Source organism: Mesorhizobium sp. J428 (assembly GCF_024699925.1).
GTDB lineage: Bacteria > Pseudomonadota > Alphaproteobacteria > Rhizobiales > Rhizobiaceae > Mesorhizobium_A.
Genome location: NZ_JAJOMX010000001.1, coordinates 2,343,534 through 2,567,160 on the forward strand (window position 1 = coordinate 2,343,534; position 223,627 = coordinate 2,567,160).

Below are 223,627 nucleotides of genomic sequence, written 5' to 3' on the forward strand. Positions count from 1 at the left end.
TCGTCGTCGGTCATGCCGCGCGCATCCATGCAGGTGCCGCAGAGCAACACGGCGCCTTTCGCGAGCACGCGTTTCAGCATGCGTTCCATGTTGTAATAGCCTTCCGGCGTCTTCTGGCCCTTGCGTGCGGCGATGACCGCATCGGCCATTAGGAAGACCGTGATTTCTGCCTCTGGCTCCTTTTTCAGCAGCGTGTGGGCAAGGCGAAGGGCGTTGTAGCAGCGCTCGGTGCCGTAGGGCGGGTCGTTGAGGATGAACAGAGTCTTCATGCGCGTTGTCTCCGGTATGGATGAGGGTCATTCGCCGAGGATGCGGCGACGCTCATCGAACTCCTCCTTGTCGATCTCGCCGCGAGCGAAGCGCTCCTTAAGGATGTCGAGCGGCGTGCGAGCCGGCTGTTGCGGCGGTTGTGACGTAGTGGCCTGCCACGGCCCGCCGAGCCAGCGCACGAGGAGAACCGCGACCGCGATCACCAAGGCGAGCACGAGAATCATGAAGATCGGCCCGAAGATCATTCCGAACCATCCGCCACCCCATCCCATCATATGCGGTCCCCATCCGTAGCGATCGGGATCGGAAGATGCCTGTGCCAACGCCGCAACTGGCAAAAGGGCAATAGGGGCGCCTGCGGCCGCTGCAGTTGATATCCAAATTCTTGTCATATTCCTGCTCCTTCGTTGGTCGTGCCGTCCGCCACCTGCGTTCGGTCATCTATTTGGGCCGGTTCGTTCTCTGTTGCTGATCTCGACCGGCTTGCCGTCGCGGTTCCACTGTTCCATGCCACCGCGCAGGACGCTGACATCGCGAAATCCGGCGTCGCTCAATAATGTTACGGCAGCCGCAGAACGCTTGTCGGTCTTGCAGACGAGAATGACAGACCGGTCCCGAGATGCCCTGATCTCGGTCAAACGTTCAGGCAACTCACCGAGTGGCAGGTTGAGTGCCGAGGCGATATGGCCGAGCGCGCCTTCAAACTCGTCCGGCCCGCGCACATCGACGACAGTGACGCCGTCTTTGCGAAGCTTGTGCGCTAGAGTGTCCGCGTCGATCCACCGGTGTTTTTCGCCGCGCATTCGCCTGATCAGCTGCGGCAGCAAGGCGATTGCCGCGAGCAGTCCGAGCGCAAGCAAGCCGTAGCGGATCGCGGAGGCATCGCCGGAAAACGCCTCACGTCCGGCATGACCGAGCCAAGTATAGGCGATCGCGCCGGGCGCCATGGCGATAAGCGAGGTGATGACATAGGACCAGAAGTTGATCCGGGTGAGACCGAGCGCGTAATTGGTCAGATTGAACGGAAAGAGCGGCACGAGACGCACGAAGGCGACGAAGCGCCAGCCTTCCGCCTCCACGCCTTCGATCAGCCGTTTCAGCCGTCCGCCGGTCCGCGCAGCCACCCAACCACCGGCGAGGTAGCGGGCGATGAGGAATGCAAGGCTTGCCCCGATCGTCGCGCCGACCAGATTGAGCAGCGAGCCCCATACCGGACCGAACAGGGCGCCGCCCGCCAGCGCGAACAGGGCGCCCGGCAGGAAGGCGATTGTTCCAACGGCATAGAGGCCGAGATAGGCGAGCGGCGCCACGAACCCGAGCCCTGAAAGCCAGGCATCGAGCGCGGCAAGGTCCAGCCGGTCGCGGTTGAGGGCCGCCCAGATGATGGCCGCTATCACGCCGATAAGCAGGATGAGGCGCGGAAGAACCTGCCGGACGTTCACCGCTCGTCGCCTTTCTCGCGATTGATTGGATAGCCGCTGGCCGGGCCGCGCAGCGGCTGGAACAGCATGCGATCGAGCCAGAGATCGCGGCGGGTGCGGAACTGTTCGATGCCGATGGTCATGGTCTCGTGACCGTCCCGCGGCTGCGGCCTGTATGTGCCGAGCAGCCGGTCCCACCAAGGCAGATTGAAGCCAAAATTGCTGTTCGTCTCGCTCGGATGGATCGAGTGATGAACCCGGTGCATGTCCGGCGTCACCACGATGAGCCGCAGCACCCGGTCGATGGCCGCCGGGATGCGGATATTGGAATGGTTGAACATCGCCGTGGCGTTAAGCAGCACCTCGAAGACCAGCACCGCGACAGCCGGCGGCCCGAGCGCCGCGACCACGGCGAGCTTGATACCCATCGACAGCAGGATCTCGACCGGGTGGAAGCGTAGTCCCGTCGTCACGTCGAATTCGAGATCTGCATGGTGCATCCGGTGCAGCCGCCAGAGCGCCGGGACCGCGTGGAACATCACATGCTGTAGATAGATGGCGAGATCGAGCGCCAGCACGGAAACGATAAAGGCGAGCCAGCCAGGAGCATCGAAGATGTTGAACAGTCCCCAGCCGCGCTCCTGCGCCAGCAGCGCCAGTCCGACGGCGACTATTGGAAATGTCAGCCGCACCAGCAGCGTGTCGATAACGACAACGCCGAGATTGCTGCTCCAGCGCAGAAGGCGCGGGATTTCCCGGCGGCGCCGCGGCGCCGCCACCTCCCAGAGCGCCATCACCAGCAGGATACCGAGAAAGAAGGCCATGCGGATGAGTGGCTCGTTCGCCAATATTAAGTCGGTCACTTGGTTCGAGGTCCTTGCAATGGTAACTTCTGTGAGATACATTCAATTATTCACTTGAATGATATAATGTGAGGCAGTTAGGAATGTCAACCGGTCCCAAGCAGGCGCTCTATTCAGAGTTCGCATCCGTGGCGCGCGCGCTCGGATCGCAGCACCGTCTGGATATTCTCGAGCACCTGGCCCAAGGCGAGCGCGGCGTGGAAGCGCTAGCGGAGCGCGTTGGTCTGTCAGTAGCCAATGCGTCGCAGCATCTGCAGCAATTAAGACGCGCGGGACTGGTCACTTCACGCCGGAACGGCAAATTCGTGCTGTACCGGCTAGCGGACGATAGTGTGCTCGGACTGATGGCGGCGCTTTCAGGCATCGCGGAACGCAATCTCGCCGAGGTCGACCGCATCCGGCGGACCTATTTCGATGACCGTGACAGCATGGAGCCGGTGTCGCGCGAAGAGCTCTTGCAGCGAACGCGCGATGATCTCGTCACGGTGCTCGATGTCCGCCCACCTGACGAATTTGCGGTCGGACACGTCCCCGGCGCCATCAACATTCCGCTAAGCGAACTCGAGGAACGACTGACCGAACTCGATCAGGATCACGAGATCGTCGCCTATTGCCGCGGTCCGTGGTGCGTGCTGTCTTTCGAGGCTGTGGCCGCCCTGCGCGCCCGCGGCTTCACGGTGCGGCGCCTTGAGGACGGTCTACCCGAATGGCGGGCGGCCGGGCTCCCGGTCGAGCACACCTGAATACAGGTCCTCGGTTCGGAGCCGCTTCAACAGTCCTGTTGCCGATGCTTGGCCACCTCGTGGTAGACGGGCATTGCCTGCGGATTTCTTCGTTCAAGCCCGTGCCGCATGATGCTCTTGGCGCGCGGCTTGCCATACTTCGCGCGCCGCATCGGCATTCATGGCGACGATGCCCAGGCCGACGATCAGATCCGGCCAGGCTGTATGCCATACCCATGCGGTGATCATGCCCGCTGTTATGATTGCGATATTGGCCAGTGCATCGTTGCGTGCCGAAAGAAAGGCGGCGCGCGTGAGGCTGCCCTGATGCGCGCGGTAGCGCGCGAGGATGAACGCGCAGGCGAGGTTGACGGCAAGTGCGCCGGCGCCGGCGAGTGTCAGCGGCACCGGATCAGGTGCGACGGGCAGATTGAGCTTCTGCCAGGCCATCCAGAGGGCAGCAAGGCCGGGCACGAGAATGATGCCCGCAAGCGCCATCCCGGTCCACGCGCGCCGCTTTGGGCTCCAGCCGAGTGCGGCGAAGATCAGGAGGTTGATCGCGGTGTCTTCGAGAAAGTCGACGCTGTCGGCGAAAAGTGACACCGAGCCGATGGCGAGCGCCACCGTGAACTCCACCCCGAAATAGCCGAGATTGAGCAGTGCGACGAGGCAAACGGCGCGGCGCAGGCTCCCGTCGATCACCTCGGATTCCTGCATCGTCCTATGCTGCCTTCTTGATGTGGCGACACGGGTGCACTTCGACCGTCACATGCGAAAGCTTCGAAAACCGCGCCAGTCTCGCCTTGTAATGGGCCGGCTCCTGCGGACGATCCGAGATGATGGAGACGATCGCCGCCATGTGGCCCGGTCCGACGCGCCACAAATGCAGGTCGGCGACGCGGTCTCCATTCTGTTCGAGCGTCGTTCGGATATCGTTGGCCGTCGCCTTGTCCGGCTTCATGTCCAAAAGCACCGCTCCCGCGCCTTTCAGGAGGCCCCAGGACCAGCGCGCGATTACGACGCTGCCGACAATCCCCATGAGTGGATCCATAAAGAGCCAACCGTAGAAGCGGCCCGCCAGAAGTGCGACGATCGCCAGTACCGAGGTCAGCGCGTCGGTCAGCACGTGAAAATAGGCCGAGCGCAGGTTGTGATCGTCATGGCCGTGGTGATGGTGGTCGTCATCCTGTGCGTGCTCATGGTCATGATGGTGGTTGCGGTCTTCGCCTCCTCCGGCATGAAGGAACCATGCACTGGCAAGATTGACGATGAGGCCGATGACGGCGACGAAGATCGCCTCGGTGAAGCGGATCGGGACCGGCGCCGTGAGCCGCAGAACGGATTCGACACCAATCATCAGCGCGACGATCGCAAGGATCACGGCGCTGGAATAGCCGGCCAGTTCGCCGAGCTTCCCCGTGCCGAAGCTGAAACGCTCGTCATGGGCATGCCGGCGCGCATACCAATAGGCAAACCCTGCGATCGAAAGCGCTCCCGCATGGGTCGCCATATGGAAGCCGTCGGCAAGCAGAGCCATCGAACCGAACGCCATGCCGGCAACGATTTCGCCAACCATCATGATGGTGGTAAGCGCGACGACGATCCATGTGCGCCATTCGTTGCGGGCATGGTCCGCTCCGAGGAAGACATGAGGGTGGCGCCAGTTCTCGATCGATTGCGAATGCATGGGTGTTCTCTTCTCAAAGATACTTCGTGATCTCGCGGAATCCCGCGAGTTTTTCCTTCAGTTCGGGTGACAGCGGTCCTGCGATCTCACCCAGGTGATGATCGATGTGATCGTGGATGATCGCCTGCTTGGATTTCTCCAGAGCTCGAATGACGGCCTGCAGCTGCTGGGCGATCACCAGTCCGTCCCGTCCTTCCGCGACCATGCGCAGAACGGCGGCAAGGTGCCCCTCCGCCCGCCGCAGCCTGCTTGTGATTTCCGGATTGTTTGCGTGACTCATGTTCATATCCTATCCCCCTGGAGGGGATAAGTGAATAGCTAGATAAATCGTGTTCTGCTGTCGCAGGATCGCTGGAGGAGGCTGTCGTGATCATCCGTCGAGTTCACTGGTCGGCCGTTCGTGTCCCACACTACGGATGCGCCTCCGGGCTGATGTCGAATTGGAATGCGAATCGCATCCATTCGCCTCTTGGCAGCACGAGACGAAGCCAATCACACATCGAGCTGCCTAACGATAACTAGCGAAAATTCAAGGGCTTCGGTTTCATCGGTTTAGATCAAGAATTTTTGACGAGGCCAAGAAATCGTCGCTAGATATTTAGCTCCAAAGCTACATTTTCTTTTCGAACATTGATCAACACTTGGATCGATGCGACAAATGCGACGGAAACGCATATCGACAGGCCAAACGGTTTCGGGTATTCAATACGCTATGGCAAGGTATGTCCGCATTTTCATGATCCTGGTGCTTGCCGCTTTCGCGGCGGGAACGGTCGTGCATGCCGCGAATGCCGCCACGATGAGCGCGAAGATGACGCTCGCCGCTATCGATGGCGCGGGCATGGGCGGCTGTCAGGATTGCCCGGACGGTAGCGACAACATGCCTCCGTGCGACAATGTCTGCATGTCGCCGATCCTGGCTGTTGTGCCGTCAGGCCAGCTAAGCCTGCCAGTCGCCGAGACGACTACCGAGAGCCTGGTTTTCCAAAGCGAGATAGGGCGCACCGGACCGCCCGACCCTTATCCTCCCCGATCCATCATCCTGAGCTGACGCCGCCCGGACTCCGTTCCGGTTAGCGGCGCCTAAAATCATGCGCGGTCAACCTGGCCGCCCGTGACCCCGCTTCGCTTCGCGCGGTTAGCGCGCTGCGGGCTCAAGCGCCCTCTCAGGATGGTTGGACATCATGGTTTTGTATCTGCCGACGCCGACGCGTCGGACCGTTCTCACATCCGCCGCGGCATTCACGGCCAGCGCGGTGCTTTCGGTTTCCGGACTCCGCACCGCTCGGGCCGCTTCCGTCAAGGAGTTCCGGTTGAAGGCGGCACCGGGCCGGACGCACCTCGTTCCTGAGCCTTACGGAGAAACGCCGGTCTGGGCCTACAACGATGCGGTGCCCGGCCCGGAAATCCGTGTCCGCCAGGGCGACCGACTGCGCGTCGTGGTCGACAACGGCCTCGATGAGGAAACCACGGTTCACTGGCATGGCGTGCGCACGCCCAACGCCATGGATGGTGTGCCACATCTGACGCAGGCGCCGATCGCTCCGGGTGAAACCTTCACCTACGAGTTCGACGCCGTCGATGCCGGCACCTTCTGGTATCACCCGCACCAGAACAGCACGGTGCAGGTAGGGCGCGGTCTCTACGGCCCCCTGATCATTGAGGAAGCCGATCCCGTTCGCGTCGACCGCGAATTGACCTGGGTGCTGGACGACTGGCGTCTGACCCAAGCCGCTGCGATCAGCGACGATTTCGACAACCGGCATGACTTGATGCACAACGGCCGCGTCGGCAACACGGTCACCATCAACGGCCGGGTGCCGGAGAGCATTGCGGTTCGTGCGGGCGAGCGAATCCGGCTGCGCCTGATCAATGCCGCCAATGCCCGCATCTTCGGACTCGATTTCTCCGGGCTCGAGCCGGTCGTGATCGCTCTCGACGGACAGCCGGTCACGCCCCATGCACAGTCAGATGGAGTCGTCACGCTCGGTCCGGCCATGCGGATGGATATGATCCTTGACATGACAGACCGGCCGGGAATCCGGACCACTGTGGTGGACCGGTTCTACCAAGGGCTGGAGTACCGCTTGGTCAAACTCGCCTATGCGGAAACAGCGCTGAGGGAAGGTGCTCCGGACTGGCCGGTGGAACTACCGGCCAATCTGCTTGCCGAGCCGGACCTACGCGACGCGATCCGCCACGAGGTCACGTTTAACGGGGGCATGATGGGCCAGATGGTCATGGCCGAAATGGGCGGCAGCATGGGGGACGGTTCCTCCGGCGGCAAGATGGGCAACATGATGAACATGATGCATGGCCAGGGCATTTGGTTCATCAACGGCAAGGCTGCCACCGGCCATGTCATGGATCCGCTGCTGACGATCCCGCGCGGCCGCACGTGCGTCCTGAGAATGACCAACGCGACGGCCTGGCATCACCCCATCCACCTGCACGGGCATTCATTCCGTGTCCTGTCAAGGAACGGGCAGCCGACAACCCATCGCGAGTGGCAGGACACCGTGCTGATGGCGCCGCGCGAGAAGGTCGAGATCGCCTTTGTCGCCGACAATCCGGGCGACTGGATGTTCCACTGCCACATCCTCGAGCACCAGGCCGCCGGGATGATGGGGGTGATCCGCGTATCCGAGACGGAGGAGCGGATATGAGCCGGATAGTCCTTTGCCTCGCCGCATTGGCCAGCCTTTCGGTCAGCACGGCCGCACTTGCCGACGGGGACGCACGGCGTGGTGCACAGGTCTATCGCGCCTGCGTCGCTTGCCATGCCCTCGAACCCGGCCTGCATCTCAGCGGACCGAGCCTCGACGGCTTCATGGGGCGCATGGCGGGCGCGGCGGAAGGGTTTGTTCGCTATTCGAGCGGACTGCGGGACGCGGGCTTTTCCTGGAACGCGGCCGCGCTCGATGGTTGGCTGAAAGATCCGGCGGGCATGATACCCGACACCTACATGACGTTCCGCGGGATCGACGACCCTCAGGCGCGCGCAGACCTCGTCGCCTTCCTCGAAATCGCCGGCCAGCCCGGCGGCGGCAGGAAGGTCGTCGACGAACGTCTCATCCCGGGCGGCTGGCTGCGGGCCGGAGCGCCGGAGCCAATTGGCGATCTGCCGCCTGAAACGCGTGTCACGGCAATCCGCCATTGCGGCGACAGCTATTTCATCACGACCGAGGACGGCCGGGAAACGCCCTATTGGGAGAAGAACATCCGGCTCAAGATCGACAGCGTCGAAACCGGTCCTCCGGCCGGCGTCGCCGTGATTCTTGGAGCCGGCATGGGCGGTGACCGTTTCTCGGTGATCTTCCGGAGCCTCGCCGACTTCGATCATCTCGTCACGGAGCGCTGTGAGGCGCGCTGAACATGAAAGACACCAGCATGACAACCACGCCCAGATACTCCACTCGTCTTTCCAGGCGAACCTTCCTTGGCGCGATGGCGACGGGCGCCGGGCTGATAAGCCTGCCTTTCAACCTTCGCGCCGCACCCGGAGCAACCGGTCCCGCAATCGCCTTCGATGGCGATGCGTTGATCCTGGCTGAAGGCACCCTTTCCCGCAGCGATGGCGCTGGCGGCTGGATAGAGCTGTCCGCTCCGGCGGCAGGCGGCATCCTCTCGCTCGCGACACATCCGGGCCGTCCCGGCCGGATAGCGGCCGGTCTAGCGGGCGGCGGCGTCACGCTCTCCGAAGACGGCGGGCACGGTTGGGAGGCGAGGAGCCAGGGCTTGCCCGACGCCCCGGTGACGGCGGTCACCGTGGCAGCGGCCGAGCCGGATACCATCTATGCCGCCATTCGCGGCGACGGCCTTTGGAAAAGCGAGAATGCCGGTCGATCATGGGCCCTCGCGATGGACCGGCCGTGGCTCGCAGACGCCGAGCGCGATCTGACGGCACTGGCCTCGGTCGATCTGGCAACGGGCATGGGCGGCATCTGGATCTATGCCGGAACCGAACTGGGTCTCACGCGCGTGCCGGATTGCTTCTGCCGCTGGCAGAGCGTGCAGCCGGGCGATGCGATGGACGCGCTTGCCTCGGGGAAACCGGCTCCATCGGAGGCGCCCCTTCCTGAAGGCGAGACGATTAACGCACTGGTCAGCGCGTCTTCGCTGCCCACTCGGCTTTACGCCGCGCTGCCTTCAGGCATCTGGATGTCGGAGGACGCCGGAGTGGTGTGGTCGCAAAAGTCGAACGCGCGCGCGCTGGCCGTCGCTGTTCACGCCACCAATGCCGATCATGTCGTCGCCATCACACGAGACGGCCTCATTGAAAGTCGCGACGGCGGCGCGAACTGGACCGCGCTCGTGCGCGCATAATGGAGAATGTCATGAACAGGAAAACAATTGCCGCAGCCGTCGTCGCCGTGGTCGCCATTGGCGGTATCGCCTACTGGACGCTGGGTTCGGCGAACTCGCCTCTGCAGGGTTCCGCCGTCGCGGCAGCCTCGGACAGCAAGACGATCACAATCTGGCGCGATCCGGGCTGCGGGTGTTGCGATGCCTATGCCGACTATCTGGAAGGCAACGGCTACACGGTGACGCGCGTCGATGATCGCGATTTCGACAAGCGCTCGGTTGACATGGGCGTTCCCGAGCGGGGTATCGGGTGCCACCTGGCCGAGATCGACGGCTATGTCGTGAGCGGCCTCGTACCTGTGGAAATCGTCGAGCGGCTGGTCAGTGAGCGCCCGGACATCACCGGGATCACACTGCCTGGCATGCCGGCCAACGCTCCCGGCATGGCACGCGAAAAGTCCGGCACGTTGAAAACTTACGCCTTCGGCAAGGACGGCGTCACCGTCTACTCCGAGGAGTGATCCCGTGGGTGGAATGATGACGGACAAGTCCATGATGATGTTGATGATGGCCGGAATTATTCTCGGGGCGCTTCTGGTCCTCGCTATCCTGATCCTCGGCCTCTTCGCGCTCGTGAAGTATCTGCGGGGGTCGCGATGAGGCGCAAGGTGATCCTCCTTTCCGTTGTCGCCGTTGCGAGCCTGGCGGCCATCGCCTCGTTTGCGCAAGTGCAGGGTGGCAATGTGCGAGCAGCGGACGTGACCTTCCTTGGCCAGCCCGTGACGGCGGAGCAAATTGTCCGCGGCAAGGAGATCTATGCCGAGAACTGTGCCTCCTGCCACGGCGCAAAGCTCGAAGGCCAACCGGACTGGAAACGTCGGCTGGAGAACGGCCGCATGCCAGCGCCGCCGCACGATGAAAGCGGCCACACCTGGCACCACTCGGACCAGGACCTGTTCGCCATCACCAAGCTCGGTGTCGGCGGTGTCGTCCCGGGCTATGAGAGCGACATGCTCGCCTTCGGGGACATCCTGAGCGACGAGGAGATCGCCGCCGTGCTCGCCTTTATCAAGAGCACCTGGCCTGAGCGCCAGCGGGACGTCCAGGCTCGAATTACGGCCAGCGACGGGAACGGCTCATGATCAGAACCGACGAATATTCCACGGCCCCGATGCGCCGCCGCAACGTCCTGGCCTTCCTGCCGCTTGCTGTAGCGGCCATGCTCGGCGTGGTGCTGGCCTGGGGGCTCACGCGTGATCCAAGCAACCTGCCGTCTACGCTGATCAGCAAGCCGGTGCCCGACTTTGCGCTGCCGCCGGTCAAGGGCCGGACCCTTGGCCTGTCGAGCACCGATCTCAAGGGCGAAGTCTCGCTGGTCAATGTCTTCGCCTCCTGGTGCGTTGCCTGCCGCGCGGAGCACCCCTTGTTCATGAAACTTGCGGCGCAAGGCACCGTGCCGCTGCACGGCCTCAACTACAAGGATCGGCCGGACGATGCGGCGAAATGGCTGGACAGCCTTGGCGATCCCTACACGCGCACCGGGGCCGACATCAGCGGACGCGTGGCCATCGATTGGGGTGTCTACGGCGTGCCCGAGACATTCGTCATCGGCGCGGACGGACGTGTTGCCTACAAGCATATCGGCCCGGTGAGCGAAGAGGCACTCACGGGCACCATCCTGCCGCTCGTGGAGGAACTGCGCCGTCAGGCGGAAGGCGATAAAGCCCTCGGAGACGGCCAATGAGGAACCTCCTGCGGGGACAGCGCACAATCGTATTTCTGGCGGCAGGCACGCTAACCCTGGCCGCGATCGCGATCGTCGGCGTGATCTATTTCAGCGGAGGCACGCCAGTGCGTGCGCCTCAAAGCGGAGGACAGGCTGAGACGGCCTCGTCCCGGTCCTTCGTGATGCACGAGGCGCCGCGGCCGCTCCCCGAAATCGAGTTTGAGGACGGGAACGGTGAGGCTCTTACGCTGGCCGATTTGAGGGGCAAGACCGTGTTGCTCAACATCTGGGCGACGTGGTGCGTGCCCTGCCGCGAGGAGATGCCGACGCTCGATGCACTTGAAGCGGAACTAGGTGGCCCGGGCTTCGAGGTCGTGCCGCTCTCGGTCGACCGGGCCGGGCCGGAGGTGGTTCGGAAGTTCTACGCCGAAATCGGCATTGAGCATCTTGGCCTCTACATCGACGCCTCCATGCGGGCTTCGTTCGACCTGCAGGCGCCAGGACTGCCGACGACGCTTCTGATCGACAGCGAGGGCCGAGAATGGGGAAGGCTCGTCGGTCCGGCCGAGTGGGACACGCCCGAGATGATTGCATTTCTCAAAAACCATCTGACGTCAAACTGAGAAGGAAGCCTCCATGGCCGATACACAACAGTCACAATCTCAAGACGGCTCGCTCGGTCGCGACCTGCTCTATGCCCTTCGCTACTACCTCGGCAGCCGACGCGGTCTGCTCGTGCTCGCCGGACTGACGATCGTGGCGGGCCTGGCGTTGAACTGGAGCTGGTTGGCCGCTGCCGGCATCGCGCCGATCCTGATCAGCGTGTTGCCCTGCCTCGCCATGTGCGCCCTCGGCCTGTGCATGAACCGGTCAGGCGGCAAGTCCTGCTCGACCGCTGCGAGCAACTCCGACCCGGCGGCGATCGCGGACGCAGGGCCAGTCACGCAGGCAGTTGTTCTCGACGCATCGCCCGACCGCGCGGCTCCCATGAGTGGTGGCGCCGCCGTTCTTGCAATTCCCGAACCGCGTCCCTCCAAGGAAAGGAGACCGACCGATGCGTAAATTGATCAAAGCGCTTGCCATTGCTTCCGCCGTTATCGCGGGCCTCGCGGCTGCACCCGCGCTCTACGCCCATGACTCAGAGGGGTCCGACGACGCCATGATGGGCTCCGGCATGATGGGCATGATGGGCCAGATGAGCGAGATGATGGAGGGCTGCAACAGGATGATGCAGTCCATGAGCCATGACGGCACCGGACGGCCCAACGAGCAGTGGCGCGAGAAGTCGCCCGACTACAACGGCGCCCCAGGAACGAACGGCTAAGCACAGCTTGGCATCGCAACGTGTCCAGACAATCGAGAGGCCGTATCGCGATGGGTCGTGCTTGGGCAGGGCCTTTCGAGAAAGACTGATATGACACCAACCAAAACAACGCAGCTCGGACGTATCCGCTTCAGCCTATGGATACTCGTGGCCGCTGCCGTGCTGGCGCTCGGTGGCGCTTATTTCGTCCGGACGATCGGCGTCCGCGAGCCGCCGCCGGTCACCGTCGGCGAAGCCGACGTACGCTCCGAGTTTTCATTGACCGATCACAACGGGAACCACGTTACCGAGGCCGATTTTCTCGGGCGCTGGCAACTCGTGTTCTTCGGATTCACCCATTGCCCGGACATTTGCCCGACCACCCTCGCCTTTATGGCGAATGTGCTGGATCGGTTTGGTGACGAGGTCGAGCGCGTCGCACCGATCTTCATCACGGTCGACCCGACACGCGACACGCCGGAGGTGATGGCGGAATACGTCCAGGCCTTTCACCCGAAGCTGGTTGGACTGACCGGGTCGGAAGCCGAAGTCGCCGCGGCTGCCCAGTCCTTCCGCGTCTACTACGAGAGAATGGAAGAGGAAACGGCTCCGGACGGCTACCTGATGGCTCACTCCGGGCACATCTACCTGATGACAACTGAAGGTCGTTTTGAAGATGTTTTCCGCGAAGGTGAACAGTCCGCCGCAGACATGGCCGCCGATATCCTTGCAAGAATGAATGGAAAACAATGATGAAAATACTGATTGCAACACTGGTGGCGGTCTGGGCGATCGCATCGCCGGCACAGGCGGAGGAGAGTGTCCGCGTGTTCAATGCGTGGGCGCGGGCCTCCGTCCTCGCCTCCCGTCCCGGCGCCGCCTATCTCACCATCAAGAGTGCGTCGGACGATACGCTGATTGGCGCGAGCACGCCTGTTGCCGAGCGGGTCATGATTCACGCAATCGAAAAGGACGGCGATGTAAGCCGCATGAAACACATCGAAACGCTTGAATTGCTGGCGGGTGAGCGGATCACGCTCGCGCCCGGCGGCATGCACCTGATGTTGATGGCGCTGCAAGACAAACTTCGCGAGGGCACGACATTCCCTATGACGCTCAGCTTCGAGGCCGCCGGCGAAATCACCGTTGAGGTTTCGGTGCTCGGAATAGCAGCCGAGGGGCCAAGGGAGACAGCTGAATGAAGCGCATCCTGATCTTAGCTTTCCTATTGGTCGCACAGCCGGCATTTGCACACCATCCAGGTGAGCGCATTGACGAGGTGATGACCGAACAGGAGCCGGCCTTCGAGGTGATGGATCGTCCTTCCACGCCTGAACTCAGCCTCGAAGAACCGGGCGGCAGCGTCCTGGGCCTCGGCGATCTCCATGATCAGATCATCGTGCTGAGCTTTGTTCCGCAGAACTGTGACAGTCCATGCGCCAAACAGCAGGCCGTTCTCGCGGGCGTGCAAGAGCAGGTGAATGTTTCGCCGATGAAGCAAATCGTCACGTTCGTTACCGTTCACGACGCAGATGCGTCGATCGAAGCAACTTGGGACGAGGCGAACTGGCGGCAGGCTATCCCATCGAACGACGAGATGACTGCCGCCGCGGCAAACCGTTTCGCTGCGCTGAGTAGGCGCGGCCAGGAGCTGCCGATGGCGCATGTCATCGACCGCAACGGACGGCATGCCGGAATTTTCCATGGTTCCGATTTCAGCAAGACAAATCTGACCCTCTACATCAACCAACTCATCAACAACGCGCATGCGCCGAAGCCACCTGCCGAAAAGGGGTGGTGGGAATGGCTGACAGGCTGGTTCTGAACGGCAGGAGAAGGAAGTTGACGCAATTTTCGAGATTCACGGGGCGCCGTTTCGGCTTCCTCCTGCTGCCCCTGCTGCTGATCATCGCGGCAGGCGCCTGGTATCTGTTCGATCCGGGGTTCAGGGCAGGCCGCCAACCGATGACTGCGTCGGAGAACCTGCCGCAGGACGCGTTCGACCGGCGGGTGCGCGACTATCTTGTCGCCAACCCGGAGGTCATCGTCGAGGCCATGCAAAACCTTGAACGGAAGCAACGGGAGGCGGAGCAGTCGGAGGCTCAGGCGGCCCTTGCCGCGCACCGTGACGAACTGCTTAACAGCCCCGAAAGCCCGGTCGGCGGCAATCCGCAAGGCGACGTGACCTTGGTCGAGTTCTTCGATTACAACTGCCCCTACTGTCGGCAGGTCGCGCCGGCGATGGCGGAAGCCGAGGAAGGCGATCCCCAATTGCGGATCGTCTACAAGGAGTTTCCCATTCTGGGGCCGAACTCCGTGTTCGCGGCAAGGGCAGCGCTCGCGGCCCGCAGGCAGAACCTCTACCCGCAGTTCCACAAGGCGATGATGCAGGTGTCAGGTGCCGCCGACGAAACGCAGGTCATCGCTGTCGCCGAAAAGATCGGCCTCGATGTCGAACAACTCCGGACCGACATGCAAGATGCCGCGATCGACACCGAGATCGAGCGCAATCTCGCGCTCGCCCGGGCGCTGAGGATCAACGGGACGCCGGGCTTCGTGATCGGAGACGAGATCCTGCGCGGCGCCACCGACTTGCAAACCATGCAGCGGCTGATCGACCAAGCCCGGAAGGATCAGAATCGATGAAGCTGGAGTCGCCTCTGAAAGTTTGTCCAAATGCCTGAACTCTCCAATGTCGGTATCCTCAGCGCCTTCCTAGCCGGTATTATCTCGTTCCTTTCGCCGTGCGTGCTGCCGCTGGTGCCGGGATATGTTGCCTATGTCGCCGGCCGATCGAGTATTGCTTCGCCGTCCGGCGAGATCGCCGTCACCCGAAGCGTGACGCTCGGCCTGAGCCTTTGCTTCGTGCTCGGTTTCACCACGGTCTTCGTGATCCTCGGAGCCAGCGCCTCGGTGCTTGGCCAGTTGCTGCTCAGTTACCGGTTCGAGTTAAACATCGTCGGGGGCGGGATCGTCACGCTGTTCGGGCTGTTCATGCTCGGAACGATCCGCCCGGCTTGGATGATGCGCGAGGCACGCTTCCACCTCGATTTGCCGGGCGGGCGAACCGTCTCGGCATATGTCCTTGGCCTGGCCTTCGCCTTTGGCTGGACACCGTGCATTGGCCCCATCCTCGGAGCCATCCTGACGGTCGGCGCCGCGTCGGCGACGCTCGCCGATGGTATTGGGCTGCTCACGATCTATTCGCTCGGCCTTGGCGTGCCGTTTCTGCTTGCAGCGCTGTTCACCGACACGCTGTCCGCCAGGTTGAAGGCGTTCGGACGCCTCGGGCGCAGTCTGCGAGTAATGGCCGGAGTCGTCATGATCGCGATGGGGGTCGCTATGATGACGGGATATCTCTCTGCCTTCGCCTTCTGGCTCCTGGAGACCTTTCCTATACTGTCTTCGATCGGTTGAGTTTGACCTTGGGGAGTGTTGAAGAAATCGTGATTTGACCCTGCCATTGCTGGATAGCGCAGGCTTGCCTACTGGCAAGGAGGTGACGATGATCTCGAAAACGGAAATATTGGAGCGGGATATCCTACGTGTATTCAGATGTGCCTGCCGGCAAAACCGGCCAGACATCGCCGAATTCATGCTCGCAGCACTGGAGAGACTGGACAGCGAACGTGTGAATTCCGCTGCAAGAAAAACCCCGTTGATTGATGCCTACCAGGAGATTGCAGGCATCGGCACTTCACAGCAGTAGCCGAGCGGTGTCGGCTATTCCGATCGATTCGATGCCGAATTCACGCCGCTCGTGCAGAGGCCAGCGGACCGGTGCGGACCATCAGCCGTGGCGGTGATGCGGGTCGAGATAGTGCGGGTGGCTGCGGCGCAAGGTTGATAACGATACCAGTGCGAATGCGAATCGGTCACTGGCTGTGTTCCGACCGGCATTGTCCGTGGTCGGCCAGCACCTCGATGATCCGGCAGTCGCAGACGCGACCGCGACCGCACTCGCTGATCATGCGTGCCAGTTCGGCCTTCAACGTGGTCAGGCTGGCGATCCGGCGGTCGATTTCGATCAGATGGCTGTTGGCGATGCTGTCGACGTTGTGACACGAGGACTGTGGCTGCTCGGACATGGCTAGCAATTCCCGGATATCGTTGATCTCGAAGCCCAACTCGCGGGAATGCCGGATGAAATTCAGCCGATCGACCTCGGCTTGCCCATAGAGGCGCCGGTTGCTGTCGGTGCGCGGTGCCGCAGGTAGCAACCCGATCTGCTCATAATACCGGATGGTCGGCACCTTAACCGCAGTGCGACGGGAGAATTCACCAATCGAAAAAACCATGGAATGCCTCTTGCTCCTCTAGTCGCTAGAGGATTTAGCATCGCGCGGTATCGAATGGAAGGACCGAGGATGGCAGAACCGATCAAGACAAAGTACCGCGTCGGAGGAATGGACTGCGCGGCTTGCGCGAGCAAGATCGAGACCGCGGTAAGCCGGATCCCTGGCGTTTCCGAAGTCGGTGCCAGCTACACCGCCGGCACGTTGAACGTGATCCATGACGCGGTTGAGTTCAGCGCTATCCAAAAAGCCGTCAAATCGCTGGGCTACAGCATCTCGCCGGACGGCCCCGCACCACGGGCGGGCGATGAAACCCTTCACCAGAACGCTCATGACCATGGCCACGCCGACGGTCATCTCGATCCTGGCGACGGCCCATGGTGGAGAACACGCAAGGCGATACTTACACTGGCCTGCGGCCTTGCGCTGATCGTGGCCTATCTGGCGGGACGGCTTGCGCCCGATACCGGTCATTTCGCATTCATAGCTGCGCTGCTAGTCGGCCTGATACCGGTCGGGCGACGTGCGCTGGCCGGCGCCATGGCCGGCACGCCGTTCTCCATCGAAACCCTGATGACCATTGCCGCCACCGGAGCCGTCATCATCGGCGCGACCGAGGAAGCGGCGATAGTGATCCTGTTGTTCCTTGTCGGTGAACTGCTCGAAGGCGTGGCCGCAGGCAGCGCCCGCGCCAGCATCAGGGGGCTGGCCGATCTGGTGCCCAAAACGGCGCTCCTCGTTGAAGGCGATCAGACCCGTGAGGTGCCGGCAGCAAGCCTCGCAGTGAACGCGATCGTCATGGTACGTCCCGGAGATCGGATACCTGCCGATGGCGACATCGTTGAAGGGCACAGCGCGATCGACGAATCCCCCGTCACCGGCGAAAGCGTGCCCAAGTCCAAGCAGGTGGGCGATCAGGTGTTCGCCGGCACGATCAATACCGATGCCGTCCTTAAGATACGGGTCACGGCGAGCGCGAGCGACAACACCATCGCGCGGGTCGTGCGGCTGGTCGAGGAAGCCCAGGAGAGCAAGGCCCCGACCGCCCGGTTCATCGATCGCTTCTCGATGTACTACACACCCGGCGTGCTCGTCGTCGGTGCCCTGGTGGCGATCGTACTCCCCTCCTGTTCGGGCAGTCGTGGGGCGAATGGGTCTACAAGGGCCTTGCGATTCTGCTGATCGGGTGTCCGTGCGCCCTTGTCATCTCGACGCCGGCCGCGATCGCCGCCGCGCTGTCAGCCGGTGCGCGTCAGGGCCTGCTCCTCAAAGGCGGCGCGGTGCTCGAACGCCTGCGCTCGATTTCGATGGTTGCGCTCGACAAGACCGGAACGCTGACCGAAGGCAAGCCACAGGTGACAGATATCGTCGGGGTCGGCAGTTCGGAGAGCAAAGTGTTGTCGCTTGCAGCCGCGCTCGAGACAGGATCGAACCATCCGCTGGCAATCGCGATTCTTGCCAGGGCACAAGCTGACAAGACGCCGATTCCGCCCGCGGCATCGGCAATGGCCATCGCCGGCAAGGGGGTCTCGGGTAGGGTTGGCGGCGAGGACGTATTCCTCGCATCGCCTGCGGCTGCGGCCGAACGCGTCAAGATCGAGCCCGAACTTCAGGCAGTGATCGACAAGTTCAATGATGACGGCAAAACTGTTTCCGTCCTCGTTATCGGTTCAGAAGTCGCCGGCTTACTAGCGATGCGCGATGAACCTCGTGCCGACGCCGAGGCCGGCCTTCATGCGCTCAAGGTCGCCGGCGTCGGTGTCGTCATGCTGACCGGGGACAATGCGCGGACCGCTCGGGCAATCGGCTCGAAGCTCGGCATCGAGGTTCGGGCCGGCCTGTTGCCCGAGGACAAGCAGCGCATCGTTCGCGAGTTGCAGTCCGAAGGGAACGTCGTGGCCAAGGTCGGCGACGGCATCAACGACGCTCCAGCGCTGGCGGCGGCAGATATCGGCATCGCCATGGGCGGCGGCACAGACGTTGCGCTCGAAACTGCTGACGCCGCGGTGCTGCATGCCCGCGTGCTCGACATCGCGGGAATGATCGACCTGTCCAAGGCGACCATGGCCAACATCTGGCAGAACATCGCCGTCTCACTTGGTCTCAAGGCCGTCTTTTTCGTGACCACCATCGTGGGTGTAACCGGGCTCTGGCCGGCTATCCTGGCCGATACCGGTGCAACGGTGCTCGTCACCCTCAATGCGATGCGCTTGTTGGGTTGGGGCGTTCGCCGCCTCCCAGTCGCCGCCGCTGCGGCAGCCTAGGCCATGCTGTGACCGTCGATCGAGCGGGCGCGGTCCGCCAAGGCTTCAGACTTTGACCAGCATGGCCGTGCCATACATGAAGGTGACACCGAAGAAGAGCCCAGACATAACCGGCCACGACAGGAGAGCTGCTGTCCCACGCCCGTCGGATCTCGCCAGATAGGCGCCGACTTCGATTACCACCTGTAGTATGGCGCCGGCACCGATCGCCAGCGCCAGCGCCGACCATTGCGGCGCATTGGCGAGGCTGCCAATCCACAGGCCCAGGACGGCGGGGCCGCCGGCAAGCAGGGTCAGCGCCGGGAAAGTCCACAGCGACGGACGCTTCTTCAGCATCGGCGCGGCGATGCCTATACCCTCGGTAATGTTGTGAATGGTGAAGCCCAGCACGAGGAAGGTGCCAAGCCCGGCCGCCCCGGCGGCGAAGGCCGCGCCGATGGCAAGACCCTCGCCGAGATTGTGCAGGCCGATGCCCAATGCGATGAGTGTCGCAAGCGTCAACCCGGTTGGCGTTCCCCCACGCCGGCCGGTCGCCATGAGAATGAGGAAGGCGGCGGACGCTGCAAGAACGACCATGGCCTGCCCCTGGAAAATGGCGGCGGCTTCGCCAGCGAGTTCGAAGGCCTCGCCCGCGGCGTCGATCATCAGGAACACCAGCAGGCCCACCGTCATCGCGAGAAGGAAGTTCATGCCGCCGCGGCCGATACCGCGCAGCGCTGGATAGAACATCAGTCCGATGGCGACCGGCACGATGCCGACGAGAGCCCCCAGAAGCATCTGGCTCCAAAGCGTTGCGGCATTGGCAACCGGGGTCGGTACGGCAACGGCGATCTCGTGTTCGAACGTGGCGCCGGTGTTGGTGATGATCTTCACCGCATGCGCCTCGCCAAGAACCCAGGGGTAGGACAAGCGAATCCATGCAGTGTCGCCACGACCGAGGGCGCGGGCCGGTTCCTGCACAAACTGCCAATAGGCGTCGTCGACCTGCACTTGAGCGATCGTCATCGGCTCCGATCCACCGGCGCGGACGAGAAGGTCGATGCCGCCGTCGGACAGGACGGTGCGCTCGAAGGTCAGGTTTTCCACGGGCGGCGCACCATTGTCGAAACGGCTCAACGGATTGGCCGTGACAAGCCAGGCGATTGCAAACGCCAGCACGGCAAGTGGCAGAAGAAGCCAGATGAGGACCGCGCGTGACCGCCGCGGCTCGACCGGAACCGATCCGGTTTCGGCAACAGGGCGAGTCTCGTTCATGCCACGGCCTCCTTGACATCGAAAAAGCTCATCCAGCCGAGTTCGGCGAATTCCGATTGGTGCGCGTGGAACATGTAGAGGCCCGGTTCGTGGTCCTTGAAGGAGAACTCGAGAATGCCACGCTGCGCCTGGCACTGGGTGATCGTGTCGACGGTACGCAGCGTTGGCGTCAGCGTCGTGCCATGATCGTAGTAGTCGTAGAAATTGCCATGCAGGTGGAACGAGTTGATCGGATCGAACTCGACCGCGTTGACGAGATAGACGCGCACCGGCTTCTCGCGCAGGATGGCGATCGGACGCTTCATATAAGTATGCGCGACCGTGTTGACCGCATAGACCTCGTTCTCGTCGTCGAAATTGGTGTCGAACGCGTTCATCACCATGGCAAACTCCTGCCACTCGGCATTTTCCGGCGTACCGAGGAGGCGTGAACGGGCGATTTGCATCTGATCTGGATGCCGCTCGGGATCGGGATCGACCACGAAAAGCCCGTAGAGGCCCTTGTGGATATGCCGCTTCAAGGGTAGCGCATGGCAATGGTAGAAATGGCAACCGAACGGCTTGGCGTCGAACTCGTAGACAAACTCATCGCCCGGATCGATCACGCCAGAGCCGGGTACGCCGTCCATCCGTGCCGAATGAATGCCATGGAAGTGGATCGAGTGCGGGTGAGAGCCGAAATTGCGGAAGACGATCCTCAACCGCTCTCCTTCGGTTGCCCTCAGCGCCGGGCCGGGTACACGGCCGCTATACGTCCAGGCCGGGAACATCACTCCGGGCGCAATCTCGATTTCCTTGTCGACGGCGTCAATCTGGAAGGTGCGCAGAACGCGTCCGTCGGGCAGGCGGGAAACCGTTCCGGTCTCCCACTCGGTCAGCATCTCGGTCGTGTCGAACCCGTTCCTCGCTTCATCGACATCACCGACCGTCATCATAGCGCCGTGGCTGGAGCCATGACCGGACTGATGACCTGAATCAGCCGCCCCTTGATACGGCTTGCCGCCGACATAGCCCGGTTGCTTGACCTCCTGCGCGCTGCCCACCGCGGCGACCGCGGACCCGCCCGCGGCCGCAAGGCCCGCGCCCAAAACCATGCGCCGGCTCAACCGTGTTCGCAGCCAATCAGAAATCTCGAACATTAAACGTTCCTGCAACTGAGAATTATTTGCAACTTAGCAGGAGCTATAATTTGGAGCAAGAGCTGCATTCTTTGGCCCGGCGCGCCGGTGCGAGCGAAATGGGTGGGCGCATCCATCTCTGGTGACCTATGCCGTCGCCGCGCCCCGTACGCGTTCACGGCAATGAGTTGGACATCCGAGACGTCAGCCCGGTCGCGGTCCCCACAGGATGATTGCGGCGCCAACCAGACAAACCGCAGCACCGGTCACGTCCCAGCGGTCGGGTCGCTGGGATTCCGCCGTCCAAAGCCAGAACAGCGACACCGTGATGTAGATACCGCCATAGGCGGCATAGGTGCGGCCTGCGAAATCGCTGTCGATGCGTGTCAGGAGCCAGGCAAAGAGAGCAAGACTGGCCATGCCTGGCGCGAGCCACAGCGGCGAGCGGTCGAGACGCAGCCAGGCCCAGAAGGCAAAGCAGCCGCCGATTTCCGCCAGCGCCGCGCCGACATAGATTGCGAGTGTTGCCATCACGATGCCAGCGCCTCCAGCACCGGGCATTCCGGTACGTCCTCGCCGGAACACTGCTCGGCCGTTTCCGCCAACACCTTCTCGATCCGCTTGAGGTCGGCGATTTTAGCTCGGACATCGATAAGGTGTCGCTCCGTCCGCTCCTTCACTTCGGCGCAGGTCTGGGTGCCGCGATCGACGAGTTCGAGTAGGCCTCGGATCTCATCGATGGAAAAGCCGAGCTCGCGGGCGCGCAGGATGAAACGCAGCCGCGAAACGTGGCTGTCGTCGTATACGCGGTAACCCGAAGCCGTACGCGGCGGATCGGGTATCATCTTAATCTTCTCGTAATATCGGATGGTTTCGAGGTTGCAGCCTGTGCGCCTTGCGAGTTCGGCGCGCTGCAACGTGTTACCGGACACTCGCTTCGCGGAAACGTGATCGGTCATCTCAAAATTCCTCTTGAGTCTGTAGTTGCTACAGACTGTAGCTTGCTTTCAATTGAAATTCGAGGGCGAACCGCATGAGCGAGACAAAAATCGAAACCGTGGCGTTAGACGCGCCGACGCAAGTGGTGGATCGGAAGAAGGGATGGTTTGCCGCCGGTGGTGTCGTCGGCGCGATTCTGGCTTCAACCTGCTGCATTGCGCCGCTTGTACTGTTGATGCTCGGCGTATCGGGCGCCTGGATTGGCAATCTCACGGCGCTCGAACCCTACAAGCCGATCTTCGCCGGTGTGGCGCTCGTCTTCATCGGGCTCGGATTCCGGCAGGTCTACTTCAAGCCCAAGGTCGCCTGCGAGGACGGGTCCTACTGCGCCCGTCCCGAATCCGCCCTCATCACCAAATCCGCCCTGTGGCTGTCCACGGTTCTGGTCGTCCTGGCTCTGACGATCAATTGGTGGGCACCGCTTTTCTATTAGGAGAACTGACATGAAACGACTTCTCTTCGTCACAGTGGGATTGCTGGCTATCGGCGTCTTAGGCCTTCCCCTAATCGGTTCGGTTTCCTCGCCGGTGCTCGTTTCGGCCGCGCAGGCGGCGGAGACCGAACAGACGGCCACCTTCGACGTCCCGGGCATGACCTGTGCGCTCTGCCCCGTCACGGTGAGAAAGGCGATGGAAGCTGTCGAAGGTGTTCGGGAGGTCGAGGTCAATTTTGATGCCAGGACGGCGACCGTCGTGTTCGACCCGTCTGTCACGACCATCGAAGCCATTGCCGCCGCTTCGGCCAATGCCGGATACCCGGCGGCGGTGAGAGGCTGAGTCCGGTGAAGGACGCGACGATCCTCAGGACCGGTATCATCGGATCGGTGATCGCCGGGGTCTGCTGCGCCACGCCGGTCGTCGTCATCGCGCTTGGCGCTCTCGGAATGACAGCATTGATCGGCTGGGTGGACTATGTGGTCATTCCGGCGCTCGCCCTGTTCCTCTCAATAGCCGCTTACGGGCTGTGGCGGCGGCAGCGGTTGGCAGAATGCTGCTCTTCTGAAACTCAATCTTGCAAGACAACACCCAGCGAAGAAGGGGCCAGACATGGCTGACTGCTGCAACACCGAAGGCGCCCGAAAGGGATACGACTTGGCCGTCATCGGCGCGGGCTCCGCAGGTTTCTCCGCCGCCATTACGGCGGCCGAACAAGGCGCGAATGTCGCCCTCATCGGTCAGGGCACGATCGGCGGCACCTGCGTCAATGTCGGCTGTGTGCCGTCCAAGACAATGATCCGTGCTGCGGAGGCGCTTCACGGCGCTCGCGCGGCAAGCCGGTTTCCCGGATTGACCGGCGAAGCCCATGTCAGAGACTGGCGGGCACTGGTCGCGGCCAAGGACGATCTGGTCGGCACACTGCGGCAGAAAAAATATGTTGACCTGCTGCCCGAATATAACGGCGTTGCCTATCTCGAAGGCGCGGCGCGTCTGAACGGCCAAGGCATTCTCGTCGACGGCGCCGCCATAGCGGCGGACAAGATCATCGTGGTGACGGGGTCTGCGCCGGGCCTGCCGGACATTCCCGGCATCGCGGATGTTCCTTATCTCACCGAGTACCACCGCCCTGGAATTGACCGATCAGCCTGCTTCGCTTCTGGTCATTGGGGGCGGCTATATTGGCTGCGAGCTGGCGCAGATGTTCGCCCGGGCGGGGACGAAGGTCACCCTCATTACCCGCAGCCGTCTTTTGCCCGAGACTGAGCCGGAAGTCTCCGAGGCATTGACCCACTATCTGGCGGACGACGGGATATCCGTTCTGACTGGGCTCTCCTACCGGGCGATCAAAGCCATCGAGAACGGCGTCGAGCTTGCCATTGAACGCGAGGGCCGGCCGGATTTTCCGACGGCACAGCACATTCTCGTCGCAACCGGTCGCAGGCCGAATTCGGCAGACCTCGGGCTTGAGGAAGCTGGGGTGAGGCTTTCCGCCAACGGCGGCATCGTCGTCGACGACCGGATGCGCACATCAAAAACCGGCGTCTACGCCGCAGGCGACGTGACCGGACGTGACCAGTTCGTCTATATGGCGGCCTATGGCGCAAAGCTTGCCGCACTGAACGCGCTGAACGGCGACAGCCTCGTCTATGACAACGCCGCCATGCCCTGGGTTGTGTTCACCGATCCGCAAGTGGCTGGCGTCGGCCTTTCCGAGGCCCAAGCCAAGGCGCAAGGCCTAAAGACTAAGACCTCGGTCGCGCCCCTCGACCAAGTGCCGCGGGCGCTTGCCGCCCGCGACACACGCGGGCTCATCAAGCTGGTCGCAGACGCTCAGACCGATCGCTTGCTCGGCGCGCAAATACTGGCACCGGAGGGCGCGGACAGCATCCAGACCGCTGTGCTCGCCATCAAGCACGGCATGACAGCAAAGGCTCTCGGGGAAACGATCTTCCCATACCTCACCACGGTAGAAGGGTTGAAGCTCGCGGCACAGGGCTTCGACAAGGATGTCGCCAAGCTCTCTTGTTGTGCTGGTTGATACCCGTGGGCAAGATTGGCTGACTCACCGTCGCCTGAGCTCATGCTTCTCTACAATCCGAGGTCTCGCTTCCGGCCGAAGCCCCAGTCGATACCGCCATCGCCGCGCGCGACGCCCGAGACGTGGCGGCCGAGGTGCTTCTCCAGCGAGGGCGTCCAGGGCACGAGTTGGAAGCCGAGGCCATCGTCGATCATCGCGAAGCGGCCGGAGGCGAGCGTAAAACGCTGGCGGTAGGCGCCGGCGACATACTCGCCGTTGGCCGCACGCTGGAAGGGCTGGCCGGTCTGAGCCGCGAGCTTCTCGCCGAGTGTGTCCACTTCGCGCCGGCGGAGCGTGTTGAGGAGATTGCGACTGAAGATGATCCGCCGGCCCTGCCGTTCGGCGAAGCCTTGCTCGATCAGGTGATCTGCACGCCGGTCCAGAGCATCGCGGACTTTAGCGCCGAAGCCCCCTTCGGACAGAGCTGCGGGATCACGCGCGATGTTTTGCCGATCCAGCCAGGTTGCGCCCGATGCGGTCACCTGCCGTTCGATGTCGAGATCGGAACGCACCGCGAGCGCGACACGCCGCTGTCCGCGGGAGTCGTCATAGGCGCGCAGCTCGACGATCGAGCCTGGCGTGCTGTCGCCGGCCGCATCGAGATCGGCGAGCTTGATGTGGTGGGTCCGTCCGTCGACGCCGTCGACCACGGCATAGGCCGTGCCCTTCAGTTCGTCGTCGAGTCCACGTTCGACCAGGCGGCCGACGATCGGCGTGTCGAGACTTTCGGCGGCCAGCACGTAATCCGCCGATCCGCGCCCGATGCCGCGCTCGGTCAGCGCCCGGTGCATGCGCTTGATGATGTCACCGCGTTCGCCAAGTTCGCGCAGCGTCGCCTCGGCCTTGTCGTCGATCATCCATTGGCCGGGTCCGACCTGCTCGGCCAGGCCGAGCGTCTCCAGCTTGCGCAGCCGCCCGACCTTGAGCGCGTGGAATTCGTCGGGCTGCTCGCCCGGATGCGGCGCGAGGTCGATGATGCCGGTGCGCCGGCCATCGCGAACGAGCTGACGGTCGAGCTGCGTCCAGCGCTCGGAGGCGATCTGGTTCTCGAGGCTGCGCCGGATGTCGAGGTCGGTGCGCGGCCCGAGCTCCTGGGTGATGAGGTCGCGCGCCCGATCGCGCATGCCCTCCTTGATGTAATCGCGCGAGATGACGAGGTCCTGGCCGTCCTCCCGGACACCGCGCACGATCAGATGGACATGCGGGTGTTCGGTGTTCCAGTGATCGACAGCGACCCAGTCGAGACCTGAGCCGAGATCCTTCTCCATCTGGCCGACAAGATCACGGGTGAAGGATTTGAGGTCCGACATCTCCAGCGCGTCGTCCGGCGAGACGATGAAGCGGAAGTGGTGGCGGTCGTCCCCGCAGCGTTCGGCGAAGGTGCGTCCATCCGCATCCTCCTCTCCCGGCCCGAATAGCCGCGCCTTCTCGCCATCGCGAGTCACGCCGTCGCGGCGCAGATAATCGAGATGCGTGCCGAGCGGCGCGGCGCGCGCGGAATGCCGAACCACACGCGCCTTGATCACCGCGCCGCGCGAGCGCGCCGTGATGAGCCGGTTGGCCTGGATGCTGGCACGCTGGCCATACCCGAAGCGCGAGCGGTTGCCGGAGACGACGCGGCCGGAGCGCGACACGCCGCCGCCCGCCTTCTTCGCTGCCGCAAGCGCCTGGGCGATGAACGGGCGCGCGGCCTGCGCGCGGGTCGAGCGGATGCGGCCGGGACGGATGCGGAACTCGCGATCATCGGCCATGGGATCGCTCCGCAATGTGCGAAAACCCGCGTAGACACAGGCCCTTGAGCGGTCCGCGCACATTGCGCCAAGGCTGGGCAATGTGCGGAACGCGCCAGAAAATCCAAGTAAAACAACCGACCGACCGGCGCGCAATGTGCGCCCTTTTATCCTGCCATCGTGCGGTTGTTGGGGCTGCCGCCCCCACTTGCGCTCGCCATGCTACGCCAGAACCCGACAGGGCAAGAATGCACATGGCGTCGGTCACGATGAGCCCGTTGTGCTGCCGTGGGCGACGAATATCGGTTCCGACTGTGGCTGTTGATGGTGTTCGCGCTGCTCCGGGACGGGAGAGTGGGACGTCTTCGACGGCTCCTCGGAGGCAGGATTGTCGACAGTCCGATGGTCACTTGAGCGCGGGACGAAAAGCGGTGCCTCGCGCCAGTCCGGTGGCGATGGCGGTGCGGCCGGAGCGTTCGGCGACGGCACAGCGGCGCCAAGCGCGGGCGCAAGCAAATCGACATAGGCACGCGTTTCGGCAGGCAATGGCCGACCGGTTGCAAGGTGCTCGTCGTAGCGGGCTGGCCCCGCATTGTAGGCCGCCAGCATGGCCGGAATGGTGCCGTAGCGGTCGTGCATCTCGCGCAAATAGGCTGCGCCCGCGAGGATGTTGTCGCGCGGATCGAACGGATCGCGGCCGAGGCGATACCGGGCGCGCAGGTGATCCCAGGTATCGGGCATGACCTGCATCAGCCCCATCGCGCCCGCAGATGAGACGGCACGCGTAGCGCCGGCGCTCTCGGCGCCCAAGACGGCGACGATCCAGTGTTCGGGAATGCGAAAGCGCTGCGCTGCCTCGGCAATATGAGCGGCGAATGGATGGCCGATCTGCTGCTGCCCGGTGGTTGCCGGCTGAGCAAAGACGGCGCCGCTTTCGACCAGGCTGAGGGACAGGCCGGAAAGGAGAAGGAGGGCAATGCGGCCGCAAGGGCCGCACCGCTGCAGTGCTGGGGACAGGCGGACGCAGCGCATCGTTCAGTCCTGGTCGTCGCGCTTTTTGGGGCGGGTCCAGTGCAGGCCCCAGTCGCGTCCATCCTCGTCGGACTGGAACAGCCGGGCGCGGACCGGAAACGGAAAGGCCGGATCGTCCAGGACGACCGAGATAAATGTGCCCGCCCGTTCGCCGGAGTGTTTCCAGCCCGCGCCGACCTCCGGGCCGTCCTCGTCACCGAGATGAACCCGGTAGGCGGGCGCGTTGTCGCTGTCGGCGTTGTCGGCGGTGACAAAGGTGAGTTCGCAGTCGAACCAGAGGGTGCGGAGCCGGCCCGAATATCCTCCGGGCGTGCGTGTGAATTGACCGATCTGTGGCATAGGAATCTCCTTTTGGTTGCGGTGGGATTGCAGGAAGGCGCGCGTCGTCACCGCATCGGCGCGCGCCAGACGAAGCGGCCGTTTCCGTCTTCGTCGGTGTAAAGGGGGATGGCCCGGCCGATGACGGTGGTGGCCGGGAGCGGGCCGAAGTAGCGACCATCGAGACTGTCGGGGACGTCGATGTTCATGAGAAACAGCTCGTCCGGCTGGACGCGGCGGCAGCCGTGCCAGACCGGCAGGGGGCGGCCGTGACTGTCGCCGTCGCGCGCTTCGCCAACAGGAATGTCATCGACGGTGATGGCGTGGCCGGTGCGACACACCCGCTGCCCGGGACGCCCCATGACGCGCTTCAGGAGCGGCACGTCGCGGCCGATATAGCCGCGCTCGACCATGAAATCTTCGAGCGGCTCGGGCGGCATCACCGCGACCAGGTCGGGAACTTCTAGACGCTCGGCCGGATCGATCCGATAGAGCCCGATCGGCGCGCTGGCCGACACGTTCCAGACGAGCCTCGTCGATGTCGGAATGACCGCCGCGGCGGCAATGCCCATCGCGGTGACGGAGGTGAGCATGACATAGCCGAAGCGGGTCATTGTTCGATCTCCCGCCGCTTGAGCCATGCCTGATGGCGCTCTTGGGTGTAGGGGCGCGGTTCGTGACCGGCGTTCATCCTGTGCGCCACATGGCGCCAATGGTCGGGAGCGACGTCGCAGGGATCGACGCCGGCGGCTTCCACCGCGTCGATGTGCAGGAGCACTTTCTCGACCTTGGGCCAGCCTTCGATCTTGAGAAGGATTTCACCGCCGGGGCGCACGAAGGGCAGCGTCTGATGGGCCGCCCCCGGTTCGACGGCGCGCACGATGTCGATGCGCGAGATGACCGTGCCGAAATCGTTGGCCGCCCACCGGACAAAGGCGAAGACGGCGCGGGGACGGAAGGACACGACACGCCGACGACGATCGAGAATCCGTTCACCGGCCTGGCGGCCGAAGCGGATCCAGTATTCGATTCTGCTCTCTATCCAAGTCAGCTCGACATCGGTGAGCGCATCGGAGCTGTTGGCGGACGGCACCGGGCCGCCGCCAACGCGGGGGGCCGCGGTGCCAGTCATGAAGGGTCTCCTTCGTTTGTTGGGAATTCGCGCGCGAGCAACTCGCGCAGCATGTCGGCAACCGTGACGCCGCGCTGGAACGCGGCGATCTTGATGCGGCCGCGCAGCTCGGGCGTGACGTCGATCGTCAGCCGGGCGGTGAAACCGGCGGCGCCCGCGTCGCGCGCCGACGGTGCATCCGGCGCCTTGATCCAGCGCTCGGGATCGGCGGGGCGCGACGCGAAACCGCGTTTCGGAGCGCGCCCGCTCATGGCGCAAGCCTCCCCACCTCGGCGCCAAGGGCCGCGACCTCGCGCGCGGCCGGGCTGTCCTCGTCGATCTCGAAGACGAGCCGCCCGGATTGCGCCGTATCGGCGAAAGCGACGCGCTGACCGATCCGCGCCGTCAGCACCGGCGGATCGTGATCGGCGAGCGTCTCTGCCGTTTCGCGGGCGATGACGGTACGCGCGCCGCAGCGGTTCAGAACGAAGCGGGCGGCAAGCTGCGGGCGATAGATGCGCGCTTCATGCAGGAGCGACAGCATCTCGGCAGAGGCCCAGCCATCGAAGGGCGACGGCTGCACCGGGATCAGCACCAGATCGGCGGCGAGCAGCGCCGAGCGCATCAGCGAGGCGACACGGGGCGGTCCGTCGATGACAATGTGATCGGCGTCCCGCGCCAGCTCCGGCGCCTCGCGATGCAGCGTGTCACGCGCGAGGCCGACGACGCCGAACAGGCGTGGCAGGCCTTCGCGCGCCCGCTGCTGCGACCAGTCCAGCGCCGAGCCCTGCGGATCTGCGTCGATCAGGGTGACGCGCCTTCCCTGCCGTGCCCATTGTCCCGCGAGATGGAGCGCCAGCGTCGTCTTGCCGACGCCGCCCTTCTGGTTGAGGAACGCGACGATCATCGTGCCCCTCCCGGCTTGCGCCCGAGGGGGAGTCGCGATGGGTGAGCGGCGTCGCTGCCGGTTGGGCGCGCCCCGGATGTCTTTCGGAGGAGACCGTTGATGGCGGCAGCGACGGTGTTTTCCACATCGCTGCGCGCAACATAAGAGTTAGATTCTCTGTTAGAGTCTAAGTTAAGATCCGGAATCGTCGTTTCCGGCCAGAGACTTAACTGCGATCTCTGCGTGCGAAGTCCCGATGGTCCCGCGTGCGAAATCCCGATACCGCTTGCGTGCGAAGTCCCGACCGCGTCCACAGCGTCGTCCACAGGTACGGCGGATGGCTTCGCCGGCAGGATGCGCAGCAGCTCGCGGCGGCCTTTGCGCTCGATGTGCAGGCGGTAGCCGGGCAGCGGCTGGCGCGGGACGATGCGCCGGAGCTGGAGCGCGAAGTCGGAGACGCGCATGAGGCTGCCGGACTTTTCGTGGAGATGGGCGAACTCGAAAATCCAACCCCGTGGCTGGCGGCCGGCATGCTTGCGCGCGACACGGTAGAGCCAGCGTTCGATACCGCCCGTCAGCCGGAAATAGGCCGGGTCGATGGTGAGCACCAGCGAGCGGTCGGTGACGCCGCGATAGAACCAGTCGGGCAGCACGAACTCCATGCCCTCGACGCGGCCGTCGCGCGTGACGCATTCCTCCCATTCGTTGATCCAGGAGAATTGGTGGCGGCGCCAATGCTCGCCTTGGCGGATGGTGGTGCGGATGACGGTCGATTGCAGGCGGGTGAGCGCGCCTTTCAGCAGCTTGTAGTCGCGCTGGCCGGTTTTGCGGCCGATCGATGTCAGGAGCTGATAGGGTGTGAAACGCAGGAAGCGGGAGGTCTTGAAGCCAAGATTTTCGGCCTCGACGATCTGCGAGGCGGCCCAGATCAGCACGTCGGCATCCCAAATGGTCGCCATGCCGTGCTCGGGCACGGCGAAGACCTCGACGCGGACGCCGCCGGCCTCATAGAGGATCGGTGCGATGCGCTTGGCCTTGGCGAGCGAGAAGAACGGCCGCTCCATGAGATCGCGCTGGTCGCGCGGACTGGCATCGCCGGTCGCAACGATGAAGGGATCGAGCCTGGCCCGCTCGGTCGAGGTGATGAGGCGACGCCGCTTCATGATCGGACGTCTCAGCGACGGTTGCGGCCGGCGTGGGCCGCCGGCATCGGTTCATGGCGCTTGGCGGGCAGCACAGACCCGCGCGGGTCGGAGGTGGAGGTGACGGCGCCCCGATCGGCCCAGGCCTGGAGATCCTCGATCGCATAGACGACGCGGCCGCCGAGCTTGCGATAGGCCGGGCCGGTTCCATAGGTGCGGTGCTTTTCCAGCGTCCGGCCGGAGAGGCCGAGGAAACGCGCGGCTTCGGGAGTTCTGAGAAAGCGCGGCGGCAAGCCGGCGAGATTGGGTGACATGATCGGGCCTCCGTGGGTTGGTTGAGGCCGCTGGCAATGAGCGGCGGACGCAGGCCACGGTGGCGAAGGAGAGCCGCGAGGGGGGAGTGCGAACAAGGGAATGCCAAAATCGCACCCCCTCTGCCGACATCGGATCAGGATCGGCGGCGATGGCGCAGGAGAACGCGATAGCCCCCGGCGATCATGGCGAGGGCATCCTTGACAAGGTCCATGGTCGCGTCGCGCAGCGCCGAGGACTTCCAGGGATCGGATGCAACGCGGGACACGCCGTAAATGACGTTTGCGATCTCACGGTAGGTCGCGCCGTTCATGCGCCCGTCGACCGCTTGTAGCATGTGGCGGATGCGCCGGCGCTGCTGGCTGGTCAGGCGGGTATCTGCGGGCACGGCGCGGCCAAGCAGGGATTTGAGCAGACGCTGAACGGCTTCGAGGCGGTCGAGGCCGTCAAGGTTGAGCGGGACCAGCGCGGCAAGGGGTTCGCCGCCGGCAACGCCTGCCAGCCGCAGGAGATGGAGAACCTGCCCATCTCCGGGATCGTGCAGGAAATGGACGCCTTGTTCGTCGGAGCGGGCGGCGGTTTCCTGAACGACGGTGAAGAGATTGCTATCGGCGGGAAATACGGAAGGTGCGGCCGTTAGCAGCACGGTGCTGGTGTCATCTTCGGGACACCAGAAGACCGGCGCTTCAGTGGCGTTGAGCGATGGACGGGCGACGAAATTGCAACCCCCAGCGTTTCCGCACCCGGTTCGTCAATTCCCGGAGATCGCACGCCGGACGCCTGGTCTCGGCATAGTCGCGCTGATAGTCGCCATTGCGCCGCAGCCATTCCCAGCCGAGATCGGGCGATACGAGATCGTCGAGATAGTCGTAGGTCGATGTCGACCGCCACCGGGATATGTCAGGGATCATGGGCGTCCTCTGCGCGTTGACTACCGGGAGGCGCACCATTCCCGGTTGCAGAGGCTGCCGGAAGCCCCAAAGGTGGCAACGGGCGATGCCTGACCGGCATCGCTATTCCGGCTAGTGGGGACGGCCCTCGCGGACGAGCAGGCGATAGCCGTGCTCGGTCATCCAGCGGGCGCGGGCGAGATGGGTATCGTGGACATGGCGCGCGCGATCCGGCTCGCGAGCCGGATCGAGGCCGAACAGGATCGTGACGGCCTCGCGCCAGTCGGCGCCGTCGGTCGCCGCATCGAGCAGGCGCATGTAGAGCTTCATGTGCTCACGGTCATAGGCCGTGAGCGCCGCGCTCTGCGGCGGTTCATCGAGGAATTGCTTGCGTCACCCCAGCCCCCAGAGCCACACCATATCCGCCCGCGCCCCATTTGTTAACCAGGCGTTCGATGGGCAGAGGCAAGACCGCTGGCGCATCGCGCGATGCGTGGCAGGCATCGCCGAGGCGCTGAATGGGATGTCGGGGCTATTTTCGGCTGTCGATTTTCGCACGAACGAACATCACCCCTTCTCCTTGGTCGGAGTTGAGGAAGACGATGCCATTGGCCTCGAACGCCCGGCGCACCTGATCGCGCGTCGTCTCATACACCTTGAGTCCGCTCTCGGACTCGAGGCGCTTCAACGCGGTCAGGGATACCAAGGCCTTTTCAGCGAGCGTCTCCTGCGTCCAACCAAGCAACGCGCGTGCGGCCCGCGTCTGTCGGGCGGTGATCATGCATGATCACCTCCCACCGACACGAACGCACATGCCAGAACTACGACTATAATAGTCGTTCTTTAGGTGAAGGACCAGACACAAAACGCTGTGTTGGTGTCCTTCGGAGCGATCGGCGTTGTGACTGATTCGGTCGGCTACGAACGGCGAACGGCCCCGCCCGGATCGTCCGGGCGGGGCGTCGCGGCGCATCAGTCGCCGTTGCGGCGGGTGGGACGGGACCAGATGAGGCTGAAACCGCCGTCCTCGTCGTCGAAGAGGTTGGCGTAGATCGGAGCGGTGAAGCTCGGATCGTCGAGCTTGAGGCCCAGATAGTCGCGGCCCTCGTTGGACTGCTTGGACCAGGCGGCGCCGATCTCGGCGCGGCCGACCAGAACGCGGTGGCTGGGGGCGTTCTCGCTGGTCTGGTTGGTTTCCGGGACGATGCGGACGTTCTTGGCCTGCACATTGAGGGTGACGATTTCGCCGGTGTATTCGTTGCCGGTCTTCTTGAAGGTGCCGATGGTCGCCATGTCAGTTCTCCTTGATTTGAAGCTCCGAGCCCGCACCATTGCGGCCTCGATGGCGATCGACGGGCCGGAGGCGATCGACGCCGCACCCGCTAGGGCCGCAGCGCCAGCGGAGGATGGCGCCCGAGCGACTTTGTTGTTTCGCGAGGAATGAGCGCGCAGCGCTCAGGGGAAGAAAGTTGATCGGCGCCATTGCGGCATAGGCGATCGAGGCGCAGCCGGTCTTCGGCCAGATCAGGCCATTGGAGAGGCCGTTTGGAGCGGTCGACCCGACAAAAAGATCAAGGGAGAACGTGGCGGTCCTGTGCAGCCGTAGGAATCCTGGCAACGGGTCGCTGCCGGTGACGACGTGCACCTGTCCTGGCGAGAACCGCGATGGGCTTCCCGCAGCCCTCGGCTCGTGAGACGCCATCCGCGCCTTCGTCGTCGAGTGGCTGTGCAGCGGACCAGCTACCTGTCCAGCGCCGCTTCAACGTGCCTTACGCTATTTCGGGCCTGACATTGCGATCTCTGCTCGAGGCCCAGTTTCGTCCATCTCCTGCGTCGAGGATGGCAGGCGTGCCGGCTTGCTGGCCATGCTCCGACGGCTGTGTCTGTGTCAGCCCCGCGCCATGCCCTGTCCGGCCGGTTCGGGCGCGGGCATCGCCGAGATCCGCAGGAATGCCGTGACGCCGACCGCAATCGCACCGACGACGGAAAAGGCGATCTGCCAAGTCTCCGACGGCATGGCGTGCTTCACGATGCCATGGGTCGCGTGATAGCCCGCGATCGCCGCAGGCGCGACGAAGGCAAGCGCGATGACGATGCGCAGCCAGAGCGGCCGTGCGAAGGCAAAGAGCAGTTGGCCAACGCCGAAAATCAGCGCGGCCGCGACCAAGCCGATCGCGATGCCGCCCGGCCAGCCTGCGCCGGTGTCATAGGCCCACATTCCGGCGGTGACGCCGGCGAAGGCTGGGAGCGCGTAGATAGCAAGCGTGAACAGCAGCCAGCAGAGAACGCCGATGGCCGCGATGCTGAAGATGATGCCAAGGAAGATCATGGTGGTGGTCTCCGTGAGAAAAGGTCTGACGGTCGCGCCTTCCACCACCACCACGGCGCGGTGCAAAGTGTAGCTGAAGATGAGCGGCCACGGGAGCGGAAATCGGTTAGGAAGTTCCGCTCGCCAGACCAGGCGCTCCCTTCGTCAGGGCTGGAAGGGATCGAATTCATGAATGATGGCGGCGGTGTCGCCGTCGTATTCGTTCGCGGGAGCGACCGACAGGCTGCCGTCGCCGGCCCGGAAGATGATGATGGCGACCATGAGGGTGGTGGCGAGGCTGAAGGCGAAGGCGTGAGCGTCGTTGAGAGACATCGTTCCGGCTCCTGTCTGGAGGCGGGGGACCATCCCCCGCGCGACAGGCGCCCGATGTGTCCGGCCGAGGGCCGCAATCACCGCGGAGGCGAAGCCTCAAGGCCGCACGCTCGCGTAGCGGACCCTTCACGGGTTGATGGCGTCAGGCTCTCGGACGGACCAAGGATCAGCGCATTGGAAGCGGGGGATGGTGTTTCGTCCTCATCAGGAACGATCGGACCGCACTCGACGATGCCTCAGCCGTCGTGGTCGCATCGGCACCATGTTCGAGTTCGGCACGACGCGGTCGCTCGGGTTCATCGTTGCTATGGCGCGAGTTGACCCGCTGCCGCAATCGGCTCGGCGGTCGGCCGCCCCCGGACCAGGCCTTCGCCGGCAGCGGCGCCGTGCCCGCCGGCCACACGGTGGTATTCGGCTGGATGCCTGCGACATAGAGAGCCTGAGGGCGGGCGGTGAGAACAGCCGTTCCGGCTGGCTCTTACTGAGCCTGAAAGAAGCACATTCCGTTACCGAAGCCGGCATGTTACATGAGTCTCACAGATAGGGAGATAACACTTGCCGCGTGCCAGATCCAAGGATAAGCGCTCCGATGGGACACGCATGGTTCATGTCCGGCTGGCCCCGGAGCTTCACCGGCGTCTTCGGATTGTCGTGGCGGATGAAGATACGTCCGTCCAGGAGTGGGTTGCACGCGCTATTGAAAAGGCGGTGGGGGAGAAATGGTCGAATATCTCGAATTGAGCATAGATGAACTTCTACTTGACGAAGACAACCCCCGTCTCGGTTCTGTACACAGCCAGTCGGCGGCGCTGGAGGCAATCGTTCACCTGAACGAAGCCCATTTCCGCAATCTAATGCTTAGCATCAAGAACAATGGTCTTGATCCCGGAGACAGCCTCTATGTTATAGAGGCTGAGGATGGAGAAGATTTCGTCGCACTTGAAGGAAATCGGCGTCTCTCGGCGTTGATGGTGTTGAACACCCCTGACGTGCTGAATGGCACCGAAGTTCCCGATACGATCAAAAAATCGCTCGCTCGTGCAGCGTCCGGATTTGATCGAACGAAGATCGAACCAATTCGATGCGTTAAATTTGAACATCGTGAAGATGCCAACGAATGGATATATCGACGGCATACTGGAACAGCGGACGGCGAGGGCAGGATACAGTGGGGGCCGCTAGAAATTCAGCGTTTCTCTGGCGACCGATCCATACTCGATGTCATCGACTTTGTAGGCCGCAACGCCGACTATTCGGATGACGAATGGGAATCGACGAAGTCAGTGATTGAAAGCCGGAAATCCAGCAACCTTGCTCGCTTGCTCGAATCCGCACCGGGGCGCAAACATCTCAGCATTTCGATATCAAATAACGGCGACGGCAAGACCCCTGAGCTGGGGTCGGAGCCCAAGTGGGCTCTCAAAGTCTTGCGTCGGATTATTGACGACGTGCGGGACGGAATAGTGGATTCGCGTGATCTCAACAAGGCATCGGATATCGAAGGTTACTTTCAGAACCTTCCCAAGGACCTTCAACCGCAAAAGGGCAAATCCGGCACCCCACGTCCCTTCAAGGACATTGACATCAAGAAGCGACCGACAGCGGCCACTACCACGAAAACCTCGACTAAACAGAAGACAAAAAGCACCCCGAAGGCTAGGACTACGCTTGCACCCAAACGACACAGCTTCCACGCGCCGAACTCGACCAAAGGCGAGGCTCTACTTCGTGAAGCGGGAAACCTCGATGCAAACAGGTTTACCGTCTCTGCCGCTTTTGTGCTTCGCAGCTTCGTGGAGCTTGTGATTAACGACTACATGGATGCGAACAAGATCGCGAAGTCTGAAAAAAATGCCAAGGGAACCGATGTCGAGTTGGACCTGACGCAGAAAGCAGACAGGGTCTTGAAGCATATAGTGGCGGCGGACAGTTCCAAGAATGCTGATCTGCGCGGCTTCCGCAACAACATCCTGACGAAGACCTCAGCGACGTCAATTCAGTCGCTGAATGGGTTCGTCCATAACAAGTTCCAGATTCCAACGGCTGACGCGCTCCGGGCGGGTTGGGATTGCTCTGTCCCAATCTTTATTGCCGCCTATGGAAGCGTGTAATGCCAGAAACACATCCATCGCTCACTCAAACCGGCCGTTACTCCCCACTTCGTTATCCCGGTGGCAAAGGAAAACTCGCACGCTTCATGAAGGAGATTGTGCGCTCAAACGGCTTGTCGGATGGCCGCTATGTCGAACCGTATGCGGGCGGCGCTGCGGTCGCCTGGGAACTCCTGCTTACCGGCGTGGTACGCCGCGTTTCAATCAATGACATCAGCCTGCCGATATTCGCATTCTGGCATAGTGTCCTGAACTCGACAAATGATCTTTGCAGGATGATCCATGACTGCCCGCTGACCATGGATGAGTGGGACAAACAAAAGGAAATATTCCGACGACCGGATGAAGCCGACAATCTCAGTCTAGGTTTCTCTTTCTACTTTTTGAACCGAACGAACCGATCTGGAATCTTGAATGGCGGCGTCATTGGCGGCCGTGGCCAGACCGGAAAATGGAAAATCGACGCCCGTTTCAACAAACCCGACCTCATTTCTCGGATCGAGAAAATTGCATCGCTGAGGGATCGGATCGAGTTGACCAATCTCGACGCGGTGAAGTTCATCGAGATTAATGCCAAGCGTTTCGGGAATAGAACGCTTCTATATATCGACCCCCCCTTATTTCGACAAAGGACGTTTTCTATATTATGACGCCTACCGCCCTGAGGATCACGCTATTGTTGAAAAATCTGTCGCAAAACTGGAAGGGCTGAATTGGGTCGTTTCCTATGACGATGTGCGACCGATCCATGATCTGTACGCCAAATCACCTTGGCTTCAATACACTCTTAACTATAGCGCGCGTAACGTCACGAGAGGACGAGAGGTGATGTTCTTTAGCAAAAACCTCATTGTTCCAGACGTGACTGCACCTTTGCACGAGATTGATCGCGACCTTCGTAGTCGGCCGAGACCCGTTTCCAGGCGCGAGTTTGCCGCCTAGCAGCCTGTCGGACTCGGACTCCCCACGGTACATCGGTTCCGTCTGTGTTCACTCAGATTGTGGCGGCGCTCACGCGCCGCCGCTGCCGAACTTCCAGACCGGAATGCCAAGCTTGCGGGCCTTGTCGGCGAGATTGTCCTGGATGCCGGTGCCGGGGAACACCATCACGCCGATCGGCAACACCGCCAGCATGGAGTCGTTGCGCTTGAACGGCGCCGCCTTGGCGTGACGGGTCCAGTCAGGCTTGAAGGCGACCTGCGGCACCTTGCGCTGGTCGGCCCAGCGGGCGGCGATGCGCTCGGCGCCCTTCGGCGATCCGCCGTGCAGCAGCACCATGTCGGGGTGTTTGGCGTGGACCTGATCGAGCTTGGCCCAGATCAGGTGGTGGTCATTGAACTCGAGTCCGCCGGTGAAGGCGATCTTCGGTCCCGCCGGCAGCAGCACCTCGGTCTCGGCCCGGCGCTTGGCGGCGAGGAAATCGCGGCTGTCGATCATCGCCGAGGTCATGGCGCGATGGTTGACCATCGATCCGCTACGCGGCCGCCAGGATGACCCGGTGTGGCGGTCGAAGTGCTCGGCGGCCTGGTCGCGCATCAGCTCGAAGGCGTTGCGGCGCTCGATCAGGGTCTGCCCTTCGGCGGTGAGGCGCTCCAGTTCGACCGACTTGACCTCCGAGCCGTCCTGTTCGCGCTGGCCGCGGCGCTGCGCCTGCTCGTTGTCGTCGAGCTCGCGCTCGATCCGGCCGGTGGCCCGATGGAAGAGGTTGACGGTCGACCAGAGGAGGTCATCGAGGTCGGGCTCGAGGCGGGTGTCCTCGAGTGTGGCGATCAGGGCGTCGAAGATATCGGCGATGGCCCCGGCGACGATGTTCCCCTCCGGGAGTGGCCTCGGATCGGGTTCGTCCTGGAAGGGGCGGTATCCGTAGAGCTGGAGTTCGGTGAGGACATGGTCGGTGGGGGATGAGGCGTGGTGAGGCTCGAAGCCGTCGTCGTGTTCGCTCGTCATGGGATGTTCCTTCGTCGGTTTGACCGCGACCCTCGCGGCCTTCTGGCGACGAAAGCCGTCGGGCGGTCCGGACCTGCACCCGGAGCGTCAGCGCAGGGCCGAAGCGGCAGCGGAGGATGGCGAAGGCCGGCCATTTTGTTTCGCGATGGAAAGCGCTCCTCTTGGAGCGCGCCGGAAAATAGCCGGGCGCAGCCATTGCCGGTCCGGGCCGCTTGACGGCCGATCGCCCTCTCGAAGGCCGGGTCGCGGTCCCCTCCGATGCAAGGGGAGCAGCCTCGTGCGATGCGGCGACGGCTGCCGCTGCCCCGCGCTTGCCCCTTCCGGCTATGCCGCCAGGGCGAGAAAACGGGCGACGTCCTCCGGGGCGAGCTGCTGGCGGACCGCTGCCCGCAGAGCGTCGATGCCGAAGGTGCGGAGATCCTCGTTGAAGTCCCCGAGCACCGGCGACAGCACGATCGCCTCGATCCCGGCGGCGTTCGCCCGCTCGATCAGGCTGTCGCGCGCGCCATCGCCGGCCGGATCGTCGTCGCGGACGATGTAGAGTCTGCGGAGTGCCGCCGGGAACAGGACGGCGGCAAGGTGGGCGGCCGAAAGCGCGGCGACCATCGGCATGTGGGGCAGGACACAGTGCAGCGACAGGATCGTCTCGATGCCTTCTCCCGCCGCTATCACGTCATGCGCCACGCTGAACCGGACCGCATGGCCGAGAAGGTTGCCCATTGCCCGCCTCGGTGTGTCGATCGGCGCCTTGCCGCCGCCATCGGCGGAGAGCCAGGTGCGGTGCGCGCCGGTGATCCGGCCTGCGAGGTCGGTGACGGAAGCGATCATCGCCGGCCAGGTCTCGGTCGGGGAATGCTCGTCGGGCCGATAATAGCAGCGCGGGTGGAAGCGGAGCGATCCGGCTCCGTGCAAAGCCGTGATGCCGCGCTTCCGTAAGTACGCTTCTGCGACTGTGCCCGTAATCGGCTGCGACATGGCGAAGAGTCGGCGTGCGGCCTCCGGCGATCCGGTTGGCGCGCACGTCGGCCTATGCCTCGGTTGCGGCGCCGGTTCGGAATGCGGCAGATTGAGGAAAGTCCGCGCCTCGTCGGCGACGTCCTTGAAGTCGACCAGCCCGCAGCTCTCGCGAATGACGTCGAGCAGGTCGCCATGCTCGCCGGTAGCGGCGTCGGTAAATTTGCCCGCCGCGCCCTTGCCAGACTCCGGTCCCTTGAGCCGGACGAACATGGAGCGACCCGGCGTGCCCTGCACATCGCCGACCAGCCAGTAGCGGCCCTCGCGATGACCGGCGGGCAGATAGTGCCGGCACACCGCCTCGGCCTGGCGAGCAAGGCGCCGCGCCAGTTCGGAAGCGTCGTGGCGAGCCATTTACGCAGCCTCCCGCTCGCCGATCCGCCCGACCGGGTAACGCTCCATGATCCGTGCCAGGATGGCGGGGCCGGTCGCGTCCGTCGGCACGAACATGCGCAAGGTCCACGATATGATCTCGTGGAACAGCCCATAGGCGGCCAAGCGATCGCGCATGGTATCGGTGAACCCGCTGAGTTCGATGCGATGGGCGCCCATGACCCGGACCCGGCGTAGTTGGAGCCCTTCAGCAAGGTCGAGGATCGTCTGGCCGTCCATCAGGGCCGCGAAGGCATCATCCGGCGTCAGCGTCGTGGCGCCGGTGGCGGTCGCTCCCGCCACCCATGCCGGCGAAACCTTGCGGCCGACGACACGCTCGCCGTCATCGGTCTGAAGCCGATAGACCCGCGTCGACTCGTTTGGCAGGCGCTTCCAGATCGGCAACAGCAGCCCGGCGACGACGTGGATGGTGCTGTCGGAGAATTCCGGAACCTCGGCCAGCTCGGCATTCCATGTCTTGGCGAAACTACCTTCGTCGGCCTCGATCCAGTGCGTCTCGCCCATCATCTTCACCGGGATATTGTGCGCTTCCATCGGCCGGATCAGGCGGACACGCCGTTCGATCTCGCCATCGTCGAGCATCACGCTGCTCGCCGGAATCTGAACGGCGGCCCGGCCCGAACGCTCGTTGACGAGCAGCACGGCGCGACGATCAGAGAGGTGGGCAAGGGCCTGGTCGAGCGCGACCGGCCGGTTGCGTTCGCGTTGGGTGATGGTCAGCAGGCGGGTTTCAGCCCCAGTGCCGGGATGGACATGGATGGTGCGCCGGCCGGTGACGACGAAGCTCTCGGCCTTGAGCGTCTCCAGCCCCATGTCATAGGCTCCGCAAGCGATGGCGCCTTCGATCCGGGCATTGAGAAGCTGCTCGAACGCCGTGAACAGGATGCCTTGAAGTTCGATGGTGAGCGCCAGCAGCCGGTTGAGGAAGGTGGTGATCGGCGGCAACTCGTCCTTGATGCCGTTCGCGTCCATGAGCGAAAGGCCTGTGGCATCCTCGAACATCTGAAGCGAGCAGCCCTCGACCTTGCCGCGCGCCAGCAGCAGGTAGAGCTGCCGCAACGCGTCGCGGGCATAGGGACTTTCCAGATTGTCCTCGGGCCGGAACAGGCCTTGGCCGCCGGTCTGGCGTTGGCCGCGCGTGATCGCGCCGAGCGTGTCGAGCCGCCGCGCGATCGTCGACAGGAAGCGCTTCTCGGCCTTCACGTCGGTTGCGATCGGCCGGAAGAGCGGCGGCTGCGCCTGATTGGTGCGGTTCGTCCGCCCCAGGCCCTGAATGGCGGCGTCGGCCTTCCAGCCCGGTTCCAGGAGATAGTGGACCCGCAGCCGCTGGTTCCGCGCCGACAATTCGGCATGGTAGCTGCGGCCCGTCCCGCCCGCGTCGGAGAAGACGAGCACACGCTTCTGATCGTCCATGAAGGCGGCCACATCGGCGAGCGAGGCCGAGGCGGCACGGTTCTCGACCATGAGGCGGTCGATGCCGTCCGCGCCGGTCTTGCGCAGGATGCGGCGCGAGCGGCCGGTGACTTCCGCCACCGTGCCGGTGCCGAAATGCTGCAGGACCTGATCGAGCGCGCCGGGAACGGGCGGCAGGGAGGCGAGCTTCTCGATCAGGCGGTCACGGCGGGCGACGGCCTCGCGGCTTTCGACCGGCTGGCCGTCGCGGAAAACCGGCCGGGACGACAGGTTGCCCTCGCTGTCGGTGAAGGGTTCATAGAGCTGCACCGGGAAGCTGTGCTGCAGGTACGACAGCATGCGTATTCGCGCGGCGTGATATCGACCCGGACGTCGTTCCATTCCTCGGTCGGGATTTCCGCCAACCTGCGCTCCATCAGCGCCTCGCCGGTCGAAACGATCTGGATGACCGCGGCATGGCCCTCCGCCAGATCGCGCTCGATCGAGCGGATCAGCGTCGGTGTCTTCATCGAGGTCAGGAGATGACCGAAGAAGCGCTGCTTGGTGGATTCGAACGCGGAACGGGCCGCCGACTTCGCCTGCCGGTTCAGCGTGCCATGCTCGCCGGTGATGTTGGCGGCCTGCATCGCCGCGTCGAGATTGTTATGGATGATGGCGAAGGCCCCGGCATAGGCGTCGTAGATGCGCGTCTGCTCCTGCGTGAGTTGGTGCTCGACCAGCTCATATTCGACGCCGTCATAGGAGAGCGAGCGCGCCATGTAGAGGCCGAGCGCCTTGAGGTCGCGCGCCAGCACTTCCATCGCCGCGACGCCGCCCGCCTCGATCGCCTCGACGAACTCGGCCCGGGTCGCGAAGGGGAAATCCTCGCCGCCCCAGAGGCCGAGCCGCTGCGCATAGGCGAGATTGTGGACGGTGGTCGCGCCCGTGGCGGAGACGTAGACGACACGGGCATTGGGCAGTGCGTGCTGGAGGCGGAGGCCCGCGCGTCCCTGCTGCGAGGCGGCCTGCTCGCCGCGGTCACCCTTGCTGCCAGCGGCATTCTGCATGGCGTGGCTTTCGTCGAAAATGATCACTCCGTCGAAGGACTTTGCATTCCCTGTCGCGGCTTCGCCGCTTCCCGCCTCTTGGCCCAACCATTCGACGATCTGTTTGACCCGGGAAAGCTTCTCGCCACGCTCGTCGGAGCGCAGCGTGGAATAGGTGGTGAATAGGACGCCTTGCGTGAGCGTGATGGGCTTGCCCTGTGGGAAGCGGGAAAGCGGCGTCACCAGCAGCCGCTCCATGCCGAGCGCCGACCAGTCGCGCCGGGCGTCCTCGATGAGATCGGCCTTGGAGATCCAGACCGCCTTGCGACGCCCTTGCATCCAGTTGTCGAGGATGATGCCGGCCGACTGGCGGCCCTTGCCGGCGCCGGTCCCGTCACCGAGCATGAAGCCGCGCCGGAAACGCACGGCATTCGGCGCATCGTCGCGCGCGGCCGAAACGATGTCGAAGGTCTCGTCCACGGTCCAGGACCCGGCGAGGAATTCGCCATAGGCATCGCCGGCATAGATCACCGTCTCGAGCTGGGCGTCCGACAGCAGGCCATCGGTGACGATGTTGGCCGGCAGGCGTGGCCGGTAGCTCGGCTTCGGCGGCGCGACCGAGGCCATGGCCGCCGACTGCACCAGCTTGGTGGGGTGGGCCTGCGCGCCGAGAATACGGATCGACTGAAGAACGTATTCCTCATAGATCGCATCCGTCAGCCGGGTGTCCTCGGGCGGCGTCCAGTCCACCGTCTCATAGTCGAGCTCGACGCCGACGGGCTCGGTGAGGCTGGTCGGAACGGGAGTGGATGGCTGTGAGGCAAATCCCCGGGCGGGGCGCGGAGCGACGGTATGCGCGGCGGCGGGAATGGCGGAAACGCGAGTCGAGGCCGCGACCGGCAGTCGCGCCGGAACATGGGCGTCGATCCAGCCGAACAGCGTGGCGACGTCGGGCGCGACGCCTGGCGGGACCGGGAACACCGCCGGATCATCGGCGGGCAGCTTGTCGATGACGGTCAAGCGCGTATCGATGGTGGTGCCGTGCCTGGCATAGACCGAGCCGTCGATGGCGGCGGTGAACACCACGCGCCCGCGCGCCTGCAAGCGGGTGAATGCCGCAGTCCAGGCCGGATTGTCGGGAGCGAAGTTCGCGCCGGTGATCGCCACCAGCCGCCCGCCGTCAACCAAGCGCGCCAGGGCCGAGGCGACATGACGATAGGCGGCGTCGGCCATCCGGCCCGAGACGTTCGCCATCACCGAAAACGGCGGGTTCATAAGCACGACGGACGGCACGATGCAGGCAACGAGATGATCGTCGATCTGCGCCGCGTCGAAACGGGTGACGGGAATGGCCGGAAAGAGGTGGATGAGAAGACCGGCGCGGGTCTCGGCCAGTTCGTTCAAGACCAGCGATCCGCCCGCGATCTCGGCCAGGATGGCGAGCAGGCCGGTGCCGGCAGAGGGCTCCAGCACGCGGTCGGCGGAGGTCATCGCCGCGGCGGTTAGGGCCGCAAGGCCGAGCGAGATCGGGGTCGAAAATTGTTGGTAGGTCTCGCTCTCTGCCGAACGGCGCGTGTGGGTGGGAAGAAGGCCGGCGATCTTCGTCAGCATCGGCAGCATGGCCGCCGGAGAGCCGGCTTTGCGGAAAAGCGCCTTTCCGTATTTGCGCAGGAACAGCACGGTCGCCGCCTCGCAGGCGTCATAGGCGGTCTTCCAGTCCCAGGCGCCGGTCGCATCGGAGGCGCCGAAGGCCGTCTCCATGGCGGCGCGCAGGATGCCCGCGTCGATGCGCTGGCCGCGTTCGAGATGGGGAAGGAGAATCCGCGCCGCGTCGGCGATGCGAGCGGCCGGATCGGCGGTGGGAACAAGCGGGAGGGACGTGGCCGCGCGGGCGGCCGCGGAAGCGGAAACACTGGTCATGGAGGGAACCTCGAGGAGAGCGGAACGGGACGAGCCGGCTGGCGCTCTCTCTCGACCGCACCGGCTCAAACCCGTCCCGGCCGTCCTCTCCCTCTCGCCGCCGCCGCCTTCACCGCGCGCCACCACGCGATGCGCTCTTCGCGCGTCGCGTTGGCGAGCCGCAGCAGCAGATCGCCGTGGCACGTACGCGGCGCGCAGAAGCAGACGAGATCACGGCCGCGCAGTTCGTCGAGTTCGCGCAAGAGATGATGCCGATCGGCCAGCCAGCGCTCGTACTTCGCGATGACGGCGGCGCGGTCGCCGTCGGGGCCGATCCGGAACGGATTGCCCCATTTCGAGCCGCGGCCAATGTAGACGGCGGCCGCCGGCACGCCCACGTGATGCCTGTTGAGTACCCCTGCACATCCAATCGCCTCCTGATCCCGTTGCGGCGGACTGGCGACGGGACGCGGCCGAGGCTCGCCGGTCACGCATCGCGAGCGATGCGGAAACGGCTCGTCCGTTGACCGGCGCGCCGCCGCGTCCAGACAGGCCACGACGCGCGGGATCAGGGAGGCGGCTCGTCCGGCAGGGTTGCGGACGGCGGCACGTAGGCGTCGAAGGGATTGCCGCCGGCGAGATGGCCGAACGGCGCGAACACGAAGTCCGCGCCGTCGCGACCGACGGCACAGATGACGTAGCGCGGCTCTCCGGTGATGGCGTCGGCGCACTCCATGAGCGCGAGGTTGCCGTCCGCCGCCGCCCGGAGCAGCGTTTCGAAATTGGCACTTGCGTGATGGGGGATGCTCATGACGCACCCCGCCTTCCGCGCCCGGCCGACAAGGTGCGGTCGAGCCAGCCATCGGTCGCGACCCACGCGACGGTCTTGCGGCGCCCGAGATCGAGCACTTGGGCGCCGCCTCGGAAGGCGTCGACGCGTGGGCGCGAGCAGGTATTCGCCCATTGGAAGCCCCAGCGCCCCGAGAGGCCAAACTCCGCTGCGCAGCGGAGCACAAAGTCGATGACGGCCTGCGGATCGCCGGTCGCGTCATCGCGAATCCAGAGCTGCGCGCCGCCGTGCTCAGGCTGGATGGACAGGAGAAAGGCTTCGGAGGGCGGGTCCTCCGCAGCGTTTTCCTCCATCATGCGGGTGTAGAGGTCGAGCGCACGCGCGGCGTTTTTCGGCGTGCCGACATCGAGAAGACAAGAGAAATGCGTGAAGTAATCGGCCATGTCAGGCTCCTGAAACGAGAAAGCCCGGCGCGGTGGCCGGGCTGGTGGGGCGATTTGAGAGGGATGCGGGTTAGTAGCCGAACTCCCATGATGGCCAGGACTGGCCGTCATCGGCGGCCTTCACCGCTTCCTTGAGATATTCGGCGTGCCCTTCCACAAAGGTCGGGTTTTCGACGGGTGTTTCGTCGATCACCGTCACGCCGCAGACGAGGCCGTCTTCGACCTCGACATGGACGGGCACGAGATATTGGAAGACGACGCGTCGCGGCGCCGCCGAGCTTGGCTTCGTCATCGGGGTGCTCCGTGATGGTGGGAATTGGCGGAGCGGTTGAAGCCGCCCCGCCACTCTTGGGTCACTCGGCTGCGATCATCGCCGGCTCGTCGGGGTCGGTTTCCTCGTCACCCGCTTGCTCGGCCTCGTCGTCCGAGAGGAATGCGGGCAGCGCCTCGTCGCTTTCGCCGCCGCTTGGATCGGCGGTCGCCGTCGCGTCCGCATCAGCGGAGCGCAGCGGCTCGGGCAGCCAGCCGGTGTCTGCCAGCAGCCGCTCGGCTTCCTTCGCCATATCGCCCTTCTTCAGGTGATCGATGAGCTGGGCGGCCTGTTCGCCCCGGGCCTCGCGCACGGCTTCCAGGATGCGCGCCTTGGTGACACGGCCGAGATAGTTCTCGACGGTCGGCTTCCAGCCTGCCTCCACCATGTCGAGCCCACAGGCACGGGCCAGCCGGTCAGCCTGGCCAAGGCGGCGTTCGAGCCCATGCTGCGAGAGGCCGGAGCCGCCATAGCGGTCGACCTTCTCATGGAGGGCGTTGACGCCATAGCTGACGCAATGGGCGAGCATCGCCATGCGGCTGGCGTCATCGAGCGCGTCGAGCCAGTCCCACAGGGCCTGATCGTCCTGCGGGATGTCGGTTTTCCACGCTTCCTGCCGCTCGTTCACCGACTTCGCGGACGGACTGTCCTTCAGGTCGGCGGACTGGGCGGGGAAGAAGACATGGTGGATGGAGGCCTCCAGGCAGCCACCAGCGCTCGACATGCGCTGGAAGGCATCGGTGACGAGCTTGTGCAGGAGCGCCGTCATGGCGACGTGGGGATTGTTGGCCATTGCGTCGCGCAGTGCCAGCGTGCGGTGCGCGGTCAGCTCCATCACCAGACGATCGGGCAGCGGCTTGATGACGTCGTCCTCGTCCTCCTCCGGCTCGACGGGTTGGCCGCCGATGGTGATGACGGCGCGCTGGACGGAAGGCGCCGCAGGATCGCCCGTGTTGGCCGGTGTGTCTTCGCCATCCTCGCCATCGACGGCGGTCGGCGCCTCGTCCTCGGGGCGGACATAGCCGCGATCGACGAGGAGCGAGCCGTCCGCATCGATGCTGACGAAGACGCCCGCGCGAACGATGTCGGCCGGATCATATTGGACCGGTCGGCTCTCGAAATTGGCGAGCGCCGTCTCGATCTCGCCGAGCCGCTCGTCCACCTCGTCGGGCAGCTCGTCCGCGCCGTCATATTCGGCCTCCAGCTTCGCATATTCGGCTTTCAGGGCGTCGATCGTCGCCTGCTCATCGGCGGTAATGTCGATCGGCGTGCCTGCGAGTTCGCGCAGGCCGCGGGCGTTGTCGTAGGGAAAGCTGACGGCGACCTCGATCCACTTCCAGCCTTCATTGGCGATCTCGTCGGCCATGATCTTCAGCTTCTCGGCGGCCAACCGGTCGAGTAACGCCGCATCCTGCAGCCAGCCGCCATCGTCGGACTGGAAAAGGTCGCGCAGGACGATGCCGCCCGCCGCCTCATAGGCGTCGATCCCGACGAACACGGCGCGCTTGTCGGAGGCGCGCACCGTCGATTCCGTCAGCATGCGGCGGATCTGATAGGGCTCCTTCGACCAGCTGTTGCGGGTCGCCTCCCAGACCTGTTCCTGGCGGGCATGGTCGGAGGAGACGGTGAAGGCCATCAGCTGCTCGAGCGACATGCCGTCCTCGGCATAGGTTTCGAGCAGCGTCGCCGAAACGGACGCGAGCCGCAGCCGCTGCTTGACGACGTTGACGGGCACGAAGAAGGCGGCCGCGATCTCGTCCTCGGACTGGCCCTTTTCGCGAAGGGTCTGAAAGGCGCGAAACTGGTCGAGCGGATGGAGCGGGGCGCGCTGGCAGTTTTCGGCGAGCGAATCGTCCTCGGCGAGGATGCCGGCCGCTGGATCGCGGACCACGCAGGGCACGGGCGCGGTCTTCGCTAAACGCTTCTGCTTGACCAGCCGTTCGAGCGCCCGGAAGCGGCGGCCGCCGGCCGGGATCTCGAACATGCCGGTTTCCTTGTCTTCGGCATCGAGCACAGGGCGGACATTGAGGCCCTGAAGCAGGCCGCGCCGGGCGATGTCCTCGGCCAGCTCCTCGATCGAGACGCCGGCCTTCACGCGCCGGACGTTCGACTGGCTGAGCACCAGCTTGTTGAAGGGGATGTCGCGCGAGGACGACAGGGTGATCTTCTGAACGGCAGTAGCCATCGGGATTTTCTCCGCGACGGGCGCCGAGAGCTTCTCTCTCGACTTCCAACCCGTCACGAAAATCCCCTCGGCCCTCTTCCTCTCGGCTAGCGGCGAAAGCGAAGGCCGAGGGGCGGAGAAGCGAGGATCGGCGGCCGGCGCGCAGGAGACGCCGGTGTCCGGTCAGTGGCCGGAACGGGGACGCCCCGCCACGGCGGCGAGAACATCGTCCAGCAATCCTTCAGCCGCCCGCAACGCCCGTTCAGGCGATATTGGCGCCGGGTCGCGTCTCGCCAGTTCTCGGACGCGATGGCAGCGATAATAGGGCGACAAAACCCGCGTCAGCATTCGCACGTCCGGATGACGTCGATGAAATCCGAGCCGCTCCGCGGCGGCGAGCGCTTCGACCAGATCGTGCCGGACCTCGCGCCTGCATTGGTCATCGTTCCACCCCCGGAAATGCAGATAGGATTTCAGCGATAGCTCGACGGCGCATCCGATGAGATGAAAAAGGACTTCGCGAGAATGGGGATCGCCCGCCGCCACGAGGTGGCGCGCCCCGGCGAGGAACTCAACCGCATTGTCGAAGAGATACTTCCCCCGCCAATACGTCGAGGAGTGCCACGCCCGCGCGGACACATGACCGGCCTCGGGGGATGACGGGGATTCCTGCCGGAAGCTTCGCCGGCCCGATGGAGACGGCGCGCGCATCAAGCCGCCTCCCGCTCGCCGGCGTCGGCGGACACCGGAGCAAGCCGTTCGTCTTCGGGCAGAAAGCCGAGCAGGAAATCGGCAGCCTTGCTGGCTTGCGACGCTGCGCGGACGATGGCGCGATTGTCCTCGCGCAGAACCTCGGCCCAGGAGCCGATGTAATCGGCGTGCCGCACGGTCGGCACGATGCCGAGCGCAGCACAGCAGAATGCCGCTGAAATCTCGGCTATCAGCTCCTCGAAGGCGCATTTCTTCGTGCCAAAGGAACCGGAGAGGTCGCGGTTCAGGCGATGCGGCGCCCCGCTGGCATGGGAGCATTCATGCAGGGCGGTCCGATGCCAGTTGATGGGCTCGAAGAAAGCCTGAGGCGGCGGGACCATGACATAATCGTGCGCCGGCACATAGAAGGCACGGTCGCCGCCGATCCGGAAATCGATCCCGCTCGCCTTGATCAGCGCATCCACCTTCGGCTCGATCAGGCCGGGTTCGGGCGGTGGCGCGACAATGGCGAGGTCGCCTGGCAGGCCCTCGCATTGCGCCAGGTTGAAAACCGTGAAGCGCTTCAGAAACGGGATCGCCTGGGCTTTTTCACCAGTCTCCCGCGACCGTTTCTTCTCGTCGTCGGGAATGAATCGATCAGCATAGACGACCGTCGTTCCGCGTTCGCCCTTACGCACATTCCCGCCGAGCGCGAGCGCCTGCCTGAAGGTGAGCCAACTCTGGCCGGGGAAGCCATGCTCGATCACAGCACCCCAGAGGATCAGCACATTGATGCCGGAATAACCTCGGCCGGTGGCGGCGTTCTTCGGCATGGCGAGCGGCGCCTTCGCCGCCGCCGTGCCCCAGGGCTGGATCCAGGGCAGCCGGCCGGCCTCCAGCTCGGCGAGGATCTTTCCTGTGATTTCGTCATAGAGGCTCGTCCGGTCGGAGCCGGAACGGGCGCGAACGGCATGTCTGGACATCGCGGGTCTCCGCGACGGGCGCCGGAGGCCTTTCCTCCAGCCTTCAACCCGTCACGGCAAACCCGGTCCGCACTCTCACTCTCGGGGCGTTGCGGGGTTCACCCCGCAGAAGGGGTCGGCCGAGACCGTGGCTCGGCCGCAGGGGAAGGCTTTCCCCTCCCGCCCATTTCCGGATCACGGCTCTGCGGCTTCCAATCTGCAGACCGTTGACTTCCAATTATCATGCTTCACGGTTCCAATGTTCCGGGATCGGAATTTGGCGTAGCCAATGCGGGCGTCCGAGCGGGCTATCAGTATCGTCCGGCTTATGATACAAAACCTCAGAGTATAGAATCCATATACCGAGTATTTGTATCATGCGCCAGACCGGCTCCCAGCGCCAAGCCGCCCAAGCTCTTCTCAAAGAGCGCGGAATCGTGCGCCTGGCCGAACTGCGCGCTGCTGGCATAACCGCTGCCACGATGAGCCGCATGGAGCGCGATGGCGAGGTGCTGCGGCTCGCCCGGGGGCTATATCAGCTCCCCGATGCGCCGCTGGATGCAAGCCATGGCCTGGCCGAAGCCGCCAAGCGTGTGCCCAAGGGCGTGATCTGCCTGGTTTCGGCGCTCGCTTTCCACGGCCTCACCGACCAGCTTCCGAGGAAGGTCTGGCTCGCTATCGGACAGAAGGACTGGGCACCCAAGCCCGATAATTCCTCCATTCGGATCGTTCGCTTCACTGAGGCCCTGCTCACGGAGGGCATCGAGACGCACAAGATCGAAGGTGTGCCGGTGAAGGTCTTCGGTGTCGCCAAGACCATCGCAGATTGCTTCCGGCATCGCAGCAAGATCGGCCTGACAGTCGCGATCGAAGGCCTCCAGGAAGCACTGCGTCAACGCAAGGCCACGCCGGGCGAGATTGCCAGCCAGGCCGAGCGCGGCGGCGTGGCCACGGTCATCCGGCCTTATCTGGAGGCGCTGACAGCCAATGGCTAAGGAGATCAGGAATATCGGCGCCTCCGTCCGGGCGCGACTGCTGCAACTGTCCAGGCAGAACGGCCAGAGTTTCGAGCTGGTGCTAACCCGCTTCGCGCTGGAACGGCTCCTCTTCCGTCTCGGCCAGTCCCGTCATTCAAACCGCTTCGTGCTCAAGGGCGCCATGCTCTTCATGAGCTGGTTCGACGATCCGCACCGCGGCACGCGCGATCTCGATCTGCTGGGCTTCGGGGATCCCGAGCCCGAAGAGATGTTGGAAACATTCCGGGAAATCCTTGCCGATGCCGCGAATGACGGGGTGAGCTTCGACGTCGGCGCCCTTCGGGTCGATCGCATCCGGGAAGATGTGGACTATGGCGGGCTGAGGCTCAAAACCACGGCCTCGATCAGCGGAGCACGGATCAGCCTGTCGATCGATATCGGCTTCGGCGACGCGCTGGAGCCGGGCGCTGAGATGCTGGACTATCCGACGCTGCTAGATTTCCCTGCGCCCCGGCTAAGGGCCTATGCCCGCGAGACGGTCATCGCCGAGAAGTTCCAGGCGATGGTGGCGCTCGGCCGCGCGAACAGCCGGATGAAGGACTTCTATGACATCTGGATTCTCAGCCGATCGTTCGCATTCCACGATGACCGGCTGCCGCGTGCCATTGCAGCGACCTTCGCCCGTCGCGGAACGCCGATTCCGACAGAATTGCCGGACGCACTCACACCAGCATTCGCGGCAGACGAACAGAAACAGCGGCAATGGAAGGCATTCGCTGAAGACGTCGCCCTCGATCCCGGCGATCTGACGAATGTTATTGGGGATATCGCCGAATTCCTGATGCCGCACGCTGCGGTTGCCGCACAGGTGACACAATAAATAGAGCGTTAGGGCACAACCGATGCCAGCCAGGGGCGCTATTATGGATGCCGATCATATCTTAGCCCAGCCGCAGTGATAAAGGCATGGTTCCGCAAGCGCGCGTCCCCGATCAAATCGGCCCACTCTATCACCTCGATTATGCCGCGGAACTTGCCGCCGAGCTCCTGAATGCGGCCACGACCATTTGACGTTGTGCGCCAACCATTCGTGTGAATCTCGAGCTTTCCAACGATGTCAGCGACGACGTAGCAATAGAAAATGCAGTCATCCGCAACGCGCACTCGCGCATTGCGGAAGTCCATAATCTCGCCCTTTTGCAGCTTTGTAATTACTCGCTGATTTGGCTCATGGGCGTGTAGCGCTCGTCGTAGTCTTTCCGCCCAGGGTGCTTGAATTCGACCAGCATAACCCGTTTCAGCGGGTCTTCACCCTCAGCTCCTAACCCATGAAGGCGATCATAGATGAGGAGATCGGGCCGTTTCGTGCTTGCATCGCCCTCGACAAGCTGCGTGAACGGCACGTCGGACGCAAAGTATTTCGTGAACGTGAGGCGTTCATCAATAATCCAGAGATCGTGGTCCGCCCGTTCAACTTTGGCCGGATCATCGCCCCGGAGCTTCATGGGGCAGATGAACTGATGCAGGGTTTCCTCCAGATGAAATTCCTGTGACCCGTCCTCGCGTTCGCGGATACGGCGAATAAGGACGTCCATCACGTCCAGGACGGTCTTCCGCCGCAAAACATACTCGGTGAGCTGGCGCTGCTCTTCGGCCCGAATATCATCGGCGGCCTTGCGGACCGCCTCGGCAAAATCTGCCGGAACATCCTCGTTCCCCCCAAGCTGGGAGACGATCTTCTGGATCGTTTCGTTACGCTCCTTGTCGCGCCGAATCCGGATCGGGATCAGGGCTTGGGCGAACTGCTCGGGCTTCACAGCGTTCTTCGGCGTTCGCGCCAGCAGTTCCAAGGCTTCTTCAAATCCGAAGGAGGGGTATTCCTGAACGAACTCCTGCATCGTTCCAAGGCGTTGATTGTCAAACTCCGTGATCTCTTCGTGGATCGCGTTTGACCGCACATGGTCGGAGCATTCCCGCAATATCTCCTCGACAATGCTTTCGTCGAAGTTGAACTGCGTCCGTTCCTGATTGACCCGCTCATCCAGAAAATCGCCGGTGACGCAGCCGTGGTACACGCTGTCGCCGTTTGGACCAAAACGGCCGATGCCGATCAGACCATCGATTTTGCGCGTGGTCACGGTCCGGCCGTTGGCGACCAAATGCATCTGATGCAGGCCATCGAAATTGGCGCTTGCCGCCTTGTGACAAACGAAATTGGCGAGTGAGAGAGTGCCGAATTCCCCGCTTTCGACGGTGGCGACACCCCGATCCTCGATCCGAAGATTCTGAATCTCCGCGGGGAACGTGGTTGCATTGCTCTCAATGTCGACGATCACCGTCGGTGATCGCCCCATGATGAAATCCGCAAAAAAGTGCGATCCGAAGTGCTTGACGATGGTGGCGTTCTGGCTCGGAAACTTGGCGCGATAGGCCGTGCCGCGCAGCCCCCTAAAGGTAATTGCGGTGCCTGTGTTCGCCGCGGCAGCACCAAGCGGCTCTATTACCTCGTCCGTGATCTGGTCCTGTGTTTCCAGTCGGAATGTGAATGACCGGCGGAACAAGTTTCCCTGGTCCCGGCACACACTGACGACCTTGATGCTTTCAAAGGCATCAAGCCATAGCAGTCGCCCGACGCCTTTGCCGCCGCGACTGATCTTGTAATCGGTATCTGTCGTGCAGAATGCCTCGAAGCGCACGGGCTCAAGCCCGACGCCATTGTCATCGACGATGATTTCGATGTCATCCGGCGCACGCGGGTTTCGGATCGTAACAGTGATCGCACCCCTGTCCTGATACTGCTCCCCAAACGCATCTTCGACGGCATGGAGCGAATTGCTCACGGCCTCGAAAACGGGCTGTAGTGCCTCGGCCGCGAGCGACGGCTTCGGCAGCCGCTTGACCCGATTGACGATGTCCCCCCGCATCGTAGTCATGGCTGTACCTTCAATCTTCCCCCATGACGAACCAGGCGTGCCCCTGCCGGATCGTAAATTACTCGGTGATCGTGCCATCTTTGATCCGTTCAACCGCATCGTCGATGACGAAGATGGGGACAAGGAACCATTCGCGCGGGATAACCGGATTGCCGAACCGATCCTTGATCTCGATGTCGAGCCGAGCCGGGTCGAAGATGCGATGGATGAGATTTTCCAGCTTGGTGCGGTTGATGTTGTAGAGCTCGTAGGTCGCGACGATCTCCACGTCCGCCATCAGGAAAGTCGGGTCGAGTTTCGCGTTGGCGATGCGGCGCGGCACGTCGCCCCCGGTGACGCCGATCTTGTGCAGCACGTCGCGGTTGGCCGCGACAATGGGATGGTCGGCCTTGCTCCGCAGGACATAGATGGTGCCGCTGGCCAGGTCGCCTTCGTCGTTCTCCCCGGCGAACAACGGGCCGGCGGTTGGCTCGGTGATCCGCCTCCCGGCCTCGTCTTTATATAAAGCCCGCTGGAGCGAGCGGAGAAGCAGGTTGCTCTCCGTTGCGTTGGAATAGATAACGCGCAAGCGGGCATCGGTTTCCCCGTTCGGCGCTTTGAAGGACTCGCCGACCACCGCGACATAGGCGACCTGCCCGCCAAGAATGAAGAACTGCCCCTGCGTGATGTCGGCTTTCAGAAACCCGGCATCCTTCACGAAGGGCCGGGTTGTCCGCATACCGGAGTCCAGGTCGGCCTGCACCTGCTGGAACAGCGGCTTGAAGCGGTCGAAGTCCTCGCACTTCTCACGATTGGCGATCTCCTCGGCGGCGCGTTTCTCGGCGCTGGTGCGGACATGGCGAAGGTCGGTGATATCCGACGCGCCAGCCGCGCCCTCTAGCTCGGCCAACAACTCGTCCTCGTCGATATCATCCACGGGCGCGACGGCGCCGGCTTCCGCGCCGGCTAGCATGCCCTGATGATCGAGCGGAGTTAACAGAACGCGGCACTCCTCAAGGGCGCGGAGCCGGTCAAGGCGCACGGCATAAAGGCGCTCGAAGATGTCCCGATCCTCGCCATGTTGGGGGACGCGGCCATGTTGCTCAACAAATCGCTGGATCTCCTCAAATCCAGCGATGATGCGCTCTTCACGCGGCGAGCGGCCACCTTTCTTCTCCGGCTGGGCGAAGTCGTCGAGTTCGGAACGCAGTTCGTCGAGGTCGAGGTCACTCATAGCGGCCCTCATCCTTAAAGCGGACAAAGGCGGCTGCGCCTTCGGCCATCCGCTTCTCCCAAGCATCCGTCGAGCTGATCGACGGCAGCCGTCCCCGCTCCTTCTTGAATCTGACAGCCCGCACGGCCAGTTCCTTGGCTTCCTCCGGCGTCAGGCTCGTGCGCTTGGCGGCAATTGCCGCCGCCACCTGTTTCAGGCTCTCTTCGCTCATGGTCTTGGCAAGGATCGCATAGGCTTCGCCGAACGGATTGATCTGGTCGATCAGGTCGATGTCCAGTTCGCGCACGTCCATCGCAAACTTGCGCACGCCGTCGATCAGACCGGTGTTGGCACCGGGTTCTGCGTCGCCGCCGCCAAGCGCAACCTGCTTGGCCTGCTGGGTGAGGTTGAGGGCAGCGATGGCGTGCTGGCGCACCGCCTCCTGATCCTCTTCGTCAAGCTCGGGGTATTTGTCCTTGATGATCTTGCCCAGGCGGAGCTGGGTCAGCTCCTCGGGCACAAGCTCTTCGTCGAAAAGGCCGCGCTCGATGGCGGTCTTGTCCTGAACGAAGGACGCAATCACCTCGTTCAAATCCTCCTGACAGATGCGCGCCGCTTCCTTGCTCTTGGGTTCTGCGAGTCCCTTGATCTCAATCTGGAAGGTGCCTCGTTCCTCATTGAAACCGACATTGCATTTCTCGGGATCATAGCCGCCTTCGCCATAATCGAAGCCGGGGGTCGCGACGTTGGTCGGATTCTTGGGCTTGAACTCGAAACGCGGGGCAAGCACCTGCTCCATCAGCAGGCTGGCGGCAATGGCTTTTAGCGTGTCGTTGACGGCCTCGGTGACAGCTTCTTCGGAGGCGTCGGGTTCGGCGATCAGATTGGTGAAGCGCGCGCGGGTCTTGCCCGGTGCGTCACGGGTAGCGCGGCCAATGATCTGAACGATCTCGGTCAGGCTGGAGCGATAGCCGACAGTCAGCGCGTGCTCGCACCAAATCCAGTCGAAACCCTCCTTCGCCATGCCGAGCGCGATGATGATGTCCACATGGTCGCGGTTGTTCTTCTGCGCCGGGTCCTTCAGTGCGGCGGAAACGCGATCCCGCTTGGCCGCATCATCGTCCACTAGGTCGGCGATACGCAGGATTCGGTCTTCCGGTGTTTTGACCAACTGGAAGCCAGTGGCAGGGTCAGTGCCCTGCCATTCGCCCAGCTCCTCGATGATATGCTCCACTTCCCTAATCTTGTCCTTCGTGCTCTCGCGCGAATTGACGCTCGGGATGTGGATGATGGTTTTCTCGGCGGGGTCGAGGACATTGAGAATGTCGTCGGCATAGGCGCCGGAGTAGAAGAAATAGCCGATGTCGAGCTGCTTCAGATATTCGTAGCCGTTGAGCTGCTCATAATAGGTGTAGGTGACGGCATCGAACTTCGACTCGTCCTGCGGGGCCAGCACGTCTTCAGCGTCGCCCCGGAAATAGGAGCCGGTCATCGCAACGACATGCACACGGTCGCGGCCGATGAAAGCCCCGAGATGCAGGCCCAGCTTGTTATCTGGATTGGCAGAAACATGGTGGAACTCGTCCACGGCAATCAGTCGGTCGTCGAACGCCTCGATACCGAATTTTTCCACGGCGAAGCGGAAGGTGGCATGGGTGCAGACCAGCACAGTGTCGTCGCTTTCAAGGAAAGCGCCGACGGAATTGACCTTGCCGCCATTATCCTCGCCAGGGGCGTTGCAGAGATTCCACTTGGGAGCGACGATCCAATCTGCCCAAAAGCCGAACTTGGTCAGTGGCTCGTTGTTGAAGCTCGCGCCGATGGATTTTTCCGGCACGACGATGATCGCCTGTTTCAGCCCCTGATTGGCGAGCTTGTCGAGCGCGATAAACATGAGCGCCCGGCTCTTGCCCGACGCCGGGGGCGACTTGATGAGCAGGTATTGCTCGCCCCGCTTCTCGTAGGCGCGTTCCTGCATTGGGCGCATACCCAGCGCATTGGACTTGGTCGAGCTGCCGTTGCGGGCATAGGATACTGAAACGGAAGGAACTGTTTTCTTTTCGTCGGTCACGCGCTTGCCCCCGCCTTCCGTTTCGTCGTTGCACCCGCTCCTGCGGTCATCTTCGTATATAGTTCGAACAGCTTTTCCAGCCGCTCGGTGTCGTTGCGAAACCGGCGACCGATATAGATGCGCTCCAACGCCTCATCGTTGCGCTCATGCGCCTCATGCAAATCTTCGGGCATTGCCTCGGGATCGTAGAGATCAGCGATAGTCGCCGGGAAATGCGCCTCGCGCGCCAACAGAATGTCTTCGGCGCAGCGGGCTAGGTCGGCCTTATTCTTCTCGGTCAGCGTCGGGACAGGGAATGTGTTCCAGCCGAGCGTGTTGGAATATCGAATGCGCGTTTCTAGCTGGCCGCACACGGTGCGCACCCAGACGATGTGCATACGTGAGGCAATGATAGCCACGTTCCACAGCGGTGCATCGAAAAGCGCGAAGGCCAGATTGCTGACTACAGAACGTTGAGGCAGCAGTCCGATTGGCAGTACTCACGCACCTCCGAAGAGACGCTAGGCACGATTATTGAACGCTCATCGCCCGATTGTCGCACCTCGCCAAATCTATGCGGCGTCGCAGCGAGTGCTTTCGTTGTCGATCGAGTAGATGCCACCCGCTGAGCTCGAACGTTCTCGAATCTACCCTTCAACCATGTGTTCCGCTTGGCGATTTCATATTCATCGTGTCTGATCCAAATGCACCTACGCTCAATCCCACGAATGAATTCTTGCGATCCCACAAATGGTCGGATGAATGTTTGCGGCACGCCGTGCTGTGTGATGGCCACCGACGCTTCATCCGTATCCAGCAGCAAATGGCCTCCGTCATTGGGCATATTGCCAAAGGTCATTTCATTCAGAGCACTGATCGGCCTGCTAAGGGAGGCGACAACAATGTTGGACCCCGGCACAAGATAGGCGTTGATGTTCTCTGCTTCCTTTTGGATCGTCGCGCCATCATCAGCGATCGAGAGCAGCCGCCTTATCCTGCCCGGTTGATTGGATATGCCGACGATCACCACGGTGACGCCGGCCTTGTTGCTCGCCAAATTCGCCCATTTGAATGACGTATGCGCGAAGTGTATGTGAGCGCCCATCTCGAATATCTTGGGCCACAGTATGGGTACTATGCGACCCTGACATATCGAATTTGTGCTGACAAAGGCAGCGTCGGCGACCGTGTGGCGCGCATACTCAGCTGCTTTCATGAACCATCCGCCAACGTAGTCTATTTGCTTCGGTGAGACCCCATAGGGGCCGAAGACGTGGGCGAGGTCTTCTTTCTGTTCTTTGGTCTGCGTCTGACTGCCCTTATAGGGCGGATTTCCGCAAATGTAGGTCTCCCCGCCCTCGTTCTCGAAATCGATCTCCGCCTGATCGAGCGGGGTGTGAAACAGGTCTTCGGCCTGGTGCTTCACAATGGTGCCGGTCGAGCGGCAAATGCTGAGCCAGTCGAGCCGCAGGGCGTTGCCGCACGTAATCCAGTTCATGGCGTCGAGCGGCAGGAAGTCGCGCAGCGCCTCCTTCTGGCCGCGATAGAGTACGTCGCACTGATATTCGGCGATGATCAACGCCAGGCGCGCGATCTCGGCCGGAAAGTCGCGCAGCTCGATGCCGCGAAAGTTGGTCAGAGGGATTTCGGTGCGCCGGTCTGCCTCGCCGCGCCGCTCGTTGATCTCAGCCTCGATCTTGCGCATTTCCTTGTAGGCGATGACAAGGAAGTTGCCCGAGCCGCAGGCCGGATCGAACACCCTGATGCGGGCCATGCGATTGCGCAGGTTGAGCAGCTTGCGGGCATTGTCGCCCGCCGTCTCCAGTTGCTCACGCAGGTCGTCGAGGAAGAGCGGGTTCAGCACCTTCAGGATGTTCGGCACGCTCGTGTAGTGCATCCCAAGCGCGCCACGCTCGTCATCGTCGGCGACGGCCTGGATCATCGACCCAAATATGTCCGGGTTGATCTTCGTCCAGTCGAGATTGCCGATATGGAGGAGATAGGAGCGGGCGATCCGGCTGAAGCGCGGCACGTCCATGCTGCCAGAGAACAGCCCGCCATTCACGTAGGGAAAATCGACGTTGGCCCAACGGGGCAGGTCCGCAGCGGCACGATCCTCCTTTTTCGTGTTCATGGCGCGGAACAGCGCTCCAATCACCTCATGGGTGTTGGACGAGTCCCGTGCGCTCATCTTCTCGATAGTGGCCGTGAACAGGTCGGTGCCCTGGAAGATGTCCGTGTCCTCGGCGAAAAAGCAGAAGATCAGCCGTGCCATGAAATGGTTCATGTCGGGGCGACGCTCGGTCGTGCCCCATTCGGGATTGTCCTTCAACAACTCGACATAGAGGCGGTTCAAGCGGCTGGTGGCGCGGATGTCGAAGCTGCTTTCGCGGACCTGCCGGATGGTGGTGATCCCCGCCAGCGCCAGGAAAAAGCCGAAATGATTGGGAAAGTCAGCGTAGGGGCAAGCGGCCGTTTCGCCCGTTTCCACATCCTCGGCCTCGAAGGTGTCGCCGTCAGTCGCCAGCACGAACTTCGCCTTCGCGCGGGCGGTGGCCGGGCTGGCGCGAAGCGCCGCCAATGTCCGCCCCACTTCGCCGGTCGCGGCGACGGCGATGTGTATGTTGTTGTGCTGAAATACGCCGCCAACGTCGGACTTGTTCGACGCGCCGCTCCGCAGGCGCTTGATGGTCGTCTCCTTGTTTCCGAAGGCTTCAAGGAACGAGAACGGAAACTCCTCGGCATCAAACGGGCGTTCCGCCAGCGCGGAAACGGCTTCTTCAATTTCAACGGCGTTCATGCCGTCCCCTCTTGCGGTTCATTGAGACCCATTTCCTCCAGAAAACGCGAGGGTGCTTTTCGGTAGCCTTGGTATTGCTCTGCCCGCGTCAAAACGAGCTGCATCTTCGTGCGCGTGATGCCGACGAAACAGTTGCGTCGCTCTTCTTCAAGCTCCGACGGCGCAGCGTTGTACTTGAGGCTTTGCCAGGACGGCAGCACTGACTCCGCCATGCCGATGAGCCAGACACGATCGAACTCCAGACCCTTTGCCGCGTGAATCGTGAGAAGCCGGACGGCAGTTGGGTCGGGAGGCGGCTCCTTGGGCCGCAGCTTCATGCCTTGGAGAAGCTCATCAAGATCGGGCGGCGCGCCCTTCTCGGCCCTGATGGCCCTGTGCGCTGTTTCCCACGCGGCCTTGTCTTCTGCGGCGTCGCTGATGACGCCCTCGGGCGCTTCCGCCGTCGTCATCAGGAAGGTGATCGCCTCTGTGACAATCTGCTGCCAGTTTGACCGGGATTGCACCAGCCGGAGAGCTATCGCTGACAAGTTCATGGCGATCTCGTTCTGACTCGCTTCGGCAGCCAACGCCCAGTGCTCCAGGTAACTGGTCCCGGTGGATGCCGCCTCGGCGAGCAAAAGTGCTGTGTCGAGCTGCAAGCCGGCTATGCGGTTTGCAGCCGCTGCGAGCGCCGTGAAGACTTGTCGGTCGCCGGGGCGAAGGGACAGGTCGAGGCAGCTCTGAAGCCAGGCAAATTGCGGGGAGATAAATCGGTCGCGCCGTACCGCGATCGAGGCGGTGACGCCCCGCGCCTTCAGGGCATCCAGCACCGGCTGGAGAATGGCTCTTGTCCTGCCGAGAACTGCAACCTCGCCTCGTTCGGCGGTGGCGATCCCGGCAATATCATCGGCAATGCCATCGGCTTCCTCTGCGTCCGTCCCGAAGGTCCGCAGCAATATGGCAGGACCTTCGCCGGGAAGTGTCGCGACAAGCGGCTCCTTGCCAGGTGTCCTGTCGGAGTTATGGCCGATGAGATTGTTGGCGGCCTGCACGATGGCAGGAGGGCAGCGCCGATTTTCGACCAACTGGATCAAGTCCGGCGAGAAATGCTCGCGGAACTGTTGAATTTGCCGATAGCTAGCCCCGGCCCATTGGTAGATGATCTGGTCATCGTCGGCGACGGCAAAGACATTCTTGAAATCGTCGCCCGCAAAGAAGCGCACCAGCCGGTATTGGGCGGGCGTCGTGTCCTGGAATTCGTCGATAAGCCAGTACGGGTAAGACTGCCGCGTCCTGGCGGCCACAGCCGGAACCTGATGGGCCAGCCGGCATGCGTCTAGAATCATGCCGTTGAAATCGAGGGAATTGTTGGCGCGCAACGCGGCCTCATAGATTGCGTAAACACGCGCGGCGCGCTCGCCGGCCGCCGGATCGCGGAAATGCCGCGCCGTCTTTTCAGCGCTGACAAGACTGCTGCGTAGTTGGTCGATGGCACGCAGCCACCGAACGTCGTCAGGTGTTACGTCCGCCCCTTCATCGGCGGCAGCCACGAGTGCTTCACGCAACAGCTCCCGGCGGTCGTCGTCCTGATCGTAAATGCCGAAGTCGGGCTTGATTCCGATATGCGATCCGTGCTGGCGCAAAATCTGCGCACAAAAGCTATGGAAAGTGCCGATGAACGTTCGATCGGTCAGGCCGGGCACGAGGGCTTCGACACGCTCACGCATCTCGTCGCCTGCCTTCGTCGTGAACGTCAGGGCGAGGATGCGGAAATTCTTGTTTCGGCTGTCGTTCAGAATCTGGGCGATGCGGGTGGTCAGCACCGTCGTCTTTCCGACTCCTGGTCCCGCGAGGACGAGCGCCGCGCCGTCCTGCCAGTCCGCCGCCTTGCGCTGTGTCGGGCTCAGTCTGTCGAGTGCTGCCTGGAGCGGTTCTGTCATACGGCACCACCCAATGACTTGATGAGGTCAACGAGCGGCGCAGGCATCTTCACGGCAAGTTCTCTGTCTGCCGCGACGCGCAGCGACAAGGCGCCCATGTATCCGGTCTTCTTGTTTTTGAGGCGCCTCTTAAACTCGTCGAACGGGCAGGTAAGAGCAGTCTGTCCTCCGACCGTGCCCATGATCTCGCGCAGAAGCTGTTCGTGGCCGTCAGCGAGCAACTGATCTTCAAGATCGTGATCCTGCGACAATGTTGTAAATTTGCCGGTGAGGTCGTTTTCCGTGAAGCCTCGATCCAGTATCTGCTGGCGGAACTTCGCGGCTTCCTGATCGCCGTCCGTAATCATGTGCCAAGGGATGCCGAACGCCTCAGCGAGCGCCGGATAGATTCCGGCGCTGCCGCTCTGCTGAAAGTCAATGACGGCGATCCCGTGCGTGTCGAGCGGAAGATTGAGGGCGTTGCCGAGCGCATGGAGCAGCAGATACTCGGTCACGCCTTCAACCAGTATCCAGCGGCGCGCGAAGAAGATCTCGCCACGGACACGGCGACCGTGGAATCCCAGCTCATTCTCGTCGTCGACTGTCGGTAGGACGCGGCATTTGTGGCGAAGCGCCGCAATCTCGGCCTGCCGTGCCCCCGCGTCGGCATCATTGCGATAGCAATGGGCCAGCGCGTTATCCATTGCCTCATCGAACCAGGACCGCGCGGCAAGACGGCCGGTCGTCGGATCACGTTGAAATACGCGGCTGCCTCCGCCCTGCAGAAACCCGTCCAGCGATCCATTCCAGGGCAAATCGGAAATCACTACGCCAGGGAGCGCACTGACTTCGGTTTGGCCACCGCGAAGGCGCACCAGTCGAAGATCGCGAAGCGGAACATGCTGCACAAAATAAGGCGAGTGCGTCGTCATGAGCTTTTGCCCGGACAGCGCCTGCGTCCGATCTCCAAAGAGTCCTCGCAGCCTGTGGATGGAGATGGGCCTCGGGTTCCTCGATCGCGAAGACCGCTTCCACGCCGGGCTGCTCCGCCTCGGCAAGCTGTTGCAGCACAGCGGCCTGAAACAGGAAAATCACGGCGAGGCTCTGAAGTCCCTGACCATGATGGCCAAGGGGAAGCCAAGGCCGCAAGTCCTCGTTGCGCATGACGATTCCGGTCCGTTGGAGCATTTCCTCCATCGCCAGCGGCAGGGTGTTTAGCCGTGCCGACCCAGGGCCTTCGCCGACGGCAACGCGCGTAGCCTCGCCGATCATTGTGGCGATGTCGGTCAGTCGCGGGTCAGCCGCGATGATCTTGGCGTCGAGATCGGCCAGAGTCTTGAGAGCTTCTGCTTCCAGCTCCGGCGGGATCCGGACACTGCGGAGCAGTCGGCCCCAGTGACCGGAGCGAGGTGTGAACTCGTCGGCGGCGTCGCGCAAGGCTCCAAGCCAGAAGATCGGCATATAGCCAAAAAAGCCGGTCAGATTGATAGATCGCCGCCGCTCTGGCAGAGGCTCGCCAGCGGAATCCAGAAACTGCCAGGCGGGATCGAATACCTCCTTGTCGGGGTCCCAGGCGCATGTGACGCGCAGCGTCAGAGCGTTGCGGACGCCGTCAGCATGGATAGTGATGATATCGGTAAGGGCGGCGACCATGTCGGCGTCCCATTCGTTAGGCTCGCTTTCCTCCATCGCCAGCGTGATCGTGACGGGAGGCTGCGTGCGCGGATCGCAATCGGGATCAGGGCGATGAACGTCGTTTTCAGTAAACCCCGTTCCGCGCTGCCCCCACCGCCTCGTGAGCACAATACGCACAGCGTCAATGATTGCGGTTTTCCCGGCGTTGTTTTGCCCGATCAAGACGGTTGTCTCGCCAAGATCGACGGTGAGGTCCTTGACGGATCGGAAATTCTGAATGTGGAGCCGGGTAATGCGCATGGGTTCGGTCTCTACGCGATGCTCGACGCGTCGGACCGCGTTGCTCCGGCCCGCACAGGCAGCCGTGCGATCTCCCGCCCCGCCTTTTCCTCGGCGATGCGGATTTCATAGGCGCTTTGCAGATTGAGCCAGAACTGCGGATCAGTGCCGAACCAGTGCCCGAAGCGCAACGCGGTGTCGCCGGTCACGGCGCGCTTGCCCGCGATGATCTGGCTGACGCGGTTCGGCGGCACGTCGATCTGGCGCGCAAACTCCGTCGGCGTCACATTCAGTTCTTCCAGCTCGTCCTTGAGGACTTCGCCGGGATGAACGGCTCTCATGAACATGGCCTGATCTCCTTTCCTCAGTGATAGTCCACGATTTCAACATAGCCCGGCCCGGTTTGACCGGCCGGCCACTCGAAACAGATGCGCCATTGCTGGTTGATTCGAATGGAATACTGTCCGGCACGATCTCCTTTGAGCGCTTCTAGCCGGTTTCCCGGCAGGGCGCGCAGCGTATCAAGCGAGAGTGCCGCGTTCAGGATCGACAGCCGCCGGGCGGCCTGATCTTCAAAACCTTGAAAGGCTTTGACGAACTCCCCCTTCGCGAACTGCTCCGTCTTTTTGTCTCGATAGCTCAGGATCATGTAGTTCTAGTCGTACAGGTGTTGACGCTATACGTCAAGCGTCAACACCTATCTCCCTGCTCTTGCTGTATGCGAACCAGCACCTGCCAGATCCAAAAGACCTTCTCGACATTGCCGATCGGCGTGTCGAAGCGATTGGCGGTGGTGAGAAACTGATCGAGCCGATCATGGGGCATCGTGGCAATGATCTGCTTGCGCGCCGCTCTTGGTATCCGGAAAGCGGATTGCGAATTCCTCTTCATCGAGCCAGGCCCGCAGCCCAAGGGCCTCCATTCGCCGGAAGCCAGTCAGGTTAGGCGGCCAGATGACGCTCCGGCAGGTCCTCCTCGACCTCGTCCCCCGCAGCTTGCGTCAGGAAACGCGCCAGCGCAGCCTTTCTCGATCCGCGGTCCAGCGCATACGCTGTCTGCTTGAATTCAAATCCGTCGAGCAGTCCTTGGATGTAACCGGATATGGTGTCCGCGGCCATGATCAGCGCCGTATCGATCGTGTGAATATATTTGCTCGTGACCGATCCCTTTGCATGACCTACCAGGGCCGCAATCGTCACTTCGGTGAAGCCCAGATCATTAGCGATGCTGGCGAAGCTGTGGCGCAGGACATGCGGCGTCACATCCGAGAGCGGAGAATCCTTGAATATCTGCTTCCAGTGGTTCGGGAAGCTGCCGAAAACGTTGTCGTCACCCTGGCCGGGAAAGACATATGTGGCCACGCCACTCGCGCGCCGTTGCTCAAGGTACTCGATGACCGGCAGGCCTATCGCACGAATGGACTCGCCTTCCTTGCTGTCCTCCAGGCGCAGACAGCTCGCTTCGGTGTCGGCCTCTGTCCATTTCAGACCAATCATCTCGCTGCGCCGGCAGCCGGTCAGCGCGATCTGGCGAATGATGTCGACAGTCGTGGCATATTTCTCCTGCTCAGCAGCGTCTCGCAGTATCTGTCCCAGCGTCCGATACTCCGCCTCGGATAGCCGGCGCTTGCGCACGTTGTCCTTTGGTTTGCGAATGCCATGCGCGGGGTTGCTCTCAATGATACCGGCCTCGATGGCATAGGTGAGGATGCCGCCGAGGAGTCCGACTGTGCGCGTTGCGGTTCCTGCGCCGCCGCGGACGATCGCCTTGCCGCGCAGATTCTTGGTCTTGACCGAGACGCGCGTCTTTCCGGCCATGACATCCTTGAGGAATTTGTTGATGTCGGCCTTGGTGAGATCCTTGACCCTGCGTGTCCCGAGGAGCGGAACGACGTGGCGCTCAATCCGGCCGGTGTCGGTAACGATCGTCGTCGGCTTCTTGGGACGCCCGCCTTTCCCAAGGATGAGGCCGGCCTTCAAATCGTCGAGATAGCGCGTACACAGCTCCTTCACGGTGATTGCATTGTGGTCGAGCTGGCGTTCTTCGGCAGGGTTGTCGCCTTGGGCGACACGGCCGAACTGAATCTTCGCCTCCTGCCGGGCAGTCTCAGGAGTCCAAACACCGTGGAGTCCGATTGTATAGCGACGTGACCGGCCACCCGCTCGATACTGGATGACGTAGCTCCGCCTCCCGGAAGCAAAAACGCGAAGTCCGAAACCGGGCAATTCGTCGTCCCAGATGACATAGTCCTTCTCCTGGACCTCAGTCGCGTCGACAACCCTTTTGGTCAGCTTAGCCATGACGTTCCTCCGTCTCGGCCCTGATCTCTCGCGTAAGCACCACGTAAGCAGCCGGGCGGAAATCAGAGCGAATTTTCGGATAGGAACGTCGCTCGTGTTTTTCAGAATATCCAGTGGTTTCAGATGGATAGCGTATCATAGCGTGCCCTATCGCGTTTTTCGGATGGGCAGCTTAAATTGCTCCGAAGGCAAAGGTCACAAGTTCGAATCTTGTCGGGTGCGCCAAATACCATCGATAGCCCTCCAAAGCCATCGATAACCGTCGAAACTACGCCCGCGCCAAGAGCGGGAAAAGGTCCGTGTACGAAAATGCATAGAAACGGCGGCGTTTTGGGTTAAAAAAGTTCGAATCGCTTCCGGTCGATTGGCGGTTACCAACCTACGCCGGCGCCGCGTATGAACGTGACATTCTAGCCGCTACCGTTGATGGCGCGGGTCTGCGTGCAGCGAATGCGGCCGTCCGATGTCTGGCGGCGACCATGCAGGCCACCCCGAGACGCTACTTCGCGAGGAAGACATCCACTTCACGGGTGAAGTCCGCGATCTCCTGAAACAGGAACCCGTGGCCTGCATCGGGATAGATCACGAGTTTCGCGTTCGGCACCTTTTGCGACAAGGCATAGGACCGGTAGGCTGGGAGCATCACGTCATGGGCTCCGTTGGCAATCAGCATGGGCAGCCGGAACTCATCGGCGCGGGACAGCGATCCGGGCCAGGACATGATGGCTTTGATCTGGCCCGTGAACCCTGGTGCGGATACGTTCGGTCCTCGGTCCGGCTGGTTGCGAATACGCGCAAGAGAGTTGCGTCCAGCGGACTTGGCAGTCTCCGTTTCCGGATAGAAGAGGAACAGAAAGTCGTCCTCGTCATTTTCGGGCTTCGTCATGACCTGTGACACGCGGGGATGCGGCTCCGGCCCGCCTTCCACGGCCCCAGGGCTCGAACCTGCAACGACAAGGCGACGGACTAGATCAGGATAATCCAAGGTGAGTTGCTGGGCGATGATCCCGCCAAGGGACCAGCCTAGCACGTCAACTTGGGGCAAGCCAAGTTCGCGGACCACTTCGGCCGCCACATCGGCAATGCCCGCAATCGTGTCGGGCACCGTTCCGTCTGATCGTCCGATCCCGGCGCTGTCGACGCGGATTATGCGGCGCTTTTGTGACAGGGCTGCGATGAAGTCCGGATCCCAGTCGTCCATGGTGCCGCGAAAGCGCTGCAGCAAGAGCAAAGGCACACCGTCGAACGCGCCGTCTTGCCGCCAGGCGAGGCGGCCATATTTTGTGTTCAGCCATTCAACTTTGGACATTTTCGTCTCCTATCTGTGATTAGCAGGTTGCGGTGTCCAATGAGCCTGACACCTGGATGTTTGGCATGGGTAAGTCGTTGGGAATGCGCCCCGGGGGGGCGATCCTAGGACACCTTCAGATCAAGGACATCGATCGAGACGCTGACACGATCGAGCAGTGGGCGGTTGTCCGTGCCGGCCCGGTAGACGCGGCGTTTGGTCGGGAACTGCAGGCCGCCGAACTCCTTGTAGTCAGAAGCGTAGTTCGCGCTCGTCGTGCCGCCCATAATTTCGACACTGTAGTCTTGCCGCCGCAGAAGCCCAGATTTGTCGAAGTAGAAGGTCTGGACCGTCGAGTGGCTGGGAGTGTCCTCGGGGAACGTCACTTTCAGACGCCGCCAGGTCTCACCGTTCTCGTCCCAGGGATCGACCTCTTCGGTCTGGAACCCAGGCCGTTTGAAGGTGAACGGCGCGGTCAGATAGGTCCACATCGCATAGCCGGTGAAGTAGATCAGGTTCTGTTCATCCCAAGGCGTCATCAGCGTATGGCCGGAGAATGCGGCCCTTGGATCTTCGCGCTTCTCAATGACCTTGCCGTCGGCCTGGATTGACGTTCGGGTCGGTTCGTAGACGGCGACTTGCCCGGGTTTCACGAAGGGCGCGAATTCCGTGTGGGGGCGTTTGGTGTCGATCGAACTTATGATGTCGGCATAGGCGCCCTCAAAGCCTTTGATGGACCAGATCGCTCCGCCAACCGTGATATGGGCGGCTAACTTGTTCACTTGTTGCCAGCGGTCCCAGCCACCATGCGCAGCCAAGGCGCTTTCGAGCAGATCATTCATGGTATTGCACTCTGATATGGTTCGAACTTTCCGGTGCGTTCAGCGCGCTGTGCGATAGCGCGGCGCGACCTCTGCGCGTGAAAGGCCAGGCAGAAGGGCGACTCGTGCCGCCTGAGCAGCCTCGAATGCGTCTTCGTCAGCCAGGGGCGGGATCGTGATCGTCTCTCCGGCGTCAAAACCGACGAGTGCGGCATCAACGAGGTCGCCCGCTTCCATGACCCAGTCGGACGGGAAGGCGTTCAAGTCCTTCCCCGAACGCTCCCAGATCTCCGTGCGGGTCACGCCGGGCAAAACGGCCTGCACGCGAGCACAGCTCTTTCCAAGGTCACGCGCCAGAGCGATGCTGAGGTTCAGGATGTAGGCCTTGGTGCCGCTGTAGACTCCCTCGAAGCTCTCCGGTGCCAGCGCGACAACGGACGCAAGGTTGACGATCGCTCCCTTACCGCGCTTCACGAGCGCCCGGCCCGCGGCACCGGAAAGCAGCGTCGGGGCGGTAACGTTCAGGGCAATCACCCGTGCCCACTCCTCGGAGCTGCCGGTCAACAGATTCCCATCCGCCGACATGCCCGCGTTATTGACCAGAAGGGTAAGGTCGGGTTCGTCTTCGATCCGCGCGGCAAGGGCGGTCAGTTGTGCAGGGTCCGTCAGGTCGACAATAGCGACATCGACCTTGCGGCCGGTTTCGGCATTAAGTCGCTGCGAGAGCGCCTCAAGGCGCGCCTTGTCGCGCGCCACCAGAAGCAGGTCGTAGCCGCGCTTCGCCAACCTGTCGGCGTAGATCGCTCCGATGCCGGTCGACGCGCCCGTTACGACGGCTAGGCCAGGTCTCTTGCTCGTCATTTCTGTGCTCCGTGGGTCTGTGGGTTAAGGTCGGTACCCGGACGCGGGCAACTCGGATTGTGGTTTAAATTTGCTACCGCTCGACATATATATGAAAACGGTTTAACTTTACAACCACTTTTTAGAGATGGAGCGAAACATGAAGGGAAAGCGAACCGACCTTGGGGATAGCCAGTGCGGGATCGCTCGAAGTCTTCAGGTGGTCGGCGATTGGTGGACCCTGCTGATCGTGCGAGACGCATTCAAAGGAAAGGTGCGGTTCGGCGAGTTTCAAAAGAGCCTTGGCCTGGCTAAGAACATCCTGTCCACCCGGCTGAAAAAGCTGGTCGATCAGGGGGTTTTCCGCATTGAGGCCGATCCCGACGCTCCGGCGAGCCACCGCTATCTGTTAACGCCCAAGGGCGAGAAACTTGGAATCACACTGGTGGCACTTTGGCAGTGGGGTGAAGAACACTGTTTTGCACCCGGTGAACTTGCCTACCAATTGGTTGACCAGAGCTCTGCCGAACCAATCGCGAGACTCCATCTTGAGACAACTGGCGGAAAGTCGGTCGAGGCGCATGGATTCCGTGTCGGTCCACGGCCAGGCACCAGGGCTGGGGCCCAATCACGCTTGCCGTGATCGGGTCGGCACCCTCTGATCCAGACTTTCTTAAGGAGTTCGAAATGTCCGAACCAATCGTTCTTGCCCATCCAGTGCGCACTGCCATCGGTAGCTTCAATGGTGCGTTGAAAGGTGTCCCAGCGACCGATCTCGGCGCTGTAGCCATACGAGTAGCCTTGCAGCGTGCCGGCCTGCCAGCCGAAGAGGTCGGAAGCGTGGTTATGGGCAATGTCATTCAAGCGGGGAACAAGATGAATCCCGCCCGGCAAGCCGCCATCGGCGCACGCTTGCCCGTGACAGTTCCCTCGCTGACGGTGAACCGGGTCTGCGGATCCGGTGCTCAGGCGATCATCTCAGCCGCGCAACAGATCCAGTCAGGAGATATTCAGATCGCAATTGCGGGCGGCATGGAGAATATGGATCGCGCTCCCTACCTCCTCGACAATGGTCGCTGGGGGTACCGGATGGGGACCGCGGAAATTCATGACAGCTTGCTGAGCGATGGACTGAATGATGCCTTTTCCGGTCAGCACTCGGGCTGGCACACCGAAGATTTGGTCACAAAGGCCGGGCTGAGCCGCGAAGAACAGGACGCCTTCGCTGCACGGTCGCAACAACGATTTATCGCCGCTCAGGCAGCAGGCTACTTTGCCGGGGAAATTGTTGGGGTTGAGCTCAAATCGAAGAAGGGCAGCACTGTCTTTGACGTTGATGAAGCGCCCCGCCCCGATATCACCGTGGACGTGCTGGCGCGCCTGCGCCCGGCATTTCGCGAGGGTGGCACGATAACTGCCGGGAACGCCCCCGGCCTCAACAGCGGTGCCTCCGCTATGATCGTCGCGAGCCAGTCGGCAGCCGTAGCGCACGGTTTGGAGATTGCGGGTATCCTGAAGGGCTATGCCGTCGCTGCAGTCGAGCCGGGCATGTTTGGCCTCGGCCCCGTTCCGGCCGTTCGTTTTCTCCTAGACCGCGTCGGTTGGTCTTTGCAGGATATCCAGCGCATTGAAATCAATGAGGCCTTTGCGGCCGTGCCGCTGGCTGTTGCGAAAGAGTTGGGCTTGCATGAGGGGATCATCAACCCGGACGGCGGGGCCATCGCACACGGGCACCCGATTGGTGCCACCGGTGCCATTCTGACAACACGCCTTCTGCATGCGATGCGTCGCGAGGGACTGCACCGTGGCATCGTCACCCTTTGCATCGGCGGCGGTCAGGGCATTGCGCTCGCGCTCGAGCGGTAGATGGGCCTTTTTAGGAAGTATGCCGAACTCCGTCTGCTCACTGTCCGGAAATCACGCGGTGTTCTCTGCGCCCAGGATCGCGTGCTGGCCGGCCTGCGTCCGGCGAGCAGAGGTGACATCGTCGTCGACGGGCAGCGCGTGACGCATCCGATCTCGAAGGTTGGCATGGTCTTCCAGGCGGCCGTGCTTCTGAAATGGCGCTCGGTCCTGGAAAACGTGCTGCTGCCGGCAGAACTGGCCGGTCTCAATCCAGCCCGCTACCGGGACAGGGCGCGCGAGCTGCTGAAACTGGTCGGCCTCGGAGGCTTCGAGGCGAAGCGGCCGGGTGAACTGTCGGGTGGCATGGCGCGGCTGTGCGCGGAATTCGGTCACATCGTTGAGGAAGCGGCACCGGAATTCGACCTGGCCGCGGCGCGCGGTGCCTTCGCTACCGCGTTCCAGGCCAACACCACAGCCAATGTCGGCCGCGCGACAGGAGGCCGTTTTCCGGAGCCGGGGCTTGTCGAGCCGCTGACCCGTGCGATCGCCGAGCGCGGCATGGCGATTTCCGCGCCGGATTACATCCGCGCGCTGCAGGCGATGCATCGGGAGAGCCGCCGGATTGCCGGCTTCTTCACGGGCTACGATGTCTGGCTCACGCCGACGCTCGGCATGCTGCCCCCAAAGGTCGGCGCGTATGGGGCCGGCGTCACCGATGTCGACCTCTGGCTTGCCCAGCTGATGGAGTTCCTGCCGTTTACCTGGATCTTCAACGTCATCGGCCAGCCCGCGATGTCCGTGCCCACGGCCATGTCCCCCGAAGGACTGCCCGTCGGTACGCATTTCGCCGGCAGGGTACGGCGAGGAGAGCACCCTCTTCGCCCTGGCCGGCCAGATCGAGCGCGCACGGCCATGGCGGCGAACTAGTTCGGCACATGTCCAGAAGACGTAGAGACTCCCCACTCGTGGCGACCACCGGTCAGATATGCAACGCCTGTCCGAGCGCCTTGAGTGCGGCTTCCTGGCTTGCCTCTCCTAGCGTCGGATGGGCGTGGATCGTGCCGGCGATGTCTTCCAGCCGAGCCCCCATCTCGATCGCCAGCCCGAAGGCTGCGGAAAGTTCCGACACGCCCGCGCCGACGGCCTGGATCCCGAGCACGAGGTGGTTGTCGGCGCGCGCCACCACACGCACGAATCCCTCTTCGGACTGCAGCGTCATGGCACGGCCGTTGGCGACGAACGGGAACTGGCCAAGCTTGATCTCTCCTCCGGCCGCGAGCGCCTCGTCAGGCGAGAGGCCGACGGAAACGATTTCCGGATCGGTGAAGCACACCGCAGGGATCGCGCGCTTGTCCCAGCTGCGGCGATGGCCTGCAACGATTTCGGCGACCATCTCGCCCTGCGCCATCGCCCGGTGGGCAAGCATCGGTTCGCCGGTCACGTCGCCGATCGCGAAGACGCCGCGCATCGAGGTGCGGCACTGCTCGTCGATGCGGATGAAGGGACCGTCCCGGTCGAGGTCGATCTCCTCCAGCCCCCACCCCTCCACCAGCGGCTTGCGCCCGACCGTGACGAGCACCTTGTCACACGCGACCCTCTCCTCCGAGCCATCGGCTCGCTCGACCAGCAGGGTATTACCTTCGCTCGTCATCCGCCGCGCCCTGGTCTCGGTCAGAACCGCGATGCCGAGCCCGTCCAGCCGCTTCATCACCGGTCGCGTCAGGTCGGCGTCCCAGTTTGGCAGGATGCGGGGGGCTGCCTCGACCACGGTGACGCGGCTTCCGAGCTTCGCGAAGGCCGTGCCGAGTTCGAGGCCGATATAGCCTCCGCCGACGACGGCGAGACCCTTCGGCACCGTCTCGAGGGCGAGCGCCTCGGTCGAGGACATGACCAGGCCCCCGAACGGCAGGAAGGGAAGTTCCACCGGTGTTGAGCCGGTTGCGATCACCACCTGCTCGGCGCGGATCAGCTGCTCGCCCGTCTCCGTCTCGACCACCACCGTCTTGCCGTCGCGGAACCGCGCCGTGCCGTGCACAGACTTGACCCCGGCCTTCTTCATCAGCCGCGCCACGCCGGTGGTGAGCCTGCCGACGATCCCATCCTTCCACCCGACCGTCTGCTTCAGGTCGATCGCGGGCCCGGCGAGATTTATTCCGAGCGGATCCTTGCCAGCGGCCATGCCGACGATTTTGTGGAACTCTTCGGCGGCGTGGATCAGCGCCTTCGAGGGAATGCAGCCGACATTGAGGCACGTGCCGCCGGGCCGGGCCTTTTCGACGATCACCGTGTCGATGCCCAGCTGCCCGGCGCGGATGGCGCAGACATAGCCGCCCGGGCCGGCGCCGATGACAAGCAGCTTGCAGGTCATCTCCTTCATGTCAGCCCTCCACGAACATCAGCGCCGGCGTTTCGAGCAGCGCCTTGATCCGCTGCACGAAGACGGCGGCGTCCCAGCCGTCGATCACGCGATGATCGAAGGACGAGGACAGGTTCATCATCTTGCGCGGCACGAATTGCGACCCGTCCCAGACCGGGCGGATCATGATCTTGTTGACGCCGACGATCGCCACTTCGGGATGATTGATGACCGGAGTGGTGGCGACGCCCCCCATCGCGCCGAGCGAGGTGATCGTGATCGTCGAACCTCCGAGCTCCTCGCGCGAGGCGGCGCCGCTGCGCGCGGCCTCCGCCAGCCTTGCGGCCTCCGCCGCGCAGTCGAACAGGCTGCGTGCCTCCGCATGGCGCACGACGGGCACCACGAGGCCGTTCGAGGTCTGCGTCGCGATCCCGATATGGATCGCCGCATGGCGGCGGATGATGCCCGCCTCGTCGTCGAAGGTGGCGTTGAGAGCCGGCTGCTCGCCGATCGCCCTGACCATGGCGCGCATCAGGAACGGCAGCAGCGTGAGCTTCGGCCGATCTGGCTTCTTCTCGCCGTTCAGCTTGGCGCGCAGGTCCTCCAGCGCGGTGACGTCGATCTCCTCGATATAGGTGATGTGCGGAATGCGGGATTTGGCGACCGCCATCTTCTCGGCGATCCGGCGCCGCAGGCCGACCACCTTGATCTCCTCGACGCCATCCCGTCGCGACAGGCCCGGCGCGGATGCCGCTACCGCGCCGCCGCGGGCGAACACATCGAGGTCGTCATGCGTGATGCGGCCGGCCGGGCCGCTGCCCGGCACCTGCCTCAGATCGATTCCGGCCTCCCTTGCCCGCAGGCGCACTGCGGGCGATGCGACCGGCTTCTCACTGGACGCACGCGGCGGGCCTGCGGGCGCCGGAGAAAGGGCGCGGGCCTGCGGCGCAGCGCCACCTGGCGACGAGTTGTCCTTCGCGTCGGCCGGTCGGCGAGCCGGGGCCGGGGCGGCGGTCTCCGGAGCCTTGGCTATCGCCGGAACCGCCGGCTCCTTTGCCGGAGCGTCGCCGCCTGAGGCGGCCGCATCTCCCCCGAGGTCGATCTTCACGATCGGCGAACCGATCGGCACGGACTGGCCGACCTCTGCGCCGAGCCAGGTGACGACGCCCTCGACCGGCGACGGAATCTCGACCGTCGCCTTGTCGGTCATCACGGCGGCCAGCACCATGTCCTCGCGGACGACGTCGCCCACCTTGACGTGCCATTCGACAAGTTCGGCCTCCGCGATCCCTTCGCCGACGTCCGGCAGCTTGATGACATGTTCCGGCATGATCAGGCCTCCATCGCGGCGGCGAGCGCTTCGCCGATCCGCGCCGGTCCGGGGAAGTAGTCCCATTCCAGGGCGTGCGGATAGGGCGTGTCCCAGCCGGTCACGCGCTGGATCGGAGCTTCGAGATGATAGAAGCAATGCTCCTGCACCAGCGCTGCAAGCTCCGCCCCGAAGCCGGACGTGAACGTCGCCTCGTGGACGACGACGCAGCGGCCGGTCTTCTTGACGGAAGCCACGACCGCATCCAGGTCGAGCGGAATGAGGGTCCGGAGATCGATGATCTCGGCATCGATGCCCTTCTCCTCGGCCGCGGCCAGCGCGACATGCACCATGGTGCCATAGGCAAGCACGGTCACGGCAGATCCCTCCCGCCGCACCTCGGCCTTGCCGAGCGGCACGGTGAAGTGCCCCTCCGCCACCTCGCCCAGCGCATGTTTCGACCAGGCGGTGACCGGACGGTCGTGATGGCCGTCGAACGGGCCGTTATAGAGCCGCTTGGGTTCGAGGAAGATCACCGGGTCCGGATCCTCGATCGCCGCGATCAGCAGGCCCTTCGCATCGACCGGATTGGACGGCACCACGACCTTCAGCCCCGCGACATGGGTGAACAGGGCTTCCGGGCTCTGGCTGTGGGTCTGGCCGCCGAAGATGCCGCCCCCCGTCGGCATGCGGATGACGATCGGGCAGGTGAACTGGCCGGCCGAGCGATAGCGCAGCCGCGCCGCCTCGGACACGATCTGGTCTGCCGCCGGATAGACATAGTCGGCAAACTGGATCTCGACGCACGGCCGCAGGCCGTAGGCGGCCATGCCCACGGCCACGCCGACGATGCCGAGCTCGGAGATCGGCGTGTCGAAGCAGCGCGACGTGCCGTATTTCTTCTGCAGGCCCGCCGTGCACCGGAACACGCCGCCGAAGAAGCCGACGTCCTCGCCGAACACGACCACCTTCTCGTCGCGCTCCATCGACACGTACATGGCGGAGCGGATGGCCTCGATCATCGTCATGCGCGGCATGGTTCAGACCCCCGCCTGCTGGCGCTGCCGACGCAGGTGCGGCGGCATCTCGGCATAAACGTCCTCGAAGATGTCGCGCACGGATGGCTTTCCGCCGGCGTGCAGCGTGCCGTGGCGCTCGGCCTCCCTCTGCGCGGCGATCACCTCGTCGGAGATCTCGGCCTCCATCTGGGTGTGGCGCTCGTCGGACCAGACGCCGAGCCGGATGAGATGGCTCTTCAGGCGGATCACCGGGTCGCCGAGCGGCCAGGCGTCGGACTCGGTCTTGGGCCGATAGGCCGAGGGATCGTCCGAGGTGGAGTGCGCGCCGACGCGATAGGTCACATGCTCGATCAACGTCGGGCCGAGCCCGCGGCGTGCACGCTCCGCCGCCCATGTCGCGACCGCATGGACCGCCAGATAGTCATTGCCGTCCACCCTGAGCGAAGGGATACCGAAGCCGAGGCCGCGGGCCGCGAACGTGCCCGCGCCGCCGCGCGCGATGCCCTGGAAGGTCGAGATCGCCCACTGGTTGTTGACGATGTTGAGGACCACCGGCGCCCGGTAGGTCGAGGCGAAGACGAGCGCTGCGTGGAAATCGCTCTCTGCGGTCGAGCCGTCGCCGATCCAGCCGGCTGCGATGCGCGTGTCGCCGCTGATCGCCGAGGCCATGGCCCAGCCGACGGCCTGGATGAACTGCGTGCCGAGATTGCCCGAGATCGAGAAGAAGCCGTGCTCGCGCGACGAATACATCACCGGCAGCTGCCTGCCCTTGAGCGGGTCAGCCTCGTTCGAGAAGATCTGGTTCATCATGTCGACCATTGGGTAGCCGCCGGCGATCAGCAGGCCGGCCTGGCGGTAGGTCGGGAAGTTCATGTCGCCCGGCGCCATCGCCATGCGGAAGGCGCACGACACCGCCTCTTCGCCCATGTGCTGCATATAGAAGGATGTCTTGCCCTGCCGCTGCGCAGTCAGCATCCGCGCGTCGAAGGCGCGCAGGGTCATCATGTGCCGCAGCCCCGCCATCAGCTCGTCCGGCGTCAGCGAACCCGCCCAGGGCCCCACCGCCTCGCCGTCGCGATTGAGGACGCGGATGATCGAGAAGGCGTGATCGCGTATCTCACGGGGATCGACATCCACGGGCGGCCGCGGCACCGAGCCGGCCTTCGGAATCTTCACGCTCGAAAAATCGGGCGTATCGCCCGGACGGACCTCTGGCTCCGGAACATGAAGCGAGAGCGGTGCGTGGGGTTCCATGGTCAGCCCTCCTCGTAGATGCCAGCAACCCCGGAACGAACATAGGTCGCCCGGGTGATGCAAGCAGGGGATCCGGGTCGAGAAAGCCGACCTGCCCCTTGATCAACATAACCGTCCCGTCGGCGTCGACAATGCCGTTGCTGCTCGACCGGCCACGAGGAGGTCGAGACCGAGCGGGTCAACGAAGCGCGGATTCCGCCCGGAACTTGTCGGCCACGAACTGCGCAATGAACTCGACATCGCCCGACCAGGTCTCGGTAAGTGCGGCCACGGACAGCGTGCGGGGCGGAATGGGAGGGCTGGCTTCAAACCTGAGCACGCGGTCAGCAATGTCGTCGCGCACGATGGCCGGCGTCATCACGGCAAAGCCGAGGCCGGCCGCGACCAGCTCGCTCGTGACGGACAGCGAATTGCATCCGCTCAGCGATTGCGGCTTGCATTGGCCCGCGTCGAACCATTCGCGGATCGTCCGGCCGATGGTCGAGATTTCGGGCTGGGTGAAGATCGCTTCATCGATCAGGTCCGCGGGCGTCAGCGTCTTCCCCGCCAGAGGATGCGAGACGGGGCCGACCCAGGCGAGATCGACCTCGCCCATCGGGTAGACGGTGATGCCTTCCGAGGCGACCGCGTCGGTGGTGATCGCCACATCCAGCTGCCGTTCGTCCAGCTGCTTGAGAAGCATGGCGCCGACATCGACTGCCAGCTCGATGCGCAGTTTCGGCCGGGTCTCGTTGAGCTGGCGGATCAGGCCCGGCAGCGCGATGTGCGCGACGGTCTCCACGACGCCGAGGCGCAATAGGCCCCTCAGCTTGCTCGAGCTCGTCTCGTCATGGATCTCGCGCGCCAGCGAGAGCATCTGTTCGGCCTGCCGCTGGATAGACTTGCCGGCCTTGGTCAGACGGGCACGTCCGCCGGTACGGTCGAACAGGGTGCAGTCGAGGTCGCGTTCCAGTTCGCGGATCCGGCCCGAAACGGATGGTTGTGTCACGCAGAGTTGGCGTGCTGCGGCGTGGAACGAGCCGAGCCGGGCGATCCAGTAGAAGGTTTCGATCTGCGCGAGGGTGAGCCGCATGATAGTATCAGCCTATCATCGCAGGGCACGAAATCAATTAGAAGTAATCACCCGACCTGTGTAGCCTCATTTCAGCCGTTGCCACCGGCAGCGGGCCAGCAAGGGGAACAACAATGAAGAAGATCACTTCGGCATTCCTATCCCTCGCACTGACCGCCGCGAGCATGGCGGCGGCGCAGGCACAGGACCTCCAGGAACTTCGACTGAAAGTCATCGGCGGCTGGAGCAACGTCACGATGACCACCGACGTCGAACAGCCGTTCTGGCAGACGAAGATCGGCGAGCTTTCCGGCGGCAAGATCACCGCCGATTTCAACAGCCTCGACACGCTCGGCCTCAAGGGCGACGAGACCCTTCGCCTGTTGCGGCTGAAGATCGCCGACATCGTCACCGGCCCGGTCAGCTTCGTCGCCGGCGATTTCAAGCTCTATGACGGGCTCGACCTCTCCGGCGCCATCCTCGACATCGACACAATGCGCAAGGCGGTTGACGCCTACCGTCCCGTCATCGACAAGAACATGCAGGAGAACTTCAACGCCCATCTCCTGATGATGTGGCCGTCGCCGCCGCAGGTGCTGTTCTGCAAGGGCGAGATCAAGGGCGTCGCCGATCTCAAGGGTAAGAAGATCCGCACCTTCAACCAGACGCTCGCCGACTTCGTCGAGGCCGTCGGCGGCACCCCGGTCAACCTCTCCTTCGCCGAAGTGGTGCCGGCGCTGCAGAACGGCACCGCCGATTGCGGCGTGACCGGCACCGGCCCCGGCAACAGCGCCAAGTGGTGGGAGGTCACCGACCACCTCTTCCCGCTCGTGCTCGGCTGGGCGCCCTACTTCAGCGCCATCAACATCGACACCTGGAATGCTCTCGACGAACCGACCAAGGCATTCCTGACGGAGCAGTTCGCCAAGCTGGAAACAGAAATGTGGTCGCATGTCGCGGCCGCGGCCGAACAGGGCGTCAACTGCAACACCGGTGTCGGCGAGTGCACCAAGGGCATCAAGGCCAACATGAAGCTGGTCGAGGTCACCGACGCAGACAAGGCGCTGCTCGCCGGCATGGTGACCGAGACGATCCTGCCGCGCTGGGCGGGCCGCTGCGGCGAGGCCTGCGTTGCCGACTGGAACGAGACGGTCGGCAAGACGCTCGGCTTCACCGCAAAGGCCCAGTGACAATGACGGCGCGCAACATCCCGGCCAGCCCGGTGCCGCTGAGCGGATTGCGCGCCGTCTCCCGGTTCGTGCTGCTGGCCGGCGGCTTTCTTATCGTCATCGCCGCCGGCTTGATTGTCGTGGAGATCGTATTGCGACAGGTCTTCAGCCATTCGCTCGGCGGGGTCGACGAACTGGCGGGCTTCGCGCTTGCCGTGGGCACCGCATGGAGCTTCGGGGCGGTGCTGCTGGACAAGGCCCATGTCCGCATCGACACGGTCTATGCCCGGTTCGGCGAGAGGGGGCGGGCTCTGCTCGATATCGCCAGCCTGGCAGGCACCGTCCTGTTCATGTCGACGATGGTCTATTTCGCCACCGAGGTCCTGATCACGAGCCTCCGCTTCGGCGCGTCCTCGCAGAGTTCGCTGGCGATCCCCAAGGCGGTGCCGCAGGCGCTGTGGCTCGCGGGGCTGGGATGGTTTCTCCTGGTCGCCGTCGTTCTGCTCGCCTGCTGCCTGATGGCGCTGCTACGCGGCGACTGGAAGCAGATCGGGAGACTGGCGGGGGCTCCCGACATCCAGCAGGAACTCTCCGCCGAGATCGCAGATACCGTCCACCGCAATGCCGACCAGAAGGCAGCGCTGCCATGATCGGTTTTGCCGTCGGCGCGATGATTCTCCTGCTGGCGCTGGGCCTGCCGATCGCCATCGGCCTCGGCCTGGTCGGCATGGGGCTGGCGGAGTTCTACAGCGTCCTGCCGCTGACGCGGGCCATGGGCGAAGTGGCGTGGAGCTCCTCCACTGGCTTCCTGATGGTGTCGATCCCGCTCTTCGTGCTGCTCGGCGAAATCCTGCTGCGTTCAGGCATCGCCGACCGCATGTATGCCGCGGTCGCCGCCTGGCTGTCCTGGATGCCCGGTGGCCTGATGCATGCCAATATCGGGTCGTCGGCGCTCTTTGCCTCCATGTGCGGCTCGAGCGTGGCGACCGCTGCGACGGTCGGCACCACCGCGATGCCGCAGATGACCAAATACGGCTACAACCCCTCGCTGTTCCTGGGCACGCTGGCGGCCGGCGGAACGCTGGGCATCCTGATCCCGCCCTCGATCAACCTGATCGTCTACGGTCTCATCACCAACACCTCGATCCCGCGGCTCTATCTGGCAGGCATCGTCCCGGGCATCCTGCTGGCGCTGATGTTCATGGCCGTCGTCGCGCTCGCCTGCACGCTCCGCCCCGGCCTCGGCGGCCGAATGGTCAGCGTCAGCTGGTCCGAACGGATGGCGTTGCTCGGCGAATTCCTGCCGCCCTTGTTCATTTTCATCGTGGTGATCGGCTCGATCTATGTCGGCTGGGCAACCGCCACGGAGTCGGCCGCGCTGGGCGTCGTCGCGGCGCTGCTTTTGACGCTGGTCCGCCGCCGGTTCAGTGTCGCCATGTTCGTCAGCGCCGTCGAGAACACGATGAAGACGACCGGCATGATCATGCTGATCGTGGTCGCCGCCTTCTTCCTCAATTTCGTGATGACCGCGGTCGGACTGACCACGGCGATCGTCAATCTCGTCACGGCCTATGACCTGCCGCCGCTTGGCCTGATGGTCGCGGTCATTATTTTCTATCTCATCCTCGGTGCCTTCATGGACGAGATGGCGATGATGATCTCGACGGTGCCCGTCATCGCGCCCGTGGTGTTCGCGGCCGGCTTCGACGGGGTCTGGTTCGGGATCATGCTGGTTGTGCTGATGCAGGCCGGGATGATCCTGCCTCCGGTCGGCATCAACCTCTTCGTCATCCAGGGCATCAGACGCACCGGCCGCATCAGCGAGACCGCCTGGGGCGCCATGCCCTTTGTTCTGGCGATGGTGGCGTTGATGGCACTGCTGATCGTCTATCCGCAACTGGCGCTGTGGCTGCCTGCCGCGCTGAACTGATGAACCGCGCTCCAACCCAGACAGGCAAGCGGCGTCTCGACGCGCCCGTCCTTCTCCGCATGAAGAGTTAGACGCATGACACGCCCCACGTTCCGTATCGGCATCGATATAGGCGGCACCTTTACCGACATCGCGCTGATCGACGGCGCCGGCACGGTGGAAATCCGCAAGGTCGCCTCCACCCCGGACGACTACAGTCGCGGCATTGCGAACGGCCTCGGCGCCTTGATCGACGATCTCGGCATCGACCCGTGGGCGATCGGCGGCATCGTGCACGCAACCACCGTCGCCACCAACACGATCCTCGAATTCAAGGGCGCGCGGACCGGCCTCATCACCACGGCAGGCTTCCGCGACGTGCTGGAACTGCGCCGCCTGCGCATCCCGGTCCTCTACGATCTGCAGTACGACAAGCCGCCGCCCCTCGTCCCGCGCAGGCTTCGGCTGGAAGTGCGCGAGCGGCTTGGGCCCGATGGCAAGGTGCGCATCCCGCTCGACGAGGACGACGTGGTCCGTGCCGCCGAGCGCCTTCGGGCCGAGGGTGTCGAGGCGGTCGCGATCAGCTACCTGCACGCCTATGCGAACGCCGCGCACGAGATCCGCACGGAACAGATCCTGCGCGAGGTGGTGGGAGACGACGTCTACATCTGTCGGGGCTCGGAAATCCTGCCCGAGATCCGCGAATACGAGCGGACGTCGACGGCGGTGGTGAACGCCTATGTCGGCCCCGTCATCCGCAACTATGCCGATGCGCTTTCCGGTCGGCTGGCGGAGATCGGCATCACGGCGCCGATCGAGATGATGCATTCCGGCGGCGGCATCATGCGGCTGGCGGCATCGGTCAAGCGCGCGGCCTCGCTGGTCGAGTCCGGACCGGCGGCAGGCGTCATCGCCTGCGCACGCCTCGTCCGCGGTGAGGGCCGCGGCGCCAACATCATCTCGTTCGACATGGGCGGCACGACCGCCAAGGCGGCACTGATCGAGAACGGCGAGGCGGCGCGCACGGACGAATATGAGGTCGGCGCCGGCATCAACCTGTCCAGCAAGCTGGTCAAGGGGGGCGGCTATCCGATCAAGATACCCTTCATCGACGTTTCGGAGATCGGCGCCGGCGGCGGCAGCCTCGTGTCGCTCGACAGTCTGGGCCGTGTCACGGTCGGCCCCGAAAGCGCGGGCGCGATGCCAGGCCCGGTCTGCTACGGCAGGGGCGGCACGCGCGCGACCCTAACGGACGTCTTCGTCACCCTGGGCTACATCAACGATGTGACGCTGGCCGGCGGCTCGATAAGGGTCGATGCCGAGGCTGGCCGCGCCGCCCTGCGCCGCCAGGTCGCCGACCCGCTCGGACAGGACCTGCTGACCACCGCGCGCGGCGTGCTGACGCTCGCCGTCTCCACCATGACGCGCGCCGTCAAGGCCGTGTCGACCTATCGCGGCCGCGACCCGCGCGACTTCACCCTGGTCGCCTTCGGCGGCAACGGCCCGGTGGTCGCGGCCGACATCGCCGCCGCGCTCGGCATCCGCAGCATCGTGGTGCCGCTGGCGGCCGGTGTGTTCTCCGGCTTCGGCCTGCTGCGCTCGGACGTCGAGCAGGAATTCGTCCAGCCGCTGCTGGCCGACGCCGCTCGGCTCGACGCCGACAGGCTGCCCTGTCTGGAGGCGGAACTGCGCGCCCGCGCGGTCGCGGCGCTGGCGACCGACGGCTACGACACGACGCTGGCCGAGTTCCGCTTCAGCGCCGACCTGCGCTATTTCGGCCAAGCCTATGAACTGAACATCGCCGGCGACATGCAGGGCGGCGCCATCGAAGCCCTGGTCGAGGGGTTCCATCGAGAGCACGAGCGCACCTATGGCCACCGCTCCACGGAAGACCCCGTGCAGATCGTCAATGTGCGGATGAACGTGCGCGTGCCGACTGCATCGAAGATCGCCCGTTTCGCGCCGCCGCCAAGGTTCGAGCGCCGGGACCGCCCGGTCACCTTCGACCGCCAGCCCGTCATGACGCCCGTCATAGGCCGCGAGATGCTCGGCCCGACGCCGCGCCCGGGGCCCTTCATCATCGAGGACTACGACTGCACCTGCGTCGTGCCTCCAACCGCGTCGGCCAGGCTCGATGCCGTCGGCAACATCGAGATCGAGGTGAACCCGCGATGAGCCGCGTCGACCCCATCACGCTCGAAGTCATCCGCAACGGCCTGTCGTCGATCGCCGACGAGATGGCGTTGATCATCATGCGCAGCGCCTATTCGCCGGTCGTGCGCGACATCATGGACTACTCCACCGGGCTCTGCGATCCGCAAGGCCGCATCATAGCGCAGGGGCTGACGCTGCCGATCCAGCTCTGTTCGTTTCCGCGGGTCATGCGATTCCTGAAGGAACGCTTCGGCGACGACATGGCGCCTGGCGACATCTTCATCACCAACGACCCCTATGGGTCGGGCGGGCAGCATCTGCCGGACGTCTATGTGCTGAAGCCGATCTTCAAAGAGGGCGCGCTGGCGGGCTTCGCCTGTACGGTTGCCCACCACACCGACCTGGGCGGCATCGTGCCCGGCAGCGTCGCCATCTACGCGACCGAGATCCAGCAGGAAGGACTGCGCATTCCGCTCGCAAAGCTGCATGAGGCGGGTCTGCCCAACCGGACGCTGCTCGGGCTGATCGAGGCCAACACGCGCCAGCCGGTCGAGGTGCTGGGCGACCTCCGCGCGCAGATCGCTGCCTGCGCCACCGCCGAAAAGGGCCTGCTCGGTCTGGTCGATCGCTATGGCAGCGACTTCCCGATCTATGTCGAGGCGCTGCACGACCATGCCGAGACGATGATGCGCGAGACGATTCGCGAATTGCCGAACGGCGTCTATGTCGGCGAAGACTATCTCGACGGCCTTGGCGAGGATCCCAAACCAATCCGTATCCGCGCCACGGTGACCATCGCCGACGACACGATTGACATCGACTTCGCCGGCACATCCGCCCAGGTGGCGGCCTCGATCAACTGTCCGATCTCGCTGCCGGAATCGGCCGCCTTCACGGCCATCCGCTGTCTGTCGCGCCGCGACATCCCCAATTGCGACGGCTATCTGAAACCGATCACCGTCCGCGCGCCGGAAGGCAGCCTGCTCAATCCTCTGTTCCCCGCGGCCTGCGGCGCCCGCGGCGTTGTCGGCTACCGCGTGTTCGACACGATCATGCAGGCGCTGGCCAGGGTGGTGCCGGAGCGCGCGATCGGCGGATCGGAGGGAGGACCGTTCCTGATGGCGGCCGGCGGCACCTATCAGGGCAGGCAGTTCGTGCTCAACGAGATGCTGGTGGGCACCTGGGGCGCCCGCGCCGACCGCGACGGCATCGAGGGCATTTCGAACCCGGCCGCCAACATCTCCAACCAGCCGGTCGAGATGATCGAGGCGGAGATGCCGGTCGAGATCGTGCGCTATGGCTTCGTGACGGATTCGGGAGGAGCAGGACGCAATCGCGGCGGGCTCGCCTTCATCCGCGAATTCCGCTTCCAGCAGGAGACCGGCTTCAATCTGCGCGGCGACCGTCGCGACCATCCGCCCTTCGGTATCGACGGCGGCGGATCCGGCGCCCCGTCCGCGCACGTTCTCATTGCGACGAACGGCAGCGAACGCATGCTGCCGGCCATGCCGATGCATGCCTTCATGGCCCATGCCGGCGACGTCATTCGGCTCGTCGGCGCGGGCGGAGGCGGCTTCGGTGACGCGTTCGAGCGCGAGCCGTCGCGCGTGATGGCCGACGTGATAGAGGAGAAGGTGTCGGTCGAGGGCGCGTCGCGGGACTACGGCGTGGTGATCGATCCGGTTTCGTTGACGGTGGACCAGCCGGCCACCCTGGCCTTGCGGGCGGACAGTCTCGGGAGAAATGCCGAATGAAAGGTGTCGCCGCGCTGAACCTCGAGCTTGTCGGCGTCGCGGGAAGCCGTGCCGCACTCGAAACGCCCGCATTGCTTATCGACGCCACGGCCTTCGAACGGAATGTCGCCACGCTTGCCGCGCTGGCAAAAGAAGCGGGAACGGCGCTGCGCCCGCACGCCAAGACGCACAAATGCGCAACCATCGCCAAGGCGCAGCTGGCCGCAGGCGCGATCGGTATCGCCTGCGCCAAACCGGGCGAGCTGCTGGCGCTCTTCGAAGCCGGCATCAAGCCGCTGATGCTGACGGCGCCGGTGGCCAGCCGGCGCAAGATCGAGCGACTGGCGCAGGCAGCCGCATGTGGCTGCGACCTCACGGTGGTGGTCGATCGCATCGGGCTGATCGCCGATTTCGGAGCAGCCACGCGTGCGGCGCAAACGACGATCGCCGTGCTTGTCGACTGCGACACGGGCCTCGGCCGCACGGGTGTTACCACGCCGGACGCCGTCGTCGCGCTCGCCCGGGCAATAGCTGCCGAGGACGGCCTGACCTATGCCGGCGTTCAGGCCTATGCCGGCCATGTGCAGCACGTGCATGACAACGATGCCCGCCGCCTCGCCAACCGCGCTGCCAGCGAGCGGCTTGCCGGCATCCTCGCAGCGCTGGCGGATGCAGGCCTTGCCGCCCGGATCGTCACCGGCGGCGGCACGGGCAGCCATGCGCTCGACTTCGAGGACCGGCTGCTGACGGAGGTGCAGGCAGGCTCCTACATCTTCATGGACGAGGGCTATCGGCCGGTCGACCTGCATGGCGAAAACGGGCCCGTCTTCAACTTCGCGATGTATGTGGCCGTCACCGTCATTGCCCACAATTCCAGGGGAGAGGCCATCACCGACGCCGGCAGCAAGAGCTTCGCCCTCGACGGTCCGCAGCCTCGCGCCTGCCTGGACGGCCGGGAAATCGGCACCATCGTCTGGGTCGGCGACGAGTTCGGCAAGCTCGTGCCGCATGAGGGCATTGCCGTTCCGCCCGTCGGCACCCGCATCGAATGCACTGTTCCGCACTGCGACCCGACCGCGAATCTCCACGACGTGATCCATCTGGTGCGCGGCGACAGGCTGGAGGCCCTCTGGCCGATCGAAGGCCGCGGCCTGTCGGATTGACGACACGCGGCGCAGCGACGATCGTATCTCCGTCAGCGCACCTCGTAGGCGGCCGCGTGCGCCTCCAGCTCCGCCAGGAACCCTGTCTTCGCCGCGTCTGGTATCCAGGCGGCGGAGAAGGCGTTGCGCATGAACTGGAGCAGCTCCGCTGCACTGAACCCGTATTTCGTCAGTTCCTGCATCATGTGGCACATGTATCCGCTGGAAAATTCCGCCGGATCGTCGGTGTTCACGGTCACCGTGACGCCACGCTCGTACAACGCGCGCAGTCGCCCGATGCGGCGCGGACGTGAATCGAGGGGCGTCCAGGTCGGGCATATCGTCAGCGGGATGTTCCGCTCGATCAAGGCCTCCACGAGCGCGTCGTCCTCGATGGAATTGACGCCGTGGTCGATGCGCTCGACACCCAGGACATGGATGCACTGGTAGATGTGTTGCGCCGAATTCTCCATGTCGCAGTCGCAATGGGCGGTCAGCCGGTAGCCCTGCCTGCGCGCCTCCTCGTAGGCGCGTTTGAACTTGATCGGCGGGTTGCCTTTCTCGTTCGAGCACAGCCCCATGCCGGCGATCATGTCTCGATAGGGCGCGACCGCTTCGAGCATCTTCAGCGCGCTCTCCTCGGAGAATTCCCTGTTGATGCACATCAGCAGCACCGAGGAAACGCCGAACCTCTCCTGGCCATCCTTGCTCGCCTGATCGAGCGCCTGCATCAGATCGTCGACGCTGATGCCGTTGTCGAAATACTGCTGCGGCGCGAAGGTGAGCTCGACGTGGCGGATGTTCTCCTCGCGGGCCCGCTCGAGAAAATCCATCGTCGATTCATAGATGTCCTGCCGGGTGCGCAGCACCTCGAAGCAGGTCATGTGATAGCGGAAGAAATCCTCGGGCGACTTGTACTGCTGGGCTTCGATGAAGTCGGCTTCCGTCTTGTAGGGAATGTCGACGCCGTTGCGCGCGGCAAGGCGCATCACCGTCTGGGGCGACATCGTGCCCGATATGTGCAGGTGCAGCTCGGCCTTCGGCATCGTGCGGATGAATTCGGCAATGTCCATTTTCTTTCCTCTTCGATGTCAGGCCCGGCGTCGCAGCCGGCCGGCACGTCCCGGATCCATCAGCCCAGCTCCTTCAGGCGCGCTTCCTGCCGCTTCAGCAGAAGTTCGATGTCGGCGATGTCGAGGGGCGACAGTTTCGGCCCGGGAGCACGAAGGGCGGCAGACTTGATCGCGCCGCGCGCCGCCAGAACATATTTCCTCACCGCCAGGCCGATGCCCTGCTGCTGCTCGTAGCGGGCGAATGGCAGATAGGCGTCGAAGAGATCGTGAGCGCGTGCCGTGTCGCCGGCTGCATGGGCGTTCCACACCCCGACCATCATCTCGGGGAAGGCGAAGCCGGTCATGGCCCCGTCGGCGCCGCGCGAAAACTCTTCCGGCAGGAACAGCCCGCCATTGCCGGTCAGGATCGAGATGCGGCGCTTGCCGCCGTCCGAAGCCTTGCGCAGCGCGGTGATCTTCGCCAGTCCCGGCCAGTCCTCGTGCTTGAGCATCACGCAGCTCGGCAGGCTGTCGATGACGCGCTGGATCACCTGCGGCGCCAGCTGAACGCCGGTCGTCAGCGGATAGTCCTGCAGCACGAAGGGGACATTTGGGCCGAGCGCCTGCGCCACGCCTTCGAAGTAAGCGTAGCACTGTTCGTCGGTCCGCAAGCTGGAGATCGGCGCGACCATGACGCCGGCGGCACCGTCCGCCATCACGTCATGCGCAAGCTCGCGCATCGGGGCCAGCCCAGGGGCCGAGACACCGACCACGACCGGAACCCGTCCGGCCGCGCGCGCGATGACGCGCCTGACGAACAGGCGCGACTCTTCGGCCGTCAGCTTGGGGGCCTCTCCCATGATGCCGAGCACGGTGAGCCCGGCCGCCCCCCGTTCCAGATAGAAGTCGGTCATCCGGTCGGCGCTCTCCAGATCGAGCGTGCCGTCGTTGCCGAACGGGGTGACGGCGATGATGAAGACGCCTTTTGCGGTTTCGTCGAGCAATGCCATTGTCTGCTTCCGGTTGATGTTCAGGTCGCTCAGCCGGCCATCTCGTGGACATCACGGTCCATGCGCCGTTCGCCGCCGATCAGGCCCTTCATATCGAATTTCATGCGGTCTTTCCCGTCGCCGATTCGCGCCGGGCCACCGCCTCGTGATCGAGCGTCGTCCTGAATTTTTCGGAGGCTCCGCCCGGAGAGCCCCAGCCGGTCACCTCCGGTGAGAAGAATTCCGCATTGATCGCGAGGAATGGTTGTTCCTTCGCCGGCAGTTCGTCGTCGGCATAGATCGCGTCGACGGGACAGACCGAGAGACAGAGGCCGCAGTTGATGCATTCGTCGGGGTGGATGTACATCATCCGACCGCCCTCGTAGATGCACTCGACGGGGCACGCCACCTGGCATGCCGCATCCTTGACGTCGATGCAGGCCGAACCGATGACATAGGTCATCAGCGGCCCTTCCAGTTGGGCGCGCGCTTTTCCCGGAATGCCTGCACGCCCTCGTTCTGGTCCTCGGATTTCAGCGCGGCCACCAGCGCCGGCAGGCGCAGCATCTGGGCTTCCCGCGGCGTCTTCGTTTCGCCGGCCCGCACCATCTGCTTGATCGCGCGCACCGAGAGCGGAGCGCAGGCCAGAATGTCGGCCACCCATCGATCGACGCAGGCGTCGAGATCAACCGGTTCGACGACCTCGTTTACCAGTCCGTATTTCGCCGCCTCCGCGGCATCGATGCGCCTGCCGGAGAGCAGCATCCCCATGGCCAGCGCATGCGGGATCCGGCGGGGCAGGTGGACGATGCCGCCGGAGAGCGCGAGCCGCCCGACCCGAGATTCGGGCAGCCCGAACTTTGCATTGGAGGAGGCAACGACGATGTCGCAGCCGAGCACCATCTCCATGCCGCCGCCAAGCGCATAGCCGTTCACCCGGGCGATGACCGGCACGTCCAGCGTGTCGCGCAGCGAGATGCCGCCGAAGCCCGAGGCGGGCAACCCTGCCCAGTAATCGAGTCCGGATGGCTCGGCCTCACCCTGCATGTCCGCCCCGGCGCTGAAGGCGCGCTCGCCGGCGCCCGTCAGGACCACGACGCGTATGTCGGGATCGGCCTCGATCGCGTCCCAGATCCGCACCAGCTCGTTTTGTGTCGCCTGGTCGATCGCGTTCATCCGCTCCGGCCGGTCGATGGTGATCCGCGCGACATGGTTCTCGACAAAGAACAAGACGCTCATGCCAGCACTCCCGAGGCCTGCAGGTCGCCGATGCGCTGCTCGGAGTATCCCGCTTCCGCCAGGATCGTCTTGCCGTTCTCGCCCAGCTTCGGCGGCCGGTGCCGCAGCCGGAACGCGTCGGGCGCCAGCATCAGCGGCGAGCCGATCACCGGTCGCGCGGGATCGTCGTCGAGATAGATCACCGATCCGTTGATCTTCGTCTGCTCATGCTCGAGCGCCTGTCTTAGCGTCAGGACGGGCGAACACAGGAGGTCGCGCTCTTCGAGTCGGTCGAGCCAGTGGCGGGTCGAATTGGTGCGGAAACGGTCCGCGAACAGCTTCTGCAGCTCCGACTTGCGGACCCTCTGCTCGGCGAGCGTCGCATAGCGGGGATCTGCCGAAAGGTCCGGCAGGCCGAGTGCGATGCAGATGTCCTGGAGCGGATTCAGCTTGAAGGCGCCGACGATCACGACAGCCCCGTCCGTGGTCTCGAACACGCCGGTGAGAGGCATCGCGCCCCAGTTCACCTCGCTCTGTCGCTGCAGGCCCGATGCCACCTCCTGCATCTGCATGGCGAGCATGGATTCGAACAGGGACACCGCGACCTGCTGGCCGCTGCCCGTCCGCTCGCGGTGCAGCAGCGCAAGCAGGATCGCCTGTGCCAGGTGCATGCCGGCGGTATAGTCGCACAGCGTCGTCGGATAGATCGTCAGGGGAACGTCTTCGTTCGACTTGCGCGCCATGACCCCGGACATCGCCTGGGCGACCACGTCCTGACCGCCCTTTCCCGACAGCGGGCCAGCGAGGCCGAATCCCGTGCCGGTGGCGCAGATGATCCGCGGGTTCAATTGCGACAGGGTTTCGTAGCCGAAGCCCATCCGCGCCATCACGCCCGCGCGAAAATTGTCGACCACCACGTCGGCGGTCTTCACCAGGTCATAGATGACCTGCTTGCCCTCCGGCTTGCGCAGGTCGAGCGCGATGGAGCGCTTGTTCCGGTTGAGACTGGCGTAGACCGGGTTGTCGAGTCCTTCCGGATCGTTGTCGAGGACCGACCTCGAAAGGTCGCCGCTGCCGGGCCGCTCCACCTTGATGACGTCTGCGCCGTAATCCCCGAGGACCTGCGTGGCGCACGGCCCGAGCATGACCTGGGTGAAGTCGATGACGCGGATCCCCGAGAGGGGCTGGACTGTGGTGTTCTGCATCTATGTCTTCCGTCGTCAGCTCGCCATGAGAAGCGCGTTTTCCGCCGGCTGGTCGCCCGGGTCGGCCCCCTGCGCCCGCAGCCGCGCGCGCAATTTGGCGATGTCGACGGCTTCGACGGGAACATTGGCCTCGAGTGCCAGCGCCGCTGCGACACCCGTCGCCTCGCCCATCGCCATGCAGGGAGGAATCTCGCGCGAGATGCGCTGCGCGGCTGGCTCGGCGGAGTAGTGCCGGCCGGCGATCAGCAGATTGGAAACCTCGCGCGGCAGGAACGATCGGTAGGGGTAATAATAGTCGCGGCCCCGCGCCACCGTGTCCTCGAAGTAGCGGCGCTGCACGACATCCTCCTTGGTCATGACGTAGCGGCCCCGCAGCATGCGCGTCTGGCGGATGCCGACCTGCGGCGCGACGTCGACGACGACCGCCTTCTCGAACCCCGGCACCCTTTCGCGGGCATAGGCGACAAGCGCCTCGATCCGCGCGCGCCCGTCATATTCGGCCTTGGTCAGGTGCTCCACCGCCAGCCCGTTCAGGTTGGGCATATGCGGGCAGTTGCACCAGACGATTCCCTGCAGCGGTGTCTTCAGCCACCACTTTTCCCAGCAGCCGCCGATCAGGCGCTTCGCCTCCCGGTCGATGGCGGCAAAGGCTTCAGGCTGCTCGTATTCGAACCGCTCCGCCGCCTCGGTATCGACGTTTCCAAGCCGGAAGACCGTAGTGATGATGTATTTGCCTTGCTCGTTCGCCGCGCCGGCAGCGGCGGCAACGTCGAGATCGCCCGTCGTGTCGATCACCACCGAACCCATGATCGCCTGGCGGCCGCTCTTCGTCTCGCAGATGACACCCTTGATCGCGCCGTCCTCGACGATCGCGCTGGAGAACCAGCTGTGCAGGCGAAGATGGACGCCGGACTCGGCGACCATCGCATTGGCCGCCCGTTTGTAGCCGTCGGGGTCGAAGGCCGCAGCATAGCAGATCGCCTGCGGCTTCTCGCGCGACTGGAAGTCGAACACGCCCCAGCGGGCCCATTTCCGATAGAGTTGCTCGCTCGACCGCCGCTCGGCCTCGGGCGGCACCACGCACAGGCCCATCTGCTCCATGCGTTCGATCATCTCCGTGCACAGCCCGCGCACGCTGATCTCGGAGCCGTTGCACATGTCGTCCAGCACGATCACCATTCCGCCGGAGGCCAGCCCGCCGAGATAGGGATAGCGCTCGAGCAGAACGGTCGAGAGACCATTGCGCGCGCCGGCCACGGCCGCCGATATCCCGGCCGGACCGCCGCCGACGACGACCAGATCGGCCCTTTTCACCACCGGCACCTGGCCGGCTTCCGTCCTCACCCAGTCCTCGGACTTTGACACTGGCGCGTCTCCCTTGAATGCTTGTGATTTGATGTCAGTTGGAGTTGGACACGTTCCATTTGAGGAAACGACGCTCCGCCCATGCGATGAGGCTGAAGAAGGCGACCGAGAAGGCCGAGCCGACAGCGATCGTCGCATAAAGCAGCGGCGAGTCGAAGGCATAGGTCGCCTGGATGATCAGCGCACCGATGCCGCGCGTGGCGCCGATCCACTCGCCCACAATCGCGCCGACCACAGACGCGGCCGCGGCGATCTTCAGGGCCGAGAACAGGTACGGCAGGGCGTTCATGAGGCGGACCTTGAAATAGATCTCGCGCGGCGATGCCGACAGCACGTGCATCAGTTCCATCTGCTGCGAGCTGACGGACCGCAGGCCGCGCGTCATGTTGACCAGGGTCGGGAAGAAGCAGATCAGCGCCGCGATGATGACCTTGGGCGCCATGCCGTTGCCCAGCAGAAGCACGAGCACGGGAGCCTTTGCGACGATCGGCACGGCATTGATCATGACGACGATCGGGAAGAACGCTTCCTCTACCGTCGGCCGGTAGACGAAGGCGGTGGCGATCAGGATCGCGGCGGCGCTGCCGAGCAGGAAGCCGCCGATCGCCTCCATCGCCGTCGGCACCAGATTGCTCATGAGCAGGCCGAACTTGGAATGCAGCACCTGCGCTATCGCGCTCGGCGCCGGCGCCACGTAGGACTTGATGTCGAAGGTCGGCACCGCGATTTCCCACAGCGCGATAAGCAGCACGAGCGCGATGGCCGGGAGGATGCGCCGCCGCCAGCGCAGCCGGCGCTGGTGCGCGAGGTGCTGGGCAAGCTGCGAGTCCTTCACCGGCTGGGCCGGAATGCTGGCGTCGTTGTGGCCTGCGACGATGTTGGCCATGCTAGCAGGTCTCCAGAATGTTGCGCAGCCGGGCGATGGTGTCCGTGAAGGTCGGAGTATCCCGCATCGCCAGCTTGCGCGGCACGGGAAGCTCGACCGCCACCTTCTCGCGCACGCGCCCCGGACGGGCGGCAAGCAACAGGACGTCCTGGCCGAGGAAAGCGGCCTCGTAGAGCGAGTGCGTGACGAACAGGATCGTCGTGCCGGTGCGCTCCCAGATTCTGAGCAGCTCCTCGTTCAGGCGGTCGCGCGTGATCTCGTCCAGCGCACCGAACGGCTCGTCCATCAACAGCAGGCGCGGCTCCGAGATCAGCGCGCGCGCGATCGAAACGCGCTGGCGCATACCGCCCGAAAGTTCGTGCGGCAGCGCGTTTTCCCATCCTTCCAGGCCGACCAGCCTGAGCAGTTCGCGTGGGTCGCCGGCACGGTTCTTCGGAATGCCTCCGCCCACTTCGAGGGGAAGCATGACATTGTCGAGCACGCTGCGCCACGGCAGCAGTGCCGCGTCCTGGAAGACGAAACCGATATCCCTGTTCAGCCGCGCTTGCGAAGCCGACTTGTCGAAGACGCTCGCCGTTCCCGACGTCGGCTTGATGATGTCGGCCACCACGCGCAGCAAGGTGGACTTGCCGCAGCCGGACGGGCCGAGAAGGGTGACGAAGCCACCCTTCCGGACCATCAGGTTTATATCCTGCAGCGCCGTCACCGTTCCACGATCGGTGACGAACTGGACACCCACGCTGTTGAGCTGGACTGCCACGGTTCCAGCTTGGGTGAGGGTGTCGCCAAGCATAGCGATTCCCATCTCGTTTCCCTCAGCCGAGCTTGGGGCGGACGGCCTCGGTCGCCTTCAGGATGGCGTCGGTCGAGATCATCTCGACGGTGGGCGCGGCGCCGGTGAACTGCTTGAGATCGGCCTGCTGCTTGATCTGCTCCTGCCAGATGGTCGGATCCATCGTGCCCCAGCCGAGCTCCTTCGTCCGTTCGTTGAAGACGTAGCTGAGCTGGACCTTCGCGGTTTCTATCTCGTTCACAAGATCGAACCCCATGTCCGGATACTGTGCAATCATGATTTCGACCGACTTCTCCGGGTTTTCGTATGCATAGCCCCAGCCGCGGGCGGCGGCTTTCAGAAACGCGGTCAGCGTCTCGTCCTTGGTTTCGAGCGTCTCCGTCGTTGCGTAATAGGGAAGCGCGTAGAGCCGCACGCCGTTGTCCCACAGGCCCATGGTGATGTAGTCGGGGCCCAGCGCCTTGAGGCTGCGGATGCTCGTTGCCCAGCCGGAGATCGCGTCGACCTGACCCGAGATGAGCGGCACGAAATCGAAGCCGATCGGCACGACCTCGATGTCGTCTTCGGGGATGCCGTTGGCCCGCAGGATGCTGTTGAGCAGCACCTGGCCGCCGGCGATCTGGATGCCGATGCGCTTGCCGACCATGTCTGCCGGGGTGCGCACCGGATTGCTCGGCAAGGAAAAATAGCTGTATGGATGCTTCTGCCCGCAGACCGCGAAGCAGGAGATGGGGATGTTCTGCGAACGGGCCAGCATGATGGAGGGGCTCGACGAGGTCTGCCCCACGACCGCCTGTCCGGACGCGACCATGGCCACCCCGTCGATGTTGGGGCCGCCGGGCGTGATGACGAGGTCCAGCTTCTCCTCCTCGAAGTAGCCGAGGTGCTTGGCGACGATTTCGCCCAGCTGGTTTCCGCCGATCAGCCAGCTTGTCTGGAAGTTGACGGTCTGCGTGCCGCTTTGCGCGGCCGCTGACCTGGAGAAGGCATAGGGCATGGCCAGTGCCCCACCCATGACGGCACCGGATTTCAATAGGTAGCGGCGGCTGACGCCGTTGATTATGCTCATCTTTTTTCCCCTCAGATTTATATCTGATTATGATTGGCTTGCCTGCATAGTGCAGTGCACAAGACAGACTTGTAGGAAAAACACGAAAAGAAAAGAAGAGAATCTCGCCATGGGTGATGCCGAAACGGCATCGATTGCAGGCGAGAAGTCGCATCGGTTAGGATGGGTTTTCGGAAGGACGCCTCTGGCCTTTCAAGGCGAAGGAAATCCCGGTGCACGCGCCTGTACTACGCTACCTCGACGAAGTCGTCCGGCAGGGATCCATCCGCAGGGCTGCCAGCCAGCTCAACGTCGCATCGTCGGCGGTGAACCGGCAGATCCTGAAACTGGAAGCGGAGATCGGCGTGAAGCTCTTCGAGCGCGTCGGCAAGCGCCTGGTTCTCACCCCTGCCGGCGAGAGGCTGACCTTGCATGTGCGCAAGACGATTTCCGAATGGGATAACGCGCTGAGCGAGATCAAGGCGATCTCGGGAGAGAGTTCCGCGGAGGTCGCGATCCTTGCCCTCCCCGCCTTCCTGGAGAAGATCGTGCCGGCGGCGATCGAGGAGATCACCGCGCACTTCCCCAAGATGCGGTTCAACATATTCTCGACCAGCCCGATCGACACCGTCCGGGAGATGAGGTCGGAACGCCATGATATCGCGCTGCTGTTCGCGAACCATCACTTCCGGCGCTACCGGCTCGCCGACCGGATAGACAGCAGCCTGGGCGTCGTCATGGGCCCGGAGCATCCTCTGGCGACCGCCAGGCAGATCGCCCTCGCCGACTGCGCCGAGTATCCCCTGATCCTGCTCAACGATCCGTGGGAGTTGGACGCGACCTCGGAGATGGAATTCGTGCGGAACAATGCGCCGTTCGGATCGCGCATCGTCACCAACTCTTTCAACGTCATGAAGGAGATGCTGAAGCGCAATCTTGGCATCGGCTTCTTCGCACCGATCGGCTTCATCGACGAACTGCTCAGCCGCGAGCTTGTCTATGTGCCGTTCAAGAGCCCGGACGCCTCGGGCAGCACCGGTCTCTTCGTGCATGAGGAGCGGGCGCAGGAGCCGCACATCAAGCTTTTCGTCGCGACCCTCAATCGGCGCTTCGCAACCACGCAGGAACGCATCGACGCGCTGTTGCATCGCGGTGCCGAGGTAAAACATCGTACCACATCGGCCAAGCGGACTTGATCCTGGAGCATCTGCCGGGGGCAAGAACAAGCGTTTCAGCCAAGACATTGCGCCGACTAACTATCTGATGCGGCCGAATGCATCGGAGCGCGAAAGCGTCTCCTGAATTCTCGGTTTAATCGGGATTTGGCGCGGAGACGATCTCCCGGCCTGTGCCGCCCGTCCCTCCCCTCTTCGCCATCGCCACACGGGCCGCTGAGCACCGATCCGCGCTCGCCTGCGACCATGCACGCACGGCCCGATCTGCATCCGAGCAACACCTACCGGGTTGACGAACAATACGAGTGTATCTTATATTGTAATAGTGTTTCGATATGAGAAACATAAGGGAGGAGTTACCATGAACATTCGCAGCGGCATCATCGCCGCCATTGCACTGTTGCTGCCGGCCACGGCCTTCGCACAGGACGTCACCCTGAAATTCGGCCATGCCGCGACGTCGAAACACCTGTTCCAGGACGGGCTTGTGATGTTCGCCGACAAGGTCGCGGCCAAGACCGGCGGCAAGGTCAAGATCGAGGTCTACGGCGACCGCCAGCTCGGCGACGACAAGCAGCTCCTCGAGGGGGTGCAGCTCGGCACGATCGACGGCGCGCTGGTTTCGGTCCCGACGATCCCGCTGACGCTCAACTCGCCGGTCTTCGATTCGCTGCAGCTGCCGTTCCTGGTGCCGAGCTACGACAAGATGGCGGAGGTGCTGTCTTCGGGCGTCGGCCAGAAGCTGCTCGACTCGCTCGCCACCACCAACATCAAGGGCCTCGGCTATATCGAGGCCGGCCAGCGCCACTTCCTGTCGCGCACCAAGGCGGTCAAGACCGTCGCCGATTTCGCGGGCCTCAAGACCCGTATCGTCCCCACTCCGCTGCACAAGGCGATCTGGGAGGCTGTCGGCACCGCGCCGATCGGCATGGCCTTCGGCGAGGTCTTCTCGGCGCTCGAGACCGGCACGATCGACGCGGTCGAGATCAACCTCTCGTCGGCCTTCGCCGAGAGCTATTACGAGGCGGCCAAGAACGCGACGCTGACCGGCCACTACTTCTGGCCGGGTGTGCTGATGATGGGCTCGGCCAAGTTCGACGGCCTGACCGACGAGCAGAAGAAGGCGATCGTCGAGGCCGGCCACGAGGTCATCGCCGAGCACTACGCGCTCGCCCGCGACCAGGAGGCCGAGATCGCCAAGAAGCTCGAGGAGAAGGGCGTCACGGTCTCGAAGCTCGAGGACCTCGCCGAGATGCAGGCGAAGACCAAGCCCGTGCTCGACGCCTGGGTCGCCAAGGATCCGCTGATCCAGGAATTCGTCAGCGCGGTCCAGAAGACCAACTGATTGTCGCGGGGCGGCGCCATCCCGGCTGCCGCCCCGTCCCGACCACCTTTCCGCACCGTGCCTTGCGGCGGCCTTTCGGCCGCGACGGCGAAGGCATGCCGATGACGGGGCTGATCCATGCTCGCCTTGCGACGCTATTTCGACGCGGTGGTGTCCACGATCCTGATCTGGATGCTGATCGTGCTTCTCGCGGTGATGACGCTGCAGATCGTGCTGCGGTACGGTTTCTCCACCTCGCTGATCTGGGCCGAGGAAGTCTGCCGCTACCTGCTGGTCTGGGTCTCGTTCCTGGCGGCCGTGCTCGCCTATGAGCGGGGCGAGATCGCCAGCGTGCCGATGCTGCGCGATGCGCTGCCGCCCAATGCCGGCCTGGTGCTCGCGATCGTCGCCAACCTGCTTGGCATCGTCCTGCTCTCGGTGCTGGTCTGGTATGGCTTCGTCTACGCCAGCCGCCTCGGCTCCTCGCCGATCCCGGCGATGAAATTCCTGCTCGGCGACCTGTTCGGCCCGGATTTCCCGGTCCCCAGGGTCTATTGGGTCTACATCGCTCTGCCGGTCGGGCTCGCGCTGTTCGCCCTGCGGCTCGCCATGGACATTGTCCTCTATGCCCGCATGATCGGCACCGGCGCACGCGCCTCCGACCTCAGGCTCGCAACCGAGATCGAGGCGCACTGATGATCCTCTATCTCGCCATCTTCTTCGCGGCCCTGATCATCGGCATGCCGGTGGCGCTCGGCCTCGGCATGGCCTCGCTGGTCTACCTGCTGATCGAAGGCCACGGCCACCTGCTGGTCGCCTTCCCGCAACGCATGATCGCCGGCATCGACAGCTTCCTGCTGTTGACGATCCCGTTCTTCATCCTCGCCGGCAACCTGATGAATGCCGCCAACCTGACCCAGCACATCGTCAAGGCGGCACAGTTCCTCGTCGGCCGCATCAAGGGCGGGCTGGCCATCGTCAACGTGCTGGCGAACTTCATGCTCTCCGGCCCGTCGGGTGCCGCGACTTCCGAAGCGGCGGCCGTCGGCGGCATCATGATTCCGCCGATGAAGCGCGACGGCTACGACCCCGCCTATGCGGCAGCACTCACCGCGACCGGCTCGCTGCTCGGTCCGCTGATCCCGCCCTCGCTGCCGCTGATCCTCTTCGGCGTCTTGACCGGCACCTCGATCGGCGACCTGTTCCTCGCCGGCATCGTGCCGGGGCTGATCCTCGGCGTGCTGCTCCTGATCTACGCCTTGTGGAAGGGCCAGCGCGAGAACCATCCGGTCGCGCCCCCGGTGCCGAAGGAGGAACGCTGGAGCATCCTGCATGCGGCGATCCCCGCCGTGGTGATGCCCGTTTTCATCGTCGTCGGCATCCGCACCGGCATCTTCACCCCGACCGAGGCCGCGGGCATCGCCTGCATCTATGCGCTTATCACCGGCGTCTTCGTCTACCGCTCGCTGCCCTGGTCGAAGCTCAAGCGCTGCTTCTATGAAACCGCGACCATGTCGTCGGGCGTCATGCTCGTCGTAGCGATGGCGAGCATGACCGGCTTCGTGCTGGGCATCGAGAACCTGCCGCAGAAGATCGCAGCGCTGATCCTCGGCACGACGGAAAACCCCGTCCTGCTGGTGATCCTGCTCAACGTCGTGCTCTTGATCCTCGGCCTGTTCCTCGAGCCGTTGGCGGCGATGGTGCTGATCATGCCGGTGCTCAACGCGCTCTCGCCGACCATCGGCATGGACCCGGTGCAGCTCGGCGTCATGGTCGTGCTCAACCTGATGATCGGCATGTGCACCCCGCCGGTCGGCCTGGTGCTGTTCATCGTCTCCTCGATCGCCCGCAGCCCGCTGCAGGCGGTGACGCGGGCCTCGCTCCCCATGCTGGGATTGTGCATCCTCGTGCTTGTGATGGTCGCCGCGATCCCGGGCCTCTCGCTCTGGATTCCAGGCCTGTTCAAGTGAGGATGAGATGACGGTAGAGCTCGACAAATCGGTCAACCAGTCCACCCAGATGGCCTTCATGATCATCGAGGTGATGGCGGAGATCGGGCAGCCCGTGGGCCTGTCCGACCTCGCGCGCCGGATCGGCGTGTCGAAGGTGCGCGTCTTCCGTTTCCTGCGCACGCTGCTCTCGCTCGGCTATGTGCTGCAGGACCCGGAGACCGAGAAATACCGGCTCTCCTACAAGCTCTACCATCTCGGCCAGGCGCTGGCCGACTCGACCGACATCCTGCGCGAGGCGCGGCCCGTCATGGTCGAACTGCGCGACGCGACCGGCTTCACCGTCTCCTTCTCGCAGATGGAACAGGGCGGCATGCGCATCCTCGACATGGTGCGCACCGAGCAGCCCGTCGTGATCGTCACCCGCCCGGGCGCGCTGCTCGACTTTCACGCCTCGGCGCAGGGCAAGATCGCGCTCGCCTTCGGCGGCGCGAAGCTCGCCGGGACTGCACTTCGCCAATGGACCAGCGAGACGTCGACCGACCGTTCCGCCGTCGAGGCGGAGGTGGCAGAGGTGCGGACACGGGGTTGGGCCGATGCGCCGAACCAGACCCTGCAGGGCGTCACCGCCGTCTCCGCGCCGGTCTTCGACATGACCGGCGATTTCGTCGCCACGCTGACGATCGCCGGACCCACCAACACCATCGGGACGCCGCCCGACCCTCGCTACGTCGAGGCGCTGACGGCAGCGGCCCGCAAGATCTCCCGGAATCTAGGCAATACGGATCAGATGACATGACCAGATATTCCCTCGCCGTCGACATCGGAGGCACCTTCACCGATGCCGTCCTTCTCGCCGACGACGGCCGCACTTTCGTCGACAAGACGCTGACCACCCACGGCAACCTGCTCGAAGGCTTCTTCCGCGGCGTCGATCTGGTCATGGGCCGCGCCGGCATCGCGCCGCCGGACGTCAACGATGTCGTCGTTCACGCCACCACGGTCGTCACCAACGCGCTGATCGAGCGCAAGGGGCCGCCGGTCGGGCTGATCCTGACCAAGGGCTTCACCGACATCCTCTACATCCGCGACGAACATCGCTACGACATGTACGATCCGCAGATCGAGTTCGCCGAGCCGCTGATCCCGCGCGAGCGCACCTGGGCGCTGGACGAGCGCGTATTGGCCGACGGCTCGGTCGAAAAGACGGCGAAGGAAGCTGAGATCGCGGCCATCGCCCGCGACTGCAAGGCGCGCGGCATCCAGTCGGTCGCCGTCAGCCTGATCAACGCCTATCGCAACGGCGTCAACGAGGCGCTGGTCGCCGACGTCTTCGCCCGCGAGGCGCCGGAGATCTTCGTCTCGCTGTCGTCGGAGATCGCGCCGCAGATGCGCGAATACCTGCGCACCTCCACCGTCGCGATCAACGCCTACACCGTGCCGATCACGCGGCCCTATCTCGACGCGCTGATCAAGGAGTTGGACCGCCAGGGCTTCTCGCAGCAGCCGCTGATCATGCTCTCCAACGGCGGCGTCATCGGCGCCGGCCGCGCCGGAACGCTGCCGGTGCGCATGATCGAGAGCGGCCCCGCCGCCGGCGCGCTGGTCGCCTGCTACTTCTCGCGCATGTTCGGCATTCCGGACCTGATCTCCTTCGACATGGGGGGCACAACGGCAAAGGCCTGCATGATCCAGAATCACGAGCCGCTGGTGACCGGCACCTTCGAGGTCGACCGCCGCTACCGCTTCAAGCCGGGCTCCGGTATGCCGATCACGGTGCCATCGATCGACATGATCGAGATCGGCGCCGGCGGCGGCTCGATCGCTTGGGTCGACGATCTTGGCCTGCTGCGCACCGGGCCGGAGAGCGCCGGCTCGATCCCGGGCCCCGTCAGCTACCGGCGCGGCGGCACCGAGCCCTGCGTGACCGATGCCGACGTGGTGCTCGGCATTCTCGATCCGGACCGGTTCCTCGGCGGCGACATGAAGCTGGACGCGGCAGGCGCCAAGGCCGCGATCGCGAAGCTTGGCGGGAAGATCGGTCTGACGGCCGAGCAGACCGCATGGGGCATCTACGAGGTTGTCTGCGAGCAGATGGCTGCGGCGACGCGCACCCATGCGACCGAGCGCGGCGTCGACTATCGCGGCCTGCCGATGCTGGCCTTCGGCGGCGCGGGGCCGGTCCATGCCTGCCTCGTCGCCGACCTGATCGAATCGAAGCAGGTGATCTATCCGCCGCTGGCCTCGGTTCTCTCGGCCTTCGGCACGCTGGTGACTCCCGCGCAGATCGACCTGGTGCGCAGTCAGTTGGGCTTGATCGACCGGCTCGACCCGGCCGAGGCGCGCGAACTCGTCGGCCAGATGACGACCGAAGGCACGGCGGCGCTGACCGAGGCCGGCCTCGCGCCTTCCGACATCGACTTCGTCTTCGGCGCCGACCTGCGCTACTTCGGCCAGCAGTCCGAGCTTCGCATCGAGCTGCCGTTCGACCCGCGCGAGACGCTCGACGGCGATACGATGCGCGAGATCTTCGACCGCGAATACGTGACGCAATACGGCCTCAAGCTCGACATGCCGCTGGAGCTGGTCAACTGGCACGTCACGGCACGCGGGCGCCTCCCGGAACGGGCGGCCGCGACCGTCGCCAAGGGCGGCAGCAAACCGGCGCCGCGCAGCCGCACCGTCCACCTCCGCGGCAAACCGGTGGAGACCGCGGTCTATTCCCGCACCGAACTGATGGACGACGATGTGATCGCGGGTCCGGTGATCGTCGAGGAACGCGAGACCACCATCTTCGTCCTGCCCGGCTGGACGATCCGACTGCACGCAAACGGCAGCCTGATTGCCGACAAGATGACGGAGCACTGAACATGGACGGCGTAGAACTCCAGATCCTCTGGTCGAACATGATCGGGATCGTCTCGGAACAGGCGCGCGCGCTGCAGCGCATTGCTTTCTCGCCGATCGTGCGCGAGGCGGGCGATCTCGCCAACGGCCTGTTCGATGCCCGCGCCCGCATGGTGGCGCAGGCCGTCACCGGTACTCCCGGCCACATCAACTCGCTGGCGGCCGCCGCCGCCAACCTGCTCAAGCATGTCGACGCGTCGAGCCTTAAGCCCGGCGATGTGCTGATCACCAACGATCCGTGGATGTCGGCCGGCCACTTCTTCGACATCACCGTTCTCTCGCCGATCTTCCGCGGCCAGAAGCTGATCGGCTATGCCGGCTCGACCATCCACCATACCGACATCGGCGGCTACGGCATCGGCTCCGGCGCGCGCGACATCCATGAGGAAGGCCTCTGGATCCCCGTGCTCAAGCTCTACGAGGCGGGCGTGCGCAACGAGACGCTGTTCGCGATGATCACCCGCAATGTCCGAACGCCGGACGCACTGCTCGGCGACCTCGGCGCGCAGGTCTCCTCCGGCCTCATCGCCTCGCAGCGCCTCAACGCGCTCTGCGACCGCTACGGGCTGGACGACATCGAGGCGCTCTCCGACGAGATCATCACGCGTTCGGAGAACGCGACGCGGGATTCGATCCGCACCCTGCCGGGCGGCACCTTCCATGGCGAGTCGACCTTCGACGTGCCCGGCGGCGACCGGATCACGCTGAAGACCGCGGTCACCATCGACAACAGGGCGGGCGAAATCACCGTCGATTTCACCGGCTCGTCCGGCCGCAGCCCGCGCGGCATCAACGTCGTGCCGGCCTATACGCAGGCCTATGCGACCTTCGCCATCCGCTCGACGCTCAATCCGGACCTGCCGAACAATGCCGGCTCGCTCGCGCCGATCAAGCTCAAGCTGCCGGACAACTGCATCGTCAACGCGACTTACCCGTCGCCCGTGAATGCACGCCACGTGGTCGGCATGTCCGTTCCGTTCCCGATCCTCAACGCCCTGTCGCAGGTTGTGCCCGACAAAGTCGTGGCCGAGGGCTCCGGTGCGGTGTGGACCGTGCAGATCCAGGGTCGGGACGAGGAGGGACGTCCCTTCACCTCGTCGATGTTCAACTATTCCGGCGGCATGGGCGCGCGTGCCGGCAAGCCGGGCATCTCCGCGGTCTGCTACCCCACCGGCGTGTCGGCGGTCCCGGTCGAGGTGCTGGAGGCTGCCTATCCCATCGTCTTCACCTGCAAGGAACTCGAGCGCGGCTCCGGCGGCGCAGGCCTGCAGCCAGGCGGCGATGGCCAGCGCATCGGCTTCCGCATGCGAACCACGCAGCCGTGGCTGCTGAACACGGTGCCCAGCCGCCTCAGCGAGGCGCCGCAGGGTCTCGACGGCGGCGCGCCCGGCCGCGCCGGCCAGTTCCTCGTCAACGGCAAGCCGGTCGTGCTCTCGGGCAAGACCGACATGAAGGCCGGCGACGAGATCACCATGATCACGCCCGGCGGCGGCGGCTTCGGCGCGCTGAAGGCGGCCAAGGTCGCCTGACAGATTTCAAGACAAGGAGGACGAGATGAGTGAACTGCAACCCTTCCGTATGCCGGTCAAATGGGAAGACCTGCCGCGCTTCCCGGTGCGCGAGCATATCAGCCGGGCCGGCTTTCGCGGCGAGGACGTGCTGCTGGTCATGAACTGGCTGGAAAAGGGCATGACGCTCGGCATGCACAAGCATCCCTTCGAGCAGATCGCCGTGATCCTGACCGGCCGCATGCGCTGGACCGTCGGCGACGAGACCTTCGAGGTCGGCGCGGGGGAAGTGCTTCGCGTGCCGCCCGACGTGATGCACGGCGGCATCCCGATCTCGGACGAGGTCGTGATGAATCTCGACATCTTCTGCCCGATCCGGAAGGATTATCTCGAGATCGTCGACCACCAGGCCGCCGACTTCCCGCCCGTGGAGAGCTGAGATGGGCTTTCCCGCGGTCCATGCCGACCTCGCCCCGGCCATCCGCCGCGGCGCGCTTCACCTGTCGACCTTCTGCCAGTTGCCCGATCCCAACGCGATCGAGGCGCTTGCGAAGACGAAGCTCGATTCCTTCATCCTCGACATGCAGCACGGCATGTTCGACGAGGCCGCCGTCGTCGCAAGCGTTGCCGCCGCCGCGCTTGAAGGCAAGCCGGCTTTCGTGCGTCTGCCGGTCGATTGCGGCGGGCTCGCTTCGCGGGTGCTCGATTTCGGCGCGATCGGCGTCGTCTGCCCGATGGTCAATACGGTCGCGGACGCGGAACGGCTGGTGTCCTACACCAAGTTCCCGCCTGTCGGCTTCCGCAGCTGGGGACCACGCCGCGCGATCCCGATATCTGGCCTGAACGGCCCTGGCTACCTCGCCAAGGCCAATGAGCTGAACCTTGCAATCGCCATGATCGAGACCCGGCAAGCGCTGGACAACCTCGACGCGATCCTCGCCGTGCCCGGTATCGACGGTGTCTTCGTCGGCCCGTCGGATCTGTCGGTCTCGCTGTCGAGTGGCGCAACGCTCGACAGCCCCGACGTGTCGCCGGCGCTGGACTATGTCGCTGCTCGCGCCCGGGCGGCGGGCAAGTTCGCGGGCGTCTTCGCGATCAGCTCGGCCTACGCCACCGACTGCATCGCGCGCGGCTATTCCTTCATCGCGCTGATGCAGGATGCGCTGTTCATGCAGCAGGCTGCCGACGCAGCCGTCACGGCCGTGCGGGGCAAGGCGGCATGACGCGCCCGGTCATCCTGACCGCCTGCGTCAACGGCGGACGGCCCGATGCGGCGGAGCTCAACCCGAACCTGCCGGTGAGCCCCGAAGCCATCGCCGCGGCGGTCGCCGAGGCGGCGAAGCTGGGCGCGGCGGTGGCCCACATCCACGTCCGCGATCCGGCAACGGGCCTGCCCTCGAACGACATCGGCCTCTGGCACGAGACCGTCGGTCTGATCCGCGCCGCCGGCACTAACATCCTGCTCAATCTCAGCGCCTCGATGGACGGACTGCTGGTGCTCGACGATGCGGCGGGCTTCGCGCCGGCCGAAGACACCACACTGCGCCCGGCGGCGGGCAGGGCGGACCATGTGCTCGCGCTCACGCCCGAGATCGGCACCATCGACTGCGGCACCTTCGCGCTCGGCCAGGCGATCCACGTCGCGCGTATGGGCGACCTGCGCGAGATGGCACGGCTCTATGGCGAGAAGGGCATCCGCGCCGAGGTCGAATGCTTCGACTTCGGCCATCTGGAGGTCGCCCGCAAACTCGCGGCGGAGGGTGCGTTCGGCCCGACGCCCTTCATGCAGATCTGCCTCGGCACCGGCTATGGCGGCGCGCCCGCGACGCCGGCAGCACTCGCCGCAATGCACGAACGCATTCCCGACGGCGCAGTCTGGGCCGCCTTCGCGGCCGGCGAGGACAATCTCTGGGTCATGCGCGAGGCGGTCGCCGGCGGCGGCCATGTCCGCGCCGGACTGGAAGACGCGCTCTTCGACGCGGCCGGCAAGCCGACCACCAATGCCGCGCTGCTCACGTCCGCCGTGGAGACCATCCGCTCCGCCGGCGGCCGCCCCGCGACGCCTGCGGAGGCGCGAGCCATCCTCGGCTTGCCCGCGCGGGCCTGACCGGGGCATGAAGGTCGGCGCGAGGCCGGCTTGCGCCGAACACGAGGCAGGGAGGAAGATATGAACCCGGCACGCTGGCTCGAACGCGCCGCCTTGCTCTGGCCCGACCGGCCGGCGCTGTTCCGCGGCGCGGACGCGGTCCTCGACTATGCCGGCTTCAATGCCCGCGCCGGATCGTTGGCCGCCGGTCTCGCGGCGACAGGCATAGCGCCGGGCGACCGCGTCGCGCTCTTCCTCGCCAACCGCACCGATTATCTCGTCGCCATGCAGGCCATCTGGCGGATCGGCGCGGTGGCCGTGCCGGTCAATGCCAAGCTGCATGAGAAGGAGGCCGCCTACATCCTCGGCCATTCCGGCGCGCGGCTCTGTTTCACCGACGCCGACCATGCCGGCGACCTCGCGGCGCTGGCGCCCGAAACGCGCATCGTGGACATGGACGGACCGGATTTCTCTGCACTTGTCACCGACACTCCGGCTCCGGCGCTCCATCCGACCGGCCAGAACGACCTCGTCTGGCTGTTCTACACCTCCGGCACGACCGGCCGGCCGAAGGGCGTAATGCTGACGCCGGCCAACATCCAGGCGATGATCATGAGCTATTTCGCCGACGTCGACGCGGCGGAGGCCGGCGACGCCAAGGTCTACGCCGCACCCATGTCGCACGGGGCGGGCCTCTACCAGTTCATCTACCTGATCTGCGGCGCGCGCCACGTCGTGCCGGCTTCCGGCGGCTTCGACAGCGACGAGATCCTCGACCTCGCCGGACAGCTCGGCCGGCTCTGCTTCTTCGCCGCCCCCACCATGGTCCGCCGCCTCGTCGCTGCTGCGAAGGCGCGGAGCCATCGAGGCGAGGGCATCCGCACGATCGTCTATGGCGGCGGGCCGATGTATCTCGCCGACATCCGCGACGCGATGGACCAGTTCGGCCCCCGCTTCGCCCAGATCTACGGCCAGGGCGAAACGCCGATGACCATTACTGCCCTGACCCGCGCCGCCCATGTCGAGGCCATGGAAGCCGGATGGGACGACGCAATGCACTCGCGCCGCCTTGCCTCGGTCGGCGTCGCCCAGGCAGGCTGCGAGGTTGCCGTGCTCGGACCTGACGAAAAGCGGCTTCCGCCCGGCGAGATCGGCGAGATCGCCGTGCGCGGGCCGTCGGTGATGAGGGGCTACTGGAACGACCCGGCCGCGACCGAAGCCGCCATCCGCGACGGCTGGCTGCATACGGGCGACATGGGCGCGATGGACGAGGCCGGCTTCCTGACCCTGCACGACCGCTCCAAGGACGTGATCATCTCCGGCGGCACCAACATCTATCCGCGCGAGGTCGAGGAAGCGCTGCTGACGCATCCGGCCGTGGCGCAGGTCTCGGTCATCGGCCGCCCCGATCCTGAATGGGGCGAGGTCGTCGTCGCCTGCGTCGTGCTGGAGCCGGGCGCCACCGCCGATGCAAAGACGCTCGACGCCCACTGCCTGACCCAGATTGCCCGCTTCAAGCGGCCGAAGGACTATGTCTGGCTCGAGGACCTGCCGAAGAACGCCTACGGCAAGGTGCTGAAGACCGAACTCCGCTCGCGCGTTCAGGGTGCCGGGACGGCGTGAAACGCGGGCAGGACGCCCTGCTAAGCCTTCAAATAATTGAACGATAAATAGTGTTGACTCATTCGCAGGATCGCGTATTGATCGATCGATCATTAACGACCTGCGGGCGACATCCAGCACATGCCGTACGAGCGATCCCGTCATCCCAAAGCGCTCGTCGCGGGCGGCTCGATCTCAGGGCTGTTCGCGGGCCTTCTGCTGCGCCGGGCCGGCTGGGAGGTTGAGCTGTTCGAGCGCAACGGCAGCGAGCTGTCGGCGCGCGGGGCTGGGATCGTCACGCACGACGAGCTCTTCGATGCCCTGGCCGAGGCGGGGATAACGACCGACAGGGCGCGCGTCGGCGTCTTCGTCCCCGGCCGGCGGATTCTGGACGGAGAAGGCAACATTGTCGCCGAGCGGGAACTCCCGCAGGTCATGACGTCCTGGGGTCATCTCTATGGGCTGCTTCGCACCGAGCTGGCGGGCGGATATCGCCACGGTCGTTCGCTGCGCGACTTCGAAGAGCGCGCCGGTTCCGTGGTGGCGCATTTCAATGACGGCAGCTGTGCCGAAGGCGATCTGCTGGTCGGTGCGGACGGCCTGTTTTCGACCGTCCGGCAGCGGCGGCTGCCGGATGCGAACCCGGTCTATGCCGGCTATGTCGCGTGGCGGGGCCTCGTCGACGAAGCCGCGCTTTCCGAGGCAACCCGGTCGATGCTGTGCGACCGTTTCTGCTTTCGCCTGCCGCCGGGAGAGCAGATCCTCGGCTATCCCGTCGCCGGTGCCGGCGAAAGCCTGGCGCCCGGGCAGCGCTCGTTCAATTTCGTCTGGTACCCGACCGGCAGACGCCGAGTCGCTCGCGGACATCCTGCGCGATGTCGACGACAACCAGGGCGACCTGTCCATCTCTCCCGTCAAGATCCGTCCGGAAGTCGTGGCCGGGATGCGTGCCGATGCCGGGCGCCTGCTGGGACCGCAATTCGCCGAAGTCGTCCGGAAGACGAAGCTGCCTTTCGTGCAGGCGATCCTCGATTTCGAGACCCCCACGATGGTCCTGGGCGAAAGGACCGTGATCCTGGGAGATGCCGCATTCGTGGCGCGTCCGCATGTCGGCATGGGGATCACCAAGGCCGCGGGCGATGCGCTCGCGCTGGCGCGAGCGCTTTCCGGAGGTGCCGCGAATATCGCGTCGGCGCTGAGGAGTTTCGAGGCGCAGCGCCTGCCGGTCGGTACCGCTGTCGTCCGCCGGGCGCGGAATCTCGGATCCTATATGGGAACGCAGCTCGGCGATGCGCGCCAGCGCGAACTGGCCGAGCGTCATCGCCAGCCAGAGGCGGTGATGGCGGAAACGGCGGTCACTGCCGGTCTGGAGGTGCTCGCATGAGTGCGGCTGAAACCACGGTTCTTGCCGGATCGCAGGTTCCGGCCGGTCTTTCGAGCGAGCTGGAAGATGAATTCCGTCGAGCTCACTCAAACGGCCGCGTCGGCTCCAGGCTCGTCTCTCAGACCGATCGCGTCAGGGTCTGGCACCTGACGCTCGCGCCCGGAGAGCGGATCGGCTTCCATCGCCACGTCCTCGACTATTTCTGGACGGCGGTCACTGCCGGGCGCGGGCGCTCGCGCTACGGCGACGGGCGGGTCGTCGAGGTCGACTACGCCGCCGGCGACACCCGGCATCACGCCTACGCAGCAGGTGAATCGATGATGCACGACCTGACCAACATCGGCGACACGACGCTCTCCTTCGTCACCGTGGAGTTCGTCGAGAGCGCAAACCGGCCTTTGGCGCTCTGACCGGAAGGACGGCAGCGCCCGTACGAGGGAACAAAAGCAACCCGAAAAGGGGAATGGGAATGAACACGGCAGATGCAGGGCAGTTCATCGACATCGCGTCGGTCAACAAGTCCTTTCACACGCGCTCTGGCGATCGCGTCGATGCGCTTCACGACGTCAACCTGACGATCGCTAAGGGATCGTTTGTCACCCTCGTCGGTCCGAGCGGCTGCGGAAAGAGCACATTGCTCAGGCTGATCGGCGGCTTGACCTCGCGGTCCGACGGCGAAATCCGCATCGGCGGCAAGGCGGTGACGGGCCCTACGGGCGACATCGGCATGGTCTTCCAGGCGCCGGTGCTGCTGCCCTGGCGCAGCGTCTTCGAAAACGTGACCATCGCGGCCGACCTGAAGCGCATCCCGGTCTCCGAGGCGCGCCGCCGGGCCGAGCATTACCTCAGGCTCGTCGGCCTCCAGGACTTCAGGGACAAGTATCCGGGCGAGCTTTCGGGCGGCATGCAGCAGCGCGTCGGCATCACGCGTGCGCTCGTTCACGACCCCGACGTGCTGCTGATGGATGAGCCCTTCGCAGCGCTCGACGCGATGACGCGTGATCACCTCCAGATGGAACTGCAGTCGCTCTGGATGCAGAGCGGCAAGACCATCGTCTTCGTCACGCACAGCATCCAGGAAGCGGTGTTCCTCGCCGACCGGGTGATCGTTCTCGCGCCGAGGCCCGGCCGTGTCGTGGACGACATCGAGATCGACCTGCCGCGCCCCCGCACCCTGAACATGATCAACTCCGAGGCCTTCGGGGCCTATTCGCAGGCGGTGCGCAAGCACTTCGAGAAGGACGAGGTGCGGCAATGAGCGACACGACGGCGGGTACGCAAATGCGCCACGAAGACAGCTCGCGCTCCCTCCCGGGCTGGGCCAGTCGGATCGACGGGATCACGGTGGCCGCGGTCCTCATTCTCTGCGCCTTTCTGGCGGTCTGGGAATGGTTGTTCGTGCCGCTCACCGGCATAAGTCCAGCGCTTCTTCCCAAGCCGAGCCAGATCGCCGTGTCGCTGTGGACCGGCCTCACCGCCGGCTACCTGGCAGGCGACACGCTGATCACGCTGCAGGAGATATTTGCCGGCTATCTGGTCGGCGCGGTGGTCGGGTTCCTCCTCGCTGTTCCCGTCGCCGAATGGCGCGCCGCCGAGCGGATTCTCTATCCCTACATCGTCGCGATGCAGGCGGTGCCGAAGGTTGCGATAGCGCCTCTCTTCGTCGTCTGGTTCGGTTTCGGCATGACGTCGAAGGTGCTGATCGTCGCGCTGATCACGTTCTTCCCGGTCTTCGTGAACGCCGTCACGGGCCTGCGGGCGACGCCGGCCGATCAGCTCGAAATGCTCAGCGTCTACAATGCGTCACGCTGGGAACGCTTCCGCTACCTGAAGGTCCAGAACGCGGCGCCGTACATCTTCGCCGGGCTCAACGTCGGCGTCACGCTCAGCGTCATCGGCGCCATCGTGGCCGAATTCGTCGGCGCCCAGGAAGGCATCGGCGCCGCCATCATGCGGGCAGGGTTCGCGCTGGATACGCCGGGCGTCTTCGCCGCCATCGCGCTCCTCACCTTCATCGCCGCCCTGGCAAGCGCGCTTGTCCAGTATCTCGGCCGCCGGCTCGTCTTCTGGATCGAGGCCTCCAACCGATAGCGGCACGCAATCGCAGTTCGAAACAAGTCAAACAGGGGAATGACATGAACACGATTCTGAAATCCATCACCTCGGCGCTGCTGGGCGCCTGCATGCTCTCGGCCGGAACCGGTGTTCTGGCAGCGGAGGACCTGAAGAAGGTCCGTATCGTCCACGGCAATCCGGTCATGATCCCGGCGGTGTTCGAGCTTTTCATTCCGCTGGCGATGGGCTGGTGGCGCGACGAGGGCTACGACGTCGACGTGCAGTTCTCGCAAGGGTCCTCGGCCGCAGTGCAGGCTATGATCGGTGGATCGGGCGACATCGGCGTGATGAACAGCACGCCGTGGATCGCGGCGGACACCAAGGGCCTCGCCGATATCCGCATGGTCGCGGCGATGAAGACGACGTCCTGGCGCATCCTGACCATGACGTCGAGCAACATCACCAAGCCGGAAGACCTGAAGGGCAAGACCATCGGTCTCGCAGTGGCGGGGTCGGGCGGCGCCATGTACCTCAACTCCTTGCTCACCAAGCACGGGATCGATCCGCAGCGTGACGTGCGCCAGGCTGTCATCGGGCTCGGCCCGCAGGCCTACGAGGCGCTGAAGAGCGGCACCGTCGACGCCAGCCTGACCTTCATGGCGGAGATCGCCAACTTCAAGGTGCTCGGCAACGACGCCAGCTACTTCCAGGACGATGCCTGGCTCGACTTCCCGGACTACAGCATGGTGGCGACGGGCACCGCGCTCTCGCAGGACCCGAAGATGGTCGAGGCGCTCGCGCGCGGCGTCGCGAAGGCGCAGGTCTTCGCCCAGGCCAATCCCGAATGCGTGGCGAAAATCTATCGCAAGAACTACGGCGCCGGCCGCACCACCACGATGGAACAGGACACCGAAATCGCCCGCCTGAACTCGGAGGAGAACCTCATCGCATTCCGTAAGGCCGGCGGCGAGCTGCGCGCCAACGTGTCGGCGGAAGGTCTCGACAAGCTGCAGAATTTCCTGCTGGACAACAAGCAGATCCCGCAGACCATCGATGTCTCGAAGATGATGCCGGAAGATCCGGACTTCTTCAAGAAAATCAACGATTTCGATACAAACGCAATCGTCGCGCAGGCCAAGGAATGCCCGGGCTACTGAGGAACGGGCCAAAACAGCAGCGACTGATCAGCAGGAAAATCCGATGATACATATCGACCATGTCTGCCTCGGAACGCAGAACGTCTACGAGGGATCGTATAGGCTGATGCAGGAAACCGGGCTCGGCTGCTACGAAGGAGGGTGGTTCCCCAAGCTGGGCTTGGCGAACCGCATCTTTCCGACCGGCGGAGACACATATATCGAAGTGGAGAGCGCCATCGACATCCATGCCTACGAACGGGGCAACCCCGCGGCGCGCTTTTTCCATGACCAGTGCATCGAAGGCGACGTGTTCATCGGCTGGTGCGCACGCGTGGACACCCGCGACGAGATCGAGGCGATTGCCAAGCGGCTCGGCTCCGATGTCGTAGAAAGCGGGCTGCGGCAACGACCGGACGGTGCGCTCGGCGTGGCGGTGCGCACCCCCGACACCATTCCCTGCTGGGAGGCTGGCTTGCCGAACTTCTTCTACGTCATCGATCCGTCGAAGCATCCCGGCCGCGGCCAGGCGCAGTTCGGCACCGTGCGGCCCACGGGCATCTCCTGGCTTGAGGTCGGTGGCACCGAGGAGGCAATGAGCGACTTCCTCGGGATGAGGGCATCCGACCTCGGCCTCCGTTTCAATGGCCGCGCGCATGGCCTACATGCGATGGGCATCGCAAGCGACGCCGGCGAGATCGTGGTTCGCCGCAACGTCATCAAGGGCACGACTGGCAAGGTCGAGAAACTCGACGCCTATATCTGATCGGACTGCGCCGGATGCTTCAGGGCAAGGAAATCCTCGGATGAACGAACGGCAGGCCCCCGCCCGCAAGCGATATGCGCCGAGCGAACGACGCCGGATGATCCTCGACGGAGCCATTAGCTTCTTCGCGGAATACGGCCTCGACGGCTCGACGCATCTTCTTGCGAAGCACCTCGGCGTGACGCAGCCGCTGATCTATCAGTATTTCCCGAGCAAGGAGGACCTGATCGACGCCGTCTACGAGGAGGTCTTCCGCGGCCGCTGGAGCAGCCGGTGGGACACGCTTCTCGCCGACAGGGCTCGTCCGCTGGAGGAGCGCCTGAATGCGTTCTTTGTCCAGACTGCGCTGTCTCGCATGCACCGGAATGGATGCGCATCTATCTCTTTTCGGGTCTGCGCAACCTTGAGCTCAACAAGCGCTACAATCCGATCATAGAGGAGCGGGTGATCGCTCGCCTTTGCCGTGAAGTGCGGGCATCCTTGGGTGTCGCAGACTTCGACGAGGTGCCGCTTACCCCGCAGGAGCAGGAAGCGACCTGGATTCTCCACGGCGGCATCTTCTACTACGGCGTGCGCCGCTACATCTATCGCGTTGCGACGAGCGAAGACACCGAAGTCATGGTTCGCAGCGCGGTGACCGTCTACCTGGAGGGAATGCCCGCCCTCTACCGTCGGCTTGGACTGGTGACCTAGCCGTTCCTGCATCGCCCGCATGAGTCTCGATCACTGGAGTTCGTCATGACACACGACTTGCCTCGCCTCGAGCCGGGCACAAACCGGTATGGGCCGACAGCCGCGCGCCCCTTCGACCTTGCGCGACGTCCCTTGCCGGCCGGCGCCGTCACGGTCGACATGCACAGCCATGTCGCCGTGCCGGCTGCGCACGACCTCGTCGCGCCCGTGCTGGACAGGTCGACGATTCCGCTGCTTCACTTCTCGACCCCCGACACGGCGGCGATCAACATGAGGCAGGATGGCGAGCGCCGCCCCCTGATGCTCGATCCGGAAAAGCGCCTCTCCGAGATGGACCGCTTCGGCCTGGCCCATCAGGTCATCATGCCGACGCCCTTCCAGTGCTATTACAGCCTGCCGGACCGCGCCCTCGCGCGGGAGGCGACGCGCATGGTCAACGAGGGCGTTGCCGCCTTCCGCGATGCCGCGCCGGAGCGGTTCACGGCGCTTGGCGGGGTGGTCATGTCCGATCCGGAAGCGGCGACTGCCGAACTGGAATTCGTTATGCGCGACAGGGGCTTCCGCGGCGTGCAGATCCTGACCAGCGTCAACGGGCTCGAGCTTTCGGATCCCCTGTTCGAACCCTTCTGGGCCGCGGCGGAACGGCTGGGCGCAGTCGTGCTGATCCACCCCAACGGCTTCACGCAGGGCGAGCGGCTTTCGCGCTACTACTTCAACAATGTCATCGGCAATCCGCTCGATACGACGGTGGCGCTCCACTACCTGATCTTCGACGGCGTTTTGGAGAGATATCCCGGGCTGAAGCTCGTTGCGGTTCACGGCGGCGGATACCTGCCGGCCTATAGCGGGCGCATGGATCACGCCTGGGGCGCGCGGGCCGATGTCCATGGCGACCTTCCGCATCCGCCGACGTCGTATCTTCGCAAGGTGTTCTTCGACAGCGTCGTCTTCACGGCCGAGCAGCTCGAGGCGCTGGTGCGGATCGTCGGGCACGGGCAGGTCATGATGGGAACTGACTATCCCTACGACATGGCCGAATACGATCCGGTCGGGCACGTCCTGTCCTCGAACCTCGACACCGCCGCCACGACCGCCATCCTCGGCGGCAATGCGCGCCGCCTCTTCGATATCGGCTGATTCAAGTCGGCCAAGGGAAGGAAAGATCCCCATGTCCAAGCATCAGGCATTCCGCCCGGCGTCTTTTTCCGAGCCGAAGACGTTCGGTCTCTTCATCGATGGCCGGTTCCAGCCGCATGAAGGCCGCAAGCTGATGCCGGTCATCGCACCGGCGAGCGTGCGACGATCGCGCATGTCGTGGAGGCTGGCGCAGAAGACGTGCACCTCGCCGTGGCGAGCGCTCGCGCGGCCTTCGAGGGCAGCGACTGGGCGCGGATGCCGCTGCGCACGCGGGTGCGGCTGGTGAACAAACTGGCCGACGTCATGGAGGCGAATCTCGACGAGCTCTTCGAGCTGGAAACGCTCAACAATGGCCGGCCGATCCGCGAGACGCGCGCCCAGATCGCACGGGTGCCGGATCTGTTCCGCTACAATGCCGCACTTGCGATGGCGCGCAGGGATGCGGTGCTGCCGGTGGACGGCGAATATCATGCCTTCACCAACAGGCTCCCGGTCGGGGTCGTCGCCAATGTCACGCCGTTCAACCATCCGCTGCTGATCGCCTCCCGCAACATCGCGCCGACGCTGGCGTCGGGCTGCACCACCGTGGTGAAACCGTCCGAACTGACGCCGCTGACGACGCTGCGACTGGCGCAGCTCTTCTCGGAGGCCGGCCTTCCACCTGGCGTGCTCAACGTCGTCACCGGCTATGGGGCCGTGGCCGGAAAGGCGCTGTCGGAACATCCGGACATCAACAAGCTCGTGCTGACCGGCGGCACCGAATCCGGCCGCGCCGCGGGTTCGGCGGCGGCGCGGAATTTCGCGACGCAGACGCTGGAGCTCGGTGGCAAGACGCCGGTTGCGGTCTTCGCCGATTGCGATGTCGACCGCGCCGTCAGCTATGCGGCCTTCGGCGCCTTCATCGGCGCCGGCCAGACCTGCGTCTGCGCCGCGCGCCATCTGGTGCAGCGCCCGATCTATGACGAGTTCGTCGAGAAGCTCGCCGCGCGCGCCGAGCGTATCAAGGTCGGCGATCCCTTCGACCCGTCGACGCAGATGGGACCGGTGATCTCGGCTCGGCAGCGCGAGAGGGTGATGGGCTTCGTGAAGACGGGCCTCGCCGAGGGCGCGCGTCTTGTCGCCGGCGGCCGCATCCCTGAAGAGCTGGCCGGAACGGGCGGCTTTTTCATGCGCCCGACCGTCTTCGCCGATGTCACGCCGGACATGTCGATCGCGCGGGACGAGGTTTTCGGTCCTTTCACCGTCGTCATTCCCTTCGACACGGAGGAAGACGCACTGCGCATGGCAAACGATTCCCCTTACGGCCTCGCAGCCGCCGTGCACACGAAAGACGTGGCGCGCGCCCATCGCTTCGCCCGCCAGGTCCAGGCCGGCATCGTCTGGGTCAACGACCACCATCGCGTCGACGCGGCGTCCCCCTGGGGCGGAGTAAAGCTGTCGGGCATCGGCCGCGAGTTCGGCGAGGAAGCCTTCAACGCCTATTTCACGACCAAGGCAGTGATGGTGAACACGAGCGACGCCGAGTTCGACTGGTTCGATGCCAGCAGGACGGAAGCGCGATTGAACTGAGCCGAGGTGCGGCGGCGGGGAGGAAGGCATCCGCGGTGATCGTGTCACGTCGATCGACAGGCTGAAGATACAGCTGGCGAGTATGCGGGAAGGGTTTGACGCCATCGCCTTGGCGGCGCGCATTCCAGTTATGAAAAGTTCGGCATTGCCACCCCGCCCTTATCGGGGGAGAACGCGGCATCAGTTGTCTGGCGGCGGGCTCCACCGGCGCCGGCGGCAGGAAAGGCGTTTGCGATGGCACCGGTAGAAGCACCCTCCCCACATCATGTCGTCGTGGTCGGAGCGGGCTTCGGTGGCCTGGAGGCGGTTCACCGCCTCGCCGGGGCGCCGGTCCGCATCACGATCATCGACCGGCGCAACCATCACCTGTTCCAGCCGCTGCTCTACCAGGTCGCGACTGCGTCGCTGGCGACCTCGGAGATCGCCTGGCCGATCCGGCATCTCCTGCGCCGGCGCCGCGAGATCACGACGCTGCTGGCGTCGGCGACCGGTGTCGATACCCAGGCCCGCGCTGTCCGGCTCGACGACGGGTCGACTGTTGCCTACGACACGCTGGTGCTGGCCACCGGTGCGCGGCACGCCTATTTCGGCCACGACGACTGGGAGCCGTTCGCGCCGGGCCTCAAGACGCTCGAGGACGCCACCACGATCCGCCGCCGCATCCTCGTCGCCTTCGAGAAGGCCGAGCGCGAAACCGATCCAGCACGGCGGGCAGCGCTCCTCACTTTCGTGATCATCGGCGCCGGACCGACCGGCGTGGAGCTTGCGGGCACCATCGCCGAGCTTGCCCGGGTGACGTTGCCGGAGGACTTCCGCAACATCGACACCAGGGAAACGCGCGTGGTGCTGATCGAGGGCGGCCCGCGCGTCCTCGCCGCCTTCAGCGAGGATCTCTCGGACTATGCGCTGCGCGCGCTGGAGAAGCTCGGCGTCGAGGTAGAGCGCGGCAGCCCGGTCACCGAATGCTCGGCCGACGGCGTGGTCTATGGCGGCAAGCGTCTTGCAGCCGCGACCATCATATGGGCGGCGGGCGTGCAGGCCTCGCCGGCGGCCGAATGGCTCGCGGCCGCGGCCGACCGCGCCGGGCGCGTCAAGGTCGAGCCCGATCTCACCGTGCCGGGCCATCCCGAGATCTTTGTCATCGGCGACACCGCTGCCATCGACGCTCCGGACGGCAAGCCGGTTCCGGGCATCGCGCCGGCGGCGAAGCAGCAGGGCAGGTATGTCGCCGACACCATCAGGGCAAGGCTCGCGGGACGGGTCCAGGCTGCGCCGTTCCGATACCGCCATCAGGGCAGCCTCGCCACGATCGGCAAGCGGCTGGCGGTCATCGACTTCGGCCGCGTCAAGCTGCGCGGCGCGCTGGCCTGGTGGATATGGGGCCTCGCCCACATCTACTTCCTGATCGGCGTCCGCAACAGGCTGAGCGTGGCGCTGAGCTGGCTATGGATCCACACCCGCGACCAGCGCAGTTCGCGCCTCATCACGCAGGGCAGCGCGAGCGCCGCGCCGGATCGGCCGGCCGCCAGGTGATCCTCAGCCGGCCTTCGCCGCGAAGCGCTCGCTGAGCCACAGCGCCAGGATGGTGCAGATCGCGCCCGACAGCAGATAGGCGCCGGCCGAGATCAGCCCGAAATTCGCCGACAGGAGAAGGGCTGCCAGTGGCGCGAACCCTGCCCCGAACAGCCAGGCGAGGTCGGTGGTGATGGCCGATCCGGTGTAGCGGTAGGCCTGCGGGAAGCTGGAGGCGACCGCGCCGGACGACTGGCCGAAGGACAGGCCGAGCAGCACGAAGCCGAGCACCATGAAGATCGCTTCGCCCACCGGACCCGCGTCGAGCAGCTGCGGCGCGAAGCCGCTGAACGCGGCGATGGCGACCGCCGAGCCGATCAGCAGCGAGCGGCGCCCGATCCGGTCCGCCAGGATGCCGGAGACGAAGACTGCGCCGAGCCCGAAGACGGCGCTGACCGCCTCGATCACCAGGAAGCGCGCAATGCCTTCCGAGGTGAACAGGAACACCCAGGACAGCGGGAACACCGTCACCATATGGAACAGCGCAAAGCTCGCGAGCGGCGCGAACGCGCCGAGCGCCACGGTGCGGCTCTCGGCGCGCAGCGTCGCGGAGATGCGCGCCGGCTGCAGCTCGCGATTGTGGAACAGCTCCCGGTATTCCGGCGTGGAGACGATCCTGAGCCGCGCGAACAGCGCCACCACGTTGATCGCGAAGGCGACGAAGAACGGATAGCGCCAGCCCCAGCTGAAGAAGTCTTCGGCCGAAAGATTGCCGACGAAGAAGGCGAAGAGCGCGCTGGCGACGATCAGGCCGGCGGGCGCGCCGAGCTGCGGGATCATCGCATACCAGCCGCGCCGGCCTTCCGGTGCGTTCATCGCGAGCAGCGAGGCGAGCCCGTCCCACGTGCCGCCGAGCGCGATGCCCTGAGCGATGCGCGCCAGCGCCAGGAACCAGATCGCCGCGGCGCCGATCCGCTCGTAGCCGGGCAGGAAGGCGATGGCCACGGTGGCCGTCCCGAGCAGGAAAAGTGCAATGGTCATCTTCACGCCTTTGCCGTAGGCGCGGTCGACGGCCATGAAGATCGCCGTTCCCACCGGCCGTGCGACAAAGGCCAGCGCGAAGATCGCGAACGACCACAGCGTGCCCGTCAGCGCGTCCATGTGCGGGAACACCAGCCTTGGAAACACGATCACCGAGGCGATGGCGTAGACGAAGAAGTCGAAGAATTCCGACGTACGGCCGATGAACACGCCTACCGCGATCTCGCCGGGGGCGACCTCGCCATGGCGAGCCTCGGGCCCGACCGAATCGTCCGCCGTCATTGCCGAAGAGTGCACCATGCTTCCTGACACCTCGCACGCCGTCAGCGGCGAAAGGCTCGTCGCCTGCGCCGCATGGCCGTCATTATGCGTGTGCCGCGGCGCGCGGCATTGGGCAAATTGTCCAATGTGCGGTGCAGCATCGAGCCGTTAGCGAGGCCCTGAACCTCAATTGGCGTGCGGATCCGATCTTGAAGCTGACCAGACTGACCGTGTTGCTCTGCCTTGCCCTCGCGCTCAGCGGGTGCAACCTCGTGGTGCTGGCGCCCGCGGGCGACATCGCCGCACAGCAGCGCGACCTCGTCGTGGTCTCCACGGTGCTGATGCTGCTCATCATCGTTCCGGTCATGGCGCTCACCGTCTTCTTCGCTTGGCGGTATCGCGCGGGCAACAGGCAGGCGCGCTACGAGCCCGACTGGGACCACTCCACCCATCTCGAACTGGTGATCTGGGCGGTGCCCCTTCTCATCATCATCTGCCTCGGCGCGGTGACCTGGATGGGCACGCACCTGCTCGACCCGTGCCCGGCCGCTCGGCCGCGTGGCGGAGGGGCGGCCGGTGGACCGCCAGGTCGAGCCGCTTGTGGTCGAAGTGGCCGCGCTCGACTGGAAATGGCTGTTCATCTACCCGGAATACGGTATCGCGACGGTCAACGAGATGGCCGCGCCCGTCGACCGGCCGATCCGCTTCCGGCTCACCTCGACCTCGGTGATGAACTCGTTCTACATCCCCGCGCTCGCCGGCCAGATCTACGCCATGCCCGGCATGGAGACGACGCTGCACGGCGTCATCAACAAGCCCGGCGAATATGCCGGCTTCTCGGCCAACTACAGCGGCGACGGCTTTTCCGGCATGCGTTTCGCCTTCCACGGCCAGTCGCAGCCCGATTTCGACGCTTGGGTAGACGCGGTGCGCCAGGCCGGCGGCTCTCTCGACCGCACGGCCTATCTCGAGCTTGCGAAGCCCAGCGAGAACGAGGCCGCCCGCCGCTACGCCTCCGTCGAGCCGCAGCTCTTCCGCCTGATCCGCGATCGCTGCGCCGAGCCCGGCCGGATGTGCATGGACGAGATGATGTCGATCGACGCCGCCGGCGGCCTCGGCATCGACGGTATCGTGCTGCTCCAGCCGGTCGAGGAAGGCCGCCCGTCCGCGCTCAGCGCCTTCTTCGGCCGCCAGTCCACCCTCGTTGCGAGCATCTGCACGGCGGAAGAAGCGGCAGCGGCCGCCGCGACCACCTGGTCGGCCTCGCTGCGCCCGTTCGTGGACCCGAAGCCGCTGCTCGGCGCCGGCCTGCCGCGTCCCGCCATGAACCCCTTCGCGTCCCCGCAGGTCGATGCGCGCCTCGATCGGCGCCAGCCCTTCGGCACCTGAGAGTTTGCCATGTTCGACAATCCGGACCTCATCAAGCTGATCTTCGGACGGCTTACCTGGGAAGCGCTGCCGCTGCACGAGCCGATCCTCGTCGGCACGTTCGCGGTGGTCGCGCTCGGCGGCATCGCGCTGCTGGGAGCCATCACCTATTTCCGCCTGTGGGGCTATCTGTGGCGCGAGTGGTTCACCACCGTCGACCACAAGCGCATCGGCATCATGTACATGATCCTCGGCATTGTGATGCTACTGCGCGGCTTCGCCGACGCGATCATGATGCGCATCCAGCAGGCGATCGCCTTCAACGGCTCCGAGGGCTACCTCAACGCCCATCACTACGACCAGATCTTCACCGCCCACGGCGTCATCATGATCTTCTTCGTGGCGATGCCGCTGGTCACCGGCCTGATGAACTACGTCGTACCGCTGCAGATCGGCGCGCGCGACGTCTCCTTCCCGTTCCTCAACAATTTCAGCTTCTGGATGACCGCGGGCGGGGCCGTGATTCTGATGATGTCGCTGTTCGTCGGCGAGTTCGCGCGCACCGGCTGGCTCGCCTATCCGCCGCTCTCCGGCGCCGAATACAGTCCCGGCGTCGGTATGGACTATTACATCTGGTCGCTGCAGGTCGCGGGTGTCGGCACCACGCTCTCGGGCATCAACCTCATCGCGACGATCGTCAAGATGCGCGCCCCGGGCATGACGATGATGAAGATGCCGGTGTTCACCTGGACGTCGCTCTGCACCAACGTGCTGATCGTCGCCACTTTCCCGATCCTCACCGCGACCCTGGTACTGCTGACGCTCGACCGCTACGTCGGCACCAACTTCTTCACCAGCGACCTCGGCGGCAATCCGATGATGTATGTCAACCTCATCTGGATCTGGGGCCATCCGGAGGTCTACATCCTTGTGCTTCCTGCATTCGGCATCTTCTCCGAGATCGCCGCGACCTTCTCGGGCAAGCGCCTGTTCGGCTACACCTCGATGGTCTACGCCACGGTGTGCATCACAATCCTGTCCTACCTCGTCTGGCTGCACCACTTCTTCACCATGGGCTCCGGCGCCAGCGTGAACTCGTTCTTCGGCATCACGACGATGATCATCTCGATCCCGACCGGGGCGAAGATCTTCAACTGGCTGTTCACGATGTATCGCGGCCGCATCCGCTTCGAGCTGCCGATGATGTGGACCATCGCCTTCATGCTGGTCTTCGTCCTCGGCGGCATGACCGGCGTGCTGCTCGCCGTGCCGCCGGCAGACTTCGTGCTGCACAACTCGCTGTTCCTCGTCGCCCACTTCCACAACACGATCATCGGCGGCGTGGTCTACGGCCTGTTCGCCGGCATGGCCTACTGGTTCCCCAAGGCCTTCGGCTTCAGGCTCGACCCGTTCTGGGGCAAGGTGTCGTTCTGGGGCTGGGTGCTCGGCTTCTTCTTCGCCTTCATGCCGCTCTACGTGCTCGGCCTGATGGGCGTGACGCGCCGTCTGCGCACTTTCGACGATCCCTCGCTGCAGATATGGTTCATCATCGCCGGCTTCGGCGCCTTCCTGATCCTCGTCGGCATCGTCGCCTTCCTGATCCAGATCGCCGTCAGCATCATGCGCCGCGACCAGTTGCGCGACACCACTGGCGACCCGTGGGATGGCCGCACGCTCGAATGGGCGACGTCGTCGCCGCCGCCGGCCTACAACTTCGCGTTCACCCCCGTCGTGCACGACAACGACGCCTGGTGGGACATGAAGAAGCGCGGCTACAGGCGCCCGCTCGAAGGCTTCAAGCCGATCCACATGCCCTCCAACACCGGCACGGGCGTCATCATCGCCGGGCTCAGCGTCGTCATGTCCGTCGCGCTGATCTGGTACATCTGGTGGCTGGCGATCCTCGCCTTCGTCGCGATGATCGCCGTCGCCATCGCCCACACCTTCAACTATCACCGCGACTTCCACATCCCCGCCGAGGAAGTGACGCAGACCGAGGACGCGCGCACCAAGCTGCTCGCGGTCGGTGGATGACACGATGACGATCGCAGCTGAACACACCGCGGGCAAACAGGAGCCCGTCTTCTACCTCAGGGACGAGCACGGGCATGCCGAGGGCGGCAGCACCATGCTCGGCTTCTGGATCTACCTGATGAGCGACTGCCTCATGTTCGCGGTTCTGTTCGCGATTTATGGGGTGCTGGGCGCCAGCTATGCCGCCGGGCCCGCGCCGAAGGACCTCTTCGACCTCGATCTCGTGGCGCTGAACACCGCCATGCTGCTGTTCTCGTCGATCACCTACGGCTTCGCCATGCTGGCCATGGTCAAGGGCAATGTGCGCGCGACGCTCGCCTGGCTCGCCGTCACCGGTCTGTTCGGCCTCGCCTTCCTCGGCATCGAGCTCTACGAATTCCAGCACCTGATCCATATCGGCGCGACGCCGCAGCGCAGCGCCTTCCTGTCGTCCTTCTTCGTGCTGGTCGGCACGCACGGCCTGCACGTCACCTTCGGCATCGTCTGGCTGGTGACGCTGATGGCGCAGGTGTGGCGGTTCGGGCTGATCGAGGCCAACCGGCGACGGCTGATGTGCCTGTCGATGTTCTGGCACTTCCTGGACGTCATCTGGATCGGTGTCTTCACCTTCGTCTATCTGATGGGAGTGCTGAGATGAGCGCCACCAACGCGGAAACGCACGCGGCCCACGATGCGGGCCACGGCGACGACGGCCACGCGCACGGCTCGCTGCGCGGCTACCTCATCGGCTTCTTCCTGTCGGTCGTGCTCACCGCCGTCCCGTTCTGGCTGGTGATGGGCGAGGTGCTGGACAGCAAACAGCTGACCGGCTTCATCGTCATGGCGCTCGCGGTCGTGCAGATCGTCGTTCACATGGTCTACTTCCTGCACATGGACACCCGCTCCGAGCAGGGCTGGACGATGATGGCGCTGATCTTCACGCTGATTGTCGTCGTCATCGCGCTCTCCGGCTCGCTGTGGGTGATGTACCACCTCAACACCAACACCATGCCGTTCCACGACATGCAGCAGATGCCATGACGAGGCCTCCGGCCAGCGTCCTCCTCATCACGGTCGCCGCGCTCGTCAGCGCGGCGTTGCAGTGTGCGCTTGGCATCTGGCAGGTGCAGCGGCTTCAGTGGAAACTCGACCTCATCGCGCGCGTCGACGCGCGGGTCTCGGCCGCACCCGTCGCGCCCCCCGGCCCCGCGGCATGGGGCGGCGTCGATGCAGCCTCGGCCGAATATCTGAAAGTCCGCGCGACCGGCCGTTTCCTCGATGAGAGGGAAACGCTCGTCCAGGCTGTGACGGACCTCGGCAGCGGCTACTGGGTGCTGATCCCGTTCGTCACGGACCAGGGCTTCACCGTCCTCGTCAACCGCGGCTTCGTTCCCCCGGACTTCCGCAATCCCATCACACGATCTGAGAACAAAGCCGGCGGCGAAACCGCCGTGACCGGCCTCCTGAGGCTGAGCGAGCCGGGCGGCGGGTTCCTGCGCGACAACGATCCCGTCGCCGGCCGCTGGTATTCCCGCGACGTGGCGGCGATCGCCGCGGCACAACGTCTCGATCGCGCCGCGCCCTATTTCATCGACGCCGATGCGACCCCAAATCCGGGCGCCTGGCCGGTGGGTGGGCTGACGCGGATCAGCTTCAGCAACAACCATCTGGTCTATGCGATCACTTGGTTCGGGCTGGCGCTGATGGCGCTCGGCGGCGGCTGGTTCGTCCTCTTCGATTGGAGAAGGCGCGGAGCCGAAAAGTCGCTAGAACCGCCGGGAGGAATGTTGTCCGAACCCGGAACCGCGCCCTGACAGGCCGGCGGGCGCGGGCGTCGACTGGGTGGAGGAGCCCACGGATGCCGATGCTGGAAATGACCAACCGCAAGAATCTCCTCCTGCTCGTGCAGCTCCGCTGGCTCGCGGTGATCGGCCAGATCGTGACGATCCTCGTCGTCCACTGGGGCATGGGCATCGCCCTGCCGCTGGTTCCGATGGCGGCGATCGTGCTGCTTCTGATCATCCTCAACGTCACGACGCTGCTGCGGCTGCGCGACCAGCGCGGCATCGCACATGCGGAACTGTTCATCGAGCTGCTGCTCGACGTCGCGGCGCTGACGGCGCAGCTCTATCTCAGCGGCGGCGCGGCCAACCCGTTCGTGCTCCTCTATGTGCTGCAGATCATGCTGGGCGCCACGCTTCTCGACACGCGCTCCACCTGGGTCCTCGTCGCGTTCGCCGGCGTCGGCTACCTCGCGCTGATGGCGTTCAACCGGCCGCTCGCCGTCCCCGACGGCGACGCGGATGCATTCTTCGCGCTGCATGTGCAGGGAAGCTTCATCGCCTTCGCGCTGACGACCTGCCTGCTCGTCCTGTTCATCACCCGCATCAACCGCAATCTGCGCGAGCGCGACGCCCATCTCGCCGACATGCATCGGCAGGCGGCCGAGGAGGACCACATCGTGCGCATCGGCCTTCTCGCCTCGGGGGCCGCGCACGAGCTCGGCACCCCGCTCGCCACGCTATCGGTGATCCTCGGCGACTGGCGGCGCATGCCGGTCTTCCGCAAGGATCCCGAGCTCACCCAGGACATCGTCGAGATGCAGGCGCAGCTCGACCGCTGCAAGCAGATCGTGTCGGGCATCCTGATCTCCTCCGGCGAGGCCAGGGGCGAAGGCACGATCCGGACGACGGTGCGTGACTTCGTCGACGCGGTGGTGCTAGAATGGCGTGCCAGCCGGACGCCAGCGACGTTTGACTACGACAACGTCTTCGCGCCGGACGCAGCAATCATCTCCGATGCGGCGCTGAAGCAGGTGTTGTTCAATCTGTTCGACAACGCCCTGGAAGCCTCGCCTTCGTGGATGGGTCTGTCCGTCAGCCGACAGGAGGACAAACTGGTGATCGCCGTGAAGGATGCCGGGCCCGGGTTCCGGCCCGAAATGCTCGAATCGTTCGGCAAGCCCTATCAGTCCAGCAAGAACCGGCCCGGAAGCGGCCTCGGCCTGTTCCTGGTGGTCAATGCCGTGCGCAAGCTCGGCGGCATGGTTTCGGCGCGCAACAACGACGGCAGGGGTGCTGCGGTCACCTTGACCCTGCCGCTCGCCGCCCTGTCCGGTGCGGGGTTCGATGGCTAGCGCCCGCTCGCTCCTGATCGTCGAGGACGACGCCGCCTTCGCGCGCGCCCTGCGGCGCTCGTTCCAGCGGCGCGGCTATGCGGTGGAGGTCTGCGAAGGGCTGGAGGCTCTTCCCGACGCGCTCGCCGAGACGGCGCACCGTTATGCGGTCGTGGACCTGAAGCTCGGCGTCGGCTCGGGGCTCAAGGCCGTGAAGATGCTGCACGACCACGATCCGGAGATGCGCATCGTTGTCCTCACCGGCTTCGCCAGCATCGTCACGGCCGTCGAGGCGATCAAGCTCGGCGCCAGCCACTATCTCGCCAAGCCCGCCAACACCGACGACATCGAGGCCGCCTTCGGCAGGGCGGACGGCGATACAGAGGTTCCGCTGACCAAGCGCCAGACCTCGCTCAAGACGCTCGAATGGGAGCGCATTCACGAGACGCTGGTGGAGTCCGAGTTCAACATCTCGGAGGCCGCGCGCCGCCTCGGCATGCATCGCCGCACGCTCGCCCGCAAGCTGGAGAAGCGCCGGGTCACGTAGCTTCCTTCCGGCGCCAACCCGTCCAGCGCGCGTCCGGTCTGACATCTCAGACGGGTCACACTGCGACAAAACCCCCGTCGACCATCAGCTCCGCTCCACCCACAAAGCTGCCCTCGTCCGATGCTAGAAACAGGACCGCTTTCGCGACTTCATCGGTTTCGGCGAGCCTGCCGAACGGGATGGCGGCCTTCATCCATTCCTCGGCACCATCGTTGTTCTGCAGATAGGTCTTCAATGCCGGGGTCAGAACCATCCCCGGCGAAACCACATTCACCCGAATGCCTCTGCTCTTCAGGTCGACTGTCCAGGTTCGCGCGAAGGATCGGATAGCGGCCTTCGTGGCGCTGTAGACGGAGAGGCCGGGAAAGCCCTTGCTCCCTGCGCCCGAGCCCATCAGCACGACAGAGCCGCCGGCAGACATGAGCGGCAGTGCCTTCTGCACCGTGTAAACCGTTCCCTTGACGTTGATGTCGAACACGCGGTCGATATGATCGTTTTCGATGCCGCCGATCGGTGCCGACTCGGACACACCGGCATTGGCAAAGACCACGTCCACGCGACCGTGATCACCTTTGATCCGCGCATATAGGCGGTCGAGATCGTCCATTTTGCTGACATCGCCCGGGATGCCGACAGCGTCATTGCCGATCTCGGCGACCGCATTCTCGAGGCGCGCCTGGTTGCGGCCCGTGATGTAGACTCTGGCTCCTTCGGCTGTGAATGCCTTGGCGGTTGCGAGACCGATGCCATCCGTCCCGCCCGTGATCACCACCACCTTATCGTCGAATCGCTTCGTCATGCTTCCTCAGTTCCTTAAATGGAGAATTGCTCCACTTTCTATATGGAGCTATTCTCCACTTCTCAAGTCCTTGCGGGGAGAACTTTGAAAGACGACGTCTCATTGCGCGCCGATGCCCGCCGAAACCGGGACCGCATCCTCGCGGCAGCGGAGGACGTGTTTCTCGAACGGGGAGCGAACGTCGTTCTGGACGCGGTGGCAAAGCGTGCCGGGGTTGGCGTTGCGACGCTCTATCGGCGGTTTCCGACCCGCGAGGATCTTCTCGCGGCGACCTACAGCGCCCGGTTCCTGGCACTCGCGGAGACCAGCCGGCGTCGGGCTGCCGAACTCGATCCCTTAGCTGCCCTGCGTGTGTATCTGGAAGAACTGGTGCAACACACCAATGTCTATCGCGGCCTCGCGGCCTCGCTGGGAACGGTTCTCCAGGTCGGGACGCCCGGATGTGTCGCCACCAGCGAAGAAGGTCTGCGCCTCTTGCGATTTGCGCAGAAGGCAGGCGTGGTTCGGTCCGATATCAGCTTCGACGATATCGTCTGCGTGGCAACAGCGATCTCGCTCGCGACCGAGCAGCAAACCGCATCGAAGGTCCGCATCGCGCATTTGGTGAACGTGTTCGTGAACGGCATTGTCGTTCGTTGAAGTTCGCGAACCAATGCGCGGTCCGGGCCCAACCCCGAACAGTCAACGATCTTGCTCTCGATGTGTCGGGCAAACCGGCGGCAGCCGGTCTTCCCGCGACCTCGTTTCGGAACGGATACGCGCCCGTGGCTATGCCAGCGCAACGCCCGGCTCAACCTTGATACCGTCCGATGCCGAGCTCGGAGACGTCGATGTCGGGTGCCTTGCCCGACACGATGTCGGCGAGCACGCGGCCGGAGCCGCAGGCCATCGTCCAGCCCAGCGTGCCGTGCCCGGTGTTGAGGTAGAGGCCGGCGATCTTCGTCGGCCCGATGATCGGCGGACCGTCCGGCGTCATCGGCCTCAGCCCGCACCAGAACGTCGACTGCTCGACCGAGCCGCCCGCGCCGAACAGGCTGGTGAACGAGTGCTCCAGCGGTGCGCGCCGCGAGGGCCTGAGCGACAGGTCGTATCCGGCGATCTCGGCCGTGCCGCCGACACGGATGCGGTCGCCGAGGCGCGTGATCGCCACCTTGTAGGTCTCGTCCATGACGGTCGACATCGGCGCCGCCGCCGCGTCGGTCACCGGCAGCGTCAGCGAGTAGCCCTTGACGGGATAGACCGGCACCCGGATGCCGAGGGGCCGCAGCAGGTGCGGCGAGTAGCTGCCGAACGCAACGACGACCGCATCGGCCTCGAACGTCCCCTTGTCCGTGCTCACGCCCGTCGTACGCCGGCCGTCATGCAGGACCTGCTTCACGCTGACACCGTAGCGGAAGTCGACGCCCGCCTTGGCGGCAAGCGCGCCGAGCGCATTGGTGAACATGTGGCAGTCGCCCGTCTCGTCGCCGGGCAGCCTGAGCCCGCCGACGAACGTCTCCGCCACGCGCGCGAGCGCCGGCTCCGCCGCGATGCAGCCGGCGCGGTCCAGTACCTCGAAGGGAACGTCGAAGCGCTTCAGCACCTCGATGTCGCCGCCGATCCCGTCGAGCTGATATTGCGTGCGGAACAGCTGCAGCGTGCCGAGGCTGCGCTCGTCATAGGCGATGCCGGTTTCCGCTCTCATCTCGCGCAGGCGGTCGCGGCTGTACTCGGCGATCGGCACCATCCGCGCCTTGTTCACCGCATAGCGTGCCGACGTGCAGTTGCGCAGCATCTGGACGAGCCAGGCCCACATGGCGGGGTCGAGGCCCGGCCTGACCGCCAGGGGACCGTATTTCATCAGCAGCCATTTGACCGCCTTGACCGGCACGCCCGGCCCGGCCCACGGCGACGAATAGCCCGGTGAGATCTCGCCGGCATTGGCGAAGCTCGTCTCGAGGGCAGGCCCCGCCTGCCTTTCGAGCACGGTCACCTCATGACCGGCCTTCGCGAGATACCACGCGGACGTGACACCGATGACGCCGCCGCCGAGGACGAGAATCTTCAATCGTGTTCCCCTTTCGTGAACGACAACGCCGCCTCACCCAGCAATGCGCACCGCGTCCCGCGGCGTCGAAGACGTCGGCGCGCAAGGCCGTCGCAACGCATGAGTCTCTCGCGATTGTTCAGCCCCTGGCGCGATCGATATACAATTCCCGCGGCCTTGTCGTCTGCGGACGATTGAGCCAACGGGCGCCGTCTAGCGCATTGCGAACAATTCCTGGTGGAAGTGCTGCGCGACGGGGAATCCCTGGGCGGCAAAGTCCTTCCGCAGGGCCTCGCCGAAGCCGGGCGGGCCGCAGAACCAGATGCTGGCCTCGCGCCACTGCGGCACCGCCGCGCGGATGCGCTCGCCGGTCAGGCGGCCGTCCCGTGCGTCGACCAGCACGTGCAGCGCGACATTGGCGTTCTTGGCGTCTGCCGCCAGTTTGGCGAGCGCCTCCTCGTCGACGTCGGCGGTGGTGTGGAAGACATCCACCGCCTGGGGCACCGGCCAATCGGGCGCGTCTTTCTGCAGCGCCATATGCTTCATGCGGGCGATGAACGGCGTGACGCCGATGCCGCCGCCGATCCAGATCTGCCGCGCGCAGTCGTCGTCGAAGGTGAAGCAGCCATAGGGCCCCTCGACCTTCACGTCCTGGCCGACGCGCAGCCTGTCGCGCAGCCGGCTGGTATGGTCGCCGAGTTCCTTGGTGATGAACGTGATCTTCCGCTCGTCATCCTTCCAGGCCGAGGCGATCGTGTAGGGATGCGCGCCTTCCGAGGCGTCCGACGTGGCGAAGGCGAACTGCCCCGCCTTGTGGCCCGGCCAGCCTTGCGGAACCGCGATCTCGGTCTCCAGCGCCTTCACCCCGGGATAGTAGTGCAGCGAGGCGATCGTGCCGGCGGCCTGCCGGCCGGCACCGACCTGGCGCAGCAGCACCACGCCGGCCGCAAACACGCCGGTGACAAGCAGCGCCGCCGTCAACCAGGCCACGGGCGAACTCCAATAGCTGAACTTGATCAGCACCACCGTATGGAAGGCCAGCACCAGATAGGCGAGCGCGATCAGCCGGTGCGTCTTGAAGAACAGCCGGTAAGGGAACGCCTTGATCAGCGCCAGCGCGATCAGCACCACGGCGGCGTAAAACGCCCACTCGCCGATGCCTTCCGCCGTTCCGCGCAGGCTGGCGAAGAACGCCTCGACCGGATTCTCGATCGGCGGCCGTTCGCCGCGCGCCGGCCGTTCGAGCAGCCCCCAGCCGACTGCCCATTTCGGTCCCTGCGACCAGAGCCAGTGGACCACCGACAGGACGAGCGCCCCGATGCCCAGCCATTTGTGCAGGCGGTACATCTTGTCCAGCCCGCCGAACCAGGCTTCGGGCCATCGTGGCCGCAGCGCCAGGATCATCGCCGCGCTCATGCAGGTAATGGCGAGGATGCCGGTGATCTGCGCCATCGGGTCGCGCAGGGAAAAGAAGCTCGATGCCTGGAAGACCGAAGTGTCCGCGAGCAGCCACAAAAGCAAAGGCACCGCAAGCGTGGCCCAGAACACGTGGTTCAGTCTTTGCATCGGTCATTCCTCGCGGGCATCGTCGGACAAGAGCCGTCCGACGAACACCTAGCTCCCGCGAAAGGGGCACGCGTTGACCAGGATCAACGCGGCATCGGTCGTTGCAGGCCTCAGCTCCGCTTCGCCTCGACCGCGTCCCAGAACAGCGCCGCGATATCCGCGCCGCCGAAGCGCTTCACCTCGCGCACGCCGGTCGGCGAGGTCACGTTGATCTCGGTCATGTAGTCGCCGATCACGTCGATGCCGACGAGGATGAAGCCGCGTTCTTTCAGCGAGGGCCCGATGCGCTCGCAGATCTCGCGCTCGCGTGGCGTCAGTTCGGTCGCTTCCGCGCGGCCGCCGACATGCATGTTGGAGCGGCTGTCGTGCTCGGCCGGCACGCGGTTGATCGCGCCCACCGCCTCGCCGTCGATCAGGATGATGCGCTTGTCGCCCTTGCGCACGTCCTTCAGATATTGCTGCACGATGAACGGCTCGCGGAACATCTGGCCGAACATTTCAAGCAGCGAGGCAAGGTTCCGGTCGTCCTCGCGCATGTGGAAGATGCCCGCGCCGCCATTGCCGTAGAGCGGCTTGACGATGATGTCGCCATGCGCCCTGCGGAAGGCGGCGACCTCCAGCGGATCGCGGGTGATCAGCGTCGCCGGCATCAGGTCGGGGAACTCGGTGACGAAGATCTTCTCCGGCGAATTGCGCACCCAGGCGGGGTCGTTCACCACCAGCGTCTTCGGATGGATGCGCTCAAGCATATGCGTGGTGGTGATGTAGTTCATGTCGAAGGGCGGGTCCTGGCGCAGAAGCACCACGTCCATCTCCGAGATATCCGTGCGCACCGGCTCGCCGAGCGTGAAATGGTCGCCTTTGACGTCGCGCACCTCCATCTCCTCGACGCGGGCGAAGATGCGGCCGTCCTCCTGGGTCAGCCGGTCGGGCGTATAATGATAGAGGCTGTGGCCGCGCCGCTGTGCCTCCAGAGACAGCGCGAACGTCGTATCGCCCGCGATGTTGACGGTGCGGATATGGTCCATCTGGACGGCGACGCGGAGCTTCATCGAATACCCTCTGGAAACGGGAAGCTGGATGTAGCCCGTCCCGCTGTCACGGTCCAGCGGGGCCGTATCGCGTTTTCCTGAACGGCCGTTTCGTGCCGCTGATCAGCGGTCGAACACCAGCCTCGAATAGCCCGCGAAGGAGAAGGCCAGCGCGACGACCGAGGCGACCACGAGCGCGACGATGACCGGCACGTCGGGCACCGCCCAGAGAAGCGCGGAATAGGCGAGGTAGTTGATCGCCGAGGTAGCGATGCCCACGCCGCCATAACGTGCCCCCTCTACTGCGACATGGCGCGACGAGGGGCCGAAGGTGATCAGCCGGTTGAGCAGCCAGGTGACGGTGAGAGCGAAGGCGATCGACACGAGGCGGGCCGAATAGACACCCAGCGGCGTCCACATCAAGAGAGCGCCGAGCATGCCCGCATCGGCGACGAAGCCGATCACGCCGATAACGAGGAAGCGCCCGAAGCGTTTCACGCCGCGCGCGGCTTGGTCGTGCCGGCACGCAGCTTCACGGGCTCCGAGCGCAACGGCGGATAGGAGAGATAGACCATTCGCTTCTGCTCGGCACGGCCGCGCGCCACTGAATCCAGCACCAGCCCGGCGATCGCGAACAGCATCGACATCATCAGCAGCGCCATGGAGAGCACCCAGGTCGGCATGCGCGGCACCAGGCCGGTGGCGAAATACTCGGCCAGCACCGGCGCCATCAGCACCAGGCTTATGGCGAGGCACGCGCCCGAGATCGCGCCGAAGAAGCGGATCGGCTGCGTCTCCTTCATCAGCATCGCGAACATCCACAGGATCCGCAGCCCGTCCTTATACGTCGAGAGCTTCGAGGCCGATCCCTCGGGCCGCCGCCCGTAGTCGAGCGCGATCTCGACCACCGGCAGCTTCAGCATCGAGGCGTGCACCGACATCTCCGTCTCGATCTCGAAGCCGGCCGAGACAGCCGGGAAGCTCTTGACGTAGCGGCGGGTGAACGCCCGGTAGCCGGAGAAGATGTCGGTGAAGTCGCGGCCGAACAGCCGGTGGTAGAGCGCGTTGAACAGCCGGTTGCCGAAGGCATGGCCTGTGCGGCCCGCATCGTCGCCGACGCCGCGGCGCGTGCCGACGGCCATGTCGGCATGCTCAGTCATCAGCGTGTTGATGAGCAGTGGCGCGTCCTCCGGCGCATAGGTGCCGTCGCCGTCCGCCATCACATAGACGTCCGCGTCGATGTCGGCGAACATGCGCCGCACCACATTGCCCTTGCCCTGGTGCGGCACCCGAACCACCTGCGCGCCTGCCGAGCGGGCCCGCAGCGCCGTCAGGTCGGTCGAGTTGTTGTCGAACACCACGATGCGCGCGCCGGGCAGCGCCTCGCGGAAGCCGGCGACCACGCCCGCGATCGTCGTCTCCTCGTTGTAGCAGGGCAGAAGCACCGCCACCGACAGGCTGGTCGAGAGGGGTTCGGTCATCGCTGGGCTCCGGGCGCACGCGGGACGCGGCGCTTTACTGTCTATTGACGCGGTTAAGGCTAGGTTTAGGCCGGACGCCGGGGACCTTTTTCTTGACCGAAACCGCATCGAAACCGCTATCGGGCGGCCCGGCGACGCTGCGCGTCGACCTTGCCGCCGCGCTCGCCGTCGCCCTGTTCGGCGTCCTTCTCGCCGCCTCGGACGGCTTTGCGCGGCTCTCCGACGCGCAGGGCGACAATGACAGCCTGCTGCGTCTGGTTCAGGTGCGTGACCTTCTCGCCGGCCAGGGCTGGTTCGACCCGATGCAGTACCGCATGGGGCTGGAAGGCGGCTTCCCGATGCACTGGTCGCGGCTGGTCGATGCGCCGATCGCGGCCCTCGTCCGCATCGCATCCGCGCTCACCGGCAGTGTCCCGCTCGGCGAGGCCGCCGCGCTGGTGCTCTGGCCGTCGCTTCTGCTTGGCGCGGGCGCCTTCCTCATCGCGCGCACGGCGCGGCGCGCCTACGGGCCGGCGGCGGCGTTCCCGGCCTTCGTCGTCGGCGCGATGGCGCTGGTCTCGATCGGCGTCTTCCAGGCTGGCGCGATCGACCACCACAACATCCAGCTCGTGCTGACGCTCGGCGTCGCGCTCGGCCTCGTGGCGGGCGCCTTCGCCCCGGCGGCCGCGGCGGGCGCCTGCGCCGCGCTCACGCTTGCCATCGGCATTGAGACGCTGCCCTACGTCGCCGTCGGCGGCGCGGTCGCCGCCGGGCTGTTCCTCGTCCGCGGCGGAGCCGAGCGCGGCACGGCGGCCGGCTTCGGCCTCGGCTTCGCGGTCGTCGCCGTGGCGGCCTTCATCGCCACCGTTCCGCCGTCGCGGTGGGCGCAGCCGGCCTGCGACGCCTATTCGCTGGCGCAGGGCTCGGTCGCGGTGCTTGCCGGCCTCGGCCTCGCCGCCATCGCGTCGCTGCGCCCGCTTTCCACCAGCCTTGGCCGCCGCCTGGCCGCGCTCGCGCTTCTCGGCGCCGTGGTGGGCGCGCTCGTCGTCCTTGCCTTCCCGCAATGCCTCGCCGATCCCTATGCCGGGCTCGACCTACGCCTCAAGCGCCTCTGGCTCGACGGCGTCACCGAGGCCCAGCCGGTGTTCGAGATCGCCGCAAGGGACCCGGCGATGCTTTTCACCTGGTATGCGACGCCGCTGCTGGCCCTGCTGGTCCTGGCACTGTCGGCGCTCCGCAACGGCATCCGGCGCGTCGATGCCATCGTCGGCGCGCTGCTCGTCGCGGCGGTGCTGGTCTCGGCTTGGCAGGTGCGCGGCGCGCTGTTCTCGGTCGCGCTCGCCGCCATCCCGCTGTCGGGCTGGATCGCGTCCCGGCGCGTAAGGGCGACCGGCTCGCCATCCGGCGCGGCCACGCTAGCGCTGGCGGCCGCCTGGATCCTCTCCTTCAACGCCGTCTGGAGCACGGCCGGCAGTCGCCTGTTCGCGCCATCCGCCGCGCCGGACGTGACACTCGCCGCTGCATCGGCAGGGACGTGCTACCGGTCGGAAGACTATGCATCTCTCGCCACCCTCCCGCCCACCACCGTTCTCTCCGTCTCCAATCTCGGCTCCGCCATCCTCGCCTGGACACCGCACCGGGCGCTCGCCGGCTCCTACCATCGCAACGTCGCCGGCAATCTCGCCGCGCTCGACATGCTGCTCGCCGACCCTGCCGCGGCCGAAGGGCTCGCGCGCGACGCGCAGGTGGGGGTTGTCGCCGTCTGCCCCGGGAATTCCGAGACCACCCTGCTGGCGGACGCGGCTCCGGCCGGCCTTCTCGCCGGGCTGGTCGCGGGCCGAGTGCCCGCCTGGCTGGAGCCGGCCGACGAAGGCGCCGCGCTCCGCCTCTACCGTGTCAGGGCCGACTGACCGTTTGTCTGCGGCATCATTATCGTCGATACCCTTCCTCAACTGTTTTGCGGCATAGTGAAGCTGAATCATCAGCATGCACGGACAAGATGCCCGGATCGACCGGCACACCAGACACGGGGAGGGAGCCTGCGGATCTCGTTTTCACGGATCCGCTGACAGGCCTCGGCAACCAGCGCCGTTCGTCGACAAGGTCGAGCGGCTGAAGGCGGAGCGCGCGGAAGACCCGGCTCCGTTCGCCATCGGCATCATCGATCTGGACGGCTTCAAGCCGATCAATGACCTTTTCGGCCGGCGTGCCGGCGATCACATCCTGATGCAGGTCGCCATGCGCTTGCGCGCCGCCATGGACGCGCAATCGACCGTCACCCGCCTCGGCGCCGACGAGTTCGGCGTGCTCCTGCCGATGACCTTTTCCGAACAGGCCGTCGACCAGCAGGCGCAGATGCTGATCGAGATCCTGTCCGCGCCCTATGACGTGGGCGACCGCACCGCGCGCCTGTCCGCCTCCGTCGGCTGCGCGCTCTATTTCGGCGACCAGAGCGCTGAAGACCTGATGAGCAAGGCGGAGACCGCGCTCTACCATGCCAAGCGCTCCGGCCGCGGCAGGGTCGTGGTCTACACCCATCAGATGGAAGAGGCGGCCAAGCGCGTCACCCGCATCGAGCAGGCGCTGCGCCGCGCCGTCGCCGCTGGCGAGGTGGAGCCCCATTTTCAGCCGATCGTCGACCTGCGCACACGTGAGACCATCGGCTTCGAGGCGCTCGCCCGCTGGACCGACCAGGATCTCGGCGTCGTGCCGCCCAACGTCTTCATCCCGATCGCGGAAGAGCGCGGCATCATCGGCGCGCTCTCGCAGCTCGCGCTACGCAAGGCGACGCTCGCCGCGCGCGACTGGCCGGAGCACCTGTTCCTTTCCTTCAACCTGTCGCCCTCGCAACTCGTCGACCAGAACACCGGCCTGCACATCCAGTCCATCCTCGCCGAGACGGGCTTCGACCCGCACCGGCTGGAGATCGAGATCACCGAGACCGGCATGATGACCGACCCGATCTCGGCCGAGAAGATCGTCGACGACCTGCGCGCCGTCGGAATCCGCATCTCGCTCGACGATTTCGGCACCGGCCAGTCGTCGCTCGGCCGCCTGCGCGACTTCCATTTCGACAAGCTGAAGATAGATCGCGCCTTCGTCGCCTCGATCCTGGAGGACAGGCCGTCGCAGCACATCATCCGCGCCATCCTCGCCATGTGCGACGGGCTCGGCATGGAGGTCGTGGCCGAAGGCATCGAGGAGGAGGCGCAGGCCTCCAGGCTCATCCAGTTCGGCTGCGGCGGCGGCCAGGGCTTCCTGTTCGGCAGGCCCGTCGACGCCGCCGCCACGCTAGAATACCTGCGCAACGCCAAGCCGCGCGCGCTCGCGATCTGAGCATCGTCCGGGGCCTTGCGGCGGCCGCGCCTTTTTCCGATACATTCGCACCGGGAGAAGGAGCTTCACATATGGCGATCACGGCGGTCTATCCGGACCTGAGGGACAGACCTGTGCTCATCACGGGCGGCGGTTCGGGCATCGGCGCGGCGCTGACCGAGGGTTTCGTCCGGCAGGGATCGAAGGTCGCCTTCATCGACATCGCCGAGGCACCCAGCCTCGCGCTGTGCGACAGGCTGGAAAGGGAGGCGGGCGCCCGGCCGCTCTTCGTCAAGGCCGACCTGCGCGACATCGAGGCGCTCCGGGCCGCCATCCATTACGCCGAGGCCGCGCACGGTCCGGCGCTGGTGCTGATCAACAACGCCGCCCGCGACGACCGGCACGACATCGCCGCCGTCACCTCCGAGTTCTGGGACGCCAACCAGGCGGTCAACCTCAAGCCCCATTTCTTCACCGCCCAGGCTGTCGCCGAAGGGATGAAGAAGGCCGGCACGGGTTCCATCATCAACTTCACCTCCACCTCCTTCATGATCAACCTCGGCACGCTGCCCTCCTATGCCGCTGCCAAGGCCGGCATCATCGGCCTCACCAAGGGTCTCGCCGGCGCGCTCGGCAAGCACGGCATCCGCGTCAACGCGATCGCGCCCGGCTGGGTCATCACGGAGCGCCAGCAGGAGCTCTGGGTCACCGAGGAGGGGCTGGCCGCCCACGTCGCCAAGCAGTGCATCCACGAGGTGATGAAGCCCGAAGACATCGTCGGCCCCTGCCTCTTCCTGGCCTCGGACAGTTCCCGCATGCTCACCGCCCAGACCATGATCGTCGACGGAGGCTTCCTGTGACGTCGCCGGCCGTGCTCGCCGCCGTCGACTGGGGCACCTCGAACCTGCGCGTCTGGCTGCTCGATGAGGCCGGCAATGTCGTCGGCGAGCGCAAGTCCGGCGAGGGCATGTCGAGCGCCGGCGGCAAGGGCTTCGCGGTGATCCTGGAAGAGCATCTGGCGGCCCTCGCCGCGCCCGAGGGCCTGCCCGCGATCGTCTGCGGCATGGCCGGCGCCCGCCAGGGGTGGGTCGAGGCGGGCTATCTCGACGTGCCGGCGCGGATTGCTGACTTCGCGCAGGCGGCGACCGAGGCCCCCGGCGCGCGCCGTCCGGTGCGCATCCTGCCCGGCCTCGCCCAGCGCGGCGCGGAGCATCCGGACGTGATGCGCGGGGAGGAGACGCAGCTTGCCGGCGCGCAACTCGCCGACGGCGCGCATTTCGTCTGCATGCCCGGCACCCACTCGAAATGGGTTGCCGTCGAGGACGGCGTCGTCACCGGCTTCCGCACCGCGATGACCGGCGAACTGTTCAACCTCCTCGCCAGCCACTCGATCCTACGCCATTCCCTCGGCGAGACGCCGGATGCCGGCGCGCCGAAGGCGCCTGCGTTCCAGACCGCCTTGCAGCAGGCGCTCGCCAATCCCGAGCGTCTCACCTCCGCGCTCTTCGCCATCCGCGCCGGCGGCCTGCTCGGCAACGTCCCGCCGGAGGACGCCGCGGCGACCCTGTCCGGCCTCCTGATCGGGGCCGAAATCGCCGGAGCGAAGTCCGCCGCGCCCGCCATGCACGTCGTCACCCTCGTCGCCTCCGGCGGCATGGCGAAGCGCTACGCGGCAGCACTGGGAACCGCCGGCCTTCTGGTCAATCTCGTCGACGCCGACGCTGCCGTGCGGAAAGGCCTGTTCGAGGCCGGCCGGCGCCTCTTCCTGTCCGGAGCCACTCCATGAGCGCCACCGTTGTCTGGCCGAAGCTGCAGCGCAACATCGTCGCCATCCTGCGTGGCGTCACGCCCGACGAGATCGTTGGCATCGGCGACGCGCTCCACGAGGCCGGCGTCGAGGCGATCGAGGTGCCGCTCAACTCGCCGGATCCCTTCCGGTCGATCGAGCTTCTGTCGAAGCGCTTGCCCGATGCGCTCACCGGCGCCGGCACCGTCGTGCGCATCGGCGACGTCGACCGGCTGCACGAGGCCGGCGGCCGGCTGCTCGTCGCGCCCAATGTCGACCCCGGCGTCCTGTCCCGCGCTGCCGGGTTCGGCATGGTCACCATGCCCGGCGTCTTCACCGCGACCGAGGCTTTCCTCGCGTATCATGCGGGTGCTTCGGCGCTGAAGTTCTTCCCGGCCAGCGTGCTCGGTCCCGCCGGCATTTCGGCGCTCAAGGCCGTGCTGCCGCGCGAGGCGGTGGTCGGCGCGGTCGGCGGCGTGTCGGAGGCCGATTTCGCGGCCTATGCCAAGGCCGGCGTCACCGCCTTCGGCCTCGGCTCCAGCCTCTACAAGCCCGGCCTGGACCGGATCGAGCTCGCGAAACGCGCCAGGGCGGCGGTTGCCGCCTATGACGAGATCTTCGGGAGGACGGCATGAGCGCGACGACACTCTGCGACATCGTCTGCCATCTCGGCGAGGGGCCGACCTGGGATGCGGCGACGAACACCGTCTACTGGTTCGATATCCTCGAACGCCGCCTGCTGGAAAAGGCCTGGCCGGACGGAGAAACCATCGTCCACGACCTGCCGTTGATGGCGAGCGCGCTGTTCCGCATCGATGCGCAGCGCCAGCTCGTCTGGACCGAGACCGGCTTCCATGTCCGTGACCGCGCCACCGGCAGGCTCGTCCTCCACACCCCGGTCGAGGCCGACAACCCCGTCACGCGCTCCAACGACGCCCGCGCCCATCCTTTCGGCTCGATCTGGGCCGGCACGATGGGCAAGAAGGCAGAAAAGCATGCCGGCGCCATCTACTGGTTCCGCAAGGGCGAGGTGCGCAGGCTCTTCCCCGACATCACCATCCCCAACTCGATCTGCTTTTCGCCCGACGGGGCGACCGGCTATTTCGCCGATACGGATAAGAACATCCTCTTCCGCGTCGCCTGCGACCCCGACACGGGGCTGCCCACGGGCGAGCCCGAAGTCCTGCTCGACCATCGCGGCAGGAAGGGCGGCCTCGACGGATCCGTCTGCGACGCCGACGGCGTAATCTGGAACGCCCGCTGGGGCGCGTCATGCGTCGATGCATATGCGCCTGACGGAACGCATCTGCGCAGCATCCCGGTCCCCGCCACGCAGGCCTCATGCCCCGTCTTCGTCGGCCCGGACCTGTCCCGCCTCGCCGTCACCACGGCCTGCGAGGGCATGGACGAGGACGCGCGCCGCGGCGATCCCGGCGCCGGCATGCTCTATCTGCTCGACGTCGAGGTGAAGGGCCGCGCCGAGCCGGACGTGCTCGCCTGACGCCCCCGATCGCCGGTCTTACGCCGTCTGTCGCAAGCGTGCCTCCCACGCGTCGATTTCGTGCAAGCCCGTTCCGTCCCGCCGCGCTTCTCTCCCGGGCATGTTCGCAAGCCCTCAGCGCAACCCGGTGAAGCCCTTCCAATGACCTCCCTTGGCGAACTGCTCTTCGTCTACGAGCCCGAAGCGGCCTGCCGCGCGCGTCTGGCCGCGCAGGGCTTCTCCGACCGCCATGCGCTGGAGATCTCCTCCTACCTCGCGCAGTCGACCGACATCCAGCCGGAGCTTGGCGCCTTCGCCGCCGCCTGCGCCGCGCGCGGCGTCGCCTTCACGCCGGTCGAGCTCGATGATGCCGCGGCCGCTATCGCCGCGCGCGATCCCGCCCGCACGCTGGTCTGGACCATTTCGGACGGCATCGCCTACTACCGCGGCGGTGCCGGCCCGGCCCTCGCGCGGCTCGCCGGCATGCGCACGATCGGCTCGGACGATTCCCTCTTCGCGCTCTGTCAGGACAAGTTCCGCTCCGGCGCGGTGCTGCGCGCCCTCGGCGTGCCGACGCCGGGCTGCGGGCTCGCGCGGAACGGAGCATGGATCGTCGAGCCGCCGCCCTCGCCGCAGGGCTGGTTCGTCAAGCCGAACCGCCTCGGCTCCAAGATCGGCATCTGGCCGGATTCGCGCGCCGCCACCCACGACCACGCGCTCGCTCTCAGCCGCCGCATATTCGAAGCCTACCGCGACGACGCGGTCGTCCAGCCCTACGTCCCCGGCCGCAACGTCCGGGCGAGCTATCTGGCAGTGGACCGCGACGCCGGCCCCGACGCGCTCGCCGCCGTCTTCGTCGACTCGGGCGCAGACTTCCAGACGATGGCCGACAGCCTCGCCCTCTACGGAGAGACCGGCGATGCGGCGAAAGCGTCGGGCGTCTATGCCGAGCCCGTGCTGGAACAGGTCGGCGACACGCAGCCGAAGGCCGAACATCGCATCCGCGCCATCGCCGCCCGCCTCGTCGAAGGGCTCGGCCTGCGCGACGTCTTCTCGATGGATTTCCGCGTCGAGCCGGACGACACCGTCCACCTCATCGAGTTCGAAGTTTGTCCCGGTCTGCCCTGCTTCGACTTCCGCGACTATCTGCGCCGCCGTTGGACCATGACCCTCGCCGAGGCGATCGCGGCAACGGCGGCGAACCGGCTGGGCCGAGCCGATTGAGTCGAGGGTGACCATGTCGGAACCGTTCCCGGGCTGAGCCTTTAACTGAAGCCGCTCGACTCGGCCGAACCAGGAGGACCGTTCATGACCGATCTCGCCTCGCTCTACCGCGGCTACATCGATTGCCTCAACCGGCAGGACTGGCCGAAGCTCGGCGTCTTCGTGCATGACGACGTGCGCTACAACGGCCGCACCGTCGGCCTCACGGGCTACCGCGCCATGCTCGAGCGCGACTTCGAGCAGATCCCGGACCTTCGCTTCGAGATCAGCCTGCTTGTCGCCGACACGCAGCACGTCGCGAGCCGGCTCGACTTCGCCTGCTCGCCGAAGGGCGTGTTTCTCGGCCTGCCGGTAAACGGCCGCGCGGTCTCTTTCAGCGAGAACGTCTTCTACCGCTTCCGCGATGGTCGGATCGAGATTGTGTGGTCCGTCATCGACAAGGCGGCGATCGAAGCACAGCTCACTCAGAGTTGAGGCCAGGTCTCAGACAGCCCGTCGCCGCCCGGTTGCGGATCGTCGCGGTAAGCATCAACTGCCGCGTGCCGGTGATCCACAGCCCTGCCCGACATTCGCGGCACGATGGCCTGCCGATCGCGGAACCCGCCGACCCCTCCGCGCATTGCAATCGCATCTGGAGGAGTTCGTCATGGAACCGATGGGTGGAGATTACGTCAGCTACGGCCTGTTCTTCGCATGCGCCGGATTTGTCGCTCTGGTGTCGCTGGGCGGACTAACGGCATTCTGAGGCTCTGCCTCGCGCTAAGCGCCGGGCCAGGTGTCTGACAGCCGGTAGCCGCCCGGCCACGGATCGTCCGGATCGAGCATCAGCTGGTGCGTGCCGGTGATCCAGGCACGGCCGGAGATCTGCGGCACTATCGCCGGCTTCTCCCCCACGCGCGTCACGCCCGCGATGCGTCCAGTGAAGCGCGAGCCGATCAGCGACACGCCCTCGAACGTGTCGCCTTGTTTCATCATCCCCTTGGCATGCATCACCGCCATGCGGGCCGAAATCGCCGTGCCGGTCGGCGAGCGGTCGATCTTGCCGGGCCGGATCGCCACCGCCGATCGACCCGTCAGCCTGCCGCCCCCGCCGCTCACCGGTCCCGCGAAGGCGCAGAACGAGAAATGGTCCCAGTCGGGATTTTCCGGGTGCAGGAAGCCGATCTGCTCGTCCGCTGCCGCGGTGATCTTCATCCCCGCCTCGGCCAGCGCCCGCGCCTCGCCCGGCTCCAGCGCGAAGCCCAACTGCTCGGCGTCCACAACCACAAAACTGTCGCCGCCATAGGCCGTGTCCACCGTCAGCGTTCCCAGCCCCTCCACCTCCAGCGGCACGCCCAGCCTGTCGGCGAAGGAGGGCAGGTTGGTGACGGTGATGCGTTCCGTCTTGCCGTTCCGGCACTCGGCCTCCACCGCGACCAGCCCGCCCGGCGCCTCCAGCACCAGCCGCGTCACCGGCTCCGTCATTGGCACGATGCCGCTGTCGAGCAACACGGTCGACACGCAGATCGAATTCGAGCCCGACATCGGCGGCGTGTCGGCCGGCTCCATGATGATGAAGCCCATCTGCGCGCGCGGATCCTTCGGCGGGACGAGCAGGTTCACATGCCGGAACACCCCGCCGCGCGGCTCGTTCAGCACGAAGTTGCGCAGGGTTCCGTCCCGGTGGATGAACCGGCTCTGCTCCCACAGCGTCTCACCCGGCGGCGGCGCCACCCCGCCCACGATCACATCCCCGACCTCGCCCTCGGCATGGCAGGAGATGACGTGGACGGTCTTTGTGGTTCGCATGGCGCGGAGCCTATCTCCCCCCTTGCGGGGGAGAAAGCGATTTCAACGCCTTAGACAAGGCAAAGCCGCAGGCTAAGCGTCAGAAATCGCAAGAGAGGGGGTATTGCAGCATCCCGACAACAAAAACCCCGGCGGTCGCCCGCCGGGGTTTCGATGGCATGCCGCCGGGACCTCAGTCCTTGGCGTGCAGGTCGGTGCCGAGCGTGTCCTTCACGAACAGCGTGCCGATGATGAAGCTCATCGCTGCGATCGCGATCGGATACCAGAGGCCGTAGTAGATGTCGCCGGCCGCCGCGCTCATCGCGAAGACGGTCGCCGGCAGCAGGCCGCCGAACCAGCCGTTGCCGATGTGATAGGGCAGCGACATGCCGGTGTAGCGGATGCGGGTCGGGAACATCTCGACCAGGATCGCCGCGATCGGCCCGTAGACCATGGTCACGTAGATCACGAGCACGAACAGGATCGCGATGATCAGCGGCCAGTTCACTCCCGCCGGGTCCGCCACCATGGTGAAGGCGCCGGCGCCGGGGATCGAGTAGGCGGTGACCTCGGTGGCCGATCCGGCCTCCTCCGCCGTCACCAGCTTGTCCTTGATCGCCTGCGCGACGGGCACCGTCTTCTTCTCGCCGGCGCGGATCGCCGCGGCGTCGAGCGCGACTTCAGGATTGGCCGCGACGAAGGCGTCGAGCTTCTGGTCGGCGACGGTCGCCGCTCCACGGTTCAGCGGATAGCCCGCGCCGTGCAGCGCGATGTTGACCGCCTTGTTGAAGGCGCTGCCGAGGCCGGTCGCCTTGTCGCCTGCGGCGATCGCGTCATAGGACTCGATCGTCGTGTCGCCGATCTTCACCGTGGCTGCGGTGCCGGGAGCCGCGGTCTGCACCACGTCGTAAGGCACCGAGTTGCGGGTCAGGAACGACGTCGCGATGTCGCAGGAGGTGGTGAACTTGGCGGTGCCGACCGGGTTGAACTGGAACTTGCAGTCCCCCGGCGCCGCGGTGACCGTGGCGCGCGACGTCGACTGCGCGGTGGCCAGCGCCGGATTGGCGGCCCAGGTCAGCGCCTTGAACAGCGGGAAGTAGGTCAGGATCGCCAGCAGCAGGCCGGCCATGATGATCGGCTTGCGGCCGATCTTGTCGGAGAGCCAGCCGAACACCACGAAGAAGATGGAGCCCAGCGCCAGCGCGACGGCGATCATGATGTTGACCGACACCGCGTCGACCTTGAGCACGTTCTGCAGGAAGAACAGCGCGTAGAACTGGCCCGAATACCACACCACGGCCTGGCCGGCGGTGAGGCCGAACAGCGCCAGCAGGGCGATCTTGGCGTTCTTCCACTGGCCGAAGGCCTCGGTCAGCGGCGCCTTCGAACCCTTGCCCTCTTCCTTCATGCGCTTGAAGGTCGGCGACTCGTTGAGCGACAGACGGATCCAGACCGAGATGCCCAGCAGCACGAAGGAGATCAGGAACGGAATGCGCCAGCCCCAGGCGGCGAAGTCTTCCTTCGACAGCATGTTCTGGACGATCAGGATGACGATCAGCGACAGGAACAGGCCGAGCGTCGCGGTCGTCTGGATCCACGAGGTGTAGAAGCCGCGGCGGTTGTCCGGCGCGTGCTCCGCGACGTAGGTCGCAGCACCGCCATATTCGCCGCCGAGCGCCAGGCCCTGCAGCATGCGCAGCGCGATCAGGATGATCGGCGCGGCGATGCCCCAGGTGGCGGAGCCGGGCAGCAGGCCGACCAGGAAGGTCGACATGCCCATGATCAGGATGGTGACGAGGAAGGTGTATTTGCGGCCGACGAGGTCGCCGATGCGGCCGAACACAAGCGCGCCGAACGGGCGCACCAGGAAGCCTGCCGCAAACGCCAGCAGCGCGAAGATGTTGCGCGTGGCCTCGGGATAGCTCGAGAAGAAGGTCGCGCCGATGAAGGCCGCGAGCGAACCGTAGAGGTAGAAGTCGTACCATTCGAAGACGGTGCCCGAGCGAGGAGGCGAAGATGACCTTCTTCTCCTCCCGCGTCATGCCCTGCTGGATTGACCCAGCCGTCGATGCCATTGCCATGTCGTCCTCCCGTTCCGGCGGCGCGGGCTTTTCACCCGCGCGACGCCGTATTTCAAAAACGGGAAAGTCATACTCCGATCATCTCAAATGGACAGAACGGCTTTCGTTGTATGACTTTTGTATGACGACAATCGTATGAGATTTTCTAACGCTTTCCTAAGTCGAGGAAAGTACGTCAGGATGCCTTTTCCTTCATCTCCTCGCCGATATAACCTTTCTCCTTCAGCCACTTCTCGATCAGGATCTCGGTCAGCGAGGAGACGGAGCGGTGATCGTCTTTTGCGGCCCTCACGAGCGCTTCCTTCAGGTGGCGTTCGATGCGGAAGCCGAGCGGATGGGTCTTTGCCATGGGTCTTGCCTTTCGTGGTTGCAGTCGCCGCGCTCGGGGAGGGGAGCCGGCCTGCCAGGATGAATAGCGTTGGAATGCGCGAGGCCGGCGCAGCCGGCGTCTTCGCGGATCTGTCTGACTTGTCTCAGGAGTGCGGCGGTGCCCGCGCCCGGAAGTGCCGGTCGATGCCGGTGGCCGCGACGTCGGAAAGGGCGCGCACCGGCAGGGAGCCGGTTTCTTCCGCGACGAGGTCGTCGCTGCGCGCCGGGGTTCCGGGCGTGTCGTCGAACAGCAGCGAGGAAACGGCCGTGTTGTCGCCGCTCTGCAGCGATTCCGCAACGGTGGAGGCTTCGCCCGCGAGCGTGAAGCGCGCCGGCAGGTCGCCCTGCTGCGCCTCGCCCCTCTTGCGTTCGTAGACGTGGCTCTCGGCGGCGAAAAGCTCGCCGGTGCCGAGCGGGGTGGCGCACAGCGCCAGGATGGTGAACAGCGTCCACAGCACGCGCCAGCCCAAGGCGTTCGCCTTGTCCGCTGGTCGCTTGTGCAGGAAATGCCGCATGCCGCCGTTCTTCCTTCCCGGCAACATATTAGCGCTGCCCCCGCGGGGGATCAATCAAACGTTAGTGGAACTCCAACAAACGCCTTCGCGACCGATCGCCGCGCGGTCAGTCCATATGCACCGCGGCCCCCGCTCCGGCCCCCGCCGCCTTCGGCTTGCGCAGCAGCAGCGCGAGCGGAATCGCCAGCAGTGTCACCAGCATCATCGCCTTGAAGTCGTTGACATAGGAGATCATCAGCGCCTGTTGGTTCACCAGCTGGTCGAACTGCGCCAGCGCGGCCGGGTTGCCGGCCGCCGCCGCCGGCGACAGGGCGCTGAGGTTCGGGTTGAACGGCGAGATCGCCGCCGACAGCTCTGCGTGGTTGATCTGCGTGTTGCGGGTCAAAAGCACCGTCACGATCGAGATGCCGATCGACGAGCCGATGTTGCGCACCAGGCTGAACAGCGCCGCCGCGTCGGTGCGGAAGCGCGGCTCCAGCGTCGCAAAGGCGATCGTCGACAGCGGTACGAAGACCAGGCCGAGGCCGAGGCCCTGCACGACGCCCGACCAGATTATCAGCGAATCGTCCATCTGCGGCGAGAAGCCGGCCATGTCGTAGAGCGACCAGGCGGTGAGCAGCAGCCCGGTCACGACCAGCAGACGCGCGTCGACCTTCTGCACCAGCCGTCCGACGAGGATCATCGAGATCATCGTGCCCACCCCGCGCGGCGCCATGATGAGGCCGGTCAGCACGGTCGAGTGGTTGAACAGCCGCGACAGCATCGGCGGCAGCAGCGCCAGGCTGGCAAGCAGGATGATGCCGATCACGAAGATGAACACCAGCCCGGTGACGAAGTTGCGGTCGGCAAAGATACGCGGGTCGATGAAGGTGTCCCGCCCGGTGGCGAGATGCACCACGAACACCCAGAAGCCGGTGATCGCCAGGCCCAGCTCGATCCAGATCTCGGCCGCCGAGAACCAGTCCACCTCGCCGCCCCGGTCGAGCATCAGCTGCAGCGCGCCGACGCCCAGCGACAGCATGGCGAAGCCGAAGAAGTCGAAGCCACGCAGCCGCCTGGCGATACGCGGCAGATAGCCGGCGCAGCCGAGGAAGGCGAGGATGCCGACCGGCAGGTTGATGAAGAACACCCAGCGCCAGTTCGCCGCCTCCGTCAGCCAGCCGCCGAGCGTGGGGCCGATGATCGGGCCGACCATGATGCCCGCGCCCCAGATCGCCATGGCTGAGCCGTGGCGTTCCTTCGGATTGATGTCGAGCAGGAAGGTCTGCGACAGCGGCACGATGGCCGCGCCGAAAAGGCCCTGCAACACACGGAACAGCACCATGCTCTCCAGGCTCCACGACAAGCCGCACAGCATCGAAGTGATGGTGAAGCCGACGATGGAGACGAGGAACAGCTCGCGTCGCCCGAACCGGTCCGACAGCCATCCTGTCACCGGCGTCATGATCGCGGCGGCGACGATATAGGAGGTCAGCACCCAGTTGATCGTGTCCTGGCTCGCGCCGAGGTCGCCCACCATCGTCGGCAGCGCGACGTTGGCGATCGTCGTGTCCAGCACCTGCATGATCGTCGCCAGCATGATGGCGATGGTGATCAGGCCGCGATGCGGCACTTCCTTGAAGGGGGCGGGGTTGGTCATGGGAGTCGGCCTGTTTCGACGAACGCACTCGTCGGATACCGTCCGCAAGCACCCCCCTCTGGCCTACCGGCCATCTCCCCCTCAAGGGGGAGATCGGCAGCTTCGGCCGCTCGCGCAATCCGGCTGTGCCGGTGATTGGCGAAGGTCCTGGTGACGCCCAATCTCCCCCCTTGAGGGGGAGATGGCCGGCAGGCCAGAGGGGGGTCCTCATGGCGCGATTCCTGAAATCTGGCTACTTCTTCGCCGTCCCGGCAAACGCGCTCGGGATCAGGTCGCCGAAGCCGCGGCTCACGCCTGTATCGACGGCCACCGTGGCGCTCATGCCGGTGCGCAGCAACAGGTCGGCGTCCTCGGACGAAACCTTGAGCCGCACGGGGATGCGCTGCGTCACCTTCACCCAGTTGCCGGTCGCGTTCTGCGCCGGCAGCAGCGAGAATTCCGCGCCGGTGCCCGCGCCGATGCTCTCGATCGTCGCCTTCAGCGGCCGGTCGGGAAAGGTGTCCAGCATCACTTCCGCTTCCTGGCCGACCTTCATATGCGTGAGCTGCGTTTCCTTGAAGTTCGCCTCGACCCATGTGTCGCCGGTCTCGACCAGCGTGAACAGCGAGGTGCCGGCCGTCACGAACTGGCCGAGCTTGAAGGAAGACGCCTGGCTCACCGTGCCGTCTGCCGGCGCGCGCACCGTCGTCTGCGCCAGCTGGTAGGCCGCCTTGTCGCGCGCGGCGAAGGCGGCGAGCACCGCCGGATGCTTGTCGGTTACGATGTTCGGATCTCCGCCAAGAGCGGCAAGCGCGCTCGAGATCGATTCCGCTGCGGTGGCCGCGGCGTCCTGCGCCTTGAGCAGGTCGCGCTCCGCCGAATCCAGCGCCGCCTTGGTCGTGACGCCCTTGCCCGACAGTTCCTTCTGCCTGGCAAGCTGGTCGCTGTAGTAGGCAACGTCGCCGGCGGCGGTCTTGGCCTGCGTCTGCGCCTGCCCGTAGGCGGCGCGCAGCTGGTCGACCTGCAGGCGGGCCTGCGCCAGCGCTGCGTCGGCCTGGGCGAGCGCAATGCGATAGGGCTCCGGATCAACGGCGAACAGTACGTCGCCGGCCTTCACCTTCATGTTCTCGGCGACCCGCATGTCGACGATGCGGCCGGCCGTCTCGGAGGAGATCGTCACCCGCGCCTGGCGCAGGTTCGCATTCTCCGTCTCCTGGATGCGCCCGCCGGTGATCCAGTACCAGCCGCCGCCGGCGGCCAGCGCCAGCGGCAGGGCCAGCATGAGCAGGACCCGCCCGCCCCGGCGCGGTCTGGGCGCGGGGGCGGGCGGCGCCAGATTGATCTGAGAGGGCGTCGGCGCGGCAGGGTGCGTCGGAGCCTCGAGGTCAACCTTCACGGCGTCGTCGCCGACGCGCTGTCCATCTTCAATCTTGGTCACTGCGTTCATCGTCATGCTGCCTTTTCGCCACCGTCGGCGCAGTCCTGAGGCGTCTCGCCGTCGGAGAGATTGTTGATGATGGCCTTCAGGCCATCGATCGTGGCCTGCCGCGCTTCCGGGGAAAGCCCGGACAGGGCCGCCTCGTAGACCTCGCCGACCATCGACTTCACCTTGCCGTAGGCCTCGCGCGACTTGTCGGTCGGGAAGATCAGCCGCACGCGCCGGTCCGCGGCGTCGCTTCGCCGCTCGATCCAGCCGCCGTCCTCCATCCGGTCGACCAGCCGCGAGACGCTGATCGGCTCGATCTCCAGCAGTTCGGCCAGCCGCGCCTGCGGAACGCCCGGTTCCTTGGCGACGCGCACCAGCAGGCGCCATTGCGCCGCCGAAAGGCCGGAGCCGGAGGCCTTCGCCTCGAAGCGGCGGCGGATCAGCCGCGCGGCGTCGTGGATCAGGAAACCCAGCCTGTCTCTGTCTTCGTTGTTCATGAGCGGCATATATTATAAGCATGCTTAGGAAACAATGGGCCGAAGGGCCGATTCCGCCACGCTAATTGCGCATGGCTGCATCGCTCGGCATGCATGGCTTGCCGGTCAGGCGTCGTCGGTCTTTGCCGGCGGACGCCGGACCTCCAGTCGCTCTTCGACGGTGCACAGCACCTGCACCGCCGCCCGCAGCGCCGCCGGCTCGATGCCGGAGATCAGGTCTTCCCGCATCGGGTCGATGATCTTGTGGATCGCCTGCAGCCTCTCCCGGCCGGCCGGCGTCAACGAGACGATCTTCGCCCTGCGATCGGTGGAATCCTCGGCTCGCGTCACCAGCCCGTCCTCGACCAAAAGGTCCATCAGCCGCACCATCGAGGGGCCTTCCAGTCCCGCCTCTTCCGCGATCACGCCCTGCCGCGCCCGTCCGCCCAGCCGCTGCAGCGCCAGCAGCGGCGCGGCCGTCGCATGCGACAGGCCGAACTGGTCGAGTTTCTGGTTTGCAACCCGACGCCACAGCCGGCTGACGGCGAACACCAGCTCGCCGAAGGCGGCATGGTCGCTGTCAGCATGTGGATCACTCGGTTCGGACATTGCCCAATGTTCATATACGATCTATTTACATGCAAGCTAAATCAGCCAGTGGCGTCGGGCCTCGTCCGCCGCCGCTTCGGGTCCGGACCCTGGCGCTCAATATGCCTCGGTCCCGCAGAGAGAACGAGGTTTTTCATGTCCACATCGACATCTTCATCCGCCGGTCCGGCCCGGCAAAGGTGGGGCTGGCTGCTGACGCTGGTCGGCATCCTGTTCGTGCTCGCCGCGCTGCCGCTCGTCTGGGGCGGTGTCCAGCTCATCTCGCTCGGCGGCTCCTGGTACTATCTGCTCGCCGGCCTCGGCGTCGCGCTGTCCGGCATCCTCATCGCCGTCCGCCGCTTCGCCGGCATCTGGCTCTATGCCCTCGTCTTCCTCGCCACCGTCGCTTGGGCGCTGTGGGAATCCGGCCTCGACTTCTGGCCGCTGGTTCCGCGCCTCGTCGCGCCCGCGGTGCTCGCCCTTATTGCCGCGCTGATCGCGCCGCTCTTCCCGTCCGCCGCGCCGCGCCCCAAGGCCCTTCCTTTCGCGGCCGCCGCCGTGCTGGTGCTCGGCCTCGCCGCCACCGGCTTCTATGCCTTCCAGCCGCACGGCGTGACCCGGACCAACTTCCAGGCCGCCGCCGGTGTCGCGCCGTCGGCCGTCACCACGGCCTCCGGCAACGACTGGGCCGCCTACGGCCGCACGCCGGCCGGCACGCGCTATGCACCGTTCGGCGAGATCACGCCGGACAACGTCAAGGACCTTGAGGTCGCCTGGACGTTCCGCACCGGCACTCCGCCGGCCAAGGGCGCGCAGGACCAGAACACGCCGCTGCTCGTCGGCAACACGCTCTACACCTGCTCCTCGACCAACATCATCAACGCGCTCGACGCGACGACCGGCGAGAAGAAGTGGACCTATGATCCGCAGGCAAAGTCGCCGCTCTGGCAGCGCTGCCGCGGCGTCTCCTATTATGACGCTTCCGCCGCGCCCGCTCAGGCTGCAACTGGTGCGGCTGCGTCCGTGCCGATGGCCACGATGCCGCTCGGCTCGACCGACAGCGCCCAGGCGCCCGCCGCGCCCGCGCAGGCAGCCCCGGTCGCCGCCGTCTGCCCGAAGCGCATCGTCATGACCACGATCGACGCCCGCCTTATCGAAATCGACGCTGAGACCGGAGAGCCCTGCGCCGATTTCGGCGTGAACGGCGTCGTCGACCTCAAGCAGGGCATGGGCGAGGTCAAGGACGGCTTCTACTTCCAGACCTCCGCCCCCACCGTCATGCGCGACCTCGTCATGGTCGGCGGCTGGGTGTGGGACAGCGTCGAGGTCGGCGAGCCTTCGGGCGCCGTCCGCGCCTTCAATGCCCGCACCGGCGAGCTGGTCTGGGCCTGGGACCTCGGCAATCCGGCCATCACCAAGCTGCCGCCTCCCGGCGAGAGCTACACCCGCGGCACGCCGAACGTCTGGTCGACGCCTGCCTATGACGACGCGCTCGGCCTCGTCTACCTGCCCACCGGCAACGCCACCCCCGACTTCTGGGGCGGCCACCGCACCAAGGCGGCGGAAGAATACTCCGCCTCCGTCGTTGCCCTCGACATCGCCACCGGCAAGGAACGCTGGAAGTTCCAGACCGCGCACCACGACATCTGGGACTACGACGTCCCCGCCCAGCCATCGCTCTACGACGTGCCTGACGGCAAGGGCGGCACGGTTCCGGCGCTGATCCAGGTCACCAAGCGCGGCCAGATCTTCATGCTCGACCGCCGCGACGGCACGCCGATCGCCGAAGTGCAGGAAAAGCCGGTGCCGCAGGGCACCGAGGAAGGCGACTACACTGCGCCGACCCAGCCTTACTCGGTCGGCATGCCGGCGATCGGCACCGAGCCGTTCACCGAGGCCCGCATGTGGGGCGCCACGCCCTACGACCAGCTCTACTGCCGCATCGAATTCAAGAAGATGCGCTACGACGGCGAGTTCACCCCGCCGCGGCTCGACCGCAGCCTGATCTATCCGGGCTACTACGGCGGCATGAACTGGGGTTCGGCCTCGGTCGACGAAGGCCGCGGCCTGCTCATCGTCAACGACATCCGCATGCCGCAGTTCGTGCAGCTTATCCCGCGCGAGAACGTCGACACCTATGGCCCGTCGGCAGCGCATGACGGCCTGTCGAAGCAGCTCGGCACGCCCTATGGCGTCATCAAGGCCGGCTTCTTCTCGCCGCTCAACGTGCCTTGCCACCAGCCGCCCTACGGCACGATCAGCGCCATCGACCTCGGCTCGCGCCAGCTCGTCTGGCAGATCCCGGCCGGCACGCTGCAGGACACCGGCCCGACCAACCCGCTCACCGGCGGCCTGATCAAGACCGGCCTGCAGATCCCGATCGGCATGCCCTCGCTCGGCGGCCCGATCACGACGGCCGGCGGCGTCACCTTCTACGCCGGCACGCAGGATTACTACCTGCGCGCCATCGACACGACCACCGGCGAGGAGCTCTGGAAGGGCCGCCTGCCGGTCGGCGCCCAGGCCACGCCGATGTCCTATGTCGGCGCGGACGGCCGCCAGTACGTAGTCATCTCCGCCGGCGGCGCCCGCCTGTCGCCCGACGTCGGCGACTACGTCATCGCCTACGCGCTGCCGAAGAAGTAAAAACCTTTGGCCTGAGGCCAACCATCGAGCGGGGGCGTCCTTCCGGGCGCCCCGTTTGTTTTGGCGCAGCATCCGGAACGCCCCGTCCACCGACTACGGCGGTCCCCCTCCCCCGCTTCGCAGGGGAGGAGCTGCGTCGCCGCTGCGGATCTTCCCCCGTTTACGGGGGAAGGGGACCACGCGAAGCGTGGTGTAGGGGGCGCTGCTCGAACCCCTATTTTCCCGATTCCCGGGAAAGTCGTTGCCCGATTCCGCGCCTACCCGCCGCGCAAGCCGCGGCTATCCTCCCCTTCGACACAGAACGGCTCCGGCGCAGATGCCGCAGCCGGAGAAGCGGTGAGGAAGCAGCATGAATACCCAGCATGTCGTCGAACTCCGCGAGAACGGCTACGCCGTCATCCGCGGCTTTCTCAACAGGGACGAGGTCGCCGAGCTGCGGCGCGAGAGCGAGAAGGTCTATGCCGAAGGCCTCAAGCACCACGCGACCTACCGCGACAAGAATCTCTATTTCGAGGTCATCAACGATCCGGGCAACAATCACCGCGCGGTGCCGCAGGCGCACTGGTTCTCGTGGATCAATCCGGTGTTCGAGCAGTATCGCCGCAGCCAGAAGATCTTCGAGGCGCTCGCGCCCCTCCTCGGCCCCGACATCAAGCAGATCGCCAACCAGCTCCATTGGAAGGCGCCCGGCGGCAAATACACCTACTACCGCATGCACCAGGACGTGCGCTTCCGCAGCCGTCCGGAGCTCTTCGCCAATCTCGACCGCTACTCGCTCAACCTCGGCCTCGCCCTCAACCGGCAGGACGCCTCCAACGGCGCGCTCAAGGTCGTGCCCGGCCACCACAAGCGCGGCTATCTCGGCCTCGCCGAGGATGGCGGCGGCATCATGGTTGGCTCGACTGAGCAGGGTTCGGAGCTGAAGGCCGTGGGCATCGACCCGTCGGAGGTGGTCCAGCTGGAGATGGAGCCGGGCGACCTGGCGATCTGGACGCTCTACACCATCCACGGCTCCGGCCCCAACGTCTCGACCGAGCCCCGCATCCTTTTGATCGACAACTACGTCCGTGCCGAGGATTCGCCCGAGCGCGGCGAATGGGCCTTCCGCGACGGCCGTTCCATCCCGCTCGGCGCCGAGCCGGAGATCTGCAAATACGAGAAGCTGCGGGAAAACCCCGGTCCCTTCTACGTCGAGGAGAAATGGACCGACGAGGCCAAGCAGGCCGGAGAGAAACTCAAGGCGGCGGGATAGCCGCCGAGGAGAGCCGCAGAGCCGGCGCTACCCCTTCTCCCTGCGGGGAGAAGGTGGCCGCGAAGCCGCCGGATGAGAGGCTGCGCCGGGAAGGTAGAAGGTTCAATCAATCGAGATCGGGGGAGAGCTCTCGCATGAGGAATTCGACGAAGACCCGCACCTTCATGGCCACATAGGTCCGGTGCGGATAGAGCGCATAGATCGGGCTCGACGCCGGCTTGAACTCCTCCAGGAGGGTTTCGAGCCGGCCGTCCTCTATTGCGGGCCGGACCAGCAGGCTCGGCAGGTTGCCGATGCCGAAGCCGGCCATCGTCATCTGGTAGGCGGCCTCCACGCTGTTGGTCGACACGCGTCCCTTCACCGGCGTCGACATGCGCCCCTCCGGCCCCATGAACGGCCATGCGCCCAGCCGCTTGGCGAAGTTCGACAGCACGCAGGAATGGCTGGCCAGCTCGTCGGGATGCCGCGGCCTGCCGTGCCGGTCGAGATAGGCCGGCGTCGCGCAGACGAAATTGCGCACCGTGCCGAGCTGCCGCGACACGATCTCGGAATCGTTCTGCGCCTCGAAGCGGATCGCCACGTCATAACCTTCCTCGACGATGCCCACGACATGGCGCGAGGTCAGGTTGAACTCGACCGAAACAAGCGGGTTCTCCTCCAGGAAGCGGGGGATCAGCCGCGTGATGCGCGTATAGGCGAGCACGTTGGAGCAGGAGATGCGCAAGAGCCCGCGCGTGCCGCGGTCGAGCCGCCGCGTCTGGTCCTGCAATTCCTCCACCTCGCCCAGCAGCGCCTTCACCCGCTCGGCATAGTCGCGCCCGGCCTCGGTCGGGCTCATTCGCCGCGTCGTGCGGTTCAAGAGCCGCACACCCAGGTCGTCTTCCAGCTCCTTCAATTGCCGGCTCACCGCCGTCGTCGACATGCCGAGGTCGCGCGCCGCCGCCGACAGGCTGCCGAGGGTGCAGACCCGGTCGACACCTTCATCGCGATCAACAGGTTCACCGGGACCTCCAGGGGAATTCCGCCAGCCGGCGCGGCCGCGCGCGCCACTGTCGGACGGGTTCAATCGGAAAATCAACAGAGGGAGATACTGAATGACACGTAAGCTTCACCCCGCCATCGCGATCTATGCCCGCGACGCCCGCGAAGGGCGCATGAACCGGCGCGAATTCCTCGCCACCGCCAGCGCGCTCGGCGCCTCGACCGCCGCGGCCTACGGCCTCCTCGGCCTGTCCGCGCCAGCGCCAGCCTCCGCGGAAGAGCCTCGCAAGGGCGGCATCGTCCGCGTCTCCATGCAGGTGATGGCGCTGGAAGACCCACGCCTGTTCAAGACCTCGCAGATGGGCAACCTCGCCATGCAGTTCATCGAGCCGCTGGTGCGCTGGAAGCCCGACTTTACCTTCAGGCCGATGCTGCTCGAAAGCTGGGAGGTCAACGAGAATGCCACGGAATATGTCCTGCACGCCCGGAAGGGCGTGAAGTGGTCGAACGGCGACGACTTCACCGCCGAGGATGTCGTCTTCAACATCTCGCGCTGGTGCGAGAAGGAGGTCGCCGGCAATTCCATGGCCGGCCGCATGGGCTCGCTCATCGATCCCGACACCAAGAAGGCCCGCGCCGGCGCGATCGAAATGCGCGATGCGCACACCGTCGTGCTCAAGCTTTCCAAGCCGGATATCTCGATCATCGCGGCGATGACCGACTATCCCGCGCTCATCGTCCACCGCGGCTTCAATCCGGCGACTGCCACCCTGTCGCAGGCACCCATCGGCACCGGCCCGTTCGAGCTGACAGCGCATGAAATCGGCGTGCGCGCTTCCGCCCGCAAGCGTCCGGACGGCTCGTGGTGGGGCGGCAACGTCCATCTCGACGGCATCGACTGGATCGACTACGGCACCGAGACCGCGCCGACGCTGGCCGCGATGGAATCCGGCGAGATCGACCTCACCGCCCAGACCCAGTCCTACGATGTCGGCGCGCTCGACGGCATGGGCATGAAGAAGTCGGAAATCGTCACCGCCGCCACCATCGTGCTGCGCACCAACGTCAACGCCAAGCCCTATGACGACAAGCGCGTGCGCAACGCCATCCAGCTGGCCATCGACAACGAGGCGGTCATGAAGCTCGGCATCGACGGTCAGGGCGAGGTGGCGCAGAACCACCATGTCGGGCCGATGCATCCCGAATATGCCGAACTGCCGCCGATCAAGCGCGACGTGGAAAGGGCCAAGGCGCTGCTCACGGAAGCGGGGCAGCTCGACCATGAGTTCGAGATCATCTCGGTCGAGGCCGACTACCGCAAGGAAAGTTCCGACGCCGCCGCCCAGCAGATGCGCGACGCCGGCTTCAAGGTGAAGCGCACCGTCATTCCGGAAAGCTCGTTCTGGAACGACTGGACGAAATATCCGCTGGCGACCACCAACTGGAACGCGCGCCCCCTCGGCATCCAGACCTATGCGCTCGCCTACAAGACCGGCACCGCCTGGAACGAGACCGGCTTCTCCGATCCCGAGTTCGACGCGCTGATCGAGAAGGCCAATGCGATCGCCGACGCCGACACGCGCCGGCCGCTGATGCAGGAACTTGAGACCCGCCTGCAGGACTCCGGCATCATCGTCCAGCCCTACTGGCGCAAGCTGTTCTGCCACATGAGCCCGAAGCTCAACGGCTACCAGATGCACCAGGCCTACGAGCAGGACTTCACCGAAGCCTGGCTCGCCGCCTGAGCAACCCGCAGTCGATCCGGGCGGTCGCGCTCTCACGCGCGGCCGCCATTGCCTTTGCTGGAGACGAAGGGCGAGAAGGGGCAGCTCAGCTTCTTCGGGCAGGTCGAACAATCCCGCCCGCAGGCCGACGCCACCTGCGCCGCGCCGCCCACCGGCATCTGCTTCCCGCTTTCCGCAACGATCAGGCTCATCCCGTTCTCCCTCCGAGCGATGCAGCCACGATAATCCGCCATTCCTCGCACGCTAGCCGCCGGCTACGGGAACGACCTTTGCGCGGATCGGGAAAATACCTGGACTTCCATTGAGAAGCCGCCCGGTCGAGATCGGCACGATCAGGCTTCCCAGAGAGCGCGGACAGGCGATGTGCAGATGGACGATATCGCCTTCCGCGCCGTCTATGGCGCGCTCACATCTTCTCGCGACCAAGGCCGATGAGGCGATCGAGCGACAGCGCGCCGCCACCGAACACGACGAGCGACAGCGCCATCGCCGCCCAAGGCAGATGGAAGTTCGCCCAGCCTTCCGGCACGGTGATCTGGATCACCGCCGTCATGGCAAGCAAGGCAAGCGCCGCAAAGCGTGTGCCCAAGCCGAGCACCAGGAGCACCGGCAGCACGATCTCGGCGATTCCCGCGCCATAGGCTGCGGCCATCGGGAACGGATAGGGATACTGCGCACCAAAGAGATGCAGCTTGAACTCCTGCCCAAACAGGTATTGCGCGCCGCCAGACAGTTGCAGGAACCCGTCCCACTTGGTCAGCCCCGATTTGTAGAAGGGAACCGCCAGCGCTAGACGCAGCGCCAAGAGGGGCAACGCCGCCGGCACCGACGCGATCCAGCCTTCCACGCGCCGCAGGGGCGCCAGCAGTTTCCATCCGCCGTCGGATGGCGCTTCAACCATGTCCGTCATCCTCGTCTCCCTTGTCGTTCGAAACCGTGCCTGCAAATGCGCCGAGGCCCGCCAATCCGAGCAGTGCGGCGCCGAAATCGAAACCATCGTCGGCGGCGAGCGCCTGCGAGGCCGCTGCACCCAACGCCACGCCGTCAAGCAGGGCGGCGGCAAAGATCGCGTCGCGGTCCGGCAGGATATGGACGCCGACCTCAAAGCTCGGCCGGACGATCAGCACCGTCTCGCCGCCCGCCGCCGAGACCGGCGCCACGACGTCCGCCTGGTGCGCCTGCCATATTGTGCCCACGGCAAAACGCGAGCGCACCAGTGTCGCGGCCGGATGCGGCGCAAGCCGCACGTCGCCCAGCGTCTTCCCCGGCAATGCCGCCAATCGCGCGATGCCGAGCGGCGCGGCGTCTTCGGCGTGGTAGGCGCGCGTCACGGCAGCTTCCAACCGCGCGACATCGGCCAGGTAGGGCACCGACGCCACCGGCGCGAAGCCTTCGATGAAATTGGGCAAGTCGTCGCCATAGGCGAAGAGCAGCGGCAAAGCGGGCCTCGTACCGGCAATGTAGGCGCGCGCCATCAGCGCGAAGAACTCCTCGCCAACCAGCCGCTCGACGACGCGGAAGCGTGTCGCCAGCGCCTTGCGCAGGCCGACGGCGACATTGTTCCTGTAGACGGCGAAGCGCTTTTCGTCCGGCACGCCCCGCGCGGTGGTCAGGCCCGCCGGTGGCGGCAGGGCCGGGTCCAGAATCGCCGCCGCGAAGGCTGCCTCGGTAGCCGCATGGCTCATGCCGACGCCCTCCTCGGCAGTGTCGCAAAACCTCGCAGCTTCGCCGCCTCTGCCAGCACGGTGTCGGCGCGCCGCGCCTCGTCGTAGAGCACGTCGAAGCCCGGCACGTCGTTGTCCCATTCGATCAACGTTGCCACCGGACCGCAGCAACGGATCGCGTGGCGGTAAAGCGCAAAGACATCCTCCCTCACGCGCGAGCCGTGTGCGTCGATCAGAAGCCGCTCGCCAGCACCGTCGACCGTCTCGTCATAGCCGGCGAGGTGGATCTCGCCGACGCGCTCGACCGGGAAGCGGTCGACATAGGCGAGGGGGTCGAGCCCGTGGTTGACCGCCGAGACCATCACATTGTTGACGTCGAGCACCAGGCCGCAGCCGGTGCGTTCGGCGACGGCGTCGAGGAAGTCGATCTCGTCGATGCGGCTCTCCTCGAACAGGACATAGGTCGACGGGTTCTCCAGCAGCAATTGCCGGCCGGTCGCCTGCTGCACTTCGTCGACATGGTCGGCGACGCGTGCCAGCGTCTCCGGCGTATAGGGCAGCGGCAGGAGGTCGTTGAGGAAGCCGGTATCGTGAGTCGACCAGGCGAGATGCTCCGAAAAGGACTGCGGCCTGTAGCGGTCGATCAGCCGGCGCAGCCGCGCCAGGTGCGCCTTGTCCAGCGGCCGCGCCGCGCCGATTGACAGGCCGACGCCGTGGAGCGAGAGCGCGTAGCGCGCGGAGAGTTCCGCCAGCATGCGATGCGGCATGCCGCCCTCGCCCATATAGTTCTCGGCATGGACTTCGAGGAAGCCGATGTCTGGCGCGGTTTCCATGATGTCCGCATAGTGCTCGGACTTGAAGCCGACGCCGGCGCGGGGCGGCAGCTTGGACGCGTGCAGGGGCTCATACGGCATTACGGATCTCGCTTCTCTTCGACGGTTCGAATCAGGCAGTCGCCCATGAGGGCTTGGGCGGGACCTGCGCAGTCTTGCCTGCCGGTCCCGCCCGAGGCGTCAGCCCGCCTTCGGCTCCAGCGAGCCCATATGGCCATCGACGTTCATCGACACGCAGGTGCCGGCGGGCACAGCCTTCCAGGCGTTGCCCTGGTAGTCCATGGTCGACGTGCCGGCGCAGGTGGTGCCTGCGCCCGCAGCGCAGTCGTTCTGGCCCTTCAGCGCGATGCCGTAGCACTTCTCCATGCCCACCATCTTCTCGGCGGGCAGGGGCGCCGCATGGGCGGCGGTGGCGAAGGCGCTGGCGAGCGAGCCGGCAAGGGCGAGAGCGATTGTCTGGCGGTTCATAGTCTACTCCTCTGGAAGTCTTGGATGGAACGCGACATGCGCTCCATGACGGTGACTTCGCCGCCACGGGCCGCCGCGTTACACTGCCCGCGAGCACGCTTTCGTGATGCTTGCGTGAGAAGCCCCGTGACATTTCCTCCGCGGCCCGTGTAACAAATGCCGCCGCCCGACGAAGATGGGATGAGAAGGTCTTGACCGAAGCCGACGAAGCGGAACTCGCCCGCATGCTGCGGGCAGCGCTTTCAGGCGACGAGCAGGCCTATGCCGCATTCTTGGCGCGCGTGGCCGCGCTGGTGCGCGGCGTCACGAGACGCAATGCCGGGAGCGGCGTCGAAGTCGAGGACATCGTGCAGGAAACGCTGCTGGCCATCCATCTCAAGCGCCACACCTGGCGCCCCGACGCGCCGGTCCGCCCGTGGGTATTCGCCATCGCCCGCTACAAGCTGGTCGACAGCTTGCGGCGCCGAGGCCGGCGGGTCGAGGTCGACATCGCCGACTACGCCGAGACGCTGGCCGAACCGGTCGAGAACGCAGCCAGCCCGCGCGAAGTCGAGCGGGCGCTTGAGCAGTTGCCGCCCGGCCAGCGCCGGGTCGTTTCGGCGGTCAGCGTCGAGGGCCTGTCGGTCGGCGAGGCCGCCGCGGCGTTCGGCATGAACGAGACGGCCGTGCGCGTCGCGTTGCATCGCGGGCTCGCCGCCATCGCCAGAGGTCGACGCTAGATGGACACGCAGGACCTCATTCGCGCCCTGTCGCGGGATGCCGCCGCCGGCGGTGCTCGGCTCAGCCGGCGGTTGGCCTTTGGCTTCGCGCTTGCGACCGGCCTCGCCGCCATCGTCTGGTTCGTCCTGCTTGGCCCGCGTCCGGACATCGCCGAAGCCGCCGCGACGCTGCGCTTCCCGTTCAAGTTCGTTGTGACGTTGGCGCTTGCCGGCGCGGCGGCCCTTGCCTGGCGCGCCGCCGCCCGGCCGGGAACCCCGCTCGCGCCCGCCGCCGCGCTCCTGCTCGCCGCGCCGGTGCTGCTCGCCGCGGGCGTGACAGCCGAACTGTTCGCCGTGCCCGAAGGCGCGCGGATGGCGCGGCTGATCGGCACCAACTCGACCGTCTGCCTCACCTTCATTCCGCTGATCGGCGCCCTGCCTCTGGCCGTGCTGCTCGCGGCCTTGCGCAATGGAGCGCCGACGCGGCCGACGCTTGCCGGGGCGTTCTGCGGGCTGGCGGCGGGAGGTCTCGCGGCGACGTTCTACGCCGCGCACTGCATCGACGACTCGCCGCTCTTCGTCGCCGTCTGGTACACGATCGCGATCGGCATGCTCACGCTCGCCGGCGCACTGGCCGGCCGTCTCGTCCTGCGCTGGTAATCAGAGACTGCTTCGAAATTCGCTCTGGCGAGTCATATGGTGGTGGTTTCGGGGTCGCTTCAGCGACGAGCGCAGCGGACATTTGGGTCCGTGAGCACCGGAAGCGGAGAAAACGCCATCAGATGGCCGCCAGAGTAGAATTTCCAAGCAGTCTCTCAGTCCTTGGCGCGCTCGACATAGGAGCCGTCGGCGGTCATCACCACGATGCGGGTGCCCACCTGGATGTGCGGCGGCACGGCAGAGCGCACGCCGTTCGACAGCACGGCCGGCTTGTAGGACGACGACGCCGTCTGGCCCTTGGTCACCGGCTCGGTCTCCACCACTTCCAGCGTCACGCGCTGCGGCAGTTCGATCGCCACCGCCGAGCCTTCATGCACCGACAGCGTCACCTCCATGCCTTCCTGGAGATAGGGCGCATAGTCGCCCACCACGTCGGGATGCACGGCAATCTGCTCGTAGGTCTCCATCTGCATGAAGTGGAAGCCCTCGCCGTCCTGGTAGAGGTAGTTGTAGGGCCGGTCCTCGACATGGGCGCGTTCCACCTGCTCGGTGGTGCGGTAGCGTTCCGACACCTTCACGCCGTCGGAGATGCGGCGCATGTCCAGCTGCGTCACCGGCGTGCCCTTGCCGGGGTGTATGTTTTCGGCGAAGAGGATCGAATACAGCTTGCCGTCCTTCTCGACGACATTGCCCTTGCGGAGCGAACTCGCAATCACCTTCACCATGACGAATCCTCAGAATCCCTGTCTCGCGCACCCGCGCGTGCTTTCCCGCGCTCTAACCTATCTTTCGCCGGCATGCCAGCCGGAGCGGGATTTTTCGCGCCTGCACCCGAACCCTACCCCCTCGCGCCGTCATCCTCGGGCTTGTCCCGAGGATCTACTACCCTTCGCGAATCTACGCCGCGGCCCGGCCGTAGAAAGCCATTGCACCGGTGACGAAAACCGCCGCCGTTGGCAGATCTTCGGGGTGAGATGGCGGTTCGCCCATCGGGCGAATTGCAGGGTCCGATGGACCTTGCAAAGCCAATCGAACGCCCGAAGGGCCGGCCCGAGGATGACGGCGCCTGAGATGCTGCCATGACTGCCTCCTCCCCTTGGTGGACGCCCCACGTTCACGCTGATCGCCGTCCCCGCCTTCTCGCCCGCAACCGCATCGCCGCCGAGATCCGCGCCTGGTTCGCGGCGCGCGATTTCGTCGAGGTCGACACCGCCATCCTGCAGGTCTCGCCCGGCAACGAGGCGCATCTGTCCGCCTTCTCCACCGAGGCGATCGCGACCGGCGGCGAGCGCGCCCCGCTGCATCTCCACACCTCGCCGGAATTCTCCTGCAAGAAGCTGCTCGCGGCAGGCGAACGCCGCATCTTCTCCTTCGGAAAAGTCTTCCGCAACCGCGAGCGCGGCGCGCTGCACTCGCCGGAATTCACCATGGTCGAGTGGTATCGCGTCGGCGAGCCCTACGACGTGCTGATGGACGACTGCGCCAACTTCCTCGCGCTCGCCGCGACCTGCGCTGGTACCCAAGACCTTCTCCTTCCGCGGCCGCGAGGCCGATCCCTTCGCGCAGCCCGAGCGCGTCACCGTGGCCCAGGCCTTCGCCCGCCATGCCGGCATCGACCTGATGGCCTCGATCCGCCCCGACGGCTCCACCGACCGCGACATCCTCCACGCCGCCGTCGCCGCCGGCATCCGCACCGCGCCTGACGACACCTGGGCCGACCTGTTCTCCCGCGTCATGGTCGAAAAGGTCGAGCCCAATCTCGGCATCGGCGCCGCCACCGTGCTGTGCGAATACCCCACCGCCGAGGCAGCCCTCGCCCGCCCCACCGCGCACGACCCGCGTGTGGCCGAGCGCTTCGAGCTCTACTGCTGCGGCGTCGAGCTCGCCAACGGCTTCGGCGAACTCACCGACCCCGCCGAGCAACGCCGCCGCTTCGAAGCCGAAATGGACGAAAAGCAGCGCGTCTACGGCGAGCGCTACCCGATCGACGAGGATTTCCTCTCAGCCCTCGCCATCATGCCCGACGCCTCCGGGGTAGCTCTGGGCTTCGACCGCCTCGTAATGCTGGGAACTGGCGCCCGCCACATCGACGACATCGTCTGGACGCCGGTGGCGGGGTAGGGGGCATTATTCTCGGCGCGCACTCGGCGGGTCGCAGACGGAGGTCGCCCGTGCCGGCCCGAGGTTCAAACGTGCGCGCTCTGTTTCCGAGAGCGGCTGCGGCCCCAGGCGGCAGGCCAGTTCGGCGACAGAGCGGATCCCTGCGGGAAACGGCAGCATCCGTATGGTGCCGTCGTAACCGACGATCAGCAGGCGAGCACCGTCGGGAGAAAAGGTGACGGTCTTTGGGAAAAGCCCGGCATCGAGTTCGAACTTTATCGTTCCGGTCGCGGCGTCCACGACCATCACCGGTTGCGACGCCAGCGCGATCAGTTCGCCGTCGGGACTGAACTCGGCACTTTGCGCCGGAGGCAGCGTGGCGAACGCCCGTTCAAGCGCGCCCGTGTCGGCATTCCAGATCGAGAGGTTCTCGTATGTGGTCGCGAAATAGCGGCCGTCGGGCGAAAAGGCCCGATTGTTGAGTGACCCGGCACGCCCGGCAACATTCAGGATTTCCCGCCGCGCCGCAATGTCCCACAGCTTCGTCCTGCCCTCTTGGGCGGTGGTTAGCAGCTTGGTCTCATCCGGACTGAACCCGATGCCGAGGATCCTCGATGTATGGCCCCAGAATTCCGAGATCAGCTTGCGTGAACGGGTATCCCAGACAAGAAGACGAAAAGCGTCCAGGCTTGATGTCTGCGTCGGCGCGAAGGCGAAGGCGGCAACGAACTTGCCCGACGGCGAGATGGCGGGAAAATTGATCGAATAGCCGCCCTTGGCAAGCGAAGCCTCCACCCGGCAGGCTTCCAGATCGATGATGTCGACCTTCCCCATCCTGCCGCTGGTCTCTGTCCAGCCGGGTGTGCCCTGCTGAAGCGTGACCGCCGTCCGGCCCTGCGCGTCGACGAACGAGGTGGACCCGTCGAGAAAGCCCACGCCGGCGCCCGGTAGGCGGCAGGTCGGCGTGTCCATTCCGGGGCCGAGCAGCTCAAGGTCGTTGCCGACCAGCAGGGCTGCGGAGTTGCCGCCCAAGGCGAAGTTCCCGGTCCGCCCGTTCCTGCCAGCCTGATAGATCCGCGCGTCTTCTGCGTGACGTATCTGGAGGGCGCCGAAGCCACCCGCCCAGGTCAGCACATGCTCGTCCGCCTTGTCGAAGGAGAAAACGCCGGCCTTCCGGTAAGTGGCCTCTCCGATGGAGGTACCCTCGTCCCGGAGGACGCGCAAAGGCGTGTCGCCGCGGTCAGCCAGATCCCAGACGAAGGTTCTGTCTAGATTGTCCCTCGCGGCGACAAGGTCGCCTGCGCTGTTGAAGGCGATATCCCAGATCGCCTCGCCGACCGTGAAGCGGCGGATCAGCGCGCCATCGGCGATGCTTCGCAGCGCCAGTACGCCATTCGTCCCACCTATGGCCAACCGCTCTGCCTTCGCGTCCATCTGCACGTCGCCGAAGCCCAGCGACGCACCTCCCTCGCCGGTGAACGTCCGCGTGAGCGAGCCGCTCTCCAGGTTCCACAGACGCGCGGCATGATCCCAGGTCAGCAATCGGTCGGCATCGAGGTAGCGCAGTCCCCGCACGCCACTCGGTCCTTCGGAATCATCCGGCGGCTCCAGCACAGTAAATGTCTTGCGAGGCTGAGGCGAGCCGACGGGGAAGAGATCCACGGTATATCGATGCATGCCCTTGTCGGCGCTCCAGTGCGCCGACGCGACAGCAAGCTCTCCCCCATCCGGACGAAAGGCCAGAGCTTCCGGCATGGCCTGCTGGGGCAATGCAAGTGTGGTAAGGTGCCCGGTGGCCGGCTCGAAGGTCCAGACCATCGTCCGGCGCTCGCTTCCGGATTTGAGGTCGGTTGCCAGCCCGGCTATGGCGGACCCATCGCCATTGATCTCCACGCGCGCCGACTCTGCGCCGATCGGCCGAGCGAGAAGCTCACCTGTGGCCGCGTTGAAGAGATCGACACCGTGGGACGAGGAGCTGCGGACCACGAACCGGCCGTCGGCGCTGAAGCGGACCCACCGCTCGCCATCCCACGGCACATAGGGTTCGGCGCTCCGCATCACGACGCGGCGGCGATCTGAAAGGTCGAGCACGTAGAGGCGGCCCGTCTCGTCATGCGCGGCGATGCGCGTTCTGTCGGATGTGATGGCGAGCGGACGCTCGCTGACGTCATCGATTGTGGTGAACCGCGGTGTGGCCGCCACCGCCTTGCGCAATGCCGTCTCCAACGCCGGCTCGACACGAATGTCCTGGCCGTCCGACTGAGCCGGCACCCCTTCGAGCGCGACGGCAAGTGCCTTGCGAGGGTATCGTCGCGACAGAAGCTCCTCGGCGCGCGTCGCCAGCATGGACGATGTGCGCCGGGAAATCTCGGCGTCGAGACTTGCCCGCAGCGCGCACTGGCTGCCGTCCAGGCACTGCTGCGGCTCGCCGCCAAGACTGAGAACCCAAGGCAGCTGGTCACCCTTGGTGGCTCCGTTCACGCGGTCGCTGATCCTGTCGAGGAATTCGCGCACGGGCAGGCGGAGATCGCCGTCGGTCGCGTTGATGATTTCGCGCGCGAAAGGCGAATGCGCGCCCGCAGGGCCATCGGAGGCGAGTTTGCCGGCATCGGTCGAAAAGGCGACCAAGGCCCTGGATTGGGGGGCGTCGGCGGTCTCTCCGGCATACCGCTCGGCCGACCGGTCGGCAGGCGCTTCATCGGCGCTGCCTTCGGCCTCCGTGGCCTCGATGCTGCGGAATCCATAGCCCGTCGAGCGCTTGGCGTCTGCGTTGCAGTTCGCAAATGGGTTGTCGCGGCACGCATCGAAGATAAAGACCCTGTTGGCGACATGGGCTGTCGCCCGCATCAGCCGGTCGATCGATACGACGCGCCGCGCTTCCCGGTCCTCGCAGGACACCGTCCCGTCCTTCGGCACCATGACATTGGTGACGGTATCGTTTTGGACCGCTGCCATCCCGTGACCGGCGAAGTAGGTGACGACGAACGCTGACTCGCTCGCAGCGGCACCGAATGCCGCGATCTTCCGTTCCAGCCGCCGGTGTGTCGGATTGCGGACGAAGGTGACGTCGAATCCGAGCCGTTTCAGGAGATTGCGGACGGCGCGGGCGTCGCGCACCGGATTGTCGAGGTCCTTGAGGTCTTTGTAATTGGAGACGCCGACGACAAGGGCAAGCCGTTGCGGGGCGGCGGCCTCGCGCGGAAAGGCCGGCAGACAGAGGATCAGCGAAACTCCGAATGCGAGCAGCATCCGTGCAAACGCCAGTTGTGCCATGCGCCGCGATCCGCCTCCTGCCTGGAGCCAGGCTCGCAGCAAACTTCAGCATATTCAAGGCGAGGGTCTGAAGATCCTGGCCGACATGCACTGAACCCGGCTTCTCGCTCGCCCCGCCGCACCGGTGGTGCAGCTCTGAGGGTCGCCTCAGCCGCTGCTCTTGATCATCGTCGTGGCGATGCCCGAGATGCGCCGCGTCATCGCCTCGGGGTCGCCGTCGATCTCGCCGCGCAGCCAGCGGATCACCAGCCACATGATGCCGCCGGCTTGCACCGCCATCAGATCGTCCCTGGCCGCCAGCCCCTTGCGCGCCGCGACCTCGAACGCCTCCGGCAGCATGCGCTGCGCCACGAAGGCGACGATCTCCTCGAAGAACGCCACGTTGCCGCCGCCCTCCAGCACCCGCACGTAGAAGTCGCGGTGCGCGCGCAGGTGCGCGAGCACCGGCAGCGTGTGCCGCTCGATCTGCCCCCGCATCTCCTCCGTCGCCATCCCGGCTCGCGCCGCCGCAGGCTGCGGGATCGGAAACGCATCGGCCAGCCGCGCCAGCCCCGCCCGTCGCGCCGCATCCGGCAGGTCGGCGAAGTGCTGGTAGAAGGTCGGCCGCGTTACCCCGGCCGCCTCGACGATCCGCGTGATCGACAGGTCCTGCAGCGGCTCGCGGTCGAGCAGTTCCGACACCGCGTCCAGCAGCGCCTTCAGGCTGCGCTGGAAGCGGGGGTCCTCCGCCTTCGGTCTCGCCGACTGCACGATCGCCACTTTACAAGCCCGCCTTTCGCATCTATTTTACGTTTGTAATTTAGTCTGCTGCGCTTGTCCGGTCAAGCGCCTGCCTCTGTCCGAAGGTGCACAACCATGGCCCAAGACACAATGACTCCCCGGATTCCCCAGCCGCCGCTGCGGCCCTTCATCGGCAACCTGCCCGAGCTCGACACCGACGCGCCTGTGCAGAGCCTGATGCGGCTCGCCCGCACATACGGCCCGTTCTTCCGCATGCGCATCCTCGACCGCACCTTCTACGTCACCAGCTCCCAGGAGCTGGTCAACGAGCTCTGCGACGAGAGCCGCTTCAACAAGCGCGTCCACCCGCCGCTCAAGGAAATCCGCGCCTTCGCCGGCGACGGCCTGTTCACCGCTTACAACAGCGAGCCCAACTGGGCGAAGGCCCACCGGCTTCTGATGCCCGCCTTCGGGCCGATCGGCGTGCGGTCCATGTTCGACCGCATGCTCGACATCGCCGACCAGATGTTCGTCCGCTGGGAGCGCTTCGGTCCCGCCGCCTCGATCGACGTCGCCGACAACATGACGCGGCTCACCCTCGATACGATTGCGCTCTGCGCTTTCGACTACCGCTTCAACAGCTTCTACCGCGACGAGATGCACCCCTTCGTCGGCGCCATGGTCGGCGCCCTGTCGGAATCCGGCCAGCGCGCCCGCCGGCCGAAGCTGATGACCAGCCTGATGCTGTCCACCGCCCGCCGCTTCGACAGCGACGCGGCCCTCATGCGCTCGGTCGCGCAGGAGCTGATCGCCGAGCGCCGCCGCGATCCAAACGGCGCCGACAAGCACGACTTGCTCAACATCATGCTCAACGGCGTCGACCCCGTCACCGGCGAGAAGCTCGACGACGAGAACATCGGCTATCAGATGATCACTTTCCTGATCGCCGGCCACGAGACCACCAGCGGCCTGCTCTCCTTCGCCACCTACCTTCTGCTGAAGAACCCTGAAGTCCTGGCCAAGGCCCGCGCGGTGGTCGACGAGGTGCTGGGCGACGAGATGCCCCGCGTCGAGCACCTGGCCCAGCTGCGCTACATCGAGCAGGTCCTGATGGAGAGCCTGCGCATCTGGCCGACGGCGTCCGTCTTCGCTGTCAAGCCGCACGAGGCCACGCTGCTCGCCGGCAAGTATCCGCTCACGCCCGACGACAGCGTCATGATCCTGGAGCCGATGCTCCACCGCGACCCCGCCGTCTGGGGCGACGATGCCGAAGCCTTCATCCCCGAGCGCTTCGCCCCGGAAAACGCCGAAAAGCTGCCGCCCAATGCCTGGAAGCCGTTCGGCAACGGCGCACGCGCCTGCATCGGCCGGCCCTTCGCCATGCAGGAGGCGCAGCTCGTGCTCGCCATGATGCTGCAGCGCTTCGACATCGCCTTCGACGACCCGTCCTACCAGCTGAAGATCCACGAGACGCTGACCATCAAGCCGGAAGGCCTGCGCATCCGCGCCCGCTCGCGCCGCTCTGCCCAGGCGCTGGTGCGCGCGCCCTCGCTCGCCGCGCCGCAGAAGACGCTGGTGCCCGCCGCGCCCGCGCCGCTGCGCGAGGGCGAGGCCGCCACCGCGCTGCTTGTCCTCTACGGCTCCAACACCGGCTCCTCGGAAGCCTTCGCCAACCGCGTCGCTGCCGACGCGCCGTCCTACGGCTTCGCACCCACGGTGGCGCCGATGGACGACTACGCCGGCCGCCTGCCGAAGGAGGGCGCGGTCGTCGTCGTCACCGCCTCCTACGAAGGCCAGCCGCCGGACAATGCCCGCCGTTTCGTCGCCGATGTCGAGGCGCTCGCGTCCGGCTCCCTCGAAGACCTGCCCTTCGCCGTGTTCGGCTGCGGCAACCGCCAGTGGGCGCGCACCTTCCAGGCGATCCCCAAGCGCGTCGACGCGGCACTGGAAAAGGCCGGCGGCTGGCGCATCGCCCCACGCGGCGAGGCCGATTCCGGCGGCGACTTCTTCGGCGCCTTCGACGAATGGTATGCCGCGTTCTGGCCGGCGCTTTCCGCCGCCTTCGGCCGGCAGGCCGCCGCGCCCGAAGCGCCGGCGGGACTCCATCTCGATTTCGTCAAGGCCGGCCGCGAAAGCACATTGAGGCTCGGCGACCTCAAGCAGGGCGTCGTGGTCGAGAACCGCGAGCTGGTCGACATGGCAGCTGCCGGCGCCCGCTCCAAGCGCCACATCGAGTTCGCCCTGCCCGAGGGCATGACCTATCGCGCCGGCGACTATCTCGCGGTGCTCGCCCGCAATCCGGACGCGCTGGTCGATCGCGTGCTGCGCCGCTTCGGCCTTTCCTCCGACACTCTGGTGGTCATCGACCGCGCCACCGGCTCCACCGGCCTGCCCGTCGGCCATCCGGTCAGCTGCGGCGAGCTGCTCGCCAACTATGTCGAGCTCGCCCAGCCGGCCACCCGCGCCCAGGTGGCGGCGCTCGCCGCGGCCACCCGCTGCCCGCCGGAGAAGAAGGAGCTGGAGGCGCTCGCCGCCGACGGCTACGAGAACGAGGTGCTCGGCCGCCGCTTCAGCGTCATCGACCTGCTCGACCGCTTCCAGTCCTGCCCGATCGATTTCGCCCGCTTCCTCGACATGCTGCCGCCGATGAAGGCGCGGCAATATTCCATCTCGTCCTCGCCGCTGTGGAACCCGGCCAACGCCACGCTCACCATCGCCGTGGTCGACGCGCCGGCGATGTCAGGCGTCGGCCGCTACCAGGGCGTCGCCTCCTCCTATCTCGCCGGGCTCGAACCCGGCGACCGCGTCTCCATCGCCGTGCGCCCCTCCAATGCGCGCTTCCATCCGCCGGCCGACCCGAAGACGCCGCTGGTGATGATCTGCGCCGGCTCCGGCCTCGCCCCCTTCCGCGGCTTCCTGCAGGAGCGCGCCGCGCAGAAGACCGCCGGCCAGGAGGTCGGGCCGGCGCTCCTGTTCTTCGGCACAAACCATCCCGACGTCGACTACCTCTACCGCGACGAGCTCGCGGCCTGGCAGCGCGACGGCGTCGTCACCGTCCTGCCCGCCTTCTCCGATGCGCCGGAGGGCGACATCCGCTTCGTCCAGCACCGCGTCTGGTCCGACCGCGCCCTGATCGCCGACCTCTTCCGCCAGGGCGGCACAGTCTTCGTCTGCGGCGACGGCAGGCACATGGCGCCCGCCGTGCGCGAAACCCTGGTCAAGATCTACCGCGACGCCACCGGCGCCTCGGCAGAAGACGCCGACACCTGGGCCGACGCGATCGAGCGCGACCACGGGAGATATGTGGCGGATGTTTTCGCGTGAGGGCGGAGGTAGTTCCCTATGCGACCGCCCTGCCCGTTCCCGGGGACTGCACCAGCCACATCTTCCGTTTGAAGAAGGCAAGCTGTCCCCCGGCGCGATTGGCGATCTCCCCCTAAATGGGGGTCCCGGAAGACGAGCGAGACGCAGGCTCACCCATCTTCCGGCAGGACAGATGGGGCGCTGTCCCGCCGGCTTCTCCGTAATGACGATCTTAACCCTTCGGCGGATGCGGATCGTTTCCATAGCTCCAGGCTTCGCGGAACCTGGCGTCCGTTCCCTGGATGCGAAGTTCTGCCTTCTGGTTCATCGCGATATCCCGCCCATGCTGGATCGCTTCGCGTTGAGTGTCGAACGACTTGGTCAGCCTGCCGTTTCCCTCGCCGCGAACGCCCCAGCCGTCGCCGTTACGCACCACGTACTGATTTTTACCAGACATTGTCCGTCTCCTTTCGTCTCGGCACGAATCGCGCCTTGGGACAAAGAGTGAACGAAATCAGTCCGCGAGTCTAGATTTGGTCACCATCCAGATGCTCGAACTATATGTTGGGGTTCACGCCGCTTTCAGGCGCTCCACCTCTTGCTCGAATTCGAAGGCGAGCTGTGCCGCCTCCTCCTCGGGCAGGAAGCGCCCCATCTGCTTCAGGAGATAGAGGCGGTTGTCCAGCTCTTCCGCGTTCCAAGGCATGCGCTGCGCCGCGCGGGCTTCCGTAAGCAGGTTTGCGATGCGCCGCCGGATGCGGTCCGGGTCGGCGCGATAGACGATCGGGGCGGCCTCCTCGGTGAAGAGCTCGGGCTGGTCGCCGCCGAAGAGGTCGAGTTGCGCACGGGTCATGGTCTGGTCATCGATTCGCGTCGGCAATTCTTTGCACGGAGCGCCGGCCAGCGCGACCCGCCCAACCGGCTTTTCCCCGCAATCAAGACTCGGGACGAGACGCCCTGGCATCTATCTTCTTGCCCGCCAGGATGCGCTCCATCAGGTCGGCCTGGCGCGGTTCAAGCGCCACCAGCCGCCCGAGCACGTTCAGGAGATCGATCAGGTCCGTGGTGTATTCGGCGAGCCAGTGGGCCGGCTGGATGCGGTCGAGCGGCGAGGGCGGCCGCTTGTCGCCGATCTGCGGCCGCGTGCGGTCGCGTTTGCGGTAGCTGAACCAGTGCCACACCACCTGCTTGCCCGACACCTCGTAGGCCCAGACCTCCGGCGGCACATTGTCGATGAAACCGGCGCCAACCTTCAATCGCCGCTTTGCCGGGTCGTAGTCCATCGTATCGGGCAACGGCTCCGGCGCACCGGGGATGGCGCCCTCCGCCGGGATCGTCGGCCGCTCGCCCTCCGCCATGCGCGGCGGCGCCTGCGGCCGCCCGGCATCGGGGTCGGCGAAGCGCTCGCCATAGGTGTGCAGCCAGATCACCTCGCGGCCGAGCGCCACCGCCTCGGCGAACAGGTCCGGGTCGGCGGTCAGCGGCACGCGCAAGCCGGGCTGGACGAGGTCCGGCTGGAACCGTTTGGTAAATGCCGGATGCGCCATCACCCCGGCGATATAGGCTATCACATCCTCGGGCGATACCTCGCCCAGCGTGTCGGCCAGCAGCGCCAGCATCGCGGGAGCGATGTTCGGCCGCGTGGCGGCAGCGTCGGACCAGAGGGGATAAACGCGGCCGCCCCGACCGTTGTAGTGGTGAAGGTCCGGAACGAGTTCCGTAAACGATAGGGAGGGGCCATTGGTAGGAGATCGGTCATCTGGCGCCGTCAGATAAACCTGCGATGGCGAGCTTGAACTCCAAAGGACGGGGCGCACATCATTTATTAGTCGCGCGTCGGCGACGATCCACTGACGGTCGAGTGTGCGGAACGGATATCTTAGAACAGGCTCTGCTGGGCCGTCATCGTCGATCAATGGGAGTATCCGAGTCGGCCTTAGACCCAAGTCTTGTGATACAAGTTTTCGGATGTGTCGGCTTGCAACTTTGCCGTCGCGCAGTTGCGGGTGAAACAGCATCTCCTTCCGCGCCGGGTCTTTCTCCGCCACCAGTCGGTCCCAGCGGTCCCGCAGCGACTGCGAATCCGGCGCGATGATCCATGTCCGTCCCGGCATGACGCCGGAGCCGTCATAGAGGAAGAAGTCCCTGAGCGCCGGAAAAGTCGCCCAATCGCCTGTTGCCTCCGGAAAGAAGGGCGCCCGCCAGGCCGATGGCGCGTCCGACCAGTTGCCACCCCGGAGCGATAGCTTCTCCAGCGCGGCGAATTTCTCCTCGCGTTTGCCCTTGGGCAGCGCGATGAAACGGACGTGCGCAGGTTGGTCGGGATTCTTGTCCAAGGGCTTTGCCGCGAGCACGATGCAGACCGGCTGCTGCACCCCTGGAAGATGCGCGTCGCCACCTCCGGCTGATGGCCTTCCGGTGAACAGTCCACGACCCAGATGTCGGAACAGCTCCCCCTCAGATCGGCCCGCATCTTCTGGAATCCTGGCCCGCCCAGAAAGCCGGCCACGGTGATGAAGCAGATGATGCCTTCCTCGTCGCGGTCGGGACGGCCGGTCGCTGCGTAGTTGCCGGAGCCGAAGACCTTCCACGTCGCCCAACGCCAGAAATAGACGTAGAGGTTCTTGAGATGCTTGGCGTGGGCGGACGCACCCCATTCCGGCGGAAGCGACCACCAGTCCATCGGCGATTTCAGCTTGCCACCCGCCCCAGCCTCGACCCAGCTGCCCATGCCCCGCGCCTTCTCCTTGTAGGGCGGGTTTCCCAATACGACAGTGATGTCGCGCGACTTCTTGATTGTATTGGCGTCGCGGCGCGACTTGGCGATCGGGCCGCTCTGCACCAGGACGTCCTCTTCGACGAAGGGATTGCCCAGCGTGTCGGTGATGAAGAGCTGCAGGTCCGGCAGCTTCTGCACCGAGCCGGCCGCGGGCTTCATCAGCGCCTGCATCTCCGCGATCAGGCGCAGCTGCGCCACGGCGAAGGGACCGAACTGCAGCTCGAAGCCGACCAGGCGTTTCATCGCCGCCTCGATCGCGCCGCGCACCGCGCCGGGCCCTTGGTCCGCCTCGACCGTCGAAGCGATACGGCGCATCACGCCGAGAAGGAATGTGCCGGTGCCGACCGCCGGGTCGGCCAGCGTCACGTCACTCGAGGCAAGACCCGCCGGCCGGTTGAACAGCGGACCTTTCAGTGTCTCGTCCACCAGCCGCGTCATCGCCGAAACCACCTCGGGCGGCGTGTAGTAGGAGCCGGTCATCTTCCTGAGGTCGTTGTCGTAGACCTCGAGGAAGTCCTCGTAGAAATAGAGCCAGGCTTCCGGCCTGTCCTTGCTGATCGTGTGCCAGTCCACCTCGTTCAGCACCCGTGCCAGCGTGTCGAGCGAGGTCCGCAGCGCCCCGTAGTTCGCGTCGTCGTCGGTGAGCAGGCCGAGCGCTGTGCCGATCAGCGAATTCGACTGCCTCAAGTGATAGGCTGCCTGGTGGATTCCCTCCGCCAGCGATACGTCCATCGCGCGCGCCACCAGCAGACCGAAGGTGACCGCCTGCGCATAGCCGTCGGCGAAGCGGGCGTCGTTTGCCTCGGGGAACAGCAGCTTGCGCCAGTCGCGCGCAAGCGCGGTCAGCGCCTCGCTCTTGGCCTCGAGCTGCTCTTCCACCTCGTCGCGCAAGAGCCGGCAGAGTCGTGCCGAGACATGTGCGAGTTGCTTCGCATTGCTGGGTGGAATGGGCTTCCAATTGAGGAAGTCGGCGATGAGCGTGAGCAGCGTGTAGGGCGCCGCGAGCTTCGCGCCCGACGTGGCGATGTCGCCGTCGAGGTGGACGATCTGTCCCGCAAGTTCGCCGTCCTGCCACAGGCTGAACGATCCTCCGTCGGTGTAGAGCAGATTCGGCAGCGACCTGAGTTTCTGCCACTGCGCTTTGTCATGAGCATCGGTGAAGCGTCGCGGATCGGCACCTTTGCCCGGTGCCTTCACCTCGATGAAGCCGACAAGCGTCTCGGCTCCCCGCTTGATACCGCGCGTTACGGCGAAATCCGGGCGGGTTCCGGTGCCGGCGAGCGTGGTTTCGCCGACGAGGCGGATTTGGTCCGTCGGCACACCGCATAATTCGGCCAGCGCCGGCAAAAGGGTCTCCAATGGTGCGCGAAGCTGATCCTCTGGCGCACCGTCGATCGCTGCGTTCGAGAGCTTCACTCTTGTCGACTCGCCGTAGCGCGAAATCAGCTCATCAATGAATTGGGCCACCTGATTCCCTCACCTCTCGCCACTCAACCTGCAACTGCACGTTGGCGCAAGGGCATGCCCTCCTGCCTACCTACCCAGCCCTTTGCCGCCCCGCTCAAGGCGCGCTCGTCACCTTCCTGCCCGCGATTCCGCAGTTTTCCACCGCCGGGAATTCTCCATCTTCCCAACCTGACGCAACGTCAACTACAGTGCCGTGGCCGACCTCGATCTTCCCAGGAGCAATATGATGCAAGTGCTGAAAGCGATCTGCGTGGCGGCCTGTGCCGCGCTCGCCGCTCTGACCCCCGCCGCCGCCGAGGCGCCCGGCGCGGTGTCGACGCCCGCGGCGTCGACCCCCTCCGCCCCCACGCTGACCGCCGCCCAGCGCGCCGCGATCACCCGCGAGCTCGTCGCCAAATGGCAAAGCGTGGTCAAGGCCTCGCCCGGCGGCAGCGTCGAGCGCTGGTCGGCCAGGCTGCAGGCCGCCATCGCCGAGGGCGATGCGGCCAATGTGCTGCGCGCCACCACCGCGCCGACGCTGGAGCTGATGCACGCCGCGCTGACCGGCTACATCCCCACCGCCGCCGAGGTGCAGGCCGCCTCCGGGGCGATCGGCAACGGCCTCGTGGCGCCGCAGGCGCTCGGCGACCCCAATGCCGACCTCACCTTCACGCCGCTGCCCAACGGCCGCTGCCGCATCGCCAATTCCGTCGTGCTCAACAGCCAGCTGCCCGCCGCCACGCCGCGCAACCTGATCGTCTCCCCGGCCGCGTCCTATCAGTTCCAGGGCGGCGTCGGCACCGTCGCCGGCGGCAACTCCTCATTGGACTGCGGCATCCCCAACACCTTCGTCGCCGCCTATGCGCTCTCGATCTCGCTTCTCTCGCCGGCCGGCAACGGCACTTTCAGGGTCTACGCCTACGGCCAGACGCACGAGACCGGCCCCGCCATCATGGTCAATGCCGGCAGCTACGGCGAGGCGGGCAACCTGACCGTCCCTGCCTGCAACAGCTGCAGCTGGGACATCACCGTGCGCGCCAGCACCCAGGTGCACTACGTCATCGACGTGATCGGCTATTACACGCGCCCCGTGGCCACCGCGCTCGACTGCGTGGTCACGCCGACGGCCGATGTCAACCTCGCGGCAGGGGGCACTGCCAACGTCGTCGCGCCCGCCTGCCCGGTCGGCTACACGCAGACCTCGACCAACTGCGAAGCCTCCACCTGGCAGATGCCGGTGGTCTACTTCAGGAACGGCGTCTGCTCGGCGCAGAACAACGAGACGTTTGCCGCCACGCTGCGCGCCAGCCGCACCTGCTGCCGCGTGCCCGGCCGCTGAGGCCGGCGCATCTCCGGGCCGCCCGCGCGGCCCGGACCCTTTGCCTTTCAGCACTTCCCTGCTAAAGGCGCGGCCATGACCTTCCCGCTCGACCACATCCGCAATTTCTCGATCGTCGCCCACATCGACCACGGCAAGTCGACGCTGGCCGACCGGCTCATCCAGCTCACCGGCGGGCTCGACGCCCGCGAGATGGAGGGCAAGGAGCAGGTGCTCGACAACATGGACATCGAGCGCGAGCGCGGCATCACCATCAAGGCGCAGACAGTGCGCCTCTCCTACCGGGCGAAGAACGGCGAGGACTACATCCTCAACCTCATCGACACGCCCGGCCATGTCGACTTCGCCTACGAGGTTTCGCGCAGCCTCCGCGCCTGCGAGGGCTCGCTGCTGGTCGTCGACGCCTCGCAGGGCGTCGAGGCGCAGACGCTCGCCAATGTCTACCAGGCGATCGACGCCAACCACGAGATCGTCGTCGTCCTCAACAAGGTCGACCTGCCCGCCGCCGAGCCCGAGCGCATCCGCGAGCAGGTGGAGGAGGTGATCGGCATCGACGCCTCCCAGGCCGTGCTGATCTCCGCCAAGACCGGCCTCGGCGTGCCCGATGTGCTCGAAGCCATCGTCCACCAGCTCCCGCCGCCGCGCGAGGGCGACCCGGCCGCGCCCTTGAAGGCGATGCTGGTCGACAGCTGGTACGACGCCTATCTCGGCGTCATCGTGCTGGTCCGCGTCATCGACGGCACGCTGAAGAAGGGCCAGACCATCCGCATGATGGGCACCGGCGCAAAATACCCGGTCGAGCGCACCGGCTTCTTCACGCCCAAGATGATCCAGGCCGAGGAGATCGGCCCCGGCGAGTTCGGCTTCATCACCGCCTCGATCAAGGAGGTGGCCGACACCCGCGTCGGCGACACCATCACCGAGGATCGCCGCCCCACGGCCACGGCCCTTCCCGGCTTCAAGCCGGCGCAGCCGGTCGTCTTCTGCGGCCTCTTCCCGGTCGACGCCGCCGACTTCGAGGACCTGCGCGCCGCCATGGGCAAGCTGCGCCTCAACGACGCCAGCTTCTCGTTTGAAATGGAGACCTCGGCTGCGCTCGGCTTCGGCTTCCGCTGCGGCTTCCTCGGCCTTCTGCATCTCGAAATCATCCAGGAGCGGCTGGAGCGCGAGTTCGACCTCGACCTCATCGCCACCGCGCCGAGCGTCGTCTACCGCATGGCGATGACCGACGGCACCGTGAAGGAGCTGCACAACCCGGCCGACATGCCCGACCTGGTCAAGATCGCCCACATCGAGGAGCCGTGGATCCGCGCCACGATCCTCACGCCCGACGACTATCTCGGCTCCATCCTCAAGCTCTGCCAGGACCGGCGCGGCGTCCAGCACGACCTCTCCTATGTCGGCAAGCGCGCCATGCTGGTCTACGACCTGCCGCTCAACGAGGTGGTGTTCGATTTCTACGACCGGCTGAAGTCGATCTCCAAGGGCTACGCCTCCTTCGACTACCACCTGACCGACTACCGCGAGGGCGACCTGGTCAAGATGTCGATCCTGGTCAACGAGGAGCCCGTCGACGCGCTCTCCATGCTCGTCCACCGCTCCGCCGCCGAAAAGCGCGGCCGCGCCATGTGCGAGAAGCTGAAGGAGCTGATCCCGCAGCACATGTTCAAGATCCCGATCCAGGCGGCCATCGGCGGCCGCGTCGTCGCCCGCGAAACCATCTCGGCGCTGCGCAAGGACGTCACCGCCAAATGCTACGGCGGCGACATCACCCGCAAGCGCAAGCTGCTCGACAAGCAGAAAGAGGGCAAGAAGCGCATGCGCCAGTTCGGCAAGGTGGATATCCCCCAGGCGGCGTTTATTGAGGCGTTGAAGATGGGGGACTAAGCGGTCGGGCCTCCGGCCCGACGCATCGATCCGGTGGATCGATGCGAGCGCAAGTCCGGGCGGGGGCTGCCGAAGGGTGAGCGAAGCGAACGGGACCCGCCCCGGGGCTGCCACTGATCCTCCCCCGTTCACGGGCGAGGGGGACCACGCGAAGCGTGGTGGAGGGGGCGTCCCGAAGCATCGAGGCTGCGTCCAGCCACTCACGACCCGCCCCTCTCACCTCCTCGCCGCTTCCGCAATCATCACCAAAATCCCCTCCAGCGCCTTTTCATCCAGCGCATCCCTTGCCGCGATGCGCATCACGCGAACACCGTGCGTAGCGAGCCAGCCGTCACGCCGTAGGTCATGGCTCATCTGTTCCGGCACGTCGTGATCCGCGCCGTCGACCTCGACAGCCAGCCTACCACCCTCCGCATGGTAGAAATCCAGCACATACGGCCCGACCGGATGCTGGCGCCGAAAGCGCAGCCCGTCCAGACGCCGTGCCCGAAGGCAGTCCCATAGGATAATCTCCGGCAGGCTCAGGTCGCGCCGGAGCTGCCTGGCATGCTGGAATGTCTTCCGTTCCGCCCTCATTAATAACCCCGGCGCCATTCCCACCGCTTTGGACCCAGCTCGGCAGGGTCGAATACCCACCATCCGCTGTGTCTGGCTTGGCCAAGAAAGAGAAAAGATGCCCAAGCGGCTGCCGATATCGCTTCTGAGAGACTTGAACGGGCATAGTGTCGTCGACGTCGGTGTCTCGACTCGAGTGGTAAGTTTGTCTAAATATGCGCCGCCATCGGGAGGGCTATCATGGTTGATTTTATTACCAACGAACTACTGGTTGGGGCAATTCTAGTTCTGCTTGCAGTTTCGACCCTAATCAGTGTCTTAGACATCCTCGGATTCCTACCCGCATGGGCGAGAAATTGGATTCATAAGAATCGGGCGACCGACACCATACGGACGCTGCAAGCCTTAGGTGTGGACGTCCCTGGTCTGCGTCGCCGGGAGGTCGCCAACCATATCCCCGCCTTCTACTCTGGCTCCGACATCAAGAGTCGGTCGCTGAGTATTGCGCAGGAGTTTTACATTAAAGGAAAGAAATTGGTTGGCTCGGTAAATGCAGTCAACAGTCCGGGCTTTGTTGACATCATGAGCGCTTCGACAGATCACAGACATGCCGAAATGATAGCGAAACTTCTAGCCGCCTTCTGGCGCGAGCAGGTTGCAAAGCCCGGTGAGGTAGTGAGTTTGAATGTAGATTTTGTGGTTGCGCCCAAGAGTGGGAGTCCAACAATTGCATATGAGTTCTCGCGCCTGGTTAAAATACCTTTAGTCTTGCATAATGCGGGAAAGAAATTCGAATCCGGGAAAAATGAGAGCGCCGCTGTCTTTGATGCCTCGTTCATACTAAAGCCAGGAATGGTGGGGCTCATACTCGACGATAGCACTACTGGTGGGGCAAAGATGCTGTCGCTAATCAACGATCTACATAAGCACGATCTCATAACTACAGATGCACTTGTTTTTTTTGAGCCGCAACTCAAAAAGCCGCGGATTACCTTGGAGGCAAAAGGAATCAAACTCCATTCAATCTTGTTTTTCTCGGCTGAAGGAAAGCTTGTTTGAAAGTGCTTATAAACGGTGCCTATTCGACAGGCAAAACAACTCTTCTCCAGTCATGTGTTGATTTACTAAGGAGCGGCGGTCGAGACGTGATAGGGTTGGATGAGACTGCCCGCCATTGTCCATTTCCCCTTAACCGAGATCAATCATTCTTGAGTACTCAATGGCTAATACATCGCCAGATATCGCGTGAAATCGAATCTTTTTCCGAAGAAAATATTTTGATTATTGATCGAGGAATTCCAGACATATTTGCGCACTATTTGGAGACGTGTGACCGGCTAGGAACCACATCGCCTGAGATAGAAGTCTTGGTGGATTTTCTGATTATTTGGTGTAATACATACGACTTGGTCATTACCACCGAGATTGATCAAGTTGTTGACATCATAGACGACGGTCTGCGTATACCCGATAAAAGATACCGGGAGCTGATGGGGCAATACAACATATCGGCGCTGTCGCGCTTGATGCGACGGAGCGTTACTCTGCCTCGATCCGTTCAATCAGACAGCGAGTTACTTCATAAATTTATCGTGGAGACAATTATAACTTGACATGATCAGCAATTTGTCGAGCCATCTGCTGTGGAGATTTTCGACCGCCAGCGTCACTTGTCGTGTCTATTATAAGCCACGGCCCTAGGATGTCCTTGTCGACAATAACATTGTACATGTATTGTGCACGGCTCTGCAAGGTTTTATCTTGCTCGTGTATATCGAAGGACTCTTTGGTGTAGTTCCTCAACGCTTTTTCGGACACATTTTGCTTAGCTTGATCGATATGGGTGCGTAAAAGTACGTTAAGGTTTGGAGCGGGCATCCCAAATGTTTTTGTCTCCAGATCAACAATCCAATTCATTAAAGAATATCTCTGCGATTCGACGGTCTTTGCAGCCTGAAACGCCAAATTTGATGCAATATACCGGTCGAATATGAGAACGTCATGTTCGTTCGCGCGAGATCTTATAATGTCTAGATACTCAAGCCTGTCAATTGCGTATAATGCGGCTATAACCTTCACATCGTCGGGCGTTCGATGGCGACCTGCTAAGAAATCCCCTAACGCCCGACCGCCATAAGTATTCTCTACTTGCGGGAACTCGATGACGTCTGCGGACAAGCCACGCTCGATCAAGACAGCTTTAAGCTGATTCGCAACAGTATTCTTTCCTGCTCCATCAATGCCTTCAATTGCGATTATCATGACGCAATAATGCTTTCTGCTCTAGAATCTCTGTTGCTGCTAACAATCTCTTAAAACTAGATACCGAGATGTTAAGGTCGTCAGCCGCCGAAGCATACCATCGGTTTCTTTCTTCAGCAGGCTTAAAGAGGTTGCCATCTAGGTGATCTCTCGCAAGTTGCAGCCCCGCTAATATCGAGGACAATTCGCTACTTGAGGTGCCCGGGGAAACTGAGGCTAGAAAGTTTCGATCTGTGTGACACAGAGCGTGTTCGAATTCCGTCAGGGTGGACCGCCCTAGTACGTAGCTGCATAGTGCCTGAACAATGACCTGCGAGGGCTCATCAAGATTGGGAGCCGCCTCGGTGGCTGCTGCCGTTCTTGGGATGTGGCTTTTCCATATATGGTCTAGGACTTCTGGTAGATTCATACGTTAGCCTTATAGGCGAAATAGAGAACCCGCGGGATAGCTTCTTTCGCCATGTCCTCAAACTTCCGGGGGAATCGCTCTGGAGTATACTACTGGGAGATGCCCGTCCGGCCACCTCTTGCCCCTCCCGCTTCGGGCACCTTATCCCCACAAGAGGGAGAAGGAAAAGCACCTTACTACCTCTCAAACCGCATCACCCAGTTCTTCTCCCACGTCTGCCCGCCATCCGCCGACATCGCCTGCTCCCACACCGGGGCCTCGCCGGCCGTCCAGTCGAACCTGACCTTCACCGGCACCCCGCCCTCGACATCGTCGCCGAAGAACACGCCGCGCCCGCCTTCGAAGCGGCCGACGGTGGGCGGGTACAGGCGGTGGCTCTTGGTGTCGCTCCAGTAGATCGACCACAGGCCGGTCGCGGGATCGTAGAGCCGCAGCGTCATGCCGGTAAAACCCTTTTCCGGAATGAACGTCTGGTCGAGATTGCCGCCGTGGACACCGTTCGCATCGGGCATCACCTTCTCCACCTTCGACGTCGCGGGAAACACCTCCCAGTCGGTCGACCCCTTCAGCCGCTCCCGCAACCGCTCATTGGTGATGCGCCATTCGCCCACCAGGAAATCGAAATCGCCAAAACCCTGCATCCTGTCCCCCTGAGAAGACGCATCCTACGGCACCGCTCCTGACGCGGCGTGTCAGGAGAAGCGCTATGTCCTTCTCCCACAGGGAGAGAAGGCCAGGCGTGGATCGATTTCCGCCCCCTCCCGCGCCAACCCCTTGTCCCGCTCGCCCTCGCCGTTTTTTCTTCCGCTTTTCCATCCACACCCCTTCGCGCCTCCGCGACACTGTCGGCGATGAAAGGAGGCGACGGTGAGCGTCTGGGACGGAAGTGACTGGGAAAGCGGGATCGACTGGGACGGCGTCATCGAGCGCAATGTCCGCCTGCTCGGCCCCATCGTCGCCACGCTGTGCGTCATGGCGGGGCTCGCCCTTTCCTCGCCCCTTGTGGGAGAGGATGGTCCGGCTCGCCAAGGCGAAGCCGAGGCGTTAGCCGGACCTGGTGAGGGGGATCTTTCGCCGTCCCCAACCCTTCCCCGCCGCTGGCACCGCGCCGTCTACCGCCTGCTGCGCGCGGCGGAAGCTGCCGTGCGCCGGCTGATCATCGTGGTCGGCCGCGACATGGTGGCGGCGGAACCGGTGCTGGCCCCGCTCAAGACCAGTTCCGGCCCGCTGGTCACGCACATCCCCGTCCGCCCCGGCCTGGGTCTCGCCTGCGCCGCGCCGGCCGAGGTTCCCGCCGAGCCGGACCGCACGCGCAAACTCGCCTTTTGCCTCCTCGACCCGCTGCCCGACCCGACGAGGCCGCCATTCATGATGCGCAGCTGCGGCGTGCCGCGCATTTCCGTTCCGGGCTGGACGCCGCTCTTTTCCGTCGCGCCCCGTCACGAGCCGTCGCCGAACGACCCGATCGATGCCGGATATCTGCGCCGGCGGGTCGATGCGCTCAGCCGCGCACTCGCCGACCTGCCGCGCCAGGCGCTGCGGCTCGCCCGCTGGCGCGCGCGCTGCGAGGCGCTGCGCAAGGCACGCCGCCTGCACCGCGTCGCGCCGCTGCGCCCCGGCCGCGCCTACGGGCTGCGCCGGCCCGCGTCGCCGCGGCCCGAGCACCCGATCGACGACATCCTGCGCGACCTGCACTATTTCGCCTGGGAGGCGCAGGAGCGGCGCGACACGTCGTGAGGCGGCAACGCCCGCGCAAGCAAGGCCGGCGATGATGGCGCCATGCGAATCCTGGCCGCCGTCCTCGTCGCGCTTGCGCTCAGCACCCCCGCTTATGCCGAGGGCGGCATGACCTTCTACATGAAGAACGAAACCGCCCGCGCCATGGTGCTGGAGCTGCACGGCCGCGACACGCAGCGCGTCTGGCCGGGCGACGGCCAGGTCTACCTGCTCGAGCCCGGCGAGAAGAAGTCGGTGCTGATCGACTGCCGCGAGGGCGAGAACATCTGCTACGGCGCCTGGGTCAACGGCAACGACCGCATCTCCTACGGCGTCGGGCCGGACGGAAACCGCGCGTGCCGCGACTGCTGCTCGATCTGCGTCGCCAAGACCACGACGACCATCGACATGCCGCGATAGCGGACGTATCACTCCGGGCGCTCAGAGCCGGAGGAAAGCATGGCAGGTCTCTATTTCGACGAACTCAGCGTGGGCCAGGTCTTCCGCCACGAGATCCGCCGCACCATCACCGAGGCCGACAATGTCTGGTTCTCGGCCATCACCCACAACCCGGCCTATCTCCACCTCGACGAGGAATACTGCCGCACCGAGACCGAGTTCGGCACCCGCATCGTCAACTCCTGCTTCACGCTGTCGCTGATGGTCGGCATCTCCGTCGGCGAGACGACGCTCGGCACGGCCATCGCCAACCTCGGCTGGGACGAGGTGCGTTTCCCCAGGCCCGTCTTCCACGGCGACACCATCCGCGTCGAGACCGAGGTCGCCGAGCTGCGCGAGTCGAAGTCGCGGCCCGACCAGGGCATCGTCACCTTCATCCACCGCGCCTACAACCAGAAGAACGAGCTCGTTGCGTCGTGCCGCCGCGCCGGCCTGCAGAAGAAGAGGCCGGCATGATCCCCCGCTCGCTCCTCTTCGTCCCCGCCGATTCCGAGAAGAAGCTCGCCAAGGGCCTTTCCTCCGGTGCCGACGCCCTGATCCTCGACCTGGAGGACTCCGTCTCGCCGGAGCGCAAGCAGGTCGCGCGCGACATGGCCGCGGCCTTCCTCGCCGAGAACCGTGGCGGCAACGGCCCCGCGCTCTGGGTGCGGGTCAACCCGCTCGCGCAGGGCGGGCTCGCCGATCTCGTCGCGATCGTGCGCGCCGCGCCCGCCGGTCTGATCGTGCCCAAGCCCGACGGCCCCTCCGACCTCCTCTCGCTTGGCCTGATGCTCGACGCGCTGGAGGCCCGCGACGGCATCGCCGCGCCCATCCCGCTCATCCCCATCGCCACCGAGACGCCCCGGGCCGTGCTGTCGCTGGCCGACTACGCGCAGGTTCCCGTGCCGCGCCTCGCCGCCATCACCTGGGGCGCGGAGGATCTCGCCGCCGCCCTCGGCGCCCGCGCCAACCGCGGGCCGGACGGCACGCTCGACCTGACCTACCGCCTCGCCCGCTCCTCCTGCCTCATTGCGGCGAAGGCTGCGGGCGTCGCGGCCATCGACACGGTCTGGACCGACTTCTCCGACGCCGCGGGCTTCGCGGCCGACTGCGCGGCCGCCGCGCGCGAGGGCTTTTCCGGCCGCATGGCCATCCACCCCAACCAGGTCGCCGTCATCAACGCCGCCTTCACCCCCTCGCCCGAGGAGGTCGCGCACGCACGGGAGGTGGTCGCCGCCTTCGCCGCCGCGCCGGGCGCCGGCGTCGTCAACCTCGGCGGCAGGATGTTCGACGTGCCCCACCTGAAACAGGCCCGCGCCCTCATCGCGCAGGCCGAGGCCTTCGCGGAGCGCGGCTAGGCCGTCACCCCCGCCGCCTTCAGCTGCGCGATCTCGTCCGCGCCGAAGCCGAAGCCCGCGAGGATCTCCGCCGTATCCGCCCCCGGCTCGGTCGCCGGGTGCGAGATCTGCGACGGCGTGCGGCTGAACCGCGGCGCGGGCGCGGTGTTCGTCACGCCGTCGACCGTCGGGTGGATGCCCCGTGCCGCCATGTGCGGATGCGCCTGCGCCTCGTCCAGGTCCAGCACCGGCGCGAAGCAGGCGTCCGAGCCTTCCAGCACCGCGCACCATTCGTCCCGCGTCTTCGTCCGGAACACCTCCTCCAGCCGCGCCTTCAGCCTGGGCCAGCCCTTGGTGTCGTATTGCGGCGGCAGGTCCTCGCCCGCGAGCCCCAGCCTCTCGATCATCTCGGCATAGAACTTCGGCTCCAGCGCGCCAATGGCGACATGCTTGCCGTCGCTTGTCTCGTAGACGCCATAGAACGGCGCGCCGCCGTCGAGCAGGTTCGAGCCGCGCTTCGTCTGGAAGCTGCCCATCTGCCGGAAGGCGTGGAACATGGTCATCAGCCCCGCCGTGCCGTCGACGATCGCCGCGTCCACCACCTGCCCCTTGCCCGAGCGCAGCGCCTCGATGTGCGCGGCCAGCACGCCCATCGCGAGATACATCGACCCGCCGCCGAAGTCGCCGAGCAGGTTGAGCGGCGGCACCGGCGCGCCGCCCGCCGGGCCGATCGCGGCCAGCGCGCCGGTCAGCGCGATATAGTTGATGTCGTGGCCGGCGGCCTTCGCCAGCGGCCCCTCCTGGCCCCAGCCGGTCATGCGGCCGAACACCAGCCTTGGATTGGCGGCAAGGCAGACGTCCGGCCCCAGACCCAGCTTCTCCATCACGCCGGGCCGGAACCCCTCGATCAGGATGTCGGCCTGGCTTGCCAGTCTGAGCACGGTGGCCACGCCCTCCGGCGACTTCAGGTCGACGGCGATCGAGCGCTTGTTGCGGTTGAAGAGGTCGTAGCGGACGGGGATCTCGACGCCGAGACCCGACGGCGCCAGCCGGTCGACGCGGATCACGTCGGCGCCCATGTCCGCCAGCAGCATGCCGCAGAACGGCCCCGGGCCGATGCCCGCCATTTCGATGATCCGAATCCCCGCGAGCGGTCCCATGTCTCCTCCCTTTCTTGTCCTCGAAGAGGATGGCTCGCCGAGATGCGAGCCGCCGTCAATAGACCGGCATCGGCACACCGGCCGTTGCGCGAAATGTTCTTGTAATGTTCTTGACGCGCATCACGCGATATGTTTCGATGGCGTTGCAACCAGACATTGGCGACGCTGGGCGAGGGGTTGAGCGCCGGCAGGTCGCAGCGCACGGGGCGGGCAATGGTTTCGCGGGTGAGCACGGTCGCATTCGAGGGGATCGAGGCGGTTCCGGTCGACGTCCAGGTGATGATCGCGCCGGGCAAGATGAACATCCACATCGTCGGCCTGCCCGACAAGGCGGTGGCCGAGAGCCGCGAGCGCGACAGGCCGCGCTCCATGCGTCCGGCCTGTCGCTGCCGGCGAAGAAGGTGACGGTGAATCTCGCCCCGGCCGACCTGCCGAAGGAGGGCAGCCATTACGACCTGCCGATCGCGCTCGGCCTGATGGCCGCGCTGGGCGCGATCCCGGGCGATGCCATCGCGGACTATGTGGTGCTGGGCGAGCTGTCGCTCGATGGCACGATCGCGCCCGTCGCCGGCGCCTTGCCGGCCGCGATCGGGGCGAATGCGATCGGCAAGGGGCTGATCTGCCCGCACGCCTCGGGACCGGAGGCGGCATGGGCGGGCTCCGACATCGACATCCTGGCGCCGCGCAGCCTGATCGCGATCGCCAACCATTTCCGCGGCACGCAGGTCCTGTCGCGGCCGGATCCGGCGGTGAAGCGCATGGGCGTGGACGCGCTCGACCTCGCCGACATCAAGGGCCAGGAGAGCGCCAAGCGGGCGCTGGAAGTGGCGGCCGCCGGCGGGCACAATCTGCTGATGATCGGTCCTCCGGGCTCGGGCAAGTCGATGCTGGCGCAGCGCCTGCCGTCGATCCTGCCGCCGCTGTCGCCGAAGGAACTTCTGGAAGTGTCGATGATCGCCTCGATCGCCGGCGAGCTGGCCGACGGCAGGCTCACCGACCGGCGGCCGTTCCGCGCGCCTCATCACTCCGCCTCGATGGCGGCGATGGTGGGCGGGGGCCTGCGCGTGCGGCCGGGCGAAGCCTCGCTCGCCCATCACGGCGTGCTCTTCCTCGACGAGTTCCCCGAATTCACGCCGCAGGTGCTCGATGCATTGCGCCAGCCGCTGGAAAACGGCGAGTGCGTCATCGCCCGTGCCAACCATCGCGTCAGCTATCCCGCGCGCGTCCAGCTCGTCGCGGCGATGAACCCGTGCCGATGCGGCATGGCCGGACAGCCCGGCTACCGGTGCCTGCGCGCCCGCGCTGCCAGGCAGACTACCAGGCCCGCATCTCCGGCCCGCTGATGGACCGCATCGACATCCGTGTCGAGGTGCCTGCGGTGTCGGCGGCGGACCTGATCCGGCCGGCGAAGGCCGAGGCCTCGAGCGCGGTGGCGGCCCGCGTCGCCCGCGCGCGCGACATCCAGCGGGCACGCTTTTCAGCGCTCGGCCTGCCTGCGGCGGCCACCAATGCGCACTGCGCGACGGCGATGGTGGAGGAGATCGCCGTGCCCGACGCGGCAGGGCTGACGCTGTTGCGCGACGCGAGCGAGAAGCTCGGCTTTTCCGCGCGCGCCTATCACCGGGTGCTGCGCGTGGCCCGCACGCTGGCCGACCTCGACGGCGAGGAGAAGGTCGGCCGCATCCACCTCGCGGAGTCGATCTCCTGGCGCATGAGCGGCGAGCGGATGGCGCAGGCGGCGTAGTCTCCGCAGGCTCTGGCCGGCGCGCCGCGAAGCTCGTTTCGCGGGGGAACCGCCCATGGCTCCCGCCGTTGATCCTTCGAGACCAACGGGAGAGCGTCCACATGGCCGAGAGCATTCAGACTCGAGCACGACATGTTCGTCGTCGTCGCTGACGGGGAGAAAGCGCTGTTCCTGCGCAACGAGGGCGACGCGCTTTATCCCAACCTCGAGGTCGTGCGGGAGATCAGGGAGGAGAACCCGCCGACGCGCGAGCAGGGCAGCGACAGGCCGGGCCGTTTCAACGACGGGCCGAGCGTCCATCGCAGCGCCGTCGCGGATACCGACTGGCATCGCGCTCAGAAGGAGAAGTTCGCCGACGACATCGCCGACCGGCTCTACAGGCTGGCGCACCGCGGCGAATTCAACAAGCTGGTGATCGTCGCACCGCCCCTCGTGCTCGGCGAGATGCGCCGCAAGTTGCACAAGGAGGTCAGCGACCGGATCGTCGGCGAGGTGCCGAAGACGCTGACCAACCACCCGGTCTACGAAATCGAGAAACTGCTGATGGCCGCCTAGGCCTGTTGCACCCGTCAGAACGCCAAAAGCCATCTCCCGGGGACGCACCTAGCAGGAGGTCTCGGATCGTCCTCCGCGCTTTGGCCGGTTGCGTGTCTAGCCAGCCAGGAACTGCCGCAGCAGGTCGATCTCCGCGTCCGTCGCCAGCGTCGGCGCGTGGCCGATGCCGGGGAACTCGACGAGGCGGGGTTTCGGGCCGCGCTGCGTCATCTTGGCGGCGACCGGGGCGGCCAGCACGTCGGACGTCTCGCCACGCAGCAACAGCGTCGGTGCCGTGATCGCGTCGTAGGCGTCCCAGACGTCGATATCGGCCTTGTGATGCGTGAACTGGGTGACGATGGCCGGGTCGTAGTGCACGGTCACCTTGCCGGCGTCGGTGCGGCGCACGGACGTGTCGACCATGCGCTGCCAGAACGCGTCGCTGTTCGGGCCGAAGGGTGCATAGTTCCGGCGCAGCCACGCATCCATCTCGGCCACCGTCTCGTAGACCGGAGGGTTGCCGACATAGGTGGCGATGCGTCCTGTCCCGGCCTCGGGGATGTCGGGGCCGATGTCGTTGACGACGAGATGGGTGATGCGCTCCTTCAGCCGGCCGGCCGCCAGCGTGACTCCGATCAGGCCGCCCATCGAGGTCCCGACCCAGCGCAGCCGGTCGATGCCGTAATGGTCGAGGATGCCGAGCGCGGTGTCGCCGAAGGACCGATAGGAATAGTCGATCTCCGGCCGCTGCGCCCAGGACGACAGGCCCCGGCCGATCGTGTCAGGGCAGAGCACGAAATAGGTGTCGCTCAGCGCGCGCGCCGCCTCGTCGAAGTCGCGGCCGGTCCGCGCCAGCCCATGCCACATCACGAGCGCCGGATTGGCCGGGTTGCCCCATTCGGTGACGTGCACCTCGAAGCCCGCGGCGGTCACATAGGTCGAGCGCGGTCCGGTCATTTGCGCCAATCCTTGTTCATCAGCGTGCCGGCGATCCCGGCGGGAAAGAAGTAGACCAGCAGGATGAATATCACTCCGAGCCAGAGCAGCCAGCGGTCGGGCTCCAGCAGCTGGTGGACCACCGGCACACCGGCCGTGGCGTCGGCGCCGATCTGCATGAGGTCCTTCAGGTAGAACTGCGCCAGCGTCATCACCACGACGCCGATCACCGCGCCGACCATCGTCCCCATGCCGCCGATGACGACCATCAAGAGGATGTCGATCATGATGCCGAACGACAGCGCTGCGTCCGGCCCGGCATATTTCAGCCACACCGCGCGCAGGATGCCGGCCATGGCCGCGATCAGCGCGGCGAGGCAGAAGATGGCGGTGCGGTAAGCGACGACGCGATAGCCGATCGCCTCGGCGCGCATCTCGTTCTCGCGGATCGCCTTCAGCACCGAGCCGAGCGGCGAGGCGACGACGCGCAGCATGAACAGGAAGAGCGCGAGGCTGGTGAGGAACACGAAATAATAGGCGGCGACGCGCCCATTGAGCGGCACGTCGAACAGCCGCAACACCTTGCCGTCGGCATCCTCGAACAGTTTGAAAGCGGGCGAGAAGAGGCGTGGCACCTGATAGGTGATGCCGTCCTCGCCGCCGGTATATTCGGAAAGCTGCGAGGCGAGCACGAGCATGACCGAGGCTGCGGCCAGCGTCACCATGGCGAAGAAGATCGCCTTCACGCGCAGCGACAGCAGCCCGATCAGCAGAGCCAGCACCAACGTGGCGACCAGCCCTGCGCCGCCGCCAATGGCGATGGCCGTGAAGCTCGGCCCCATCGCCTTCAGCGCGATCGCGGTGCCGTAGGCGCCGAGGCCGAAGAACATCGTGTGCGCGAAGGAGACGATACCGGTGTAGCCGATGAGCAGGTCGTAGCTCGCCACCAGCACGATGAAGATGCATATCCGCGCCGCCACCTCCTGTGCCCGCACGTCGGGGAACAGGAAGGGCGCCAAGGCGAGCGCCAGACCGATGGCAAGCACCACGCCGTAGACGGCGAGGCGGCCGGCGGGGACGCGGCGGGGGGCGGTGGTTTCGAGGGCGAGGCTCATGGAGTCATCCCTTCACCGCCGGCTTCAGCCCCCACGGCCGCCAGAGCAGGATCGCCATCATCAGCAGCATGTTGGAGGCGAGCGACAGTTTCGGCGCGAGAAAGGCGACGTAGTTGGCCATCAGTCCGACGAGGATCGCGCCGAGCAGCGAACCCTGGATCGAGCCCAGTCCGCCGATGATCACGACGATGAACACCAGGATCATCAGCTCGCCGCCGATCGCCGGCGTGATCAGGCCCTGGTAGCCGGCCCACATCGCCCCGCCCATCGCGGCAAGCGCGGAGCCGGCCATGAACACGCCGACGAACAGCCGGTCGATGCGGAACCCCAACGATTCCACCATCTCGCGGTTCTCGACGCCGGCGCGGATGAGCAGCCCGAGTCGGGTGCGGTTGAGCACGAGATAGAGCGCGACATAGACCGCGAGCCCGAGGAGGAAGGCGAAGACGCGGTAGATCTCGATCGACACGTCGCCGAGGATGATCGAACCGGTGAGGATCGCCGGCCGGTGCACCTGGATCGGTACGCCGCCCCATATCGCAAGGATCAGCTGTTCGGCGACGATCAGCGCGCCCATGGTGATCAGGATCTGCCGCAGGTGGTCCTTGTAGACCGGCTTGACGATGACGCGCTCGAAGGCCCAGCCGGCGATAGCGCCGAAGGCGGTGGCGGCCCCGATCGCGGCAAACAGCGCGACGAGGTTGAGAAAGGCGCTGTCGCCGTCGAGCCAGACGCCAAGGGCGGCAAGCACCGTCGCCGCGATGAAGGCGCCGAAGGAGACGAAGGCCGAATGGCCGAAGTTCAGGACGTCCATCAGGCCGAAGACCAGCGACAGGCCCGACGCCATCAGGAAGATCATCATGCCCATGGAGAGGCCCGCCACCGTCAGCGTCGCCCAGGTGGACGGCTGACCGATGAAGACGAGCGCGATCAGCGCCAGGATGACGGGCAGCACATAGACGCCGCCGATGCGGTCGAGGGAGGTCATTGAGGTTGCTCCCGGATGATTGCAGCCGAGGCTCGTGCTCTACGGCGCCCCCCTCTGGCCTGCCGGCCATCTCCCCCACGAGGGGGGAGATGGGCAGTGGCGATGTCTTCACCATTCGCCACGTTCGAGGAGTGTGCACCGCCGCTGGAACAGCCGATCTCCCCCCTGGTGGGGGAGATGGCCGGTAGGCCAGAGGGGGGCGCGAAGGATCGCGACATCAACAAGGTGAGGTGCGCAGACATCAATGCCCCTCCACGCTGAGGCTCAGCAGCCGCGTCTGCAGCGCCGTGTCCGCCACGAGCTCCGCCATCTGGCCGCGATGCACGATGCGGCCGTCGTCGATGACGCCCACCCCGCGCCCGAGCGCCTTGGCGAAATGGAAATTCTGTTCGACCAGCAGGATCGTCGTCTCCCTGCCGATCTCGCGGAAGGCGTCGATCATGTTGCGGATGATCGAGGGCGCGAGGCCCTTGGTCGGCTCGTCGATCAGGATCAGGTCGCGCTTCTCGATGATCGCGCGCGAGATCGCCAGCATCTGCTTCTGCCCGCCAGAGAGCGCATAGGCTTGGTTCTTCCAGAATTTCTCCATTGCCGGGAAGATGGCGAAGATGCGTGCCAGCCGCTCCTTGTCGAAGGTGCCGGTGGCGGCGGCAAGCCGCATGTTCTCCTCGACGGTCAGCCCGCCGAAGATGCCCATGTTCTCCGGCACGTAGGCGATGCCGAGGCGGGCGATGTCGGGCGTCCTCATTGCTGTGATGTCGTGGTGGCGGAAGACGATCGCGCCCTTGCGTGCGCGCCACAGCCCCATGATCGTGCGCAGCGTCGTGGTCTTGCCGGCGCCGTTGCGGCCGAGCAGCACATGCACGCCGCCCTCCGGCACGTCGAACGAGACGCCGTGCAGCACGTGGTACTGGCCGATGTCGGTGTGGACGTCGTCGAGGCGCAGGATCGCGGTCACGCCACGTCCTCCGCGCCCTGGCCGAGATAGATCTCGCGCACGATCGGCATGGCCATCACCTCGTCCGGCTTGCCGTCCGCGACGAGCTCGCCATTGTGCAGCACGATGATGCGGTCGGCGAGCGCGCGCACGACGTCCATCTTGTGCTCGACCAGCAGGATGGTCTTCGACCGGTCTTGCTTGATCGCGGCGATCAGGTCGAGGATGGCGGGGGCTTCCGCCGACGACATGCCGGCGGTCGGCTCGTCGAACATGAAGATGTCGGGCTTCATAGCGATCATCATTGCCACTTCGAGCTTGCGCTGGTCGCCATGGGGGAGCGCGGAAGCGGGCAGGTCGGCGACGGCGATGAGCCGGCTGTTGTTCAGGTGTTCCTCGGTCTCGCTGTTCACGGCGGAGAGAGCCGCGGCGCTGCGGAACACGTCCGGCCCCTTGCCGGCGCGGGCCTGCCCGACGAGGCGGATGTTCTCGCGCACCGAGAGCTTGGGGAAGAGATTGGTGAGCTGGAAGGCGCGGCCGACGCCTGACTTGGCGCGGGCCGACGGCGACAGGCCGGTGATCTCCGTTTCGCCCTTGAAGATGCGGCCGGAGGTCGGCGTCAGCTGGCCGGAGACGAGGTTGAACCAGGTCGTCTTGCCGGCGCCGTTCGGGCCGACGATGACGGTCAGCTCGCCCGGCCGGAACGCTGCGGTCACATCATTGACCGCGGCGTGCCCGCCGAAGCGGATCGTCAGGTTTTCGGTGCGGAGGGAGGGGGTCATAGGGCAGCAGGGCGATAAGGCAGTAAGGCAGTAGGGGAGAGTATCGTGAAGCCCTGCGTCGCGGCGCTTCACCTACTGCCCCATTGCCCTACTGCCTTACTCCCTTAACCTCACTGCTGGTTGTTCCGCCCGATCGGGATCTTCATCTCCTCGGGCTTGATTTCACGGACGAGCTCCGGGATCGCCCAGGCGACGTTCGGATCGACCTTGATCTTGAAGTGGTACATCGACTGAAGCGCCTGGTGGTCTTCCGGACGGAAGGTCATCGGACCCTTCGGCGTGTCGAAGCTCATGCCTTCCATAGTCTTGATCAGCGTCTCGGTGTCCCAGTCCGACGCGGTCTCGAGCGCCTTGGCCACCGCCATCGCGGCGGCGAAGCCGCCTGCGGTGAAGAAGTCCGGCGGCGTGTTGAAGCGCTTCTGATGCTCGGCGACGAACCAGTCGTTCACCGGGTTCTTCGGCGATTCGTAATAGTAGTAGATGGCGCCTTCCATGCCGGGCACCTTCTTGTAGCCGGCGAGCGCGGGCAGGATGTTGCCGCCGGTCGACAGCTCGATGCCGTAGCGGCCCGGGTCGGCGGTGACGAGCGGTGTCATGGCGTCGATGCCGGCGACATAGATGACGATCACCTTGCGGCCCTGCTTGTCCTTGAGCGCGTTGAACAGGCGCTCGATCGGGGCGGTGAAGTCGGTCGTCTGCTGCGGCACGTATTCCTCGTGCACCAGGTTCGCGCCGGTGCCTTCGAGCGCGGTCTTGAAGGCGGCGACGCCGTCGCGGCCGAACGCATAATCCTGCGCCAGCGTGGCGATGTAGAGGTTGCTGTCCGGCTTCAGCGCGAGCGCCTGCGCCTGCATGTCCATCGAGGAGTTGCGCGAGGTCTTGAAGACGTAGCGGTTGGAATCCTTACCTGTCAGGCCGTCGGCGACGGCGGGTTCAACGAGCAGGATCTTCTCGTTCTCGGCCGCGACCGGCAGCATGGCCATCGCGACGCCCGACGAGGTGTCGCCGACGGCGAGCACGACGTCCTCGTCGGCATAGGCTTCAGCGAGCAGCGCACGGGCGATGTCGGGCTTGAACTGCGAGTCCTTCTTGACCAGCTCGATCTTGCGGCCCTTGATCTCGTTGGTGCCCTTGGTCGCGTATTCGAGACCCATCTCGAAGCCGGTATGGGTCTGCTTCGAATAGGCTTCGAGCGGCGAGCCCGAAAGGCCGTGGATCAGCGCGATCTTGGCCGGCCCGTCCTGCGCCAGGACCGGCTGCGCGACCAGCAGCGCGGAGGCCGCAGCCAGCGCCGTCAGCAATCTTCTCATCGTTGGTTCCTCCACCAGTTCGACCGAACAGAGTTCAATGCGCGTCTCCCCCGTCGGCGGGAAGGCAGCGAATTCGTCTGAAAGGGACAATCGTGCCAGGCCGACCGGCAAGCGGTCGCAGCAGGCGCAACATTCTCCTCCCGTCGTGTGCGACGATACTGCCCGTCCGGGCTCTTGGCGGCCGGCTGGCATGACGCAACACTTTGATTATTATCGTCACCCAGACACACGGGCGGCAATATCGTATAAATACGCGCAATGCTGACACGCGAAGAGCTCGAACAGATTGCGTTCCACTACTCGCCGGTCGGCATCGTGCTGACCGAGAGCAGGATCATCCGCGCCTGCAACCCCGCCTTCGCCGGGATGTTCGGCTATGTGCCCCAAGAGCTCATCGACCAGTCCTTCGCGATTCTCTATCCGAGCCTCGAGGAGTTTGTCGCGATCCGCGACGTCGGTGTCGAGCCGCTGAGAAAGACCAACCGCTACACTGACGAGCGCATCATGGCGCGTCGCGACGGCTCGCTGTTCTGGTGTCGGGTGCGCGGCCATTCGCTGACGCGCCAGGACGATCCGCTGCGCCGCGCGGTGTGGAGCTTCGCCGACTTGTCGGAGTTCCGCCCCGTCTCGCCGCTCACCACTCGTGAGCGCCAGATCGTCATGCACCTAGGCGAGGGGCGGACCTCGAAGGAGATCGCGCGCATGCTGACGATCTCGCCGCGGACCGTGGAAGCCTATCGCGCGCGCCTGATGAAGAAGCACAAGGCCAGCAACGTGGCAGAGCTTCTCGCCCATCTCGGCGGCATGCCGCAGTAGTTTTTCAGGCCCGGCGCGTCTTTTCGAGCATTTGTGCAGCTCGCAAACCTTGCGGTGGCGGGAAGGCATCCCCATACTCCGGAAGCGGGCCCCCGGCCTGCTCCCTTTTTCGCTGCTCATTTTTTCGAGGCTTGCCGCATGCTGCATGAAATGCCCCTCATCGCCACAATCGTCGCAGGCCTGGGGTTGGCATTCGTGTTCGGCGCAATAGCCAACCGGCTCAAGATTCCACCGCTGGTCGGATATCTGGTCGCGGGCGTGCTCGTGGGTCCTTACACGCCCGGCTTCGTCGCCGACCAGAGCCTGGCGACGGAGCTCGCCGAACTCGGCGTCATCCTGCTGATGTTCGGCGTAGGCCTGCATTTCTCGCTGAAGGATCTCCTTTCGGTGCGCGCGATCGCGGTACCGGGCGCCGTGGTGCAGATCGGCTTTGCCACCTTCCTCGGCATGGGGCTCGCCTGGCTGATGGGATGGGACCTCGGCGCCGGCATCGTGTTCGGCCTGGCTCTGTCCGTCGCCTCGACCGTGGTGCTGCTGCGCGCCCTGCAGGAGCGCCGCATCCTTGAGACCGAGCGCGGACGCATCGCCGTCGGCTGGCTGATCGTCGAGGATCTTGCCATGGTGCTGGCGCTGGTGCTGCTGCCGGCACTGGCAGGCGTGCTGGGCGGCAACGGGGCCGCGGCGCCCGCGGCGGACCACGCGCCGTCCGCGATCACCGGCCTTTTGGGCGGGGGCGTAGTCGGCGCGATCGGGCTTACCGTCGCCAAGGTAGCCGCCTTCGTGATCCTCATGCTCGTGGTCGGCCGCAAGGTCATTCCGTGGATCCTGCACTACGTCGCCCACACCGGCTCGCGCGAGCTGTTCCGCTTGGCCGTGCTGGCGATCGCGCTGGGCGTCGCCTATGGCGCGGCGCAGCTCTTCGATGTGTCGCTGGCGCTCGGCGCCTTCTTCGCCGGCATGATCATGAGCGAGTCGGAACTGTCGCATCAGGCGGCGGAGGAATCGCTGCCGCTGCGCGACGCCTTCTCTGTGCTCTTCTTCGTCTCGGTCGGCATGCTGTTTGATCCCTACAGCCTAATGGAGAGCCCGCTGCCGGTGCTGGCGACGCTGTTCATCATCGTCATCGGCAAGTCGGTCGCGGCCTTTCTCATCGTCATCGCCTTCCGCTATCCGGTTGGCACCGCTCTGGTGATTTCGGCAAGCCTTGCGCAGATCGGCGAATTCTCCTTCATCCTGGCCGAGCTCGGCGTCGGGCTGGGCCTGCTGCCGGAACAGGGGCGCGATCTGATCCTTGCGGGCGCCATCCTGTCGATCGTGCTTAATCCAGTGGTGTTTGCCGCGGTTGATTGGCTGAAGCCGTATCTCGAGAAGCGCGCGGCTTCTGCGCAGCCCGCGCCGCAGCCTGCCGGGCCGCCAGCCCCGGGAACGCCGGAGGAGCCGGCTCCCGCGCCGGCCGAGGTGGTCGATCCCGAACAGGCGCCCGACAAGACGACGCTCACCGATCACACGATCCTCGTCGGCTATGGCCGCGTCGGCAGTCTCACCGGCAGGGCGCTGCGGGATGCCGGTTCGCCTGTGCTGGTGATCGAGGATTCCGACAAGGCGTCGGAGAAGATCCGCAATGATGGCATCGAGGTGATCAACGGCAACGCCGCCCGCGCGGATGTGCTCGCGGCAGCAAATCCTGCCGGAGCCAGACGCATCATCCTGGCGATTCCGAACGCGTTCGAGGCCGGACCCGTGGTGACGCGTGCGAAGGCGGCGAACCCCGATATCAGGGTGATCGCTCGCGCGCATTCGGATGCCGAGGTGGAGCACCTGAAAGGCCTCGGCGCGGACCATGTCATCATGGGCGAGCGGGAGATCGCTCGCGGCATGGTCGAGCAGGTGCTGGGGACGCCGGCCGCCATGGCGAAGGAGCCTGACAGCGACGCGTCGCCGACGACCAAGCTGGACACGCCCCCGGTTCCGCCGCCGAAGCCGGCGGACGAGGGCGACAAGCCCTGATCAGACGTGCTGGCCGCCGTTGATGTGGATTTCGCTGCCCGTCACGTAGGACGCCTGGTTCGAGCACAAGAAGTAGATGATGTCGGCCACTTCCGACGTGGCGCCCAGCCGGCGCAGCGGGATGGTCTCGACGATCTTGTCGGTGCCGGGGGAGAGGATCGCTGTGTCGATCTCGCCCGGCGCGATCGCGTTGACCCGAATGCCATGCGGGCCGAAGTCGGCCGCCATCTCCCGCGTCAGCGAGCCGAGCGCGGCCTTCGACGTCGCGTAAGACGTCCCGGCGAAAGGGTGCACCCGCGTGCCGGCGATCGAGGTGACATTGACGATCGAGCCCTGCGCGGCGGCCAGTTCCTTGAACAGGCCGCGGGCGAGCATGATCGGGGCGAAGAAGTTCACCTGGAACACGTCGCGCCAGACATGCATCGGCGTGTCGAGCGAATTCATCCGCCCGCCGTCCTTGAGCTTGGGCGAGATGCCGGCATTGTTGACGAGCGCGTGCAGCTGGCCGCCGTTCGTCTCCAGGCGGTGGCGGATTTCGGAGACGGCGATTCCGACGTCCTCCTGGTCCGAGAGGTCGACCTTGATGTGATCATCGGGTCCTGCCGGCCACGGGCAGTCCTCCGAGAAGGCCTGGCGTGAGCATGTGATGACGCGCCACCCTTCGCGGGAGAAGCGTTTCACCGTTGCATGTCCGATGCCACGGCTGGCGCCTGTGAGGACAAGGGTCTTTCGCATCGCATCCGCCATCGGGAGCCTCCGCTGCGCTATGTAGCGGAGGACGTCGGTCTTAGCGAGGGGGCGGGTTCAGTTTCCGAGGATGACGTCGAGGATCGACTTCTCGCGCCGGACCGGCTGGCCGCCGACCTCGCCCGGCGGCACCGGGCGGCGGATCGACGACACCTGATCTCCGTCGGGGCGCGGATTGAAGCCGCCGGCCATCTCGGGCGCGGCCGTCTCGACGGCAGCAGCAGGCGGAGGTGCTGCTGCGACCGGCTGCTCCTCGCTCGATACCGGCGGCGAAGACGGCGCGTAGAGCTCGATGTCGGGAAGCTGGCGCACCGGAACGCCCTCATGTGCCGCCTGCATGAACGTCTTCCAGGCGATCGACGGCAGCGAGCCGCCGGTGATGTTCTTGGTCGGCTTGCCGTCATCGTTGCCGAACCACACGCCGGTGGTCAGGTTCGACGTGTAGCCGACGAACCAGGCGTCGCGCGATTGCTGGCTGGTGCCGGTCTTGCCGGCGGCGGGCCAGCCGAACGCGGCCTTCTTCGCCGTGCCGATCTCCAGCGTCTCCGTCATCATCCGGTTCATCATGCCGACGATCTCGGGCTTCACGACGCGCGGCGCGGAGTTGGCCTGGTACTGGTAGAGCACCTTGCCGTTGATGTCGGTGACCCGGCTGATGAAATGCACCTCGGGCCGGTATCCACCATTGGCGAAGGGCACGAAAGCAGCCGTCAGCTCCAGCGGCGTCACCTCCGACGTGCCAAGCGCGATCGAGGTGTTGGCCTGCAACTTGGATTCGATGCCGAGCCGCTGCGCGGTCTGCACCACCGTCTCGGGGCCGACCTCCATGACGAGCTGCGCCGAGACCGAATTGAGCGACTTCGCCAGCGCCTCTGTCAGCGTCACGCGGCCGAGATACTTGCCCTTGTAGTTCTCCGGCGTCCACTTGCCGATCTTGACCGGCGCGTCGTTGCGGATCGAGTCGGGCGTTCGGCCGGCTTCGAGCGCGGCGAGGTAGACGAAGGGCTTGAAGGCCGAGCCGGGCTGGCGGCGCGCCTCGGAAGCACGGTCGAACTGGCTGTTGGCATAGTCGGCGCCGCCGACCATCGCGCGCACCGCGCCCGAATTGTCGATCGAAACCAGCGCGCCCTGGCTGACCTGCAGCTTCTCGCCGTCTTCCTCGATCAGCTTGCGGATGGACTCCTCGGCGAGCTTCTGCAGCGTCAGATCGACGGTGGTGTCCACCACGACATCGGTCTGGATCTCGCCGACAAGGCCGGGCAGCTCCTCCATGATGCGGTCGGCGACATAGTTCTCCGCGCCGGTCCAGTAGGCGGCTGCGCGGGTAGCGGGCGCGCTCATGGCGAAGGCGAGCTCCTTCGAGCCAATCATCCCCTCTTCGCTCATGGCGGCGAGCACCACTTGGGCGCGGGCCTCCGCGGCCTTGGGGTCACGCGCTGGCGACAGGCGCGACGGCGCCTTGAGCAGGCCTGCCAGAAGTGCTGCCTCCGACAGCGTCACGTTGCGGGCGGACTTGCCGAAATAGCGCCGGGACGCGGCCTCCACGCCATAGGCGCCCGAGCCGAAATAGACCCGGTTGAGATACATCTCGAGGATCTGGTCCTTACTGTATTCATGCTCCAGCCAGAAGGCGAGCAGCACCTCCTGCACCTTGCGCTCCAGCGTGCGCTCGGGCTTGAGGAAGAGGTTCTTGGCGAGCTGCTGCGTGACCGTCGAGCCGCCCTGCACCAGCCGGCCCTGCATCAGGTTGGTCACGACCGCGCGCCCGAGGCCAAGCGGGTCGACGCCGAAATGCGAGCGGAAGCGGCGGTCCTCGATCGCGATCAGCGCCTGCGGAATTGACGGCGACATTTCCGACAGCGACAGCGCCTCGCCACCGGTCATGCCGCGATTGGCGAGCAGCTGGTTGTCGGCGGAAACGATCTTCACGTTGGGCGGCCGGTCGGGCACGGTCCAGGTGATCGCGCTCGGCATGCGCGCGCCGTAATAGGCGACAATGCCAGCGAGCCCGATGCCGCCCCACAGCGCCAGCACGAGCGACCAGTAGACCAATGTGCCGAACACGCCGAAGCCGCGCCGTGCGCGGGAGCGCGAACGGCCACGGGCCGCGGGTTCGCGCGCCGGCTTGGCCGGCTTCTTCGCGCGCTTGGCCGAAGGCACCACGCGGTCGTCCTCGCTCAGCGACAGGCCACCGCCGCCGCGCTTGGGCGCCGGGCCGTCGAAGCTCGGCTCGATCCGCGTGTCACGTCCCCGTTTCGCCATGCCGCCGCGCTCGCTCCGTTGTCCGTGGCGTTCGGATGGACACTAAATGCGGCGCTTTAAGGGGGGGGTTAAGTGCGCTGGCGGCGTTCGTGTGCGGGTCAGACCCCCGCCGGCGGAAAGATTACGCCCTTCTTGAGGATCACATTGCCGTAGAGGCGGGTTTCGCCGGACTGCACGATCGCATAGGCGGCGCGCGAGCGGTCATAGAACGAAAACCGCTCGATCGGGACGATTGGAGCGGGATTGTCGGCGACCTCGTCGACGATCCGCTGGAACAGCGCCACCACGGGCGGCACTGCCTTCGGGTCGTCCACGACCGCCATGCTCATCGCGCGCTCCTCGGCGAAACTGTCGAGCGGCATGACACTGAGGATCGCCCGCAGGATCCGCGCGGCGTCGATGCCGTCGAGCCGCACGAGGCGCCTGGCGCAGGACTCGCCGGGAAAGTTGGCGTCGGCGATGACGATCTCGTCGCCATGGCCCATCGCGCGCAGGATACGCAGCAGGTCGGGCGACAGGATCGGGTCGATGTTGCGCAGCATGTCTTCTCCTCCTCGGCGCGCTGGTTGGCAGTGCCTGCCGGTAGGGATATCCCCGCCGGCCTCGAGAGTGAAGTCGTGTGGCGGGATGGAGCGTCAGCCTGCCGATATCTCTCCATAGCCGGCCACAAATTGGACGCGATCGGCGATACTCTATGGATCCGTGGGGGAAAGGGAGGTGCGCGAGTGACCACACTTCCACTGGCTGTCGATATCGCCGACACGGCGCTGAGGCGCGAGCTTTGCTGCGATCCATTCGCTCTCGACGCAGCCGCCGTCGAGTTGCGGATGAGACATCCCGAAAGCTCCGCGTCCTCGCAGGACATCGCCGATGTCCTGCGCGAGATCAGTTGCTGGGGCTGGAAGCGCAGCCGGGAACCGGCGGTCGCCTAAGCCTGCACGGCCTCCCAGCCGTCGTGAGCGCCGGCGCGGAAAACGGCGTCGATCAGCTTCTGGTTCTTCACCGAATCCTCGAGCGTGAAGATTGAGACGTCTTCGCCCTGCGCCTTCTTCGCGAAGGTCTCGACCTCCAGCCTGTACTGCTGCGTGCCTGGGAAGCGGAAGACCGCCGCTTCGGTGTGACTCTGATTATGCAATTCCACCTGATGGTGTTCATAGAGCCCGGCGTTGAAGGGCGAGCGGATCTCGATGAAGCCTTCGTCGCCATGGAAGACCATGAGCTGGCGCGCGGCCATCTGGGTGGAGAGGTAGAAGGTGAGCTCGAAGGCGCCGAAATCGGCCTTCACCGAGGAGTAGACGTCGGTGCCGAAGGTGGCGTCGCGCGCGACGCGGGCCTGCACGCGCAGCGGCTCCTTGCCGGTCGCAATACGGGTGGTGACGGTCGGGTAGACGCCGATGTCGGGCAGCGCGCCGCCGCCGAGTTCGAGCCGGTTGCGCATGTTGGCGGCGTCCTTGTTGAAATAGGTGAAGGCGCCCTGCACATGGCGCAGCCGCCCGATCCGCCCCTCCTCGATCAGCTCGCGCACCTTTGCCCACTGCGGATGGTAGTGGACCATGAAGGCCTCCGAGACTACGACGCCATTGCGGTCGCGCGCGGCGATAACATCGGCGATGTCGTCGGCCTTCAGTGCCAGCGGCTTCTCGACCAGCACATGCTTGCCGGCATCCGCCGCCTTCACGGCCCATTCGACATGCTGCGAGGTGGGGAGCGGGATATAGACGCCGTCCACCACGTCGGAGGTGAGCAGGTCCTCGTAGGAGCCGAAGGCATGCGGGGCGTTGAACCGGTCGGCGAGCGCTTCCGCCTTCTCCAGGTCGCGGCTCGCGACGGCGGCGAGCACGCCGTTCGCGGAATCCGCGATCGCCGGCAGCACGTGCTCGCGGCCGATCTTCGCCGTCGACAATACACCCCAGCGGAACATGGCTTGCTCTCCGTGACCGGCCGCGCGTGGAACCGACGCCGCCTCTTTCGCCGTTCTAGCCAAAGGCGGCGGGCCGGGGAAGCCACTTGCGGACGCGGTCAGGCCGCCTTCGGGCCGGGATCGTCGCTGTCGGGAGCGTCGCTGCCGGCGCTGCGCATCCGCAGCGGCACGACATTGGAGGGACGGAGCAGGCCGGCCGGACGCCGCAAGGCAAGATTTGCCTCCGCCTCCGGCTGCGACAGCACCGTATCGACATACAGGCGCTCGCGCTCGGTGTCGGAGGTCGGAACGTCCACGATCTCGCCCTCTGACATGCCGAGCAGCGCGAGGCCGCGCAGCGAATGGATCGACACGGCAAAGGCCGGCAGATCTTCGATCTCGCTTTGGACGACGAGGTGCGGGCCGGCGGCGGTATCGTCGACGCTGTAGGCGACGCTGCTGTTCAGCGTCACCGTGTCGGGCGGGATGTCGTCGCGGAGATAGATCGCACTCGAATCGACCTTGCGGCGCAACAGCGCGGCAAAGTGCGGGCACGCGCCTTTGTAGCGCGCGAGCATGGTTTCGAGGATCGCGATGTCCTTCGTGGTGATCCTGCTGATCGGCATGCCAGGCATGGCTGTTCTCCCCAGGGCGGCGGCGCCGCCGGAACGTTGCGTGGAGAGGTCCCCTGACCGGCGTTGCCGGCCAGGGGTCAGGAGCCTGCGATCAGCGAGCCCGCATGGTCGAGGAAACGCCGCCGCCGCACGGCGCGGACGGGCCTGCGTATTCCTCGCACTCTGGGGAGAACGGTCACGGCGTCATTCGGCGGCCGGGACGACGGTATCGATGGTCAGGCGATGCGACCGGCGGTCGTTGGAAGTCATCTCCATCGTCTGGCCGGCCGACAGGCCAAGCATCGCCACGCCCACCGGGGTGAGCACCGAGATACGGCCGGCGCCGACATCGGCATCCGCCGGATAGACCAGCGTAACCCGGCGCGGCGCGCCGTCGTCCAGGCGAAACTCGACTGTGCGCCCGATCTGCACGCTGTTGGCCGGGACCGCGCGCTCATCCCTGACCTTGGCGCGCTCCAGCTCCGCGAGCAGTTCGTCGGCGAGATCGGGATTGCGGTCGATCAGGCCGTTCGCCATCTGGACGAGGCGGGTATGGTCGATCCGGTTGACGACGATGGGTGGCTTCTTCATGACGATGTGGCCCGCGTTTCGAGCGCGCCGGGACGACCGCGAAACGCGGTTTGCCTCGGCGACATGCGATGTGAATGGATGTTAAGAGTTACAGCCCCAGGCCCGGAGCTGTGTCCGAGCTGGGGTCAGCGTCCTGCGATGGGGACGATCCGGAAGACGGTGGTTGCCGTGCGGGTGCTCATACTCTGAACATGGTATGTTCCACGGCAATGTCAAGCCGCAATGGACAGCGGGGCGCCCGTCCCCCATATCCGCTCCATCCGCATATTCAAGGAGATGACCCATGAACCGCCGCAAGCTGGGCAGCGAACTCGAAGTCTTTCCCGTCGGTCTCGGCTGCATGGGCATGAGCCATGGCTATGGCGGGCAGGAGGAGGCGGACGCGATCCGCACGCTGCACCACGCGGTGGAACTGGGCGTCGACTTCTTCGACACGGCCGAGGTCTACGGCCCCTTCTCCAACGAGGTTCTGGTCGGCAAGGGGCTGAAGCCGTTCCGCGACAAGGTGAAGATCGCGACCAAGTTCGGATTCAACGTGGTCGACACTCCGGCTGGCCCTGAGGCACGGCCCGGCCTGAACAGTCGGCCCGAACATGTGCGTGCGGTCGCCGAGGCTTCGCTGAAGCGTCTCGGCATCGAGACGATCGACCTGCTCTACCAGCACCGCGTCGATCCGGACGTGCCGATCGAAGATACGGTCAGCGCGATGGCCGCGCTCGTGAAGGAGGGCAAAGTCAGGACGATCGGCCTGTCGGAGGCCAATGCGGCGACGATCCGCCGCGCGCATGCCGTGCACCCGATCGCAGCGGTGCAAAGCGAATATTCGCTCTGGACGCGCGACCCGGAGACCGATGTGCTGGCCACCTGTCGCGAGCTCGGCATCGGCTTCATGCCCGTTCAGCCCGCTTGGCCGCGGCTTCCTCACCGGCGCGATCACGTCGGCGGCACAGCTCGGTGCGAACGACTTCCGCCGCAAGCTACCGCGCTTCGAGGAGGAGAACATCGCCAAGAATCTCGCGGCGGTCGAGAAGCTGAAGGCTCACGCGACCGCCAAGGGCGTCACCGCTGCGCAGCTAGCGCTCGCTTGGGTGCTCGCGCAGGGCGATTTCATCGTGCCGATCCCCGGCTCGCGCAAGATCGCGAACCTGGAGGCCAACGTGGCCGCCGCCTCGATCCCGCTCACCGCGAGCGAGATCGCCGAGATCGGCGCACTGGTCACGCCGGATCAGGTGTCCGGCGGCCGCTACCCCGAGGAGATGGCGCGGCAGGCGGGACGGTAGCTGTCACGCCTCCTGGATCGCCGAGAGCTTCCAGTCGCCGCCGCGCTCGCGCACGAAGGTCCAGAGTTCGGTCGTTTCGGTGAGCTGGTCTTCGCCCTCGACGATCCTGCCGGTGGCGCGGTCGCGCATGACGTCGACAGACTCGTAGCCGAAGGCCGCCGTCGCATAGTCGGTGCCGTCCTCGCGCCAGGCCTCGGCGATGTCGGCGGAGACGAGATGCACGTCGCGGACCTCGTTGCGCAGGCCGCGCTTGGCGTTGTCGGCGAGTTCCTCGGAGAAATAGGACACCATCTCGGGCGTGCTCAGCCGGCGGAGTGCGGCGTGGTCTTCGTCTGCGAACGCCTTCTGGACCTCGGCGAGGCGACGCTCGAACGTATCGAGATCGGCCTTGTCGAGCTGGATGTCCTGCGCGGCAGGCGCAGCCGCGCCGCCGCCGATCGACGGGATGGAAAAACCGCCGGCGCGCGTCTTCGTGTCGGTCGCGTCGTTGCGCGCATGACCGCTGCCGAAGCCGTTGCCGCCGCCATGCGGCGCGCCGCCAGCCACGGCGGGCTCGCGGCGGGAGCGGAACCAGGCCATCGCAAACGAGACGAGCAGGCCGATGAGCAGGAGTTGCACGAGGAAGCCAAGCGCACCTGCCATGCCGCCGAAGCCGTAGCCGAGCAGCATGCCGAACAGGCCGCCGATCAGAAGGCCGCGCATCAGCGAGCCGCCGAAGCCGTTGAACAGGCCCGGACGCTGCTGGCCGACCGTCTGCGGCTGGCGCGTAGCGGTGTTGGGCGTCGGCGTCATGGTACGCTCGACCGGGCCGTTGGGGTTCGGCGCGGTGCGCGTCGGGGCCGGCGCCTGCCAAGTGCGCGTGCCGCGGCTGCCGAACGAGCCGCCGCGCCGCGCCTCGGCGAAATCGGTCGAGATGAGCGTGAGGCCTATGAAAAGGCTCATGAAAAGAGCGACGAAGCGAATGCGACCGAAGCGCACCATGTAACCGTAACCTCCAGTTACCCGCTTCGGATCATGCAAAGCGGGCCCAAGTTCAAACGGTCCGACATCGCGATCGACAGATCGCCAGAGGGGCCCGGCCCGCGCGCACGGATATGGGAAGTTTCGACGATGTATGCAAGGCGTAAGGCCCGCTTGCGGAGTCAAAACGGGCGCTGAGGACGTGTCGAGGCGCTCGACCCGCGCCAACTCCACGCCGTTCCTGGGATGCCGGATCAGATCATCGCCAGCGGCTGCTTACGGCGCGGGGGCGGGAAGGCGGCGTCGAGTTCGGCAAGGTCCTGCGCCGTCAGACGGATGTCCGCGGCGGCGCGGTTGTCGCGGACGTGCTTTTCCTGCGAAGCCTTGGGAATGGCGATTACGCCTTCGCCCCGTAAGGTCCAGGCGAGCGCCACCTGCGCCGGCGTCGCCCCGTTTCGCTCGGCGACGATCTGGAGGCGGCCCTCGCGGGCAAGGTATCCTTCGCCCACCGGCGAATAGGCCATGACCGGTATTCCGCGCGAATGCTGCCAAGGCGCGAGGTCGAAATCGATGCCGCGGCTGGCGAGGTTGTAGAGCACCTGGTTGGCCGCGACCCCGCCACCCTTGGGCAGCGCCATCAGTTCCTGCATGTCGGCGACATCGAAATTGCTGACGCCCCAATCGCCGATCTTGCCCGATGCCTTCAGCGTCTCGAAGGCATCGACCGTCTCGCGCAGCGGCACGCCGCCGCGCCAATGCAGCAGGTAGAGGTCGATCCGGTCGGTGCCGAGGCGTTTCAGGCTCGCCTCGCAGGCGCGGATCGTGGCCGCGCGCGACGCGTTTGACGGCAGCACCTTGGAGACGACGAACACCTCGTCGCGACGACCCGCGATCGCCTCGCGCACCACCTCCTCCGCGCCGCCGGAGGCATACATCTCGGCCGTATCGACCAGCGTCATGCCAAGCTCGATGCCGAGCCTGAGCGCTGCCACTTCCTGCGCCAACCGATCCCGCCGCTCGCCCATCTTCCACGTGCCCTGGCCGAGGACGGGGACGGAGATGCCGGAGGGGAGAGTGGTGGTGGGGAGGGGCATGGGAATAGGTCCAGTATGCGACGCAGTTTTGTTGGGATTGCTTGACAGAACGCTGGTTCGTTAAATTGCCTGCTGGCTATTCTTAACTCAACGACAGCCTAGGGTTGCACGATGGAGCATAGCATCGCCATCGCGTTGTTTGCCACGGCCTCAATGGCCGTGCCGAGCATGGCGAACGACGCCATTCCACCTGAATTGACGGGTATTTGGGGGAGCGAGGGTTCTGTCTTCAACGGCGATGCACTCTTTGAAGGGCAGGGCGTTTATCTTCGGGCAGATGGGAGAGGCATGCTGATTGGCGGGCCACCAGCAATTGGCGTCCCACTTATCGGTCGTTATGACAGGGAAAAGAACGTCCTGACCATCCGATACTTTTCTGGGCCAGGCGGGCCGAACAAATGTGTCAACATGCAACTGACATATGATCCCGCTACGGAGACGATTCATGCCGGCGTGGAATTACATAGACGCACTGCCGAGGTGTCTCCGCATTTCCAGCAGTATATCGTGAGCGAGCCGGTCAAATGTTCTTGGTAACCGTCGATCTCCGGAAACGAATGTCGGTCGCCACTCAGAGGGTAGCGCCATGTCGCTCGTGACGGCCTCTCTAGTCGCCCGAAAGATTTCCGGGCGATCTGCACTAGATCCGTCACGAGCAGATCGAAGTTGTTAGATCCGCGGAAATTGTTCCTGGGTATGCTGTCACCGACGCGTGTGACGCGGCCTTTCGCGGCCGCGTAGTTAGCTCCGCAGCACCCCGCCCGTCTGCTTCTTCACGTTCTCGACGATCCTGCCCGCCAGCGATTCGAAATCCTCGTCGGTCAGCGTCTTGTCGACCGGCTGGATGGCGACCTCGATGGCGATGGACTTCTTGCCCTCGCCGATCGCCGCGCCCTCGAAGACGTCGAAGACGTTGACGCCGGTGATGAGCTTCTTGTCGGCGCCGAGTGCGGCGCGGACCAGCGTGCCGGCCTCGACGGCGCGGTCCACCACGAAGGCGAAGTCGCGCTTCACGGCTTGGAAGGCGGAGAGCTCCAGTTTCGGCTTGGTTCGGGTTGGCTTGGCCTTGGGCTCAGGCACCGCGTCGACGAAGACCTCGAAGCCGCAGAGCGGGCCGTCGGCGTCGAGCGTCTCGAGTGTGGCCGGATGGAACTCGCCGAAATGGCCAAGCACCGTCTTCGGGCCGAGCTTGATCACGCCGGAGCGGCCGGGGTGATACCAGCCGGGTGCGCCGGTTTCGACGGAGAGCCGGTCGATCGGCGCGCCGATAGCCTCGAGCGCGGCGTATGCGTCCGCCTTGGCGTCGAACACGCCGACTGAGCCGGCATTGCCCGACCACAGGCGCCCCGACCCTTCGAGCTTCGCGGTGCCGCGGCGGATGCCGGCGGCGACGCGGCGCTGCTGGTGGGCCTCGTCGCCCTCATAGGTGCCGGACACCTCGAACAGGGCGACGTCGCCTATGCCGCGGTCGGCATTGCGCTGCGCGGCGGCGATCAGCCCCGGCAGCAGCGAGGGTCTCATGTCGGACATGTCGGCGGCGATCGGGTTGGCGAGCTTGAGCGCCGGCTGGCCGCCGCCGAACGCCTCGGCGTGCTTCGCCGGGATGAACGACCAGGTGACGGCCTCCATCATGCCGCGCACAGCGAGTGCGCGGCGCGCGGCGCGGGTGCGGATCTGCAGCGTCGTCAGGATCCTGCCGTTGACGGCGTCGTGGCTCACGAGCGGCTGCGGCTCAATCTGGTCGACGCCGCGCATGCGCATGACCTCCTCGACGAGATCCGCCTTGCCGTCGATGTCCGGCCGCCAGGAGGGCGGCGTGACGTCGTAGAAATAGCCGCCGCCGGAGACGCCGAAGCCCAGCCGCCCCAGGATCGCCGCGCTCTCCTCGCCCGGCACGTCCATGCCGGTGAGGCGCTTGACTTCCAGAACCGGAAACATGAAGCGTTTCGGCTCGTAGCCGGCATAGCCGACGACTTCCGCGTCGGTGGGCATGCCGCCGCAGATGTCGAGCACGAGCTTGGTCGCGAGATCGAGGCCCGGCACCATGAATTCGGGATCGACGCCGCGCTCGAAGCGGTAGCGCGCATCGGTGATGATGCCGAGCGCCCGGCCGGTGCGGGCGATGTTGAGCGGCGCCCAGAGAGCGGACTCGATCAGCACGTCGGTGGTGTTCTCATCGCAGCCCGAGTGCTCGCCGCCCATGATGCCGGCGATGGATTCGACGCCGTTGTCGTCGGAGATCACGCACATGTCCGGCGTCAGCTCGTATTCGAACGTATCGAGCGCCAGCACCTTCTCGCCTTGCTCCGCGCGACGCACGACGAGGTTGCCGGCGACCTTGGTCGCGTCGAAGACATGCAGCGGCCGGCCGCGGTCGAAGGTGACGTAGTTGGTGATGTCGACGAGCGCGTTGATGGGGCGCAGCCCGATGGCGATGAGCCGCTGCTGCATCCACTTGGGCGAGGCACCGTTCTTGACGCCGCGCACCAGCCGCAGCGCGAAGCCGGGGCAGAGGTCCGGATCGGCGATCGTCACCTTGACCGGGCATTCGCCGTTGCCGGCGACCGGCGCAACCGGCGGCGTCTTCAGCGTGCCGAGGCCCGACGCGGCGAGATCGCGGGCGATGCCATGGATCGAGGTCGCATCGGGCCGGTTCGGCGTCAGGTTGATCTCGATGACCGCGTCGTCGAGATGCGCATATGCGGCGAAGGACTGGCCCACCGGCGCATCCTCGGGCAGGTCGATGATGCCATTGTGCTCGTCGGAGAGCTGCAGCTCGCGCTCCGAGCACATCATGCCGCGGCTCTCGACGCCGCGGATCTTGCCGACGCCGAGCGTCGTGTCGATGCCGGGGACATAGGTGCCGGGCGCGGCGAAGGCGCCGATCAAGCCCGCGCGCGCATTGGGCGCGCCGCAGACGACCTGGACCGGTGCGCCAGAGCCGGTGTCGACCATCAGCACGCGCAGCTTGTCGGCGTCGGGGTGCTTCTCGGCGGACAGCACCTTGGCGATGACGAACGGCTTCAGCGCCGCCTTGTCGTCGACATGCTCGACCTCGAGGCCGATCGAGGTGAGACGCTCGACGATCTCGGCGAGCGAGGCGCTGGTGTCGAGGTGGTCCTTGAGCCAGGAGAGGGTGAGTTTCATGATTGTCTCCTCAGCTGCTCAGACCGCCGAACAGCGTCGGCATGTCGAGCGGCCTGAATCCGTAATGCTGCAGCCAGCGGACATCGGCGTCGAAGAAGGCGCGCAGGTCCGGCATGCCGTATTTCAGCATGGCGATGCGATCGATGCCCATGCCCCAGGCGAAGCCCTGATATTCGTCGGGATCGAGCCCGCCGGCGCGCAGCACGTTGGGATGAACCATGCCGCAGCCGAGGATCTCCATCCAGTCGGAGCCCTCGCCGAAGCGCACCTCGCCCGGCCGCGAGCGATCGCATTGGATGTCGACTTCCAGCGACGGCTCGGTGAACGGGAAGAAGGACGGCCGGAAGCGCATCTTGACCGAGGGCACTTCGAAGAAGGCCTTGCAGAACTCCTCCAGCACCCACTTCATGTTGGCGACATTGGCCGACTTGTCGATGACGAGGCCCTCGACCTGGTGGAACATCGGCGAGTGGGTGGCGTCGGAATCCTGCCGGTAGGTCTTGCCGGGAATGACGATGCGGATCGGCGGCTGCCCCGCCTCCATGGTGCGGATCTGCACCGGCGAGGTGTGCGTGCGCAGGAGCTTGCGCTCCCCGTTCTCGTCCGGATTGAAGAAGAACGTGTCGTGCATCTCGCGGGCAGGATGACCGTCCGGGAAGTTGAGCGCGGTGAAGTTGTAGTAGTCGGTCTCGATGTCCGGACCCTCGGCGATCGAGAAGCCGAGGTCGCCGAAGATGGCGGCGATCTCGTCGATCACCTGGCTGATCGGGTGGATGCGGCCGCGCTCCGCTGGCGACTGCCGCACCGGCAGCGTCACGTCGACCTTCTCGGCGGCGAGCCGAGCGGTCGTCGCGGCGTCCTTCAGCTCGGCCTTGCGGGCACCCAGCGCCTCGGTGATGCGGTTCTTCAGCCCGTTGATGGCGGGACCCTTGGTCTGTCGCTCTTCCGGTGTCATCGAGCCCAGCGACTTCAGGAGTTCGGAGACCGACCCCTTCTTGCCCATCGCGGCGACGCGCACGGCCTCCAGCGCCGTTTCGTCCGCCGCCTGGGCAATCTGCTCGGCGAGCGTCTTTTCGATTGTGTCGATCTCAGTCATGGCTCGGTTTCCGCAGTTCGCCGGTCTGGCCCGGCAGGTTCGGATGGGACGCCTCGTCCTTGGACAAGGCAGATTTGAGGAAGCTGGTTCCGGCCAGCATGCGCTGCCCGTCGCGGCCTATGAAGCGGCCGGGAAGGCGCAGCACCGGGTTGAACAGCGAGAAGAAGCCGACCACGCGGCGCAGCTCTCGGATCACCGCGGGCGGCGCGATCTGGCGATAGGCGGCGAAGGCGCGCTTAGGCGTTTCGGGCCGCAGCGCCTGGCCGGCGATCTGCAGGAACAGCAGCCAGACGTCGCGCGCCTGGGCGGTTTCGAGCGGCATCGAGGCCTCGGGCTCTTCCTCGAAATCGAGGAAGCCGAACATGCGCCCCTTCACCAGCATGTCGCGCGGATGGGGGCGGCCATGGCAGAGGCCCGCGAGATGGACGCGCGCGACGGCTTCGGCGCAGGCGACCAGCATATCGTCGTGGCGCACGGCATCGCTGCGCCGGAGGCGATTGAGCTCCTCCTGCACGATAGTTCCAGCATCGCTCATCGCGATCACGTCGCCCTGGCCGTAGAATATCGTCACCGTGGGAAATCCCGCGGCCCGGAAGGCGGCGGCCTTGCGCATCTCGCGCGCGGCGAGGCCGGCGGCTGAGGCGGCCGGGGAACTGCGCAGGAACGGCAGGGGCATGAGCGGCGAGATCACGCGATGCAGCCATTTCGCGACGCTGCGCGCCTCGACGCCGTAGCGCTTGATCCAGACGGTGCGCCCGTCGACCTCGACGGAGCTGACACGGCTGCGTTCGGACGCGACGACGAGCTTCAGCAGGGCCTCAAGGCCCGCCGGGCTCAGTTCCTCGTCAGTTTCGCTCTGTGTCCTGTCCATCGGTCCGGATACAAAAAAACCCGCGCCAGCCCTGCCAGCGCGGGTTTCCCAATTGGTGTTGCCTGAAGTCCTGGGAAAACGCTGGTCGTTTAAGCGACTGCGCCTTCAAACTCGTTCGGCATGCCGTCCTTGAGGTATTCGAGCGCGGTCTTCGACTTGGCAACCAGCGCGACGAAGGCCTGCGGCTCGTGGATGGCGAGGTCCGAAAGCACCTTGCGGTCGATCTCGATGCCGGCCTTGTTGAGGCCGTCGATGAAGCGGCCATAGGTCAGGCCGTGCTCGCGAACCGCGGCGTTGATGCGCTGGATCCACAGGGCGCGGAAGTTGCGCTTCCGGACCTTGCGGTCGCGGTAGGCATACTGCATCGACTTCTCGACCGCCTGCTTGGCGATGCGGATCGTGTTCTTGCGGCGGCCGTAGAAGCCTTTCGCGGCGTCCAGGACCTTCTTGTGCTTGGCGTGGGCGGTAACGCCTCTCTTTACGCGTGCCATGTGATGATCTCCTTAAATCTGTTCCAGGCCCGATGCGGCTCAGAGGCCGTTCGGAAGAAAATTCTTGATGACCTTCTTGCCGTCCGGTTCAGCCAGAACCATCGTGCCGCGGGCATTTCGAATGAACTTGTTGGAACGCTTGATCATGCCATGGCGCTTGCCGGCGGCTGCCGACAGCACTTTGCCAGTGCCGGTGATCTTGAACCGCTTCTTGGCGGCCGACTTGGTCTTCATCTTGGGCATTTTGCTATCCTTTTCGGTGCGCTTGATTGCGCTTGTTTTTGCTCCGGACGGACCAGTGTCCGGAAAGCATGCAAAACCGCCACGGCATGCCCTGCCGGGCGGTTTGGGACGCGGCCTTATACAGATGCGCCTGCAAAAGAGCAACACCGATTCGGCTATATGTCGGGGCCTAGGGGGCGGGCAGCCGCCGAAGGATCACTTCGGCGACAGCACCATCATCATCTGGCGGCCTTCGAGCTTCGGTTCGGCCTCGACCTTGGCGATGCCTTCGACCTCGGCCTTGACCTTGTTCAGCAGTTCCATGCCGAGTTCGAGATGCGCCATCTCGCGGCCGCGGAAGCGAAGCGTCAGCTTGACCTTGTCGCCTTCCTCGAAGAAGCGGCGAACCGCCTTCATCTTGGTTTCGTAATCGTGGGTGTCGATGTTCGGGCGCATCTTGATCTCCTTGATCTCGATGACCCGCTGATTCTTGCGCGCTTCCGCCGCCTTCTTCTGGCTGGCGTATTTCAGCTTGCCGAGATCGGTGATCTTGCACACCGGCGGCTCGGCATTGGGAGAGATCTCGACGAGGTCCAGGCCGGCCTCTTCTGCAATCTGGAGCGCCTCCTGGATGGAGACGTTGCCACGATTGGCGCCTGTTTCGTCGATAAGCTGAACCCGGGGAACCCGGATGTCACGGTTGGAGCGTGGTCCCTCCTTCGTGGGGGCCGCTGCCTTGAAAGGTCTGCGAATGGTCGTGATCTCCTCGATCGTTGTCACTAAGGGTGTGCCGGCGCTGGCGTGACGCCGGTGGAAAGGGCAGATGTGTTATCCGCTTCGCGGGTTCAATACCACAATGCGGTGAAAAAAACAGCGGCCGCGTCGGTTCTGGACCAACGTGGGCGCCGTCTGCGACGGCTTTCCTCCCGACATCTCCTATGTCAGAACGCCGGGTCTGACGGAGACCTGCCTTGGATACGGATCTGGAACATATAGGGGTCGCTGGAGATTCAATTGCGGTCCGTCACCGACAGGGCCGCGCACCGGGCCTCGTCTGGCTCGGCGGCTATCGGTCGGACATGCTGGGCACCAAGGCGCAGGCGCTCGACGAGTGGGCTGAGCGCACAGGGCATGCCTGCCTGCGCCACGACTATTCGGGCCATGGCGAGTCGGGCGGCCGCTTCGAGGATGGCACGATCTCGCTCTGGCTGGAGCAGAGCCTGGCCGTGTTCCGCCATTTCACCTCCGGACCGCAGATCCTCGTCGGCTCCTCGATGGGAGCCTGGATCGCGTTGCGGATGATCCAGGAACTGCGCAAGGCAGGCGAGGGTGAAAAGGTGGCGGGCCTCGTCCTGTTGGCACCGGCGCCGGATTTTACGGTGGAACTGATGGAGCCGCAACTGAGCGAGGCGCAGAGGCGCGAGATCGAGGAAAAGGGTTACCTATCCGAACCGTCCGAATATTCACCGGAACCGAACATCTACACGAAAGGGCTGTTCGAGGACGGCCGGCGCAACCGGGTGCTGGACGGGCTGATCGAGACGGGATGTCCGGTCCATATCCTGCAGGGCATGAACGATCCGGACGTGCCGTATACCCATGCTGAGAAGCTGCTGCGGCACCTGCCGGTCTGCGACGTCACGCTTTCGCTGATCCGCGACGGCGACCACCGTCTCTCGCGCCCGCAGGACATCGACCTCATCCTGCGTTCGGTCGAGGGCATGGTGGCGCAGGCCGGCTAAGGAGTTCCGCATGCGCCTCTCGATCCCGGCTTCGGCCTTCGTCGCGTCGATCGTCGGTTTCGGCGGCACGCTGGCGCTGATCATCGCCGCGGCGAATGCGGTGGGCGCGACGACGCTGGAAACGGCGAGCATGGTCACAGCGCTGTGCCTCGCCATGACCGTCGAGACGGCATATCTTTCGTGGAAGACGAAGATGCCGGTGATCAGCGCCTGGTCGACGCCGGGCGCGGCTCTCATCGCAGCGTCGAGCGGCTTCACGATGGCGGAGGCGGTGGGAGCCTTCATCGTCGCCGCCGTTCTTCTGGTTGCGACCGGGCTGTTCAGGCCGCTGACCCGGCTTGTCTCGCGCATCCCGGCTTCGGTGTCGTCGGGCATGCTGGCCGGTATTGTCGTCACCTTCGTTTCGGGCGCGTTCAAGACGGTGGCGGTGGATCCGCTGCTGATCCTGCCCCTGCTGGCGGCCTTCTTCGTGATCCGCCTGTTCAACCCGGCGCTTTCGGTGCTGGCGGTGCTGATTGGCGGCGGCGTGCTCGCGGTGCTTCTCGGGCGGGTCGGCGACCTGCCGGCGCCGGAACTGTCGACGCTCACCTTCATCGCGCCGCAGTTCACCACGGCCGCGCTCGTCGGCCTCGCGATACCGCTCTACCTCGTCACGATGGCTTCGCAGAACCTGTCGGGATTGGCCGTGCTGAAGGCGGCCGGCTACGAGCCGCCGGCGGGCGAACTGATCGCCGCGACCGGCCTCATCTCCCTGATCACTGCGCCGCTTGGCGCGCTGACCACCAATCTGGCGGCGATCTCGGCGGCGATCTCTACCGGCCCCGACGTGCATCCAGATCCTGCCGAACGGTGGAAGACCGGTCCGTTCTATGCGCTGTTCTATTTGCTCTTTGCCCTGTTCGGCGCATCGCTGGTGGCGATCTTCGCGGTGCTACCGCCGTCGCTGATCGCGCTGGTAGCGGGGCTGGGCCTGATGGCGCCGCTGGTGAACGCGATGACGATCGCACTCAAGGAGGAGAGCGAGCGCATCCCGGCGATCACGGCGTTTGCCGCCACGGCTTCGGGCCTGGTCTTCGCGGGCATAGGCTCCGCCTTCTGGGGGCTGGTGGCGGGCCTGATCGTGCTCGGCCTCGGCCAGCTGCGGCGCTAGCGCTTTACGTAACTTTACATTGCGATGTCTTGAATCGGGAGGTGGCCGGGGCCATCTCGAATCCAAGGCAGCCGGGTGGGTTGCCGGTAACCAAAGGAACGGAAACTGATGAACACGACTGCACTGATCCGTCCGGCCTGGACGCCGGCGACCATTGCTCTCATGGTGATCGGCTTCATGGTGTTCTGGCCGCTTGGCCTTGCCATGCTCGCCTACATCATCTGGGGCGACCGGCTTGACGGCTTCAAGCGCGACGTGAACGGCGCGACGGACCGCATCTTCGGCTCCTGCCGCAAGGCCGGCTCCTGGAAGGCGCATGCCCGCACCGGCAACGTCGCCTTCGACGACTGGCGCGAGAAGGAACTGGAACGCCTGGCCGAGGAGCGCCGCAAGCTCGACGAAACACTGGCCGAATTCGACGCCTATGCGCGCGAACTGCGCCGCGCGAAGGACCAGCAGGAGTTCGACCGCTTCATGTCTGGGCGCTCGCGCAACACGCCTGCCCCGACAGAGCAGCGCAAGCCTGCGAAGCGAGGCAAAGGCTCGGAAGGTCTTCTCGACGACGTGTGATCGGGGCTCACGCCCCACCCAAAAAGACGGCGCCGCCCAAACGGCGCCGTTTTCATATCCGACTTCGCGACGACTGCGACTCGGCCTGGTCAAGTCGTAGGAGGTATTCCCCGAATACCTCATTAGTATTCGTATCGGGGCGGAAGACGGTCAGGCGCGACAGGAACCGGCGGTTCCCGGTGTGCGACAGCTGATCGCGGATCAGCGACGACAGATCGTCTTCGCCCCCTCTGATTTTGCTGCCTTTGGTCATGGTCCAAGCCTCTCTCTTGGAAAGGTGAACTCATCCTGCGCCCGATCGTTCCGAGAGTGAACGGATCGTTCGAGTTAAGGTAAAATTTGAATGAATTGGAAACTGGCCGGATTTCCAGGCACAGCCTGAATGACGGCGGGCGGCCGAAGCCGCCCGCCCTAACTGCTCCAGCCGCCGCGCTCAGCGCACGCCGGCGTTCTGCGAGATCCAGTCCTTGTATTTGGCGATGCGCGTATAGACGCCGTATGCGTTGCGGTGGCCGCAGGGCATTTCGGCGTCGAGCGGACCTTCGCCCCAGCTCACGATGCCGATCTGGACCGGGCCGGCGGAGCCTTCGGAGAACAGCGGGCCGCCGCTGTCGCCCTGGCAGGCGTCGCGCGCGCCGTCGGGCTCTCCGGCACAAACCATGTTGCCGGTAAGCGGATCGCCCATGGCGGGCTCCAGCGCCGGGCCGATCTGGTCCAGAGCCTCTTCGGACATGCGGAAGCGGCCGACATAGCGCGAGAGGACGTATTTCATGTCCTCGCCGTAGATCCGTTTGATGCCCGAATTGCAGGTAGCGTTCGGGAACAGCCGCATCTGCGCCTTGAGCAGGTTGCGTGGGAAGCCGCCGTTTTCCATGCGGCCCCAGCCGGTGACCGTAACGTGGCCGTCCTCGACGTCGGCCTTGGTCAGCTTGACCGGCTTCTCGGTCGCCTTGGTCTTGAGCTTCATCAGGCCGATGTCGTTGTCCAATGCATAAGGGTCGTAGCCCTCGTGCACGATGATCTTCTCGACCTCATGCCGGGTGCCTTCGGCGAGATCGGTCGCACCGGTGAGAACCACGACCGTTTCGGCGCCGATCGGCGCGCCGGCCTGCACGAGGCAGTGCGCGGCGGTGAGCACCCAGTCGGGGGCGATTAGACTGCCGCCGCAGAACTGGGCGTTCAGCTGCGAGTCCGTCGAGGCATCCAGCGAGCCGCTGAACAGCAGCGCGACCTGGAAGGGATACTCCCCCTGCTCGGTGGCGTAGCCGCCGACCACGCGGTCGTCTTCCGCCTTGGCGCGCGCCTCGGTGACGCGGCTCATGGGCGAGAGCTCGGGCCGTTCGCCCGCGTTCTGCGCGGCGGCCGGAAAGGCCGCGAGCGCCGTTGTGCCGACGAGCGCAAGGAGCGCCAGCCCGCATGTCAGAGTCCTGGTCATCTGCAAGTTCGTACCTCCTGAGACGTTTCGTTCCCGCGGGTGCGACCTGCGAAGCCGCCCGCCCTTTGCCGTCAAAGCCCCAAAGCCATCAAATACTCTTCAGGCAAAGTCGCCAAGATTGATTGGCGGCAATGTAGGAATATTTGCGGCATAATCTTCCCAGGGGCACATGATGCTTATGCCCTTGGAAAATCGCGAGGATTTGTATCGGGCGTGTGTCGGCGAAAGCGCATGCGCAGGACCGGCCGCCGCGATCTCGACATGATCAGCATGCGACGGGAAGGTCAGTCCCGTATGGCGATGTCCATCGCGAAAGCCGCCGTTTCGCCCGGCGCGATCGGAACGATGCCGGGCCTGGCGAAGATGTCGCCATCGAAGCCCTCCGGATCGGCATGGCCGGCCCATGGTTCGATGCAGAGGAAATCCGCACTCGGCTTCATCCAGATGCCCAGAAAGGGCAGGTTGCGGAAGCCGAGCTCGATCGCAAGTGGCGCGCCCGGCGCCTCGAAGCGGACGCGGCGGCCGCGCAGCGACGTCAGCATCATTGCGCCGTCGTCGAACAGGCGCTCGGACAGCGGCAGAACGCCGCCCTTGGCATCGAGAATCGAGCCCTCGGGAAGGATCAGCCCGTTGCGAGCGCGGAAGACCTCAAGCTGCTCGTCGGCATCGAAGACGAGGCGGTGGCTGTCCTTGGCGAGGCCGGACAGCAGGGGCCAGCGGAAGCCCGGGTGGAAACCGAAGCTCGCCGGCAGGATCGTCCCGCCGGGATTACGCACCGTGGCGTCGACGGACAGGACTTCGCCCGCAAGAACGTAGGCGATGTCGAGGACGAAGGGGAACGGATAGTGGAGCTGCGTAGCCAGGGAATCGGCGAGCCGCAGCAGGCAGCGGTCCGCGCCGCGCTCCACCACCTCGAATGCCATTGCATGCGCAAAGCCGTGCAGCGGCATTGGATAGGATGTCTTACCCACTCGGATCCGGTCATTTGCGCTTCGCCCGACCACAGGAAACAGGATCGGACTCGAATGGTCCCACCACCGGGCGTCGCCGCGCCAGAGGAGATCGCCATGGTCGCGATGGCAAAGGCCGGTCAGCTCGGCTCCAAAGCTCGAGATGCGCGCTTCGGTCCGGCCGGACCGGAGCAGGAGTTCTTGCGCCATGGACTGCGCCTTCCGGAGGGGTTTCCTACGTGGCCCGGGAATGTGATATGACGTAGCTCACTATCCGAAGCAGGGCGGGTTGCGCAATTTGAAGTCGGTTCCAGCGGTCGAAATGGTGGGTCGTTACCCGCATGTATAGTTTCCTCCAGCCGCTCGAACGAACCGGACGTGGTTCGACAACGGAGCGCGTCTACAGCGCGCTGCGCGACGCGATCGTCCATCGCCATCTGAGACCCGGCGAGTTCGTCGACAAGAACCTCGTCTGCGAGCGCCTGGGCGTATCGCGCTTCCCGGTCTCGGAGGCGCTCGGCCGGCTGGCGCGGCAGGGCTTCGTCGAAGTGCTGCCCCAGCGCGGCACGCGGGTAAGCCGCATCAGCCTGAAGGACGTTCGGCAGAACCTCCTGATCCGCAGAGCGCTCGAGGCCGAGACCGTCCGAGAACTCGCGCGCCGCAACCCGCCGCCGATGGTCCGGCTGGACGAGAATATCGCCGCGCAGCGCGCGGCACTCGCCGCAGGCGACGACGCGGCCTACTACAACCTCGATATCGAGTTCCATTCGATCCTGCAGCAGGAGTTGGGATACCCCTATGTGACGGCGACCATCGACGCCGCGCGCGCCGGCCTCGACCGGGTGCGCCGCATGCTGGGCAGCCTGCACCGGATGGAACTGACCTTCGAGGAGCATGCCGCCGTGGTGGAGGCGATCCGGGCCGGCAACAGCGAAGGCGCGGCCGACGCGATGCGCCGCCACCTCGACAATGTCGACACGCTGCTCGCGAGCTTCGCGTCCGAGAATCCCGACCTGTTCAGCCGGTAGCCGCCGCCTTGCGCGGTGCGGCACTCTTGAGATTGAGCAGGTTGCCGAACAGGATCATCGCAGCCCCGGCGACGGTCCAGGCGTCGAGCATCTCGCTGTAGAGCAGGTAACCCAGCGCGGCCGACAGCGGCACGCGCAGGAAATCCATCGGGATGACGACGGTCGCGTCGGCATAGGTCATCGCCTTCGCCATGCAGTAGTGCGAGAAGGTGCCGCAGGCGGCGATCACGACGATCCAGGCCCAGGCCTCAGCGGATGGCCAGCGCCACACCCAGAGCGCCGGCACGATGCCGATAAGGCCCTGGATGACCAGCATCCAGAACATGATCCTGACGACGCTGTCGTAGCGCGTGAGCCCTTTCACCATCGTCACCGAGATGCCGAAGCCGACGGCCATGACCAGCGCGATCAGCTGGCCGGGGGCAACCTGGTCGAGGCCGGGCCGGACGATGATGGCAACACCGAGGATGCCGAGCACGATCGAGGCGATCTTCAGCCCGCCAATCCGCTCGCCGAGGAAGAGCCCGGCGAAGATCGCGGTCCATACCGGCATGGTGAATTCGATCGAGATCAGCTGTGCCAGCGGGATCATCGTCAGTGCGAGCAGCCAGGCATACTGGGCGAAGTAGTGGACGACGTTGCGGCCGACATGCTGGCCGATGACGCTGGTGCGCATCGCGCGCAGCCCGCCGGCGGCGTGGACCAGCGGCCAGAGCAGAACGAGCCCGATGACGGCGCGCAGCTCCATGATCTGAAACACGTCGATCTCGATCGTCGCGGCCCGCCCGGCGACGCTCATCAGCAGCATCAGGGTCAGCCATCCCGCCATCCACAAGGCGGCCCTCGCGAGCGAAGGGTGTGCACTCATGCCTAAGCTTCCTTCCCTTGGCCGGTAGACCGGCCACCGCTTCCCGGTTCAGACGCCGAGATAGCGGTCCTGTAGCTCCACGGTCAGCTCGTCGGGCCGGCCGGACCATGCCGTCAGTCCCTTCTCGAGCACGACGCAACGGTCAGCGACGGGTAGCAACTCCGACATCGTCTTGTCGACGACCAGAATGGATTCTCCATTGGTCTTGAGCGAACGGATGGCGCGCCAGATGTCCTGGCGGATGACGGGCGCGAGGCCCTCGGTCGCCTCGTCGAGGATCAGAAGGCGGGGATTGGTCATCAATGCGCGGCCGATGGCGAGCATCTGCTGCTCGCCGCCGGAGAGCGTGCGGGCATACTGCCCCTCACGCTCGCCGAGGCGGGGGAAGAGCGCGGATACCGTATCGAGCGCCCACTTGCCCGGTCGGGCGGCGGCGAGCAGGTTTTCGCGCACGGTCAGGTTGGCAAAGCAACGGCGGCCCTCCGGCACGAGGCCTATCCCGAGGCGGGCGATGCGGAAGGATTTCTCGCGGATCACGTCGCGGCCAGCGAAGGAGATCGCGCCGGAGCGGTTCGGCATCAGGCCACAGACGGCGCGGATGGTGGTGGTCTTGCCCATGCCGTTGCGGCCCATCAGCGCCACGACCTCGCCCTCGCCGACCGAAAGGTCGACGCCGAACAGAGCCTGGCTGGCGCCGTAAGAGGCTTCGAGGCGCTGGACGGAGAGGAGCATCATGCGCTGTCTCCCAGATATGCCTCGCGCACGGCCGGGTTGGCGCGGATGTCAGTGACCGAGCCGCTGGCGATGATGCGGCCATAGACCAGCACCGAGATACGGTCGGCGAGCGCGAAGACGGCGTCCATGTCGTGCTCGACCAGAAGGATCGGTGCCTGGGCGCGAAGCCTGTCGAGGAATGTCGTCAGCGCGCGGGAGCCTTCCGGTCCCATCCCGGCCATCGGCTCGTCGAGCAGGAAGGCCTTCGCGCCGAGCGCAATGGCGATTGCGATTTCGAGCTGGCGGCGCTCGCCATGCGAGAGTTCCGCCGCCGGAACCGACGCGCGGGCCGACAGTCCGACGCGGTCAAGCGCAGCGCCTGCGGGGTCGAGAAGGCCGCGGTCGTGTATGACGCCGCGCACGAAGCGAAAGCTCGAGCCCTGCCGCGCCTGCACTGCCAGCATGACATTGCGCAGAGCCGAGAATTCGGGGATCAGCGACGACACCTGGAAGGTGCGACCGAGACCAAGGCGGGCGCGGGCGGCGATGCCGAGCGGCAGGATGTCCTGCCCGAGAAAGCGGATCGATCCGGCGTCGGGCTTCAGCGCTCCGGAGATTTGGTGCATCAGCGTCGTCTTCCCGGCGCCGTTGGGGCCGATCAGCGCGTGAATCTCGCCGGGCTTCAGGTCGAGGCTGACATCGTCGGTCGCCTTGAGCGCGCCGAAGCTCTTCGAGAGGTTGCGCAGTTCAAGGACCGGCTCAGCCATGGCGGGCCTTTCCGGCGATCAGGCCGACGATGCCGCCGCGGGCGAACAGCACGACGCCGAGCAGCATCAGGCCGAGGAAGAACTGCCAGCGCTCGGTGATGGATCCGAGCCAGTATTCCAGCATGACGTAGAGCATCGCACCTGCGACCGGCCCCGCGAGCCGGCCCGTGCCGCCGAGGATGATCAGCACGATCAGTTCGCCCGACATCGGCCAGGCGAGCATGGAGGGGCTGGCGAAGCGGTTGAGTTCGGCGAACATCGCACCGGCCACAGCCGTAATCATCGCCGAGAGCATGAAAGCGACGAGGCGAATCGGGAATGGCTCGATGCCGACGGCGGCCACCCTCAGCTCATTCTGCCGCGCCGCCTGGAGAGCCGCGCCGAAGCGCGAGACGCGGATGCGCCAGAAGATCAGGAGGCCGGCGAGAAGCAGACCGAAGGCGATCAGGAACAGGTCGCGCGGCACGGCGGTGTTGAGGCCGGGAAACCCATTGCGCAGCGCGATCGACAGCCCGTCCTCGCCACCGTACGCCTTCCAGGAGACGGCAAAGTAGAAGATCATCTGCGCGAAGGCCAGCGTGATCATGATGAAGTAGACGCCGGAGGTCCTGAGGCTGATCGCTCCGGTAATGGCGGCAACGAGGCCGGCGGCGAGCGCAGCGAGGAGCCAGACGAGCGGCATCGAAGCGGGAAGGTCCATGCCGAGCAACGGTTCCGCATTCATCGCATGCGTGGCGACAATGCCGGCCGCGTAACCGCCGATGCCGAAGAAAGCGGCATGGCCGAAGGAGACGAGGCCGCCAAGGCCGAGCGCGATATTGAGTCCGACCGCGGCGAGAGCGAGGATCGCCATGCGGGTGGCAAGCGTCGTGTAGAAGGGGTAGCCGAGTGCCTGCGTCGCAAAGGGAAGCGCGAGGAGGCCGGCGAGAATTGCGAGGGTGAGGAGGCGTTCGCGGGTCATTACGCCCCCGCCGCAAACAGGCCCTTGGGCCGGAGCGCCAGGATCGCCGCCATGACGATATAGATCAGCATCGATGACAGCGCGCCGCCGAGGCTCGCGGCCTGGGCGGGGCCGAGGAGGGCCGTCAGCAGTTGCGGCAGGAAGATGCGACCCATCGTGTCGACCACGCCGACCAGAAGCGCGCCAAGGAAGGCGCCCTTGATCGAGCCAATGCCACCGATGACGATGACCACGAAGGCGAGGATCAGCACCGGCTCGCCCATGCCGACCTGCACCGACTGCAGTGCGCCCACCAGCGCGCCGGCGAGGCCGGCAAGCGCGGCGCCGAGCGCAAAGACGACAGTGTAGAGCGTGCGGATGTCGACGCCGAGCGCGCCGATCATTTCGCGGTCGCTCTCGCCGGCGCGGATACGCATGCCGAGTCGGGTGCGCGAGATGAGCAGGTAGAGCCCGAACGCGACCGCGAGGCCGGCGAGGATGATCGCGAGGCGATAGAGCGGATAGTGCACGCCGCCCGGCAGCGCGACCGCACCAGTCAGCGCTGGCGGGATGTCGAGATAAAGCGGGAACGAGCCGAATAGCCAGCGCGTGCCCTCGGAAAACACTAGGATCAGCGCGAAGGTGGCAAGTACCTGGTCGAGATGGTCGCGCTCATAGAGCTTGCGGATGACGGCGACCTCGACGATCGCACCGGCCGCTGCGGCTGCCGCGAGGCTGGCGATCAGCCCGAGCCAAAACGAACCCGTCCACGCCGCGACCGTGGCGCAGGCGAAGGCTCCGACCATGTAGAGCGAGCCGTGGGCGAGATTGATCAGCCCCATGACGCCGAAGATCAGCGTCAGCCCGGCCGCCATCAGGAAAAGCATGACGCCGAGCTGCAGGCCGTTCAGGAGTTGTTCGATAATGAGAGCTGCGGTCATAGAGGTGGGACGGCCCGGATCATGATGGCGTGGGCGGCGCGCACCAGCGCAGCATTGTCGCCGGCCGGACTGTCGTCCGGTAGCACCAGCACGTCCTCATAGCCGATCCGCGTGTCGCAGCGGCGCCGTGCCGCTTCGTTGACACATGGCCAGGCGCTGCGGCCGGAGCCGTGCAGCAGGATCGGTGCGGCAATCGACCGGTTGGCGAGGATGCGCAGCACTCGATCCGCTTCGTCGAGCGCCGTCTGCGGCTCGACGTCCTGCATCTCGATCAGGATGCGCAGGGGCGGCGGCAGATCGGGCAGCGCTGTGAAACGCTCCGCGTCCGCCACCGACCAGATTCCAGCCTCGATGCCGATACCGCGCCCGGCCATCATCGCCATGATTTCGGGCGCGTCGTCCTCGTTGAGATTGATGGAGACGTAGTCGGGTAGCGCGGTCCAGCCGGCCATGTCTTCATGGCGTGCCCGTCCGCCGGGTGCGATCCAGGTGCCGGTGCTGATGCCGACGGGCATGTGGGGCACGGCGGCGCGGATCGCGGCGAGCGCCGCGGCGACATCGCCTGGCGCAAGGCTTTCGGTGCCCATGGCATTGCGCGGATGAACGTGAAGCGTTTCCGCCCCAGCATCGCGGCACGCCATGGCATCCGCCGCCAGTTCGGACGGTGTCAGGGGAACGCGCGCCGCCACAGTGCGGACGCGTCCCCCGTTGAGGCAGGCCTGAAGCATCGGGTGCGAACTGTCCCGCTGCCCTACATCTTGCACTTCTCGGCGTAGGCGTCGCCGTGGTCGGTGAAGGAGGTGCCGATGATCTTGTTGGTCAGCACGCCGTCGCCGTTCTTGTAGACCTCGCGCACATAGAAGTCCTGGATGGGGTGGTTGTTGGTGTTGAACTTGAACTTTCCGCGCACGCTGTCGAATTCGGCCGCCTTAAGCGCGGCACGGAAGGCGTCGGCGTCCTTCACGCTCGCCTTACCCTTGGCGGCGATCAGCAGGTTCGCCGTATCGTAGGCCTGCGCGGCGTAGATAGAGGGCAGGCGGTTGTATTCAGCCTTGAACGCCTCGACGAAGGCCTTGGACGCCGCATTATCGAGATCCGGGGACCAGGAGGCGGTGTTCTTCGCGCCGATCGCCGCATCGCCGATTGCCGGCAGCACGTCCTGGCTGAAGGAGAAGCCGGGACCCATGACCGGAATGCCGACGCCCGACTGCGCATACTGCTTCATGAAGGCGATGCCCATGCCGCCCGGGAGGAAGAA

General features: G+C 65.3%; 218 protein-coding genes and 16 pseudogenes (2 of these 234 only partly in view). 106 read left to right on the forward strand and 128 right to left on the reverse strand.

Annotated features, from left to right (window positions below):
* The 4 genes from LRS09_RS11825 to LRS09_RS11840 form a co-directional block, all read right to left on the reverse strand.
* Nucleotides 1-269 carry the 5' portion of a DsrE/DsrF/TusD sulfur relay family protein gene (locus LRS09_RS11825; protein ID WP_257806768.1) on the reverse strand. 82 nt of this gene lie to the left of the window's left edge, so the window shows 269 of its 351 coding nt (coding positions 1-269); the start codon lies at nt 267-269; the stop codon falls past the left edge of the window.
* Between the two features lie 27 nt (nt 270-296).
* Nucleotides 297-515, reverse strand: a complete 219-nt coding sequence (locus LRS09_RS11830) for an SHOCT domain-containing protein (protein ID WP_257806771.1) — start codon at nt 513-515, stop codon at nt 297-299.
* 192 nt (nt 516-707) lie between these two features.
* The gene (locus tag LRS09_RS11835) at nt 708-1,712 is read right to left on the reverse strand and encodes a VTT domain-containing protein (RefSeq protein WP_257806774.1); all 1,005 of its coding nucleotides are present in this window, start codon (nt 1,710-1,712) and stop codon (nt 708-710) included.
* Nucleotides 1,709-2,515, reverse strand: a complete 807-nt coding sequence (locus tag LRS09_RS11840; RefSeq protein ID WP_257806776.1) for a sterol desaturase family protein — start codon at nt 2,513-2,515, stop codon at nt 1,709-1,711. The genes LRS09_RS11835 and LRS09_RS11840 overlap by 4 nt, the downstream gene beginning before the upstream one ends.
* A gap of 122 nt (nt 2,516-2,637) precedes the next feature.
* Here LRS09_RS11840 and LRS09_RS11845 point away from each other — a divergent pair, with 122 nt between their 5' ends.
* A complete protein-coding gene (locus tag LRS09_RS11845) occupies nt 2,638-3,297 on the forward strand; it encodes a metalloregulator ArsR/SmtB family transcription factor (protein ID WP_257806779.1) in 660 nt (219 codons plus the stop codon).
* A 93-nt stretch (nt 3,298-3,390) separates the two neighbouring features.
* Here LRS09_RS11845 and LRS09_RS11850 read toward each other — a convergent pair whose 3' ends face one another.
* From LRS09_RS11850 to LRS09_RS11860, 3 genes are read right to left on the reverse strand one after another with little or no spacing between them, the layout of a single operon-like run.
* On the reverse strand, nt 3,391-3,993 hold the full coding sequence (locus LRS09_RS11850; protein WP_257806782.1) for a cation transporter: 603 nt from the start codon (nt 3,991-3,993) through the stop codon (nt 3,391-3,393).
* A gap of 4 nt (nt 3,994-3,997) precedes the next feature.
* Nucleotides 3,998-4,963, reverse strand: coding sequence for a CDF family Co(II)/Ni(II) efflux transporter DmeF (dmeF, locus tag LRS09_RS11855; protein ID WP_257806783.1), 966 nt, complete (start codon nt 4,961-4,963; stop codon nt 3,998-4,000).
* Nucleotides 4,964-4,976: 13 nt separating this feature from the next.
* Nucleotides 4,977-5,243, reverse strand: coding sequence for a metal-sensing transcriptional repressor (locus LRS09_RS11860; protein WP_257806784.1), 267 nt, complete (start codon nt 5,241-5,243; stop codon nt 4,977-4,979).
* 432 nt (nt 5,244-5,675) lie between these two features.
* On the opposite strand from LRS09_RS11860, the gene LRS09_RS11865 reads away from it, so the two are divergent.
* From LRS09_RS11865 to LRS09_RS11945, 17 genes are all read left to right on the forward strand, one after another.
* Nucleotides 5,676-6,014: a hypothetical protein gene (locus LRS09_RS11865; RefSeq protein ID WP_257806785.1), complete on the forward strand. Its 339-nt coding sequence runs from the start codon at nt 5,676-5,678 to the stop codon at nt 6,012-6,014.
* Nucleotides 6,015-6,147: 133 nt separating this feature from the next.
* The gene (locus tag LRS09_RS11870; protein WP_374684835.1) at nt 6,148-7,629 is read left to right on the forward strand and encodes a multicopper oxidase family protein; all 1,482 of its coding nucleotides are present in this window, start codon (nt 6,148-6,150) and stop codon (nt 7,627-7,629) included.
* Complete coding sequence (locus LRS09_RS11875) at nt 7,626-8,336, forward strand: cytochrome c family protein (RefSeq protein ID WP_257806787.1); 711 nt, start codon at nt 7,626-7,628, stop codon at nt 8,334-8,336. The genes LRS09_RS11870 and LRS09_RS11875 overlap by 4 nt, the downstream gene beginning before the upstream one ends.
* Nucleotides 8,337-8,338: 2 nt before the next feature.
* Entirely contained in the window at nt 8,339-9,289 is a 951-nt protein-coding gene (locus tag LRS09_RS11880) for a hypothetical protein (protein ID WP_257806789.1), read from the forward strand.
* Between the two features lie 11 nt (nt 9,290-9,300).
* The gene (locus LRS09_RS11885) at nt 9,301-9,789 is read left to right on the forward strand and encodes a DUF411 domain-containing protein (protein WP_257806791.1); all 489 of its coding nucleotides are present in this window, start codon (nt 9,301-9,303) and stop codon (nt 9,787-9,789) included.
* A gap of 16 nt (nt 9,790-9,805) precedes the next feature.
* Entirely contained in the window at nt 9,806-9,928 is a 123-nt protein-coding gene (locus LRS09_RS11890) for a hypothetical protein (protein WP_257806793.1), read from the forward strand.
* Nucleotides 9,925-10,410, forward strand: a complete 486-nt coding sequence (locus tag LRS09_RS11895; RefSeq protein WP_257806794.1) for a cytochrome c — start codon at nt 9,925-9,927, stop codon at nt 10,408-10,410. Before LRS09_RS11890 ends, LRS09_RS11895 begins: the two co-directional genes overlap by 4 nt.
* Entirely contained in the window at nt 10,407-11,012 is a 606-nt protein-coding gene (locus LRS09_RS11900; RefSeq protein WP_257806796.1) for a DsbE family thiol:disulfide interchange protein, read from the forward strand. Before LRS09_RS11895 ends, LRS09_RS11900 begins: the two co-directional genes overlap by 4 nt.
* Nucleotides 11,009-11,617, forward strand: a complete 609-nt coding sequence (locus tag LRS09_RS11905; protein WP_257806797.1) for a TlpA disulfide reductase family protein — start codon at nt 11,009-11,011, stop codon at nt 11,615-11,617. Before LRS09_RS11900 ends, LRS09_RS11905 begins: the two co-directional genes overlap by 4 nt.
* 13 nt (nt 11,618-11,630) lie before the next feature.
* On the forward strand, nt 11,631-12,056 hold the full coding sequence (locus tag LRS09_RS11910; RefSeq protein WP_257806798.1) for a hypothetical protein: 426 nt from the start codon (nt 11,631-11,633) through the stop codon (nt 12,054-12,056).
* Complete coding sequence (locus LRS09_RS11915; RefSeq protein WP_257806799.1) at nt 12,049-12,318, forward strand: hypothetical protein; 270 nt, start codon at nt 12,049-12,051, stop codon at nt 12,316-12,318. The genes LRS09_RS11910 and LRS09_RS11915 overlap by 8 nt, the downstream gene beginning before the upstream one ends.
* Nucleotides 12,319-12,408: 90 nt before the next feature.
* The gene (locus tag LRS09_RS11920) at nt 12,409-13,050 is read left to right on the forward strand and encodes an SCO family protein (protein WP_257806800.1); all 642 of its coding nucleotides are present in this window, start codon (nt 12,409-12,411) and stop codon (nt 13,048-13,050) included.
* Complete coding sequence (locus tag LRS09_RS11925; protein WP_257806801.1) at nt 13,050-13,499, forward strand: copper chaperone PCu(A)C; 450 nt, start codon at nt 13,050-13,052, stop codon at nt 13,497-13,499. Before LRS09_RS11920 ends, LRS09_RS11925 begins: the two co-directional genes overlap by 1 nt.
* On the forward strand, nt 13,496-14,122 hold the full coding sequence (locus tag LRS09_RS11930) for a hypothetical protein (protein ID WP_257806802.1): 627 nt from the start codon (nt 13,496-13,498) through the stop codon (nt 14,120-14,122). The genes LRS09_RS11925 and LRS09_RS11930 overlap by 4 nt, the downstream gene beginning before the upstream one ends.
* Before the next feature lie 17 nt (nt 14,123-14,139).
* The gene (locus tag LRS09_RS11935; protein ID WP_257806805.1) at nt 14,140-14,943 is read left to right on the forward strand and encodes a DsbA family protein; all 804 of its coding nucleotides are present in this window, start codon (nt 14,140-14,142) and stop codon (nt 14,941-14,943) included.
* 30 nt (nt 14,944-14,973) lie between these two features.
* Complete coding sequence (locus LRS09_RS11940) at nt 14,974-15,714, forward strand: cytochrome c biogenesis CcdA family protein (RefSeq protein ID WP_257806808.1); 741 nt, start codon at nt 14,974-14,976, stop codon at nt 15,712-15,714.
* A gap of 88 nt (nt 15,715-15,802) precedes the next feature.
* Entirely contained in the window at nt 15,803-16,006 is a 204-nt protein-coding gene (locus LRS09_RS11945; protein ID WP_257806811.1) for a hypothetical protein, read from the forward strand.
* 166 nt (nt 16,007-16,172) lie between these two features.
* Here the strand turns inward: LRS09_RS11945 and LRS09_RS11950 are convergent, their stop codons facing one another.
* The gene (locus LRS09_RS11950) at nt 16,173-16,595 is read right to left on the reverse strand and encodes a helix-turn-helix domain-containing protein (protein ID WP_257806813.1); all 423 of its coding nucleotides are present in this window, start codon (nt 16,593-16,595) and stop codon (nt 16,173-16,175) included.
* A 69-nt stretch (nt 16,596-16,664) separates the two neighbouring features.
* Between LRS09_RS11950 and LRS09_RS11955 the strand changes: the two are divergent.
* Nucleotides 16,665-18,856: pseudogene (locus LRS09_RS11955) on the forward strand (heavy metal translocating P-type ATPase).
* 45 nt (nt 18,857-18,901) lie between these two features.
* On the opposite strand, the gene LRS09_RS11960 reads toward LRS09_RS11955, so the two are convergent.
* The 4 genes from LRS09_RS11960 to LRS09_RS11975 form a co-directional block, all read right to left on the reverse strand.
* Nucleotides 18,902-20,110 carry a metal transporter gene (locus tag LRS09_RS11960; protein ID WP_257806815.1) on the reverse strand — a complete coding sequence of 403 codons (1,209 nt, stop codon included), beginning with the start codon at nt 20,108-20,110 and terminating at the stop codon, nt 18,902-18,904.
* A complete protein-coding gene (locus LRS09_RS11965; RefSeq protein WP_257806818.1) occupies nt 20,107-21,249 on the reverse strand; it encodes a multicopper oxidase domain-containing protein in 1,143 nt (380 codons plus the stop codon). The genes LRS09_RS11960 and LRS09_RS11965 overlap by 4 nt, the downstream gene beginning before the upstream one ends.
* A gap of 183 nt (nt 21,250-21,432) precedes the next feature.
* Nucleotides 21,433-21,759: a YnfA family protein gene (locus LRS09_RS11970; protein ID WP_257806821.1), complete on the reverse strand. Its 327-nt coding sequence runs from the start codon at nt 21,757-21,759 to the stop codon at nt 21,433-21,435.
* The gene (locus LRS09_RS11975) at nt 21,759-22,187 is read right to left on the reverse strand and encodes a helix-turn-helix domain-containing protein (protein WP_257806823.1); all 429 of its coding nucleotides are present in this window, start codon (nt 22,185-22,187) and stop codon (nt 21,759-21,761) included. The genes LRS09_RS11970 and LRS09_RS11975 overlap by 1 nt, the downstream gene beginning before the upstream one ends.
* A gap of 74 nt (nt 22,188-22,261) precedes the next feature.
* Between LRS09_RS11975 and LRS09_RS11980 the strand changes: the two genes are divergently transcribed.
* The 4 genes and pseudogenes from LRS09_RS11980 to merA form a co-directional block, all read left to right on the forward strand.
* Entirely contained in the window at nt 22,262-22,660 is a 399-nt protein-coding gene (locus LRS09_RS11980) for a mercuric transporter MerT family protein (protein ID WP_257806825.1), read from the forward strand.
* Between the two features lie 10 nt (nt 22,661-22,670).
* Nucleotides 22,671-23,003 (forward strand): heavy-metal-associated domain-containing protein, encoded by a 333-nt coding sequence (locus LRS09_RS11985; protein WP_257806827.1) that lies wholly within the window; start codon nt 22,671-22,673, stop codon nt 23,001-23,003.
* Between the two features lie 5 nt (nt 23,004-23,008).
* Nucleotides 23,009-23,281, forward strand: a complete 273-nt coding sequence (gene merF / locus LRS09_RS11990) for a mercury resistance system transport protein MerF (RefSeq protein ID WP_257806829.1) — start codon at nt 23,009-23,011, stop codon at nt 23,279-23,281.
* 22 nt (nt 23,282-23,303) lie between these two features.
* Nucleotides 23,304-24,702, forward strand: a pseudogene (merA, locus tag LRS09_RS30265) (mercury(II) reductase); the annotation flags it as partial.
* 50 nt (nt 24,703-24,752) lie between these two features.
* Here merA and LRS09_RS12000 read toward each other — a convergent pair.
* The 10 genes from LRS09_RS12000 to LRS09_RS12045 form a co-directional block, all read right to left on the reverse strand.
* Nucleotides 24,753-26,492, reverse strand: a complete 1,740-nt coding sequence (locus LRS09_RS12000; RefSeq protein WP_257806841.1) for a VirD2 family relaxase/mobilization nuclease — start codon at nt 26,490-26,492, stop codon at nt 24,753-24,755.
* Between the two features lie 243 nt (nt 26,493-26,735).
* Complete coding sequence (locus LRS09_RS12005) at nt 26,736-27,503, reverse strand: lytic transglycosylase domain-containing protein (protein ID WP_257806843.1); 768 nt, start codon at nt 27,501-27,503, stop codon at nt 26,736-26,738.
* Nucleotides 27,504-27,506: 3 nt separating this feature from the next.
* Complete coding sequence (locus LRS09_RS12010) at nt 27,507-27,842, reverse strand: DUF736 domain-containing protein (RefSeq protein ID WP_257806845.1); 336 nt, start codon at nt 27,840-27,842, stop codon at nt 27,507-27,509.
* A 47-nt stretch (nt 27,843-27,889) separates the two neighbouring features.
* Nucleotides 27,890-28,435 carry a S26 family signal peptidase gene (locus LRS09_RS12015; protein WP_257806847.1) on the reverse strand — a complete coding sequence of 182 codons (546 nt, stop codon included), beginning with the start codon at nt 28,433-28,435 and terminating at the stop codon, nt 27,890-27,892.
* On the reverse strand, nt 28,432-28,953 hold the full coding sequence (locus tag LRS09_RS12020) for a DUF2840 domain-containing protein (RefSeq protein ID WP_257806848.1): 522 nt from the start codon (nt 28,951-28,953) through the stop codon (nt 28,432-28,434). The genes LRS09_RS12015 and LRS09_RS12020 overlap by 4 nt, the downstream gene beginning before the upstream one ends.
* Complete coding sequence (locus tag LRS09_RS12025) at nt 28,950-29,204, reverse strand: hypothetical protein (protein WP_257806850.1); 255 nt, start codon at nt 29,202-29,204, stop codon at nt 28,950-28,952. The genes LRS09_RS12020 and LRS09_RS12025 overlap by 4 nt, the downstream gene beginning before the upstream one ends.
* Nucleotides 29,201-29,839, reverse strand: a complete 639-nt coding sequence (gene parA / locus LRS09_RS12030; RefSeq protein ID WP_019400672.1) for a ParA family partition ATPase — start codon at nt 29,837-29,839, stop codon at nt 29,201-29,203. Before parA ends, LRS09_RS12025 begins: the two co-directional genes overlap by 4 nt.
* Nucleotides 29,836-30,981, reverse strand: coding sequence for a replication initiator protein A (locus tag LRS09_RS12035; RefSeq protein WP_257806855.1), 1,146 nt, complete (start codon nt 30,979-30,981; stop codon nt 29,836-29,838). Before LRS09_RS12035 ends, parA begins: the two co-directional genes overlap by 4 nt.
* Before the next feature lie 11 nt (nt 30,982-30,992).
* Entirely contained in the window at nt 30,993-31,274 is a 282-nt protein-coding gene (locus LRS09_RS12040) for an AlpA family transcriptional regulator (RefSeq protein ID WP_257806857.1), read from the reverse strand.
* 134 nt (nt 31,275-31,408) lie between these two features.
* A complete protein-coding gene (locus LRS09_RS12045; protein ID WP_257810181.1) occupies nt 31,409-31,687 on the reverse strand; it encodes a DUF2285 domain-containing protein in 279 nt (92 codons plus the stop codon).
* Between LRS09_RS12045 and LRS09_RS12050 the strand changes: the two genes are divergently transcribed.
* Nucleotides 31,610-31,912 (forward strand): hypothetical protein, encoded by a 303-nt coding sequence (locus LRS09_RS12050; protein ID WP_257810328.1) that lies wholly within the window; start codon nt 31,610-31,612, stop codon nt 31,910-31,912. The genes LRS09_RS12045 and LRS09_RS12050 overlap by 78 nt on opposite strands.
* Before the next feature lie 46 nt (nt 31,913-31,958).
* Here LRS09_RS12050 and LRS09_RS12055 read toward each other — a convergent pair whose 3' ends face one another.
* The 7 genes and pseudogenes from LRS09_RS12055 to LRS09_RS12085 form a co-directional block, all read right to left on the reverse strand.
* Nucleotides 31,959-32,183: a transcriptional regulator domain-containing protein gene (locus LRS09_RS12055; protein ID WP_257806858.1), complete on the reverse strand. Its 225-nt coding sequence runs from the start codon at nt 32,181-32,183 to the stop codon at nt 31,959-31,961.
* 111 nt (nt 32,184-32,294) lie between these two features.
* A pseudogene (locus LRS09_RS12060) lies at nt 32,295-32,546 on the reverse strand (DNA -binding domain-containing protein); the annotation flags it as partial.
* Between the two features lie 148 nt (nt 32,547-32,694).
* Entirely contained in the window at nt 32,695-32,943 is a 249-nt protein-coding gene (locus LRS09_RS12065) for a helix-turn-helix transcriptional regulator (RefSeq protein ID WP_019400666.1), read from the reverse strand.
* 191 nt (nt 32,944-33,134) lie between these two features.
* On the reverse strand, nt 33,135-33,455 hold the full coding sequence (locus tag LRS09_RS12070) for a DUF736 domain-containing protein (protein WP_257806861.1): 321 nt from the start codon (nt 33,453-33,455) through the stop codon (nt 33,135-33,137).
* A 1-nt stretch (nt 33,456) separates the two neighbouring features.
* The gene (locus tag LRS09_RS12075; RefSeq protein WP_257806864.1) at nt 33,457-33,807 is read right to left on the reverse strand and encodes a hypothetical protein; all 351 of its coding nucleotides are present in this window, start codon (nt 33,805-33,807) and stop codon (nt 33,457-33,459) included.
* Between the two features lie 243 nt (nt 33,808-34,050).
* The gene (locus tag LRS09_RS12080) at nt 34,051-34,491 is read right to left on the reverse strand and encodes a hypothetical protein (RefSeq protein ID WP_257806865.1); all 441 of its coding nucleotides are present in this window, start codon (nt 34,489-34,491) and stop codon (nt 34,051-34,053) included.
* Between the two features lie 144 nt (nt 34,492-34,635).
* The gene (locus LRS09_RS12085) at nt 34,636-34,803 is read right to left on the reverse strand and encodes a hypothetical protein (RefSeq protein WP_257806866.1); all 168 of its coding nucleotides are present in this window, start codon (nt 34,801-34,803) and stop codon (nt 34,636-34,638) included.
* Nucleotides 34,804-35,403: 600 nt separating this feature from the next.
* Between LRS09_RS12085 and LRS09_RS30270 the strand changes: the two genes are divergently transcribed.
* The 3 genes from LRS09_RS30270 to LRS09_RS12095 are packed head-to-tail and all read left to right on the forward strand — an operon-like array spanning nt 35,404 to nt 37,564.
* Nucleotides 35,404-35,544: a hypothetical protein gene (locus LRS09_RS30270; protein ID WP_374684909.1), complete on the forward strand. Its 141-nt coding sequence runs from the start codon at nt 35,404-35,406 to the stop codon at nt 35,542-35,544.
* Nucleotides 35,523-36,914 (forward strand): hypothetical protein, encoded by a 1,392-nt coding sequence (locus tag LRS09_RS12090; RefSeq protein WP_257806868.1) that lies wholly within the window; start codon nt 35,523-35,525, stop codon nt 36,912-36,914. The genes LRS09_RS30270 and LRS09_RS12090 overlap by 22 nt, the downstream gene beginning before the upstream one ends.
* Entirely contained in the window at nt 36,914-37,564 is a 651-nt protein-coding gene (locus tag LRS09_RS12095; protein ID WP_257806870.1) for a DNA adenine methylase, read from the forward strand. Before LRS09_RS12090 ends, LRS09_RS12095 begins: the two co-directional genes overlap by 1 nt.
* A gap of 361 nt (nt 37,565-37,925) precedes the next feature.
* Here LRS09_RS12095 and LRS09_RS12100 read toward each other — a convergent pair whose 3' ends face one another.
* From LRS09_RS12100 to LRS09_RS12145, 10 genes and pseudogenes are all read right to left on the reverse strand, one after another.
* Nucleotides 37,926-38,861: a DUF2493 domain-containing protein gene (locus LRS09_RS12100; RefSeq protein WP_257806872.1), complete on the reverse strand. Its 936-nt coding sequence runs from the start codon at nt 38,859-38,861 to the stop codon at nt 37,926-37,928.
* 324 nt (nt 38,862-39,185) lie between these two features.
* A complete protein-coding gene (locus LRS09_RS12105) occupies nt 39,186-40,229 on the reverse strand; it encodes a toprim domain-containing protein (protein ID WP_257806874.1) in 1,044 nt (347 codons plus the stop codon).
* Nucleotides 40,230-44,626: pseudogene (locus LRS09_RS12110) on the reverse strand (strawberry notch-like NTP hydrolase domain-containing protein).
* 65 nt (nt 44,627-44,691) lie between these two features.
* Entirely contained in the window at nt 44,692-45,003 is a 312-nt protein-coding gene (locus LRS09_RS12115) for a DUF4326 domain-containing protein (protein ID WP_257806876.1), read from the reverse strand.
* Between the two features lie 170 nt (nt 45,004-45,173).
* Nucleotides 45,174-45,416: a DUF6117 family protein gene (locus LRS09_RS12120; RefSeq protein WP_257806878.1), complete on the reverse strand. Its 243-nt coding sequence runs from the start codon at nt 45,414-45,416 to the stop codon at nt 45,174-45,176.
* Nucleotides 45,413-45,838 (reverse strand): hypothetical protein, encoded by a 426-nt coding sequence (locus LRS09_RS12125; RefSeq protein WP_257806879.1) that lies wholly within the window; start codon nt 45,836-45,838, stop codon nt 45,413-45,415. The genes LRS09_RS12120 and LRS09_RS12125 overlap by 4 nt, the downstream gene beginning before the upstream one ends.
* 70 nt (nt 45,839-45,908) lie before the next feature.
* Nucleotides 45,909-46,130, reverse strand: coding sequence for a hypothetical protein (locus LRS09_RS12130; protein ID WP_257806880.1), 222 nt, complete (start codon nt 46,128-46,130; stop codon nt 45,909-45,911).
* Between the two features lie 61 nt (nt 46,131-46,191).
* Nucleotides 46,192-48,333 carry a ParB/RepB/Spo0J family partition protein gene (locus LRS09_RS12135; protein ID WP_257806882.1) on the reverse strand — a complete coding sequence of 714 codons (2,142 nt, stop codon included), beginning with the start codon at nt 48,331-48,333 and terminating at the stop codon, nt 46,192-46,194.
* Nucleotides 48,334-48,495: 162 nt separating this feature from the next.
* On the reverse strand, nt 48,496-49,023 hold the full coding sequence (locus LRS09_RS12140; protein WP_257806883.1) for a HEPN domain-containing protein: 528 nt from the start codon (nt 49,021-49,023) through the stop codon (nt 48,496-48,498).
* Nucleotides 49,023-49,985 (reverse strand): ArdC family protein, encoded by a 963-nt coding sequence (locus tag LRS09_RS12145; protein ID WP_257806885.1) that lies wholly within the window; start codon nt 49,983-49,985, stop codon nt 49,023-49,025. The genes LRS09_RS12140 and LRS09_RS12145 overlap by 1 nt, the downstream gene beginning before the upstream one ends.
* A gap of 356 nt (nt 49,986-50,341) precedes the next feature.
* On the opposite strand from LRS09_RS12145, the gene LRS09_RS12150 reads away from it, so the two are divergent.
* Together LRS09_RS12150 and LRS09_RS12155 are read left to right on the forward strand one after the other, a co-directional pair.
* Entirely contained in the window at nt 50,342-50,959 is a 618-nt protein-coding gene (locus LRS09_RS12150) for a type IV toxin-antitoxin system AbiEi family antitoxin domain-containing protein (RefSeq protein WP_257806887.1), read from the forward strand.
* Nucleotides 50,952-51,821 carry a nucleotidyl transferase AbiEii/AbiGii toxin family protein gene (locus LRS09_RS12155; protein WP_257806889.1) on the forward strand — a complete coding sequence of 290 codons (870 nt, stop codon included), beginning with the start codon at nt 50,952-50,954 and terminating at the stop codon, nt 51,819-51,821. The genes LRS09_RS12150 and LRS09_RS12155 overlap by 8 nt, the downstream gene beginning before the upstream one ends.
* A gap of 331 nt (nt 51,822-52,152) precedes the next feature.
* Here the strand turns inward: LRS09_RS12155 and LRS09_RS12160 are convergent, their stop codons facing one another.
* The 14 genes and pseudogenes from LRS09_RS12160 to LRS09_RS12225 all read right to left on the reverse strand — a co-directional run bounded on the left by LRS09_RS12160 (nt 52,153) and on the right by LRS09_RS12225 (nt 68,998).
* Nucleotides 52,153-53,874, reverse strand: a complete 1,722-nt coding sequence (locus LRS09_RS12160) for an ATP-binding protein (RefSeq protein WP_257806891.1) — start codon at nt 53,872-53,874, stop codon at nt 52,153-52,155.
* Nucleotides 53,871-55,087: pseudogene (locus LRS09_RS12165) on the reverse strand (GIY-YIG nuclease family protein). The gene LRS09_RS12160 and the pseudogene LRS09_RS12165 overlap by 4 nt, the downstream one beginning before the upstream one ends.
* A complete protein-coding gene (locus tag LRS09_RS12170; protein WP_257806893.1) occupies nt 55,080-57,137 on the reverse strand; it encodes a DEAD/DEAH box helicase in 2,058 nt (685 codons plus the stop codon). Before LRS09_RS12170 ends, LRS09_RS12165 begins: the two are co-directional and overlap by 8 nt.
* A pseudogene (locus LRS09_RS12175) lies at nt 57,134-59,916 on the reverse strand (class I SAM-dependent DNA methyltransferase). Before LRS09_RS12175 ends, LRS09_RS12170 begins: the two are co-directional and overlap by 4 nt.
* Nucleotides 59,913-61,835: an ATP-dependent helicase gene (locus tag LRS09_RS12180; protein ID WP_257806894.1), complete on the reverse strand. Its 1,923-nt coding sequence runs from the start codon at nt 61,833-61,835 to the stop codon at nt 59,913-59,915. Before LRS09_RS12180 ends, LRS09_RS12175 begins: the two are co-directional and overlap by 4 nt.
* Entirely contained in the window at nt 61,832-62,518 is a 687-nt protein-coding gene (locus LRS09_RS12185; RefSeq protein ID WP_257806895.1) for an ATP-dependent endonuclease, read from the reverse strand. The genes LRS09_RS12180 and LRS09_RS12185 overlap by 4 nt, the downstream gene beginning before the upstream one ends.
* A gap of 46 nt (nt 62,519-62,564) precedes the next feature.
* Nucleotides 62,565-63,749 (reverse strand): ATP-dependent endonuclease, encoded by a 1,185-nt coding sequence (locus LRS09_RS12190; RefSeq protein ID WP_257806896.1) that lies wholly within the window; start codon nt 63,747-63,749, stop codon nt 62,565-62,567.
* An 11-nt stretch (nt 63,750-63,760) separates the two neighbouring features.
* Nucleotides 63,761-64,075, reverse strand: a complete 315-nt coding sequence (locus LRS09_RS12195; RefSeq protein WP_257806898.1) for a HigA family addiction module antitoxin — start codon at nt 64,073-64,075, stop codon at nt 63,761-63,763.
* 17 nt (nt 64,076-64,092) lie between these two features.
* Complete coding sequence (locus LRS09_RS12200; RefSeq protein WP_257806900.1) at nt 64,093-64,377, reverse strand: type II toxin-antitoxin system RelE/ParE family toxin; 285 nt, start codon at nt 64,375-64,377, stop codon at nt 64,093-64,095.
* Nucleotides 64,378-64,418: 41 nt separating this feature from the next.
* A complete protein-coding gene (locus LRS09_RS12205; protein ID WP_257806902.1) occupies nt 64,419-64,619 on the reverse strand; it encodes a hypothetical protein in 201 nt (66 codons plus the stop codon).
* A gap of 50 nt (nt 64,620-64,669) precedes the next feature.
* Nucleotides 64,670-66,028 (reverse strand): tyrosine-type recombinase/integrase, encoded by a 1,359-nt coding sequence (locus LRS09_RS12210; protein ID WP_257806904.1) that lies wholly within the window; start codon nt 66,026-66,028, stop codon nt 64,670-64,672.
* A 499-nt stretch (nt 66,029-66,527) separates the two neighbouring features.
* Entirely contained in the window at nt 66,528-67,337 is an 810-nt protein-coding gene (locus tag LRS09_RS12215) for an alpha/beta fold hydrolase (protein ID WP_257806906.1), read from the reverse strand.
* A gap of 104 nt (nt 67,338-67,441) precedes the next feature.
* Nucleotides 67,442-68,158 (reverse strand): hypothetical protein, encoded by a 717-nt coding sequence (locus LRS09_RS12220; protein WP_257806907.1) that lies wholly within the window; start codon nt 68,156-68,158, stop codon nt 67,442-67,444.
* Between the two features lie 39 nt (nt 68,159-68,197).
* A complete protein-coding gene (locus tag LRS09_RS12225; protein WP_257806908.1) occupies nt 68,198-68,998 on the reverse strand; it encodes an SDR family oxidoreductase in 801 nt (266 codons plus the stop codon).
* 139 nt (nt 68,999-69,137) lie between these two features.
* On the opposite strand from LRS09_RS12225, the gene LRS09_RS12230 reads away from it, so the two are divergent.
* From LRS09_RS12230 to LRS09_RS12240, 3 genes are all read left to right on the forward strand, one after another.
* Nucleotides 69,138-69,620 carry a helix-turn-helix domain-containing protein gene (locus LRS09_RS12230; RefSeq protein ID WP_257806910.1) on the forward strand — a complete coding sequence of 161 codons (483 nt, stop codon included), beginning with the start codon at nt 69,138-69,140 and terminating at the stop codon, nt 69,618-69,620.
* Between the two features lie 44 nt (nt 69,621-69,664).
* Nucleotides 69,665-70,843, forward strand: coding sequence for a thiolase family protein (locus LRS09_RS12235; RefSeq protein WP_257806911.1), 1,179 nt, complete (start codon nt 69,665-69,667; stop codon nt 70,841-70,843).
* A gap of 81 nt (nt 70,844-70,924) precedes the next feature.
* A complete protein-coding gene (locus LRS09_RS12240; RefSeq protein ID WP_257806912.1) occupies nt 70,925-71,749 on the forward strand; it encodes an amidase family protein in 825 nt (274 codons plus the stop codon).
* A 52-nt stretch (nt 71,750-71,801) separates the two neighbouring features.
* Here LRS09_RS12240 and lpdA read toward each other — a convergent pair whose 3' ends face one another.
* The 5 genes from lpdA to LRS09_RS12265 all read right to left on the reverse strand — a co-directional run bounded on the left by lpdA (nt 71,802) and on the right by LRS09_RS12265 (nt 77,832).
* Entirely contained in the window at nt 71,802-73,199 is a 1,398-nt protein-coding gene (gene lpdA, locus LRS09_RS12245; protein ID WP_257806913.1) for a dihydrolipoyl dehydrogenase, read from the reverse strand.
* A 1-nt stretch (nt 73,200) separates the two neighbouring features.
* Entirely contained in the window at nt 73,201-74,508 is a 1,308-nt protein-coding gene (locus LRS09_RS12250; protein WP_257806914.1) for a dihydrolipoamide acetyltransferase family protein, read from the reverse strand.
* 2 nt (nt 74,509-74,510) lie between these two features.
* Nucleotides 74,511-75,524 (reverse strand): alpha-ketoacid dehydrogenase subunit beta, encoded by a 1,014-nt coding sequence (locus tag LRS09_RS12255; RefSeq protein ID WP_257806916.1) that lies wholly within the window; start codon nt 75,522-75,524, stop codon nt 74,511-74,513.
* A gap of 3 nt (nt 75,525-75,527) precedes the next feature.
* Complete coding sequence (locus LRS09_RS12260) at nt 75,528-76,760, reverse strand: 3-methyl-2-oxobutanoate dehydrogenase (2-methylpropanoyl-transferring) subunit alpha (protein WP_257806918.1); 1,233 nt, start codon at nt 76,758-76,760, stop codon at nt 75,528-75,530.
* Between the two features lie 178 nt (nt 76,761-76,938).
* On the reverse strand, nt 76,939-77,832 hold the full coding sequence (locus tag LRS09_RS12265; RefSeq protein WP_257806919.1) for a LysR family transcriptional regulator: 894 nt from the start codon (nt 77,830-77,832) through the stop codon (nt 76,939-76,941).
* Nucleotides 77,833-77,945: 113 nt separating this feature from the next.
* Here LRS09_RS12265 and LRS09_RS12270 point away from each other — a divergent pair, with 113 nt between their 5' ends.
* The 6 genes from LRS09_RS12270 (at nt 77,946) to LRS09_RS12295 (ending at nt 85,939) form a co-directional block, all read left to right on the forward strand.
* Nucleotides 77,946-79,001, forward strand: coding sequence for a TRAP transporter substrate-binding protein (locus LRS09_RS12270; protein WP_257806921.1), 1,056 nt, complete (start codon nt 77,946-77,948; stop codon nt 78,999-79,001).
* Nucleotides 79,002-79,003: 2 nt separating this feature from the next.
* Nucleotides 79,004-79,630, forward strand: coding sequence for a TRAP transporter small permease subunit (locus LRS09_RS12275; RefSeq protein ID WP_257806923.1), 627 nt, complete (start codon nt 79,004-79,006; stop codon nt 79,628-79,630).
* Nucleotides 79,627-80,910, forward strand: a complete 1,284-nt coding sequence (locus LRS09_RS12280; protein WP_257806925.1) for a TRAP transporter large permease — start codon at nt 79,627-79,629, stop codon at nt 80,908-80,910. Before LRS09_RS12275 ends, LRS09_RS12280 begins: the two co-directional genes overlap by 4 nt.
* 75 nt (nt 80,911-80,985) lie before the next feature.
* A complete protein-coding gene (locus tag LRS09_RS12285) occupies nt 80,986-83,064 on the forward strand; it encodes a hydantoinase/oxoprolinase family protein (protein ID WP_257806927.1) in 2,079 nt (692 codons plus the stop codon).
* Nucleotides 83,061-84,797, forward strand: a complete 1,737-nt coding sequence (locus LRS09_RS12290; protein ID WP_257806929.1) for a hydantoinase B/oxoprolinase family protein — start codon at nt 83,061-83,063, stop codon at nt 84,795-84,797. The genes LRS09_RS12285 and LRS09_RS12290 overlap by 4 nt, the downstream gene beginning before the upstream one ends.
* Entirely contained in the window at nt 84,794-85,939 is a 1,146-nt protein-coding gene (locus tag LRS09_RS12295; RefSeq protein ID WP_257806930.1) for an alanine racemase, read from the forward strand. The genes LRS09_RS12290 and LRS09_RS12295 overlap by 4 nt, the downstream gene beginning before the upstream one ends.
* Nucleotides 85,940-85,971: 32 nt before the next feature.
* Here LRS09_RS12295 and add read toward each other — a convergent pair whose 3' ends face one another.
* The 9 genes from add to LRS09_RS12340 all read right to left on the reverse strand — a co-directional run bounded on the left by add (nt 85,972) and on the right by LRS09_RS12340 (nt 94,495).
* A complete protein-coding gene (add, locus tag LRS09_RS12300; protein ID WP_257806931.1) occupies nt 85,972-86,991 on the reverse strand; it encodes an adenosine deaminase in 1,020 nt (339 codons plus the stop codon).
* Nucleotides 86,992-87,050: 59 nt separating this feature from the next.
* Nucleotides 87,051-87,980, reverse strand: coding sequence for a dihydrodipicolinate synthase family protein (locus LRS09_RS12305; protein ID WP_257806940.1), 930 nt, complete (start codon nt 87,978-87,980; stop codon nt 87,051-87,053).
* A 100-nt stretch (nt 87,981-88,080) separates the two neighbouring features.
* On the reverse strand, nt 88,081-88,422 hold the full coding sequence (gene fdxA / locus LRS09_RS12310) for a ferredoxin (RefSeq protein ID WP_257806941.1): 342 nt from the start codon (nt 88,420-88,422) through the stop codon (nt 88,081-88,083).
* Complete coding sequence (locus tag LRS09_RS12315) at nt 88,422-89,198, reverse strand: enoyl-CoA hydratase-related protein (protein ID WP_257806942.1); 777 nt, start codon at nt 89,196-89,198, stop codon at nt 88,422-88,424. The genes fdxA and LRS09_RS12315 overlap by 1 nt, the downstream gene beginning before the upstream one ends.
* Complete coding sequence (locus LRS09_RS12320; protein ID WP_257806944.1) at nt 89,195-90,382, reverse strand: CaiB/BaiF CoA-transferase family protein; 1,188 nt, start codon at nt 90,380-90,382, stop codon at nt 89,195-89,197. Before LRS09_RS12320 ends, LRS09_RS12315 begins: the two co-directional genes overlap by 4 nt.
* Before the next feature lie 15 nt (nt 90,383-90,397).
* A complete protein-coding gene (locus LRS09_RS12325; protein WP_257806946.1) occupies nt 90,398-91,747 on the reverse strand; it encodes an FAD-dependent oxidoreductase in 1,350 nt (449 codons plus the stop codon).
* 34 nt (nt 91,748-91,781) lie between these two features.
* Complete coding sequence (locus tag LRS09_RS12330; RefSeq protein ID WP_257806948.1) at nt 91,782-92,633, reverse strand: ABC transporter permease; 852 nt, start codon at nt 92,631-92,633, stop codon at nt 91,782-91,784.
* Nucleotide 92,634: 1 nt separating this feature from the next.
* Nucleotides 92,635-93,438 carry an ABC transporter ATP-binding protein gene (locus LRS09_RS12335; protein WP_257806950.1) on the reverse strand — a complete coding sequence of 268 codons (804 nt, stop codon included), beginning with the start codon at nt 93,436-93,438 and terminating at the stop codon, nt 92,635-92,637.
* Between the two features lie 10 nt (nt 93,439-93,448).
* Nucleotides 93,449-94,495 (reverse strand): ABC transporter substrate-binding protein, encoded by a 1,047-nt coding sequence (locus tag LRS09_RS12340; protein WP_257806952.1) that lies wholly within the window; start codon nt 94,493-94,495, stop codon nt 93,449-93,451.
* 212 nt (nt 94,496-94,707) lie between these two features.
* Between LRS09_RS12340 and LRS09_RS12345 the strand changes: the two genes are divergently transcribed.
* From LRS09_RS12345 to LRS09_RS12450, 24 genes and pseudogenes are all read left to right on the forward strand, one after another.
* Nucleotides 94,708-95,670, forward strand: coding sequence for a LysR family transcriptional regulator (locus tag LRS09_RS12345; RefSeq protein WP_257806954.1), 963 nt, complete (start codon nt 94,708-94,710; stop codon nt 95,668-95,670).
* A 340-nt stretch (nt 95,671-96,010) separates the two neighbouring features.
* A complete protein-coding gene (locus LRS09_RS12350; protein WP_257806956.1) occupies nt 96,011-96,994 on the forward strand; it encodes a TRAP transporter substrate-binding protein in 984 nt (327 codons plus the stop codon).
* A 117-nt stretch (nt 96,995-97,111) separates the two neighbouring features.
* Nucleotides 97,112-97,669, forward strand: a complete 558-nt coding sequence (locus tag LRS09_RS12355) for a TRAP transporter small permease (RefSeq protein WP_257806957.1) — start codon at nt 97,112-97,114, stop codon at nt 97,667-97,669.
* Nucleotides 97,669-98,943, forward strand: a complete 1,275-nt coding sequence (locus LRS09_RS12360; RefSeq protein ID WP_257806958.1) for a TRAP transporter large permease — start codon at nt 97,669-97,671, stop codon at nt 98,941-98,943. The genes LRS09_RS12355 and LRS09_RS12360 overlap by 1 nt, the downstream gene beginning before the upstream one ends.
* A gap of 7 nt (nt 98,944-98,950) precedes the next feature.
* On the forward strand, nt 98,951-99,721 hold the full coding sequence (locus LRS09_RS12365) for an IclR family transcriptional regulator (RefSeq protein ID WP_257806959.1): 771 nt from the start codon (nt 98,951-98,953) through the stop codon (nt 99,719-99,721).
* Nucleotides 99,718-101,790, forward strand: coding sequence for a hydantoinase/oxoprolinase family protein (locus LRS09_RS12370; RefSeq protein WP_257806961.1), 2,073 nt, complete (start codon nt 99,718-99,720; stop codon nt 101,788-101,790). The genes LRS09_RS12365 and LRS09_RS12370 overlap by 4 nt, the downstream gene beginning before the upstream one ends.
* A gap of 2 nt (nt 101,791-101,792) precedes the next feature.
* Entirely contained in the window at nt 101,793-103,358 is a 1,566-nt protein-coding gene (locus LRS09_RS12375) for a hydantoinase B/oxoprolinase family protein (protein WP_257806962.1), read from the forward strand.
* A 25-nt stretch (nt 103,359-103,383) separates the two neighbouring features.
* Nucleotides 103,384-103,776 carry a cupin domain-containing protein gene (locus tag LRS09_RS12380; RefSeq protein ID WP_257806963.1) on the forward strand — a complete coding sequence of 131 codons (393 nt, stop codon included), beginning with the start codon at nt 103,384-103,386 and terminating at the stop codon, nt 103,774-103,776.
* 1 nt (nt 103,777) lies between these two features.
* Nucleotides 103,778-104,560, forward strand: a complete 783-nt coding sequence (locus LRS09_RS12385; protein ID WP_257806964.1) for an HpcH/HpaI aldolase/citrate lyase family protein — start codon at nt 103,778-103,780, stop codon at nt 104,558-104,560.
* Nucleotides 104,557-105,444: a 3-keto-5-aminohexanoate cleavage protein gene (locus LRS09_RS12390; RefSeq protein ID WP_257806965.1), complete on the forward strand. Its 888-nt coding sequence runs from the start codon at nt 104,557-104,559 to the stop codon at nt 105,442-105,444. Before LRS09_RS12385 ends, LRS09_RS12390 begins: the two co-directional genes overlap by 4 nt.
* Nucleotides 105,445-105,504: 60 nt before the next feature.
* A complete protein-coding gene (locus LRS09_RS12395; RefSeq protein WP_257806966.1) occupies nt 105,505-107,046 on the forward strand; it encodes an AMP-binding protein in 1,542 nt (513 codons plus the stop codon).
* 120 nt (nt 107,047-107,166) lie between these two features.
* Nucleotides 107,167-107,802, forward strand: a pseudogene (locus LRS09_RS30275) (FAD-dependent monooxygenase); the annotation flags it as partial.
* A pseudogene (locus LRS09_RS30280) lies at nt 107,684-107,998 on the forward strand (hypothetical protein); the annotation flags it as partial. The pseudogenes LRS09_RS30275 and LRS09_RS30280, both read left to right, overlap by 119 nt.
* 42 nt (nt 107,999-108,040) lie before the next feature.
* Nucleotides 108,041-108,409: an FAD-dependent monooxygenase gene (locus tag LRS09_RS30030; protein WP_308240297.1), complete on the forward strand. Its 369-nt coding sequence runs from the start codon at nt 108,041-108,043 to the stop codon at nt 108,407-108,409.
* A complete protein-coding gene (locus tag LRS09_RS12405) occupies nt 108,406-108,819 on the forward strand; it encodes a hypothetical protein (RefSeq protein WP_257806968.1) in 414 nt (137 codons plus the stop codon). Before LRS09_RS30030 ends, LRS09_RS12405 begins: the two co-directional genes overlap by 4 nt.
* Nucleotides 108,820-108,878: 59 nt before the next feature.
* Entirely contained in the window at nt 108,879-109,667 is a 789-nt protein-coding gene (locus LRS09_RS12410) for an ABC transporter ATP-binding protein (protein ID WP_257806969.1), read from the forward strand.
* Complete coding sequence (locus LRS09_RS12415; RefSeq protein ID WP_257806970.1) at nt 109,664-110,500, forward strand: ABC transporter permease; 837 nt, start codon at nt 109,664-109,666, stop codon at nt 110,498-110,500. Before LRS09_RS12410 ends, LRS09_RS12415 begins: the two co-directional genes overlap by 4 nt.
* Nucleotides 110,501-110,544: 44 nt before the next feature.
* Complete coding sequence (locus tag LRS09_RS12420; RefSeq protein WP_257806972.1) at nt 110,545-111,621, forward strand: ABC transporter substrate-binding protein; 1,077 nt, start codon at nt 110,545-110,547, stop codon at nt 111,619-111,621.
* Between the two features lie 43 nt (nt 111,622-111,664).
* The gene (locus LRS09_RS12425; RefSeq protein ID WP_257806973.1) at nt 111,665-112,366 is read left to right on the forward strand and encodes a VOC family protein; all 702 of its coding nucleotides are present in this window, start codon (nt 111,665-111,667) and stop codon (nt 112,364-112,366) included.
* Nucleotides 112,367-112,406: 40 nt separating this feature from the next.
* On the forward strand, nt 112,407-112,802 hold the full coding sequence (locus LRS09_RS12430; protein WP_257806974.1) for a TetR/AcrR family transcriptional regulator: 396 nt from the start codon (nt 112,407-112,409) through the stop codon (nt 112,800-112,802).
* Between the two features lie 44 nt (nt 112,803-112,846).
* The gene (locus tag LRS09_RS12435) at nt 112,847-113,059 is read left to right on the forward strand and encodes a hypothetical protein (RefSeq protein ID WP_257806975.1); all 213 of its coding nucleotides are present in this window, start codon (nt 112,847-112,849) and stop codon (nt 113,057-113,059) included.
* Between the two features lie 45 nt (nt 113,060-113,104).
* Entirely contained in the window at nt 113,105-114,196 is a 1,092-nt protein-coding gene (locus LRS09_RS12440; RefSeq protein ID WP_257806977.1) for an amidohydrolase family protein, read from the forward strand.
* A 31-nt stretch (nt 114,197-114,227) separates the two neighbouring features.
* Nucleotides 114,228-115,765, forward strand: a pseudogene (locus LRS09_RS12445) (aldehyde dehydrogenase).
* 234 nt (nt 115,766-115,999) lie between these two features.
* Complete coding sequence (locus LRS09_RS12450; protein ID WP_257806980.1) at nt 116,000-117,298, forward strand: NAD(P)/FAD-dependent oxidoreductase; 1,299 nt, start codon at nt 116,000-116,002, stop codon at nt 117,296-117,298.
* A gap of 3 nt (nt 117,299-117,301) precedes the next feature.
* On the opposite strand, the gene LRS09_RS12455 is transcribed toward LRS09_RS12450, so the two are convergent.
* The gene (locus LRS09_RS12455) at nt 117,302-118,618 is read right to left on the reverse strand and encodes an MFS transporter (protein WP_257806981.1); all 1,317 of its coding nucleotides are present in this window, start codon (nt 118,616-118,618) and stop codon (nt 117,302-117,304) included.
* 170 nt (nt 118,619-118,788) lie between these two features.
* Here LRS09_RS12455 and cyoA point away from each other — a divergent pair.
* The 7 genes and pseudogenes from cyoA (at nt 118,789) to LRS09_RS12490 (ending at nt 125,622) form a co-directional block, all read left to right on the forward strand.
* Nucleotides 118,789-119,968 (forward strand): annotated as a pseudogene (gene cyoA, locus LRS09_RS12460) (ubiquinol oxidase subunit II).
* A gap of 9 nt (nt 119,969-119,977) precedes the next feature.
* Nucleotides 119,978-121,981, forward strand: coding sequence for a cytochrome o ubiquinol oxidase subunit I (gene cyoB, locus LRS09_RS12465; RefSeq protein WP_257806982.1), 2,004 nt, complete (start codon nt 119,978-119,980; stop codon nt 121,979-121,981).
* 4 nt (nt 121,982-121,985) lie between these two features.
* Nucleotides 121,986-122,618, forward strand: a complete 633-nt coding sequence (gene cyoC, locus LRS09_RS12470) for a cytochrome o ubiquinol oxidase subunit III (protein WP_257806984.1) — start codon at nt 121,986-121,988, stop codon at nt 122,616-122,618.
* On the forward strand, nt 122,615-123,001 hold the full coding sequence (cyoD, locus tag LRS09_RS12475; RefSeq protein ID WP_257806986.1) for a cytochrome o ubiquinol oxidase subunit IV: 387 nt from the start codon (nt 122,615-122,617) through the stop codon (nt 122,999-123,001). The genes cyoC and cyoD overlap by 4 nt, the downstream gene beginning before the upstream one ends.
* Complete coding sequence (locus LRS09_RS12480; protein ID WP_257806989.1) at nt 122,998-123,774, forward strand: SURF1 family protein; 777 nt, start codon at nt 122,998-123,000, stop codon at nt 123,772-123,774. Before cyoD ends, LRS09_RS12480 begins: the two co-directional genes overlap by 4 nt.
* A gap of 44 nt (nt 123,775-123,818) precedes the next feature.
* On the forward strand, nt 123,819-125,096 hold the full coding sequence (locus LRS09_RS12485) for an ATP-binding protein (protein WP_257806991.1): 1,278 nt from the start codon (nt 123,819-123,821) through the stop codon (nt 125,094-125,096).
* On the forward strand, nt 125,089-125,622 hold the full coding sequence (locus LRS09_RS12490; RefSeq protein ID WP_257806993.1) for a response regulator transcription factor: 534 nt from the start codon (nt 125,089-125,091) through the stop codon (nt 125,620-125,622). The genes LRS09_RS12485 and LRS09_RS12490 overlap by 8 nt, the downstream gene beginning before the upstream one ends.
* A 55-nt stretch (nt 125,623-125,677) precedes the next feature.
* Here LRS09_RS12490 and LRS09_RS12495 read toward each other — a convergent pair whose 3' ends face one another.
* On the reverse strand, nt 125,678-126,421 hold the full coding sequence (locus LRS09_RS12495) for an SDR family NAD(P)-dependent oxidoreductase (protein WP_257806994.1): 744 nt from the start codon (nt 126,419-126,421) through the stop codon (nt 125,678-125,680).
* An 84-nt stretch (nt 126,422-126,505) separates the two neighbouring features.
* Here LRS09_RS12495 and LRS09_RS12500 point away from each other — a divergent pair, with 84 nt between their 5' ends.
* Nucleotides 126,506-127,060 (forward strand): TetR/AcrR family transcriptional regulator, encoded by a 555-nt coding sequence (locus LRS09_RS12500; protein WP_257806997.1) that lies wholly within the window; start codon nt 126,506-126,508, stop codon nt 127,058-127,060.
* Between the two features lie 151 nt (nt 127,061-127,211).
* On the opposite strand, the gene LRS09_RS12505 is transcribed toward LRS09_RS12500, so the two are convergent.
* The 5 genes from LRS09_RS12505 to LRS09_RS12525 all read right to left on the reverse strand — a co-directional run bounded on the left by LRS09_RS12505 (nt 127,212) and on the right by LRS09_RS12525 (nt 132,525).
* Entirely contained in the window at nt 127,212-128,468 is a 1,257-nt protein-coding gene (locus LRS09_RS12505) for a D-amino acid dehydrogenase (RefSeq protein WP_257807000.1), read from the reverse strand.
* Nucleotides 128,469-128,660: 192 nt separating this feature from the next.
* Nucleotides 128,661-130,013: a ferric reductase-like transmembrane domain-containing protein gene (locus LRS09_RS12510; RefSeq protein ID WP_257807002.1), complete on the reverse strand. Its 1,353-nt coding sequence runs from the start codon at nt 130,011-130,013 to the stop codon at nt 128,661-128,663.
* Nucleotides 130,014-130,123: 110 nt separating this feature from the next.
* Complete coding sequence (gene gshB / locus LRS09_RS12515) at nt 130,124-131,065, reverse strand: glutathione synthase (RefSeq protein WP_257807004.1); 942 nt, start codon at nt 131,063-131,065, stop codon at nt 130,124-130,126.
* 102 nt (nt 131,066-131,167) lie between these two features.
* Nucleotides 131,168-131,542 carry a GtrA family protein gene (locus LRS09_RS12520; protein WP_257807006.1) on the reverse strand — a complete coding sequence of 125 codons (375 nt, stop codon included), beginning with the start codon at nt 131,540-131,542 and terminating at the stop codon, nt 131,168-131,170.
* Nucleotides 131,539-132,525 carry a glycosyltransferase gene (locus tag LRS09_RS12525; RefSeq protein ID WP_257807008.1) on the reverse strand — a complete coding sequence of 329 codons (987 nt, stop codon included), beginning with the start codon at nt 132,523-132,525 and terminating at the stop codon, nt 131,539-131,541. Before LRS09_RS12525 ends, LRS09_RS12520 begins: the two co-directional genes overlap by 4 nt.
* A gap of 92 nt (nt 132,526-132,617) precedes the next feature.
* Between LRS09_RS12525 and LRS09_RS12530 the strand changes: the two genes are divergently transcribed.
* The 8 genes and pseudogenes from LRS09_RS12530 (at nt 132,618) to LRS09_RS12565 (ending at nt 140,783) form a co-directional block, all read left to right on the forward strand.
* Nucleotides 132,618-134,414: a GtrA family protein gene (locus LRS09_RS12530; protein ID WP_257807010.1), complete on the forward strand. Its 1,797-nt coding sequence runs from the start codon at nt 132,618-132,620 to the stop codon at nt 134,412-134,414.
* Between the two features lie 89 nt (nt 134,415-134,503).
* Nucleotides 134,504-135,840 (forward strand): annotated as a pseudogene (locus LRS09_RS12535) (putative bifunctional diguanylate cyclase/phosphodiesterase).
* A gap of 71 nt (nt 135,841-135,911) precedes the next feature.
* Nucleotides 135,912-136,679 (forward strand): SDR family NAD(P)-dependent oxidoreductase, encoded by a 768-nt coding sequence (locus LRS09_RS12540; protein ID WP_257807012.1) that lies wholly within the window; start codon nt 135,912-135,914, stop codon nt 136,677-136,679.
* On the forward strand, nt 136,676-137,605 hold the full coding sequence (locus LRS09_RS12545; protein ID WP_257807014.1) for a 2-dehydro-3-deoxygalactonokinase: 930 nt from the start codon (nt 136,676-136,678) through the stop codon (nt 137,603-137,605). Before LRS09_RS12540 ends, LRS09_RS12545 begins: the two co-directional genes overlap by 4 nt.
* Entirely contained in the window at nt 137,602-138,240 is a 639-nt protein-coding gene (locus LRS09_RS12550; protein ID WP_257807016.1) for a 2-dehydro-3-deoxy-6-phosphogalactonate aldolase, read from the forward strand. The genes LRS09_RS12545 and LRS09_RS12550 overlap by 4 nt, the downstream gene beginning before the upstream one ends.
* A complete protein-coding gene (locus LRS09_RS12555) occupies nt 138,237-139,106 on the forward strand; it encodes an SMP-30/gluconolactonase/LRE family protein (protein WP_257807018.1) in 870 nt (289 codons plus the stop codon). The genes LRS09_RS12550 and LRS09_RS12555 overlap by 4 nt, the downstream gene beginning before the upstream one ends.
* Before the next feature lie 141 nt (nt 139,107-139,247).
* Nucleotides 139,248-140,309, forward strand: coding sequence for a D-alanine:D-lactate ligase-like protein (locus tag LRS09_RS12560; protein WP_257807020.1), 1,062 nt, complete (start codon nt 139,248-139,250; stop codon nt 140,307-140,309).
* 84 nt (nt 140,310-140,393) lie between these two features.
* Nucleotides 140,394-140,783: an ester cyclase gene (locus tag LRS09_RS12565; protein WP_257807022.1), complete on the forward strand. Its 390-nt coding sequence runs from the start codon at nt 140,394-140,396 to the stop codon at nt 140,781-140,783.
* Nucleotides 140,784-141,068: 285 nt separating this feature from the next.
* Here the strand turns inward: LRS09_RS12565 and LRS09_RS12570 are convergent, their stop codons facing one another.
* Nucleotides 141,069-142,097 (reverse strand): proline racemase family protein, encoded by a 1,029-nt coding sequence (locus LRS09_RS12570; protein ID WP_257807024.1) that lies wholly within the window; start codon nt 142,095-142,097, stop codon nt 141,069-141,071.
* 172 nt (nt 142,098-142,269) lie between these two features.
* A pseudogene (locus LRS09_RS12575) lies at nt 142,270-144,157 on the reverse strand (MFS transporter).
* Here LRS09_RS12575 and LRS09_RS12580 point away from each other — a divergent pair.
* The gene (locus LRS09_RS12580; RefSeq protein ID WP_257810329.1) at nt 144,093-144,296 is read left to right on the forward strand and encodes a hypothetical protein; all 204 of its coding nucleotides are present in this window, start codon (nt 144,093-144,095) and stop codon (nt 144,294-144,296) included. The pseudogene LRS09_RS12575 and the gene LRS09_RS12580 overlap by 65 nt on opposite strands.
* 36 nt (nt 144,297-144,332) lie before the next feature.
* Here the strand turns inward: LRS09_RS12580 and LRS09_RS12585 are convergent, their stop codons facing one another.
* The 6 genes from LRS09_RS12585 to LRS09_RS12610 all read right to left on the reverse strand — a co-directional run bounded on the left by LRS09_RS12585 (nt 144,333) and on the right by LRS09_RS12610 (nt 149,170).
* Nucleotides 144,333-144,506 carry a hypothetical protein gene (locus tag LRS09_RS12585; protein ID WP_257807026.1) on the reverse strand — a complete coding sequence of 58 codons (174 nt, stop codon included), beginning with the start codon at nt 144,504-144,506 and terminating at the stop codon, nt 144,333-144,335.
* A 124-nt stretch (nt 144,507-144,630) separates the two neighbouring features.
* On the reverse strand, nt 144,631-145,041 hold the full coding sequence (locus LRS09_RS12590) for a hypothetical protein (RefSeq protein WP_257807028.1): 411 nt from the start codon (nt 145,039-145,041) through the stop codon (nt 144,631-144,633).
* 106 nt (nt 145,042-145,147) lie between these two features.
* On the reverse strand, nt 145,148-146,680 hold the full coding sequence (locus LRS09_RS12595; protein WP_257807029.1) for a DHA2 family efflux MFS transporter permease subunit: 1,533 nt from the start codon (nt 146,678-146,680) through the stop codon (nt 145,148-145,150).
* A gap of 232 nt (nt 146,681-146,912) precedes the next feature.
* Nucleotides 146,913-148,106: an HlyD family secretion protein gene (locus LRS09_RS12600; RefSeq protein ID WP_257807032.1), complete on the reverse strand. Its 1,194-nt coding sequence runs from the start codon at nt 148,104-148,106 to the stop codon at nt 146,913-146,915.
* A 2-nt stretch (nt 148,107-148,108) separates the two neighbouring features.
* Entirely contained in the window at nt 148,109-148,582 is a 474-nt protein-coding gene (locus tag LRS09_RS12605) for a MarR family winged helix-turn-helix transcriptional regulator (RefSeq protein WP_257807033.1), read from the reverse strand.
* Nucleotides 148,583-148,687: 105 nt separating this feature from the next.
* Nucleotides 148,688-149,170 carry a MarR family winged helix-turn-helix transcriptional regulator gene (locus LRS09_RS12610; protein WP_257807036.1) on the reverse strand — a complete coding sequence of 161 codons (483 nt, stop codon included), beginning with the start codon at nt 149,168-149,170 and terminating at the stop codon, nt 148,688-148,690.
* Between the two features lie 135 nt (nt 149,171-149,305).
* Here LRS09_RS12610 and LRS09_RS12615 point away from each other — a divergent pair, with 135 nt between their 5' ends.
* Complete coding sequence (locus tag LRS09_RS12615) at nt 149,306-151,795, forward strand: membrane-bound PQQ-dependent dehydrogenase, glucose/quinate/shikimate family (protein ID WP_257807039.1); 2,490 nt, start codon at nt 149,306-149,308, stop codon at nt 151,793-151,795.
* Between the two features lie 349 nt (nt 151,796-152,144).
* Nucleotides 152,145-153,047, forward strand: a complete 903-nt coding sequence (locus LRS09_RS12620; RefSeq protein ID WP_257807040.1) for a phytanoyl-CoA dioxygenase family protein — start codon at nt 152,145-152,147, stop codon at nt 153,045-153,047.
* Between the two features lie 106 nt (nt 153,048-153,153).
* Here LRS09_RS12620 and LRS09_RS12625 read toward each other — a convergent pair whose 3' ends face one another.
* Nucleotides 153,154-154,113 carry a LysR family transcriptional regulator gene (locus LRS09_RS12625; protein ID WP_257807042.1) on the reverse strand — a complete coding sequence of 320 codons (960 nt, stop codon included), beginning with the start codon at nt 154,111-154,113 and terminating at the stop codon, nt 153,154-153,156.
* A gap of 28 nt (nt 154,114-154,141) precedes the next feature.
* On the opposite strand from LRS09_RS12625, the gene LRS09_RS12630 reads away from it, so the two are divergent.
* The gene (locus LRS09_RS12630) at nt 154,142-155,773 is read left to right on the forward strand and encodes an ABC transporter substrate-binding protein (RefSeq protein WP_257807044.1); all 1,632 of its coding nucleotides are present in this window, start codon (nt 154,142-154,144) and stop codon (nt 155,771-155,773) included.
* Nucleotides 155,774-155,805: 32 nt separating this feature from the next.
* Here LRS09_RS12630 and LRS09_RS12635 read toward each other — a convergent pair whose 3' ends face one another.
* The 5 genes from LRS09_RS12635 to LRS09_RS12655 all read right to left on the reverse strand — a co-directional run bounded on the left by LRS09_RS12635 (nt 155,806) and on the right by LRS09_RS12655 (nt 158,738).
* The gene (locus LRS09_RS12635; protein ID WP_257807045.1) at nt 155,806-155,964 is read right to left on the reverse strand and encodes a hypothetical protein; all 159 of its coding nucleotides are present in this window, start codon (nt 155,962-155,964) and stop codon (nt 155,806-155,808) included.
* A 215-nt stretch (nt 155,965-156,179) separates the two neighbouring features.
* Nucleotides 156,180-156,674 (reverse strand): DoxX family protein, encoded by a 495-nt coding sequence (locus LRS09_RS12640; protein WP_374684910.1) that lies wholly within the window; start codon nt 156,672-156,674, stop codon nt 156,180-156,182.
* A complete protein-coding gene (locus tag LRS09_RS12645; protein ID WP_257807049.1) occupies nt 156,667-157,458 on the reverse strand; it encodes a DNA-binding domain-containing protein in 792 nt (263 codons plus the stop codon). The genes LRS09_RS12640 and LRS09_RS12645 overlap by 8 nt, the downstream gene beginning before the upstream one ends.
* Nucleotides 157,455-158,351 (reverse strand): DUF692 domain-containing protein, encoded by an 897-nt coding sequence (locus LRS09_RS12650; protein WP_257807051.1) that lies wholly within the window; start codon nt 158,349-158,351, stop codon nt 157,455-157,457. The genes LRS09_RS12645 and LRS09_RS12650 overlap by 4 nt, the downstream gene beginning before the upstream one ends.
* Before the next feature lie 99 nt (nt 158,352-158,450).
* The gene (locus LRS09_RS12655; protein ID WP_257807053.1) at nt 158,451-158,738 is read right to left on the reverse strand and encodes a DUF2282 domain-containing protein; all 288 of its coding nucleotides are present in this window, start codon (nt 158,736-158,738) and stop codon (nt 158,451-158,453) included.
* A gap of 191 nt (nt 158,739-158,929) precedes the next feature.
* On the opposite strand from LRS09_RS12655, the gene LRS09_RS12660 reads away from it, so the two are divergent.
* Both LRS09_RS12660 and LRS09_RS12665 read left to right on the forward strand, forming a co-directional pair.
* A complete protein-coding gene (locus LRS09_RS12660; protein ID WP_257807054.1) occupies nt 158,930-159,457 on the forward strand; it encodes a sigma-70 family RNA polymerase sigma factor in 528 nt (175 codons plus the stop codon).
* Entirely contained in the window at nt 159,458-160,096 is a 639-nt protein-coding gene (locus tag LRS09_RS12665; RefSeq protein WP_257807056.1) for an NrsF family protein, read from the forward strand.
* A gap of 155 nt (nt 160,097-160,251) precedes the next feature.
* On the opposite strand, the gene efp is transcribed toward LRS09_RS12665, so the two are convergent.
* Nucleotides 160,252-160,821, reverse strand: a complete 570-nt coding sequence (gene efp, locus LRS09_RS12670; protein ID WP_257807058.1) for an elongation factor P — start codon at nt 160,819-160,821, stop codon at nt 160,252-160,254.
* A gap of 354 nt (nt 160,822-161,175) precedes the next feature.
* Between efp and epmA the strand changes: the two are divergent.
* Nucleotides 161,176-162,217: pseudogene (epmA, locus tag LRS09_RS12675) on the forward strand (EF-P lysine aminoacylase EpmA).
* A gap of 6 nt (nt 162,218-162,223) precedes the next feature.
* Here epmA and LRS09_RS12680 read toward each other — a convergent pair.
* Nucleotides 162,224-165,469 (reverse strand): caspase family protein, encoded by a 3,246-nt coding sequence (locus LRS09_RS12680; RefSeq protein WP_257807060.1) that lies wholly within the window; start codon nt 165,467-165,469, stop codon nt 162,224-162,226.
* Between the two features lie 147 nt (nt 165,470-165,616).
* A complete protein-coding gene (locus LRS09_RS12685; RefSeq protein WP_257807063.1) occupies nt 165,617-166,228 on the reverse strand; it encodes a TetR/AcrR family transcriptional regulator in 612 nt (203 codons plus the stop codon).
* A gap of 96 nt (nt 166,229-166,324) precedes the next feature.
* Between LRS09_RS12685 and LRS09_RS12690 the strand changes: the two genes are divergently transcribed.
* Nucleotides 166,325-169,513, forward strand: a complete 3,189-nt coding sequence (locus LRS09_RS12690; protein ID WP_257807066.1) for a bifunctional cytochrome P450/NADPH--P450 reductase — start codon at nt 166,325-166,327, stop codon at nt 169,511-169,513.
* Between the two features lie 211 nt (nt 169,514-169,724).
* Here LRS09_RS12690 and LRS09_RS12695 read toward each other — a convergent pair whose 3' ends face one another.
* The 4 genes and pseudogenes from LRS09_RS12695 to LRS09_RS30035 form a co-directional block, all read right to left on the reverse strand.
* Complete coding sequence (locus LRS09_RS12695; protein WP_257807068.1) at nt 169,725-169,949, reverse strand: DUF2188 domain-containing protein; 225 nt, start codon at nt 169,947-169,949, stop codon at nt 169,725-169,727.
* A 114-nt stretch (nt 169,950-170,063) separates the two neighbouring features.
* Nucleotides 170,064-170,345, reverse strand: a complete 282-nt coding sequence (locus LRS09_RS12700; RefSeq protein WP_257807069.1) for a hypothetical protein — start codon at nt 170,343-170,345, stop codon at nt 170,064-170,066.
* Between the two features lie 82 nt (nt 170,346-170,427).
* Complete coding sequence (locus tag LRS09_RS12705) at nt 170,428-172,149, reverse strand: type ISP restriction/modification enzyme (RefSeq protein WP_308240351.1); 1,722 nt, start codon at nt 172,147-172,149, stop codon at nt 170,428-170,430.
* Between the two features lie 143 nt (nt 172,150-172,292).
* Nucleotides 172,293-173,003 (reverse strand): annotated as a pseudogene (locus LRS09_RS30035) (N-6 DNA methylase); the annotation flags it as partial.
* 183 nt (nt 173,004-173,186) lie between these two features.
* Here LRS09_RS30035 and LRS09_RS30040 point away from each other — a divergent pair.
* The 3 genes from LRS09_RS30040 (at nt 173,187) to lepA (ending at nt 176,943) form a co-directional block, all read left to right on the forward strand.
* The gene (locus LRS09_RS30040; protein WP_308240298.1) at nt 173,187-173,600 is read left to right on the forward strand and encodes a hypothetical protein; all 414 of its coding nucleotides are present in this window, start codon (nt 173,187-173,189) and stop codon (nt 173,598-173,600) included.
* 364 nt (nt 173,601-173,964) lie between these two features.
* Nucleotides 173,965-175,056 carry a hypothetical protein gene (locus LRS09_RS12715; RefSeq protein WP_257807072.1) on the forward strand — a complete coding sequence of 364 codons (1,092 nt, stop codon included), beginning with the start codon at nt 173,965-173,967 and terminating at the stop codon, nt 175,054-175,056.
* A 75-nt stretch (nt 175,057-175,131) separates the two neighbouring features.
* On the forward strand, nt 175,132-176,943 hold the full coding sequence (gene lepA / locus LRS09_RS12720; protein ID WP_257807081.1) for a translation elongation factor 4: 1,812 nt from the start codon (nt 175,132-175,134) through the stop codon (nt 176,941-176,943).
* Between the two features lie 216 nt (nt 176,944-177,159).
* Here lepA and LRS09_RS12725 read toward each other — a convergent pair whose 3' ends face one another.
* A complete protein-coding gene (locus LRS09_RS12725; protein ID WP_257807083.1) occupies nt 177,160-177,519 on the reverse strand; it encodes an endonuclease domain-containing protein in 360 nt (119 codons plus the stop codon).
* 219 nt (nt 177,520-177,738) lie between these two features.
* Between LRS09_RS12725 and LRS09_RS12730 the strand changes: the two genes are divergently transcribed.
* Together LRS09_RS12730 and LRS09_RS30285 are read left to right on the forward strand one after the other, a co-directional pair.
* The gene (locus LRS09_RS12730; protein ID WP_257807086.1) at nt 177,739-178,557 is read left to right on the forward strand and encodes a hypothetical protein; all 819 of its coding nucleotides are present in this window, start codon (nt 177,739-177,741) and stop codon (nt 178,555-178,557) included.
* 2 nt (nt 178,558-178,559) lie between these two features.
* Nucleotides 178,560-179,111, forward strand: coding sequence for an AAA family ATPase (locus LRS09_RS30285; RefSeq protein ID WP_374684911.1), 552 nt, complete (start codon nt 178,560-178,562; stop codon nt 179,109-179,111).
* On the opposite strand, the gene LRS09_RS12735 is transcribed toward LRS09_RS30285, so the two are convergent.
* Both LRS09_RS12735 and LRS09_RS12740 read right to left on the reverse strand, forming a co-directional pair.
* Complete coding sequence (locus LRS09_RS12735; RefSeq protein WP_257807087.1) at nt 179,101-179,760, reverse strand: hypothetical protein; 660 nt, start codon at nt 179,758-179,760, stop codon at nt 179,101-179,103. The genes LRS09_RS30285 and LRS09_RS12735 overlap by 11 nt on opposite strands.
* 585 nt (nt 179,761-180,345) lie before the next feature.
* Nucleotides 180,346-180,810 (reverse strand): hypothetical protein, encoded by a 465-nt coding sequence (locus LRS09_RS12740; RefSeq protein WP_257807088.1) that lies wholly within the window; start codon nt 180,808-180,810, stop codon nt 180,346-180,348.
* Nucleotides 180,811-181,036: 226 nt separating this feature from the next.
* On the opposite strand from LRS09_RS12740, the gene LRS09_RS12745 reads away from it, so the two are divergent.
* The 4 genes from LRS09_RS12745 to LRS09_RS12760 are packed head-to-tail and all read left to right on the forward strand — an operon-like array spanning nt 181,037 to nt 183,681.
* Nucleotides 181,037-181,906 carry a hypothetical protein gene (locus LRS09_RS12745; RefSeq protein WP_257807089.1) on the forward strand — a complete coding sequence of 290 codons (870 nt, stop codon included), beginning with the start codon at nt 181,037-181,039 and terminating at the stop codon, nt 181,904-181,906.
* Nucleotides 181,907-181,948: 42 nt separating this feature from the next.
* Nucleotides 181,949-182,305 carry a hypothetical protein gene (locus LRS09_RS12750; protein WP_257807090.1) on the forward strand — a complete coding sequence of 119 codons (357 nt, stop codon included), beginning with the start codon at nt 181,949-181,951 and terminating at the stop codon, nt 182,303-182,305.
* A gap of 39 nt (nt 182,306-182,344) precedes the next feature.
* A complete protein-coding gene (locus LRS09_RS12755) occupies nt 182,345-182,800 on the forward strand; it encodes a MaoC family dehydratase (protein WP_257807091.1) in 456 nt (151 codons plus the stop codon).
* Nucleotides 182,797-183,681, forward strand: a complete 885-nt coding sequence (locus tag LRS09_RS12760) for a CoA ester lyase (RefSeq protein ID WP_257807092.1) — start codon at nt 182,797-182,799, stop codon at nt 183,679-183,681. Before LRS09_RS12755 ends, LRS09_RS12760 begins: the two co-directional genes overlap by 4 nt.
* Here LRS09_RS12760 and LRS09_RS12765 read toward each other — a convergent pair.
* Nucleotides 183,678-184,820 (reverse strand): CaiB/BaiF CoA-transferase family protein, encoded by a 1,143-nt coding sequence (locus LRS09_RS12765; protein ID WP_257807093.1) that lies wholly within the window; start codon nt 184,818-184,820, stop codon nt 183,678-183,680. The two genes, LRS09_RS12760 and LRS09_RS12765, sit on opposite strands and share 4 nt — an antisense overlap.
* A 213-nt stretch (nt 184,821-185,033) precedes the next feature.
* On the opposite strand from LRS09_RS12765, the pseudogene LRS09_RS12770 reads away from it, so the two are divergent.
* Together LRS09_RS12770 and LRS09_RS12775 are read left to right on the forward strand one after the other, a co-directional pair.
* A pseudogene (locus LRS09_RS12770) lies at nt 185,034-186,564 on the forward strand (YifB family Mg chelatase-like AAA ATPase).
* Between the two features lie 132 nt (nt 186,565-186,696).
* A complete protein-coding gene (locus tag LRS09_RS12775) occupies nt 186,697-187,119 on the forward strand; it encodes a host attachment family protein (protein ID WP_257807094.1) in 423 nt (140 codons plus the stop codon).
* A gap of 96 nt (nt 187,120-187,215) precedes the next feature.
* Here the strand turns inward: LRS09_RS12775 and LRS09_RS12780 are convergent, their stop codons facing one another.
* From LRS09_RS12780 to LRS09_RS12805, 6 genes are all read right to left on the reverse strand, one after another.
* Nucleotides 187,216-188,055 carry an alpha/beta fold hydrolase gene (locus tag LRS09_RS12780; protein WP_257807095.1) on the reverse strand — a complete coding sequence of 280 codons (840 nt, stop codon included), beginning with the start codon at nt 188,053-188,055 and terminating at the stop codon, nt 187,216-187,218.
* Complete coding sequence (locus LRS09_RS12785) at nt 188,052-189,149, reverse strand: branched-chain amino acid ABC transporter permease (protein ID WP_257807096.1); 1,098 nt, start codon at nt 189,147-189,149, stop codon at nt 188,052-188,054. The genes LRS09_RS12780 and LRS09_RS12785 overlap by 4 nt, the downstream gene beginning before the upstream one ends.
* Nucleotides 189,150-189,153: 4 nt before the next feature.
* Nucleotides 189,154-190,137: a branched-chain amino acid ABC transporter permease gene (locus LRS09_RS12790; protein WP_257807098.1), complete on the reverse strand. Its 984-nt coding sequence runs from the start codon at nt 190,135-190,137 to the stop codon at nt 189,154-189,156.
* 241 nt (nt 190,138-190,378) lie between these two features.
* On the reverse strand, nt 190,379-191,095 hold the full coding sequence (locus LRS09_RS12795; protein ID WP_257807099.1) for an ABC transporter ATP-binding protein: 717 nt from the start codon (nt 191,093-191,095) through the stop codon (nt 190,379-190,381).
* Nucleotides 191,092-191,856 carry an ABC transporter ATP-binding protein gene (locus tag LRS09_RS12800; RefSeq protein ID WP_257807100.1) on the reverse strand — a complete coding sequence of 255 codons (765 nt, stop codon included), beginning with the start codon at nt 191,854-191,856 and terminating at the stop codon, nt 191,092-191,094. Before LRS09_RS12800 ends, LRS09_RS12795 begins: the two co-directional genes overlap by 4 nt.
* 110 nt (nt 191,857-191,966) lie before the next feature.
* Nucleotides 191,967-193,166, reverse strand: a complete 1,200-nt coding sequence (locus LRS09_RS12805) for a substrate-binding domain-containing protein (RefSeq protein WP_257807101.1) — start codon at nt 193,164-193,166, stop codon at nt 191,967-191,969.
* A 258-nt stretch (nt 193,167-193,424) separates the two neighbouring features.
* Here LRS09_RS12805 and LRS09_RS12810 point away from each other — a divergent pair, with 258 nt between their 5' ends.
* Entirely contained in the window at nt 193,425-193,982 is a 558-nt protein-coding gene (locus tag LRS09_RS12810; protein WP_257807102.1) for a PAS and helix-turn-helix domain-containing protein, read from the forward strand.
* Nucleotides 193,983-194,120: 138 nt separating this feature from the next.
* Nucleotides 194,121-195,989, forward strand: coding sequence for a YbaL family putative K(+) efflux transporter (gene ybaL, locus LRS09_RS12815; RefSeq protein WP_257807103.1), 1,869 nt, complete (start codon nt 194,121-194,123; stop codon nt 195,987-195,989).
* On the opposite strand, the gene LRS09_RS12820 is transcribed toward ybaL, so the two are convergent.
* The 3 genes from LRS09_RS12820 to LRS09_RS12830 all read right to left on the reverse strand — a co-directional run bounded on the left by LRS09_RS12820 (nt 195,990) and on the right by LRS09_RS12830 (nt 199,540).
* On the reverse strand, nt 195,990-196,736 hold the full coding sequence (locus LRS09_RS12820) for an SDR family NAD(P)-dependent oxidoreductase (RefSeq protein ID WP_085463351.1): 747 nt from the start codon (nt 196,734-196,736) through the stop codon (nt 195,990-195,992).
* Between the two features lie 57 nt (nt 196,737-196,793).
* A complete protein-coding gene (locus LRS09_RS12825) occupies nt 196,794-198,998 on the reverse strand; it encodes a transglycosylase domain-containing protein (protein WP_257807105.1) in 2,205 nt (734 codons plus the stop codon).
* A gap of 98 nt (nt 198,999-199,096) precedes the next feature.
* Nucleotides 199,097-199,540 carry an RbsD/FucU family protein gene (locus LRS09_RS12830; RefSeq protein WP_257807106.1) on the reverse strand — a complete coding sequence of 148 codons (444 nt, stop codon included), beginning with the start codon at nt 199,538-199,540 and terminating at the stop codon, nt 199,097-199,099.
* A 183-nt stretch (nt 199,541-199,723) separates the two neighbouring features.
* Here LRS09_RS12830 and LRS09_RS12835 point away from each other — a divergent pair, with 183 nt between their 5' ends.
* Nucleotides 199,724-199,930, forward strand: a complete 207-nt coding sequence (locus LRS09_RS12835; protein WP_257807107.1) for a hypothetical protein — start codon at nt 199,724-199,726, stop codon at nt 199,928-199,930.
* On the opposite strand, the gene LRS09_RS12840 is transcribed toward LRS09_RS12835, so the two are convergent.
* The 3 genes from LRS09_RS12840 to rnk form a co-directional block, all read right to left on the reverse strand.
* The gene (locus tag LRS09_RS12840; protein WP_257807108.1) at nt 199,927-200,919 is read right to left on the reverse strand and encodes a Gfo/Idh/MocA family protein; all 993 of its coding nucleotides are present in this window, start codon (nt 200,917-200,919) and stop codon (nt 199,927-199,929) included. The two genes, LRS09_RS12835 and LRS09_RS12840, sit on opposite strands and share 4 nt — an antisense overlap.
* A 98-nt stretch (nt 200,920-201,017) precedes the next feature.
* Entirely contained in the window at nt 201,018-201,533 is a 516-nt protein-coding gene (locus tag LRS09_RS12845) for a hypothetical protein (RefSeq protein ID WP_257807109.1), read from the reverse strand.
* A gap of 183 nt (nt 201,534-201,716) precedes the next feature.
* A complete protein-coding gene (gene rnk / locus LRS09_RS12850; protein ID WP_257807110.1) occupies nt 201,717-202,103 on the reverse strand; it encodes a nucleoside diphosphate kinase regulator in 387 nt (128 codons plus the stop codon).
* Nucleotides 202,104-202,386: 283 nt separating this feature from the next.
* Between rnk and LRS09_RS12855 the strand changes: the two are divergent.
* A pseudogene (locus LRS09_RS12855) lies at nt 202,387-203,383 on the forward strand (aldo/keto reductase).
* Nucleotides 203,384-203,386: 3 nt separating this feature from the next.
* Here the strand turns inward: LRS09_RS12855 and LRS09_RS12860 are convergent.
* Nucleotides 203,387-204,364, reverse strand: coding sequence for a Tim44 domain-containing protein (locus LRS09_RS12860; protein ID WP_257807111.1), 978 nt, complete (start codon nt 204,362-204,364; stop codon nt 203,387-203,389).
* A gap of 233 nt (nt 204,365-204,597) precedes the next feature.
* Nucleotides 204,598-205,437 carry an aldo/keto reductase gene (locus LRS09_RS12865; protein ID WP_374684836.1) on the reverse strand — a complete coding sequence of 280 codons (840 nt, stop codon included), beginning with the start codon at nt 205,435-205,437 and terminating at the stop codon, nt 204,598-204,600.
* Between the two features lie 111 nt (nt 205,438-205,548).
* Between LRS09_RS12865 and LRS09_RS12870 the strand changes: the two genes are divergently transcribed.
* Nucleotides 205,549-205,974, forward strand: a complete 426-nt coding sequence (locus tag LRS09_RS12870) for a hypothetical protein (protein ID WP_257807112.1) — start codon at nt 205,549-205,551, stop codon at nt 205,972-205,974.
* 204 nt (nt 205,975-206,178) lie between these two features.
* Here the strand turns inward: LRS09_RS12870 and pheT are convergent, their stop codons facing one another.
* The 6 genes from pheT to infC form a co-directional block, all read right to left on the reverse strand.
* Complete coding sequence (gene pheT, locus LRS09_RS12875; protein ID WP_257807113.1) at nt 206,179-208,584, reverse strand: phenylalanine--tRNA ligase subunit beta; 2,406 nt, start codon at nt 208,582-208,584, stop codon at nt 206,179-206,181.
* A gap of 10 nt (nt 208,585-208,594) precedes the next feature.
* The gene (gene pheS / locus LRS09_RS12880) at nt 208,595-209,680 is read right to left on the reverse strand and encodes a phenylalanine--tRNA ligase subunit alpha (RefSeq protein WP_257807114.1); all 1,086 of its coding nucleotides are present in this window, start codon (nt 209,678-209,680) and stop codon (nt 208,595-208,597) included.
* The gene (locus tag LRS09_RS12885; protein WP_257807115.1) at nt 209,673-210,551 is read right to left on the reverse strand and encodes a serine/threonine protein phosphatase; all 879 of its coding nucleotides are present in this window, start codon (nt 210,549-210,551) and stop codon (nt 209,673-209,675) included. Before LRS09_RS12885 ends, pheS begins: the two co-directional genes overlap by 8 nt.
* An 89-nt stretch (nt 210,552-210,640) precedes the next feature.
* Nucleotides 210,641-211,042: a 50S ribosomal protein L20 gene (gene rplT / locus LRS09_RS12890; protein ID WP_257807117.1), complete on the reverse strand. Its 402-nt coding sequence runs from the start codon at nt 211,040-211,042 to the stop codon at nt 210,641-210,643.
* Nucleotides 211,043-211,081: 39 nt separating this feature from the next.
* Complete coding sequence (gene rpmI, locus LRS09_RS12895; RefSeq protein ID WP_006201248.1) at nt 211,082-211,285, reverse strand: 50S ribosomal protein L35; 204 nt, start codon at nt 211,283-211,285, stop codon at nt 211,082-211,084.
* 195 nt (nt 211,286-211,480) lie between these two features.
* The gene (gene infC, locus LRS09_RS12900; RefSeq protein WP_257810183.1) at nt 211,481-212,017 is read right to left on the reverse strand and encodes a translation initiation factor IF-3; all 537 of its coding nucleotides are present in this window, start codon (nt 212,015-212,017) and stop codon (nt 211,481-211,483) included.
* 218 nt (nt 212,018-212,235) lie between these two features.
* On the opposite strand from infC, the gene LRS09_RS12905 reads away from it, so the two are divergent.
* The 3 genes from LRS09_RS12905 to LRS09_RS12915 all read left to right on the forward strand — a co-directional run bounded on the left by LRS09_RS12905 (nt 212,236) and on the right by LRS09_RS12915 (nt 214,726).
* Nucleotides 212,236-213,006, forward strand: a complete 771-nt coding sequence (locus tag LRS09_RS12905) for a carboxylesterase (protein ID WP_257807170.1) — start codon at nt 212,236-212,238, stop codon at nt 213,004-213,006.
* A 10-nt stretch (nt 213,007-213,016) separates the two neighbouring features.
* Entirely contained in the window at nt 213,017-214,156 is a 1,140-nt protein-coding gene (locus LRS09_RS12910; RefSeq protein WP_257807171.1) for a benzoate/H(+) symporter BenE family transporter, read from the forward strand.
* A gap of 108 nt (nt 214,157-214,264) precedes the next feature.
* Entirely contained in the window at nt 214,265-214,726 is a 462-nt protein-coding gene (locus tag LRS09_RS12915) for a DUF2852 domain-containing protein (protein WP_257807172.1), read from the forward strand.
* Nucleotides 214,727-215,159: 433 nt separating this feature from the next.
* On the opposite strand, the gene LRS09_RS12920 is transcribed toward LRS09_RS12915, so the two are convergent.
* Both LRS09_RS12920 and LRS09_RS12925 read right to left on the reverse strand, forming a co-directional pair.
* A complete protein-coding gene (locus LRS09_RS12920; protein WP_257807173.1) occupies nt 215,160-216,161 on the reverse strand; it encodes a serine protease in 1,002 nt (333 codons plus the stop codon).
* A 284-nt stretch (nt 216,162-216,445) separates the two neighbouring features.
* A complete protein-coding gene (locus LRS09_RS12925; RefSeq protein ID WP_257807174.1) occupies nt 216,446-217,321 on the reverse strand; it encodes an aldose 1-epimerase family protein in 876 nt (291 codons plus the stop codon).
* 131 nt (nt 217,322-217,452) lie between these two features.
* Here LRS09_RS12925 and LRS09_RS12930 point away from each other — a divergent pair, with 131 nt between their 5' ends.
* Nucleotides 217,453-218,139 (forward strand): GntR family transcriptional regulator, encoded by a 687-nt coding sequence (locus tag LRS09_RS12930; protein WP_257807175.1) that lies wholly within the window; start codon nt 217,453-217,455, stop codon nt 218,137-218,139.
* On the opposite strand, the gene LRS09_RS12935 is transcribed toward LRS09_RS12930, so the two are convergent.
* The 7 genes in view from LRS09_RS12935 to LRS09_RS12965 are tightly spaced (at most 48 nt apart) and all read right to left on the reverse strand, a layout consistent with a single transcriptional unit that may run on beyond the window.
* A complete protein-coding gene (locus LRS09_RS12935; protein WP_257807176.1) occupies nt 218,129-219,007 on the reverse strand; it encodes a DMT family transporter in 879 nt (292 codons plus the stop codon). The genes LRS09_RS12930 and LRS09_RS12935 overlap by 11 nt on opposite strands.
* 48 nt (nt 219,008-219,055) lie before the next feature.
* Nucleotides 219,056-219,742 (reverse strand): ABC transporter ATP-binding protein, encoded by a 687-nt coding sequence (locus LRS09_RS12940; RefSeq protein WP_257807177.1) that lies wholly within the window; start codon nt 219,740-219,742, stop codon nt 219,056-219,058.
* Nucleotides 219,739-220,488, reverse strand: a complete 750-nt coding sequence (locus tag LRS09_RS12945) for an ABC transporter ATP-binding protein (protein ID WP_257807178.1) — start codon at nt 220,486-220,488, stop codon at nt 219,739-219,741. The genes LRS09_RS12940 and LRS09_RS12945 overlap by 4 nt, the downstream gene beginning before the upstream one ends.
* Entirely contained in the window at nt 220,481-221,449 is a 969-nt protein-coding gene (locus tag LRS09_RS12950; RefSeq protein WP_257807179.1) for a branched-chain amino acid ABC transporter permease, read from the reverse strand. The genes LRS09_RS12945 and LRS09_RS12950 overlap by 8 nt, the downstream gene beginning before the upstream one ends.
* A complete protein-coding gene (locus tag LRS09_RS12955; RefSeq protein WP_257807180.1) occupies nt 221,449-222,369 on the reverse strand; it encodes a branched-chain amino acid ABC transporter permease in 921 nt (306 codons plus the stop codon). Before LRS09_RS12955 ends, LRS09_RS12950 begins: the two co-directional genes overlap by 1 nt.
* Entirely contained in the window at nt 222,366-223,097 is a 732-nt protein-coding gene (locus tag LRS09_RS12960; protein WP_257807181.1) for a 3-keto-5-aminohexanoate cleavage protein, read from the reverse strand. The genes LRS09_RS12955 and LRS09_RS12960 overlap by 4 nt, the downstream gene beginning before the upstream one ends.
* Nucleotides 223,098-223,120: 23 nt before the next feature.
* On the reverse strand, nt 223,121-223,627 hold the 3' portion of the coding sequence (locus LRS09_RS12965) for an ABC transporter substrate-binding protein (protein WP_257807182.1). The gene runs 636 nt beyond the window's last position; the window shows 507 of its 1,143 coding nt (coding positions 637-1,143); its start codon lies beyond the right edge, outside the window; its stop codon occupies nt 223,121-223,123.

What these genes read in the sequence shown, in the direction of transcription:
- LRS09_RS11830 (WP_257806771.1), bottom strand. Translation starts at nt 515, where the DNA reads ATGATCTTCGGGCCGATCTTCATGATTCTCGTGCTCGCCTTGGTGATC.
- LRS09_RS11840 (WP_257806776.1), bottom strand. Translation starts at nt 2,515, where the DNA reads ATGGCCTTCTTTCTCGGTATCCTGCTGGTGATGGCGCTCTGGGAGGTG.
- LRS09_RS11845 (WP_257806779.1), top strand. Translation starts at nt 2,638, where the DNA reads ATGTCAACCGGTCCCAAGCAGGCGCTCTATTCAGAGTTCGCATCCGTG.
- LRS09_RS11850 (WP_257806782.1), bottom strand. Translation starts at nt 3,993, where the DNA reads ATGCAGGAATCCGAGGTGATCGACGGGAGCCTGCGCCGCGCCGTTTGC.
- dmeF (WP_257806783.1), bottom strand. Translation starts at nt 4,963, where the DNA reads ATGCATTCGCAATCGATCGAGAACTGGCGCCACCCTCATGTCTTCCTC.
- LRS09_RS11860 (WP_257806784.1), bottom strand. Translation starts at nt 5,243, where the DNA reads ATGAGTCACGCAAACAATCCGGAAATCACAAGCAGGCTGCGGCGGGCG.
- LRS09_RS11865 (WP_257806785.1), top strand. Translation starts at nt 5,676, where the DNA reads ATGGCAAGGTATGTCCGCATTTTCATGATCCTGGTGCTTGCCGCTTTC.
- LRS09_RS11870 (WP_374684835.1), top strand. Translation starts at nt 6,148, where the DNA reads ATGGTTTTGTATCTGCCGACGCCGACGCGTCGGACCGTTCTCACATCC.
- LRS09_RS11875 (WP_257806787.1), top strand. Translation starts at nt 7,626, where the DNA reads ATGAGCCGGATAGTCCTTTGCCTCGCCGCATTGGCCAGCCTTTCGGTC.
- LRS09_RS11880 (WP_257806789.1), top strand. Translation starts at nt 8,339, where the DNA reads ATGAAAGACACCAGCATGACAACCACGCCCAGATACTCCACTCGTCTT.
- LRS09_RS11885 (WP_257806791.1), top strand. Translation starts at nt 9,301, where the DNA reads ATGAACAGGAAAACAATTGCCGCAGCCGTCGTCGCCGTGGTCGCCATT.
- LRS09_RS11890 (WP_257806793.1), top strand. Translation starts at nt 9,806, where the DNA reads ATGACGGACAAGTCCATGATGATGTTGATGATGGCCGGAATTATTCTC.
- LRS09_RS11895 (WP_257806794.1), top strand. Translation starts at nt 9,925, where the DNA reads ATGAGGCGCAAGGTGATCCTCCTTTCCGTTGTCGCCGTTGCGAGCCTG.
- LRS09_RS11900 (WP_257806796.1), top strand. Translation starts at nt 10,407, where the DNA reads ATGATCAGAACCGACGAATATTCCACGGCCCCGATGCGCCGCCGCAAC.
- LRS09_RS11905 (WP_257806797.1), top strand. Translation starts at nt 11,009, where the DNA reads ATGAGGAACCTCCTGCGGGGACAGCGCACAATCGTATTTCTGGCGGCA.
- LRS09_RS11910 (WP_257806798.1), top strand. Translation starts at nt 11,631, where the DNA reads ATGGCCGATACACAACAGTCACAATCTCAAGACGGCTCGCTCGGTCGC.
- LRS09_RS11915 (WP_257806799.1), top strand. Translation starts at nt 12,049, where the DNA reads ATGCGTAAATTGATCAAAGCGCTTGCCATTGCTTCCGCCGTTATCGCG.
- LRS09_RS11920 (WP_257806800.1), top strand. Translation starts at nt 12,409, where the DNA reads ATGACACCAACCAAAACAACGCAGCTCGGACGTATCCGCTTCAGCCTA.
- LRS09_RS11925 (WP_257806801.1), top strand. Translation starts at nt 13,050, where the DNA reads ATGAAAATACTGATTGCAACACTGGTGGCGGTCTGGGCGATCGCATCG.
- LRS09_RS11930 (WP_257806802.1), top strand. Translation starts at nt 13,496, where the DNA reads ATGAAGCGCATCCTGATCTTAGCTTTCCTATTGGTCGCACAGCCGGCA.
- LRS09_RS11940 (WP_257806808.1), top strand. Translation starts at nt 14,974, where the DNA reads ATGCCTGAACTCTCCAATGTCGGTATCCTCAGCGCCTTCCTAGCCGGT.
- LRS09_RS11945 (WP_257806811.1), top strand. Translation starts at nt 15,803, where the DNA reads ATGATCTCGAAAACGGAAATATTGGAGCGGGATATCCTACGTGTATTC.
- LRS09_RS11950 (WP_257806813.1), bottom strand. Translation starts at nt 16,595, where the DNA reads ATGGTTTTTTCGATTGGTGAATTCTCCCGTCGCACTGCGGTTAAGGTG.
- LRS09_RS11960 (WP_257806815.1), bottom strand. Translation starts at nt 20,110, where the DNA reads ATGAACGAGACTCGCCCTGTTGCCGAAACCGGATCGGTTCCGGTCGAG.
- LRS09_RS11965 (WP_257806818.1), bottom strand. Translation starts at nt 21,249, where the DNA reads ATGTTCGAGATTTCTGATTGGCTGCGAACACGGTTGAGCCGGCGCATG.
- LRS09_RS11970 (WP_257806821.1), bottom strand. Translation starts at nt 21,759, where the DNA reads ATGGCAACACTCGCAATCTATGTCGGCGCGGCGCTGGCGGAAATCGGC.
- LRS09_RS11975 (WP_257806823.1), bottom strand. Translation starts at nt 22,187, where the DNA reads ATGACCGATCACGTTTCCGCGAAGCGAGTGTCCGGTAACACGTTGCAG.
- LRS09_RS11980 (WP_257806825.1), top strand. Translation starts at nt 22,262, where the DNA reads ATGAGCGAGACAAAAATCGAAACCGTGGCGTTAGACGCGCCGACGCAA.
- LRS09_RS11985 (WP_257806827.1), top strand. Translation starts at nt 22,671, where the DNA reads ATGAAACGACTTCTCTTCGTCACAGTGGGATTGCTGGCTATCGGCGTC.
- LRS09_RS12000 (WP_257806841.1), bottom strand. Translation starts at nt 26,492, where the DNA reads ATGGCCGATGATCGCGAGTTCCGCATCCGTCCCGGCCGCATCCGCTCG.
- LRS09_RS12005 (WP_257806843.1), bottom strand. Translation starts at nt 27,503, where the DNA reads ATGCGCTGCGTCCGCCTGTCCCCAGCACTGCAGCGGTGCGGCCCTTGC.
- LRS09_RS12010 (WP_257806845.1), bottom strand. Translation starts at nt 27,842, where the DNA reads ATGCCACAGATCGGTCAATTCACACGCACGCCCGGAGGATATTCGGGC.
- LRS09_RS12015 (WP_257806847.1), bottom strand. Translation starts at nt 28,435, where the DNA reads ATGACCCGCTTCGGCTATGTCATGCTCACCTCCGTCACCGCGATGGGC.
- LRS09_RS12020 (WP_257806848.1), bottom strand. Translation starts at nt 28,953, where the DNA reads ATGACTGGCACCGCGGCCCCCCGCGTTGGCGGCGGCCCGGTGCCGTCC.
- LRS09_RS12025 (WP_257806850.1), bottom strand. Translation starts at nt 29,204, where the DNA reads ATGAGCGGGCGCGCTCCGAAACGCGGTTTCGCGTCGCGCCCCGCCGAT.
- parA (WP_019400672.1), bottom strand. Translation starts at nt 29,839, where the DNA reads ATGATCGTCGCGTTCCTCAACCAGAAGGGCGGCGTCGGCAAGACGACG.
- LRS09_RS12035 (WP_257806855.1), bottom strand. Translation starts at nt 30,981, where the DNA reads ATGAAGCGGCGTCGCCTCATCACCTCGACCGAGCGGGCCAGGCTCGAT.
- LRS09_RS12040 (WP_257806857.1), bottom strand. Translation starts at nt 31,274, where the DNA reads ATGTCACCCAATCTCGCCGGCTTGCCGCCGCGCTTTCTCAGAACTCCC.
- LRS09_RS12055 (WP_257806858.1), bottom strand. Translation starts at nt 32,183, where the DNA reads ATGATCCCTGACATATCCCGGTGGCGGTCGACATCGACCTACGACTAT.
- LRS09_RS12065 (WP_019400666.1), bottom strand. Translation starts at nt 32,943, where the DNA reads ATGATCACCGCCCGACAGACGCGGGCCGCACGCGCGTTGCTTGGTTGG.
- LRS09_RS12070 (WP_257806861.1), bottom strand. Translation starts at nt 33,455, where the DNA reads ATGGCGACCATCGGCACCTTCAAGAAGACCGGCAACGAATACACCGGC.
- LRS09_RS12080 (WP_257806865.1), bottom strand. Translation starts at nt 34,491, where the DNA reads ATGATCTTCCTTGGCATCATCTTCAGCATCGCGGCCATCGGCGTTCTC.
- LRS09_RS12085 (WP_257806866.1), bottom strand. Translation starts at nt 34,803, where the DNA reads ATGTCTCTCAACGACGCTCACGCCTTCGCCTTCAGCCTCGCCACCACC.
- LRS09_RS30270 (WP_374684909.1), top strand. Translation starts at nt 35,404, where the DNA reads ATGGTTCATGTCCGGCTGGCCCCGGAGCTTCACCGGCGTCTTCGGATT.
- LRS09_RS12090 (WP_257806868.1), top strand. Translation starts at nt 35,523, where the DNA reads ATGGTCGAATATCTCGAATTGAGCATAGATGAACTTCTACTTGACGAA.
- LRS09_RS12095 (WP_257806870.1), top strand. Translation starts at nt 36,914, where the DNA reads ATGCCAGAAACACATCCATCGCTCACTCAAACCGGCCGTTACTCCCCA.
- LRS09_RS12100 (WP_257806872.1), bottom strand. Translation starts at nt 38,861, where the DNA reads ATGACGAGCGAACACGACGACGGCTTCGAGCCTCACCACGCCTCATCC.
- LRS09_RS12105 (WP_257806874.1), bottom strand. Translation starts at nt 40,229, where the DNA reads ATGGCTCGCCACGACGCTTCCGAACTGGCGCGGCGCCTTGCTCGCCAG.
- LRS09_RS12120 (WP_257806878.1), bottom strand. Translation starts at nt 45,416, where the DNA reads ATGAGCATCCCCCATCACGCAAGTGCCAATTTCGAAACGCTGCTCCGG.
- LRS09_RS12125 (WP_257806879.1), bottom strand. Translation starts at nt 45,838, where the DNA reads ATGGCCGATTACTTCACGCATTTCTCTTGTCTTCTCGATGTCGGCACG.
- LRS09_RS12130 (WP_257806880.1), bottom strand. Translation starts at nt 46,130, where the DNA reads ATGACGAAGCCAAGCTCGGCGGCGCCGCGACGCGTCGTCTTCCAATAT.
- LRS09_RS12135 (WP_257806882.1), bottom strand. Translation starts at nt 48,333, where the DNA reads ATGGCTACTGCCGTTCAGAAGATCACCCTGTCGTCCTCGCGCGACATC.
- LRS09_RS12140 (WP_257806883.1), bottom strand. Translation starts at nt 49,023, where the DNA reads ATGCGCGCGCCGTCTCCATCGGGCCGGCGAAGCTTCCGGCAGGAATCC.
- LRS09_RS12145 (WP_257806885.1), bottom strand. Translation starts at nt 49,985, where the DNA reads ATGTCCAGACATGCCGTTCGCGCCCGTTCCGGCTCCGACCGGACGAGC.
- LRS09_RS12150 (WP_257806887.1), top strand. Translation starts at nt 50,342, where the DNA reads ATGCGCCAGACCGGCTCCCAGCGCCAAGCCGCCCAAGCTCTTCTCAAA.
- LRS09_RS12155 (WP_257806889.1), top strand. Translation starts at nt 50,952, where the DNA reads ATGGCTAAGGAGATCAGGAATATCGGCGCCTCCGTCCGGGCGCGACTG.
- LRS09_RS12160 (WP_257806891.1), bottom strand. Translation starts at nt 53,874, where the DNA reads ATGACTACGATGCGGGGGGACATCGTCAATCGGGTCAAGCGGCTGCCG.
- LRS09_RS12180 (WP_257806894.1), bottom strand. Translation starts at nt 61,835, where the DNA reads ATGACAGAACCGCTCCAGGCAGCACTCGACAGACTGAGCCCGACACAG.
- LRS09_RS12185 (WP_257806895.1), bottom strand. Translation starts at nt 62,518, where the DNA reads ATGGATAACGCGCTGGCCCATTGCTATCGCAATGATGCCGACGCGGGG.
- LRS09_RS12190 (WP_257806896.1), bottom strand. Translation starts at nt 63,749, where the DNA reads ATGCGCATTACCCGGCTCCACATTCAGAATTTCCGATCCGTCAAGGAC.
- LRS09_RS12195 (WP_257806898.1), bottom strand. Translation starts at nt 64,075, where the DNA reads ATGTTCATGAGAGCCGTTCATCCCGGCGAAGTCCTCAAGGACGAGCTG.
- LRS09_RS12200 (WP_257806900.1), bottom strand. Translation starts at nt 64,377, where the DNA reads ATGATCCTGAGCTATCGAGACAAAAAGACGGAGCAGTTCGCGAAGGGG.
- LRS09_RS12205 (WP_257806902.1), bottom strand. Translation starts at nt 64,619, where the DNA reads ATGAAGAGGAATTCGCAATCCGCTTTCCGGATACCAAGAGCGGCGCGC.
- LRS09_RS12210 (WP_257806904.1), bottom strand. Translation starts at nt 66,028, where the DNA reads ATGGCTAAGCTGACCAAAAGGGTTGTCGACGCGACTGAGGTCCAGGAG.
- LRS09_RS12215 (WP_257806906.1), bottom strand. Translation starts at nt 67,337, where the DNA reads ATGTCCAAAGTTGAATGGCTGAACACAAAATATGGCCGCCTCGCCTGG.
- LRS09_RS12220 (WP_257806907.1), bottom strand. Translation starts at nt 68,158, where the DNA reads ATGAATGATCTGCTCGAAAGCGCCTTGGCTGCGCATGGTGGCTGGGAC.
- LRS09_RS12225 (WP_257806908.1), bottom strand. Translation starts at nt 68,998, where the DNA reads ATGACGAGCAAGAGACCTGGCCTAGCCGTCGTAACGGGCGCGTCGACC.
- LRS09_RS12230 (WP_257806910.1), top strand. Translation starts at nt 69,138, where the DNA reads ATGAAGGGAAAGCGAACCGACCTTGGGGATAGCCAGTGCGGGATCGCT.
- LRS09_RS12235 (WP_257806911.1), top strand. Translation starts at nt 69,665, where the DNA reads ATGTCCGAACCAATCGTTCTTGCCCATCCAGTGCGCACTGCCATCGGT.
- lpdA (WP_257806913.1), bottom strand. Translation starts at nt 73,199, where the DNA reads ATGAAGGAGATGACCTGCAAGCTGCTTGTCATCGGCGCCGGCCCGGGC.
- LRS09_RS12250 (WP_257806914.1), bottom strand. Translation starts at nt 74,508, where the DNA reads ATGCCGGAACATGTCATCAAGCTGCCGGACGTCGGCGAAGGGATCGCG.
- LRS09_RS12255 (WP_257806916.1), bottom strand. Translation starts at nt 75,524, where the DNA reads ATGCCGCGCATGACGATGATCGAGGCCATCCGCTCCGCCATGTACGTG.
- LRS09_RS12260 (WP_257806918.1), bottom strand. Translation starts at nt 76,760, where the DNA reads ATGGAACCCCACGCACCGCTCTCGCTTCATGTTCCGGAGCCAGAGGTC.
- LRS09_RS12265 (WP_257806919.1), bottom strand. Translation starts at nt 77,832, where the DNA reads ATGCGGCTCACCCTCGCGCAGATCGAAACCTTCTACTGGATCGCCCGG.
- LRS09_RS12270 (WP_257806921.1), top strand. Translation starts at nt 77,946, where the DNA reads ATGAAGAAGATCACTTCGGCATTCCTATCCCTCGCACTGACCGCCGCG.
- LRS09_RS12275 (WP_257806923.1), top strand. Translation starts at nt 79,004, where the DNA reads ATGACGGCGCGCAACATCCCGGCCAGCCCGGTGCCGCTGAGCGGATTG.
- LRS09_RS12280 (WP_257806925.1), top strand. Translation starts at nt 79,627, where the DNA reads ATGATCGGTTTTGCCGTCGGCGCGATGATTCTCCTGCTGGCGCTGGGC.
- LRS09_RS12285 (WP_257806927.1), top strand. Translation starts at nt 80,986, where the DNA reads ATGACACGCCCCACGTTCCGTATCGGCATCGATATAGGCGGCACCTTT.
- LRS09_RS12290 (WP_257806929.1), top strand. Translation starts at nt 83,061, where the DNA reads ATGAGCCGCGTCGACCCCATCACGCTCGAAGTCATCCGCAACGGCCTG.
- LRS09_RS12295 (WP_257806930.1), top strand. Translation starts at nt 84,794, where the DNA reads ATGAAAGGTGTCGCCGCGCTGAACCTCGAGCTTGTCGGCGTCGCGGGA.
- add (WP_257806931.1), bottom strand. Translation starts at nt 86,991, where the DNA reads ATGGACATTGCCGAATTCATCCGCACGATGCCGAAGGCCGAGCTGCAC.
- LRS09_RS12305 (WP_257806940.1), bottom strand. Translation starts at nt 87,980, where the DNA reads ATGGCATTGCTCGACGAAACCGCAAAAGGCGTCTTCATCATCGCCGTC.
- fdxA (WP_257806941.1), bottom strand. Translation starts at nt 88,422, where the DNA reads ATGACCTATGTCATCGGTTCGGCCTGCATCGACGTCAAGGATGCGGCA.
- LRS09_RS12315 (WP_257806942.1), bottom strand. Translation starts at nt 89,198, where the DNA reads ATGAGCGTCTTGTTCTTTGTCGAGAACCATGTCGCGCGGATCACCATC.
- LRS09_RS12320 (WP_257806944.1), bottom strand. Translation starts at nt 90,382, where the DNA reads ATGCAGAACACCACAGTCCAGCCCCTCTCGGGGATCCGCGTCATCGAC.
- LRS09_RS12330 (WP_257806948.1), bottom strand. Translation starts at nt 92,633, where the DNA reads ATGGCCAACATCGTCGCAGGCCACAACGACGCCAGCATTCCGGCCCAG.
- LRS09_RS12335 (WP_257806950.1), bottom strand. Translation starts at nt 93,438, where the DNA reads ATGGGAATCGCTATGCTTGGCGACACCCTCACCCAAGCTGGAACCGTG.
- LRS09_RS12340 (WP_257806952.1), bottom strand. Translation starts at nt 94,495, where the DNA reads ATGAGCATAATCAACGGCGTCAGCCGCCGCTACCTATTGAAATCCGGT.
- LRS09_RS12350 (WP_257806956.1), top strand. Translation starts at nt 96,011, where the DNA reads ATGAACATTCGCAGCGGCATCATCGCCGCCATTGCACTGTTGCTGCCG.
- LRS09_RS12355 (WP_257806957.1), top strand. Translation starts at nt 97,112, where the DNA reads ATGCTCGCCTTGCGACGCTATTTCGACGCGGTGGTGTCCACGATCCTG.
- LRS09_RS12360 (WP_257806958.1), top strand. Translation starts at nt 97,669, where the DNA reads ATGATCCTCTATCTCGCCATCTTCTTCGCGGCCCTGATCATCGGCATG.
- LRS09_RS12365 (WP_257806959.1), top strand. Translation starts at nt 98,951, where the DNA reads ATGACGGTAGAGCTCGACAAATCGGTCAACCAGTCCACCCAGATGGCC.
- LRS09_RS12370 (WP_257806961.1), top strand. Translation starts at nt 99,718, where the DNA reads ATGACCAGATATTCCCTCGCCGTCGACATCGGAGGCACCTTCACCGAT.
- LRS09_RS12375 (WP_257806962.1), top strand. Translation starts at nt 101,793, where the DNA reads ATGGACGGCGTAGAACTCCAGATCCTCTGGTCGAACATGATCGGGATC.
- LRS09_RS12380 (WP_257806963.1), top strand. Translation starts at nt 103,384, where the DNA reads ATGAGTGAACTGCAACCCTTCCGTATGCCGGTCAAATGGGAAGACCTG.
- LRS09_RS12385 (WP_257806964.1), top strand. Translation starts at nt 103,778, where the DNA reads ATGGGCTTTCCCGCGGTCCATGCCGACCTCGCCCCGGCCATCCGCCGC.
- LRS09_RS12390 (WP_257806965.1), top strand. Translation starts at nt 104,557, where the DNA reads ATGACGCGCCCGGTCATCCTGACCGCCTGCGTCAACGGCGGACGGCCC.
- LRS09_RS12395 (WP_257806966.1), top strand. Translation starts at nt 105,505, where the DNA reads ATGAACCCGGCACGCTGGCTCGAACGCGCCGCCTTGCTCTGGCCCGAC.
- LRS09_RS12405 (WP_257806968.1), top strand. Translation starts at nt 108,406, where the DNA reads ATGAGTGCGGCTGAAACCACGGTTCTTGCCGGATCGCAGGTTCCGGCC.
- LRS09_RS12410 (WP_257806969.1), top strand. Translation starts at nt 108,879, where the DNA reads ATGAACACGGCAGATGCAGGGCAGTTCATCGACATCGCGTCGGTCAAC.
- LRS09_RS12415 (WP_257806970.1), top strand. Translation starts at nt 109,664, where the DNA reads ATGAGCGACACGACGGCGGGTACGCAAATGCGCCACGAAGACAGCTCG.
- LRS09_RS12420 (WP_257806972.1), top strand. Translation starts at nt 110,545, where the DNA reads ATGAACACGATTCTGAAATCCATCACCTCGGCGCTGCTGGGCGCCTGC.
- LRS09_RS12425 (WP_257806973.1), top strand. Translation starts at nt 111,665, where the DNA reads ATGATACATATCGACCATGTCTGCCTCGGAACGCAGAACGTCTACGAG.
- LRS09_RS12430 (WP_257806974.1), top strand. Translation starts at nt 112,407, where the DNA reads ATGAACGAACGGCAGGCCCCCGCCCGCAAGCGATATGCGCCGAGCGAA.
- LRS09_RS12440 (WP_257806977.1), top strand. Translation starts at nt 113,105, where the DNA reads ATGACACACGACTTGCCTCGCCTCGAGCCGGGCACAAACCGGTATGGG.
- LRS09_RS12450 (WP_257806980.1), top strand. Translation starts at nt 116,000, where the DNA reads ATGGCACCGGTAGAAGCACCCTCCCCACATCATGTCGTCGTGGTCGGA.
- LRS09_RS12455 (WP_257806981.1), bottom strand. Translation starts at nt 118,618, where the DNA reads ATGGTGCACTCTTCGGCAATGACGGCGGACGATTCGGTCGGGCCCGAG.
- cyoB (WP_257806982.1), top strand. Translation starts at nt 119,978, where the DNA reads ATGTTCGACAATCCGGACCTCATCAAGCTGATCTTCGGACGGCTTACC.
- cyoC (WP_257806984.1), top strand. Translation starts at nt 121,986, where the DNA reads ATGACGATCGCAGCTGAACACACCGCGGGCAAACAGGAGCCCGTCTTC.
- cyoD (WP_257806986.1), top strand. Translation starts at nt 122,615, where the DNA reads ATGAGCGCCACCAACGCGGAAACGCACGCGGCCCACGATGCGGGCCAC.
- LRS09_RS12480 (WP_257806989.1), top strand. Translation starts at nt 122,998, where the DNA reads ATGACGAGGCCTCCGGCCAGCGTCCTCCTCATCACGGTCGCCGCGCTC.
- LRS09_RS12485 (WP_257806991.1), top strand. Translation starts at nt 123,819, where the DNA reads ATGCCGATGCTGGAAATGACCAACCGCAAGAATCTCCTCCTGCTCGTG.
- LRS09_RS12490 (WP_257806993.1), top strand. Translation starts at nt 125,089, where the DNA reads ATGGCTAGCGCCCGCTCGCTCCTGATCGTCGAGGACGACGCCGCCTTC.
- LRS09_RS12495 (WP_257806994.1), bottom strand. Translation starts at nt 126,421, where the DNA reads ATGACGAAGCGATTCGACGATAAGGTGGTGGTGATCACGGGCGGGACG.
- LRS09_RS12510 (WP_257807002.1), bottom strand. Translation starts at nt 130,013, where the DNA reads ATGCAAAGACTGAACCACGTGTTCTGGGCCACGCTTGCGGTGCCTTTG.
- gshB (WP_257807004.1), bottom strand. Translation starts at nt 131,065, where the DNA reads ATGAAGCTCCGCGTCGCCGTCCAGATGGACCATATCCGCACCGTCAAC.
- LRS09_RS12525 (WP_257807008.1), bottom strand. Translation starts at nt 132,525, where the DNA reads ATGACCGAACCCCTCTCGACCAGCCTGTCGGTGGCGGTGCTTCTGCCC.
- LRS09_RS12540 (WP_257807012.1), top strand. Translation starts at nt 135,912, where the DNA reads ATGGCGATCACGGCGGTCTATCCGGACCTGAGGGACAGACCTGTGCTC.
- LRS09_RS12550 (WP_257807016.1), top strand. Translation starts at nt 137,602, where the DNA reads ATGAGCGCCACCGTTGTCTGGCCGAAGCTGCAGCGCAACATCGTCGCC.
- LRS09_RS12555 (WP_257807018.1), top strand. Translation starts at nt 138,237, where the DNA reads ATGAGCGCGACGACACTCTGCGACATCGTCTGCCATCTCGGCGAGGGG.
- LRS09_RS12560 (WP_257807020.1), top strand. Translation starts at nt 139,248, where the DNA reads ATGACCTCCCTTGGCGAACTGCTCTTCGTCTACGAGCCCGAAGCGGCC.
- LRS09_RS12565 (WP_257807022.1), top strand. Translation starts at nt 140,394, where the DNA reads ATGACCGATCTCGCCTCGCTCTACCGCGGCTACATCGATTGCCTCAAC.
- LRS09_RS12570 (WP_257807024.1), bottom strand. Translation starts at nt 142,097, where the DNA reads ATGCGAACCACAAAGACCGTCCACGTCATCTCCTGCCATGCCGAGGGC.
- LRS09_RS12580 (WP_257810329.1), top strand. Translation starts at nt 144,093, where the DNA reads ATGACCTTCTTCTCCTCCCGCGTCATGCCCTGCTGGATTGACCCAGCC.
- LRS09_RS12585 (WP_257807026.1), bottom strand. Translation starts at nt 144,506, where the DNA reads ATGGCAAAGACCCATCCGCTCGGCTTCCGCATCGAACGCCACCTGAAG.
- LRS09_RS12590 (WP_257807028.1), bottom strand. Translation starts at nt 145,041, where the DNA reads ATGCGGCATTTCCTGCACAAGCGACCAGCGGACAAGGCGAACGCCTTG.
- LRS09_RS12595 (WP_257807029.1), bottom strand. Translation starts at nt 146,680, where the DNA reads ATGACCAACCCCGCCCCCTTCAAGGAAGTGCCGCATCGCGGCCTGATC.
- LRS09_RS12600 (WP_257807032.1), bottom strand. Translation starts at nt 148,106, where the DNA reads ATGAACGCAGTGACCAAGATTGAAGATGGACAGCGCGTCGGCGACGAC.
- LRS09_RS12605 (WP_257807033.1), bottom strand. Translation starts at nt 148,582, where the DNA reads ATGAACAACGAAGACAGAGACAGGCTGGGTTTCCTGATCCACGACGCC.
- LRS09_RS12610 (WP_257807036.1), bottom strand. Translation starts at nt 149,170, where the DNA reads ATGTCCGAACCGAGTGATCCACATGCTGACAGCGACCATGCCGCCTTC.
- LRS09_RS12615 (WP_257807039.1), top strand. Translation starts at nt 149,306, where the DNA reads ATGTCCACATCGACATCTTCATCCGCCGGTCCGGCCCGGCAAAGGTGG.
- LRS09_RS12620 (WP_257807040.1), top strand. Translation starts at nt 152,145, where the DNA reads ATGAATACCCAGCATGTCGTCGAACTCCGCGAGAACGGCTACGCCGTC.
- LRS09_RS12630 (WP_257807044.1), top strand. Translation starts at nt 154,142, where the DNA reads ATGACACGTAAGCTTCACCCCGCCATCGCGATCTATGCCCGCGACGCC.
- LRS09_RS12635 (WP_257807045.1), bottom strand. Translation starts at nt 155,964, where the DNA reads ATGAGCCTGATCGTTGCGGAAAGCGGGAAGCAGATGCCGGTGGGCGGC.
- LRS09_RS12640 (WP_374684910.1), bottom strand. Translation starts at nt 156,674, where the DNA reads ATGGTTGAAGCGCCATCCGACGGCGGATGGAAACTGCTGGCGCCCCTG.
- LRS09_RS12645 (WP_257807049.1), bottom strand. Translation starts at nt 157,458, where the DNA reads ATGAGCCATGCGGCTACCGAGGCAGCCTTCGCGGCGGCGATTCTGGAC.
- LRS09_RS12650 (WP_257807051.1), bottom strand. Translation starts at nt 158,351, where the DNA reads ATGCCGTATGAGCCCCTGCACGCGTCCAAGCTGCCGCCCCGCGCCGGC.
- LRS09_RS12655 (WP_257807053.1), bottom strand. Translation starts at nt 158,738, where the DNA reads ATGAACCGCCAGACAATCGCTCTCGCCCTTGCCGGCTCGCTCGCCAGC.
- LRS09_RS12665 (WP_257807056.1), top strand. Translation starts at nt 159,458, where the DNA reads ATGGACACGCAGGACCTCATTCGCGCCCTGTCGCGGGATGCCGCCGCC.
- efp (WP_257807058.1), bottom strand. Translation starts at nt 160,821, where the DNA reads ATGGTGAAGGTGATTGCGAGTTCGCTCCGCAAGGGCAATGTCGTCGAG.
- LRS09_RS12680 (WP_257807060.1), bottom strand. Translation starts at nt 165,469, where the DNA reads ATGGCACAACTGGCGTTTGCACGGATGCTGCTCGCATTCGGAGTTTCG.
- LRS09_RS12690 (WP_257807066.1), top strand. Translation starts at nt 166,325, where the DNA reads ATGGCCCAAGACACAATGACTCCCCGGATTCCCCAGCCGCCGCTGCGG.
- LRS09_RS12695 (WP_257807068.1), bottom strand. Translation starts at nt 169,949, where the DNA reads ATGTCTGGTAAAAATCAGTACGTGGTGCGTAACGGCGACGGCTGGGGC.
- LRS09_RS12700 (WP_257807069.1), bottom strand. Translation starts at nt 170,345, where the DNA reads ATGACCCGTGCGCAACTCGACCTCTTCGGCGGCGACCAGCCCGAGCTC.
- LRS09_RS12705 (WP_308240351.1), bottom strand. Translation starts at nt 172,149, where the DNA reads ATGGGGTGCGTCCGCCCACGCCAAGCATCTCAAGAACCTCTACGTCTA.
- LRS09_RS30040 (WP_308240298.1), top strand. Translation starts at nt 173,187, where the DNA reads ATGTGCGAGTTGCTTCGCATTGCTGGGTGGAATGGGCTTCCAATTGAG.
- LRS09_RS12715 (WP_257807072.1), top strand. Translation starts at nt 173,965, where the DNA reads ATGCAAGTGCTGAAAGCGATCTGCGTGGCGGCCTGTGCCGCGCTCGCC.
- lepA (WP_257807081.1), top strand. Translation starts at nt 175,132, where the DNA reads ATGACCTTCCCGCTCGACCACATCCGCAATTTCTCGATCGTCGCCCAC.
- LRS09_RS12725 (WP_257807083.1), bottom strand. Translation starts at nt 177,519, where the DNA reads ATGAGGGCGGAACGGAAGACATTCCAGCATGCCAGGCAGCTCCGGCGC.
- LRS09_RS12730 (WP_257807086.1), top strand. Translation starts at nt 177,739, where the DNA reads ATGGTTGATTTTATTACCAACGAACTACTGGTTGGGGCAATTCTAGTT.
- LRS09_RS12735 (WP_257807087.1), bottom strand. Translation starts at nt 179,760, where the DNA reads ATGATAATCGCAATTGAAGGCATTGATGGAGCAGGAAAGAATACTGTT.
- LRS09_RS12740 (WP_257807088.1), bottom strand. Translation starts at nt 180,810, where the DNA reads ATGCAGGGTTTTGGCGATTTCGATTTCCTGGTGGGCGAATGGCGCATC.
- LRS09_RS12750 (WP_257807090.1), top strand. Translation starts at nt 181,949, where the DNA reads ATGCGAATCCTGGCCGCCGTCCTCGTCGCGCTTGCGCTCAGCACCCCC.
- LRS09_RS12755 (WP_257807091.1), top strand. Translation starts at nt 182,345, where the DNA reads ATGGCAGGTCTCTATTTCGACGAACTCAGCGTGGGCCAGGTCTTCCGC.
- LRS09_RS12760 (WP_257807092.1), top strand. Translation starts at nt 182,797, where the DNA reads ATGATCCCCCGCTCGCTCCTCTTCGTCCCCGCCGATTCCGAGAAGAAG.
- LRS09_RS12765 (WP_257807093.1), bottom strand. Translation starts at nt 184,820, where the DNA reads ATGGGACCGCTCGCGGGGATTCGGATCATCGAAATGGCGGGCATCGGC.
- LRS09_RS12775 (WP_257807094.1), top strand. Translation starts at nt 186,697, where the DNA reads ATGTTCGTCGTCGTCGCTGACGGGGAGAAAGCGCTGTTCCTGCGCAAC.
- LRS09_RS12780 (WP_257807095.1), bottom strand. Translation starts at nt 188,055, where the DNA reads ATGACCGGACCGCGCTCGACCTATGTGACCGCCGCGGGCTTCGAGGTG.
- LRS09_RS12785 (WP_257807096.1), bottom strand. Translation starts at nt 189,149, where the DNA reads ATGAGCCTCGCCCTCGAAACCACCGCCCCCCGCCGCGTCCCCGCCGGC.
- LRS09_RS12790 (WP_257807098.1), bottom strand. Translation starts at nt 190,137, where the DNA reads ATGACCTCCCTCGACCGCATCGGCGGCGTCTATGTGCTGCCCGTCATC.
- LRS09_RS12800 (WP_257807100.1), bottom strand. Translation starts at nt 191,856, where the DNA reads ATGACCCCCTCCCTCCGCACCGAAAACCTGACGATCCGCTTCGGCGGG.
- LRS09_RS12805 (WP_257807101.1), bottom strand. Translation starts at nt 193,166, where the DNA reads ATGAGAAGATTGCTGACGGCGCTGGCTGCGGCCTCCGCGCTGCTGGTC.
- LRS09_RS12810 (WP_257807102.1), top strand. Translation starts at nt 193,425, where the DNA reads ATGCTGACACGCGAAGAGCTCGAACAGATTGCGTTCCACTACTCGCCG.
- ybaL (WP_257807103.1), top strand. Translation starts at nt 194,121, where the DNA reads ATGCTGCATGAAATGCCCCTCATCGCCACAATCGTCGCAGGCCTGGGG.
- LRS09_RS12820 (WP_085463351.1), bottom strand. Translation starts at nt 196,736, where the DNA reads ATGGCGGATGCGATGCGAAAGACCCTTGTCCTCACAGGCGCCAGCCGT.
- LRS09_RS12825 (WP_257807105.1), bottom strand. Translation starts at nt 198,998, where the DNA reads ATGGCGAAACGGGGACGTGACACGCGGATCGAGCCGAGCTTCGACGGC.
- LRS09_RS12830 (WP_257807106.1), bottom strand. Translation starts at nt 199,540, where the DNA reads ATGCTGCGCAACATCGACCCGATCCTGTCGCCCGACCTGCTGCGTATC.
- LRS09_RS12840 (WP_257807108.1), bottom strand. Translation starts at nt 200,919, where the DNA reads ATGTTCCGCTGGGGTGTATTGTCGACGGCGAAGATCGGCCGCGAGCAC.
- LRS09_RS12845 (WP_257807109.1), bottom strand. Translation starts at nt 201,533, where the DNA reads ATGCCTGGCATGCCGATCAGCAGGATCACCACGAAGGACATCGCGATC.
- rnk (WP_257807110.1), bottom strand. Translation starts at nt 202,103, where the DNA reads ATGAAGAAGCCACCCATCGTCGTCAACCGGATCGACCATACCCGCCTC.
- LRS09_RS12860 (WP_257807111.1), bottom strand. Translation starts at nt 204,364, where the DNA reads ATGGTGCGCTTCGGTCGCATTCGCTTCGTCGCTCTTTTCATGAGCCTT.
- LRS09_RS12865 (WP_374684836.1), bottom strand. Translation starts at nt 205,437, where the DNA reads ATGCCCCTCCCCACCACCACTCTCCCCTCCGGCATCTCCGTCCCCGTC.
- LRS09_RS12870 (WP_257807112.1), top strand. Translation starts at nt 205,549, where the DNA reads ATGGAGCATAGCATCGCCATCGCGTTGTTTGCCACGGCCTCAATGGCC.
- pheT (WP_257807113.1), bottom strand. Translation starts at nt 208,584, where the DNA reads ATGAAACTCACCCTCTCCTGGCTCAAGGACCACCTCGACACCAGCGCC.
- pheS (WP_257807114.1), bottom strand. Translation starts at nt 209,680, where the DNA reads ATGACTGAGATCGACACAATCGAAAAGACGCTCGCCGAGCAGATTGCC.
- LRS09_RS12885 (WP_257807115.1), bottom strand. Translation starts at nt 210,551, where the DNA reads ATGGACAGGACACAGAGCGAAACTGACGAGGAACTGAGCCCGGCGGGC.
- rplT (WP_257807117.1), bottom strand. Translation starts at nt 211,042, where the DNA reads ATGGCACGCGTAAAGAGAGGCGTTACCGCCCACGCCAAGCACAAGAAG.
- rpmI (WP_006201248.1), bottom strand. Translation starts at nt 211,285, where the DNA reads ATGCCCAAGATGAAGACCAAGTCGGCCGCCAAGAAGCGGTTCAAGATC.
- LRS09_RS12910 (WP_257807171.1), top strand. Translation starts at nt 213,017, where the DNA reads ATGCGCCTCTCGATCCCGGCTTCGGCCTTCGTCGCGTCGATCGTCGGT.
- LRS09_RS12915 (WP_257807172.1), top strand. Translation starts at nt 214,265, where the DNA reads ATGAACACGACTGCACTGATCCGTCCGGCCTGGACGCCGGCGACCATT.
- LRS09_RS12920 (WP_257807173.1), bottom strand. Translation starts at nt 216,161, where the DNA reads ATGACCAGGACTCTGACATGCGGGCTGGCGCTCCTTGCGCTCGTCGGC.
- LRS09_RS12925 (WP_257807174.1), bottom strand. Translation starts at nt 217,321, where the DNA reads ATGGCGCAAGAACTCCTGCTCCGGTCCGGCCGGACCGAAGCGCGCATC.
- LRS09_RS12930 (WP_257807175.1), top strand. Translation starts at nt 217,453, where the DNA reads ATGTATAGTTTCCTCCAGCCGCTCGAACGAACCGGACGTGGTTCGACA.
- LRS09_RS12935 (WP_257807176.1), bottom strand. Translation starts at nt 219,007, where the DNA reads ATGAGTGCACACCCTTCGCTCGCGAGGGCCGCCTTGTGGATGGCGGGA.
- LRS09_RS12940 (WP_257807177.1), bottom strand. Translation starts at nt 219,742, where the DNA reads ATGATGCTCCTCTCCGTCCAGCGCCTCGAAGCCTCTTACGGCGCCAGC.
- LRS09_RS12945 (WP_257807178.1), bottom strand. Translation starts at nt 220,488, where the DNA reads ATGGCTGAGCCGGTCCTTGAACTGCGCAACCTCTCGAAGAGCTTCGGC.
- LRS09_RS12950 (WP_257807179.1), bottom strand. Translation starts at nt 221,449, where the DNA reads ATGACCCGCGAACGCCTCCTCACCCTCGCAATTCTCGCCGGCCTCCTC.
- LRS09_RS12955 (WP_257807180.1), bottom strand. Translation starts at nt 222,369, where the DNA reads ATGACCGCAGCTCTCATTATCGAACAACTCCTGAACGGCCTGCAGCTC.
- LRS09_RS12960 (WP_257807181.1), bottom strand. Translation starts at nt 223,097, where the DNA reads ATGCTTCAGGCCTGCCTCAACGGGGGACGCGTCCGCACTGTGGCGGCG.